Source organism: Novosphingobium sp. KA1, assembly GCF_017309955.1.
Classification (GTDB): Bacteria; Pseudomonadota; Alphaproteobacteria; order Sphingomonadales; family Sphingomonadaceae; genus Novosphingobium.
Genome location: NZ_CP021247.1, coordinates 1,487,338 through 1,717,031, shown reverse-complemented (window position 1 = coordinate 1,717,031; position 229,694 = coordinate 1,487,338). Strand labels below are relative to the sequence as shown.

General features: G+C 66.2%; 197 protein-coding genes, 2 tRNA genes and 4 pseudogenes (2 of these 203 only partly in view). 87 read left to right on the top strand and 116 right to left on the bottom strand.

Features of this window, described 5'->3' with window-relative positions; all coding sequences use genetic code 11:
• Positions 1-492, bottom strand: partial view of an aminotransferase class I/II-fold pyridoxal phosphate-dependent enzyme gene (locus CA833_RS08460; protein WP_242526340.1) — the beginning only. 663 nt of this gene lie to the left of the window's left edge; only the first 492 of its 1,155 coding nucleotides appear in the window; it begins with the start codon at positions 490-492; its stop codon lies off the left edge, out of view.
• A gap of 124 nt (positions 493-616) precedes the next feature.
• Here CA833_RS08460 and CA833_RS08455 point away from each other — a divergent pair, with 124 nt between their 5' ends.
• Positions 617-1,681, top strand: a complete 1,065-nt coding sequence (locus CA833_RS08455) for an aldo/keto reductase (protein ID WP_142635948.1) — start codon at positions 617-619, stop codon at positions 1,679-1,681.
• A 481-nt stretch (positions 1,682-2,162) separates the two neighbouring features.
• On the opposite strand, the gene CA833_RS08450 is transcribed toward CA833_RS08455, so the two are convergent.
• From CA833_RS08450 to CA833_RS08440, 3 genes are all read right to left on the bottom strand, one after another.
• Complete coding sequence (locus CA833_RS08450) at positions 2,163-2,639, bottom strand: HEAT repeat domain-containing protein (RefSeq protein ID WP_207079794.1); 477 nt, start codon at positions 2,637-2,639, stop codon at positions 2,163-2,165.
• Positions 2,640-2,740: 101 nt separating this feature from the next.
• Complete coding sequence (locus tag CA833_RS08445) at positions 2,741-3,541, bottom strand: SDR family NAD(P)-dependent oxidoreductase (protein ID WP_207079793.1); 801 nt, start codon at positions 3,539-3,541, stop codon at positions 2,741-2,743.
• Positions 3,542-3,554: 13 nt separating this feature from the next.
• A complete protein-coding gene (locus CA833_RS08440; protein WP_207079792.1) occupies positions 3,555-4,307 on the bottom strand; it encodes an SDR family oxidoreductase in 753 nt (250 codons plus the stop codon).
• Between the two features lie 243 nt (positions 4,308-4,550).
• Between CA833_RS08440 and CA833_RS08435 the strand changes: the two genes are divergently transcribed.
• The 4 genes from CA833_RS08435 to CA833_RS08420 all read left to right on the top strand — a co-directional run bounded on the left by CA833_RS08435 (position 4,551) and on the right by CA833_RS08420 (position 7,300).
• Positions 4,551-4,624, top strand: a tRNA-Gly gene (locus CA833_RS08435).
• A 483-nt stretch (positions 4,625-5,107) separates the two neighbouring features.
• A complete protein-coding gene (locus CA833_RS08430; RefSeq protein ID WP_242526339.1) occupies positions 5,108-5,329 on the top strand; it encodes a helix-turn-helix domain-containing protein in 222 nt (73 codons plus the stop codon).
• A 245-nt stretch (positions 5,330-5,574) separates the two neighbouring features.
• Positions 5,575-6,285, top strand: a complete 711-nt coding sequence (locus CA833_RS08425) for an HD domain-containing protein (protein ID WP_242526338.1) — start codon at positions 5,575-5,577, stop codon at positions 6,283-6,285.
• Positions 6,189-7,300, top strand: a protein-coding gene (locus CA833_RS08420; RefSeq protein ID WP_242526372.1) for an IS3 family transposase whose coding sequence is annotated in 2 segments (ribosomal slippage) — positions 6,189-6,393 and positions 6,393-7,300 — 1,113 coding nt in all. Because the reading frame shifts where the segments join, the coding sequence is not laid out codon by codon here. Before CA833_RS08425 ends, CA833_RS08420 begins: the two co-directional genes overlap by 97 nt.
• A gap of 348 nt (positions 7,301-7,648) precedes the next feature.
• On the opposite strand, the gene CA833_RS08415 is transcribed toward CA833_RS08420, so the two are convergent.
• Positions 7,649-9,376, bottom strand: coding sequence for a bifunctional diguanylate cyclase/phosphodiesterase (locus tag CA833_RS08415; protein ID WP_207079791.1), 1,728 nt, complete (start codon positions 9,374-9,376; stop codon positions 7,649-7,651).
• A gap of 477 nt (positions 9,377-9,853) precedes the next feature.
• Here CA833_RS08415 and CA833_RS08410 point away from each other — a divergent pair, with 477 nt between their 5' ends.
• Entirely contained in the window at positions 9,854-10,153 is a 300-nt protein-coding gene (locus tag CA833_RS08410) for a hypothetical protein (protein ID WP_207079790.1), read from the top strand.
• On the opposite strand, the gene CA833_RS08405 is transcribed toward CA833_RS08410, so the two are convergent.
• Both CA833_RS08405 and CA833_RS08400 read right to left on the bottom strand, forming a co-directional pair.
• Complete coding sequence (locus CA833_RS08405; RefSeq protein WP_207079789.1) at positions 10,150-10,860, bottom strand: hypothetical protein; 711 nt, start codon at positions 10,858-10,860, stop codon at positions 10,150-10,152. The genes CA833_RS08410 and CA833_RS08405 overlap by 4 nt on opposite strands.
• 48 nt (positions 10,861-10,908) lie before the next feature.
• On the bottom strand, positions 10,909-11,880 hold the full coding sequence (locus tag CA833_RS08400; RefSeq protein ID WP_207079788.1) for an acyltransferase: 972 nt from the start codon (positions 11,878-11,880) through the stop codon (positions 10,909-10,911).
• A 63-nt stretch (positions 11,881-11,943) separates the two neighbouring features.
• Here CA833_RS08400 and CA833_RS08395 point away from each other — a divergent pair, with 63 nt between their 5' ends.
• Positions 11,944-12,192, top strand: a complete 249-nt coding sequence (locus tag CA833_RS08395; protein WP_370584577.1) for a thermonuclease family protein — start codon at positions 11,944-11,946, stop codon at positions 12,190-12,192.
• 191 nt (positions 12,193-12,383) lie between these two features.
• On the opposite strand, the gene CA833_RS08390 is transcribed toward CA833_RS08395, so the two are convergent.
• The 6 genes from CA833_RS08390 to CA833_RS08365 form a co-directional block, all read right to left on the bottom strand.
• On the bottom strand, positions 12,384-12,770 hold the full coding sequence (locus CA833_RS08390; RefSeq protein ID WP_142635979.1) for a hypothetical protein: 387 nt from the start codon (positions 12,768-12,770) through the stop codon (positions 12,384-12,386).
• 116 nt (positions 12,771-12,886) lie between these two features.
• Positions 12,887-13,141, bottom strand: coding sequence for a hypothetical protein (locus CA833_RS08385; protein ID WP_207079786.1), 255 nt, complete (start codon positions 13,139-13,141; stop codon positions 12,887-12,889).
• A complete protein-coding gene (locus tag CA833_RS08380; protein WP_142635981.1) occupies positions 13,141-14,292 on the bottom strand; it encodes a site-specific integrase in 1,152 nt (383 codons plus the stop codon). The genes CA833_RS08385 and CA833_RS08380 overlap by 1 nt, the downstream gene beginning before the upstream one ends.
• A gap of 178 nt (positions 14,293-14,470) precedes the next feature.
• Positions 14,471-17,032 carry a DNA-primase RepB domain-containing protein gene (locus CA833_RS08375; protein ID WP_185928621.1) on the bottom strand — a complete coding sequence of 854 codons (2,562 nt, stop codon included), beginning with the start codon at positions 17,030-17,032 and terminating at the stop codon, positions 14,471-14,473.
• Between the two features lie 557 nt (positions 17,033-17,589).
• Entirely contained in the window at positions 17,590-17,844 is a 255-nt protein-coding gene (locus tag CA833_RS08370; RefSeq protein ID WP_207079785.1) for a hypothetical protein, read from the bottom strand.
• A 113-nt stretch (positions 17,845-17,957) separates the two neighbouring features.
• On the bottom strand, positions 17,958-18,350 hold the full coding sequence (locus tag CA833_RS08365) for a hypothetical protein (protein WP_207079784.1): 393 nt from the start codon (positions 18,348-18,350) through the stop codon (positions 17,958-17,960).
• A 60-nt stretch (positions 18,351-18,410) separates the two neighbouring features.
• On the opposite strand from CA833_RS08365, the gene CA833_RS08360 reads away from it, so the two are divergent.
• Positions 18,411-18,599 carry a hypothetical protein gene (locus tag CA833_RS08360; protein WP_207079783.1) on the top strand — a complete coding sequence of 63 codons (189 nt, stop codon included), beginning with the start codon at positions 18,411-18,413 and terminating at the stop codon, positions 18,597-18,599.
• Here the strand turns inward: CA833_RS08360 and CA833_RS26915 are convergent, their stop codons facing one another.
• The gene (locus CA833_RS26915; RefSeq protein WP_242526337.1) at positions 18,600-19,166 is read right to left on the bottom strand and encodes a DUF805 domain-containing protein; all 567 of its coding nucleotides are present in this window, start codon (positions 19,164-19,166) and stop codon (positions 18,600-18,602) included.
• A gap of 525 nt (positions 19,167-19,691) precedes the next feature.
• Here CA833_RS26915 and CA833_RS08350 point away from each other — a divergent pair.
• Positions 19,692-20,813 (top strand): ParA family protein, encoded by a 1,122-nt coding sequence (locus CA833_RS08350; RefSeq protein ID WP_207079782.1) that lies wholly within the window; start codon positions 19,692-19,694, stop codon positions 20,811-20,813.
• Positions 20,810-21,439 carry a hypothetical protein gene (locus CA833_RS08345; RefSeq protein ID WP_207079781.1) on the top strand — a complete coding sequence of 210 codons (630 nt, stop codon included), beginning with the start codon at positions 20,810-20,812 and terminating at the stop codon, positions 21,437-21,439. Before CA833_RS08350 ends, CA833_RS08345 begins: the two co-directional genes overlap by 4 nt.
• A gap of 208 nt (positions 21,440-21,647) precedes the next feature.
• Here CA833_RS08345 and CA833_RS08340 read toward each other — a convergent pair.
• The 5 genes from CA833_RS08340 to CA833_RS08320 form a co-directional block, all read right to left on the bottom strand.
• A tRNA-Thr gene (locus CA833_RS08340) sits at positions 21,648-21,723 on the bottom strand.
• A 118-nt stretch (positions 21,724-21,841) separates the two neighbouring features.
• A complete protein-coding gene (locus CA833_RS08335) occupies positions 21,842-23,077 on the bottom strand; it encodes a DUF1214 domain-containing protein (protein ID WP_207079780.1) in 1,236 nt (411 codons plus the stop codon).
• Between the two features lie 3 nt (positions 23,078-23,080).
• The gene (locus tag CA833_RS08330) at positions 23,081-23,890 is read right to left on the bottom strand and encodes a sugar phosphate isomerase/epimerase (protein WP_207079779.1); all 810 of its coding nucleotides are present in this window, start codon (positions 23,888-23,890) and stop codon (positions 23,081-23,083) included.
• A complete protein-coding gene (locus CA833_RS08325; protein WP_207079778.1) occupies positions 23,890-25,053 on the bottom strand; it encodes a sulfotransferase in 1,164 nt (387 codons plus the stop codon). Before CA833_RS08325 ends, CA833_RS08330 begins: the two co-directional genes overlap by 1 nt.
• A 1-nt stretch (position 25,054) precedes the next feature.
• Complete coding sequence (locus tag CA833_RS08320; RefSeq protein WP_242526336.1) at positions 25,055-26,227, bottom strand: LLM class flavin-dependent oxidoreductase; 1,173 nt, start codon at positions 26,225-26,227, stop codon at positions 25,055-25,057.
• Between the two features lie 123 nt (positions 26,228-26,350).
• On the opposite strand from CA833_RS08320, the gene CA833_RS08315 reads away from it, so the two are divergent.
• A complete protein-coding gene (locus CA833_RS08315; RefSeq protein WP_207079777.1) occupies positions 26,351-27,484 on the top strand; it encodes a helix-turn-helix transcriptional regulator in 1,134 nt (377 codons plus the stop codon).
• Between the two features lie 114 nt (positions 27,485-27,598).
• On the opposite strand, the gene CA833_RS08310 is transcribed toward CA833_RS08315, so the two are convergent.
• Complete coding sequence (locus CA833_RS08310; RefSeq protein ID WP_142636029.1) at positions 27,599-28,210, bottom strand: glutathione S-transferase family protein; 612 nt, start codon at positions 28,208-28,210, stop codon at positions 27,599-27,601.
• A 104-nt stretch (positions 28,211-28,314) separates the two neighbouring features.
• Here CA833_RS08310 and CA833_RS08305 point away from each other — a divergent pair, with 104 nt between their 5' ends.
• Entirely contained in the window at positions 28,315-29,031 is a 717-nt protein-coding gene (locus CA833_RS08305; RefSeq protein WP_142636031.1) for a YafY family protein, read from the top strand.
• Positions 29,032-29,053: 22 nt separating this feature from the next.
• On the opposite strand, the gene CA833_RS08300 is transcribed toward CA833_RS08305, so the two are convergent.
• The 28 genes and pseudogenes from CA833_RS08300 to CA833_RS08170 all read right to left on the bottom strand — a co-directional run bounded on the left by CA833_RS08300 (position 29,054) and on the right by CA833_RS08170 (position 66,394).
• Positions 29,054-29,944 carry a pirin family protein gene (locus CA833_RS08300; RefSeq protein ID WP_207079776.1) on the bottom strand — a complete coding sequence of 297 codons (891 nt, stop codon included), beginning with the start codon at positions 29,942-29,944 and terminating at the stop codon, positions 29,054-29,056.
• Between the two features lie 122 nt (positions 29,945-30,066).
• A complete protein-coding gene (locus tag CA833_RS08295; RefSeq protein ID WP_207079775.1) occupies positions 30,067-32,187 on the bottom strand; it encodes a hypothetical protein in 2,121 nt (706 codons plus the stop codon).
• A gap of 12 nt (positions 32,188-32,199) precedes the next feature.
• Positions 32,200-33,279 carry a chemotaxis response regulator protein-glutamate methylesterase gene (locus CA833_RS08290; protein WP_207079774.1) on the bottom strand — a complete coding sequence of 360 codons (1,080 nt, stop codon included), beginning with the start codon at positions 33,277-33,279 and terminating at the stop codon, positions 32,200-32,202.
• A 4-nt stretch (positions 33,280-33,283) separates the two neighbouring features.
• Positions 33,284-34,147, bottom strand: a complete 864-nt coding sequence (locus tag CA833_RS08285; protein WP_142636039.1) for a protein-glutamate O-methyltransferase CheR — start codon at positions 34,145-34,147, stop codon at positions 33,284-33,286.
• Complete coding sequence (locus CA833_RS08280) at positions 34,144-36,111, bottom strand: methyl-accepting chemotaxis protein (RefSeq protein WP_207079773.1); 1,968 nt, start codon at positions 36,109-36,111, stop codon at positions 34,144-34,146. Before CA833_RS08280 ends, CA833_RS08285 begins: the two co-directional genes overlap by 4 nt.
• Positions 36,112-36,157: 46 nt before the next feature.
• Entirely contained in the window at positions 36,158-36,655 is a 498-nt protein-coding gene (locus CA833_RS08275) for a chemotaxis protein CheW (RefSeq protein ID WP_207080010.1), read from the bottom strand.
• A 50-nt stretch (positions 36,656-36,705) separates the two neighbouring features.
• On the bottom strand, positions 36,706-38,595 hold the full coding sequence (locus tag CA833_RS08270) for a methyl-accepting chemotaxis protein (protein ID WP_370584576.1): 1,890 nt from the start codon (positions 38,593-38,595) through the stop codon (positions 36,706-36,708).
• Positions 38,596-38,631: 36 nt separating this feature from the next.
• Positions 38,632-38,814 (bottom strand): annotated as a pseudogene (locus CA833_RS27285) (methyl-accepting chemotaxis protein); the annotation flags it as partial.
• Between the two features lie 287 nt (positions 38,815-39,101).
• Entirely contained in the window at positions 39,102-39,602 is a 501-nt protein-coding gene (locus CA833_RS08265) for a chemotaxis protein CheW (protein WP_207079771.1), read from the bottom strand.
• Between the two features lie 5 nt (positions 39,603-39,607).
• Positions 39,608-41,704 (bottom strand): chemotaxis protein CheA, encoded by a 2,097-nt coding sequence (locus CA833_RS08260; RefSeq protein ID WP_207079770.1) that lies wholly within the window; start codon positions 41,702-41,704, stop codon positions 39,608-39,610.
• On the bottom strand, positions 41,701-42,066 hold the full coding sequence (locus tag CA833_RS08255; protein ID WP_142636047.1) for a response regulator: 366 nt from the start codon (positions 42,064-42,066) through the stop codon (positions 41,701-41,703). Before CA833_RS08255 ends, CA833_RS08260 begins: the two co-directional genes overlap by 4 nt.
• Positions 42,063-42,368, bottom strand: a complete 306-nt coding sequence (locus CA833_RS08250; protein ID WP_207079769.1) for an STAS domain-containing protein — start codon at positions 42,366-42,368, stop codon at positions 42,063-42,065. The genes CA833_RS08255 and CA833_RS08250 overlap by 4 nt, the downstream gene beginning before the upstream one ends.
• Before the next feature lie 71 nt (positions 42,369-42,439).
• Positions 42,440-44,080 (bottom strand): chemotaxis protein CheW, encoded by a 1,641-nt coding sequence (locus CA833_RS08245; protein WP_207079768.1) that lies wholly within the window; start codon positions 44,078-44,080, stop codon positions 42,440-42,442.
• Positions 44,061-46,511 carry a PAS domain-containing methyl-accepting chemotaxis protein gene (locus CA833_RS08240; protein WP_207079767.1) on the bottom strand — a complete coding sequence of 817 codons (2,451 nt, stop codon included), beginning with the start codon at positions 46,509-46,511 and terminating at the stop codon, positions 44,061-44,063. Before CA833_RS08240 ends, CA833_RS08245 begins: the two co-directional genes overlap by 20 nt.
• Positions 46,512-46,699: 188 nt before the next feature.
• Entirely contained in the window at positions 46,700-48,358 is a 1,659-nt protein-coding gene (locus CA833_RS08235; protein ID WP_207080009.1) for an arylsulfatase, read from the bottom strand.
• Positions 48,359-48,521: 163 nt separating this feature from the next.
• Positions 48,522-49,475, bottom strand: coding sequence for a TauD/TfdA family dioxygenase (locus CA833_RS08230; protein ID WP_207079766.1), 954 nt, complete (start codon positions 49,473-49,475; stop codon positions 48,522-48,524).
• A 46-nt stretch (positions 49,476-49,521) separates the two neighbouring features.
• Positions 49,522-50,922 (bottom strand): MFS transporter, encoded by a 1,401-nt coding sequence (locus CA833_RS08225; protein WP_142636057.1) that lies wholly within the window; start codon positions 50,920-50,922, stop codon positions 49,522-49,524.
• Between the two features lie 538 nt (positions 50,923-51,460).
• Positions 51,461-53,863 (bottom strand): TonB-dependent receptor, encoded by a 2,403-nt coding sequence (locus CA833_RS08220; protein WP_207079765.1) that lies wholly within the window; start codon positions 53,861-53,863, stop codon positions 51,461-51,463.
• Positions 53,781-54,824, bottom strand: a complete 1,044-nt coding sequence (locus CA833_RS26905) for a FecR domain-containing protein (protein WP_242526334.1) — start codon at positions 54,822-54,824, stop codon at positions 53,781-53,783. The genes CA833_RS08220 and CA833_RS26905 overlap by 83 nt, the downstream gene beginning before the upstream one ends.
• Positions 54,821-55,471, bottom strand: a complete 651-nt coding sequence (locus CA833_RS08210; protein ID WP_207079764.1) for an RNA polymerase sigma factor — start codon at positions 55,469-55,471, stop codon at positions 54,821-54,823. Before CA833_RS08210 ends, CA833_RS26905 begins: the two co-directional genes overlap by 4 nt.
• Positions 55,472-55,749: 278 nt before the next feature.
• Positions 55,750-58,089, bottom strand: a complete 2,340-nt coding sequence (locus CA833_RS08205) for a GH92 family glycosyl hydrolase (protein WP_207079763.1) — start codon at positions 58,087-58,089, stop codon at positions 55,750-55,752.
• A 42-nt stretch (positions 58,090-58,131) separates the two neighbouring features.
• Positions 58,132-58,818, bottom strand: a complete 687-nt coding sequence (locus tag CA833_RS08200; protein WP_207079762.1) for a response regulator — start codon at positions 58,816-58,818, stop codon at positions 58,132-58,134.
• Entirely contained in the window at positions 58,815-61,490 is a 2,676-nt protein-coding gene (locus CA833_RS08195) for a sensor histidine kinase KdpD (RefSeq protein ID WP_207079761.1), read from the bottom strand. Before CA833_RS08195 ends, CA833_RS08200 begins: the two co-directional genes overlap by 4 nt.
• Positions 61,487-62,095 carry a potassium-transporting ATPase subunit KdpC gene (gene kdpC / locus CA833_RS08190; protein ID WP_207079760.1) on the bottom strand — a complete coding sequence of 203 codons (609 nt, stop codon included), beginning with the start codon at positions 62,093-62,095 and terminating at the stop codon, positions 61,487-61,489. The genes CA833_RS08195 and kdpC overlap by 4 nt, the downstream gene beginning before the upstream one ends.
• A 13-nt stretch (positions 62,096-62,108) precedes the next feature.
• A complete protein-coding gene (gene kdpB, locus CA833_RS08185; protein WP_207079759.1) occupies positions 62,109-64,124 on the bottom strand; it encodes a potassium-transporting ATPase subunit KdpB in 2,016 nt (671 codons plus the stop codon).
• A gap of 11 nt (positions 64,125-64,135) precedes the next feature.
• Complete coding sequence (gene kdpA, locus CA833_RS08180; RefSeq protein ID WP_207080008.1) at positions 64,136-65,839, bottom strand: potassium-transporting ATPase subunit KdpA; 1,704 nt, start codon at positions 65,837-65,839, stop codon at positions 64,136-64,138.
• Between the two features lie 22 nt (positions 65,840-65,861).
• Complete coding sequence (gene kdpF / locus CA833_RS08175) at positions 65,862-65,951, bottom strand: K(+)-transporting ATPase subunit F (RefSeq protein ID WP_142636071.1); 90 nt, start codon at positions 65,949-65,951, stop codon at positions 65,862-65,864.
• Between the two features lie 158 nt (positions 65,952-66,109).
• Positions 66,110-66,394 carry a hypothetical protein gene (locus CA833_RS08170; RefSeq protein ID WP_207079758.1) on the bottom strand — a complete coding sequence of 95 codons (285 nt, stop codon included), beginning with the start codon at positions 66,392-66,394 and terminating at the stop codon, positions 66,110-66,112.
• A gap of 141 nt (positions 66,395-66,535) precedes the next feature.
• On the opposite strand from CA833_RS08170, the gene CA833_RS08165 reads away from it, so the two are divergent.
• A complete protein-coding gene (locus CA833_RS08165; protein WP_142636075.1) occupies positions 66,536-68,419 on the top strand; it encodes a potassium transporter Kup in 1,884 nt (627 codons plus the stop codon).
• 413 nt (positions 68,420-68,832) lie between these two features.
• Here CA833_RS08165 and CA833_RS08160 read toward each other — a convergent pair whose 3' ends face one another.
• Entirely contained in the window at positions 68,833-69,855 is a 1,023-nt protein-coding gene (locus CA833_RS08160; protein ID WP_242526333.1) for an aldo/keto reductase, read from the bottom strand.
• A 420-nt stretch (positions 69,856-70,275) separates the two neighbouring features.
• On the opposite strand from CA833_RS08160, the gene CA833_RS08155 reads away from it, so the two are divergent.
• The 9 genes from CA833_RS08155 (at position 70,276) to CA833_RS08115 (ending at position 82,811) form a co-directional block, all read left to right on the top strand.
• The gene (locus CA833_RS08155) at positions 70,276-72,660 is read left to right on the top strand and encodes a TonB-dependent receptor (protein ID WP_207079757.1); all 2,385 of its coding nucleotides are present in this window, start codon (positions 70,276-70,278) and stop codon (positions 72,658-72,660) included.
• Positions 72,661-73,014: 354 nt separating this feature from the next.
• Positions 73,015-74,304: a CynX/NimT family MFS transporter gene (locus CA833_RS08150; RefSeq protein ID WP_242526332.1), complete on the top strand. Its 1,290-nt coding sequence runs from the start codon at positions 73,015-73,017 to the stop codon at positions 74,302-74,304.
• Between the two features lie 286 nt (positions 74,305-74,590).
• Positions 74,591-75,805 (top strand): SRPBCC family protein, encoded by a 1,215-nt coding sequence (locus CA833_RS08145; protein ID WP_207079756.1) that lies wholly within the window; start codon positions 74,591-74,593, stop codon positions 75,803-75,805.
• 340 nt (positions 75,806-76,145) lie between these two features.
• Positions 76,146-76,631 (top strand): VOC family protein, encoded by a 486-nt coding sequence (locus CA833_RS08140; RefSeq protein WP_142636081.1) that lies wholly within the window; start codon positions 76,146-76,148, stop codon positions 76,629-76,631.
• 269 nt (positions 76,632-76,900) lie between these two features.
• Positions 76,901-77,683 carry a 4,5-DOPA dioxygenase extradiol gene (gene ygiD / locus CA833_RS08135; protein WP_142636083.1) on the top strand — a complete coding sequence of 261 codons (783 nt, stop codon included), beginning with the start codon at positions 76,901-76,903 and terminating at the stop codon, positions 77,681-77,683.
• Positions 77,684-77,723: 40 nt separating this feature from the next.
• A complete protein-coding gene (locus CA833_RS08130) occupies positions 77,724-78,827 on the top strand; it encodes an acetamidase/formamidase family protein (protein WP_207079755.1) in 1,104 nt (367 codons plus the stop codon).
• Between the two features lie 70 nt (positions 78,828-78,897).
• A complete protein-coding gene (locus tag CA833_RS08125; protein ID WP_142636087.1) occupies positions 78,898-79,710 on the top strand; it encodes a TauD/TfdA family dioxygenase in 813 nt (270 codons plus the stop codon).
• A gap of 29 nt (positions 79,711-79,739) precedes the next feature.
• On the top strand, positions 79,740-80,981 hold the full coding sequence (locus CA833_RS08120) for a serine hydrolase (protein ID WP_207079754.1): 1,242 nt from the start codon (positions 79,740-79,742) through the stop codon (positions 80,979-80,981).
• 63 nt (positions 80,982-81,044) lie between these two features.
• Positions 81,045-82,811 carry a bifunctional UDP-sugar hydrolase/5'-nucleotidase gene (locus CA833_RS08115; RefSeq protein WP_207079753.1) on the top strand — a complete coding sequence of 589 codons (1,767 nt, stop codon included), beginning with the start codon at positions 81,045-81,047 and terminating at the stop codon, positions 82,809-82,811.
• A gap of 199 nt (positions 82,812-83,010) precedes the next feature.
• Here CA833_RS08115 and CA833_RS08110 read toward each other — a convergent pair whose 3' ends face one another.
• From CA833_RS08110 to lgt, 3 genes are read right to left on the bottom strand one after another with little or no spacing between them, the layout of a single operon-like run.
• Positions 83,011-83,520, bottom strand: a complete 510-nt coding sequence (locus CA833_RS08110) for a DUF2306 domain-containing protein (RefSeq protein WP_207080005.1) — start codon at positions 83,518-83,520, stop codon at positions 83,011-83,013.
• A gap of 16 nt (positions 83,521-83,536) precedes the next feature.
• A complete protein-coding gene (locus CA833_RS08105; protein ID WP_242526330.1) occupies positions 83,537-84,589 on the bottom strand; it encodes a class I SAM-dependent methyltransferase in 1,053 nt (350 codons plus the stop codon).
• On the bottom strand, positions 84,586-85,497 hold the full coding sequence (gene lgt, locus CA833_RS08100) for a prolipoprotein diacylglyceryl transferase (protein WP_207079752.1): 912 nt from the start codon (positions 85,495-85,497) through the stop codon (positions 84,586-84,588). The genes CA833_RS08105 and lgt overlap by 4 nt, the downstream gene beginning before the upstream one ends.
• 185 nt (positions 85,498-85,682) lie before the next feature.
• On the opposite strand from lgt, the gene CA833_RS08095 reads away from it, so the two are divergent.
• From CA833_RS08095 to CA833_RS08085, 3 genes are all read left to right on the top strand, one after another.
• Positions 85,683-88,460 carry a [protein-PII] uridylyltransferase gene (locus CA833_RS08095; protein WP_207079751.1) on the top strand — a complete coding sequence of 926 codons (2,778 nt, stop codon included), beginning with the start codon at positions 85,683-85,685 and terminating at the stop codon, positions 88,458-88,460.
• A 96-nt stretch (positions 88,461-88,556) separates the two neighbouring features.
• Entirely contained in the window at positions 88,557-89,711 is a 1,155-nt protein-coding gene (locus CA833_RS08090; RefSeq protein ID WP_207079750.1) for a patatin-like phospholipase family protein, read from the top strand.
• 50 nt (positions 89,712-89,761) lie between these two features.
• The gene (locus tag CA833_RS08085; RefSeq protein WP_207079749.1) at positions 89,762-90,544 is read left to right on the top strand and encodes a 3-hydroxybutyrate dehydrogenase; all 783 of its coding nucleotides are present in this window, start codon (positions 89,762-89,764) and stop codon (positions 90,542-90,544) included.
• A 159-nt stretch (positions 90,545-90,703) separates the two neighbouring features.
• Here the strand turns inward: CA833_RS08085 and gltX are convergent, their stop codons facing one another.
• Positions 90,704-92,035, bottom strand: coding sequence for a glutamate--tRNA ligase (gene gltX / locus CA833_RS08080; RefSeq protein ID WP_207079748.1), 1,332 nt, complete (start codon positions 92,033-92,035; stop codon positions 90,704-90,706).
• 190 nt (positions 92,036-92,225) lie between these two features.
• On the opposite strand from gltX, the gene CA833_RS08075 reads away from it, so the two are divergent.
• Positions 92,226-93,791, top strand: coding sequence for a S10 family peptidase (locus CA833_RS08075; protein WP_142636103.1), 1,566 nt, complete (start codon positions 92,226-92,228; stop codon positions 93,789-93,791).
• A gap of 181 nt (positions 93,792-93,972) precedes the next feature.
• Positions 93,973-94,617, top strand: coding sequence for a homogentisate 1,2-dioxygenase (locus CA833_RS26900; protein WP_242526329.1), 645 nt, complete (start codon positions 93,973-93,975; stop codon positions 94,615-94,617).
• Here the strand turns inward: CA833_RS26900 and CA833_RS08065 are convergent.
• From CA833_RS08065 to CA833_RS08055, 3 genes are all read right to left on the bottom strand, one after another.
• Positions 94,614-95,003, bottom strand: a complete 390-nt coding sequence (locus CA833_RS08065; protein WP_207079747.1) for a winged helix-turn-helix domain-containing protein — start codon at positions 95,001-95,003, stop codon at positions 94,614-94,616. The genes CA833_RS26900 and CA833_RS08065 overlap by 4 nt on opposite strands.
• A 16-nt stretch (positions 95,004-95,019) precedes the next feature.
• Entirely contained in the window at positions 95,020-96,675 is a 1,656-nt protein-coding gene (locus CA833_RS08060) for an NAD+ synthase (protein ID WP_207079746.1), read from the bottom strand.
• A gap of 201 nt (positions 96,676-96,876) precedes the next feature.
• Positions 96,877-97,053: a hypothetical protein gene (locus tag CA833_RS08055; RefSeq protein WP_185928626.1), complete on the bottom strand. Its 177-nt coding sequence runs from the start codon at positions 97,051-97,053 to the stop codon at positions 96,877-96,879.
• Between the two features lie 180 nt (positions 97,054-97,233).
• Between CA833_RS08055 and CA833_RS08050 the strand changes: the two genes are divergently transcribed.
• The 5 genes from CA833_RS08050 to metH are packed head-to-tail and all read left to right on the top strand — an operon-like array spanning position 97,234 to position 103,446.
• Entirely contained in the window at positions 97,234-98,280 is a 1,047-nt protein-coding gene (locus CA833_RS08050; RefSeq protein WP_207079745.1) for a metalloregulator ArsR/SmtB family transcription factor, read from the top strand.
• Positions 98,277-99,194 carry a methylenetetrahydrofolate reductase [NAD(P)H] gene (gene metF / locus CA833_RS08045; protein WP_207079744.1) on the top strand — a complete coding sequence of 306 codons (918 nt, stop codon included), beginning with the start codon at positions 98,277-98,279 and terminating at the stop codon, positions 99,192-99,194. The genes CA833_RS08050 and metF overlap by 4 nt, the downstream gene beginning before the upstream one ends.
• Complete coding sequence (locus CA833_RS08040; RefSeq protein ID WP_142636114.1) at positions 99,194-100,258, top strand: homocysteine S-methyltransferase family protein; 1,065 nt, start codon at positions 99,194-99,196, stop codon at positions 100,256-100,258. Before metF ends, CA833_RS08040 begins: the two co-directional genes overlap by 1 nt.
• A 7-nt stretch (positions 100,259-100,265) precedes the next feature.
• On the top strand, positions 100,266-100,799 hold the full coding sequence (locus tag CA833_RS08035; protein ID WP_142636116.1) for a GNAT family N-acetyltransferase: 534 nt from the start codon (positions 100,266-100,268) through the stop codon (positions 100,797-100,799).
• Between the two features lie 22 nt (positions 100,800-100,821).
• Entirely contained in the window at positions 100,822-103,446 is a 2,625-nt protein-coding gene (gene metH, locus CA833_RS08030; protein WP_207079743.1) for a methionine synthase, read from the top strand.
• Between the two features lie 73 nt (positions 103,447-103,519).
• Here metH and CA833_RS08025 read toward each other — a convergent pair whose 3' ends face one another.
• Positions 103,520-103,795: a hypothetical protein gene (locus CA833_RS08025; protein ID WP_142636121.1), complete on the bottom strand. Its 276-nt coding sequence runs from the start codon at positions 103,793-103,795 to the stop codon at positions 103,520-103,522.
• Positions 103,796-104,140: 345 nt separating this feature from the next.
• Between CA833_RS08025 and CA833_RS08020 the strand changes: the two genes are divergently transcribed.
• Complete coding sequence (locus CA833_RS08020) at positions 104,141-105,334, top strand: cation:proton antiporter (protein WP_207079742.1); 1,194 nt, start codon at positions 104,141-104,143, stop codon at positions 105,332-105,334.
• A 65-nt stretch (positions 105,335-105,399) separates the two neighbouring features.
• On the opposite strand, the gene CA833_RS08015 is transcribed toward CA833_RS08020, so the two are convergent.
• Positions 105,400-106,245 carry an SDR family NAD(P)-dependent oxidoreductase gene (locus CA833_RS08015; RefSeq protein ID WP_207079741.1) on the bottom strand — a complete coding sequence of 282 codons (846 nt, stop codon included), beginning with the start codon at positions 106,243-106,245 and terminating at the stop codon, positions 105,400-105,402.
• A 148-nt stretch (positions 106,246-106,393) separates the two neighbouring features.
• Between CA833_RS08015 and recQ the strand changes: the two genes are divergently transcribed.
• Entirely contained in the window at positions 106,394-108,181 is a 1,788-nt protein-coding gene (gene recQ / locus CA833_RS08010; protein ID WP_207079740.1) for a DNA helicase RecQ, read from the top strand.
• Between the two features lie 3 nt (positions 108,182-108,184).
• On the opposite strand, the gene CA833_RS08005 is transcribed toward recQ, so the two are convergent.
• A complete protein-coding gene (locus tag CA833_RS08005; protein WP_207079739.1) occupies positions 108,185-108,901 on the bottom strand; it encodes a glutathione S-transferase family protein in 717 nt (238 codons plus the stop codon).
• 92 nt (positions 108,902-108,993) lie between these two features.
• On the opposite strand from CA833_RS08005, the gene CA833_RS08000 reads away from it, so the two are divergent.
• Entirely contained in the window at positions 108,994-109,446 is a 453-nt protein-coding gene (locus CA833_RS08000; protein ID WP_142636132.1) for a YaiI/YqxD family protein, read from the top strand.
• Positions 109,447-109,555: 109 nt separating this feature from the next.
• Here CA833_RS08000 and CA833_RS07995 read toward each other — a convergent pair whose 3' ends face one another.
• The 4 genes from CA833_RS07995 to CA833_RS07980 all read right to left on the bottom strand — a co-directional run bounded on the left by CA833_RS07995 (position 109,556) and on the right by CA833_RS07980 (position 112,586).
• Positions 109,556-109,876, bottom strand: a complete 321-nt coding sequence (locus CA833_RS07995; protein WP_207079738.1) for a hypothetical protein — start codon at positions 109,874-109,876, stop codon at positions 109,556-109,558.
• Between the two features lie 90 nt (positions 109,877-109,966).
• Entirely contained in the window at positions 109,967-111,367 is a 1,401-nt protein-coding gene (locus CA833_RS07990; protein WP_242526328.1) for a HAMP domain-containing sensor histidine kinase, read from the bottom strand.
• Complete coding sequence (locus tag CA833_RS07985) at positions 111,364-112,050, bottom strand: response regulator transcription factor (protein WP_207080001.1); 687 nt, start codon at positions 112,048-112,050, stop codon at positions 111,364-111,366. The genes CA833_RS07990 and CA833_RS07985 overlap by 4 nt, the downstream gene beginning before the upstream one ends.
• Before the next feature lie 44 nt (positions 112,051-112,094).
• The gene (locus tag CA833_RS07980; RefSeq protein ID WP_142636136.1) at positions 112,095-112,586 is read right to left on the bottom strand and encodes a PDZ domain-containing protein; all 492 of its coding nucleotides are present in this window, start codon (positions 112,584-112,586) and stop codon (positions 112,095-112,097) included.
• A gap of 176 nt (positions 112,587-112,762) precedes the next feature.
• Between CA833_RS07980 and CA833_RS07975 the strand changes: the two genes are divergently transcribed.
• From CA833_RS07975 to mprF, 3 genes are read left to right on the top strand one after another with little or no spacing between them, the layout of a single operon-like run.
• Complete coding sequence (locus tag CA833_RS07975) at positions 112,763-113,581, top strand: AcvB/VirJ family lysyl-phosphatidylglycerol hydrolase (protein WP_207079737.1); 819 nt, start codon at positions 112,763-112,765, stop codon at positions 113,579-113,581.
• Complete coding sequence (locus CA833_RS07970) at positions 113,578-114,054, top strand: DUF2147 domain-containing protein (protein WP_207079736.1); 477 nt, start codon at positions 113,578-113,580, stop codon at positions 114,052-114,054. The genes CA833_RS07975 and CA833_RS07970 overlap by 4 nt, the downstream gene beginning before the upstream one ends.
• Positions 114,051-116,639 carry a bifunctional lysylphosphatidylglycerol flippase/synthetase MprF gene (gene mprF / locus CA833_RS07965; protein WP_242526327.1) on the top strand — a complete coding sequence of 863 codons (2,589 nt, stop codon included), beginning with the start codon at positions 114,051-114,053 and terminating at the stop codon, positions 116,637-116,639. The genes CA833_RS07970 and mprF overlap by 4 nt, the downstream gene beginning before the upstream one ends.
• Positions 116,640-116,785: 146 nt before the next feature.
• Here the strand turns inward: mprF and CA833_RS07960 are convergent, their stop codons facing one another.
• Together CA833_RS07960 and CA833_RS07955 are read right to left on the bottom strand one after the other, a co-directional pair.
• A complete protein-coding gene (locus CA833_RS07960) occupies positions 116,786-117,067 on the bottom strand; it encodes a hypothetical protein (protein ID WP_142636143.1) in 282 nt (93 codons plus the stop codon).
• A gap of 237 nt (positions 117,068-117,304) precedes the next feature.
• Entirely contained in the window at positions 117,305-118,759 is a 1,455-nt protein-coding gene (locus CA833_RS07955; protein WP_142636145.1) for a L,D-transpeptidase family protein, read from the bottom strand.
• 414 nt (positions 118,760-119,173) lie between these two features.
• On the opposite strand from CA833_RS07955, the gene CA833_RS07950 reads away from it, so the two are divergent.
• The 3 genes from CA833_RS07950 (at position 119,174) to CA833_RS07940 (ending at position 123,973) form a co-directional block, all read left to right on the top strand.
• Positions 119,174-120,064, top strand: coding sequence for a DMT family transporter (locus CA833_RS07950; protein ID WP_207079999.1), 891 nt, complete (start codon positions 119,174-119,176; stop codon positions 120,062-120,064).
• Between the two features lie 174 nt (positions 120,065-120,238).
• Entirely contained in the window at positions 120,239-122,911 is a 2,673-nt protein-coding gene (gene acnA, locus CA833_RS07945; RefSeq protein ID WP_142636149.1) for an aconitate hydratase AcnA, read from the top strand.
• Between the two features lie 258 nt (positions 122,912-123,169).
• A complete protein-coding gene (locus CA833_RS07940) occupies positions 123,170-123,973 on the top strand; it encodes a hypothetical protein (RefSeq protein WP_207079735.1) in 804 nt (267 codons plus the stop codon).
• A gap of 485 nt (positions 123,974-124,458) precedes the next feature.
• Here the strand turns inward: CA833_RS07940 and ruvB are convergent, their stop codons facing one another.
• Genes ruvB through ruvA form a run of 3 tightly spaced genes read right to left on the bottom strand, consistent with a single transcriptional unit; the run spans position 124,459 to position 126,518 of the window.
• Positions 124,459-125,502 carry a Holliday junction branch migration DNA helicase RuvB gene (gene ruvB / locus CA833_RS07935; RefSeq protein ID WP_207079734.1) on the bottom strand — a complete coding sequence of 348 codons (1,044 nt, stop codon included), beginning with the start codon at positions 125,500-125,502 and terminating at the stop codon, positions 124,459-124,461.
• On the bottom strand, positions 125,503-125,913 hold the full coding sequence (locus CA833_RS07930) for a hypothetical protein (protein ID WP_207079733.1): 411 nt from the start codon (positions 125,911-125,913) through the stop codon (positions 125,503-125,505).
• Positions 125,910-126,518 carry a Holliday junction branch migration protein RuvA gene (gene ruvA, locus CA833_RS07925; RefSeq protein WP_207079732.1) on the bottom strand — a complete coding sequence of 203 codons (609 nt, stop codon included), beginning with the start codon at positions 126,516-126,518 and terminating at the stop codon, positions 125,910-125,912. Before ruvA ends, CA833_RS07930 begins: the two co-directional genes overlap by 4 nt.
• Positions 126,519-126,634: 116 nt before the next feature.
• Here ruvA and CA833_RS07920 point away from each other — a divergent pair, with 116 nt between their 5' ends.
• On the top strand, positions 126,635-128,203 hold the full coding sequence (locus tag CA833_RS07920; RefSeq protein ID WP_207079731.1) for a hypothetical protein: 1,569 nt from the start codon (positions 126,635-126,637) through the stop codon (positions 128,201-128,203).
• Between the two features lie 41 nt (positions 128,204-128,244).
• On the opposite strand, the gene ruvC is transcribed toward CA833_RS07920, so the two are convergent.
• From ruvC to CA833_RS07905, 3 genes are read right to left on the bottom strand one after another with little or no spacing between them, the layout of a single operon-like run.
• Positions 128,245-128,721, bottom strand: coding sequence for a crossover junction endodeoxyribonuclease RuvC (ruvC, locus tag CA833_RS07915; protein ID WP_086492366.1), 477 nt, complete (start codon positions 128,719-128,721; stop codon positions 128,245-128,247).
• 4 nt (positions 128,722-128,725) lie between these two features.
• A complete protein-coding gene (locus CA833_RS07910) occupies positions 128,726-129,076 on the bottom strand; it encodes a DUF3147 family protein (protein WP_142636161.1) in 351 nt (116 codons plus the stop codon).
• Between the two features lies 1 nt (position 129,077).
• On the bottom strand, positions 129,078-129,842 hold the full coding sequence (locus tag CA833_RS07905; RefSeq protein ID WP_207079730.1) for a YebC/PmpR family DNA-binding transcriptional regulator: 765 nt from the start codon (positions 129,840-129,842) through the stop codon (positions 129,078-129,080).
• 211 nt (positions 129,843-130,053) lie between these two features.
• Between CA833_RS07905 and CA833_RS07900 the strand changes: the two genes are divergently transcribed.
• The gene (locus CA833_RS07900; protein ID WP_207079729.1) at positions 130,054-130,788 is read left to right on the top strand and encodes a type II CAAX prenyl endopeptidase Rce1 family protein; all 735 of its coding nucleotides are present in this window, start codon (positions 130,054-130,056) and stop codon (positions 130,786-130,788) included.
• A gap of 56 nt (positions 130,789-130,844) precedes the next feature.
• Here the strand turns inward: CA833_RS07900 and CA833_RS07895 are convergent, their stop codons facing one another.
• From CA833_RS07895 to CA833_RS07885, 4 genes are all read right to left on the bottom strand, one after another.
• Positions 130,845-131,081, bottom strand: coding sequence for a DUF2312 domain-containing protein (locus CA833_RS07895; protein ID WP_142636167.1), 237 nt, complete (start codon positions 131,079-131,081; stop codon positions 130,845-130,847).
• A 139-nt stretch (positions 131,082-131,220) separates the two neighbouring features.
• Entirely contained in the window at positions 131,221-131,844 is a 624-nt protein-coding gene (locus CA833_RS26895) for a methyl-accepting chemotaxis protein (protein ID WP_242526326.1), read from the bottom strand.
• A complete protein-coding gene (locus tag CA833_RS26890; protein WP_242526325.1) occupies positions 131,829-132,479 on the bottom strand; it encodes a HAMP domain-containing protein in 651 nt (216 codons plus the stop codon). The genes CA833_RS26895 and CA833_RS26890 overlap by 16 nt, the downstream gene beginning before the upstream one ends.
• A 176-nt stretch (positions 132,480-132,655) precedes the next feature.
• The gene (locus CA833_RS07885) at positions 132,656-132,967 is read right to left on the bottom strand and encodes a DUF1244 domain-containing protein (RefSeq protein WP_207079728.1); all 312 of its coding nucleotides are present in this window, start codon (positions 132,965-132,967) and stop codon (positions 132,656-132,658) included.
• 77 nt (positions 132,968-133,044) lie between these two features.
• Between CA833_RS07885 and pyk the strand changes: the two genes are divergently transcribed.
• Both pyk and CA833_RS07875 read left to right on the top strand, forming a co-directional pair.
• Positions 133,045-134,520 carry a pyruvate kinase gene (gene pyk, locus CA833_RS07880; protein ID WP_142636171.1) on the top strand — a complete coding sequence of 492 codons (1,476 nt, stop codon included), beginning with the start codon at positions 133,045-133,047 and terminating at the stop codon, positions 134,518-134,520.
• An 8-nt stretch (positions 134,521-134,528) separates the two neighbouring features.
• Entirely contained in the window at positions 134,529-135,158 is a 630-nt protein-coding gene (locus CA833_RS07875; protein ID WP_142636173.1) for a LysE family translocator, read from the top strand.
• Positions 135,159-135,273: 115 nt separating this feature from the next.
• Here CA833_RS07875 and CA833_RS07870 read toward each other — a convergent pair whose 3' ends face one another.
• Complete coding sequence (locus tag CA833_RS07870) at positions 135,274-135,942, bottom strand: YggS family pyridoxal phosphate-dependent enzyme (protein WP_207079727.1); 669 nt, start codon at positions 135,940-135,942, stop codon at positions 135,274-135,276.
• Here CA833_RS07870 and CA833_RS07865 point away from each other — a divergent pair.
• From CA833_RS07865 to CA833_RS07850, 4 genes are all read left to right on the top strand, one after another.
• Entirely contained in the window at positions 135,941-136,504 is a 564-nt protein-coding gene (locus tag CA833_RS07865) for a thiamine phosphate synthase (protein ID WP_207079726.1), read from the top strand. The two genes, CA833_RS07870 and CA833_RS07865, sit on opposite strands and share 2 nt — an antisense overlap.
• Before the next feature lie 86 nt (positions 136,505-136,590).
• Entirely contained in the window at positions 136,591-139,035 is a 2,445-nt protein-coding gene (locus tag CA833_RS07860; protein ID WP_142636179.1) for a DNA translocase FtsK, read from the top strand.
• 178 nt (positions 139,036-139,213) lie between these two features.
• Entirely contained in the window at positions 139,214-140,968 is a 1,755-nt protein-coding gene (locus tag CA833_RS07855; protein ID WP_207079725.1) for a cation:proton antiporter, read from the top strand.
• Between the two features lie 280 nt (positions 140,969-141,248).
• A complete protein-coding gene (locus CA833_RS07850) occupies positions 141,249-142,976 on the top strand; it encodes a diguanylate cyclase (protein WP_207079724.1) in 1,728 nt (575 codons plus the stop codon).
• Here CA833_RS07850 and CA833_RS07845 read toward each other — a convergent pair.
• Positions 142,963-143,359: pseudogene (locus CA833_RS07845) on the bottom strand (acyl-CoA thioesterase). The gene CA833_RS07850 and the pseudogene CA833_RS07845 sit on opposite strands and share 14 nt — an antisense overlap.
• 188 nt (positions 143,360-143,547) lie before the next feature.
• The gene (locus CA833_RS07840; protein ID WP_207079723.1) at positions 143,548-145,641 is read right to left on the bottom strand and encodes a S9 family peptidase; all 2,094 of its coding nucleotides are present in this window, start codon (positions 145,639-145,641) and stop codon (positions 143,548-143,550) included.
• A gap of 51 nt (positions 145,642-145,692) precedes the next feature.
• Between CA833_RS07840 and CA833_RS07835 the strand changes: the two genes are divergently transcribed.
• The 6 genes from CA833_RS07835 (at position 145,693) to CA833_RS07810 (ending at position 152,464) form a co-directional block, all read left to right on the top strand.
• The gene (locus CA833_RS07835; protein WP_207079722.1) at positions 145,693-147,552 is read left to right on the top strand and encodes an aminopeptidase P family protein; all 1,860 of its coding nucleotides are present in this window, start codon (positions 145,693-145,695) and stop codon (positions 147,550-147,552) included.
• Positions 147,553-147,633: 81 nt separating this feature from the next.
• Positions 147,634-148,035 (top strand): cupin domain-containing protein, encoded by a 402-nt coding sequence (locus CA833_RS07830; protein WP_207079721.1) that lies wholly within the window; start codon positions 147,634-147,636, stop codon positions 148,033-148,035.
• A gap of 186 nt (positions 148,036-148,221) precedes the next feature.
• Entirely contained in the window at positions 148,222-148,959 is a 738-nt protein-coding gene (locus CA833_RS07825; RefSeq protein ID WP_207079720.1) for an EF-hand domain-containing protein, read from the top strand.
• Between the two features lie 21 nt (positions 148,960-148,980).
• Entirely contained in the window at positions 148,981-149,718 is a 738-nt protein-coding gene (locus CA833_RS07820; protein WP_207079719.1) for a response regulator, read from the top strand.
• An 11-nt stretch (positions 149,719-149,729) separates the two neighbouring features.
• On the top strand, positions 149,730-151,208 hold the full coding sequence (locus CA833_RS07815; RefSeq protein WP_242526324.1) for an ATP-binding protein: 1,479 nt from the start codon (positions 149,730-149,732) through the stop codon (positions 151,206-151,208).
• Between the two features lie 74 nt (positions 151,209-151,282).
• Positions 151,283-152,464: an ATP-binding protein gene (locus tag CA833_RS07810; protein ID WP_207079718.1), complete on the top strand. Its 1,182-nt coding sequence runs from the start codon at positions 151,283-151,285 to the stop codon at positions 152,462-152,464.
• 7 nt (positions 152,465-152,471) lie between these two features.
• Here the strand turns inward: CA833_RS07810 and CA833_RS07805 are convergent, their stop codons facing one another.
• Both CA833_RS07805 and CA833_RS07800 read right to left on the bottom strand, forming a co-directional pair.
• The gene (locus tag CA833_RS07805) at positions 152,472-155,156 is read right to left on the bottom strand and encodes a M1 family metallopeptidase (protein WP_207079717.1); all 2,685 of its coding nucleotides are present in this window, start codon (positions 155,154-155,156) and stop codon (positions 152,472-152,474) included.
• A gap of 4 nt (positions 155,157-155,160) precedes the next feature.
• On the bottom strand, positions 155,161-156,759 hold the full coding sequence (locus CA833_RS07800) for a helicase HerA-like domain-containing protein (RefSeq protein ID WP_207079716.1): 1,599 nt from the start codon (positions 156,757-156,759) through the stop codon (positions 155,161-155,163).
• Positions 156,760-156,921: 162 nt separating this feature from the next.
• Here CA833_RS07800 and pabB point away from each other — a divergent pair, with 162 nt between their 5' ends.
• From pabB to arfB, 4 genes are read left to right on the top strand one after another with little or no spacing between them, the layout of a single operon-like run.
• A complete protein-coding gene (pabB, locus tag CA833_RS07795) occupies positions 156,922-158,718 on the top strand; it encodes an aminodeoxychorismate synthase component I (protein WP_207079715.1) in 1,797 nt (598 codons plus the stop codon).
• Positions 158,718-159,887 (top strand): pyridoxal phosphate-dependent aminotransferase, encoded by a 1,170-nt coding sequence (locus tag CA833_RS07790; RefSeq protein ID WP_207079714.1) that lies wholly within the window; start codon positions 158,718-158,720, stop codon positions 159,885-159,887. The genes pabB and CA833_RS07790 overlap by 1 nt, the downstream gene beginning before the upstream one ends.
• A gap of 1 nt (position 159,888) precedes the next feature.
• A complete protein-coding gene (locus CA833_RS07785; RefSeq protein WP_207079713.1) occupies positions 159,889-160,542 on the top strand; it encodes an RluA family pseudouridine synthase in 654 nt (217 codons plus the stop codon).
• A complete protein-coding gene (gene arfB, locus CA833_RS07780) occupies positions 160,539-160,955 on the top strand; it encodes an alternative ribosome rescue aminoacyl-tRNA hydrolase ArfB (RefSeq protein ID WP_207079712.1) in 417 nt (138 codons plus the stop codon). Before CA833_RS07785 ends, arfB begins: the two co-directional genes overlap by 4 nt.
• Positions 160,956-161,210: 255 nt before the next feature.
• On the opposite strand, the gene CA833_RS07775 is transcribed toward arfB, so the two are convergent.
• The 5 genes from CA833_RS07775 to dksA form a co-directional block, all read right to left on the bottom strand.
• Positions 161,211-161,390 (bottom strand): hypothetical protein, encoded by a 180-nt coding sequence (locus tag CA833_RS07775; RefSeq protein ID WP_207079711.1) that lies wholly within the window; start codon positions 161,388-161,390, stop codon positions 161,211-161,213.
• Complete coding sequence (locus CA833_RS07770; protein WP_207079710.1) at positions 161,390-161,779, bottom strand: DUF4112 domain-containing protein; 390 nt, start codon at positions 161,777-161,779, stop codon at positions 161,390-161,392. The genes CA833_RS07775 and CA833_RS07770 overlap by 1 nt, the downstream gene beginning before the upstream one ends.
• A 69-nt stretch (positions 161,780-161,848) precedes the next feature.
• Positions 161,849-163,453, bottom strand: a complete 1,605-nt coding sequence (locus tag CA833_RS07765) for an ABC transporter substrate-binding protein (RefSeq protein WP_207079709.1) — start codon at positions 163,451-163,453, stop codon at positions 161,849-161,851.
• Positions 163,454-163,530: 77 nt separating this feature from the next.
• Positions 163,531-163,899: a PilZ domain-containing protein gene (locus CA833_RS07760; RefSeq protein ID WP_142636215.1), complete on the bottom strand. Its 369-nt coding sequence runs from the start codon at positions 163,897-163,899 to the stop codon at positions 163,531-163,533.
• A 297-nt stretch (positions 163,900-164,196) separates the two neighbouring features.
• Positions 164,197-164,655, bottom strand: a complete 459-nt coding sequence (gene dksA / locus CA833_RS07755; RefSeq protein WP_142636217.1) for an RNA polymerase-binding protein DksA — start codon at positions 164,653-164,655, stop codon at positions 164,197-164,199.
• 303 nt (positions 164,656-164,958) lie between these two features.
• Here dksA and CA833_RS07750 point away from each other — a divergent pair, with 303 nt between their 5' ends.
• On the top strand, positions 164,959-165,294 hold the full coding sequence (locus CA833_RS07750; protein ID WP_207079708.1) for a sel1 repeat family protein: 336 nt from the start codon (positions 164,959-164,961) through the stop codon (positions 165,292-165,294).
• Here the strand turns inward: CA833_RS07750 and CA833_RS07745 are convergent.
• From CA833_RS07745 to CA833_RS07725, 5 genes are read right to left on the bottom strand one after another with little or no spacing between them, the layout of a single operon-like run.
• On the bottom strand, positions 165,291-166,427 hold the full coding sequence (locus tag CA833_RS07745) for a GNAT family N-acetyltransferase (RefSeq protein WP_207079707.1): 1,137 nt from the start codon (positions 166,425-166,427) through the stop codon (positions 165,291-165,293). The genes CA833_RS07750 and CA833_RS07745 overlap by 4 nt on opposite strands.
• Entirely contained in the window at positions 166,424-167,164 is a 741-nt protein-coding gene (locus CA833_RS07740; protein ID WP_312846147.1) for a glycerophosphodiester phosphodiesterase family protein, read from the bottom strand. Before CA833_RS07740 ends, CA833_RS07745 begins: the two co-directional genes overlap by 4 nt.
• Positions 167,165-167,174: 10 nt before the next feature.
• On the bottom strand, positions 167,175-167,648 hold the full coding sequence (locus CA833_RS07735) for a RidA family protein (RefSeq protein WP_207079706.1): 474 nt from the start codon (positions 167,646-167,648) through the stop codon (positions 167,175-167,177).
• Positions 167,649-167,675: 27 nt separating this feature from the next.
• Positions 167,676-168,308, bottom strand: coding sequence for an HAD family hydrolase (locus tag CA833_RS07730; RefSeq protein WP_142636226.1), 633 nt, complete (start codon positions 168,306-168,308; stop codon positions 167,676-167,678).
• Positions 168,305-168,580 (bottom strand): DUF3572 domain-containing protein, encoded by a 276-nt coding sequence (locus CA833_RS07725; RefSeq protein WP_255535879.1) that lies wholly within the window; start codon positions 168,578-168,580, stop codon positions 168,305-168,307. The genes CA833_RS07730 and CA833_RS07725 overlap by 4 nt, the downstream gene beginning before the upstream one ends.
• A 63-nt stretch (positions 168,581-168,643) precedes the next feature.
• On the opposite strand from CA833_RS07725, the gene CA833_RS07720 reads away from it, so the two are divergent.
• From CA833_RS07720 to CA833_RS07705, 4 genes are all read left to right on the top strand, one after another.
• A complete protein-coding gene (locus CA833_RS07720) occupies positions 168,644-169,006 on the top strand; it encodes a response regulator (RefSeq protein ID WP_142636230.1) in 363 nt (120 codons plus the stop codon).
• Positions 169,007-169,141: 135 nt separating this feature from the next.
• Positions 169,142-169,381, top strand: a complete 240-nt coding sequence (locus tag CA833_RS07715; RefSeq protein ID WP_142636232.1) for an acyl carrier protein — start codon at positions 169,142-169,144, stop codon at positions 169,379-169,381.
• Positions 169,382-169,392: 11 nt separating this feature from the next.
• Positions 169,393-170,631 (top strand): aminotransferase class I/II-fold pyridoxal phosphate-dependent enzyme, encoded by a 1,239-nt coding sequence (locus tag CA833_RS07710; protein ID WP_207079705.1) that lies wholly within the window; start codon positions 169,393-169,395, stop codon positions 170,629-170,631.
• A 34-nt stretch (positions 170,632-170,665) separates the two neighbouring features.
• On the top strand, positions 170,666-171,451 hold the full coding sequence (locus CA833_RS07705) for a GDSL-type esterase/lipase family protein (RefSeq protein ID WP_207079704.1): 786 nt from the start codon (positions 170,666-170,668) through the stop codon (positions 171,449-171,451).
• A gap of 103 nt (positions 171,452-171,554) precedes the next feature.
• Here the strand turns inward: CA833_RS07705 and CA833_RS07700 are convergent, their stop codons facing one another.
• The 6 genes from CA833_RS07700 to CA833_RS07675 all read right to left on the bottom strand — a co-directional run bounded on the left by CA833_RS07700 (position 171,555) and on the right by CA833_RS07675 (position 177,457).
• Complete coding sequence (locus CA833_RS07700) at positions 171,555-172,103, bottom strand: NADPH-dependent FMN reductase (protein ID WP_207079703.1); 549 nt, start codon at positions 172,101-172,103, stop codon at positions 171,555-171,557.
• A gap of 103 nt (positions 172,104-172,206) precedes the next feature.
• Entirely contained in the window at positions 172,207-173,277 is a 1,071-nt protein-coding gene (locus tag CA833_RS07695; RefSeq protein WP_207079702.1) for a VOC family protein, read from the bottom strand.
• Between the two features lie 105 nt (positions 173,278-173,382).
• Positions 173,383-174,654 carry an MFS transporter gene (locus CA833_RS07690; RefSeq protein WP_207079701.1) on the bottom strand — a complete coding sequence of 424 codons (1,272 nt, stop codon included), beginning with the start codon at positions 174,652-174,654 and terminating at the stop codon, positions 173,383-173,385.
• Positions 174,655-174,828: 174 nt separating this feature from the next.
• Positions 174,829-175,068 (bottom strand): hypothetical protein, encoded by a 240-nt coding sequence (locus CA833_RS07685; RefSeq protein ID WP_242526322.1) that lies wholly within the window; start codon positions 175,066-175,068, stop codon positions 174,829-174,831.
• Positions 175,065-176,648, bottom strand: a complete 1,584-nt coding sequence (locus CA833_RS07680) for an NAD(P)/FAD-dependent oxidoreductase (protein WP_207079700.1) — start codon at positions 176,646-176,648, stop codon at positions 175,065-175,067. Before CA833_RS07680 ends, CA833_RS07685 begins: the two co-directional genes overlap by 4 nt.
• Complete coding sequence (locus CA833_RS07675; protein WP_207079699.1) at positions 176,645-177,457, bottom strand: SDR family NAD(P)-dependent oxidoreductase; 813 nt, start codon at positions 177,455-177,457, stop codon at positions 176,645-176,647. Before CA833_RS07675 ends, CA833_RS07680 begins: the two co-directional genes overlap by 4 nt.
• A 96-nt stretch (positions 177,458-177,553) precedes the next feature.
• Here CA833_RS07675 and CA833_RS07670 point away from each other — a divergent pair, with 96 nt between their 5' ends.
• Positions 177,554-178,006, top strand: a complete 453-nt coding sequence (locus tag CA833_RS07670) for a helix-turn-helix domain-containing protein (protein ID WP_242526321.1) — start codon at positions 177,554-177,556, stop codon at positions 178,004-178,006.
• A gap of 451 nt (positions 178,007-178,457) precedes the next feature.
• Here the strand turns inward: CA833_RS07670 and CA833_RS07665 are convergent, their stop codons facing one another.
• The 4 genes from CA833_RS07665 to CA833_RS07650 all read right to left on the bottom strand — a co-directional run bounded on the left by CA833_RS07665 (position 178,458) and on the right by CA833_RS07650 (position 184,547).
• Positions 178,458-179,468, bottom strand: coding sequence for a LysR family transcriptional regulator (locus CA833_RS07665; RefSeq protein WP_242526320.1), 1,011 nt, complete (start codon positions 179,466-179,468; stop codon positions 178,458-178,460).
• Positions 179,469-179,482: 14 nt separating this feature from the next.
• Complete coding sequence (locus CA833_RS07660; protein WP_207079697.1) at positions 179,483-180,403, bottom strand: NAD-dependent epimerase/dehydratase family protein; 921 nt, start codon at positions 180,401-180,403, stop codon at positions 179,483-179,485.
• Positions 180,404-180,679: 276 nt separating this feature from the next.
• Positions 180,680-182,092, bottom strand: a complete 1,413-nt coding sequence (locus CA833_RS07655) for a sulfatase-like hydrolase/transferase (protein ID WP_207079696.1) — start codon at positions 182,090-182,092, stop codon at positions 180,680-180,682.
• Positions 182,093-182,096: 4 nt separating this feature from the next.
• Positions 182,097-184,547 carry a TonB-dependent receptor gene (locus tag CA833_RS07650; RefSeq protein WP_242526319.1) on the bottom strand — a complete coding sequence of 817 codons (2,451 nt, stop codon included), beginning with the start codon at positions 184,545-184,547 and terminating at the stop codon, positions 182,097-182,099.
• A 137-nt stretch (positions 184,548-184,684) separates the two neighbouring features.
• Here CA833_RS07650 and CA833_RS07645 point away from each other — a divergent pair, with 137 nt between their 5' ends.
• On the top strand, positions 184,685-185,824 hold the full coding sequence (locus tag CA833_RS07645) for an FAD-dependent oxidoreductase (RefSeq protein WP_207079695.1): 1,140 nt from the start codon (positions 184,685-184,687) through the stop codon (positions 185,822-185,824).
• A 56-nt stretch (positions 185,825-185,880) separates the two neighbouring features.
• Here the strand turns inward: CA833_RS07645 and CA833_RS07640 are convergent, their stop codons facing one another.
• From CA833_RS07640 to CA833_RS07630, 3 genes are all read right to left on the bottom strand, one after another.
• Positions 185,881-186,594 (bottom strand): SDR family NAD(P)-dependent oxidoreductase, encoded by a 714-nt coding sequence (locus CA833_RS07640; protein WP_207079694.1) that lies wholly within the window; start codon positions 186,592-186,594, stop codon positions 185,881-185,883.
• Positions 186,587-187,849: an MFS transporter gene (locus CA833_RS07635; protein WP_207079693.1), complete on the bottom strand. Its 1,263-nt coding sequence runs from the start codon at positions 187,847-187,849 to the stop codon at positions 186,587-186,589. Before CA833_RS07635 ends, CA833_RS07640 begins: the two co-directional genes overlap by 8 nt.
• A gap of 692 nt (positions 187,850-188,541) precedes the next feature.
• Entirely contained in the window at positions 188,542-190,590 is a 2,049-nt protein-coding gene (locus CA833_RS07630) for a M3 family metallopeptidase (protein ID WP_242526318.1), read from the bottom strand.
• 177 nt (positions 190,591-190,767) lie between these two features.
• Here CA833_RS07630 and CA833_RS07625 point away from each other — a divergent pair, with 177 nt between their 5' ends.
• Positions 190,768-191,166: a hypothetical protein gene (locus tag CA833_RS07625; RefSeq protein WP_242526317.1), complete on the top strand. Its 399-nt coding sequence runs from the start codon at positions 190,768-190,770 to the stop codon at positions 191,164-191,166.
• Positions 191,167-191,184: 18 nt separating this feature from the next.
• On the opposite strand, the gene CA833_RS07620 is transcribed toward CA833_RS07625, so the two are convergent.
• Positions 191,185-192,243, bottom strand: coding sequence for an LD-carboxypeptidase (locus CA833_RS07620; RefSeq protein ID WP_207079692.1), 1,059 nt, complete (start codon positions 192,241-192,243; stop codon positions 191,185-191,187).
• Between the two features lie 97 nt (positions 192,244-192,340).
• Here CA833_RS07620 and CA833_RS07615 point away from each other — a divergent pair, with 97 nt between their 5' ends.
• Together CA833_RS07615 and CA833_RS07610 are read left to right on the top strand one after the other, a co-directional pair.
• Positions 192,341-193,216: a TIGR00730 family Rossman fold protein gene (locus CA833_RS07615; RefSeq protein ID WP_142636264.1), complete on the top strand. Its 876-nt coding sequence runs from the start codon at positions 192,341-192,343 to the stop codon at positions 193,214-193,216.
• A gap of 7 nt (positions 193,217-193,223) precedes the next feature.
• Positions 193,224-193,727, top strand: coding sequence for a GNAT family N-acetyltransferase (locus CA833_RS07610; RefSeq protein WP_207079691.1), 504 nt, complete (start codon positions 193,224-193,226; stop codon positions 193,725-193,727).
• A 4-nt stretch (positions 193,728-193,731) separates the two neighbouring features.
• On the opposite strand, the gene thiD is transcribed toward CA833_RS07610, so the two are convergent.
• The 3 genes from thiD to glmM all read right to left on the bottom strand — a co-directional run bounded on the left by thiD (position 193,732) and on the right by glmM (position 196,129).
• Positions 193,732-194,481, bottom strand: a complete 750-nt coding sequence (thiD, locus tag CA833_RS07605; protein WP_142637999.1) for a bifunctional hydroxymethylpyrimidine kinase/phosphomethylpyrimidine kinase — start codon at positions 194,479-194,481, stop codon at positions 193,732-193,734.
• Between the two features lie 80 nt (positions 194,482-194,561).
• Positions 194,562-194,789 (bottom strand): DUF1272 domain-containing protein, encoded by a 228-nt coding sequence (locus tag CA833_RS07600; RefSeq protein WP_142636268.1) that lies wholly within the window; start codon positions 194,787-194,789, stop codon positions 194,562-194,564.
• A complete protein-coding gene (gene glmM, locus CA833_RS07595; RefSeq protein ID WP_142636270.1) occupies positions 194,789-196,129 on the bottom strand; it encodes a phosphoglucosamine mutase in 1,341 nt (446 codons plus the stop codon). Before glmM ends, CA833_RS07600 begins: the two co-directional genes overlap by 1 nt.
• A 133-nt stretch (positions 196,130-196,262) precedes the next feature.
• Between glmM and CA833_RS07590 the strand changes: the two genes are divergently transcribed.
• On the top strand, positions 196,263-197,549 hold the full coding sequence (locus CA833_RS07590) for a dicarboxylate/amino acid:cation symporter (protein WP_207079690.1): 1,287 nt from the start codon (positions 196,263-196,265) through the stop codon (positions 197,547-197,549).
• Between the two features lie 12 nt (positions 197,550-197,561).
• Here CA833_RS07590 and CA833_RS07585 read toward each other — a convergent pair whose 3' ends face one another.
• On the bottom strand, positions 197,562-198,170 hold the full coding sequence (locus CA833_RS07585; RefSeq protein WP_142636274.1) for an HNH endonuclease: 609 nt from the start codon (positions 198,168-198,170) through the stop codon (positions 197,562-197,564).
• A gap of 242 nt (positions 198,171-198,412) precedes the next feature.
• Between CA833_RS07585 and gluQRS the strand changes: the two genes are divergently transcribed.
• From gluQRS to CA833_RS07560, 5 genes are all read left to right on the top strand, one after another.
• Complete coding sequence (gene gluQRS, locus CA833_RS07580; protein WP_207079689.1) at positions 198,413-199,258, top strand: tRNA glutamyl-Q(34) synthetase GluQRS; 846 nt, start codon at positions 198,413-198,415, stop codon at positions 199,256-199,258.
• Positions 199,255-199,488: an HIG1 domain-containing protein gene (locus CA833_RS07575; RefSeq protein ID WP_207079688.1), complete on the top strand. Its 234-nt coding sequence runs from the start codon at positions 199,255-199,257 to the stop codon at positions 199,486-199,488. The genes gluQRS and CA833_RS07575 overlap by 4 nt, the downstream gene beginning before the upstream one ends.
• Before the next feature lie 59 nt (positions 199,489-199,547).
• Entirely contained in the window at positions 199,548-200,129 is a 582-nt protein-coding gene (locus tag CA833_RS07570; protein WP_207079687.1) for a cob(I)yrinic acid a,c-diamide adenosyltransferase, read from the top strand.
• A 34-nt stretch (positions 200,130-200,163) separates the two neighbouring features.
• On the top strand, positions 200,164-201,033 hold the full coding sequence (locus CA833_RS07565; RefSeq protein ID WP_242526316.1) for a 3-hydroxyacyl-CoA dehydrogenase family protein: 870 nt from the start codon (positions 200,164-200,166) through the stop codon (positions 201,031-201,033).
• Positions 201,034-201,133: 100 nt separating this feature from the next.
• Positions 201,134-201,454 carry a hypothetical protein gene (locus tag CA833_RS07560; protein WP_207079685.1) on the top strand — a complete coding sequence of 107 codons (321 nt, stop codon included), beginning with the start codon at positions 201,134-201,136 and terminating at the stop codon, positions 201,452-201,454.
• Positions 201,455-201,464: 10 nt separating this feature from the next.
• On the opposite strand, the gene CA833_RS07555 is transcribed toward CA833_RS07560, so the two are convergent.
• Together CA833_RS07555 and mutS are read right to left on the bottom strand one after the other, a co-directional pair.
• The gene (locus CA833_RS07555) at positions 201,465-201,686 is read right to left on the bottom strand and encodes a hypothetical protein (protein WP_207079684.1); all 222 of its coding nucleotides are present in this window, start codon (positions 201,684-201,686) and stop codon (positions 201,465-201,467) included.
• 24 nt (positions 201,687-201,710) lie between these two features.
• The gene (gene mutS / locus CA833_RS07550) at positions 201,711-204,308 is read right to left on the bottom strand and encodes a DNA mismatch repair protein MutS (RefSeq protein WP_207079994.1); all 2,598 of its coding nucleotides are present in this window, start codon (positions 204,306-204,308) and stop codon (positions 201,711-201,713) included.
• A gap of 211 nt (positions 204,309-204,519) precedes the next feature.
• Here mutS and CA833_RS07545 point away from each other — a divergent pair, with 211 nt between their 5' ends.
• A complete protein-coding gene (locus tag CA833_RS07545) occupies positions 204,520-206,721 on the top strand; it encodes an NADP-dependent malic enzyme (RefSeq protein WP_370584575.1) in 2,202 nt (733 codons plus the stop codon).
• A 328-nt stretch (positions 206,722-207,049) separates the two neighbouring features.
• Here CA833_RS07545 and CA833_RS07540 read toward each other — a convergent pair whose 3' ends face one another.
• Positions 207,050-212,275, bottom strand: coding sequence for an ATP-binding protein (locus tag CA833_RS07540; protein WP_207079682.1), 5,226 nt, complete (start codon positions 212,273-212,275; stop codon positions 207,050-207,052).
• A 91-nt stretch (positions 212,276-212,366) separates the two neighbouring features.
• Between CA833_RS07540 and CA833_RS07535 the strand changes: the two genes are divergently transcribed.
• The 8 genes and pseudogenes from CA833_RS07535 to CA833_RS07500 all read left to right on the top strand — a co-directional run.
• Positions 212,367-213,449, top strand: coding sequence for a helix-turn-helix domain-containing protein (locus CA833_RS07535; protein WP_207079681.1), 1,083 nt, complete (start codon positions 212,367-212,369; stop codon positions 213,447-213,449).
• Positions 213,449-214,357, top strand: a complete 909-nt coding sequence (locus CA833_RS07530; RefSeq protein WP_207079680.1) for a GSU2403 family nucleotidyltransferase fold protein — start codon at positions 213,449-213,451, stop codon at positions 214,355-214,357. The genes CA833_RS07535 and CA833_RS07530 overlap by 1 nt, the downstream gene beginning before the upstream one ends.
• A gap of 14 nt (positions 214,358-214,371) precedes the next feature.
• Positions 214,372-214,830, top strand: coding sequence for a hypothetical protein (locus CA833_RS07525; protein WP_207079679.1), 459 nt, complete (start codon positions 214,372-214,374; stop codon positions 214,828-214,830).
• A complete protein-coding gene (locus CA833_RS07520) occupies positions 214,802-216,382 on the top strand; it encodes an LA2681 family HEPN domain-containing protein (RefSeq protein ID WP_207079678.1) in 1,581 nt (526 codons plus the stop codon). The genes CA833_RS07525 and CA833_RS07520 overlap by 29 nt, the downstream gene beginning before the upstream one ends.
• Before the next feature lie 351 nt (positions 216,383-216,733).
• Positions 216,734-216,991, top strand: a pseudogene (locus CA833_RS07515) (transposase); the annotation flags it as partial.
• Positions 216,992-217,130: 139 nt separating this feature from the next.
• A complete protein-coding gene (istA, locus tag CA833_RS07510; RefSeq protein ID WP_370584490.1) occupies positions 217,131-218,672 on the top strand; it encodes an IS21 family transposase in 1,542 nt (513 codons plus the stop codon).
• Positions 218,669-219,526, top strand: a complete 858-nt coding sequence (gene istB / locus CA833_RS07505; protein WP_207077822.1) for an IS21-like element helper ATPase IstB — start codon at positions 218,669-218,671, stop codon at positions 219,524-219,526. Before istA ends, istB begins: the two co-directional genes overlap by 4 nt.
• A gap of 100 nt (positions 219,527-219,626) precedes the next feature.
• Positions 219,627-220,532 (top strand): annotated as a pseudogene (locus CA833_RS07500) (IS3 family transposase); the annotation flags it as partial.
• A gap of 31 nt (positions 220,533-220,563) precedes the next feature.
• Here the strand turns inward: CA833_RS07500 and CA833_RS07495 are convergent.
• The 5 genes from CA833_RS07495 to CA833_RS07475 form a co-directional block, all read right to left on the bottom strand.
• Positions 220,564-220,818, bottom strand: a complete 255-nt coding sequence (locus tag CA833_RS07495; protein ID WP_242526315.1) for an Arm DNA-binding domain-containing protein — start codon at positions 220,816-220,818, stop codon at positions 220,564-220,566.
• 145 nt (positions 220,819-220,963) lie between these two features.
• Entirely contained in the window at positions 220,964-221,680 is a 717-nt protein-coding gene (locus CA833_RS07490) for a tRNA (guanosine(46)-N(7))-methyltransferase TrmB (RefSeq protein ID WP_142636290.1), read from the bottom strand.
• A gap of 164 nt (positions 221,681-221,844) precedes the next feature.
• On the bottom strand, positions 221,845-222,540 hold the full coding sequence (ctrA, locus tag CA833_RS07485; protein ID WP_054441077.1) for a response regulator transcription factor CtrA: 696 nt from the start codon (positions 222,538-222,540) through the stop codon (positions 221,845-221,847).
• Between the two features lie 175 nt (positions 222,541-222,715).
• The gene (locus CA833_RS07480; RefSeq protein WP_142636291.1) at positions 222,716-224,137 is read right to left on the bottom strand and encodes a putative O-glycosylation ligase, exosortase A system-associated; all 1,422 of its coding nucleotides are present in this window, start codon (positions 224,135-224,137) and stop codon (positions 222,716-222,718) included.
• Positions 224,130-224,381 carry a hypothetical protein gene (locus CA833_RS07475; protein WP_207080172.1) on the bottom strand — a complete coding sequence of 84 codons (252 nt, stop codon included), beginning with the start codon at positions 224,379-224,381 and terminating at the stop codon, positions 224,130-224,132. Before CA833_RS07475 ends, CA833_RS07480 begins: the two co-directional genes overlap by 8 nt.
• Before the next feature lie 66 nt (positions 224,382-224,447).
• Here CA833_RS07475 and CA833_RS07470 point away from each other — a divergent pair, with 66 nt between their 5' ends.
• The 3 genes from CA833_RS07470 to gltB all read left to right on the top strand — a co-directional run.
• Entirely contained in the window at positions 224,448-225,686 is a 1,239-nt protein-coding gene (locus CA833_RS07470) for a TIGR04063 family PEP-CTERM/XrtA system glycosyltransferase (protein ID WP_207079676.1), read from the top strand.
• A gap of 39 nt (positions 225,687-225,725) precedes the next feature.
• Positions 225,726-228,110, top strand: coding sequence for a hypothetical protein (locus CA833_RS07465; RefSeq protein WP_207079675.1), 2,385 nt, complete (start codon positions 225,726-225,728; stop codon positions 228,108-228,110).
• A 266-nt stretch (positions 228,111-228,376) separates the two neighbouring features.
• Positions 228,377-229,694, top strand: the start of a protein-coding gene (gene gltB / locus CA833_RS07460; RefSeq protein WP_207079674.1) for a glutamate synthase large subunit. The gene runs 3,320 nt beyond the window's last position; the window shows 1,318 of its 4,638 coding nt (coding positions 1-1,318); it begins with the start codon at positions 228,377-228,379; its stop codon lies beyond the right edge, outside the window.

Sequence of the window (229,694 nt, the reverse complement as noted above, 5' to 3'; positions counted from 1 at the left end):
GGGCACCGGATCGAGCGCATCGAGCGCGGCGGCCGTCACCTGATAGCGCTCGGCCGGGCCGCAAGGCATCTCCACCGGCTCCAGATAGAGCGTCTTCAGCGTATTGCGGTAGGCAACGTAGCCCGGCCGCGCCAGAGCCACCCGCGCGCCCGGCGCGAAGAGGCTGCTGAGCGCCAGCACGAAAGCGGGCGAGGCGCCGCAAGTCAGGATCACCTGCTCGCGGTCGAGAGTGACGCCGTAAGCCTCGGCATAGTGCCGGGCGATGCGTTCCAGCAGCGCCGGGCTTTCCCAATAGCCCCCCGGATCACTGTCCAGCACCTTGTGCGCGGCGGCGATGGCGGCGGCCGGCGCTCCGGTGGAAGGCTGGCCATATTCCATGTGGATCACATCGCGCCCCTCGGCCTGCAATTCATAGGCAAGGCGGCCGATGGCCATGGCGTGGAAGGGGTCGACCTGGGCGATCTGCATCGTCGTCTTCTGGGGCGCGTTCATGGTCATCTGCTAGGCCGCGAAGGCCCCGCAGGCAATCCCGCTTGCCTCTGGCCGCAGGCCTGCCCCGCCTGTCTGGCCGCGCCTCCCGGTAGCCGCCAGACAGGCGGCAAAGGAGAGCGCCCCCGTGCCGACCCAACTCGATCATTACCGCCTGCTTGGCCGTTCGGGCCTGCGCGTCTCGCCGCTCTGCCTCGGCACCATGACCTTCGGCGTCGGTCCCGGCGCCTGGGGTTCAAGCGACGAGGAAGCGGCACGCATGATCGACATCTATGCCGATCGCGGCGGCAACTTCGTCGATACGGCCGACTTCTACGGCCAGATGGGCGGCTCCGAACGGCTGCTGGGCCAGATCCTCGGCAACCGGCGCGAGAGGCTGGTGATCTCCACCAAGTATTCGCTCAGCACCAGCCCCGGCGATCCCAATGCCGCAGGCAATTCACGGCGCAACATGGTGCGCTCGGTCGAGGCCTCGCTGACGCGGATGCAGACCGAATGGATCGACCTGCTCTACCTCCACATGTGGGACTTCCGCACGCCGGTGGACGAGATCCTGCGTGCCTTCGACGATCTCGTGCGCAGCGGCAAGGTGCTCTACATCGGCCTTTCCGATACCCCGGCATGGCAGGCCAGCCGCATGCAGGCGATCGCCGAACTGCGGGGCTGGACGCCGTTCTGCGCCTTGCAGATCCAGCACAACCTGATCGAGCGCACGGTCGAGCGCGAACTGATCCCGATGGCGCGCGAGATGGGGCTCGGCGTCTGCCCCTGGTCACCGCTGGGCGGCGGGGTGCTGACCGGCAAGTACGGCGATGCCGACCTTGCCGCCCCTGCGGACGCGGCCATGACCTCGCGCAAGGCGATCAACCTCGCGACCGGGCGGCTGAGCGAGCGCACTCTCGCCGTCGCGGCCGCGACCGCCGACGTGGCGCGGGAGATCGGCTGCACCGCGGCGCAAGTGGCGCTGGCCTGGCTGCTCGCCCATCCCGATGTCGCCGCCCCGGTGCTGGGCGCACGCACCCCGGCCCAGCTTGAGGACAACCTCGGCGCGCTGGAGGTGACCCTGCCTGCCGAGCACCTCGCCCGCCTCGATGCCGTGAGCGCGGCGGCACCGGTTTTCCCGATGGACGTGCTGACCGGAGCCGCCGAAACGATCATGACCGGCGGCGTCACCGTCGAAACCCGCCGCTGATCCCGTAAAAGGAGGCCCGATCAAAGGAGACCCGATTGCCCGCCGGAGCGTGATCTGGCTCACGCTTTTCAGCCGTGCAAGGTGCGATAAGGGCGCTATCCGGGGCGGGCGCCGTGAACCACCCGCCCCGGATTTCCCCCGGCCATTGCTCTCAGGGAGGCATGGGCCGAGGACAGCAAAAGCGTTTCGATCGGGACAGGTTCTTGGCGAACCGTTCTGGCGCGAACTGGCGGGTTCGTTCCAGTGTTCCGGTCAGGCTGGATTTCCAGCTCTCCGGCACCGCCGGAACGCGGCATCGATCCGCCACGCATCCATGGCCTTGCCGCGAATCCGGGGGGAACTCGCGGCGGCCCCGATGCGGATCCTCACCGGAGGGAATGGGCCGAAAGGCGGGGTGAGGAAACGGATCGATGCCGCGCCTATCACGCCGCGTGGTCTCGTTCGAGAGTTCGGTTTGTGCCCCGTTGCGGACATCCATCAACTAAGCGGTTTGAGTGCCTTTTTCGCAGGCTACCAAGGCGTTCAGGATGAGCTGATCGAGCCACACATCATCCGATGGCTCAGTCCAAGGTCGGAGCACCTCCACCAGAACGGGATCAGCGATCAACTCGGCGGCCTCGAACACGGGCACGCTCGCCTGTTCGCCCGATAGTGCTTTCAGAACGAATGGCAGCGCCAGCGTCCGATCGCGCTTGGCTAGACCGAGTAGCGCCTCCGCTCTTACGACGTCATTTTCATCGTTGGCGGCTGACAACAGTGCCTCCCGGATTTCGGGCGTATCGGCTTCTTCTGATGCCAAAAGCATCGTCGCCCAGTCACGATTAGAGAGGTCACCGTCTTGCGTCATCGCGACTAGCTGCCGCATGTTCGCGTCGGCGAAGGCTGTGCCGGAAAGCGGCACCTCCTCAGCGATCACCGCCTTCAGAAAGTTAGAAGTGGGCTCGTAGCGGTCGGCCATTAGCCCAAGCTATCACCGACGCCGAACGGCTGCTAGCCACCCAAAACCGCCCTTCCCTCCCCACCCGCACATGGCGAGCCTGTCGAAGCCCCCCGATCCGATCAGGCCGGATCCGCGCTGGCGATCCCCGGTCGCTCGGCCCCCATGCCCGAAAAGCCGATCGAGTAGCCGCCGTCGACCGGCAGCACCACACCGGTCACGTAAGCCGCCTCGTCGCTGGCGAGATAAAGCGCCGCCTGGGCGATGTCCCTTGCCAGCCCCCAGCGCCCCATCGGGATGCCCGCCAGCACCGGGAATTCCGCCGGCGGCTCGGCATGGATCTTCGAGGCTTCCACCAGCCCGGTCCACACCGTGCCGGGCGCGATCGCGTTCACCCGGATGCCCCGGTCCGAATAGTCGAGGGCCGCCGCCCTCGTCAGCTGGTTCACCCCCGCCTTGGCAGCGCCATAGACCGCATGATGCTTCCAGCCGACCACGCCCGACGCCGACGTCGTGTTCACGATCGCCCCGCCGCCGCTCTCCAGCATGGCGATGATACCGTATTTCATGCCGAGGAACGCACCGCGCAAATTGGTGGCATGGACCCGGTCCCATGTCTCCAGCGACTGCCTGTGCAGCGGCGCCATCGCCCCGCCGAACCCGGCATTGTTGCACAGCACGTCGAGCCGGCCGAAACGCTCCTGCGCGGCGCCGACCATCGCCTGCACCTGAGCCTCATCGGAAACGTCGCACTGCACGCCCAGCGCCTCGCCGCCGAGTTCAGCCGCCACGTCGTCCTGCTTGCCCGAGATGTCGGCCAGCACCAGCCGCGCCCCCTCGCCATGGAACAGTTCGGCCATCGCCCGGCCCATGCCCGACCCCGCGCCGGTGATGATGCAGACCTTGTCCTGCAGTCTTCCCATGATCGTACTCCCCTCAGGCGCTGGTATCGATGGTCGGGCGAATCGCGATCTCGGAGATATTGGTCCGGCGCGGCATGGCGAGGATAAAGACGACGGCCTCGCCGATGTCGCGCGGCTGCACCGCACCGTCCTTGCTCACATGGGCCTTGATCGCACTGCGCCACCGCGGGTCGCTGATCGAATCCGCCACTTCCGTCTCGGTCGCCCCCGGCATCAGCGTGGTGACACGGATGTTCCGCCCGCCCAGTTCCTGCCGCATGCCGTCGGTCATCATGTTCACCGCGTGCTTGCTCGCCGAATAGGCACTGGTCATCGGCCCGCCCTTGCGCCCGGCGAGCGAGGAGATGGTGATGATGTCGCCGCCGCCCTGCGCCAGCATGTGCGGCACGGCAGCGGCACTGGTGTAGACGGTGCCCATCAGGTTGATGTCGATCACCCGCCGATAGATCGCGGTATCGCAGTTCTCGATCCCGCCCGCCTCCATGATCCCGGCCGAGTTGATCAGGATGTCGATGCGCCCGAATGCGGCGACCGTCTTCTCGACCGCGCCGCGCGCATCGTCCTCAAGGGTCATGTCCCCCGGGATCGCCAGCGCGGCACCGCCCGCCGCCTCGATCTGCGCGACCAGTCCTGCCAGCCGCGCGGTCCGCCGGGCACAGACGACGACCCGGGCGCCCGCTTCGGCAAGGCACAACGCCGCCGCCGCCCCGATCCCCGACGACGCGCCGGTAACAAGCGCGACCTTTCCTGCAAGCTGTCCCGACATGGCTTCTCCGCTCCACCCGCGCGGCACCTTGCGGCCGCTTTCACAGGCACAGGCTGGCGGGCGGCGAAAACACAGTCAACGAAAATTGCTGAACATGTGTTCAAAGCGCCATGGCAGCGAGGAGGAATTGTATCGCGCGAGGCGAATTGATGTGCATCGCCGTATTGACGGACCGGCGCCCCGCGTGGCAATGCGCGGCTCCGGCGGGGACACCTGTCTGGAAACCGGCCGACCAACCGGAATGCGGGTGTAGCTCAATGGTAGAGCAGCAGCTTCCCAAGCTGAATACGGGGGTTCGATTCCCCTCACCCGCTCCAAAATCCTGTCCGGCGCAGGCCGCAGTTGATTGAAAAATCCTTTGATTTTCGCTATTTTCAGGGCGATCGCTGGCTTTCAGCAGTCGCGCAAGATGGGGGCCTAATTAGGCGGCCTCGCAAGACCCCGACACCACCGGCCCCCACATGGCGCTGACTGATACTACAATCCGCAACGCAAAGTCTGGCCGCAACGCAAAGTCTGGCCGCAACGCAAAGTCTGGGGACAAAGCGTATAAGGCAGGACTCTCAAGGAGGTTTTGGTGCCATTTCGTGGCCCCATTTTGCTCAAGATGGCCTGGAACTGCCTGACACACTCTTAGACCGGAGAGGCTCAAGAATGGCAGAATTCAGCCATATTTCCGAGCGTTTGGGACGATCTGAGAGGGAAAGGTGGTGCGCTTTCGTCCGGCTGGTTGCGGAGCAGGCTGCAAGAAGTGGAGGCGAAAGGACGGCTGGGAACTCCAACTCAGGCAAAGGAGTGAAATGATGGATGAAGATCGGACCGAGCCGATGGGAAAGGAACTTCTCAATCAATCGCTGACGGAACCCTTGGCGGTTCGAATTCCCGAAGCTTGCCGCTTGACCGGGATCGGACGCTCGAAGCTCTATCAGATGATCGCCGACGGTTACATCGAGACCATCAAGGTCGGCGCGATCACTCTGGTGCCAATGCGAACCCTGCGGCGGCTGATCGAGCTACCTTGATTGGGATATTCTGCTCGGTCCGCTTTGGAGCGCGAAATCAGGAAGCCGGACATTCGGAACGCATCTATGTGGTGGCCACATCCGCCGCGATAGCCGTCTTTCGATTGCCTACATAAGAGCCATGATAGCCGCCGTATGTTAATGCGATCCCAAATAGCGATCGCACTTCTGGACATCCGTCGAAACCTGGAAATGTAGTGCCCTTTCAGTTAGCGATAAGCAGAACAATGTGCTTAGAATGAGAGATGTCAAGCTTACCAGAACTTGTTGAACGGGCATTGGCTTTCGCCACTGAAGCCCATGGTCGCGTTGGACAAGTTCGCAAATACACTGGGGAGCCATATATCGACCATCCAGTGGAGGTGATGGGCATTGTAATGACCGCAGCGCACCACACAGATGTGATGTTAGCTACCGCGCTACTTCATGACACGATCGAAGACACCCTGGTGACACGGTACGATGTGGAGCGTGAGTTTGGTTCTGATGTCGCTGACATGGTCATCGAGCTGACCGACCAATGCACGGAGGGAAACCGAGCGCAGCGGAAAGCTGCTGAGGCCATGCGCCTAAGTACGATCTCAGCGGAAGCGCAAACGGTTAAGCTGGCTGACCTGATAAGCAACAGCGCGTCGATCTTTGAGCACGACCCAGAGTTCGCGCGAGTCTATCTACGCGAGAAAAAGCAAATCCTGAAAGTGATGACCGCAGGTGATCCGGAGCTGTACGCACGTGCTGACCTGCCCCCCGCTGAGTGGCCCAGAGACTATGATAGTCTGGACCACGAAAGGGACGATGAATGCCGAGCAAGAAGCACAAGCCGGAAGAGATTATCGGCAAGCTGCGTGAAGTTGAGATTGTGCTGGCGCAGGGAGCGAGCACGGCTGAAGCCTGCCGCCGGATCGCGGTCAGCGAGCAAACCTATTATCGCTGGCGGAAGGAATATGGCGGCCTGAAGACGGACCAGGCGCGGCGTATGAAGGATCTGGAGAAAGAGAACCAGCGTCTTCGCCGGGCGATTTCGGACCTGACGCTGGACAAGCTGATCCTGCAGGAGGCTGCCAAGGGAAACTTCTGAGCCCTGCGCGGCGGCGGCGCTGCATCGATCATGTACGACGAGAGCTTCCGGTGTCCGAGCGACGGATATGCCGGGTGCTGGGTCAGCATCGATCGACACAACGCAAGGTGCCGCGCGGGGCGGATGACGAACAGGCGCTGACAGAGGATATCATCGCTTTGGCGAAGCAATATGGCCGTTATGGCTATCGCCGGGTGACGGCATTGCTGTGCCATGCGGGATGGACGGTGAACCATAAACGGGTTGAGCGGATCTGGCGGCGTGAGGGGCTGAAGGTTCCGCTGCGTCAGCCAAAGCGGGGACGCCTGTGGCTCAATGACGGTTCATGCATCCGCCTGCGGCCCGAATATCCGGGACATGTCTGGGCCTACGATTTCGTCGAGGGGCGGACGCATGATGGCCGCAAGTTCCGCATCCTCACGATCATCGACGAGGCCAGCAGGGAATGCCTGGCGCTCATCGTTGCACGGCAGCTCAAGCATGAGGATGTTCTGGCGGCCCTGGCCGACCTGTTCATCTCGCGCGGTCCGCCTGCACATATACGGTCCGATAATGGCAGCGAATTTATCGCGACCGCCGTCCAGAAATGGCTGGGCCAGATCGGCGTGAAGACACTCTACATCACACCGGGATCACCATGGGAGAATGGCTATAACGAAAGCTTCAACGGGTCGCTTCGCGACGAACTGCTCAACGGCGAGATCTTCTACAGCCTCGCGGAGGCCAAGGTACTGATCGAGGCATGGCGGCGGCATTACAACACCGTTCGCCCTCACAGCAGCCTGGGCTACCGACCGCCGGCACCAGAAACGGCGACACCGCCATATCCGGCCTCCGGTTCCGCTTCGCTCCACCTCCGTCCGGATATGGCGGTGATGAGCTTAATGCACTAACAAACCAATCGGTCCACTCGGTGGGGGCAGATCAAAAGCACCTTAAGGAAGGTGGTGCCGCTTACGTGACTCGAACACGTGACCCCATCATTACGAACACGAGCGATAGAACGGCAGAAATCCAAGGTTTCCGAGGCCTCTGATGCCGAAATTCACCCAGTCTTCCGGGTCGCCCAAGCGATACCCAGATTGTGCCGAAATCCGAACTGGGCATCTTCCTACCGAAAGCACTTTGGCTCGGTGAAAGTTCGGATTTCGACCCGGTCAAAACCCGGACCTCCTCTTCCATCAGCTTGGCTTTGGTTCATCGTACAATTGGCAGTCCTCGCGCAACGTACGCAGGGCATCTCACGTAACCAGAACAGCCCTCTCGGTTCTAATTTCTTCCAATATTGAAGGCAAAATATCTACGGGCTTCGCCTTGCTGAAATACCATCCCTGTAGGAAGTCACAATCCATCTTAATGAGCAAGTTAGCCTGATCCAGGTTCTCGACACCTTCTGCCACAACAGTCTTTCCCAATTTATGAGAAACGTCTATTATTCCCTTAACAATAAATTGGTCATCGCAGTTAGACGTGATGCGCTCGACGAAACTCTTGTCAATCTTGATACGGTCAATCGGCAATTGGCGCAAATGAGTTAGCGAGGCATAGCCGGTTCCAAAGTCATCGAGTGCCACCATAACTCCAGCATCATGCAACTGCTGCAGGCTTTGATGCACACGTTGATGGTCCCTGCCCAGGAACATACCTTCTGTCGCCTCAACGCAAAACTGATTGGCTGCAATACCAGTTTGACGAGAGAGTTCAAAAAAACGCTCTATAAACTGGTCCGTGCGAAAATCCGCATTGCTTAAATTGATGGCGATCTTCCCCAGTTCCACACCAGCAGCCCTGAGCGTTTCTGCGTCACGGAAAACTTGCTCAAGTATGTACAAGCCTAAAGCGGCAGCGGTAGGTTTATCATCAAAACCATCGCGGAAGCTGTCTGGAGAGAGTACGCCATGTACAGGGTGCTGCCAGCGCAACAGGGCTTCGACAGAGAAGGGGAGCGTTGATCTCACAGGCACTACAGGCTGATAGAATAGCTTGAATTCCTCATTCTCGATAGCCATTTGGATGCCGCTCAGGAGGCGGAACTTCCTATCTACTGCATATCTTAGCTCCTCATCAAAATATTCCACGCGATCCTTACCAAGTTTTTTAGCATGATACAGAGCTATATCTGCCGCTTTGAACAGGGATAGGTAGGTAGACCCATGATCTGGGTACTTTGCAACTCCAAGACTAGCGGGAAAATTACGTGATGACTTTCCTAGATCAATAGGTTCTCTTATCGTATCAAGAATGCCATCAAAAAACTTTAGTGCGTTTTCATCATCCACCCCCGATAGGATGAAGCCAAACTCATCTCCGCCCACCCGTGCGATCAGGCACTCATCTCCGACAGATGCCAATAGCCTTGAAGCCATTTCCTGCATTACGGCATCGCCAATATCATGACCAAAGGCGTCATTAATATCTTTAAATGAATCGACGTCCATAAGCCCAAGATAGAACGGGGGTGAAGCTTGATTAGCCGACGCGAGGATTTTTTCGATCGATTCGCCAAATTTACGCCTGTTGGGCGTACCTGTTAATGCATCAATATTTGCGACATCGTCTAACAGTTGGTTGGCTGATCGAAGTTCTTTTTCAACTGTTTTGCGATCAGTGATATCAAAGCGGATGGCCGTATATCCATCGACTTTTCCTGCCTTGCTGACATGCGGAACAATTGTCGTATCAACCCAATATAAGCTGCCGTCTTTCCGGCGGTTGCAGATTTCGCCATGCCAGTTCAAGCCATTTGAAATCTGGCTATACATCTGGCGAAAGAAATCTTCTCCGTGAGCACCGGAATTCACGATACGGTGGTTGCTACCAACCAACTCTTCCTTGCTATACCCACTTATTTCACAAAACTTCTTGTTGACGAATGTGATTTCGCCAGCAGAATTTGTCGTTGCAACGATTGCCGCGCAGTCAAGGGCGTATCGAATGAAATCTTCGTTCGACAGATATCTCTTTGACATGATCTATATGCAACCACTACTGTAAAAGTATATTGTAATATCCAGGTTTCCGGCAATTTCGCATTGCCACAGGTCTTCCGCTGCTCTCGAAAATAGTGTCGTCAGCATAATTTACTAGGCCACAACCCAATCCATTGAGTGACACGTAGATATTTTTGATTTACCCCACCGGGGCGAACGATGGAGAGGTGAACGGCATGAGAACTGAGATCCTCGATAAAGGCCTGCCTTATGGAAGCCACCTGCAAACGCAGCACTCGGCGAACAAGCCTTGATGGAAAGCTGGGTCGCTCTGCCAACTGGCATTCGGGGATTTGACAGAATTTTACGCGGCCAAAAACAAGCCATAACTCAAAGGCTTCCTGATATCGACTTGATGAAAACCATGTAACCTCCAGCCACCATCTCGACGAAGCAGGAGCAAACCGCGCCGAACCAAGTTTACCTATGCGTAAAGCAAAGGAATGAGGTGGTACAATGAATTCTATCAGCAATATCCACTCTTTGAACCCGACGCAGTGCGCTACCCGGTCGCTGGGGACTGAACTGGAATTGTTGTACGAGGCGGTGCGCTCGGTGTGCCCGCTTTCAAGTGTCGTCAACATCTGCTTCGACGGGCGCTTCAATGTGCATGTGGATGTACAATCGTATGAAGAAGCCATTGAGGTTGAAGCGCTTCTGCCAACCGTTGGAAATAGCGTACTGCAAGACGTTCGGCGTACCGCAACCCCGCATCAGCCGTTTCGTCGCCGGGTGTCCGCAACTGTAATGGTCTAATGGTGGGTGATTGGCGGCAGTATCTTGTCTGATTCTGCCTGGATAACCCGAGGCCATAGAGCGGTCTTCGTGAACAGCTTCTCTGTCGGATAGGGCTTGCCGTGGCGGGTTTCGTCCAGCAGCCCCAGCCAGCACATGGGGCGCAGGATGTGGATGTAGGCGAGCGCGTAGACCCAATGGTCTTCCGGTCCAGCGCCGAACAGCACCTCTGCGAAACGCTCGTAGGTCAGGCCAGTATGGGCCTCGACGTTAATGACGTTGAGGAACAGCAGCCAATCCCCGGCGAGTTCATCACCGTACCGCGTGTACCGGGAGTGATCGAGGACGAAAAGGATGTGATGGGCCAAGGCGATCCAGAGGTTGCCGGGATGCTGTAGCAGATCCTTGCCGGTCTTCGTGATGTGCAGAAAGCCCTTGCGATGCCGTGCCAGCTTGGCGCTCACCAGCAGGTCATGCAGAACCACCAGCGGCGGGAAATCATGTTCGTTCAGCACCTTGTTGACCCCGTAAAGGTCATCGGCGGTGTAAAACGGCCAGTCGAACGTTTCGGCAGCCCACGTCACGAAATACCGCTTCAACGCTTTGCTCTGCGTCAGACCGATAGGACCATGCTCGACGATATAGCCGAGGGTCAGCAACGCACCGCGCAGCAGTGGGGATTGGGCAAGGGCCGGGTCTTCATGCGCTGGGGCGGCGAATTCGATCATACGCAATGCTTACTGCAATTGAAGGCCGCACCGGGCAAGGTGTTAACGCTATGTAGGGTTGCTACGCAGCATCATCGCGAGCGCGGCCAGACGCTTACCGTTGCAATAATGGAGCATTGGCCTCCACCATTGGACGATCGCTGCCACAAAGACGGTTGCTGAAAACCCTATCAGAGGGGATGCACCGACCGCGTGGGCTATCGTAAGGATAGGATAATGCGTGGCGTACAATGGGAAAGAGATCTCCCCTAACCATCTCCCCCAAGCGGTAGTGTGGCGCAACCCTCCCGCGATCAAGGTCGGGCATATCAAGACGACAAATGCGATGTCGAACCAGCCGCCCTCCAGAAAAAAGGCGAGAGGCTTGGTAAGCATGACAGGAAGTAGAGCAATGGTGACGACAAACGGGATCGAAACGGGTGGGACATCGCGCCATTTCCGAAACAGGAGTATACCGATAGAGTATGAGAACATGGCGCGGGGCAGGCCAAGCCAGAACGCTTGCGTATATGGTCCAGGCTTAAGCCCGCCAAATACATACACTATCCAAACTGCACAAAACAGAAATGCCAAGATGAGCAGGCTCAAGGCCCAGCTTCTAATTCTGCTGAGAACCAGTGAGTGTGCCGCGTTCGCCAGAAGCTCGAAAAATATGGACCATGACGCATTGTTTATTGGAAAAGCCTGATCGGTCATGAACAGCGGCATCAAAAACGTGCCCGCGACCACGAACGACAGCAGCCGGGGTTCCCCCCAGTGAGCTGCCACGCCGAGCAGGGCTCCGATCGCCATCGTTGGCCAAAGGCGCGCCACTCGCCTTAGCAGGAATGAAGGTTTGCGGATTGGACCTCCCTCATAACTACGTGCCATGACGTATCCTGAAAGAAGGAAGAAGAAGTCTACAGCGAGATAGCCGCCGCCAAAAGGCTGAAATGTGCTATTGATCGCAGCCGTATGGAAAACAACGACGCAGACGGCCGCTATGCCGCGCAATCCATCTAGCCCATTCAATCTGCCCATGCATATCGACTGCCATGCGACCGTTAATATTGCGTTTGATCGAGGGGTTGTGCTAGCGAACGCATACGGATTTCCAACATCGAAGCGCCGGAAATGCGAGGAAGCCCGAAGTGTCGTCGCGAGGGCTGGTGTGATTATGCCCTTGTCGAGCAGAGCCGCGATGAACTGTCCGCATTCCTTACCAGTGGAACCGTGACGATCGCCCGGAGCGGGACAGACAAATATGATCGAACCTTGGCAACCGTGGCGGTCAACGGACAAGACGCCGGGGAGCATCTGATTGCCCGATCCTTGGCACGGCCTTGGTATTGAGGTCATAACCGTTGGACGCCAGCGGCCATCAAGGCGGAAGCTATCGAAATGATTGGCGCCGTAGAGCGCGGCTCCGTCCAAGGTGTCTATGGGCCAGCCCGGATGGCGATCGGCGCTGTAGCATCGGTAAAATCACAAAAATAATAAGGGAATGCCCCAGACCTGCGCATGGCAAATCCGGGGCGGTAGGTTCAGGTGCGAGCGACGTTCCAAGCGGGCTTCTTCATGCCAAGCAAGGCTCCCTTCAGGCGCTGGGCGATTACCCCGGCGGAATAGTCGGTGCCGGTTACGATCACATCGACCTCAAGAGTTGCGCGGTGTTCGTATATCTTCTGGCCTGCATGATGCTTACGCCCGCTGTCGCTTTCCCGGCTGAAATCGAACAGGCGCTTCATCAGGCCGCCTTTGGAATATTCTCGGCCACAGCCGATGTAGACCACCTCTTTGCCAAGGCGGAGACGGAAAACGCCGACTGATCCGCGTAGATCGGCGTGGCGTTGACTGAGGCCGTCCTTCAGAGGCTTCCAGTCCCGGTTCCACTCGGTGCATGTCCGACCGGCGAATTGCTGCTGTGTCATATCGATTCCTTGAGAAAAGGCCGCGTCGATCCATGCCCGGAAAATAGGCACGCAAGGGCGTCGGCGGATGCCAGAGGAATTCCCGAACCTGCAGGCAGCAAGTCCGGGGGAAGTTGTTACGGATTCAGTTGGTAGTGGCCGTCATCGGTGCGTCGCCAAGGTCCGCCCCTGTCCCGTTCGAGCCTGATGCCGACATGCCTTCGGTTGAAGCCAAGTTGATGCAGTCGATCGAGTATCTCTGGTCCACGCCTAGGCCCCGACCCAAGGCATTCCGCGATCAAGATAGTGGCGCGTTCGTTACGGTTGACCTCGCGATCTTGAAGGACCGTGTCGAGCGCCAAAAGCTCCTGCTGCAATTCGTCCGCGATCATCAGGCGAGTTGCATCTTGGCGGCACCGGCCTCGACCGCAGACATCAACGTGTCGTTGGCGAGGTGGGCGTATCGCATCGTGGATTGGTGATCGGCATGCCCGAGGATCTTGCCGACCGCGTAAAGGTCTACACCGCTGTTCACGAGGAAGCTTGCGGCGGAATGGCGCAGATCATGGATACGTAAGTCTGAAAGGCCTGCCTTGTCGCGGGCAGTATCCCATGGACGCTTTAGGTCGGTATAGGGCTCACGGGTTTCGGGGTTGGGAATCAACCATGGGCACCCGTCCCATCGACGCAGACCTTCGATAACGGCGACTGCTGCTGACGACAAAGGCACGTGTCGGGGCACGCCGGTCTTGGTTTCTGGGATGTACCACGCCCGCCGTTCCAGATCGACGTCTGACCATTTTGCCCGTAGCAACTCCATCTTGCGAGCCCCGGTGAGAAGCAAGAGGCGAACGATCGAACCGAGCTGTTTGCAAAGCGAGGCGTCACATTCTGCCAGCAACCGTTTCGCCTCGTCGGCGGTCAGGTACTTGTCACGGCGGTTATTGAACCTGATCCGCTTCACCGTACGGACCGGGTTCGGTGATGCACCGGGAATGTTCCATTCAGCGGCCAGCTCAAACGATCGATTCATGGTGACGCGGATCTTCTCGACAGTAGCCGGAGCGAGCCCTTTGCGCTTCTCTGCAAGCCAGAGCGCGATGGACTGTGAGGTGATCTCGTTCAGCCTGAGCTTGCCCCAGCGCGGTAGCAGGTGGCATCGGATGATCCGATCGGTGTTATGGGGCGTCTTTTGGTACGTTGCGTTGTGCGCCATGTGCTGTAGGGCAATATCGCCGTAGGTCGGAATGGCCTTACGCTCGGCCTTTTCGGCAGCAGGGTCGCCACCCAGGACCGTTTGCGAGCGCAGTTCCTTCGCCCTTCGCTTGGCAGCCTCGAATGTAATATCGTCGTACCCGCCGATCTTGATCTGGGCAGCCTTTCCGGCAGGGTTGGTGTAGTAGAACCAGTACGTCTTGCGCCCCGATGAGCGGACCTCGATGCCGAAGCCAGTTTGCTCGGTGCATCGAAAGACTTCCTTTTTAAGGCCCGTCTCGCAGTCGAGGGCGCGGCAAAGGGCGGAAGTGAGTTTAAGCTTGGCCATTCTTGATATCCTTTGGAAAGTGTTTTCATGAAGAGGCCGCTGGGCACCGCGAGGCGAGCGCAAGGGCGGAGTACCGGACAGTCACGGTTCGACTGTCAGCGGGGCCACAACGGCGAATTTGGGGATGTTGAGGAAGCGAGGGACGCCCGTGCTGAACGCCCCTCAGGCCCTCGATCGATTAGAACATGTGCTCGCGAGCGACATTCTCAGGGAGCGCGTCAGTCGGAGCCGGTAGAGGCGGGGAAGCCGGTTCACCACCTTCCACCTTCACCACCTTCCAGGCGACGCGTTCGCTCGCCGGAACCTGCTCCAGCATGTAGCCGCCGACGATGCGGTTCATGTTTTTCTTGAAGTACCAGCCGAGCTTGGAGCGATTGATCCGCCCTGTCTGCTGACCCGGTAGATCCTCGATGGCATCATGCAGGGCAGTCGCGCCCATATCATCGAGAATGGCCCGAACGGTTTTGACCGAATTGCCATACTTCTTGTACCACTCGGTCAGCATGACCTTCAGCGTTTCGGCGTCCGGGTCGGTATGCATTTGCTGGATCAGATTGCTGGCAGGGTCGGCAAGGTCCATCCAGATTAACGGGTGGCGACAGTGGTCCGTCCAGGGGCCATCGTAGCTCGCGACCGGAGGAACGGGTGCCTTGGGCGATCCCGCTGCCTTCCAGGCCTCGATGATGGTCAGAGCTGCCGAGACATACTTTTCACGTTCGGCACGCAGCTTGGCGACGGGGTTTCCAGCATACTGGATCGTTCCGGGCCTAGCTGAGCGTGTGTTCAGCTTGATTGTGATGACGCGGCGGGCAAGGTCGCGGATCGGTTCGACGTTGTTGCCGGACCCAAGCACCAGCGCCGTGGTCGAAACCGTAGCAGTCTTGCTCTGGCCCAAGATTCGATCGGTGATGCTGCGCGACGTCAGCATCCGGTTTATCGATCCGTGAGGCAGCCAATCGGTATCCATGTCGTCGAATTCGATCACCGCAGGCGCACCTAGCAGCACCGCCATGATCGCCTTGGTCGCCTCGTCCGGCGTCTTGGGATAGCTCATGCGTGCAGGCGTTCCCGGTCCTGCAAAACCACTGATGACTTCGCATAGATAAGATTTGCCTGATGCCGGGGCAGGGGCCTGCACGTGGAACGCCGGAGCTAGATCAAAGCTCGGACGCACTGCTGCTGTGAGGATAGCTGAGAACGCCGCTGCCTTGTCCGTGTCAGAGACGAAATGGAATTCGGCAAGAAGCCCGTCGATCAGGTCGAATGCCTGTTGAGCATCTTCCCGCGATGTACCCACCGTAGCGAACTTCGCGCCATCGAATACGCCGATCCGCTGCGATATCGGGTCGTAGCCGGACGCCGTGGTGAGCGAGCCGTCAGGACGGTAGTATGGTTGGCGGGCAAGTCCCACAACCGGCAGGAGATGATCAAAACGATCGCCGCGATGAAGAACCGTGACGTGCCGTCCAGGAGGGTCTGTACGACGCCACTCATCCGAACGCCCGTCCAGCTTTTCCCAGTGCGCGCCCTTAGCCAGAATGCGGGTTACCTCAGCCTCGCTAAGCGGGTTTAGGCCGTAGTCGCCCGTGCGGGCATCGAAGGCAGCCTTGACGATCAACCCGCCAGCTTGGAACACACCCTCCTGACTCGCTAGGACCGATTCTGCGGCAGCTACCACACCGTCAAGTTCACCTTGCACAACCCGAATCAGTGGCTTGTTGCTGACTTGAGAGGCGTTCAGACCGAAGTGCTCGGCGACCTCGCGGAGACGGTACTGGTCACCATGCGAGTGCTGGCAACGGAATCCGCCGTTAGGATAGGCTTCGCTTGGTTCGTAATACACGGTTCCGGAGTCGTCAGCGTCAGTATGTTCCGACAACCATGGGCAAATCACCTCATGTTTTCCCGGCCCGGTCTGGCACTTATAGAGCCGGTTGGCTTTGAACGCCGTCAGAACCGGGTTCTCCGTCGCGCTGGGCTGATAGACATCCCAATTCAGGTCAGAGTTTGCCCCGACCTTTGATTTCGCGGACTGCCTTGCCGGGGTGGTCGTCACGTTCGGCGCAAGCAGGTCACCAAGGGTATCCGCCGAATATGCCGTGTCCGGGTTCCAGACATGCATGCGGCAGACGAAGGGCTGGCCATCAACGCGGTACTTTTCCTTGCCGTTGATACCGATAGGAAGGCGCATCCATCGCGCCATTCCGCCAGCGCCTTTGTCGGTCAGCCCGGCTGCTGCAATCCGCTTTTGCAACTGGTCTACCGTCGAGGCGTCCTGCAGTGGCGGATTGAGCTTGAACCCCACTTGGAAGTTGCCGGGGCTGGTTTCGAGTTCCCATGTCGGCACAATGTCGGGGATCGCCTCCCGCGCAACCTTGGTGCCGACGTCATCGAGAACGACAGCATGGTAGGCTACGGCCTGCTCCTTCTTCGCAGCCCAAGTATCATCACCGTCAGGCTTGAAGCTTGCGCAATTGAAGTAGGTGTTTGCCGAAGGCTGACAAATCCGATCAATCTCGGAGCCGGGGCGCGGCGTCCATCCTCCTTGACTGGGATCGCCCGTCTTCGCTGTGATCAATGGTGTGCCACCAGCCGACAGGTCGGAGAAGATCGCCTGACAGAAATCGGCGTTGGTTGGGGGAACGCGGGTGCTATCTTGCCCTTGCTCGGCTTCGGCCCGCACGATGGGCGAAGGGTTGTCCACCTTGGGGCCTATGGTGATCGTTTTTACATCAAGCATCGGCGCTCTCCCGATTGATCTCGGGCTCTTCCGTGAGAGGCAGATTGCGCAGATGTTCGACGATTGCCTGCCAGTTAGCGGCAACGCGCGCTCCAAAGGAACGAGACGGGGTAGCAGCGCAGGGCGCGGCGTTTTCATTATTATTGGTCAAATCACGTATACCTAATCCCACCGCCCACGAGGGCTAAGTGGCTGAAAAAACATACGTTCACCGAAGGGGAATACGCCGAGCTGAACGCTGGACGCACCTCGCCTGTCAAAAGCGAACGCAACGATTTTTCGGGTTTGTGATGTGATTTGATGGTCCGAAGACCGAGATGTGATGCGCCAACGTCTCCCATAGTTAGACTGTGGTAGACGCCCCGAAGCGCGGCGGGCTTATAAGCATGGTCCGGACGTGTTGCCAAGCCGAATTCGCTCATGCTGATTGATGTGCGACATTTCCGCCCGGCCCGCCCGAAAGAGGGTAGAGCCGGTATGCCGGTGGTCACGCTGCAGATGTCCCGCCTTCCGGCTTTACCGGCTCTGTCTGGGCCGCTCCCCGAATATCGACGACGCTACGAGGGCACGTTCCCGGCCTTCGACATTGTGCCGACTATACACAACGCGAGAATGATCATGGCTCCCGGCAGCGGAAAGCGCGTGACCAAGCCGATGATGGCCAGCAAAGCGATCATACCGATCGATTCACGGGGATTGACGATGAAGCCGATAATCACTCCGGCAATGGCGAGGATGACCAGTAGTTTGACCGCTGCGCCGATCAGGCCGAGGATCAGGAAGCCTGCGAGCAGGTAGCCGATGACTTGCATGGTGCTGTCCTTTCTGGACATGAAAAAGCGCCCATGCAGCGAGGCACAGACGCGATGAATGGCGGCCCCAAGGCCAAGATGCTGTATTGGTTGAGCCTTGAGGCCGTTGACGGTCAGGGGGCTTGCGTTGCTTCCGCGTAGGCTGCTTCTGTTGCAGCCATCAGCTTTGCGTCAGTGTTGCTGTTGATCGGCACGAAGAGGACCAGTCCGAATCCGTCGTCGGACAGAATGAAGGCGACCTCGAACCAGTCGGTATGTCGCTGGATGATCTCGGGCGGCTGGATGAAGGTTTCGGCGCTGTCGATGAGGGACCGGCCAAGGTCAAACTCGATGCTGTCCAGGGTATCCCCCGGCGCGACAATGGCGATCATGGCAAGGTCTTCGAGGTCGAAGCCGTCATACTCTGCCAATCGATCCAGATGGGCTTCGAGCAGGGCGTGGACTTCGTTGCCTTCGAGGATAGCCGACACATCGGACATTTCCTCATGGGTGCGGATTAGAAACATGATTCTGTTTTCCAACAAAAAAGGCCCCCGGAGTTGATCCGAGAGCCTTGGGGAGTGGGAATGGTGATGCTGTTAGAGGAACAGCAGCGGGAGCATGAAAAGCGCTCTGCCAATGTAGAGAAGGCCAAGGATGCAGCCGCCTGCCATGATGAGAGTCGCGATGATTTTGGCGATCATGGCGCAATCCTTTCGGGCATGAAAAAGCCCCCGAAGGTCATCCGAGGGCGTTCAGTGTTCTGCGGGATTTGATTAACGTTCGTACGGATCGGGGCCGTACCTGTTTTCCCAGCGGGTGCCGCCGATCAGCATGAAGATCAGAACGATCACAGGGCCTATATAGGGAAAGAGGTTGAACAGGGCGAACCATCCCGATTTGTCTTGGTCGTGGAAGCGCCGGACCTGCAACGCGATCTGAGGCACGGCAAGGGCCAACAGTGCCATGCCCGATACAGCGGCAAACAGAAGGTTAGTTGTCTTGTAGAGTTCGGGTATCGAAATGAAGAACACGAAGCTAACCGCAGAGACCAAAATCTGGAACATCCAGAATTCTCGCCGCCCCGATCTACCTGTGAAATCGGCGTACTTTTTGAGCGGAAGCATGATCCACTCAATGAAGTCTCCGTCATTCGGCAGGGAATAATCATTTTCCGCTACCGGATGGGTGTAGGCATTGGGCTTCGGACTTCTCGGCTTAGGTCTGGTCCGACCTTTTAGAATGTCTTGCTTTGCTGCATCAAAATCCGATTCCGAGATGATGCCTTCCTGCTTCATCTGGTGGAGCTTCTCGATGCTCCGAAGAGCTTCTTCATCAATCATTTGGCTGTCCTTATATCGTGGGGTGACGACCGCGCCGATGGGCGCGACGGAACAGACCGCTTAAAAATCTTGCTGTTGATGCACGCTCATGCCCCCGCATTTGCAGGAGCAGTGTCGGTTTGACCCTCTGCCGCCCCTATGTACCTCTCGGGAGCGACGGCCAAAGCCGGATGTTGGAAACCTACTTAGCATAGGCGCATGCGCCTTTATCGGCAGAACCGACTGGACATGCGCGCATGCCACCCGGCCCCCAAATCTGGTGACCGAGCATGCTAAGAGGGGTTTCCACGCCCCACCTTCCGGCTTTCACGGAAGGCGAAACGCTTTTGACGTGTTCTCAAGGCGTTCGCAAGGGATCGCTGGCCTATTCAGATAAGGTACCCTCGTTTCCTCGTTTTGTTCCGTACACCGCTTGGTCAGAACGCTGATCGTGGGATCGACCACAGGCAATCCAATGTTGCGTAAGGCCGGATCTTCAAAGCTCTTGCCCCTTGAGTGAGGGGCAATATGATGAGGGGAGCGTATGTGCTGAAGCCTGTCTACGGCTGCCCCAAATGTGAGATGCTGATGTCAATCCGAATTCTGCTGTTCAATCACAAGGGAGGTGTCGGAAAGACTACCTCCGCATACAATATCGGATGGAAGCTCACTCAGAGAGGGCATCGAGTTCTTCTTGTTGACGGCGACTCTCAGGTTAATCTCTCAGCACGCGCACTCGGCGACAATTTTGAAGATTATTATGATGAGAATTCACCTACTCACCTAAATAATATCTATGACGCAATTCGCCCAATTTTTGAAGGTCGCCCCTCACCAATTGAAGCATTTGATTGTCCGGTAGCGGAAAATGGAGAAAATATATTTGTTCTTCCAGGTCACCCTGACCTCTCATCTCTCGAAGGACAAATTAGTCTCGCCCAAGAGACACGAGGCACCCTTTCTGTTACGAAAAATCTTCCTGGCGCAATTAATCGCCTAATTACTTTGGCAGAAGAGCGACATAATATTGATTTTAGCATCATAGACATTAATCCTGGCCTTGGTGCATTAAATCAAAACTTTTTCATGATCAGCAATGCGTTTGTAGTTCCGACTAACCCTGATCCATTCTCTCTTATGTCGCTAAAGACATTGGGGCTGGAAATCGATCGCTGGGTGAAATGGCAAGAGCAATTTGGTGGAGCGTTCGCCGACGCCACCTACCCTCTCCCAACAGGTACAACCAAATTTCTTGGCGCGCTGCACTCGCGATTCAATAGGCACAAGAGCAAAGCTGCAGGCCGATATCACGAACGCATAAGCGAGATCGATGACAGAATTGAAAATGAACTAGTACCGGCTTTGCGAATGTCTGGCTGCCTCTTTCCTGAGGCAGCATATGGAGCAGCAGCCGACGTGCTGGTCCCCGAAGCAGCAGCAGATCCCGCAAAGCGCCGCCTATATGCCTTAGCGCGCATCCCTGACTTTGGCCAAGTTAGTCATATTGCTGCTGAATTTGGAAAACCTGTCTTCAGCATAAATGACGACGATCTTCGAGCAGCAGATTTACGTGGCAACGTAAAAAATAGCGTTGAAGAAAATGTATCAATATTTGATAGTATATTCGCTGCTATCTGTGAGAAGATTGAGATTATCACTAGCTCATGACCGAGGCCAAATCGCGATTTGACAATCATGTCGAAGAAGCCCAGCTATGTTTGGATACGTTTGATGCGACCAGCAATGCTTTCGCGTTACGCCATATCTGGATTGTATGTGTATCATCTTTCGATCTATTTATGACCGAAATAATATCAGAAGCGGGGCTACGACTTATCGACCGCACTCCTCCACTGCTGACGACTAATCTCCGGCAAATTCAATTGCCACTGCATAGCGTCATAGATGCTCATAGCCTCTCTCCAACAGAGCTACTTTTGTACTATAAAGAGCGCATTTATGCTTCGGTACAATACAAGTCTTTCTACAAGCCCGACAAAATTTCAGAGGCGCTTAGTTTTATATGGACCTGCCCTCCGAAAGAAAAATGGGCAAGAATTTTAATTAGGCTGAAGGCAACAGGTAGATACGAAAACCGTACGGAAGAGGATATAAGGGATGAACTCACGCTAATTGGTGACCGTAGGGACTTGATCGCCCATTCTGTTGACACACCACCCGGTGCAGAAGGCCCTAATCCGGTCAACCGCTCGGATGCTGTACGCGTGATTGAGTTTGTGAGGGATGTCGCAGCTTGCATTGATCTCGAAACAGAAGCTCAATTGACCCCCTGATTGCGATGATCTGCCTTTGCGAATGTGCTGCCGCCAGATCGCTGTAAAAGGTGGGTTAGAGCGTAGTCAATCTCAATCCGGGTCTGGCATGGGGCCGCCCTCGCAACCGGCCCAAAGACGCCCCAGCCTTGACCCAAGCGCTCCCCAAGCTGGAAAGCCCTTCCCGTGGGAAACCGCCGATGTATGGGTGGAAGTGCCTTAAGGAAGGTGGTGCCGCTTACGTGACTCGAACACGTGACCCCATCATTACGAATGATGTGCTCTACCAACTGAGCTAAAGCGGCATATCTGATGCGCACCGGTGAGCCGGGCGATCGACAGGGGGCGCCTTTACCGAGCGCGCGGAGATCGCGCAAGGGGCTTTGCACTCACGGGCGATGAACTTTTTGCGATTTTTGTCGGTCACAGGCCAAAGCGGAGTTTGATGGCGCGATACCGCTCCAGCAGCAGGGCGGCGCGCTCGTCCGGAGTGACTTTCGCGGTCACCTCGGGCAAGTGGTCGGGCAGATCGACAGCCTTCACCAGGTGCGTGCGGAAAATCGCGCCCGCCTGGCTCATCAGGTTACGGTAGGTCAGGTTGCCGTCGGAGAAGCCCTGCGTATCCAGCCAGTTGTAGAGGCCGGGGTCCTGGTGGGCGAGAATCAGGCGGACTACGCCGTCTTCATCCACTTTCGTACGGGCGGGGGTGAAGCTGACCTGGCGATAGAGATAATCCATCGAACCCATCATCGCCCCGCCCATGCCGAACAGCCAGAAACCGGAATGCCAGTCCATCTCGACGATCAGCGCCTCGTCCGGTTCGAGGTGCCAGACCATGTGTGCGGCCATACGCCCGCGTTTGGCGTCGCTGGCGTCGTTGGCGACTTTGTCCGCCGGGAACATGTTGAGGCAGGCCGGATCGCAGACCCCGCGCGAGGTAAGCCACGCGTGCTCGGGCCAGTCGCGCATCAGGCCGGTGACAAAATCGCCCGCCCAGTCCGTCGCCTCGATCATCCGGGCAGGCGTCGGAAGGGGGCGCACCATCGTCATGCCGAGCCGCTCGATGGTGAACGTGGTCGGTGTCTCGTCCCAGGCGTCGAAGGCTTCACGGATGAACAGCTTGCGCGTGCCCGGTGTGGTGGGGAGCCAGTTCTTCTCCCGCGGCGCCCCGCCGACGATCACTTCGAAGCCGCCGTCGGCATCGGCTTCGATCTGATGGCCGAACAGATTGGCCTCGGGAATGCCCCCGAAGGGTTCGTGAAGGCTGGGCCACGGGGTCCCGGGGATCCTGTCCGGACGCGGGCCTTGCACCGTCACGTTGAGCCAGCGGGCGGTGCCCCGCTTGCCGCTGAGACGGTAGACGTGATCGCCGCAAATCCATGCCTGCCGGTAAGTAAAGTCGGCCAGATCGCCGCCCAGCTTCATGGTCGGCGTGGTGAACCGGTGGATCTGGGGAAAAGCCGGATCGCGCGTTTCGAGGGCAAGGTCGAAGGCTTGCCCGAGGTTTTGCGTCAGGAACCGGAAGGCATCGGCCCGCTGGAGCGGGTTGGCCGGATTGGCGTCCTTGAAGGCGGACATGCCCGCCTGCCGCAACCGGTTGCAGAAGCTGTCCCACGCGGCCTGGAGAGCGGCATCGTCGGGTCCGTCGCCATAGGCCATGCGTCAGGCTCCCAGCCTGGTGAGGAGATCGGAAAGGGTGTGGGCGGCGCGGGTGCAGGCGGCTGGCGCGCCCTCGGCCTCGATGCGCGGGCCGAGCAGTTCGAGATCGAGCAGGCCGGTATAGCCCAGGTCCAGCACGCCGCGCAGGATCGTCTCCAGCGGCACGGCGCCGTCGCCGGGAACCGCGCGGCAGGGCGTGCCGCGGTCGCCGGGGATATGGTCGCTCACCTGTATGAGGCCGGCAAGAGGGAGGGCCTCGGCCAGCTTTGCATCGAGGTCCGCTTCCATCCAGCAGGCGTGGAGATCGATGCAGAGGCCTATCTGCGCGCGCCGTGCCAGTCGCAGCGTATCGGGCAGGCTGTGGGCGATGTGGATGTCCACCAGGAGCGGCGAGGCGTTCTCTACCAGCAAGGCGATACCCTGCCTCGCGGCATGTTCGCGGCACGGAGCGAGGAGGCCCTCAAAGCGGGTTGCCGCCTGCTCCCACGACAGCGCACCGCGTCCGCCGGTGATGAGGTAGATGGACGGCGCGCCGAGCGCGGCGGCCATGTCGATCACGCGGAGGAGCCCCTGCGCGGCAGTGCCGCTGTCGCGCTCAAGGTCGGGATGGAGAGCAAAGGGGTGGTTGATGCAGCCGATCCGGACAGCTCCATGCTGCACCGCCTCGCGTGCAGCATGGAACGCGTTTTCCTGCAGCAGGAGCGGGGACACGAGAGTGGCATGCCGAACCCCCAGCGCGCCGCAGAATTCGAGAAAGGCCCCGGTCTCCCGCTCCATCATGGCCACCTGGTGAAGGCTGACGCGCGGGTGCATCAGCGCTGTTCGATCTCGACGCCGTAACGCGCGCGAAACGGCGCGAACTCCGCGTTGAGCGCATCGATGTCGTAGCCGGCATCGACCAGCACCTGGGCCGAGTAATGAAACGTGCCGTGGCGGTCGCCCTTGTTCTCGGCGAGGTAACGCCGCATCGCCGCCTCGGCCGCGGGCGTCAAGGGGCGCCGGGCGAAAGCGTAGTAATCGCGAATCACGCCGATCGGATCGGCCACGAAGTCGCGGTAGCGAACGTGGTGGATGCGCGGGTCGTTCGCCAGCGGATGGGCCATGGTCTGGCCGATCGACCAGCGCACGCGTTCGAGATGGGCGCGGGCTTCCTTCACCAGATCGATCCTGCCGACAATGCCGTCCATGATGTCCGCCATCATCATCGTCGAACTGGCCGCAACCATCACCGGATCGCGGTGCAGCCACACCAGCGAGGCATCGGGATAGGTATCGAAGAAGGCTCCCAGCCGCGTGGTGTGGAAGCCCTTCAGCACCCAGTGGCGGCTGGGGCGCCGGTATTGCAACGCCTGCAGCATGGCCTTGTGGATGCGGTACTGCGCGGGCGGATCGGTGGGCAGGCCGAAGGAGAGGGTCTGCATCGGCACGCGCCACCATGCCGTGGGTGTCATCACCCGGAAGTCGAAGGCCCAGGTGCGTTCGTCCTCCGGCAGACCGTTGCCGAGCATGTCGTTGTAGGGGTGGCAATGCAGCCAGCGCGGCATTTTCGCGTTGATCTCGCGCCATTCGGCATCGGCGGCGGCGATGCGGGGATCAGGGGTTTCCACCGTCCCCGGCGGCGGCGAGGGATGCATGACCTCCCAGAACCGCAGCGCCCGCGCTCCGGGATCGGCCGCGAGCAGCGCATGCATCAGCGTCGTGCCCGAGCGGGGTTCGCCGCTGACAAACATCGGGCGCTCGATCGCTTCATCGGCCAGCGCGAAGCGCTTGCGATCCTCGAAGAAGCGCAGGCGATCGGTCAGCAGCCAGAGCAGGTTGTCCGCCGCCGCCGCGCGGCCTGCCGCGTCCATGGCGACGGTGTTGATGTGCGCCGCCGCGAGGGCGAAGCGGTCCGGAAAACCGTCATCCGCCCAGTCGGAAAGGCCGGTGATTTGCTGCGCTTGTGCCAGCAATTGCTGCGCATCGAGACCGGCCATGTCAGCCCTCCACCAGACGGGTGATTTCGTCCTCGGTCGCGCGGACCTTGGCGGCGCTGCTGGCGGAGAACTTCATGCCGCCCATCGCGCCGTATTCCATCAGCTTGTAGACACGCATCCCGGCGTCGGCGAAGCCCTTGAGCTTGCGCGCGACCTCCTTCGGCGTGCCCACGGGCAGCACGTCGCGGATCGCCTGCGGGTCCATCTCGTCGCAGAATTTCAGCATCCTCTCGCGGCTGAGGCGCACCGGATCGAAGTCCATGATGCCGCGCCAGTCCGGGCCCATCGGATGCTCGTAACCGAACTGGGCGAGGTCCCTGGCGGTCATCATCAGGATGATCGACTTCACCATCGGCGCGCGCAGCATTTCGTCGATCTCGTCGGGCTCGCCGATCAGGCACATCTGGGTGAGCGCGGGAGTGAAGTGGCTCATGTCGCGCCCGGCGGCGTCGCCCGCATCGAGGATGACCTTGAGTTTTGCCGCATAGTCTTCCGCGGTCCACGAACCCGCCGGCCACCAGCCATCCGCCTCGCGCCCGGTGATGGCGAGCATGCGCGGGCCCGCCGCGCCCAGCCAGATCGGCGGCGGCTTGCCCTCGTGGAACTCGGTGTCCATGCGCGCGTGATGGAGGTGGAAGAACTGTCCTTCGAAATCGACCGGGCCGTCCGCATGCCACAGCAGCTTGATGACCTTGATGGCCTCTTCCAGCCGCCCCACCGGCTTGTCGAAATCGAAGCCGTAAGGAACCGTGTTTTCCAGTTCCCCCGAGCCGAGACCGAGAATGAAGCGGCCTTTCGACAGGTGGCTGATGGTCAGCGCCGTCTGCGCCAGCAGCGAGGGATGGCGGCGCACGGTATCGACCACGGTGGTCGCCAGCGGGGTGTTTTTCGTCAGCACCGCCGTCGCCGCCGCCACCGCCAGTCCGTCGAGATGGCGGTGCGGGCTGGGCGATGCCTTGGCGAGATCGGTGAACTCCGGCGTCCAGATCGAATCGGGCCAGAAGCTGACCATGTGATCGGGCAGCCAGATCGAGTGATAGCGCCCCGAATCGTAGTCCTGCGCCATGTCGATGCCGAGCGGCAGGGTGGTGCGCAGGAAGGCGGCGGGCTGCACTGTGCCGGCCTTGGGTCGTAAACTCATAGACGGCACCATCGAGGTTTGCGGCCTGGTCATCGCGTGTTCCTCTCCGTGCGGCATCCGGGCGCCGCTGGCCCGTACCGCCGGGGTGATGGTTCGCTGCGGTGCATTTTTCCCGCCGTGCTTGTGGGCTAGCCCTCGGCTCCGGAAAATTCCCATTTGGGGATCACGACGATACTGCAGGACAAGGATGCCGCGCAACTGTTGCCGCCGCTGATCGCGGGGCTGGTCGAGCAGCCGCCCTGGCAGGGGTTCCTCGAGGCGCTGCGCGCGCGGTTGGGGGCCGATTATGCCAGCCTGGTGTTCCGGCCCCTGCCGCTCGGAACGCCCGAGGCGCGGGTGATCCACCTCTATGTCGGAGTCCCCTCGCCGCCGGAGGTATCGCGCCACTACCGCGAGAACTTCTACTTGCGCGACCCGGTGCCCTACCACGCGATGGCCGAAGGGCGCTGCCATGCGCTTGCCGACCTGCTGGCCGCCCCCGTGACCGCGCCGCACGGAGCCAGCTACTTTCGCGAACTGCTGGCGCCTTCGGGCATGAACCACTTGCGGATGATCCGCTGCGCCGAACCGGGCGGGGTCAGCGGCTGGATCACCGTGACCCGGCGCGAGGCGGACTTTGCCGCCGGAGCCGATCGCCTGCTGGAGGATCTCGCCCCGCACTTGCGCGCCGCGCTGGCCGCGCTGGTTGCGCTCGAGCGCGAGCGACTGACCGCCGACATCACGCGCGAGGCAGTGCGGCGCATGAACTTCGGCTGGCTGACGCTCGATGCGGCAGGCCGTGTCTGCGACGGCGATGCGATCGGCGCCGACCTGCTGGCGGCAGCGGGGCTATCCGTACAAGGCCGCGATGGCCGCCTCACCGCGCGCGACCCGCAATTGCGCCGTCAGCTCCACGCGGCGATCCGCGAACTGGCCGAGCAGCCGCAGGCCCGCCCGCGCGCGCTGGTCATCCGCCGCGACCCCTGGCTCGACCTGCTGCTGGTGCCTTCGGGCGGGCGGATGGGCGCGACGCGGGCGACCCCGGCGGTGCTCTGTTACCTTCATGCCGATCACTGGTCGTCGGCGGACCGCTGCGAACAACTGGCCCAGCTCTTCGATCTCACCCGCAGCGAGGCCCGTCTCGCCCTCGCCCTCAGCCGCGGCGCGACGATCGCCGAGGCGGCCCCGGACATCGGCCTCACCGTCGAATCGGCGCGGACCTATTCGAAACGGATCTATGCAAAGACCGGCGCGCGCGGCGCGGCCGATCTCGTGCGGTTCATCCACCGCAGCGTGCTGGCGATGGCCTGATCGGGCCGATTGCGCATGACCAGGCGGCGTGAGACCGCGTGACGGGAAGAGGGGATGGGCAACCGCCCTCCCCTCAGGATGGACGCGGCGGTGGGAGAACAGGCCGCTGCCTGCTCAGGCCGCGCGCTGCAAGCCCGATTGATGGTCCAGCGCCAGGGCGCGAACGGCCGCCGGGCGGCTGCGGCAGCGCTCGATATAGGCATCCAGCGCATCATCCGCCGGGAAGGCACGGCGGCCGAAGCCCAGGGCGCTGCTGATCAGCAGGTCCGCCGCCGTGAAATCGTGCCCCATCACGTAAGGCCCCTGCGCCAGCACGCCGCGCAGCCTTGCCACCACCGCGTCATGATCGCGCTGCTGCCGGGGCGAGCCTGCCAGGGTGCCGGACAGTCCCGCGAACAGCGCCTGCTCCAGTTCGGTCGCATACCAGCCGATCCAGCCGAGATAGGCCCCGCGGCGCGCATCGCCCGGTGCCGGGGCCAAACCCGCCAGCGGGAAGGCATCGGCCAGATAGAGAACGATCGCGACCGATTCCGGGATCAGCGCCTCGCCATGAAGGAGGACCGGCACGCGTTTGTCGGGATGCGGGTTCGCCGGATCGGGCTGGCCCTCGCCGGTCATCGGGCGGAAGATTGAGACCGGCCGGATCTCGTAGGAAACCCCCAGTTCCTCCAGCAGCCAGATGATACGGGACGAGCGTGATTGCGGGGCGTGGAACAGGGTGATCATGGGACATCTCCTCGGTGGACATTTGCCCCGCAGGCCTTCGCCGCGAAGCATGGCCCTTGTACCGAGCCCCTGCTGACAGCATTCTGTCAGCAGGAGACCAGACCATGCGCCGGGCAGACAGATTGTTCCAGTTGATCCAGATCTTGCGCCGCTCGTCCCGCCCGGTGACGGCGGCCGAAATGGCACGGGAACTGGAAGTGTCCCCGCGCACCGTCTATCGCGACGTGGCCGACCTGATCGCGCAGCGGGTGCCCGTGCAGGGCGAGGCGGGCCTGGGCTACATCCTCGACGATTCCTTCGACATGCCGCCCCTGATGCTGACGCCGGACGAGATCGAGGCCGCGGTGCTCGGCGCGCAATGGGTCGCGGGACGCGGCGATCCGGTGCTGGCCAACGCGGCGCGCGACCTGATTGCCAAGATCACGCGTGTCGTGCCCGAACGGCTCCGGCCGATCATCGCCCATCCCGCCACCGGGACCCGGCCCGCCGCCGCACCGGCAGCCGCCCCCGCCGCCGATCGCATCGACCTGGCCCGCACGCGGGTCTGGATCAGGGATGGCCGCAAGATCGAGATCGCCTATCTCGACCAGCACGGGGACCGCACGGTGCGGACGGTCTGGCCGATCATCCTCGGATTTCTCGAGGATACCCGCATGCTCGCGGCATGGTGCGAGCTGCGGCAGGACTTCCGCCATTTCCGCACCGACCGGATCCTGGCAGCCACGTTCGTCGAGGAGCGTTACGACCTGCGCCCCGCCGCGCTCCGCCAGCGCTGGCGGCGGGACATGGAAAAACGCCGTGCCCGCGAGAGTGCCGCGTGACCGGCCCCGCCAGAGCGGCCCGCTATTGCCCGACCGCCGGCAGCGGCCCGGTACCGTTGAACTTGCCCGCCTGGTAATCGCGGATGGCCTCGCCGATTTCCTCGCGGGTGTTCATCACGAAGGGCCCGTGGGCAACCACCGGCTCGCCGATCGGATCGGCATGGCCGAACAGCAGCACCGCATCCTCCCCGGCGTCCTGCGGGACCGCCAGCGCGACATGGTCGCCGTCCGCCGCCATGGTGGCCAGATGCCACGCCGCCACGTCCGCGCCGCCGACTGTGGGGTGTCCGGACACGACATAGAGAAACACGCTGCGTCCTTGCGGGGCGGGCAGGTCGATCCGCGCGCCGGCCGAGAGCCGCAGGGTCGACATGAACACCCCGGTCAGCGACGGGATCGGCCCGGTCACACCCGCAAACGTGCCGGCGATGAGGTTCAGCGTGCCCTGTCCGTCCGCCACCGGGATCGCGGGAATGGCATCGGCCTGGACACCGGTGTAGCGCGGCGCCGTCATCTTGAGAGCAGCGGGCAGATTGACCCAGAGCTGGAGGATTTCCAGCCCCCCGCCCGCCTGCTTGAACGCGGGCGGCGAGACTTCGGCATGGATCAGGCCGGAGCCTGCGGTCATCCACTGCACGCCGCCCGCCTCGATCACGTTCTCGTGGCCGCCGCTGTCGTAATGGGCAAGGCTTCCCTCGAGAATGAACGTCACCGTCTCGAAACCGCGATGGGGATGCGGGCCGAACGGCAGGCCGTTGTTGCCCGGCGGATAGGTCTGCGGGCCGTGGTGGTTGAGGAACAGGAAGGGATCGACCTGATCGAGTCCCGGCCCCGGCACCGGCCTGCGGGTAACGAGGTCGGCGATATCGTCGCGCAAAGCGGGGTGGATCCCGGCGAGGGAGCGGCTGGGCATCGAGGTTCCTTGTTGGCGGCACGGGGGACGGGGAGGGGGAAAGGCCGCGCCGGCACGGCGGTCACCCCGCGATGTCGCCCCGCAAGGCCGGGATGGCAAGTGCGTTTTTCCGGGACCTCGGTTCAGAAAAGGCCGTCGTCGAAAAGCCCGTCGTCGAAAAGCCCGTCGTCGAAGAGGCCATCATCGCAAGATCCGCCGTTGTCGGATCCGGCCCCTGGGAGAGCCGTAGCGCCAACCGGCGCGGCGAGCGGCGTCATCCCCGGAAGCAGGAAGCCGTCGTGGACAAGACGTTCGTCGGCCATCGTGTAGCTGCGACCGATGGCGATGAGCAGCTCGCGGAGCGCCGCCTCCTCACCCGGCGCCGCCCCGCCATCCCCGTCGCCAACCCCGTCGCCGCAAGGCGACACGCCATCCCCGTCACCCCAAGGCGACACGCCATTTTCGCCGCCGCAAGGCGCCAGTTGCATGACGGCATCGCCGATCGTCTCGCCGATCGCGATCGCCTCGTCGAGCAGTGCCGAAGCGCGCTCGAGCATGCCGGTCACCCCGTGCGAGCGGCGGCCGATGTCGGTCATCGCCGTCTCGGTGCGGTCGGCGCAGTCATGGATCGCCGCCAGCGAGCGGGTCAGCCCGAGGCCGCCACCGACCTCTCCCTCGGCCTGCATGCGCATGCGCACCGAGACTTCGCCCAGCATGCCTTCGGCCCGGTCGATCTCGCGGATCACCGCATCGAACTGGTCCGACTGGCTGCGGATCTCGGCAGCTATGACATTGACCGGGCGGCCGATGACTTCGACCTTGCGGCATCGCAGGCCGATGTTGATCGCCATCTGCCGCACGTCGAGGCTGAGTTCGCGGATCGTCTTCACCCGCGCGGTGACGTCGCTGACGGTAAGCGCGATGACCTCCAGCGTGGCTTCGGCCTGCGCGTCGGCGCGCTGCAGCTGGTCGACCATGCCCGCCGCATCGGCAATGCCCTGTTCCAGCCGGTGAAGGAACACCGCGCCGTCGCCGCCCTCGCCCGCGCTTGACGCCCGCAGCGCGATCAGGCCCTCGGCATCCTTGCGCAGCGCGTGGAGCGCCAGTGCCAGCGCCGCCGCATCGCGCCGGTATTCATCCGAGGCTTCCAGCGCCAGCGCCGCGAGCAGCCGCCGGACATGCTGCCGCGCGCCCGCGCCGGGCAGCGTGCCCGCGGCCTGCGCCGCCTCCAGCAACCGGGCCCCCGTCACCACGTGTTCGAGCCGCTGGCGCGCCCGGTCGCCGACCTGGATCGCGCCCAGCGCGGCGCCGAGTTCCCCCTGGATCGAGCGCGCCAGCGTGCCGGTCGCCTGCGCCAGTCGCACCAGCCCGGCCTGATGGCCGCGCAGCGCCTCGGCATCGCCGATCAGCCGGTCGGGCACTTGCGGCAGGACCTTGCGGCACTCCGCCTCGAGCAGCGCGTCGTTGTGCAGCATGCAATCCATGCTGCTGGCAAGATCCGCCAGCCTTGCCGCAAACCCCTTGGCCTCCTCCTCGCCGATCTTGAGCTTCTCGCCCATGCGGTTGGCAAAGTCGACAAAGGCCTCGGCGCCGGAAGCGGCGATCTTGACGTTCATGCCGTAGATCTGGAGCACCCTGAGCGCGCGCTGCACTTCGCTGACGCTGCGCGCCAGGTGGCGCGAGGCCTGGCGGATCGCATCGGCCTCGCCGCCGCGCCGGGCGGCCTGGGCGGAAACGCCCGAAAGCCGCTGCGCCGCCTCGGTCAGATCGTTCACCGCGCCGGCCGCCTCGCCCTGCTCGAACATGCCGGCAACGGCCTGCAGCGCGGCAACGATCCGCTCGATGGCATCGACCGCGGCGCAAAGGCACTCGCTCGTCTCGTTGAATCGCGCATCGAGATCGCGGGCGATGCCCGCCAGCCGTCCGCCCGCCTCGACCAGCTGCGGATCCCCGGCCAGTTCACGGGCGGTCTCATCGGCCGGATCATCGGGCCGATGATCTGCCGGATCATCTGCCCGATGATCTGATGGCGCGTCCTGCGGCGCTGCCGCCAGTTCGTCGTGGGGATCGTCGGCCCAATGGTCGGCCCAATGGTCGCTCCGGTCGCCGGTTCCAGCTGCCGCTGCCTCGCCGGTGCCGCCCACGGCAGGATCACCGGGCGGATCGCAGCCTGAATCCGGGGCCGAATCCGGGTCCGAATCCGGGGCCGGGTCCGAATCCGGCTCCAGCTCCGGGCCTGCCCGTTCGAACGCGGCGGCGGGCATGGCCTCCATCCCTCAGCGTTCCGCCGCGTGCAGCATCTCGCGGGCGATCCCGCCCAGCGTCACCACCCGGTCCGCAGCGCCCCGCGCGATCGCCTCCTTGGGCATGCCGAAGACGATCGAGCTGGCCTCGTCCTGGGCGATCGTGCGGGCGCCTGCCTCCTTCATCTCGAGCAGACCGCGCGCGCCGTCGTCGCCCATGCCGGTCATGATCACGCCCACCGCATTGGCGCCCGCCGAACGCGCCGCCGAGCGGAACAGCACGTCGACCGAGGGCCGATGGCGGGAGACCAGCGGCCCGTCGCGCACCGAGACCAGATAGCGCGCGCCCTGCCGCTCCAGCATCGTGTGCTTGCCCCCCGGCGCGATCAGCACATGGCCGCGCATGACGGTATCGCCATCCTCGGCCTCCTTCACGCTCACTTCGCACAGGCTGTCGAGCCTGCGGGCAAAGGCGCGGGTGAAATGCTCGGGCATGTGCTGGACGATGACGATGCCCGGGGCATTGGCGGGCAGCACCTCGAGCACTTCGCGCAGTGCCTCGGTGCCGCCGGTCGAGGCGCCGATGCAGACCACCATCTCGGTCGTGCGGCTCATCGCCCGGCCGCTGGGCGGCGGCAGCACCGCGTCGGCGGTCAGCTTGGCCTGCGGTTCGAGCGGGCGGACCGCCGGGCGGCGCCCCTGCACCCGCGCACGGGCGGCGCCCTTCACCACCTCGCGGATCATGTCGCGCGCCTCGTTGAGATGATCGGCCACCCCCATGCGCGGCTTGAGGATGACGTCGACCGCCCCCGCCTCCAGCGCCTGCATGAGCGTCTCGGAACCTTCCTCGGTGAGCGAGGAACACATGACCACCGGCACCGGGCACTGGCTCATCAGCTTGCGCAGGAAGGTGATGCCGTCCATCCGCGGCATCTCGACGTCGAGGGTGATGACGTCGGGCACCTCGCTCTGGATGCAGCGGGCGGCGGCAAAGGGATCGGCGGCGGTGGCGATCACCTCGATCCCGGGGTCCTCCTCGAGGATCGCCTTCATGGTCTGGCGCACGGTGGCGCTGTCATCGACAATCAGCACGCGGGTCTTGTGGGCGCCCATGGGTCTATTTCCTCTGGAAGACAGTGCCGCCGACCGGCTCCAGGCAATGGCGGAAACCGCTGATCGATTCCGAATGACCGAGGAACAGGTAGCCGCCCGGCTGGAGCTGGTCGCAGAGCCGGGTGACGACCGCCTCCTGGGTGGGCTTGTCGAAATAGATCAGCACGTTGCGGCAGAATATCACGTCGAACGGCTCGCCCAGCGGATAGAGCCGGTCGATCAGGTTGAGGCGGCCGAAGCCGATCTTGCGGCGCAGCTCGGCCGCGATGCGCACTTCGCCGCGCTCCGGGTCCCTGGGCTCCAGCACATAGCGGCGGCGCAAATGGAGCGGCACCGGCTCCACCATCTCGCGCGGATAGACGCCCCGGATCGCGGCCGCCAGCACGTCGGTGTCGAGGTCGGTCGCCACGATCCGGTAGTCCGGCCCGCCGCGCCGCTCGGAAAATTCGTCGAGCAGCATCGCCAGGGTATAAGGCTCGGCACCGATCGAGCAGGCCGCGCTCCAGCAGCGGATCGTCCGGCGCCCTTCCTCCAGATAGGCGGGCAGCACGCTGTCGACGAGGAAATCGAAATGGCGCGGCTCCCGGAAGAAGTCGGTCTTGTTGGTGGTCACCGCATTGATGAGGTGCTCCAGTTCATGGGGGCCGACGGCGGGGTCGAGGATAAAGGCGCAGTAATCCCTGAGGCTGGCATGGCCGGTGCTGCGCGCGCGGCGGCGCAGCCGGCCTTCCAGCATCGTCTGCTTGGAGGACTGCAGGTTGATCCCCGCCTCGGCATGGATGAGCGCGGCAAGCGCCTCGAACTGGGCGGGATCGATCCGGTCGGGACAGTCCGGCGGTTCGAAAAAGACGGACGCCAGCTCGCTCATGCCGCGCGGCCGAAGTCGCCATCCTCGTCATCCGCCCCCCCGGACGTGAGATCGAGCGCAAAGCCGCGCACCCGCTCCTGCTGGTGGGCGACCGATCCGGGGCGGGGCTTGCGGGGGGCGGCAGTCACGCGCTTGCCGCCGTCCTTGGTCGTCACCTTGGCCGCCCCGCCGCCATGGGCCGCGCGGCGCGCCGGGGCGGCCGGCGCGGGGCTGCGCGGGGCTGCGATGCGGGCGCCGTCCTCGTCGGCAAGGCGGAAAAAGGTGATCGACTGCTGCAGTTCCTCGGCCTGCGAGGCAAGCGCCTCGGAGGTCGAGGAAATCAGTTCGGAGGCGCTCGCGTTCTGCTGGGTCACCTTGTCGAGCTGCTGGATCGCCTCGTTGATCTGGGCCGCGCCGATGTCCTGCTCGCGGCAGGCGGCGCTGATCTCGCTGACCAGTTCGGCGGTGCGGCGGATGTCGGGCACCAGCTTGCCCAGCATCTCGCCCGCCTCGGCCGCCGCCTTGACGGTGTCGGAGGAGACCGCGACGATCTCCGCCGCCGCGCTCTGGCTGCGTTCGGCGAGCTTGCGCACTTCCGAGGCGACCACCGCGAAGCCCTTGCCGTGCTCGCCCGCACGCGCCGCCTCGACCGCCGCGTTGAGCGCCAGCAGGTCGGTCTGGCGGGCGATTTCCTGGACGATGGAGATCTTCTCGGCGATCGTGCGCATGGCATCGACCGCCTTGTCCACCGCCACGCCCGACAGCTCGGCATCCTTCGAGGACTGCCGCGCGATCTTTTCGGTCTGCGCGGCATTGTCGGCGTTCTGCTTGATGTTGGCGGCCATCTCTTCCATCGAGGCGGAGGCTTCCTCGGCCGAGGCGGCCTGCTCGGTGGCACCTTCGGACAGCTGCTGCGAACTGGTCGCCATCTGGTTGCTGCCCTGCGCCACCTGCCCCGCCGCCACCCCGACATTGCCCGCAAACGTGCGCAAGTTGGCGACCAGCGCATTGATCGAATTCTTCATGTTCTGGTGATCGCCCTGGCAGGCGATCTCGACCTGTTCGACCAGGCTGCCGGTGCTGACTTCGCCCAGCACCCGGTTGCCTTCCTCGATCGGCAGCAGGATCGCATCGAGCATGCCGTTGATGCCCGCGACCAGCGCGCCGAAATCGCCGACAAAGCGCCGGTCGTCACCGCGCTCGTCAAGCTGGCCGGCGGTCGCGGCGGCGATCAGGCGGCGGATCTCCTCGGTGATCGCCCGCAGGTTGCCGCGCAGCGTCTCGATGGTCTCGTTGATGAAGGCCTTCTTGCCGGGGAACGCCTCCAGATCGGCGTCGAAATCCCCTTCGCCGAACGCCTTCACGCAGGCCATCGCCTTTTTCTTCACCTCGATGTGGCCGGCCACCATCTTGTTGATGCCGTCCGCCACCACCCCGAAATCGCCCTTGAACCGCTCGACCGGGACAATCACGTCGATGTCGCCGCGATAGTGCTCGGCCGACATGTGGTTCATCTCGAAGATCAGCCCGGTGAGATTGTCGCGCAGCGTCTCGATCGTATCGTTGATGAACGCCTTCTTGCCGGGGAATACCTCCAGCGGGGCCGAGAAATCCCCTTCGCTGAAGGACTTCACGCAGGCCATCGCCTTCTTCTTGACGCTGATATGCCCCGCCACCATCGCGTTGATCGCCTCGGCCATGGCCGCATAGTGGCCGCCGAACTCCTGCACCGCGATGACCACGTCGATGTCGCCGCGATCATGCTCGGCCGACATCGTGGCGATGGCCGCCGAAAGCCCCGAGACCGGCCGCGCGGCGCTGTCCAGCAGGCGATTGACGGAGGCAAGAACCTCGCGCGTGCCGCCCGCATAGGCATCGCAGTCGGCGCGCTCGGCAATCTCGCCGCGCGCCAGCGCCGCTTCGAGCCGGGCGATCTCGGCCTGGACGATCCGGGAAGAAGGAGGAGAAAACCAGCTCAGCGACATGGGGCGACCTTTCGGCTTGGGTAACGGGAACGGGAAACGGCGGCGGCTATCCGGCCGCCCTGCGCAGGGACGGGGGAACGGCGGCAACATCCTCGGCCGTGAAGATCCGGCCGACGTCGACCATGACCACAAAACCGTCCTCGCGGCGCACCACGCCGGTGATGTAGTCGCAGTTCCAGCGCACGCCGATGTCGGGCGCCGCCTCGATGCGGGCGCGCTCGTAGCTGCTGACGTCGAGCACCCGGTCGATCACCACGCCCAGCGTCAGCAGGCGCTGCTCCAGCGGCACGTCGAGGATGAGGATGCGCGTCGCCAATGTCGGCTCCGCCTGCGCCATGCCCAGCCGCAGCCGCAAGTCGACCGTCGGCACCCCCTGCCCGCGCACGTCGGTGAGGCCGAGGAAATGGTGCGGGCCATTGGGCACGTGGCAGGGCGGGCGGTAGTCGAGGATCTCGCGCACCAGCGCCACCGGCACCGCAAAGACTTCCTTGCCGAGCCCGAACTCCACCACCTGCACTTCGGCGCCGGGCGTCGCGCCGCCCATCGCGCTCGCAGCTCCGGTCTCCGCCTCCGGCCTGGCCAGATCATCCCCGCTCATGCCGCCCGCCCGAAGTCCGCATCCTCGGCATCGGCGGCGCCGTCGGTGAGGTTGAGTGCGAAACCGGCTACACGTTCCTGCTGGTCGGCAATCGAATTGCGCTTGGGCGTCCTGGCGACAGGGCGCGTCCGCGCCCGTGACGGCGCACCGGCCGGAGCGGACACCGCCTTGCCGCGCGCGGGGGCCGAGGCCGCGCGCGTCCGCTGGCCACCGATCTCGAAAAAGGCGATCGCGTTCTGGAGTTCCTCGGCCTGCGAGGCCAGTTGCTCGGACGTCGAGGAAATCTCGTCGGAAGCGCTGGCGTTGAGCTGCGTCACCTTGTCGAGCTGCTGGATCGCCTCGTTGATCTGCGCCGCGCCGATGTCCTGTTCGCGGCAGGCGGCGCTGATCTCGCAGACCAGTTCGGCGGTGCGGCGAATGTCGGGCACCAGCTTGACCAGCATCTCGCCCGCCGCGGTCGCGGCCTTGAGGGTATCGCCCGAGACCGCGACGATTTCCGAGGCGGCCGTCTGGCTGCGTTCGGCGAGCTTGCGCACTTCGGAGGCGACCACCGCGAAGCCCTTGCCGTGCTCGCCCGCGCGCGCCGCCTCGACCGCGGCGTTGAGCGCCAGCAGGTCGGTCTGCCGGGCGATCTCCTGGACGATGCCGATCTTCTCGGCGATCGTGCGCATCGCCAGCACCGCGTTCTGCACCGCCTCGCCCGAAGCCTCCGCGTCCCGGGAGGACTGGCGCGCGATCTTCTCGGTCTGCGCGGCATTGTCGGCGTTCTGCTTGATGTTGGCGGCCATCTCTTCCATCGAGGCGGAAGCCTCCTCGGCCGAGGCCGCCTGCTCGGTGGCGCCCTGCGAGAGCTGCTCGGAACTTTCGGCCAGCTGGCGGCTGCCGATCGAGACGTTCTCCGCCGCCGCCGTGGTCCCGCCCACCACGCTGCGCAGCCGCTCGATCATGCTGAGCAGCGAGGTGCCCAGTTCGTCCCGCTCGGAGAGCTTCTCGTGTTCGACGGTGAGGTCGCCCTGGGCGATGCGATCGGCCACTTCGGCGGTCCTGCGCATGCTGTCGACCAGCAGGTTGATGGCGTCCTTCATGCGCTGGTGATCGCCGTGGCACGCGATCTCGATACGCTCGGCAAGATCGCCCGCGCTGAGCCGCCCCAGCACGCGGTTGCCCTCGGCGATCGGCAGCACGATGGCATCGAGCATGCCGTTGATGCCCGAGACCAGCCGCGCATAGTCGCCCACGAAACGCCCGGCATCGCCGCGCTCTTCCAGCCGTCCGGCCGTGGAAGCCGCGATCAGGCGCTGGATCTCCTCGGTGATCTCGCGCAGGTTCCCGCGCAGGGTCTCGATGGTCTCGTTGATGAAGGCCTTCTTGCCCGGGAACGCCTCCAGCGGGGCGGAGAAATCCCCCTCGCCGAACGCCTTCACGCAGGCCATCGCCTTTTTTTTCACCGCGATGTGGCCCGCCACCATGGCATTGATGCCGCCCGCCATCACCGCAAAGTCGCCCCGGAACTTCTCCACCGGCACGACCACGTCGATATCGCCCCGGTCATGCTCGGCCGACATGTGGTTCATCGCCGCGATCAGCCCGACCAGATTGCCGCGCAGCGTCTCGATCGTCTCGTTGATGAAGGCCTTCTTGCCGGGGAACGGCTCGAGCACCGCCTCGAAGTTGCCCTCGCCGAATTCCCTGACGCAGGCCATCGCCTTCTTCTTCACCGCGATGTGGCCCGCCACCATGGCATTGATGCCGCCCGCCATCACCGCAAAGTCGCCCCGGAACTTCTCCACCGGCACGACCACATCGATATCGCCCCGGTCATGCTCGGCCGACATGTGGTTCATCGCCGCGATCAGCCCGACCAGATTGCCGCGCAGCGTCTCGATCGTCTCGTTGATGAAGGCCTTCTTTCCCGGGAACGGCTCGAGCACCGCCTCGAAGTTGCCCTCGCCGAATTCCCTGACGCAGGCCATCGCCTTCTTCTTCACCGCGATATGGCCCGCCACCATCGTGTTCACCGCCTGCGCCATCGCCGCGAGATCGCCGTTGAAGCCGCTGACCGGGATGACCACGTCGATGTCGCCGCGGTCATGTTCGGCCGACATGCGCGTGATCCCTGTCGCCAGTTCGCCCACCGGCAGCAGCGCCGCATCGAGCAGCCGGTTGAACGCGGCGAACACCTCGGCGGTCTGGCGCGTGTGCCCGCCGGAATCGAGCCGCCGCGACAGGTCGCCGCGCGCAAAGGCGGCTTCGAGACGGGAGACTTCATCGAGGATCGCTTCGCTGGACGGCTTCGAGAAAAGGGTCAGTGGCATGGCGTTTCCCTGTGGTGGCTGCGGTCTCTGGGGCTTCGATCGGCCTGGATTGGGGGTCCGGTTCGGGGTCCGGTTACTCAGTGCTGGAGAGTGCTCGTCGTGGTGCCGGGTATGGCGCCGAAGATGTTCGCAAGGTCGGGGATGACAACAACCTCCTCGGCCAGCCGCACCAGTTCGCGCACGTACTGGCGGCGCCAGCGCATCCCCAGCACCGGCGGCTCCGAACTGCGGGAGCGTTCGAGGATCGTCACTTCGTGGACCTTGTCGGTGCGCAGGCCGATCTGCGTTGCCTCGCCGTCCAGCTCGGTCTCGATCACGACGATGCGGTTGTCGGCCGTCGCCTCCTGGATCGGCATGCCGAAAGCGACCCTGAGGTCGGCGATGGGAATGATCTTGCCGCGGAAGTTGACGACGCTGGCGACCAGCGCCGCCGCCCCCGGCACCCGCGTCTCGGGCAGCAGATCGAGGATCTCGCGGATGCTTACCGCCTCGATCGCCAGTCGCTCGTCGCCGATGTCGAAGGTCAGCACTTCCAGCTGGCCGCTGGCATCCCATTCGGTGGTGGATCGTTCGCTCATGGCCCTCACCCGGCGGCGCGCAGCCGCTCCTCCTGCTGCTGGCCCAGCGCGACCAGTTGGACGACATCGAGGATCAGCGCGACGCCGCCGTCTCCCAGGATCGTCGCGCCCGAGAAGCTGGGGATGCCCCGGTGCAGGCACGACATCGACTTGATAACCGTCTGGTGGCTGCCGATGATCTGGTCGACCACGAGGCCCACCCGCTCGCCGCCGGTGGCGATCACCACGATCTTCTGGAAGGCGTCGGGGCGGGTACCGGTATCGAACAGCTCGCGCAGCCGCAGGAACGGCACCAGCTGTTCGCGCAGCTGGATCATCGAGCGCCCGCGCGAGCGGATGTCGTCCTCGAGGCTGAGCTCGATGCATTCCTCGACCGCGGCCAGCGGGATCACGTACTTGCCCTCGCCCACCCGCACCAGCAGCCCCTCGATGATCGCCAGGGTCAGCGGGATGCGCAGCGTCATCACCGAGCCGCGCCCGGGCTGGCTGGTCACGTCGATGGTGCCGCGCAGCGCCTCGATGGTGCGCTTGACCACGTCCATGCCCACCCCGCGCCCGGAGAGGTTGGTGACCTGCGCGGCGGTGGAGAAACCGGGCTGGAAGATCAGTTGCAGCAGTTCGCCATCGGCCAGCACCTGCCCCGGCTGGATCAGCCCGTTCGCCTCGGCCTTGGCGCGCACCCGCTCGCGGTCGATGCCGCGCCCGTCGTCGGCGATGGTGATGAGCACTTCGCCGCCTGCCTGCTCGGCGGCCAGCCGCAGGCGGCCGCCGGCCGGCTTGCCGGCGGCAAGGCGCTCCTCGGGCGGTTCGAGGCCGTGGTCGCAGGAATTGCGGATGAGATGGACGATCGGATCGGCGAGGCGCTCCGACACGGTCTTGTCGATCTCGGTGCTCTCGCCGTCGGTGACCAGTTCGATCACCTTGCCCGTCTCGCGCGCGAGGTCGTGGACAAGGCGGCGGAACCGCCCGAACAGCGTGGCGATCGGCACCATGCGCAGGACCATCGTAGTATCGCGCAGTTCATTCGCCAGCCGCTCGACTTCCTCCGAGATCGAGCGCAGCGCCAGTTCGCCCGCCGGGCCGTTGATGCCGCCGCTGGCAAGCTGGGCAAGGCGGCTCTGGACAATCACAAGTTCGCCGACGCGGTCCATCAGCACGTCGAGCCGCTCGGCCGGAACACGCACGCTTTCGCCCGTCGCCCTGGGCGCCCGCGCCGGGCCGGGCTCGGCCGGTGTCTCGGCGGCGGGTGGGGGAGGCGCCGGCGCCGCAGGCCCGGCGGCAGGCCCGGCGGCAGAACTCTCCGCCGCCCCGGGCTCCGCCTCCACCGGCGCGGCGGCGGTCAGCGGTTCGAGGCGCAAGTCCATGTCGTCCATCACGAAGATGAAGACATCCTCGATCGCCTCGCGCGTCGCCGGCCCGCGCAAGGTCACCTCCCAGCCGAGATGGCACTCCTGCGCCTCCAGGACATCGAGCGGCGGGATCGCGCCGGTCCGGGCAACAACCTCGGCCTCGCCAAGATCGCGCAGTTCGTCGAGCAGGATCAGCGGGTTGGTGCCATTGGCCATGGCATCGGCGGGCAAGCGGAAAGTGATGCGCCAGCCGCCTTGCGCTTCCCCGGCCCCGGCACCGGCACCGGCACCGGCATCGCCGCCGTCGCTGCTGCCGGTCGCGGCATCGCGGGCTGGCGCAGGAGGCGGTACGGCGGTGTCGCCGATCGCCGCATGAAGCTGCGCCAGGATCGCCTCTCCCGCCGCCGCGATGCCCGCCCCCGATGCTTGCCCCTGCACTTCGACCAGCGCGCGCATGTGGTCCATCGCCGAGAGCGTGACGGCCACCAGCTCCTGCGTCGCCGGGGCCAGTCCCTTGCGCACGCGGTCGAAGGCGGTCTCGCAGTGGTGGGTAAAGGCCGCGAGGGCATCGAAGCCGAACATCGCCCCCGAGCCCTTGAGCGTGTGCATGCCGCGAAAGACGGTGTCGATCAGCTCGCGGCTGCCGAGGTCATGGGTGAGGTCGAGCAGCGCCTGCTCGGTGCCGTCGAGCAGGTCGGCCGCCTCGACGCGAAACGCCGCGACCGGATCCTGTCCTGCCCCCGCCCCGCTCACTGCCCCAGCACCTTGCGCACGACCCTCAGCAGGTTCTCCGGCTCGAACGGCTTGACCAGCCAGCCGGTCGCCCCGGCGGCACGGGCCTGCTGCTTGAGCCCTTCGTCGGATTCGGTGGTGAGGAAAATGATCGGCGTGCCCGCCTGGACCGGCAGCTTGCGGATCTCGCGGATCATCTCCAGCCCGTTCATGTTGGGCATGTTGAGATCGGTGATGATGAGGTCGAACTTGGCATTGCCGGCACTGGCAAGCCCCTGCACCCCGTCGCCCGCCTCCTGGACCGTGTGCCCCGCCCCGGACAGCGCGATGCGGATCGCCATGCGGATGCTGGAGGAATCGTCGACGGTGAGGATCGTGCTCATCGGCCCTGCTCCTCGCCCAGCCAGAACCCGCGGTCAGCCGGCGAAGGCGCGGTCAGGAAGCCGCCCCGGCGCAGCAATGCCTCCAGCGCTGCATTGACCGGGGCGCAAAGCGCGAAGCGGCGACCGCTGCGGGCGGCATGGACCCGCGCCGCCTCGACCAGCTGGATCAGGCTGAGATCCGCCTCGACCACGGCGGTGGCATCGAGTTCGACATCGCCATGCTCATCGAAGGCTGCAAGCAATGTCTCGCAGATCGTCTCGGCATTGCGGATGGTCGCAGATTCTCCAAGGGGAACAAGCATCTGCCCTCACCGGGAAAGGAATGGGATAGCCCTGCAATACCGATCAAGGGTGAGCATATCATTCGGCCCCGCTAGCGGGGTTTACGGGGATCACCGGCTGCGGTTTGCTGACGGATCAGCGCGCCGAGGTCGACCACGGTGTAGACATGCTCGCCCCGCGAGATCGTGCGCGCCAGCAGCCCCGCCGACCCTGCGCCCTGCTTCTGCTGCAGCATCTGCACGGGCGCGCGTTCCACCGAGATCAGCTCGTCGACCTCAAAACCCATGCGGCGATCGCCGTCGGACGAGATCACCGAGAACCCGCTTCCCGCCGCCGAGCGGCCATGGCCGATCAGCCCCGCCAGCGAGACCAGCGGAATCGCGTGCCCCCGGTGGGTGATCAGCGCCTGTCGCAGCCCCTGCCCGGCCAGCGCGATGCGGCGGGCGCTGTGCGGCAGGATCTCCTCGATCTGCTCCAACGGCAGAGCATGACGGGAACTGCCCAGCCGCACGATCAGGAACGGCCGGCTGGCCGCGTAGCCCCCGGATGCCGGTACGCCCTGCCGGGCGATACCGGCCGCTCTGGCCGCTTCGTCCGCTTCGGTTTCGCCCGCTTCCTCCAGGCCCGCGAGCGCCAGCAAGCCCGGCCATTGCCGCAAGGCCGCCGCATCGACGACCAGCCGCAGTACCCCGCCAGATTCGTGTACCCCGGCAAACAAGTCGCCATGGGCCAGCGCGCCGGGCTGGAGCGGCAGGATCTCGCTGGTGCGCAGCTGGATCATGTCGTGCACCGCATCGATGCGCAGCGCCATCAGGCGCTCTTCCGCCCCGACCCGCACGACCAGGCACGGCGCCATACCGCAAGGCTGCGCCTGGCCCAGCCCGAACAGCCGCAAGGTATCGACCACCGGGATCCGCCGCCCCTTGTGCTGCAGCATGCCGATCCACACCGGGTCCTGCACCGCGCAAGGCAGGATCGGCCGCTCGGGCACGGTCGCGTCGATCACCTCGGCCGCGAAGGCGAAGCCGTGCTCGCCGATGCTGACCAGGAGCTGCGGCTGTCCCTTGGCGATGCCGTCCGCCGCCGCCTGCATCGAGGAGCGCGCGCTCGGCATGCCCTCCAGCGCCGCCAGCGCCGCCGCATCGACGATCACCCCGCTGCCGAGCGCGGTGACAAAGGCCGCAGGCGTTGTCACCCCCTGCCCCGAACCGACGCGGCGCAGCGGCGTGATGCTGGAGGCATCCAGCCGCACCACGCCGCAGATCTCCGAGATCACGAGGCCGAAGACATGTCCGTCATGGCGCACGATCAGGATGACCGGCGGGCTCTCCTGCGCATCCTCCGAATCCTCCGCGTCAGCCGGGCCGGCCGCATCGGCAGGAGCGGGCGGCCCGCCGCCCTCCAGCTGCAGCAGCGCCCCGAGGTCAAGCACCGGCACCACCGAACCGCGCAAGTCGAAGCCGCCGCGCAGCTCCGGGCGGGCATGGGGCCAGGCCAGCAGTTCGGGCGGATGCGGCACGACCTCGCGGATGCTCTCGATCGCGAAGGCCGCCTTGAGCCGCCCGGCGCGGATGATCCCGTAGAGCCCCGGAACCGGCGGCCCGGTCACCGCTTCGGTCACCGCTTCGGCCGCCGTCGCGGGGCCTGCCGCCGCCTCCCGCCGCCGCCGGGACTTGCCCGCCGCGATCGCGTAAGTCCCGGCGGCGCGTGCCTCACTGCGGGCTGGCGGCATTCGTCAGCTTCTGGATCAGCGCGACGACCTCGTTCGAGACCTCGTGCTGCGTCTTGGCCGATCCGGCGATCGCCTCGATGGCATCGGCGGTCTGGTGCACCGAGTTCTCGATATCCTCGAAGGCATCCTTGGCTTCCTTCGAGCGCTCGGTGCCCTGGACGATGCAGCTCAGCGAATCCTCGATCAGGCGGCTGATGTCGCGCGCCGCCGTGCTGGAGCGCTCGGCCAGGCGGCGGACCTCGCCGGCCACCACCGAGAAGCCGACGCCGTGCTCGCCCGCCCGCGCGGCCTCGATCTCGGCATTGAAGGCCAGCAGGTTGGTCTGCCCGGCGATCTCGCTGATCACCTTGACGATCTCGGCGATGCCCGAGGCCGATTTCTGGATCAGCTCGATGGTCTCGATCGCCCGGCCCAGCGCGGTATTGCCCGCCGTGGCATCCAGCCGCGTCTTGCCCGCAAGGCCATGGGCCAGCTCGGTGGAACTGTTGATCGCGCAGATCGACCCGGTCAGCCGCCCGACCAGCCCGTCGAGATCCTTGGCCCGCTCGGAAATCTGCCGGTGCAGCATGACCTCGTCGGTCACGTCGTGGGCGTACTTGATGATCCGCTCCGGCTCGCCGCGCAGGTTCAGCACCGGATTGTAGGTGGCCTGGATGAAGATGTCCCGGTCATACTTGCCGACGCGGTGGAAGGTCCCCGAATGCGGCTCGCCCTTGTTGAGGATCAGCCAGAAATCGCGGTAGTCCTGGCTGCGGATATAGTCCGGGGCGCAGAACATCGAATGGTGCTGGCCCTTGATCTCGCGCAGGCTGTAGCCGGTGATGCGCAGGAAGTTGTCGTTGGCGGTGATGACCTTGCCGTCGAGATCGAACTCGATCACCGCCTGCGACTTGCTGATCGCCTCGATGCGCGAGCGGAAGTCGTTGGCAAGGCACTGCTGGTCGGTCACGTCGAGCGCGTACTTGATGACCTTGATCGGCTTGCCGTTGAGGTCGAATACCGGATTGTAGCTGGCGCTGATCCAGACATCCTGCCCCCGGCTGTTGATGCGCCGGTATTCGCCGGTATCGCATTCGCCGCGCGCCAGCTTCTCCCAGAACGCGGCATAGGCCTCGCTCTGGACATGGGCGGGGTCGCAGAAGATGCGGTGATGACGCCCGCGCACCTGATCCAGCGAATAGCCCATGAGCGCCAGGAAGTTGGCATTGGCGTCGAGAACGTTGCCCTTGAGGTCGAACTCCACCACCGCCTGCGCCCGGTCGATCGCGCGGGTGCGCCCTTCCAGCTCGATCGTGCGCTGGTTCTGCTCGGTGACGTCGGCGGCGAACTTGACGACCTTGATCGGCCGCCCGTCGAGCCCGAAGATCGGGTTGTAGGTGGCGGTGATCCACAGTTCGCGCCCGCCATTGGCCAGCCGCTTGAACTGGCCGCTGACAAACTCCCCGGCCCGCAGCTGGCGCCACAGGCTCTGGTACTCGTCGGTCTTGGCATAGGCCTCGTCGCAGAACATGCGGTGGTGCTGGCCGACGATGGCGGCGCTTTCGTATCCGAAGATCCGCAGGAAATTGTCGTTGGCCTTGAGCACCGTGCCCGTGAGGTCGAACTCGATGACGGCCTGCGCCCGGTCGATCGCGGCGGCATGGCCGCGCGCTTCCTGCGCCGCCATGCGCCGTTCGGTGACGTCGAGCGCGAGCTTGAGGACCTTGACCGGATTGCCGTCCTGGTCGAGCACCGGATTGTAGCTGGCCTCGACCCAGACCTCCGAGCCGTCCTTGCGCCGCCGCCGGTATTCGCCCTGGTCCAGCTCGCCGCGCCCCAGCCGCTCCCAGAACTGGCGATAGGCCGGGCTTGCGACGTAGTCGTCGTCGCAGAACAGGCGGTGGTGCTGGCCGACCAGGTCCTCGGCCTCGTACTGCATCAGGGCGAGGAAGTTCTCGTTGGCGGTCAGGATATTGCCCGCAAGGTCGAATTCGATGGTGGCGAAGCCGCGCCGCAGCGCCCGGCCGATCGAATCGGCGGCAGCCTTCTCGAACTCGCGCGCGGTCACGTCCTTGGCATAGACCAGCACCGAGAGCACATCGCCGCGCTCGTCGCGGGTCGGCACGTACGTCTCCTCAAGCGAGACGCGGGTCCCGTCACGGTGGGCAAAGGCGCGCAGGAACGTGGTTTCATCGGCGGCCAGCACCGCGCTCCAGACCGCCTCGGGCGCTGCCTCGCCGTGATCGTGGAGGGCCGAAAACGGCTGGCCGACCAGCTCCGCCTCATCCTTGCGGACATAATCGCAGAAGCGCGGATTGGCATGGAGCAGCACGCCGTCCGGCGAGAACTGGCAGATCGCGAAAGCATGGTTGATCGCATCGAAGCGATGTTCGAGCAGCGCGGTGTTGGCGGCGACCCGGGACAAGTCGCGATCGAAGGAATGGTCGGCCATGGAGTGCTTTCGCCAGCAGGAAACCTGCGCTGGCCATAAGCGCAAGATCCCCAAGGCACTCACAATCGCCATCCTGGGGAGAATACCTGAGCGGCCCCGTCCGCCGGGGACGGACGGGGCCGGATGCGTCAGGACCGGATGCGTCAGGACCGGATGCCTCAGGGCCGGATGCGTCGGAACCGGGCGCCTCAGGGCCGGTAGGGTGCCTGGTCCGGCAGGATTACGTTGTTGGCCCTGGCATAGGCATCCCAGTCCGCGGCCAGTTCGTCCCGCTTTTGGGGATACCGGTCCGAAAGATCACGCGTCTCGCCGGGATCATGGGCAATGTCGAACAGCCGCCACTGGCCATCGCCGATGTCGGTCACCTTCCAGTCCCCCTTGCGCAAGGACCGGCTGCCGAACAGTTCGGTGCCGAGCGGCTCGTCGGCGCCGTGGACGGACCTGGCCCTGCCCTGCAACCAGGCTTTCGCGCTCCTGCCGGTGATCGGCAGCACCCTGCGGCCCTCGAAGCGCGTTCCGGCGGCGGGAATGCCCGCGTAGTCGAGCAGGGTCGGGGCGATATCGGCGACGCCGACATAGGCGCCCTCGATGCGGCCGGGATGCGCCAGCCCCTTCCAGTTGACAAAAGCCACCGTGCGGGTGCCGCCTTCCGAGGCATAGGCCTTGGTCAGCCACGAGGGCGCGGTGCCCGCCTGCGCCCATTCGGGGCCGTACGTGGCATAACTGGTGCCCTTGCCGAGATTGCCCAGGCTGTTGTCGGCACCGGAGGTATAGCGGGCCAGCATCTTCGCGCCGGTGGTCCTGGCGTCGAGCGCCTCGGCGCCGTTGTCGGCCAGGAACACGATCACCGTGTTGTCGAGCTCGCCGCTTTCCCGGAGCGCCGCGATCACCCGGCCGACATTGGCATCCATGCGCGCGACCATCGCGGCATAGATCTCCATGGTGCGCGCCGCCTCGCGCTTGTCGGCGACCGAGAGGCTGTCCCAGCCGCCGCGCGGCGCGCGCGGGCTGTGGGCGAGCGTGCCCTTGGGCAAGAGGCCGAGCGCTTCCTGCCGGGCCAGGCGCGCGGCGCGGATCGCCTCGAACCCGGCATCGTAGCGACCGCGCTGGCGGGCGATATCCTCGTCCGGCGCCTGCATCGGCCAGTGCGGTGCGGTGAACGTCAGCAGCGCAAAGAACGGCTTGTCCGGGGTGTCCCGGCGGCTGCGCTGCAACTCGTCGATCAGGTTGCCGGCAAAGCTGTCCGAGGAATAGAAACCCGGCTCCAGCGCGGCCAGCACCTTGCCGTCGCGGGTATAGACCGAACCCCTGGCGGGATCGCTGGCCTGGTCGAGGCCGAAATGATTCGAGGCCCCCTGCAGCAGCGCATAACTGTACTGGAAGCCGCGCGCATGGGGGTCCTGCTCGGGCTTCAACCCGAGGTGCCACTTGCCGGAAATCAGCGTTCGGTAGCCGCCTGCGGCGAGACGCTCGGCCAGCGTGGCGACTTCGGGGCGCAAGTAGCCCTCGTAGCCTGCGTGGTCCTTCTGGTTGGGCGCGGTCAGTTCGGCCATGTTGCCAAGGCCGGCAAGATGGTTGTCGGTGCCCGAGAGCAGCATCGCGCGGGTCGGCGAGCAGGTCGGCGCGGTGTGGAAACCGGTGAGCCGCAGACCGCCGAGCGCCAGCCGGTCCAGATTGGGCGTGGCGATCTCGCCGCCGAAGGCACCGAGGTCCGACCAGCCGAGATCGTCCGCCACGATCACCAGGAAGTTGGGACGCGCCGCTGCCGGTACTGCTGCCGGTACCGCTGCCGAAAGCGGGGGCGAAAGCGGAGCCGGGAGCGGGGCCGTTTGCGCGGCGGCGGGCATGGCCGCCCCGGCCAGCAGTGGTGCCGCCAGCGCGCTCGCCCCGAGGAAGCGGCGGGAAAGACGTCGAGAAAGCATCGGGATTTCCTTGGGGAATTCGAAAAAGCCCGCGCCGCACGGAAAGTGCGGCGCGGGAAGTGGACGGCCTCAGCAGAGATCGGGTCGATCAGGCCGGTTCGTAGACAGTTGCCTTCTCCTTGCGGGTGGTGCGGCTGCGGCGGCCGTCGATGGCCACCGGCACTTCACCGGCGATGGTGGCGCGGCGCAGGGTGCGGCGCTGGAGGCCGAAGTCGGCGACGGCGCGGTGCTGGGTCGCCTGGTTGTCCCAGAACGCCACGTCTCCCGGTTGCCAGCGCCATCGCACGACATTCTCGGGCCGGGTGATGTGCTCCTGCAGGATCGCGAAGATCCGCGCCGAATCCGCCTGATTGAGCCCGACGATCCGCTTCACGAAGTGGCCCAGCAGCAGGCTGCGCTGACCCGAGACCGGGTGGACACGCACCAGCGGATGCTCGGTCTCGTAGACGGTCGAGGCAAAGACGCTCTTGTGCTCCTTCACGCGCTCTTCGATGCCTTTGCCGGCCTTGGGCGTATTGGCGAGGATCTGGGCATAGTCGTAGTCGTTCGAGTGTACCGCCCAGAGGCCGTTGACCAGCTGGCGCAGGCTTTCCGGCAGGCCTTCGTAGGCGGTCTCGCCATTGGCCCAGACGGTATCGCCGCCCGCTTCGGGAATGGTGATCGCGCGCAGGATCGATCCGGCCGGATAGGCATCGGTGAAAGTCACGTCGGTATGCCAGCTGGAGGCGGCGTAGCCTTCCTTGCTGTCGAGTTCGAGCAGGTAGCGCGAGCCTTGCGCCACCGGCACCGTCGGATGGGCGACCGGCGCGCCGAACAGCGAGGCAAAGGCTTCGTGGCGCTCGTCGTCCAGTTCGTGCTGGCCGCGGAAGAACACCACCTTGTGGCGGACCAGCGCGTCCTTGATCTGTTGCACGGTCTCGCCGTCAAGATCGCCCGAGAGCGTCAGGCCCCGGATTTCGGCGCCGATGGTGCCGGTGATCGGCACGATGTCGAGCGGGGAATGGGGTTCCCTGGCATTGGCGTAAGTGGCAATCGAAGTCATGGCATTTACTCCTTCGTCGTGGATTCCGGGGCCGGAATTCCGGCAATCATTCGGCCGGGACCAGCGCGGCGGCGTGGACCTCGTCGCCGTTCTCGATCTGGCGGCGGATGCGGGCATGGCGCGCGGCATCGAGCGGGAAGCGCCAGACCAGCGAGGCGGCCACGGTATGGGCCAGCGCCGGGCCGAGCGCGAAGACCAGCAGCAGCGCATTCAGGGCTGCGGGCGGGTTGCTCGCGGCCTTGGGATCGAAGCCGAAGGCCGCCACCAGCGGCAGCGCGATGCCCAGCGCCAGCGCCCCGCCCAGCTTCATCGAGACACTGAACACCGAGTAGTAGAGGCCGACACGGTCCTCGCCGGTTTCGGCGCGGTGAAGGTCGGCGATGTCCGCCACCATCGAGCGCAGCATCAGGTTGCCCGAGCCTTGCGACAGGCCCTGCAGCGCGGCGAGCAGCAGCATCAGGCCGAAGCGGTCGGGGGTGAGCAGCACCAGGCCGAAGTTGATCGCCGCCTGCACCAGTTCCGCCGCCACCGCCGCACGGCTCTTGCCGAGGGTGAGGCCGATGCGCTGCCAGATCGGTCCGGCCAGCACGCCGAAGGCATATTGGAACAGGAAGATGCCGGCCGCCCATTCCGGGCGCTGGAAATAGAAGGTGACGATGAACAGCATCAGCGAAGTGCGGATGCCCTGCCCGGTCAGCACCGCGGCATCGGCGGCCAGCACCCGCAGCAGCAGGCGGTTGCCGAAGACCGCCCCCAGCGTGCGCTTGAGGTGGAACGGCTCGCCATTGTCGGGCGCGGTGCGATCGGGCAGCGCGGTGAGCGTGAGCAGCAGGCCGGGAATGCCGGTCAGCACCACCAGCACGCCGAACAGGGTCAGGCGCAGCGGACCGTCGCTGGGGCGCAGCTGGTCGGCCAGTGCGGGCAGCAGCAGGGTCAGCACCAGCGCGCTGGCCGAAAGCAGGGTGAACTGCGAGGCGATGCGGGTGCGCTCGTTGTAGTTGCCGCTGATCTCGCCCGACCAGGCCAGCAGCGCGGTCTGCGCGGCAGAGGCGCCGCAGTAATAGAGCAGCACGCCCACCGCGACCCAGCCGAGCCCGACGCCCGCCGGCGGGAAGAACAGCATGCTGGCGCCGATCAGGAACAGCACCCCGCCCCCCGCGATCCATGGGCGGCGGCGGCCGAAGCGGCTGCCGGTGCGGTCGCTCAGCGTGCCGATCACCGGGTCGAGCAGCGAATTGACGACTTGCCCGATCAGGTAGACGAGCCCGAGACCGGCAAGCGGGATGCCGTAGTCACGGGCAAGGATCGCGGGCACGAAGGCAATGACCGGCTGGGCGGCGGCATAGATCGGGATCGACAGCGCGGTGAAGCGCAGCAGGCGCAGCGTTTCGATCCCGGCAGGCGGTTCGGCCCGCTCGCGGCGCTGGGCGAAGGCGCGGTAATGCATGCTTGGGGTCCTTCCAGGGGGGCCTTCCGGGGCTCGAAAGCGCGGAACAGGGCAGCGGAAAAGCGGGCGGAAAAGCGGACGTCAGCCATCGTCCAGCGCAGCGGCGCGGTGACGGCCGGCCTCCGGCACGGAGGTCCGGGCGGGGAAGTCCGGGCGGGGAAGTCCGGGCAGGGAAGTCCGGGCGCGATGGCCACGAGGGCCGGTGCCGGACGATACCGGCGGGCCGGTCAGGTGCCGGTCGGAATGGTCTGGATCATGTGCATCGTTTCACCTCATCACCAAGAGAGGGGAACACGAGACTTGGCGTTGTCGCCCGAGCATCGCGCGCTTTAGCGGTTGGTAACGCGGAGCAAGCTGCTTCCCGATCAAATGCCGCGGACCCGGTTGGCAGGATCATGCGCGGTCGGCCAGGTCATCCCGAGCCGCGCCCTGCCTTGTCTACCTATTAAGTTGAGAAACGAAGGTCAAGCGCAAGCTTTTCTGTTGCGGCCGATGGACAAACTTGCACGCCGCATGCGTTCCGGCTGCGTCTGCGCCCTCACATCGCCAGCGCGGCGGAGAGGAACACCGTGGTCGGCGCCTGCGGCGTGTACTGGTCCATCGTGCGGTACCGCAGCGGATTGCCGAAAGCGAAGACGTTGCCCTTATCGCCCAGCAGGTTCTGCGCGGTAAGCGCCAGTTGCCAGGGGCCATGCGCAAGGTGCAGCTCGAAACTGCTCTCGACATAGTCGCCCATGTGGCGGTCGAGATCGGGATCGAAACTCATCCGCGCCGGCCCGACGTAACGCGCCGATAGCCGCGCCCAGAGGCCGAGCGCGCCCAGCGTGAAATCGCGCCGCAGCGCCGCGCGCGCGGTATATTCGGGCACGACCGGCAGGCGGCTGTCCTCCAGCTTGTAGCCGAGCGCGTTGCGGGTGAGATGGGCATCGGTGAAATTGCCGCCCAGTTCCGCCCGCCAGCGCGGCCCCAGCGGCAGGACCAGACTGCCCTCGACACCGAAGATGCGGGCATCACCGGCATTGGTCGTGGTGATGAGGCCGTTGTCTTCCAGCACGTCGCTCTGCACCCCGTCCCAGCGCGAATACCAGGTGCCGATGTCGATCTGGCCGCCGCCCGCCAGCTGCTCGCGCCAGCCCGCCTCCAATGAGGCAAGTTCGTCCCCCTTGAGCGACGCGGCGGTGCCGTCGGCGCCGATCTTGGTCCCGCCCTGGCGGAAGGCCGAACCGTAGCGCAGATAGAGCAGCCGCCCGTCCCGCGGCTTCCAGATCAGCGCCAGGCTGGGCGTGGCGCCGGACTTGTCCTGCTCACGCGTGACCATGCCGCTGTCGAGCCTGCGCTGCTCGCGGGCCGAGGCGACGAACAGCCGCGCCCCACCATCGAGCGACAGCGTGCCGGTGAGCGGCAGGGTCAGGTCGAAGTAGGCGGCGGTATCGTGGCTGTCGCGGTGGTCGCGGTCGACCACCAGCGTCTCGCCGCCCGCGCCCTGCAAGCTGGCGGCGAATGCCTGGCGGGCATCGAGGTGCGACAGCCCGCCCAGCCATTCGAGGCTGCCGATCCGGCCGCGCAGGCGCAGTTCGCTGTCCCAGGTACGATAGTTGGTGCGATTGAACAGGAACATCGGATCGGCCAGCCCGAAGCTGCCTGCACCGATCGTCGCGTCCAGCCGGTCGTCCACGCCCTGCCAGGTCATCGCGCTGGCCAGCGTGACCTCCGTCTGGCCGATCGTGCCGGTCAGCCGTCCGGCAACGTGGGAGAGGTCGTTGTCGTGCGGCTCGGCCAGCTGGGCGGCGCGGCGGTAGCTGTGGCGGGCATAGACGTAACGGCTGTCGCGCGAATCGATCCACTGGCCGAGCCCGGTCAGGTCGAGCCGCCAGCCGCCGACCGGCTCCACCCCGAGCGTGCCGCGCAAGCCGACGACGCGGGTGGAATTGGCATCCTCGCGCGCGCCGGTGTCGACCCAGCCCGGCTCCTCGGCGCCGTAGCCGACCAGCCGCAGCGCGGCAGTGTCCGGCAGCAGCGGCAGGTTGGCCACCACCGAGCCGGAATAGCCCATCTCGCCGTGGGTGGCGGCGCTGCCGCCGCCGGTCACCGAAAGGCTGGTCCCGGCAAGATCGGCCCGGTGCGAGACCATGCGGTAGATGCCGCCCAGCGCGCCGGTGCCGTACAGCGAGCCCTGCGGCCCCTTGAGCACTTCCACCCGCTCGATGTCGACCAGCCGCAAGTCGGGATCGGGAGCGGCATAGGTCAGGCGCGCCTCGTCGAGCACGACGGCCACGGTCGACTGGCTCTCGCCGCCAAAGGCGCTGTCGGCCACGCCGCGCAGGAACATGCGGTTGCGCCCCGGCCCCAGCGCGGTCAGCGCCAGCCCTTCGACCTGCCCCGCCACCGCCATGCTGGAGCGGCGCGGATCGTCATGGCCGAGCCCCTCGCCCGCCAGCACCGAAACCGCCGCGGGGACTTGCGACAGCGCAAACGGCTGCTTGGTGGCGGTGACCACGATCGGCGCCGCGCCCACCGTTGTCGGCACCTCCACATGCGCCGGAGGGGAGGCGGGGGCGGAAGCCGCGCCGGATGGCGATCCCGCCCCCGGCGCACGCTCGATCCGCCAGGCCGTCGCGCCCACTTGCCGCGCCCGGTAGCCGCTGCCCGCCAGCAGCCGCGCCAGCGCCTCGCCCACCGCGATGTCGGCATGGATCGCGCGGGTCTTCAGCGGCGGCAGCGGGCCATCGGTGCCGATCGAGACGCGGGCCTCGCGCGCAAGCTCGGTGATCGCATCGGGCAGCCGCGCCGCGGAAATGTCGAGGCGTGCAGAAGGAGTTTCGCGGCCCGCTTCATGGCCAGCCTCCCGGGCAAGGGCCTCAGGGCTGCTCCAGACGCCAAGCGCCAGCGTGGCCGCCGAGGCGCAGCCCCATGAGCTGGACCAGATCGCGCAGCGCCGCATCCCCATTATCGACAATCAGGGTCCCCGAAAAACGCCTCTCCCGCAAGGCGGGCGGGACATCCACCATGACCCCGGCATAACGATGCAAATCGCCCGCGACCAGTGCCAGCGGCGCGTTGTCATAAGTCAGGCGGCCGTCTTTCCACGATCCGACGTCGCCGGAACGGACCGGCCCGACAACCGCGGTGCGGGCACCGCGATCGTAGGCGAGCCCGCTGCCGGCGGAAAGCTGCAGCGGCCCGTCCATCGCCTCGGCGCGCACGTCCACCTTGCCCTCGACCACCGCCACGCGCACCGCATCGTCGCCGGCCTGGACGTCGAACCGGGTACCGATATCGCTGATCGCCAGATCCCCGGCAGTGATCTCCAGCGTGCGGCCGGGATCGTGGCGGATGTCGAACAGCGCACCGCCCGACAGCGCGATGTGCTCCTGCCCGCGCCCTGCCACGGTGAGCCGGCTGCGCGGGGCCAGCAGCACCGTCGAACCATCGGCCAGCGTGACCTGCCGCGAGGCGGCATCGGTGGCATAGACCTGCGCGGGATCCGCCCCGAACGGGCCCATGAACCGGGGCACCGCCAGAACCGCAACCAGCGATGCGGCGATGGCAAGGCCGGCCCAGCGCCAGCCACGCCCGCCCTGCCCGCCCTGCCCCCCCTGCCAGCGCCGCATTGCCGCACGCCGGGGCACGTCCCGGGCGGCGGCGGGCGCTGCTTCAAACGGGGTCTCGGGCGGGGCCCAGAGCCCGGCGCGGTGTTCGGCGACCAGACGGTCGGCAAGGGCGATCTCGTCGAGCGCGCGGCGATGGCGCGGATCGGCCTCGAGCCAGCGCGTGAAGCCGTCCCAGTCCATGGCCTCCGCCATGGCGTCGTCCTCGCTCGCCAGATGCCAGCGCGCGGCCTGCGACAGGATGGCGTCGGGCAGCGGTTCGTCCGCCTGCGGAGGTTCGGTGTCCTGGTTCATTGTCCCTGTTCCATCTGCGGCTCCGTGCCGCTTCTTGCCCCCTGCCCCGAAGACGCCGCCGTCTCGAACGATCCGCAGCCGGTCAAGGCCGAGCGCAGCCGCTTCATCGCCAGCGCCAGATGCTTTTCCACGCCGCTGCGGCTGATTCCCATGACCCGCGCGATCTCGCTCTGGCCAAGGCCCTCGAACCGGTAGAGCCTGAGGGCCCGCCCCGCCCCTTCGGGCAACGCGGCGATCGCCCGGTGCAGGACCTCGGCTTCCTCGCGGCGCGCCAGCACCTCGTCGGCTGCCTCGCCGGGATCGCGCCGGTCTTCCACCGCCACCGCGACCCCGCCGTTCTCGGCCTCCAGCCAGACCCGCTCGCGGCGCATCGCCCGCTGGCGCCCGCGCACCTGGTCCAGCACGAGATTGTTGGCCATGCGGAACAAGTAGGCGCGCGGCGCGGCGATCGGCCCGCGCGCCTGCGCGCCGACCTTGAGCCAGAGTTCCTGGAGGAGATCCTGCGCCTCGTCCGCCGAACCGCAGCGCGCGGCCAGGAACTGCAACAGCGCGCGCCGGTTCGCTTCCAGCACTTGCGCCAGCCCCGAGCTGCCGGTGTCTTGCGGGTCCGGCGCCGGCGCGGCCGGCCCCTGAGGCGACGATGTCATTCCCGTCTCCGCCTGGACCACGATCAGCACCGGCGGGCAGCGACGAGGGCCGCGCGCCGACACCTCAGCACCCCTTCATGCACGGGGATCCGTGCCGCTGTAAACCCCGAGGCAAACCCTGAGGCAAAACCCGGGGCAAACCTCGGTGCAATCCCCGGTCCGGTCCTCGCGCCGCCATGGGCGAGCGTGCATTCATCGTGTCCAGCTCCTCGTTCGAGGAGAAGACGCCGCAAGGCGCGGCTATCCGCAGCCGCGCCCGCGATTTTTCCGATCCCGCCTCATTCCCTGGCACTCGACATCGAATAGGGCCGCGCCGATCGTGCGGTGCCCCAAGCGCGGTTGGGGCTGGCCTGCATGGTGAAGCGCAGTTCACCGCCCGCGCGGATCTCGGCATCGCGGATGAAGGTGCGCTCCAGCGGCGTACCGTTCAGCATGACCGATCCGACATAACGATTGGCGTCCGACAGCCCCTCGGCGACCACGGTGAAACGCTTGCCATCCGGCAGGTTCAGCACCGCGCGGCGGACAAAGGGACGGCCGATCACGTATTCGTTGGAGGCAGGCGCGACGGGATAGAAACCGAGCGCGGTGAACACCAGCCAGGCCGACATCTGGCCGAGGTCGTCATTGCCGGCAAGCCCGTCGGGCGCGGGCTTGTACTGGCTCTCCACGATCTGGGCGAGCCGCTCCTGCGTGCGCCAGGGCGCCCCGGCATACGTGTAGAGATAGGCGACGTGATGGCTCGGCTCGTTGCCGTGGATGTACTGGCCGATCAGCCCGGCGATGTCCTCGGCATGGCTGTAGTCGAGCTTCGCGTTGTCATAGCCAAACATCGCGTCGAGCTTGGCGACAGCCCGGGCGTCGCCGCCCAGCACGCGGAACAGCGCCGCCTGATCCTGCGGCACGAACCACGAATATTGCCAGGCATTGCCCTCGGTATAGTCCGATCCGTAGTTGATCGCGGTGGGATCGAACGGGGTGCGGAACGCGCCGCTGGAAAGCCGCGCCCGCAGCCAGCCGGTCCTGGTATCGAAACTGTTGCGCCAGTTTCCGGCGCGCCTTTCGAAACGCTCGGCAATCTCGCGGCGCCCCATGGCGCGGGCCATGCGGGCGATGGTCCAGTCGTCAAAGGCATATTCGGCCGTTTTCGACGCCGCCTCGGGCTCCTTGTCGATCGGCACGTAGCCAAGCGCGATATAGTCGCCGAGGCCGCCGTAGGCCGCATGGTCGGCGCTTGCCACCATCGCCGCAAGCGCCGCCTCGGCATCGAAGCCGCGCATGCCCTTCATGTAGGCGTCCGCGATCACCGGCACCGCGTGATAACCGATCATCGTCCAGGTTTCCCGGCCCGCGAACTGCCAGACCGGCAGGATGCCGTCGGGGCTGTGCTGCTGGCTGGCGACCAGCGAATTGACGACATCGGCGGTCACCTGCGGCGGCTGCACCAGCGTCAGCAGCGGATGCTCGGCCCGGAAGGTATCCCAGAGCGAGAAGGTGGAGCGGAACGTGAAGCCCTGCGCCTGATGGACCTGATCGTCCGGCCCGCGATAGCGCCCGTCGGCATCGCCCCAGACGCTCGGCGCCAGCAGCGCGTGGTAGAGCGCGGTATAGACATTGCGGCGCATCGGCTCGGGCGCGTCGATCTCGACGGCGGAAAGCGCCTGCCGCCATGCCGCCTCGGTCCGGGCGCGGATCGCATCGAACGTGCCGGGTTCGGCATCGAGATTGGCCAGTGCCGCATTCTCGTCGACCCCCGAAAGCGCGACTTTCACTTCCAGCGGCGCATCCAGCACCCCGAAGTCGAGCCGGGCTTCGAGCGCCTTGCCCAGCTTCTCGGCCCGCGCATCGGTGCCGCGACCGGGCCCCTGGAAACCCTTGTAGGGAATGCTGGGGTCACGGTCGATCAGGGCATGACCGGTCAGCGGCGCGGAAAAGCGCATGGCGAAGAACAGCTTGCGCCCGGGCGCCCAGCCGCGCGTCTCGCGAAAGCCGGTCAGCGTGCCGTCGGCGCGCAAGTGCAGGCCGGACCACAGGATCTTGCCCGGATAGTCGTAGAGCGAGGTGCGCAGGTCGAGCAGCAGGTGCGCCGCCTGCCCCGCCGGGAAACGATAGCGATGGACCCCCACGCGCGTGCCCGCCGTCAGTTCGGCGGCGATGCCGCTGCCTGCCCCCGTGCCCATGAGCGTGACCGCGTAATAGCCCGGCCGCGCCGTCTCGCTGGCATGGTCGAAGCGCGAACGATAGCCCGAGCCCGCTTGCGCCGGATCGCCGGGATCGAGCTTCACCGCATCGCCCGCCTGCGGCATGACGAGGATATCGCCGAGGTCCGAATGGCCCGCGCCCGAGAAATGGGTATGGCTGAAGCCCTGGATCGTCGGGTCTTCATAGCGATAGCCCGCCGCGTGGCCGTAGCACTTGCGGATCTCGCAGGTCACGTCGGTATCGGGCGAAAGCTGGACCATGCCGAACGGCGCGGTGGCGCCGGGGAACGTGTGCCCCTCGCCGCCGGTGCCGATCATCGGATCGACCGCGGCAACCGGGTCAAGGCCCGGACCCGCAGGTGCTTGCGCGGCCGCGCAGGTGGACAGCAGCAGGGCGGGCAGGATCAGGCGTCGCATGGGCGAACTATGACAGGCTTTTCAGGGGCCTGTCCACGCCGCTCAATCCTGGCTGACCAGCCGGTAACCCACCCCCGGCTCGTTGCGCAGCAGGCTGGGGCTGGCGGGATCGTCCTCCAGCTTGCGGCGGATCCCCCGCGCGGCCACGCGCAAGTATTCGACATCGCTCTCGTGCCCCGCCCCCCAGACCGTGCGCAGCAGCTGGGCATGGGTGATGACCCGCCCGGCATTGCGCGCCAGTTCGGCCAGGAAGCCGTATTCCTTGGGCGTGAGGTGGACTTCCGCGCCGCCCTTGCGCACCAGCCGCGCGGCAAGGTCGATCTCGACGTCGCCGCGCCGGACCGGGCGCTCGGCAGCCTCGGCGGGTACGCGGTGGCGCAGTGCGGTGCGGATGCGGGCCAGCACTTCCTCGCTGTCGAAGGGCTTGGCCACGTAGTCGTCGGCGCCCAGGTCCAGCGCGGCCACTTTCTGGTCGGTCGCCTCGCGCGCGGACACGACCAGGATCGCCGCCTGTCCGCGCATCAGCGGGATCAGTTCCAGCCCGTCGCGGTCCGGCAGGCCAAGGTCGAGCAGCACGACCTCGGGCTTGTCGATCGCCATGGCGTTCAAGGCCTCGCGCGCGGTGCCCGCCTCGACCACGGCATAACCGGCGCGGGAGAGGCCGGCATGGAACAGGCGGCGGATGGCGGGCTCGTCATCGACGACGAGGATGGTGATGGGCTGTGTCATGCTTCGGGCCATTCCCTGAGATGGGCCTTGTCGAACCGGATGGTGAAACGCGCACCCGGCCCGTCATCGCGGTTGGCGGCGGATACGGTGAGGCCCATGGCGGCCGCGAACCCCTTGACGATGGCAAGGCCGAGCCCGGTGCCGCCCTTGCGGTCCGACCCCTCGATCCGCGCGAACGTCTCGAAAATCCGCTCCTCCTCGCCCGCCGGGATGCCGGGGCCGCGGTCGCTGACGGTGAGGTCCAGCCCCCCGGCGACGCGTATCGCGGCAATGGCGATGGGGGCATCGGGATCGCCGTACTTGGCGGCATTCTCGATCAGGTTGGTCAGGCACTGGTGGAACAGGTTGGGATCGACCAGGACCATCGGCGCATCGGCACAGATCGCGGTCTCGACCGCATGGCCCGCCAGCAGCGCGCGCAGCTGATGCAGCGCCTCGCCGACCGCCTCGTCGAGATCGACCGGCTCGACCTTGCCGTGCAGCGCCCCCGCCTCGATCCGCGCCATGTCGAGCAGGTTGGTGACGAAGCGGTGCAACCGCTCGGCCTCGCCCCGGGCGGCGGCGATGGGCGCGGCCTGCTGCGGCTCGCGCGCCTCGATGGCGGCCAGCGTGCCCATGATCGTGGTGAGCGGCGTGCGCAGGTCGTGGCTGACCGAGGAGAGCAGCGCATGGCGCAGCCGGTCCCGCTCGCGCGCCTGCGAGAGGTCCGCCATCTGCCCTTCGAGCGCCATGCGCTCCATCGCCAGCCCCGCCTGGTCGAGCAGGCTGAGCAGCAGCGGCAACTGGTCCGGCCGAACCGCGCTGCGCGCATCGCTGCGGGCAAGGCCGAAGACGCCCATCACCGCGCCGCGTGCCGCCAGCGGGTGGAACAGCCACTCGGACGCGGTGAGCGTGTCCGATCCCTGTCCGGCGGGGGTATTGTTGTCGAAAGCCCAGTTGGCGGCGGCAAGGTCGAGCGTCTCCAGCCGCGCCGGACGCGGCCAGCTCCAGCGGCGCGAGAGGCCCTCCTCGCCCGGCATCAGCAGCACGGCATGGCCATCGAACAGCCGCCCCACTTCGCCGCAGAGCACATGGGCCAGTTCGTCGATCGTGCTGATCCCGGTAAGCTGGCGCGCGAACCCTGCGAGCGCGCTGTTCTGCGCGGCGCTCGCCTGCGCCTGCAGCGCATGTTCGCGCACCCGCGCGGCGAGCTGGCTGGAGACGATGGCGACGGTCAGCAGCACCAGCACGGTGATGAAATTGCGCGGGTCCTCGATCGTCAGCGTATGCGTGGGCGGCAGGAAAAAGAAATTGTAGGCGAGCGAGGAGGCCAGCCCCGCCGCGACGCCGGTGCGCAGACCGTAGCGCGTCGCCGCGACCATGACCGGCAGCAGGTAGAGCAGCCCGAGATCGGTGATGTTCCCGCTCGACAGGATCAGCGTGCCCAGCAGCGTGACCGCCGCCGTCAGCCCCAGCGAGACGAGATAACCGACCGGCGATCCCCACGCCCCCCCCGATCTGCCCGCCGGCCCGCGCCCCTCTCTGCGGACCGCCGCGCGGCCTTCCAGCGGCGCGGTCGGCAGGACCTGGATCGACAGCCCGGGCATCTCGCGCACCAGCCGGTCGACGATCGAGCCGTGGCGCAGTTCGAACCAGCGCGAGCGGGCCGACTTGCCGACCAGCAGCTGGGTGGCGCGGGCCTGCGCGGTGAAGCTCTTGAGCCCGTCCAGCACGGTTTCGGCCGGCACGCTCGCCACTTGCCCGCCAAGCTGGGTGGCAAGGTGCAGGGCATCGGCGAGCTGCGCATTCTCGGCATCGGTGAAGCCCGCCGCGCGCGGGGTCTCGATATGCACCGCCGTCCACGGCGCCCGCAGGGCATCGGCCAGCCGCTTGGCCGCGCGCACCAGTTCGAGCGCGCCGGGCTGCTCGCTCACCGCCACCACCAGCCGGTCGCCCGCCCCCCACACCCCCTCGATGGCATGGGCGCGCACATAGTCGAGCATCTGCGCGTCCACCGTCTGCGCCGCGAAACGCAGCGCCAGTTCGCGCAAGGCCGAAAGGTTCGACTTGGAGAAGAAATTGCCGAGCGCCCGGGTCGCCTCGTCGGGCACGTAGACCTTGCCCTGCCGCAGCCGCTCGATCAGTTCGTCGGGGGGAATGTCGACAACCTCGATCTCGGCATCGCCCAGCACCTTGTCGGGCAGCGTCTCGCGCACGCGGACCTTGGTGAAGGAGGCGACGACGTCGTTGAGGCTCTCGATATGCTGGATGTTGAGCGTGGACCAGACGTCGATCCCCGCCTCCAGCAGTTCCTCGACATCCTGCCAGCGCTTGTCGTGGCGGCTGCCGGGCGCATTGGTGTGGGCGAGTTCGTCGACCAGCACCAGTGCCGGGCGGCGGGCCAGCACCGCGTCGATGTCCATCTCGTCGAGCACGTGGCCCTGGTAGGCGACCGGCACCCGCGCGACCGTCTCCAGCCCGCGCAGCCGCGCCGCCGTCTCGCCGCGGCCATGGGTCTCGACCACGCCGACCACCACGTCCACCCCGGCTTCGCGCCGCGCCAGCCCCTCTCCCAGCATCTCGTATGTCTTGCCCACGCCCGGGGCCGCCCCAAGGAAAACCTTGAGGCGGCCCCGGTGCTCGCGCGCGGCGGCGCGCAGCAGTGCTTCGGGATCGGGACGCGGGTCGTTCACGGCTGCGCTTGTGCGCTGCCGGCCGCCATGCTGTCGAGAGCGAGATTGAGTTCCAGCACATTGACCCGCGGCTCCCCCAGGAAACCCAGCATGGGACGCGCGACGTGCTGCTCCACCAGTGTCTTCACCCGCGCCGCTTCCAGTCCGCGCGCACGGGCGACCCGTCCGGCCTGGAAAAGAGCCGCCTCGGGGCTCACGTCAGGGTCGAGCCCCGAGGCGGAAGTGGTCACCAGGTCGGAAGGAACTCGGGAACCTGGGATTCTGGGAAGGGCGGAGACGTCGGCCTTCACGCGGTCGGCCAGCGCCTGGCTGGTGGGGCCGAGGTTGGAGCCGGACGAGGCCATCGCGTCGTAGCCCCCCTGGGCAGCGGCGCCCGCGGCCGAGGGGCGGCCGTGGAAGTAGCGGTCCTGCGTGAATCTCTGGCCGATCAGGGCCGAGCCGACGACATGGCCATCGCGCTCGATCAGGCTGCCGCCGGCCTGACGGGGGAACAGCGCCTGCGCGAGGCCGGTCAGCGCCAGGGGATAGGCCAGCCCCAGCAGCAGGGCAAAGAGCAGCGTCATGGCCAGGGCCGGGCGCAGCGAGGTGGAAATGTCCTTGAGCATGGGAAATCGATCCTCAGACGAGGTGGAGCCCGGTGACCGCGAGGTCGATGAGCTTGATGCCGACGAACGGGGCGATCAGGCCGCCAAGGCCGTAGACCGCAAGGTTGCGGGCGAGCAGCGGACCGGCCGCCGTCGGCCGGTAGGTGACGCCCCGCAGCGCCAGCGGCACCAGCGCGGGAATGATCAGCGCGTTGAACACGATGGCCGAGAGGATCGCGCTTTCGGGCGAGGCCAGCCCCATCACGTTGAGCACGCCGAGCCCGGGGTAGAGCGCCACGAACATGGCCGGGATGATCGCGAAATACTTGGCGACGTCGTTGGCGACCGAGAAGGTGGTCAGCGCCCCGCGCGTCATCAGGAGCTGCTTGCCGAGGCCGACGATCTCGATCAGCTTGGTCGGGTCGCTGTCGAGATCGACCATGTTGCCCGCCTCGCGCGCGGCCTGGGTGCCGGTGTTCATCGCCACGCCGACATCGGCCTGCGCCAGGGCGGGCGCATCGTTGGTGCCGTCGCCGCACATGGCGACAAGCCTGCCGCCCTGCTGTTCGCGGCGGATCAGCGCCAGCTTGTCCTCGGGGGTTGCCTCGGCGAGGAAATCGTCGACCCCGGCCTCGGCGGCGATGGCGGCGGCGGTCAGCGGGTTGTCGCCGGTGATCATCACCGTGCGGATGCCCATGCGGCGCAGCTGGGCGAAACGGTCGCGCACCCCCGCCTTGACCACGTCCTTGAGCGCGACGATGCCCAGCAGCCGCCCGTCGCGGGCGACCGCCAGCGGGGTCTGGCCGCAGCGCGCGATCTCTTCGGAAATGCGGCGCAGCTCGGCTGCCTGCGGCGCCGCTGCCGCCTGCGGATTGGCGCGCAGGATCGCATCGACCGCCCCCTTCTGGACCAGCCCGGCCGCGCTCCGCACGCCCGAAATGCGGGTCTGCGCGGTGAACGGGATGACCTCGGCGCCGGCCGGCAGGCCTTCGAGGCTGAGCCCGTGCACCTCACGCGCCAGCACCACGACCGACCGGCCCTCGGGCGTCTCGTCGGCGAGGCTGGCGAGCAGCGCCGCCTCGGCCAGCATCCGCGCATCGACACCGGCGACCGGGCGGAACTCGGCGGCCTGGCGGTCGCCCACGGTGATCGTGCCGGTCTTGTCGAGCAGCAGCACGTCGATGTCGCCCGCCGCTTCCACCGCGCGGCCGGACTTGGCCAGCACGTTGAAGCGCACCAGGCGGTCCATGCCGGCGATGCCGATCGCCGAGAGCAGCGCGGCGATGGTGGTCGGGATCAGGGTGATCAGCAGCGCCGCCAGCACCGCCACCGGGATCGCCCCGCCGGCGAAGCGGGCAAAGGCGGGAATCGTGGCGACCGCGATCAGGAACACGATGGTCAGGCCGACCAGCAGGATGGTCAGCGCGATCTCGTTGGGGGTCTTCTGCCGCTCGGCCCCTTCGACCAGCGCGATCATGCGGTCGAGAAAGCCCTGCCCCGGCTCCTGGGTGACCCGCACGCGGATCTCGTCGGAAATGACGCGGGTGCCGGCGGTGACGGCGCTGCGGTCGCCGCCCGCCTCGCGGATCACCGGCGCGCTCTCGCCGGTGATCGCGGCCTCGTTGACCGAGGCGACACCGGCAATCACCTCGCCGTCCGCCGGGATGAGGTCGCCGCTGCGCACCACGACTTCGGCGCCCTTGCGCAATTGCGAGGCGGGAACCACGCGCCCGTCGGGGAGGCGCGCGGTGAGCTCCGACTTGGCGGCGCGCAGCGAGGCGGCCTGCGCCCGCCCGCGCCCTTCGGCCAGCGCCTCGGCGAACGTGCCGAACAGCACGGTCAGCCAGAGCCAGACGATCAGCTGGAGCTGGAAACCCAGCGGCAGCGGCTCGCGGCCGGCGACCAGCAGGACGCTCAGCAGCAGCGCGACCACGGCGGTGGTGAACAGCACGGGGTTCTTCACCAGGGCGCGCGGGGTCAGCTTGCGGAAGGCATCGCCGATCGCGGGCACCACGAGGCGGGCCGAGAACAGGGAACTTGGTGTCGTCATGACAGGCGCTTTCAGAACAGCTGGCCCGAGATCATCGCGAGATGATCGGCGATGGGCCCGAGCGCGAGGCTCGGCAGGAAGGTGAGACCGCCCAGGACCAGGATCACCGCGATCAGCAGGCCGATCCACAAGGGGCCGGTGGTCGGGAACGACCCGGCGGTCTCCGGCGTGTGCTTCTTGGCGGCAAGGCTCCCGGCGATGGCCAGCACCGGCACGATCACGAAGAACCGGCCGATCCACATCGCCGCCGCGAGCAGGCCGTTGTAGAACGGCGTGCCTGCGGTGAGCCCGGCAAAGGCCGAACCGTTGTTGCCGGTGCCCGAGGCAAAGGCGTAGAGGATCTCGCTGAAGCCGTGCGGGCCCTTGTTGAGCGGCCCGGCGAGCCCGTCCGGCAGCACCGCCGAGAGCGCGGTGAGGCCAAGGATGCACAGCGGCAGCACCGCGACCGCCAGCACCGCCAGCTTCACTTCGCGCGCCTCGATCTTCTTGCCCAGATATTCGGGCGTGCGGCCGACCATCAGCCCCGCCACGAAGACCGCCAGCAGCGCAAACAGCAGGAAGCCGTAGATCCCGGCGCCGACGCCGCCGACCACCACTTCGCCCAGCTGCATGTTGACCAGCGGCACCATGCCGCCCAGCGCCGTGAAGCTGTCGTGCATGGCGTTGACCGCGCCGCACGAGGCAGCCGTCGTCACCACCGAGAACAAGGCGCTGGCGGCGATCCCGAAGCGGACTTCCTTGCCCTCCATGTTGCCGCCCGCGACGCCGAGGTGATGCAGCACCGGATTGCCCGCGGCCTCCTGCCAGTAGGTGACCGTGGTGCCGACCAGGAACATCGCCAGCATCGCCGCCAGGATCGCCCAGCCCTGCCGGGTGTTGCCCACCGCCTTGCCGAAGCACCAGGTGAGGCCGGCGCCGAGCGCGAAGATCGAGAGCATCTGCACGAGGTTGGTCAGCGCGCCCGGGTTCTCGAAGGGATGCGCGGAATTGGCGTTGAAGAAACCGCCGCCGTTGGTGCCCAGCATCTTGATCGCCTCCTGCGAGGCGACCGGGCCCAGCGCGATCGACTGGTGCAGGCCTTCCAGCGAGGTGGTGTCGGCCATGGCCGCAAGCGTCTGCGGCACTCCGCCGGCGACCAGGAACAGCGCATAGACGAGGCAGGCGGGCAGCAGCAGGTAGAGCGTGACGCGGGTGCAGTCGGCCCAGAAGTTGCCCACCGTGCGCGCCTCGCGCCGGGCAAAGCCGCGGAACAGCGCGAAGGCGACGGCGATGCCGGTGGCGGCGGAGAGGAAGTTGTGGATGGTCAGCCCCAGCATCTGGCTGAGATTGCTCATCGCCGCTTCGCCCGAATACCATTGCCAGTTGGTATTGGTGGCAAAGCTCACCGCCGTGTTGAGCGCCCCGTCGGCGCCGATCCCGGCAAGGCCGCGCGGGTTCAGCGGCAGCACCGCCTGCAGGCGCAGCACCGCATAAGTGAACAGCAGCAGCGCGAGGTTGAACACCAGCATGTGCAGCGCGTAGCGGCGCCAGCCCTGCTCGGCGCCGGGATCGATCCCGGCGAGGCGGTAGAAGCCGGTCTCGACGGGGCCCAGCACGCGGTGCAGCGGCGTGCGCCGCCCCTCGTAGAGCGCAAAGAGCCAGGCCCCCATCGGCCGGGCGAGCGCCAGGAAAAGCGCGGTGAAAACGAGGATCAGGGTCCAGCCCTGAAAAGTCATTCCGGTGGTCATCGGCAGCCCTTCAGAACCGCTCGGGCCGCAGCAGCGCGGCAACGAGGTAGATCAGCAGGAAGAGCGCGGTGAGCCCGGCGAGCAGCAGCGGGAATGTCATGGTGATGCGATCCTCAGGCCTTCTCGCATAGGCGAGCGAAGCCCAGCGTCAGGAGGAACAGGCCCGCCAGCACGGCAAGCCAGAACAGGTCGGTCATTGTCTTTGGTCCGTTGGAATGAGGGTCGGAAATGGCGTCAGAAATGGCGTCAGAAGTGGCGTCAGAAATGGCCGGGCAGCGAAATCTGGCGAAACAGCCCCGGCCCCCAGAGGCTCAGCGACAGCCCGAGGCTGAGCAGCCCCACAAAAAGCGCGCAAAGGCCAAGGTCGACCGGCGTGGGATCGTGCAGCGCCGGGGTGATCGCCAGCCGATGCTCGGCCAGGATCACCCGTGCGGCGAGGATCAGGCTCAGCAGGCCGGCGGTGCGCAGCACCACTTCGGCCGGCCACCAGCGCTTGCCGCCGCGCAGCGCGGCGAGGCGTTGCCGCCAGGAAATTCGGGCCATCACACAGGCCTCCCGTCAATGGATAACGGGGGCGAGATGGGCCCTCAGGCCATTAAGGTTCCACGGGGAATTGTGCCGGCGGCATAAAGAAAGCATAAAGTCTGTGGCGCCTTCGCGCGCGCGAGACTAGGCGCCCGATCCATGAGCGAATCTTCCGGGCATCACGCCCCCAATGAAAGCCTCGCGGCGCTGTCGATCGGCGCCATCGGCGTCGTGTTCGGCGATATCGGCACCTCGCCGCTCTATGCCCTGAAGGAAAGCTTCATCGGCCATCACCCGCTGGTGGTGGACCGGCTGCACATCTTCGGGGTGATCTCGCTGATGTTCTGGACGATGATGCTGATCGTCACCGTCAAGTACGTCTTCATCATCCTCAGGGCCGACAACAACGGCGAAGGCGGCAGCCTGGCGCTGCTGGCACTGATCGGGCGCAAGCTGGGCAAGAGCCGCTGGACACCGCTGATCGCCATGCTGGGGGTCGTGGCCACCGCGCTGTTCTATGGCGATGCGATCATCACCCCCGCGGTCTCGGTGCTCTCCGCCGTCGAGGGCCTGACCGTGGTGAACGAGGATTTCGCGCAGTTCGTGCTGCCGATCGCGGTGGTCATCCTGATCGGGCTGTTCTCGATCCAGTCGCACGGCACCGCGACGATGGGCAAGCTGTTCGGCCCGATCATGATCGTCTACTTCCTGGTGCTGGCAGGGCTCGGCCTGCATTCGATCGTGCAGGCCCCCGAAGTGATCGCGGCGCTGAGCCCGCACCATGCGCTGGAATTCTTCCTGGTGAACCCGAAGCTCGCCTTCCTGGCGCTGGGCTCGGTGGTGCTGGCCGTCACCGGGGCCGAGGCGCTCTATGCCGACATGGGCCATTTCGGGCGCAAGGCGATCTCGATCTCGTGGCTCTACGTCGCCTTCCCGTGCCTGCTGCTGAACTACCTCGGGCAGGCCTCGCTGGTGCTGCGCCATCCCGATGCGATCCAGAACCCGTTCTTTTTCATGGCGCCGGACTGGGCCCGCCTGCCGCTGGTCGCGCTGGCGACGATGGCGACGATCATCGCCAGCCAGGCGGTGATCTCGGGCGCCTTCTCGGTCTCGCAGCAGGCAGTGCAGCTGGGCTTCCTGCCGCGCCTCAAGATCCTCCACACGAGCGCCAAGGCGGCCGGGCAGATCTACGTGCCGCTGGTCAACTGGGGCCTGCTGGTCATGGTCGTGCTGCTGGTGTTCGGCTTCCGCAGTTCGGGCAACCTGGCCGCGGCCTACGGTATCGCCGTCACCGGCACGATGCTGATCACCGCCTGCATGCTCGGCGTGCTGACGTTCGCGGTGTGGAAGTGGCACCCGCTGGTGGCGGGCAGCGTCACGGCGGGCTTCCTGTTCATCGACGCGCTCTACTTCTTCTCGAACGTCACCAAGATCCCCGACGGCGGCTGGTTCCCGCTGCTGGTGGCCGCGGTGGTGTTCACCCTGCTGACGACCTGGGCGACCGGCCGCCAGCTGATGCGCGAGCGCCTGCAGGAAGATTCGATTCCCTTCGCCACCTTCATCCGCTCGGTCGGCGAGCGGGTGCGGCGGGTGAGCGGCACCTCGGTGTTCCTCGCCTCCAACGTGGAGGGGGTGCCGCCGGGGCTGCTGCACAACCTCAAGCACAACCACATCCTGCATGATCGCGTGGTGATCCTGACCGTCTCCGGCCAGGGCGTGCCGCATGTCGCGCCGGAAAACCGCGCGCTGGTCGAGGATCTCGGCCAGGGCTTCTACCGCGTGACCTTGCGCTACGGCTTCATGGACGAGATCGACATCCCCGCCGCGCTGGCCGTGGAAGACGGTGCCGGCGGCCCGTTCAAGGCGATGGACACCAGCTACTTCCTCTCGCGCCAGACGCTGATCCCCTCCAGCCGCCCGGGCATGGCGCTGTGGCGCGAGAAGCTCTTCGCGATCATGGTGCGCAATGCCGAAAGCGCGATGGAGTTCTTCAAGCTGCCCACCAACCGGGTGATCGAACTGGGCAGCCAGCTGGAGATCTAGGCCGTAAACTCATAAATGGCGTCATCGAGGTTTGAAGCAAAATGGTTCAGCGCCAGGAAGGAAGGCGAAGGAATATGTCCATATTTCAAGGCTTCCTGACGCAGCGATGGACCATTTTGGTCAAATCCCGAAGGGACGCCCAAATGGCTTCCATTTCGAACCGAAGCGACCTTGGACGGGCAACCAGCCCGTCCGGCAGTCACTTCGGACCGAACTGTTCGCCATTTGGGCGCCTCGATGGCGCCGTTTATGAGTTTACGGCCTAGCGGAGGGACAGGGGCGCTCCCGACAAAACTCTCCGTCGCCCCCGCGAAAGCGGGGGCCCCGCTTTCTTGGGCGACCTCTCGCCCCGCACGACAGAAGAAGCGGGATCCCCGCATTCGCGGGGATGACGCGACAAGGGGGCGGGGCGCTCAGTCCGGAACCGGCCCTGAACCCGCGCCGGTTTCGCGAATGGCAGCGGCAATCCCGGCGCGGTCCTCATCGGAAAGCACGAGGTTCGCCCCCGCCACCCAGCCATCGACCTGCGCCGGGCTGCGCGCGCCGACGATCGCCCCGGTCACGCCGGGCACCACCAGGACCCACGCCACCGCGACCGCCGCCGGCGAAACACCGTGCCGCGCGGCCACCGGCTTCATCGCCGCCGCCACGGCAAGGTTGCGCGTCAGGGCCTCGCCGGTGAAATCGTCATGGCGCGAACGCCAGTCGTCCGCCGCCAGCCCCGCCACCCGCGCGGCCGAAAAGGCGCCGGACAAGAGGCCCGACTGCATCGGGCTATAGACGATCACGGCGGTATCGTGGGCAAGACACCAGGGCAGCTCGCGGGCGATGGCCGCGCGTTTCAGGGCCGAGAGCGGCGGCTGCAGGGTGTCGACACGGCCCATGGCCGCCGCCGCTTCGAGTTGATCCGCATCGTGGTTGGACAGCCCCACCGCCCGCACCTTGCCCGCCGCCTTCAGATCGAGCAGCGCGCCCCAGTATTCCTCGAGCGCGGTGCCGTCCTCCGCCGGCCAGTGCATCTGCAGCAGGTCGATCCGCTCCACCCGCAGGCGGCGCAGCGAGGCCTCGCACTCGTCCATGATCGATTGCCGCCGCCCGACACGCCGTTTCGACTGGCGGTCGGCCGGATCCCAGACCTGCCCGCACTTGGTAAAGACGTAAGGTCGCTCGGCCTCCGGCATCTCGGCGAGCGCCCGGGCAACAACCTCCTCCGAATGGCCGAGGCCGTAGATCGCCGCCGTGTCGATCCAGTTCACCCCGCGCGCCACCGCGTGGCGGATGGCGCGCACCGAATCGGCATCGTCCTGCGTCCCCCAGCCGACCGCCCAGTCCGCCCCGCCGATCGCCCAGGCGCCGAAGCCGACGCGGCTGATCTCCATGCCCGTCGTGCCCAGCGGGCGGGTCACGGGCGGCGTATCGAGCGTGGTCGCAGTCATGGGGACATCCTTGCGAGAGGGGGCGGAGGAGAGCGGAGGGGGGCGGGTCGCCCCGGTTGTGCCCCCATGGCAGCTGCGGCGCGAGCGGTCTTGTCGCTGGCAGCGCCGATGGCTTGACGCGGAGCGCCCGAAACGCCCATCCGGCCCCGCCATGTCCGCGCCCGAACGGCCCATGCGCTGCCGTGCACAAGACCGGGCCGCGACCGCGCCGGGTTGTTCTGCCGAAAAACGGCGGATTTGCGTGATCGCCGCGTTGTGCCGCCCGATGTTCTGGGTAACAGCGGTCAACTACTTATTCGCAACTGCACAAGACCGGACTGTCATCGAACCGCCAAGTTCCCCTTCAAGCGGCCAACCCAAGCAACAAGCATGAGCCGCAAGACCCGGGAATCGATCTTACGACCTGTTCGGGGAGCTGACATGAGAACCAAGTCCACATTCGCCTATGCCCTGGCCACGGGCATATCGCTTCTTGCCTTCACTTCCGCCACCGCGCACGCGGCCGATGCCGACCCTGCCGCGGCCCCTGCCGCGGCTGACAGCCAGTCCGGCCTCACCGACATCGTGGTGACGGCAGAGCGCCGCGACGTCAGCCTCCAGCAGGCCCCGCTGTCGGTCAGCGCGATTACCAACGATACGCTGAAGGCCGGCAACATCACCGACATCACCGGGCTCAACGGCACCGTCCCCGGCCTCGTCATCGCCAAGAGCGGCGGCGGCGAGCGGGTCATCTCGATCCGCGGCATCGGTTCGGAAACGCCGGAGAACACCAATACCCAGCCGGGCGTCTCCTACCACATCGACGGCGTCTACATCTTCAACTCGATCGCCGCGAGCGCGGCCTTCATCGACGTGGCGCAAGTCGAGGTGCTGCGCGGGCCGCAGGGCACGCTGTTCGGCCAGGGATCGACCGGCGGCACCATCAACGTCGTCTCGATCGAGCCGAGCACCGATGCGCTCAAGGGCAATGTCAGCGCCGGGATCGGCAACTACAACTACATGGAAGGCTCCGGCGCGCTCAACGTGCCGCTGACCGACACCCTCGCGGTGCGCGGCGCCTTCCAGTACACCAAGCATGACGGCTACGCCCACGCCACCGCGGTGACCGGGGTCAAGAGCTACGACCTCGACGACCAGGACGAGACCGGCTGGCGCCTGGGTGCCAAGTGGCAGCCGCTGTCGAACCTCTCGGTCACGCTGAACACGATCCAGTTCAATTCGAACACCAACGGCCCGGCGCAGAAGAACATCCTCGACCCCAACCCCGATGCCCGCGAACTGACGCAGGACTATCCGGGCCGCTCGAAGGTCAAGACCCAGCTCTATACCGGCGTGGTCAAGTGGGACACCGCGTTCGCCACGATCAAGTCGATCACCGGCTACCAGAAGCTCCATTCCGAGCAGGCCTGGGATGCCGACGGCCTCGACGCCGCCACTTTCTTTGCCCAGACCTACAACCCGGTCAGCTACACCGGCGTCAGCTACGACCACGTGCCGCTGTGGCAGGCCGATACCAAGAGCTGGAGCCAGGAGCTGAACCTCACCTCGAACGGCAACGGTCCGTTCCAGTGGGTGCTCGGCGGCGTCTACCTGCACTCGAAGAACAGCCAGTACATCAACGAGTACCGCGCGGCCGATCTCGACAACATCCTCAGCCCCGCGCTGCCCGAAGACACCGCCTGGAACGACCCGCTGGTCGGCAACCTGACTTACGCCGAACTGTCTGAAATCAAGCGTGAACTCTACGCCTTCTTCGCGCAGGGCACTTATGCGCTGACCGACAGCCTGAAGCTGACCGCCGGCGTGCGCTACAACCACGACAAGTCCTCGGGCATGTACGATTCGATGTCCGGCGGCGCGTCCGACCAGACCTCGGGCGCCTATCTCCAGCCCAGTTCGACCGGATCGCGCAGCGACCATGCCTGGACCGGCAAGGTGGCGCTGGACTACCAGTTCACGCCCAGCAACATGCTCTACGCCAGCTGGACGCGCGGCTTCAAGCCGGGCGGCATCAACTCAGCCTCGGCATCGGGCGGCAGCTATTCGATCCTGCCCAGCTACAAGCAGGAAACCGTCGATTCCTTCGAGATCGGCTCCAAGAACCGCTTCCTGGACGATACCCTGCAGCTCAACGCCTCGGCCTTCCTCTACAACTACAAGAACATGCAGTTCCTTGAGGAAGACCCGATCCTTTACGGCGAGGGCATCAGCAACGCGCCCAAGGCGCGGGTCTACGGCCTCGAACTCGAAAGCAGCTACGCGCCCACCACGCATCTGCGCTTCGACGCCTCGCTGTCATGGCTGGAGGGTGAGTTCACCTCGCACTACCTGGCGCTCGACCCGACCAACGCCACCAATGCCCAGAACGCGGCGGGTTATCCCGACTACCTGTTCTGGACCAACTTCTACAACGCCGTGCTGGCCCGCGATGCCGCCCGCGAGGACATCAAGGGCAACCGCATTCCCAAGCTGCCGCGCTGGCAGGGCAATATCGCCGCCACCTGGAACGGCGAAGTGGGCCCGGGCAAGCTGACCGCCCGCGCCCAGCTGATCTATCGCGGCCAGTACCAGTACCGCCTGTTCAACGAAGGCGCGGTGGACACCACCCCCTCGTACACCCAGGTCAACACGATGCTGAAGTACGAGCCGGAAGGCACCAACACCGACGTGACCCTGCGCGTGATCAACCTGTTCGACAAGAACGGCATCAACTCGCGCTTCTCGGACCCTTACGGTTCGGCGCAGGTCATGGACACCTACATCCCGCCGCGTCAGGTGATCCTCTCGGTCGGGTACAAGTTCTGAGACGGAACCCGTCGGGTCATACCCTCGGTTTTCCAGGAACGCGCCGGTCGCAAGACCGGCGCGTTCTGCTGTTCGGGAGCGGGGCACGACAGAAGAAGCGGGATCCCCGCCTTCGCGGGGATGACGGGAATTAGAGCGAAACTCCCCCACCACACCCCGCTCCGCCCGAGCGGGTCTTGAGAGAGCCTTCGCAAAAGCCGCCCTTGCGCCACCCATAGCCCAAGTCGCTTGCCCCCGCGGCGCGATCAACTATTGAGTCGCGCACCATCAAGAGTGTGCAGGTGCAGCATGTCAGCCTGCAAGGCACGATGGTCCGGCGATTCCGCGTGGACCATGATGCCCGCAGGAGTTGCCATGTCGTCCGGACTGTCCATGCCCACAAGCATAGCGCGCAGCGCCCTGGTCATGTTCGCGGCCTCGCTCGGCTTCTTTTTCGTGACCGCCACGACCTTCACCTCGCTCGGCTACGTGCTCTACACGATGGTGGCCGAACTCGGCTGGTCGAAGGCCGCCGCCGGCCTCAGCTTCTCGCTGCTGGGCCTCGCCTGCGGCCTCGCCAGCCCGCTGCCGCCACTGCTGATGAAGGCGATCGGCACGCGGATGACGGTCTTCGCGGGCTGTCTGGTGCTGGCCACCGGCTTCCTGATCGCCTCGCAGATCCATCATCTGGAACTGTTCTTCGTGGCGACGACGCTGATGGGCGTGGGTTTCTCGCTCGTCGCCCCCTCGCCCGCCGTCTATCTGCTGGCGACGTGGTTCCCGCGCACCTCCTCGCGGATGATCGGCTTCTACTTCATGGCCGGCGCGGCGGGCGGCATTGCCGGGCCGCTGATCGTCGGCACCATCGTCGGCCTGACCGGCAACTGGCGCCTGCACTGGATGGTCATGGCCGCCAGCGCGCTGGTGCTGGGCGTGATCTCGCTGCTGTGCATCCGCGACGCGGTGAAAGTGGAGAGCGTCGATCAGGTCAAGGGTGCGGGCCACGAAAGCGACGGCCCCGCCGCCAGCGTCTGGACCGTCAGGCAGGCGCTGATGACGCCCAGCTTCGTGATCCTCGCGCTGGCCATGACCGTGGTGCAGACGGTGGTCACCACCACCCATTCGATCCTTGTCGCGCATATCGCCAATCTCGGCCAGGGCGCGGCGCCGGGCGCCATCGCGATGAGCCTGCTGGCCTTTGCGGGCACCGGCGCCAAGGGCGTGACCGGCACCTTGTGCGAACGCGTCGACCCGCGCCGTATCTTCATCGCGGGCCTTGCCGTGCAGGCACTGGCGATGGCGCTGCTGTGGACCGCCAGCCACGTGCTGGTCGCCACCGTCGCCGCCGCGCTGTTCGGCATGGGCTGGGGCATGGCCTGGCTCTCCGCGCATATCCTGCTGCTGCGCTACTTCGGCGCCGGGATTGCCGGGGACATGACCGCGATGGCCACCACCGTCACCACGCTCGCGGTGTTCGGCCCGATCGGCGCCGGCCGCATCGCCGACGTCACCGGCGGCTACGGCCCCGCCCTGCTCGTCTTCGCCCTGATGCTGGCGGGCGCGACGGCGATGTCGGTGCTGTTCCTGCGCGCGCCCGCCGCGCCGCCGGTCCGCGCCGGGGAACCGGAAGCGCTCGAAGGCCCCGAACTGGTTCCCGCCGAATAAGAAGTTGGTTTGAAAATCCGCGACACGCGGATTTTGGCGGCACCGGCCCGCTCCCCCACCCGACCTCCCAACAGGGTACACTTCATGAGAGGTCGGGTGGGGGAGTGGGCCGGTGCCGCCACGAAAATGCCCATCGGGCATTTTCAAACGAACGCCTTGCCAAAAGTCCCTGCGCCCAGCGCCAAGAGCCGGCCGCCCCGACTCGCTAGGGTCCTCCTGTAACGAGGGATTGCCGCAAGGCGATCCGCAGTTTGCCCCGCTACGGGCACGACACGGGAAGCCAGCAATGACCATTCTCACCGACACGTTCATCGACAGTCTGGAAAGCTCCACGCTCGGCACGCTGGAAGCCGAGACGCTGCCGGCCGAATGCTATGTCGACGAGGATTTCTACCGGTTCGAGAAAGCCGCGCTGTTCGAGCACGAATGGCTCTGCGTCGGCCGCACCGAATGGCTGGAGAACCCGGGCGACTTCTTCACCGTCACCCGCGCCGACGAGCCGATGGTGATCTGCAAGACGCGCGACGGCTCGATCAAGGCGCTGTCCTCGGTCTGCCAGCACCGCGCGATGCTGGTCGCCGAGGGCCACGGCAATACCCGCGCCTTCGTGTGCCCCTATCACCACTGGACTTACGACCTCGACGGCACCCTGGTCGGCGCCCCGGCGATGAACAGGACCTGCAATTTCGACAAGAAGGCCGCCAGCCTGCCCGAAATCCGGCACGAGATCTGGCACGGCTTCATCTTCGTCAACTTCGATGCCGATGCCGCCCCGCTGACCCCGCGCCTGGCCGGGATCGAAGAGGTCGTCGCCAACTACGAATTCGAAAACCTGCGCGGCCCCCGTCCCGAGGAACCCACCGTGTTCCCGTGGAACTGGAAGGTCATGCTGGAAAACAACAACGACGGCTACCACGCCAGCCGCCTCCACGCAGGCCCGCTGCACGACTTCATCCCGAGCGGGCTGGCAAGCTTCCCCGATGTCCCGGCGGATTCGGCGGCCTATTACCGGCTCAACGGCACGCTGCACAGGAACGCCGCCTTCAACGCCACGCAGAAGGCGGTCTTCCCGGTCTTCCCCAAGCTGACCGAGGAAGAGCAGAACCGCCTGCTCTTCGTGAACCTGCCGCCCAGCCTCTCGCTGGTGGTGCTGAACGATACCGTGCTCTACCTGATCATGGACCCGCGCGGGGCCCAGAGCCATGCCCTCACCATCGGCACGCTGATGGTGCCCGAGGCGATGGACGATCCGCTCTACGAACTGAAGATGAAGATGAACGACAGCGCGGTCGAGGAGATCGTGGGTCAGGACTTCCACGTCGACGAACTGGTGCAGCTGGGCCTGCGCTCCAAGTTCGCACCGCGTGGCCGCTATTCCTGGCAGGAGGGGGCGCAGCGGCTGCTCAACGTCTGGCTGGTCGAACGCTACCGCGCCGAGTGGGATCGCCGTCGCGGTCCGCAAAGACCTTTGCCCGCTCCGGTCACGCGCCTCCACGCCTGATTTCACAAGTTTACCGTCACCCATTCCCGACGGCTGCGGCGTCCGACCTAGGTCGGGCGCCGCCTTTTTGTTTGGTGCGCCATTCGCATCCGCGAATGGCTTGCGGCACCGGCCCACTCCCCCACCCGACCTCCCAGATTCTACCCCGTAGGGGAGGTCGGGTGGGGGAGTGGGCCGATGCCGCGGAAAGGTCAGCGTAAATTTTCGTTTAGGGGTCGTTCTGGTGCGCTTAGGTGCATTTGTGCAAGGACGCTGGAAATCAAGGATTCGTGCGCCTCGTGCCGCGAATGCAAACTCCCTGCAGCTAGGCCTTGGACACACACCAAGGGAGCCTTCCGCAATGACCAACACGCTCATCTTCGTCGATTTCGCGACCGACGATCCCGCCAGGGCCGGCGAATTCTACGCCGAAGTCTTCGGCTGGGAGAACGATGCGCGCCCGCACGGGATCTACCACCGCATGGTTCCCGGCGGCTTCTTCCAGAACAAGGACGGGACCGACAGCCAGATCGGCAACCTCCACCTCGGCGTGTTCGACGCGAACAACGCGCGGCCCCATCCCAGCCCCGAAGGCGTCGAACCGCGCACGCTGGCGACCGAAGGCCGCAAGGCCCGCATCTGGGTGCTCGTATCGGACGACGACAGCCACGAACGCATCCTCTCCACCGCCGAGAAACTGGGCGGCAAGGTGCTCTGGCGCGACCACTACTGGGCCGAGTTCAACGGCTACAACCACGCCTTCGCCGACCCCTGGGGCAACGAGATCATCCTCTGGGGCAAGGCCGGTGAGAATCCCGAGATTCCGGCGGATTACACGAAGGAATAAGCCGAATTTCCGGGACCGCGGAACACAAGGCGCCCCGGAAACGGCAAACGTATCACCACCAAACCTCGTCGTCCCCGCGCAGGCGGGGACCCCGCTTTTCTTGGCACCGTAGCAAAAGGCAGCGGGGCCCCCGCCTGCGCGGGGGCGACGGAGTGTTTTGAGGCAGGCGGAGCGCCCCCCCACCAACAAGTTCTTGTGCGCTTGCTCGCAAGACCATCCGCCCCCGCTCTCCCTAGCCTTGGGTCTCAGAGCAACGGAGCAATACGCGAATGAGCCGTCTTCCGATCGTCTTCTACGGTCACGGCAGCCCGATGGTGGCGCTGGAAAAGAGCGACGTGACCAGGAGCTGGAACGCGATCGCCGGCCGCATCGGCAAGCCGCGCGCGATCCTGTGCATCTCCGCCCACTGGCAGACGCGCGGCACCGCCGTCACCGCCATGGCCCAGCCGCGCACGATCCACGACTTCGGCGCCTTCCCGCAGGCCCTGTTCGACGTGCAGTACCCCGCCCCCGGCGCGCCCGACCTCGCCGAGCGCGTGCGCGAACTGCTGGAACCGATGCCGGTGAAGCTGGACGCCAACTGGGGGCTTGACCACGGCACCTGGTCGGTGCTGGTCCACGCCTATCCCGAGGCCGACGTGCCGGTGATCCAGCTTGGCATGGATCTCGCCAAGAGCCCCGCCGAACACTGGCTGGTCGGCCGCATGCTGCGCCCGCTGCGCGATGAGGGCGTGCTGATCATGGGCACCGGCAACATCGTCCATAACCTGCCGGCGATGGACTGGGCCAACCCGCTCGCCGCGCCCTACCCGTGGGCCGAGCAGTTCAATAGCGCCATGTGCAAGGCCATTGCCGAGGACGATCCCAAGGTCGTGATCGATTACGAGGCGCTGGGCGATGCCGCGCGGCTTTCCGTACCGAGCGAGGACCATTTCCTGCCGCTGCTCTACGTGCTGGGCGCGCGCCATGAGGGCGAACCGGCCGAGTTCGCGCCCCACTTCATCCAGCACAAGTCGCTCAGCATGACGAGCGTGCTCATCGGCGCCGAATAAGCGCCGTTTTCCCAGATTTCCCTGCGTAACAGGAGTTTCGATGGCACTGATCAGCCTTAAGCCCGCGCTTGAAAAGGACCCCGTCCAACCCGGCGCGCTGCACCACTTGAGGGCCACGCCCGAGACGGTGCACTGGGGCTATTTCTCGCCCGAGATCAAGCCGGCGCTCACCGTGAAGAGCGGCGACCTGATCATGGCGCAGGCGGTCACCCATCATGCGGGCGACGATCCGGACCTGATGTTCGACGACGAGATCCGCCGCATCTTCACCGAGATCGATCCGGCCACCCGCGCGCCGGGTTGCCACATCATGACCGGGCCGATCTACGTCGAGGGCGCCGAGCCCGGCGACATGCTGGAAGTACGCTATTTCCAGATGAAGCCGCGCTTCAACTACGGATCCAACCTCGCGGCCAACTGGGGCCATCTCTACGAGGAATTCGGCCAGACCGAGCGGGTGACGATCTACAAGCTGGATCCCACCGCCAACACCGCCGCCGCGCTCTATGCCTATGACGTGGAGGAAAAATACGTCGTTCCGGGACGCATCACCCACTGCCCGGAATGCGACCGCTCCACCGCGCTGCCCGGCATCACCATCCCCGCGCGCCCGCACCTCGGCACCGCCGGGGTGGCGCCCGCCGTCAACGATCCGGTGAGCACGATCCCCCCCGGCCTCCACGGCGGCAATATCGACAACTGGCGCATCGGCGCCGGGGCGACGATGTATTACCCGGTGCAGGTCAAGGGCGGCCTGTTCTCGATCGGCGATCCCCACGTTTCGCAGGGTGATGGCGAGATCAGCGGCACCGCGATCGAGGCCTCGCTCAACGTGCTGTTCCAGATCGTGCTGCGCAAGGACTTCTCGTTCCCTTCGCCGCTGCTGGAAACGCCGGACTGCTGGATCGTCCATGGCTTCGGCGAGAATTTGGACGTCGCCATGAAGTCCGCATCGATGGACATGCTGCACCTGCTGACCGAGCATCAGGGCCTGTCGCGCAACGACGGCTATTCGCTGATGAGCGTTGCCGCCGACTTCGGCGTGACCCAAGTGGTGGACGGCACGCAGGGCATCCATTGCCGGATCGAGCGCCGCATCTTCCCGCACAAGGGCAGCGTGGCCGATCCGGTCGCGAAAGACTGAACAGGACGTTCGTGCCGGGCGGACCCGTCCGGCACGAGCCATAGGAAGCGTTACACTGGAGCCGCCGGAAATGGGCTATGAACTGATCGACGTGCGCCCGATGACCAAGCGCATCGGCGCGGAAATCTTCGGGGTGGACCTCACCAGGCCGCTGGGCAACCAGGCCTTTGCCGAGATTCACGACGCGCTGATGAAGCACCAGGTGGTGTTCTTCCGCGACCAGCCCATGGACCATGACGCGCACAAGGCCCTTGGCCGCGCATTCGGACAACTGGCGATCCACTCGGGCGTGGCAGGCCTGCCCGATCATCCCGAAGTCGTCGCCATCCATGCCGATGAGAACTCGAAGTTTGTCGCGGGCGAGAACTGGCATTCTGACCTTTCCGCCGATGCCGAGCCGCCGATGGGATCGATCCTGACGCTGCACACCCTGCCCGAAGACGGCGGCGACACGCTGTTTGCCAGCATGTACGCGGCTTACGACGCGCTTTCGCCGGCGATGAAGGCCTTCCTCGATCCGCTCACCGCCGTTCACGACGCCAATCCCGTCTACAAAGCGATCTTCCCGGATTCGACCAGGACCTATCCCTGCAATTCGCACCCGGTGATCCGCACCCATCCGGTGACGGGACGCAAGCTGCTGTTCGTGAACTCGTCCTACACGACAAAGATCAACGAACTGTCCGGCCCCGAAAGCAAGGCCGTGCTCGACTTCCTGTTCGAGCATGTGAAGGACGCAAACTTCCAGGTTCGCTTCCGCTGGGAAAAGCACTCGGTGGCATTCTGGGACAACCGCTGCACCCAGCACTTCGCGGTCTGGGATTACTTCCCCGAAGTGCGGTCCGGTTTCCGGGTCACGGTTGCGGGCGATAAGCCATTTTAACGAAATCCGCCCATCTGTTTGCCGCCACGGTGCTTGCCCTCACGAGCCCGGCGGTGGCAACCGCGCCTGTGCCGCCCCCCAGCAAGGCGGCACAGGCGCTCCAGTCCGAACTGGACGCCATGGTCGCGGCGGGCGAACTGCCGCAGGCGCTGGTGCTGATCGAACAGCACGGCAAACCGCTGATCCGCCTCAAGACCGGCTATGCCGACGTGGAAAGCCGCAAGCCCATCGCCGAAGATGCGATCTTCCGGCTCTATTCGATGTCCAAGCCGATCACTTCGGTGGGCGTGCTGATGCTCATGGAGCAGGGCAAGCTTTCGCTTTCCGATCCCATCGGCAAGTACCTGCCCGAGATGGCGGACCTCAGCGCCTGGGACGGCAGCGCCGCCGATCCCGCCGCCACCGTTGCCGCCGCCCGCCCCGTCACTATCGAGGACCTGCTGCTTCACCGCTCCGGCCTTACGTACGAATTCATGGGCGATACCCCGGTGCAGCGGTGGTACCGCGAGAACGGCGTCGCCCGCGCCACTGCCGTCGCCAGTACCAGGCCGCAGATCGCGCCTGCCGCCACGCTGGGCCAGCTTGTCGAACGGCTGGGCAAGGCCCCGCTGCTGCACCAGCCGGGCGCGCGTTTCAGCTACGGGTTCTCGACCACGGTACTAGGCGCGGTGATCGAGCGCGTCTCGGGCGAGAGCCTCGACCATTTCCTCAAGACCCGCATCCGCGATCCGCTGGAGATGAAGGACACGACCTTTGTCGTCAGCGACGCACAGGCCCCGCGCCTCGTCACCGGCTATGTCGCGACGGCAGAAGCGCTGAAGGCGGTGGACCGCCCGGAAACCTCCGAATACCGCGATCCCCGGCGCCTGCGTGACGGTGGCGGCGCGCTGGCGGGGACGCTGGAGGACTATCGCCACTTCGCGGAAATGCTGGCGGGTCGCGGCGCGTGGCACGGCCGCCGGTTGCTGAGGGCCGAGACCGTCGATGCCATGTATAGGCCCCGCTTGCGCACCGGCGGCGGCGATCATCTCGATGCGCCGTTCGGCTATGGCCTTGCCGTGGGCGATGCCGGCACCGAGGCGCGCGGCGGGTTGCCGGTGGGAGCGGGAAGCTGGTCGGGATCGGCCAATACCTACTTCTTCGCGGACCCGACACACGGCCTTGTCGCCATCCTGATGACCAACGAACTGACCCCCGGCACCTTCGAGGCACGCACCTGGAAACTGCGCGAGGCGCTCGACCGGGCGGCATTGGCCGTGGCCGCACGCTAAACCCCTTCGCGAATGCAAAAAACGTCCTTGGCGCGCCCTCCTTCGATCCGATAGAGCCGTGCCATGACCCGATTCCGCACCGCACGCGCCGCGCCGCTCGTCGCCGCCCTTCTCGTTTCCGCCTGCGCCGCCCCGCAGGCCCACCATCAGGCGGCAGCGCCCGCCGCGCAGGCCCCGATCGAGATCGGCGTGATCGCCATCAACGACTTCCACGGCGCCCTTGAACCGCCGAAGCAGACGGTGGACGCGCCCGACGGCAAGGGCAACGAAATCTCGGTTCCCGCAGGCGGCGCGGCGTGGCTGGCCTCGGCGGTGGATGCGCTGAAAGCCGAGCATCCCGAAAACGTGGTGGTGGCCGCAGGTGACCTCACCAGCGCCTCGCAGCTCGCCTCCTCGCTCTATCTCGACGAGCCTTCGGTGGGCGTGATGAACCGCATCGGCCTCGAATTCAACGCGGTGGGCAATCACGAGTTCGACCGCGGCTGGCAGGAACTGAAGCGCCTCCAGGACGGCGGCTGCGCCAGGAACACCCGCTTCCAGCCATGCCAGCTCGAACAGTTCGAAGGCGCCCGCTACAAGTACCTCGCCGCCGCCACGGTGATGCCGGACGGTTCGACGCTGTTCCCCGGCACCGGGCTCAAGACCTTCGGCAGCGGCGATCGCAAGATCACCATCGGCTTCGTCGGCCTCTCGCTGAAGTCGATCCCCACCCTCGTCGCGCCGGACCGCGTGGCGGGCCTCAGGTTCGAGGACGAGGCCGAGACCATCAACCGCGCCGTGCCCGCGCTGAAGGCCGCCGGGGCCGATGCCGTGGTCGTGCTGATCCACCAGGGCCTGCGCACCAAGGGCGCGGGCGATCCCAACGGCTGCAACGAGGCCGCAGGCGACATCCAGCCGATCCTCGACCACCTGAACCCCGGCGTCGACGTGGTCGTCTCGGGCCACACCCACTGGGCCTATGTCTGCAACTATACCGCCAATGCCGCCGCCGGCCCGATCCTGCTGACCAGCGCGGGCGTCTATGGCAAGCTCGTCACCGACATCACCCTCGATTTCGACCCGGTCACGCACAAGCTGGTGAACCGCAAGGCGCACAATGTGATCGTCCAGTCGGAAGGCTATACCTCTGGCAAGGGGCCGGTGGCGACCACCACGGCCTTCCCGCAGTTCCAGCCGCGCGCCGATGTCTCGGCCTATGTGAAGCGCTACAAGGACGCCTCGCTGCAACTGGTCGAACGCCCGGTCGGCCATGTCTCGGGCCCGATGGAGAAGGAAAGCGAAGGCGGCGTCGGCGCCGGTGGTTCGCTGGGCGCGCTGATCGCGGATTCGCAGCTGGCCGCCACTCGCCAGTACGGCGCGCAGATCGCCTTCGTGAACCCCTTCGGCATCCGCACCTCGCTGGTGCCCGCTGCCGACGGCACCGTGACCTTCGGCCAGATCTACGCCGTCACCCCGTTCAACAACCAGGTGGTGACGATGACGCTGACCGGCGCGCAGATCCGCGCGACCGTCGAACAGGGGCTGGACGATACCGGCGACAAGCAGGTCCTCGCGCCCAGCGAGGGGATGAAGATCGCCTTCGACATGCACCGGCCTTCGGGGTCGCGCGTGACCGCGATTTCGCTCGACGGCAAGCCGCTCGATCCGGCGAAAAGCTACCGCGTCTCGGTGGTGAACTTCCTGGCCGAAGGCGGCGACGGCTTCGCGGGCTTCAAGGACGGCACCGAGCGGGTGAACGGTCCGATCGATATCGAAGCCTTCGAGGACTGGCTCTCGGCCGTGCCGAGGCGCAAGGTGCCTGCGGAGGATCGGACGTCTCAGGCGAAGTAAAAGGGAAAAGCAGGGGATCAACACCCCCTGCACCCCCAATACCGTCTAGGTCACGCGGACCAACTCCGCCGCGCGCCCATGGTGGCGTCGGGAGACTTATTGGCTGCGCCGCAAGGAGCGCGGAACGGATAGGCTGGGCGCAACGAAGACGTTTTGAGGGTCTGGGGGATCATCCCCCAGGACTTCCCCTTATTCCTTCTTAAGCCCCAAACAACCACCGCCCCAGCAGCCGCCCGAAGGGAAACGTAAAGATCCCCGCGACCAGCAGCGCGCCGATGACAAGGCCCCGCACCGTCCGGCGATGGCGGGCGACACGGTGGCTGCGGGCCGAAAGCACCAGCACCGGCACCATCACGATCACGAAGGCGGAGAGCAGGTGGATCACGCTGAACTCGCCGTTCTTGCCGCGAATGAACAGGCTGTCGATCGCGGTCGCCATCATCGCCCCGCTCCACACGTAGCCGAGCACGCGGTGCCGCCCGTCGCCGCGTCGCCGCCAGAGCAGCATCGGCGTCAGCGCCAGCGCGGTCAGCATCGTTGCCAGATGAAGCCAGACGATACCGGGGATCTGCACCCATTCCGCCCTGCCGCGCATGACCGCGACGAGGATCACCGCCAGCATCACCAGCGAGAGAAGGCCCAGCATGCGCTCGAGCCGGTCGGGCCCTTTGAGTTGCTGTGCGGTTACGCCCTTGACCGTGTCGTGCATCATGCCCCCTGCTATTTCAGAACCCGGCGCCCTGTGGCCAACCGGGCCCGGCGAGGCCCATCACCTTGAACAGACTGCCCATCTGCTCATCGCCGACCAACCGCTCCAATGCGGTCCTGATAGCATCGCCGTGCTGCGGCGCCGAAGCGGCAAGTTTCTCGGCCCGCATCGCGATGCCTAGCGCGTTCAGGAAAGCGCCCTGGCTGATCGTACCGAGCCAGCGCGCACCACTCGCCTCCGCCACTTCGGCGGCCGTGGCGAAATCGACCAGGCAGGTGAGATCCGCCTCGCCGGGGCACAGGAAAGGATCGACCTTCTCGTGCGCGCGCAGGGCCTGCAGCGTCGATCCGGTCTGCTTTTGGCTAAAGCCATAGTCGATCAGCAGCGCGGTACCGCCCTGCGCGGCAAGCCGGTGACCGATTTCCTGCACCGCCGCCGCCGCGCCCGGACAGGTCTCGAGGATCGTGCCTTCGGCGGCGTCCTGCCATTCCTCCGGCACCGCCGCATCCATCGGCTTGTCACCGGCAACCGGACGGAAGCGATCCTCGGCCCAGTCGACCATGCGCTCGCGCCAGCCGTTTTCCGCTTTGACCAGCTGGCGCACCGGCAGTGCGTCGAGGAACTCGTTGCCGACCAGCAGCAGCGGCGCGTCGGCCGGCAGGGTGCCGAGATCGTCGTGGAACTGCGCCTGGGGCACTGCCTCGCGCTGGAGCGCGCGCAGGGCGGTGGAGCCCTCGACGAAATGGACCTCGGGCGTCAGCCCGAACCGGGCCATCGTGCGCAGCGCATCGCGCGCCAGGGTGCCGCGGCCGGGGCCAAGCTCGACGTAGTGGACCTTGGGACTGCCCGCCCGGCTCCACATGTCGGCCAGCCAGAGGCCGATCAGTTCGCCGAACATCTGGCTGATCTCGGGCGCGGTGATGAAGTCACCCGCACTGCCGAGCGGATCCTTGCCCGCATAGTAGCGCGCGTTGGATTCGCCCATGTAGTGCAGCAGCGAGATCGGTCCGTAGGTCTGGATCAGCCGCCGGAAGATCTCGCCCAGCGGCTCGCCGCGATGCCGCGTCACGCCGCGACCGGTCGGCCGCTGGCGAGCGCCGGGCGCATCAGCGCGCGGGCGATCAGCATCAGGCCCAGCACGATCAGCGGGATCGTCAGCCACTGGCCCATCGACAGGCCGGTATGCTCGGCAAATTCGCGCAGCTGGGCATCGGGCTCGCGGAAGAACTCGACCGTGAAGCGCGCCGCCGCGATGCCGGTGGTGAAGACGCCGACCATGAGGCCCGGACGGAAGCGCGCGCGCGTCTTCCAGTACAGCGTCAGCATGATGATCATCATCGCCAGGCCTTCGAGCCCGGCCTCGTAGAGCTGGCTGGGGTGGCGCGGCAGCGGTCCGCCGTCGGGGAAGACCATCGCCCAGGGCAGGTCCGGATTGGTGACGACCCGGCCCCAGAGCTCGCCGTTGACGAAGTTGGCAAGGCGCCCGAACATCATGCCGAAGGGCACGCAGACCGAGATGTAGTCCGCCACGCGGATGAGGTTGAGCTTGCCGCGCCACGAGACCCAGGCCATCGCCAGCAGCACGCCGATCAGCCCGCCGTGGAAACTCATGCCGCCGTTCCACAGCGACATCAGCGCCTTGGGATCGGCCCAGAGGCTGGGAATGCCGGTATCGCCGCCGGTGTAGAACGTGGCGTAGCCAAGGCGTCCGCCGAGGATGATGCCGATCGTGCAGTAGAAGAACAGGTCGTCGGCGTGGCGCTGGGCGAGCGGCGCGCCGGGCCCCTTGATCATCCGCGTCAGGTGCCAGTAGCCCAGCATGATCCCCGCCAGATAGGCCAGCGAGTAGTAGCGCAAGGTGAAGAAACCGAGATCGATCCCCTTCCGCAGTCCCAGATTGACCCAGTAGATCGGCTGGTGCGCCGGAGTGCCGGGCACGGCCTGCGCGGCATCGGCGAGAAGGGAAATCAGCGACAAGTGCTCGACCTCGTATCTTGTGGCGCGTTCGGCCAGGCGGCGCGAACGGGTGCATTGCCGCGCCTTCTGGCATAGCCTTGGGGCGGTTGGTAGGCTCGTTTTAGGAACTTGCCGGCAAAATCGACGCTTGCGCCGCGCTGCGCTGCCTTTCCCTGCCCCTTTGGAACGACTAGATACCGCCTGACATGAGCGTGATCCGCATCCCTTCGCCCCGTTCCGTGATCGACCGCCGCGCGCTGGTCGAGGCCATCGAAGCCGTTGTCGCCAGCGACAGCGCGGCGAAAGGCCGTGCCAGCGAAGGTGCGGCCAAGGGCCGCAGGCAGATCGTCGAACTGCTGCGCACCGCACTGGAGGATGGCCGGGCCGAGATCGCCCGCCGCCTCGTCGCCAAGCCTTCGGCCGGGCACGAAGTGGCCGAGGCGCAGGCCTATCTGGTCGACCAGCTGCTGCGCATCATCCACGATCACGTCTCCACCCATGTCTATCCGGCGATGAACCGTTCCACCGGCGAGCGCCTGACGATCATCGCCGTGGGCGGTTACGGGCGCGGCGAGATGGCGCCGCATTCGGACGTCGATCTCGCCTTTGTCACCCCGATCAAGCAGACCGCCTGGTGCGAGCAGATCATCGAGGCGATGCTCTATTTCCTGTGGGATCTCGGGCTCAAGATCGGCCACTCCAGCCGCTCGGTGGACGACATGGTGCGCATGAGCCGCTCGGACCTGACGATCCGCACCGCCATGCTCGAAGGCCGCTATGTCTGGGGCGACCAGCATCTCTACGAGGAAGTGCGCGCGCGCTTCTGGCGCGATGTCGTTGCCGGGACCGAGCGGCAGTTCGTGGTCGAGAAACTGGCCGAGCGCGAGGAACGCCACAAGCGCATGGGCGACAGCCGCTATGTCGTCGAGCCCAACGTCAAGGAAGGCAAGGGCGGCCTGCGCGACCTGCACACGCTCTACTGGATCGGCAAGTACATCCACAAGGTGCGCGATCCCAGCGAACTCGTCGATGTCGGCCTGCTCACCCACAAGGAATACCGCGCGTTCCGCCGCGCCGAGAACTTCTTCTGGGCGGTGCGCTGCCACCTCCACACCATCACCCGCCGCGCCGAGGACCGGCTGACCTTCGACCTCCAGCGCGAAGTGGCGATGCGGATGAACTACGCTGATCGCCCCGGCAAGAGCGCGGTCGAGCGCTTCATGCAGATGTTTTTCCTGCAGGCGAAGGTGGTCGGCACCCTGACCGGCGTGTTCCTGGCCCAGCTCGACGAGCAGATCGCGAAGAAGCAGCCGCGCGGGCTGCTGGCGGGTTTCCGGGCCCGGCCGCGCATGGTCAAGGGATACAAGGTATTCGGCGGCCGCATCATGGCCCCGGCCGACACCTGGTTCGAGGCCGATCCGGTGCGCCTGATCGAGATCTTCGTGCTGGCCGACCGCGAGGGGCTGGAAATCCACCCCGAGACCATGCGCCTCGTCTCGCGCGATGCCGCCCTGATCAAGGATGAAGTCCGCCGCGACCCGCGCGCCAATGCGCTGTTCATGGAGCTGCTCACCAGCCGCAACAATCCCGAAACGGCGCTGCGTTCCTTCAACGAGGCGGGCGTGTTCGGCCGCTTCGTCACCGAATTCGGCCGCGTCAACGCGCAGATGCAGTTCGACATGTACCACCACTACACGGTGGACGAACACACGATCCGCGCCATCGGCCTGCTCTCGCGCATCGAGAAGGGCGAGCTCAAGCAGGACCATCCGCTCAGCCACGAGATCATCCACAAGGTCCGCTCGCGCCGCGCGCTCTATGCCGCGGTGCTGCTGCACGACATCGCCAAGGGCCGCGGCGGCGACCATTCCGAACTCGGCGCCGAGATCGCGCTCAAGCTGTGCCCGCGCTTCGGGCTGGACGAGGAGGAGACGGAACTCGTCTCCTGGCTGGTGCTGCGCCACCTGCTGATCTCCGCCACCGCGTTCAAGCGCGACTTGTCGGACGCCAAGACGATCAGCGACTTCGTCGCCGTGGTGCAGTCGGTGGACCGGTTGCGCCAGCTGACGGTCCTCACCATCGTCGACATCCGCGCGGTCGGTCCGGGCACCTGGAACTCGTGGAAGCGCCAGCTCATCACCGAGCTGTACGGCGCCGCCGAGGAACGCCTGCGCCTCGGCCACGTGGAATTCGGGCGCGAGAAGCGCGTCGCGGCGAAGAAGGCAATGGTCATCGCCCGCGACCCCGCCAACCAGGCACTGATCGAGGAGCTCGGCCCGCAGTTCGCCGATGCCTACTGGATCGCCGAGCCGGACGATGTGATCGCCCGCAACCTCGCCCAGTTCAGCGCCTCGCGCAACGAGCCGCTGTCGATCCTCAGTGAATACTATCCGGCGCGCGGGGCGACGCTGGTGACGGTGATCGCCTCCGACCACCCCGGCCTGTTCTACCGCATCGCCGGGGGCATCCATCTGGCCGGCGGCAACATCATCGACGCCCGCATCCACACGACGCGCACCGGCCGCGCGGTCGACAACTTCCTGATCCAGGACCCGCTCGGCCGCCCGTTCAGCGAGGATACCCAGCTCGCCCGCCTCAGCGCCTCGATCGAGAATGCCCTGGCCAACCGCATCAAGATCCTGCCCCAGCTGGTCGCCAAGCCCGACGCCCGGCCGCGCGCCGATGCCTTCGACGTGCGCCCGCGCGTGCTGGTGGACAACAAGGCCTCGAACCGGCTCACGGTGGTGGAAGTCAACGCCCGCGACCGCCCGGCGCTGCTCAACCGGCTGGCCCACGCCCTGTTCGAGAGCAAGCTGATGGTCCATTCCGCGCATATCGACACCTACGGCGAGCGCGCGGCGGACACGTTCTACGTCACCGACCTCTTGGGCGAGAAGCTGACCTCGACGAGCCGCATCAAGGCGCTGGAACGGCGCCTGCTGGAAGCGGCGAGCGAAGGTAACCTGACCGAGGTCGCCGCCTGACTTCGCTATAAAATTCATGCTTGAAAGGAACCGCGCGCAGGCCCACTTGTTGCCCACTTATTGCATCGCAACATCCCCATGCGCAGGACCCTGCCCATGAATGCCAGCAAGACCACCGCTTCCTTTGACGATCTGGGTGATCACCAGTCGGTCCTCGTCTTGCAGGGAGGCGGGGCGCTGGGGGCCTACCAGGCCGGTGTCTACGAAGCCCTGAGCGAAGCCGGTCACACACCGGACTGGGTAGCGGGCATCTCCATCGGCGCCATCAATGCCGCGATCATCGCGGGTAATGCGCCGGAAGACCGCGTCGGGCGGCTGCGCGATTTCTGGCAGGGCGTCAGCCGGGAACTGCTCTACAAGCTGGACGTCGGCAACGGCTTTGCCCGCCGCGCCTTCAACGAGACGTCCTCCGCCTGGGCCTCCACTTTCGGCATTCCCGGTTTCTTTACCCCGCGCATTCCGACGCCCCTGCCCGAATGGCCCAGCGATATCGGCCGCCTCAGCTTCTACGACACCACGCCGCTGCGCCAGACCCTGCTCGATCTGGTCGATTTCGGCCGCATCAACCACGGCGAAACCCGCTTTGCGGTCGGCGCCGTCCACATGATGACCGGCAACTTCATCTACTTCGACAACCAGAGCGAGCGCAAAATCGGCCCCGAACACGTGATGGCCAGCGGCGCCCTTCCCCCCGGTTTCCCGCCGGTGGAGATCGACGGCGAATGGTACTGGGACGGCGGCCTCGTCTCCAACACCCCGCTGCAATACGTGCTCGACAACCGCAGCCCCTGCGAGATGACGGTGTATCAGGTCGACCTGTTCCCCTCGCGCGGGGTCATGCCCAAGACGATGGCCGACATCGCCCAGCGCGAGAAGGACATCCGCTTTTCCAGCCGCACGCGCATGAACACGGACTTGTCCAAGCAGCTCCAGAAGATGCGCGCCGCCGCCCAGCGCCTCTACCGCAAGCTGCCGGATGAGTTGCGCGACGATCCCGACCTTGCCCACCTGCTCGGCTGCCGCCCCGCTGGCGCGGTCGCGGTCATGCACCTGATCAACCGCCCGCGCGGTTATGAAACCATGTCGAAAGACTACGAATTTTCACGAATGACGGTTACCGAGCACTGGGAGGCAGGCAAGGCCGACGCGCTCTGGTCGCTGGGCAAGCCGGACTGGACCGGGCGCCACCTGAAGCCCGACGAGATCATGACGTTCGACCTCGCGGCCGACCGCCCTGTCAACGGACACTGAACAAGAATGCCGAGGGTGCGGCCCGAGGGCACACAAGGAGAAGAGGTCACATGAAGCTGAAGGACAAGTCCTGCATCGTCACCGGCGCCGCCAGCGGCATCGGCAACGCGATCGCCCACAAGTACGCATCGGCAGGCGGCAAAGTGGCGATCGCCGACCTCAATCTGGACGCCGCGCAGAAGGCCGCCGACGACATCAAGGCCAGGTACGGCACCGAGGCCTTGGCCGTCGCCATGGACGTGACCAGCGAGGAGCAGGTCACCGCCGGCGTCGCCAAGGTGGTCGAGGCCTGGGGCACGGTGGACGTGCTCGTCTCCAACGCCGGCATCCAGATCGTCAACCCGGTGGAGCAGTTCGCCTTTTCCGACTGGAAAAAGATGCTGGCGATCCACCTCGACGGCGCCTTCCTCACCTCCAAGGCGGTGCTGCCGCACATGTATGCGCAGAAGTCTGGATCGATCATCTTCATGGGATCGGTCCACTCGAAGGAAGCCAGCCCGCTGAAATCCGCCTATGTCACCGCCAAGCACGGGCTGCTCGGCCTCAGCCGCGTGATCGCCAAGGAAGGCGGCAAGAAGGGCGTGCGCACCAACGTGATCTGCCCCGGCTTCGTGCGTACCCCGCTGGTGGACAAGCAGATCCCCGAACAGGCCAAGGAACTGGGCATTTCCGAAGCGGAAGTGGTGAGCCGGATGATGCTCGGCCAGACCGTGGACGGCGAGTTCACCACCGTCGACGACATCGCCGAAGTGGCGCTGTTCTTTGCAGGCTTCGAGACCAATGCGCTGACGGGGCAATCGCTGATCGCCTCGCATGGTTGGTTCATGGAGTAGGCGGGCCCGCGAGGCTCGAATCCACGGCTTTCAAAAAACCACTCCGTCGCCCCCGCGAAGGCGGGGGTCCCGCTTTCTTTCCGCGACCTTTCGTATGCCGCAAGAAAAGCGGGATCCCCGCCTTCGCGGGGATGACGGGGTGGTTTATGTCGGGTTGGATCAAGCCACCGAACGCAACCGCACCAAAGCCGCATCCCGGCCGATCAGCGGCAACAAGGCGCCCATATCCGGCCCATGCTCCATCGCTGTCAGCGCCAGACGCAGCGGCAGGAACAGCGCCTTGCCCTTGCGGCCGGTCATGTCCTTGAGCGCGCCGGTCAGCGCCTTCCAGATGGCCTGATCCCATTCGAGCCCGGCCAGCACATCGGCCGCCTGCGCAAGATAGGCGCGGTCTTCCTCGCCAAGGTCGGGCACCGCGACCGGCCCGGTCACGACGCTCCACCAGTCCGCCGCCTCGTGCACATGCGCAAGGTTGGGGCGCACCGCTTCCCAGCCCGCCGCGTCCATGCCCTCAGGCAGACGCGCCGCAACGGCCTCGAATGGCAGGGCGTGCACGACAGCGGCATTGACGCGCTCCAGTTCCGCCTCGTCGAAACGGGCGGGCGCGCGGCCGAAGCGGGCAAGATCGAAGGCCGATGCCAGCGCCTGTGCATCAAGCGACGGATCGACCGGATCGCTGGTGCCGAGGCGCCCGAGCAGCGCGACGACCGCTTGCGGCTCGATGCCCTGCTCGCGGAAATGGGCAACGCCCAGCGAACCAAGGCGCTTGGAGAGCTTGCCCTCGCTGCCGACCAGCAGCGCTTCGTGCGCGAAGGCGGGCACCGGCGCGCCGAGCGCGGTGAACATCTGCACCTGCGCGGCGGTGTTGGACACATGGTCCTCACCGCGCAGGATCTGGGTCACGCCCATGTCCACATCGTCGATGGCCGAGGGCAGCATGTAGAGCCACGAACCATCGGCGCGGCGGATCACCGGATCGCTGATCTGCGCGGGATCGAACTTCTGCGTGCCGCGGATGCCGTCCTCCCAGACGATCGGCTCCGCGTGGTCGAGCAGGAAACGCCAGTGCGGCAGGTCGCCGGCGGCGATCTTCGCGGCCTTTTCGTCCTCGCTCAGCGTCAGCGCGCCGCGATCGTAGATCGGCGGCAGCCCGCGCCCGAGCAGGACCTTGCGCTTCAGTTCCAGTTCCTGCGGCGTCTCCCAGCAGGGGTAGACGCGGCCCGCCGCCTTCAGCCGCTCGAACTCCCGCTCGTAGAGGGCGAAACGGGCCGACTGGCGCTCCTCGCCCACCCACGCGATGCCGAGCCAGGTCAGGTCGGCGCGGATGCCGTCCACATATTCCTCTTTCGAGCGCGCCGCGTCGGTATCGTCGATGCGCAGCAGGAACTTGCCCCCTACCTGTTGGGCCAGCAGCCAGTTGTGCAGCGCCGTGCGGATATTGCCGACGTGAAGGTGCCCGGTGGGCGAGGGAGCGAAGCGCGTAACGGTCATGGCCAGCGCGATTACGGCGCGGCGCGGGCAAGGTCAATTTCCCGGCCCCCGGCAAGGCCCATGGCCGTCAGAAATGTATAACATATGCCTTGCAGGCCAGCGGCGATGCATTACCAATGCTTCCCGGTTCGCACCCTCCCGGTCGCTGGCGGTTCAGGCCATCGGCTCCCAGAAAATCAAAGGATTGTCCATGCGGCTCCCCGCAAAGCTGGCTTTCGCCTCCCTTCTCTCGCTGGCGCTCGTCCAGCCCGCCTTCGCCCAGAAGAGCGAGGCCCCCGACGCCGAAAAGCAGCACGCCGCCAAGGCCGCCGAAGCGGTTGCCAATGGTTGGGCCAGCGCCCCGGTCGAGGAACAGGCCAAGACCTCCAAGGGCTCGGTCACGGTCGACGGCAAGGCGATCGCCTACACCGCCACCGCCGGCACGCTGACCATCCGTGATGCGCAGGGCAAGCCCACCGCCAGCCTGTTCTACACCGCCTATACCGCGCCCGGTAAGCACCGCCCGCTGACCTTCTTCTACAATGGCGGCCCCGGCTCGGCGAGCCTGTGGCTGCGCATGGGCAGCTTCGGCCCCGAGCGCGTGCGCACCGCCGACCCGGTCGCCGTCGCGCCCGCGCCCTACGACGTCGGCCCCAACCCCGACAGCCTGATCGGCAGCACCGACATGGTGTTCATCGACGCGGTCGGCGCCGGTTACTCGCGCCCGCTCGGCGATGCCAAGCCCGCCGATTTCTACGGCGTCGATCAGGACGTCGATGCCTTTGCCAAGGCGATCTTCCGCTACGTCTCGAAGAATGGCCGCTGGGGCGACCCCAAGTACATCTTCGGCGAAAGCTACGGCACCACCCGCTCGGGCGCGCTGGCCTACCAGCTCGAGGATCGCGGCATGGCGCTGAACGGCGTGATCCTGCTCTCCTCGATCATGAACTACGGCGTGCGCCAGTCCGGCTACGACAACATCTACGTCGGCTACCTGCCGACTTATGCCGCCGTCGCCTGGTACCACAACCGCGTCGCCGATCGCCCCGCCACGGTCGAGGAATTCGTCGCACAGGCCCGCGAATTCGCCAATGGCGCCTATGCCAGCGCGCTCGCCAAGGGGCAGGACATTTCGCCTGCCGAACTCGATTCGGCGGCGCAGCAGCTCAGCCGCTTCACCGGCATTTCGGTGGACTACATCAAGCAGGCGAACCTGCGCCTCGACCTCCAGCGCTTCCGCAAGGAACTGCTGCGCGGCCAGCGCGAGACGGTGGGCCGCTTCGACGGTCGCTACCTCGGCGTCGATGCCGATGCGGCGGGCGAAGGGCCGGAATTCGACGCCTCGGACACCGCAATCAGCGGCCTCTACATCGGCAGCTTCCTCGACCTGCTGGGCGGCAAGCTCGGCTACAAGACCGACCTCGACTACCGCCTCAGCGCACGCGAGGGCGGTGCCTTCAACTGGGACTGGTCGCATGACGGCCCGGGCCGCGGCTATGGCAGCCACCAGAACGTCGCCGACGTGACGGTCGACCTGTCGAGCGCGATGCGCACCAACCCGCATCTGCGCGTGCTCTCGCTCAACGGCTACTACGACATGGCAACGCCGTTCTTCTCGACCGAGCGCGACCTCAAGCACATGATGCTGCCGGGCGAACTGCAGAAGAACCTTGAGTTCCGCTACTACCCGGCCGGTCACATGGTCTACCTGAACCCCGAGGCGCTGCACCAGATGCGCCTCGACATGCAGCGCTACTACGCGCAGGGCGCGCGCTGAGCGGCGCCCGCCGCAAGAGACCGCAAGACAACGAAGGGGTGGCCGCAAGGCCGCCCCTTTTGCCGTTTTCGGCCCGGATGAGGGCCGGATGCGTGAGGACCGCGTTTTGCGGCTGTCACCGCCGGCACGGATCGCTATATCCGAACAGACATAGCGTTTTGCACAGCGCGAGGAGGGCTTCATGGTGACCACGGGCAAGTTGGCGGCTTCACGGGACGGACTGGCTGCGGCCGCGCTGCTGGCGCTGGCATGGTCCGGCAGCGCGCTCGCCCAGGAAACGAACGGGATGGGGCCCGTGCCTCCCACCATCGTGCCTCCCACCATCGTGCCCACAGCCGCTGTGCCCACAGCCATCGTGCCGTCACCCATCGCCTGCCCAGCCGCCCCCGCCGCCCTTCCCGCCGAACTTTCCGGCTGGAACCGGCGCGTGCCGCTGGCCGCCGGGCGCGATAGCGCCGCCGCCGCGCGGGTGAACCCCGGAGCCGCGGTCGACGCCGCGCTCAGCCCCGCGCCCGGCGTGCGTTATGCCCTTCCGCCCGAAAAGGCTGGCGGATCGACCGGCTTCGGCGGCCTCTTTGCCTTTACCGTGACCACGGCCGGACACTACCGCGTGGCGCTGGGCGCGGCGGCATGGATCGACGTGATCGCGGCCAGGCCCGCGACCGGCACCCACCGGGCGCTGACTTCGATCGCCCACGCCCATGGGCCCGACTGCTCGGGCATCCGCAAGATGGTCTACTTCGCGCTCGAACCGGGGGACTACCTCGTGCAGATCGCGGCCAGCCCCGACGCCGCGCTGCCGCTGCTCGTGACCCGGCTGCCCTAACCGGCCGGATCCGGCGCGGCGGGAAGCGGCGCCGCCCGCACCCCGCCGCGCAGCAGCGCGTATTCGTCCGAGGCTTCCACCTGGGCGATTCGCGCCTGCAGTGCCCGGTACTGTGCCAGCACCGCCTGCCCGGTCTGCGAAAGCCGGGCACCGCGATCCTTGCCGCCGCCCGCCACGGTTTCCACCAGCGGCGAGCGCCAGCAGCGGTTCATCGCATCGACCAGCAGCCAGGCCCGCCGATAACTCATGCCCAACGCCCGCCCCGCCGCCGAGATCGAGCCTTGCTGCGCGATGGCGGCCAGCAGATCGGCCTTGCCCGGCCCCATGGCGATTTCCTCGCCGCAATAGATCCGCGCGCGCAGCTTGAGAGTGGGGGTGGCGGACATTCGGATCCCTGTCGTTTCAGCCGCTGCGGAAGGCGTGGGTGATCGGATAGCGCCGGTCCCGCCCGAAATTCCGGGCGGTGAGCTTGACCCCCGGCGAGGCCTGGCGGCGCTTGTATTCGGCGCGGTGCAGCAGGCGCTCGACCGCCTGGACCGTCTCGCGCACGAAGCCTTCGCGGACCAGCTGGTCGACGCTCTTGTCGTGTTCGACCAGCCCGACGAGGATCGGATCGAGCACGGCATAGTCGGGCAGGCTGTCCGAATCGCGCTGGTCGGGGCGCAATTCGGCGCTGGGTTCGCGCCCCAGCGTCGATTCGGGAATGACCGCCCGGGCCGGACCGAGGCCAATGCGCGGGACATGATGGTTGCGCCAGCGCGCCAGCGCAAAGACGGTCGACTTGTAGGCGTCCTTGAGCGGGTTGTAGCCCCCCGCCATGTCGCCATAGATCGTCGCGTAGCCCACGCTCATTTCGCTCTTGTTGCCGGTGGTCATCACCATCGGGCCGAACTTGTTCGACAGCGCCATCAACGCCGTGCCGCGAATCCGCGACTGGAGGTTTTCCTCGGCGATGTCGCGATTGGTACCCTCGAAACTCTCGCCCAGCATCGAATCGAACCCGGCGATCGCCTCGCCGATCGGCAGCACCGAATAGCGGATGCCCAGCGCATCGGCGCAGGCGGCGGCATCGTCGAGGCTCTGGCGGCTGGTGAAGCGCGAGGGCATCATTACCCCCCAGACCCGGTCCGCCCCCAGCGCATCGACGGCGATGGCCGCGCATGTCGCCGAATCGATCCCGCCCGAAAGCCCCAGCACGACGCCGGGAAACCCGTTGCGCCGCACATAGTCGCGCAGCGCCAGCACCATCGCGCAGTAGATGTCCTCCGGGTGGCCGGCGAGCGCCGCCTGCGCCCCGCGATCGCAGCGCCAGCCCTGCGCGGTGCGGGTCCAGCGGGTCTCGGCGACCTGCTCCTCCCAGTCCGCCAGCTGGACGGCCAGGCTGCCATCGCCGTTGACCACGAAGCTGGCGCCGTCGAACACCAGTTCGTCCTGCCCGCCGACGCGGTTGAGATAGGCCAGCGGCAGCCCGGTATCGACCGCGCGGCGCTTGGCCACCCCCTCGATCCGGAGGGCGTCCTTGTTGATCTCGTAAGGGCTGCCGTTGATGCAGATGAACATCTCGGCACCGAAGTCGGCAAGATGGCGGCAGACCTCGCTGCGCCAGATGTCCTCGCAGATCGGCACCCCGATCATCGTTCCGCGCAGCACCACCGGCTCGGGCAGGGGGCCGGGCTGGAACAGGCGCATCTCGTCGAACGTGCCATAGTTGGGCAGCTCATGCTTCAGCCGCACCGCCTGGACCTTGCCCTGGTCGAGCAGGGCAACCCCGTTGTGCAGCGCACCATCAAGCACAAAGGCCGAGCCCACCAGCATCGCCGGGCCGGGCGCCGCGCTCGCCTCCGCAAGCGACTGTAGCCGCGCTGCAGCACGCTCGATCAGCGCCGGCTTGAGGATCAGGTCTTCGGGCGGATAGCCGATCAGGTGAAGCTCGGGGAAAACGACGAGGTCGCAATCACGCGCCTGCTTGCGTGCCGCGAGCACCCCTTCGGCATTGCCGTCGAGGTCGCCGACCGACTGGTTGAGCTGCGCCAGCGTGATCCTGAGCGTATCGGGCATGCGCCGATTGATGCCCCGCGCAGGCCCCATGCGCAACTGCCGATGCGTCTGCGGCGGGCAATAAAAAACCCTCCCGTCGGGGAGGGCTTTTTCCGTCTTGCGACGGACTTTCCGGATGTTTCCCAGATCGTTGCCGATCCAGGCCGGAAAGCAACTGGGGGCCGGCGCTTCGCCGAGGCGATCGCCGGGCCCCCGGCCGGATTACTCGGCAGCCGCGGTAGCAGCGTCGGTCGCACCGTCGGTGGTAGCGGCCATGGTTTCTTCAGGAACGGTTTCAACCGATTCCGAAGTGGCGTCAGCGGCGGGCTTGTTGCCACCGCAAGCAGCGAGCGACAGAGCGGCAGCCGACGCGAACGCGGCAAAAGCAATCTTCTTCATGCGAATCCCCTTGCATTGTTTGGCGCACAGGCCAACGCTTGCAGGCAAGCCTGCGGGGCCATTCTTTAGACGAGACGATTGTGCAACGCAAATGGGAAGTAAGGGGGGCAAAACCGGCAGAAACCCTGAGGCTTGCACACATATAAAGATATCTTTATATGATCTGCCATGCAAATTCGCATGCAAATCGACCCCCTGCTGAGGGCTCTGTCCGAACCGACGCGGCTGCGCATGATGCGCCTGCTCGCGCATATGGAACTGGCCGTGGGGGAGCTTGCGCAAGTGCTGGGGCAAAGCCAGCCGCGTGTCTCGCGCCACATCCGCATCCTGTGCGAGGCCGGTCTCGCCACCCGCCGCAAGGAAGGCAGCTGGGTGTTCCTGCGCAGCGCGGTGAAGGACAATTCGGAGCCGCCGATGGGCGCCGCTGCCGCCCGCCTGCTCGACATTGCCGAGCGTGACGATCCGGCCTTTGCCGCCCGCTGCGCCGAGGATCGCCGCCAGCTCGCCGCCATTCGCGACGCGCGCGAAGCCAATGCCCAGGCCTATTTCGCCCGCCATGCCGAGGAGTGGGATACCCTGCGCCAGCTGCACGGTGCGGACGGCCCGGTCGAGGCGGCGCTGCTGGCCGCGCTGGGGCGCAGCAAGCTCGGCGGCCTGCTCGATGTCGGCACCGGCACCGGGCGCATCGCCGAACTGCTGGCGGGCAAGGCCAGCCACGTCACCGCGCTCGACAAGAGCCCCGAGATGTTGCGCATCGCGCGGGCGCGCTTGCAGTCTTTGCCACCGGAACACCTCTCGCTGGTGCAGGGGGACTTCACCGCCCTGCCCTTTGCCGAGGCCGCGTTCGACACGGTACTTTTCCACCAGGTTCTGCACTATGCACAGGAACCCGCCACGGTTCTGGCCGAAGCCGCGCGCGTCACCCGGCCAGGCGGGCGAATCGCGGTGGTCGACCTTGCCGCGCACGAGCGCGAGGATTTGCGTGAGCGCCATGCCCACGCCCGCCTCGGCTTTGCCGACCAGCAGATGGCCTCGCTGCTGGCCGACGCGGGCTTTGCGCCCGACGTTCCGGTCACCCTGCCGGGCGATCCGCTCACCGTGAAGATCTGGACCGCGCGGCGCCTCGAAGCGGCCCCGCCCGCCCCCCTGCCAGATCAGGCGCCGGATCAGGCGCCTGATCCTGCAAACGACACCGAATCCAACGACAGAAAGACCGCGATCCCATGACGTCCGCTCAACGACCGGCTCTTGCCCCCGCCCTCGGGTGCCTGCCGGGCGACATTTCCGTCTCCTTCGAATTCTTCCCGCCCAAGACGGAGAAGATGGAGGAGCAGCTGTGGGACGCGATCACCCAGCTTGCCCCGCTGGCGCCCTCGTTCGTCTCGGTGACCTATGGCGCCGGTGGCTCCACGCGTGAACGCACCCATGCGACCGTCGCCCGCCTCGCGGCCGAAACGGACCTCGTGCCCGCCGCGCATCTCACCTGCGTGGGCGCCAGCAAGGGCGAGATCGACGAGATCGCCGACCAGTACTGGGAAGCGGGCGTGCGCCACATCGTCGCCCTGCGCGGCGATCCGCCGCCGAGCCAGGGCGGCGTCTTCACGCCCCACCCGGAAGGCTATGCCAGCGCCGCCGACCTGGTGGCCGGGCTCAAGGCCCGCCACGATTTCGACATCTCGGTCGCCGCCTATCCCGAAGTGCACCCCGAGGCAGCGAGCGCCCAGAGCGATCTCGACAACCTCAAGCGCAAGATCGACGCCGGCGCCAACCGCGCGATCACGCAGTTCTTCTTCTCGGCCGAAGCCTACTTCCGCTTCCTCGACAAGACGCAGGCCGCGGGCATCACCGCGCCGATCCTGCCCGGCATCATGCCGGTGACCAGCTTCGCGGCGATCCGCCGCATGTCGGGCAACACCGAGATTCCGGTCTGGCTGGAAGCCATGTTCGAAGGCCTTGACGAGCGCCCCGGTCCGCGCGCACTGGTCGCCGCGGTTGCCGCGGCCGACTTGTGCCGAAACCTCTACGAAGGCGGCGTGCGCGACTTTCATTTCTACACCCTCAACCGTGCGGAGCAGACCTATGCGATCTGCCAGCTGCTCGGGTTGAGGCCGAAGTTGCAAGAATTGCGGGAGAGCGCATGATGAGCGCGCGTAAGACATTTCTCGAAGAGGCGGCCAAGCGCGTCCTCATCACCGACGGCGCCTTCGGCACCGAGATCCAGAACTGGAAGCTCTCGGAAGCCGACTATGCCGGCGATCTGGGCCTCGGCCACGACCAGAAGGGCAACAACGACATCCTCGCGCTGACCAAGCCCGAGGTGCCGGAATCGATCCACCGCGCCTATTTCGAGGCGGGGGCCGATATTGCCGAAACCAACACCTTCTCGGCCAACCGCATCAGCCAGGCCGACTACGGCGCCGAGCATCTGGTGCGCGAGATCAATGTCGAATCTGCCAGGCTCGCCCGCCGTCTGGCGGATGAGTACGAGGCAAAGGATGCCAAGAATGGTATTAGGCGCCCGCGCTTCGTCGCCGGTGCCATCGGGCCGACCAACAAGACGCTTTCGCTCAGCCCCGACGTCAACGATCCCGGCTACCGCGAGATCGACTGGGACACGCTGGTCGATGTCTACAAGGAACAGGCCGCCGCCCTTGTCGAAGGCGGCGCCGACTTCATCCTGATCGAGACCGTGTTCGACACCCTCAACGCCAAGGCCGGGATCATGGCGGTGCGCCAGCTTGAAGCCGAGCTGGGGCGTGAAGTGCCGATCATGCTGTCGATGACGCTGACCGACCTTTCCGGCCGCAACCTCTCGGGCCACACGGTCGAGGCGTTCTGGTACGCGGTGCGCCATGCAAGGCCGGTGACGATCGGGCTCAACTGCTCGTTCGGCGCCACCCAGCTGCGCCCGCACGTGAAGACGCTGTCGGAAATCGCCGATACCCTCATCATGATCTACCCCAACGCCGGCCTGCCCAACGAACTGGGCGCCTACGACGAGATGCCCGAGACGACCGCAGGCTTCGTCGGCGAATGGGCGGTGGCAGGCCAGGTCAACGTGCTGGGCGGCTGCTGCGGCTCCACCCCGGCGCATATCGCCGCCATCGCGAAGAAGGTGACCGGCATGGCCCCGCGCCACATCCCGGACCTCAAGCCCGAAACCAGGCTGGCAGGACTTGAACCTTTCGCGGTCGCGGCAGACTGAGGCGGGCATGAACGACATCCCCCTCTGGCGCATCCGCCAAGCCGGTCCCGACGATGCCGAAGCGCTGGCGCTGATCGGCGCGGCGACGTTCCTCGAAGCCTTTGCCGGTTCGGTCGACGGGCGCGGCATCATCGAGCATTGCCGCACCGCGCATTCTGCCGAGACCTACCGCGCCTATTTCGCCAGGGGCGCCAAGGCCTGGCTGGCGGAAGTGAAGCCGGGCGACGCGCCTGTGGGCTACGCGATGATCTGCGCCCCCGAACTCGACCAGGCCGAAGCGGGCGATATCGAGCTCAAGCGCATCTACATCCTCACCCGCTTCCAGGGCTCGCTCATGGCGGGCACGCTGATGCGCACGGTGGTGGAGGCCGCGGAAGGCTGCCGCCGCCTGCTGCTGGGGGTCAAGGACGACAACCTGCGCGCACTCGCCTTCTACGCCAAGAACGGCTTCGAACAGATCGGCAGCCGCCAGTTCGACATCGGCGGCCAGACTTATGACGACCTCGTGCTGGCGCGTTCGCTCGCGCCCGCGCAGGCCTGATACTCAACGAGAAGCAAACTCCATGACCTCGACCCCTTCCGGCGCCCGTTTCGTCAACATCGGCGAGCGCACCAATGTCACCGGCTCGGCCAGGTTCAAGAAGCTGATCATGGCGGGCGACTATCCCGCCGCGATCGAAGTGGCCCGCCAGCAGGTGGACAACGGCGCGCAGGTGATCGACGTCAACATGGACGAAGGCCTGCTCGACGCGGTCGCGGCCATGACCACCTACCTCAAGCTGATCGCCTCCGAGCCCGACATCGCCCGCGTGCCGGTGATGGTCGATTCGTCGAAGTGGGACGTGATCGAGGCCGGTCTCAAGTGCGTGTCCGGCAAGCCGATCGTCAATTCGATCTCGATGAAGGAGGGCGTCGAGCCCTTCCTTGAGCATGCCCGCAAATGCATGAACTACGGCGCCGCCGTCGTTGTCATGGCCTTCGACGAAAAGGGCCAGGCCGACACCCGCGAGCGCAAGATCGAGATCTGCTGCCGCGCCTACGAGCTGCTGACCGGCATCGGTTTCCCGCCCGAGGACATCATCTTCGACCCCAACGTCTTCGCCGTCGCCACCGGCATCGAGGAGCATGACCGCTACGGCCTGGACTTCATCGAGGCGGTGGCCGAGATCAAGGCGCGCTGCCCGCACGTCCACTTCTCGGGCGGCCTGTCCAACCTCTCGTTCTCGTTCCGCGGCAACGAGCCGGTACGCCGGGCGATGCACTCGGTGTTCCTCTACCATGCGATCCCCGCCGGGCTCGACATGGCGATCGTCAACGCGGGGCAACTCGACGTCTACGACCAGATCGACCCGGCGCTTCGCGAAGCCTGCGAAGACGTCATCATGATGCGCCGCCCGGGCGTGGGCGAGGACGGCAAGACCTCCACCGAGCGCCTGATCGAGCTGGCCGAAAGCTTCAAGGGCAAGGACGCCGTTGCCGAGAAGGCCGCCGAGGAATGGCGCGGCTGGGACGTGGCCAAGCGCATCGAACACGCGCTGGTGCGCGGCATCGACGCCCATGTCGTCGAGGATACCGAGGAAGCCCGCGCCGCGATCGCCGCGCGCGGCGGCCGCCCGATCGAGGTGATCGAGGGCCCGCTGATGGGCGGCATGAACGTTGTCGGGGACCTGTTCGGCTCGGGCAAGATGTTCCTGCCGCAAGTCGTCAAGTCCGCGCGCGTGATGAAAAAGGCGGTTGCCCACCTGATCCCCTTCATCGAGGCGGAAAAGGATGCCGGCACCAAGTCCAAGGGCCGCATCATCATGGCCACCGTCAAGGGCGACGTGCACGACATCGGCAAGAACATCGTCGGCGTCGTGCTCCAGTGCAACGGCTACGAAGTGATCGACCTCGGCGTCATGGTGCCCTGGAGCAAGATCCTCGAAGCCGCCGCCGAACATGACGCCGACATCATCGGCCTCTCCGGCCTCATCACCCCCTCGCTCGACGAGATGGTGACCGTGGCCGAGGAAATGCAGCGCGCCGGCATGACCATTCCGCTGCTGATCGGCGGCGCCACCACCTCCAAGGTCCACACCGCGCTGCGCATCGATCCCGCCTACGAGGGTCCGGTGGTCCACGTGCTCGACGCCAGCCGCGCGGTCGGCGTCGCCTCGCAGTTGCTGTCGGACACCCAGGCGGTGCCCTTCGTGGAGGCCACCGCCGAGGAATACGAAAAGGTCCGCATTGCCCGCGAAGGCAAGGGCCAGAGCGAGTTGCTCCCCATCGCCGATGCCCGCGCCAATGCCTTCAAGCCGGACTTTGCGCTCAAGCCCGCCGCACCGGCCGAGCCGGGCCTCCATGTCTTCGAGGACTGGGACCTGGCCGATCTTGCCGCCACGTTCGACTGGACGCCGTTCTTCCGCGCCTGGGAACTGGCGGGCAACTACCCGGCGATCCTGAACGACGAGGTGGTGGGCGAAAGCGCCCGCAACCTCTACGCCGATGCGCAGGCGATGCTCGCGAAGATCATCGACGAGAAGTGGCTGACCGCCAAGGGCGTCTGCGCCTTCTGGCCCGCCAGCCGCGATGGCGACGACGTGCTGCTTGCGGACGGCACGCGCATTCCGATGCTGCGCCAGCAGGTGAAGAAGTCGCGTGACCGCGCCAACTTCTGCCTCGCCGACTTTATCGACACGCAGGACGACTGGCTGGGCGGCTTTGCCGTCGGCATCCACGGCATCGAGCCGCATCTGGAACGCTTCCAGGCCGTGCACGACGACTATTCGGACATCCTGCTGAAGGCGCTGGCCGACCGCTTCGCCGAAGCCTTTGCCGAACGCCTGCACAGCCATGTGCGCACCAGGCTCTGGGGTTATGCCCCGGACGAGCAGTTCACCAACGAAGCGCTGATCCGCGAGGAATATCGGGGTATCCGCCCGGCACCGGGGTATCCTGCCTGCCCCGACCATTCGCTCAAGCCGATCCTGTTCGACCTGCTCAAGGCCTCGGACAATGCCGGGATCGTGCTGACCGAAAGCCAGGCCATGCTGCCGACGGCGGCGGTTTCGGGTTTCTATTTCGCCCACCCGGAAAGCTCGTACTTCGGCGTCGCCCGCATCGGCCGCGACCAGCTGGAAGACTACGCCGGACGGCGCGGGGTCGATCTGGCCACCGCCGAACGCTGGCTGCGCCCGAACCTCGACTGACGGGACCCCGCGCCGATAGGGTCGCCGTGCCCGTCTCTCGTGACGGGCACGGCGTACTCGCGAACGGAGACGCTCAGTGTACCGCCGGGCGGTTCATGCCGGCGCGCCAGCGGGCGCGGTGGCGCTGGTAGGCCTCGCTGGTGGCGGTCCGGTCGACGCTCGACATCACGCCGAGCGCGGCGTCGAGGCCGTGCCGGGCCAGTTGATCGATCACCGCGCGTTCATCATGCCCGGCCTCGCGGGCGAGCGTCTTGAGCACCCGTGCGGTCTCGGCAAACTCGATCTCGCCAAGCATCGCGACGCGGCATTCGTTGTGCGAAGTCATGGCCTCGCGCAGAAGACGACCCATCAGAATTCTCCCTTAGGTAGTGCGGCCGGCAAAACGCCGTAAATCGATTGCATTCGCCGTTGAGAGCCCTCTACCAGCCGCAGGTCGGCCCGGCGGCTAATGGCCTGCTCCGGACAAGCACGGAGGTTTTCGGCAGGGCGGATTAGCCATGACCGCCTGCCCCCGCCGGCCTGCCCCCCGAAAATCGCCTGCGCCCCGGAAAACCGGCCACATTTCTTCCCCGGCGACGCGCCCCCGGCGCCATCGCGGCCGTTGCGATTCGGCAGTTGTGCAGCCATGCATTGGCCCAAAGAACGAGCCGCCCCGCCCGACACGGGGAACCGGGCGGCGGGGGAAGTTGAAACAATGGGCCTGACTGAAATCTACCTGATCGCGCTGAGTGTGATCCTTGCCGTGCCATATCTGGTCTGGCGCCTGCTGCGCACCGAGCACTGGGCCCCGCTGGTGGTCGTGCAGATCATCGGCGGCATCCTGCTGGGACCGGGCGTGCTCGGCCACTTCGCGCCGGACTTCCACGGCTTCGTGTTCACCCCGCAAGTCATGACCGCGCTCAACGGCGTGGCCTGGTGGGCGGTGATGATGTTCGTGTTTGTGGCCGGGGTCGAACTGGACCTGTCGGACGCCTGGAAGCATCGCGGCGAAACCAGCCTGACCGCCGCCTGCGCGCTGCTGACGCCGCTGCTGTTCGGCTCGCTCGCCGCCGCCCTGCTGCTGAGGACTCCCGGCTGGATCGGACCGAAGGGCACGTATCCGCAGGCCGTGCTGGGCATCGGCATGGCCTGCGCGGTCACCGCCCTGCCGATCCTTGTGCTGCTGATGGAAAAGCTCGGCATCTTCCGCGCCCCGCTCGGCCAGCGCCTGCTGCGCTACGCCAGCCTTGACGACATCGCCATCTGGGGTGTGCTGGCGCTGATCCTGGTCGACTGGGAGCGCGTGGGACGGCAAGGCCTGTTCCTTGCCGGCTTCGCGGCCGCCTCGATGATCGTGCGCGCCCTGTTCCGCCGTCTGGACGAGCAGGACCGCTGGTATCTCTCGCTGATCTGGCTCGCGGTGACCGGTTTGGCGGCCGACTGGTCGGGCCTGCACTTCATGGTCGGCGCGTTCCTGGCGGGCGTGGTGCTCGACGCCCAGTGGTTCACCCGCGAGAAGCTCGACACCTTCCGCGAATTCCTGCTGCTGACGGTCATGCCGGTGTTTTTCCTCAGCACGGGCCTGCGCACCGACTGGGGAATAGGCGGCGCGATGGTATTCGGCGCGGCCTTGCTGTTCCTCCTCGCCTCCGTATCGGGCAAGCTGGCGGGCGTCCACCTCGCCGGCAGGCTGCTCGGCTGGAAGCAGGGCGAGGCCTCGGTGATCGGCTGGATGCTCCAGACCAAGGCGCTGATCATGATCATCTTTGTCAACGTCCTGCTCGACAAGCAGATCGTCACCGCGGAGACGTTCACCGCGCTGCTGCTGATGGCGGTGATGAGCACGATGCTCACGGTGCCGATGGTCAAGCCGCGTCTGGCGCGGCTCGGCATCGGCGAAGATCGATAAGGCGGCATCCCAAGGACAGCACCGCAAGAAGGCCGGGATCACCGCCCCGGCCTTTGTTTTCGTTTTCAGGCGCCCGCCCGTCCGGCCAGCGCCTCCGCCGCCTGCCAGAACGCCTCGACAAAGGCGGCATCGCTGGCCAGCGGATTGGGCCGGCGCGGCGCCCGCTCGTACCAGTAGCCGCCGCTCGACCGTCCCGGCTCCTCGGCGCTCGCCAGCCAGATCACCGTGTCCGCCCCCTGCGCCGGCGTCAGCTTGGGCGCATCGGCGTAAGCGGCCCGCACGCTGCCGGGCGTATGGGCGAAGAAATTGCTGCCCACCGTGCCGGGATGCACCGAATGGGCGACGATACCGTCCCCTGCAACCCGCGCGGCCAGCGCCCGGGCATGGAGCACGTTGGCGAGCTTGCCGCTGCAATAGGCCGCCCCCGGACTCCAGTTGCCGAGGTTCTGGAGATCGCCGAGATCGATCCCGGGGATCATCTCGCTGCCGTCCGAGGCGGTGTTGACGATCCGCACGCTGCCCTGGGGTGCATCGACCGCCGCCGCTCGCATCAGCGGCAGGAGCCGCGCCGTCAGCACGAAGGGGCCGAGGAAATTGGCCGCGTAGTTCGCCTCGAAGCCTTCCGCGGTCGTGACCTGCTCGCGCGCCATGCCGCCGGCATTGTTGACCAGCACGTCGACACGGCCGGCCATGCCCGCGATCGCGTCGGCCAGCCGGTCCGCCTCGGCCAGCAGTGAAAGATCGCCGCGCAGCATCTCCACACCGGCGCCCAATTCCGCCTGCGCCGCCGCGCAGCGCGCCGCATCGCGGCCGACCCCGAGGACGCGAAACCCCTGCGCCGCCAGGGCCCGCGCCGTCTCCAGCCCGATGCCCGAACTTGCCCCCGTCACCACTGCCACGCGCTGCGTCATGCCTGCCTCTCCATTCATCGGGCTTGCCGTCCCGTTGCGCGATCCTGGCGAGCGCCCGGGCAAAATCGCAAGCGGATGAGGCGGAATCGGAGGAAATCATCGGCCAAGCGGTTTTCAGCGCCCCCCTCCCTCTGCCATAAGCCCGACCGTGCCCGACCCCGATCTTCTGCCTGATGCCCTTGAAGCGCTCCATGCGACCTTCGGGTTCTCCGCCTTTCGCGGCGTGCAGGAGCAAGTCGTCACCCGCGTGCTGGAGGGGCGCTCCACCCTGGCGGTGATGCCCACCGGCGCCGGCAAGTCCCTCACCTACCAGTTGCCCGCCGTCATGCGGGAGGGGACCTGCGTGGTCGTCTCGCCGCTGATCGCGCTGATGCACGACCAGCTGCGCTCGGCCACCGCCAACGGCATCCGCGCCGCCACCCTGACCAGCGCCGATGCCGATCGCGGCCAGACCATGGACCGTTTCCGCGCGGGCGAGCTGGACTTGCTCTACATCGCCCCGGAACGCGCCAGCCAGCCCTACTTCCGCGAACTGCTGGAACAGTCGCGCATCGCCCTCTTCGCCATCGACGAGGCGCACTGCGTTTCCGAATGGGGCCACGATTTCCGTCCCGACTACCGGCTGCTGAAGCCGCTGCTCGATGCCTTCCCCACCGTCCCGCGCCTCGCGCTGACGGCGACGGCGGACCATCACACCCGTTCGGACATCCTTGCCCAGCTCGGCATCCCGGACGAGGGCCTGATCGTTGCCGGGTTCGACCGCCCGAACATCCGCTACGCCATCCGCCCGCGCGAGAATGCGATGCGGCAATTGAAGGCGGTGATGGACGAGAACCCCGGCCCGGGCATCGTCTATGCCCCCACCCGCGCCCGCGTGGAGCAGCTGGCCGAAACCCTCGCCTCCGCCACCGGACGCCGGGTGCTGCCCTATCACGCCGGGCTCGATCCCGAAGTGCGCGCGCGCAATCAGGCGGCCTTCGTCGCCTCCGAAGACATGGTGATGGTCGCCACGGTCGCCTTCGGCATGGGCATCGACAAGCCCGACGTGCGGTTTGTCGCCCACGCCGGCATCCCCAAGTCGATCGAGGCCTATTATCAGGAAACCGGCCGCGCAGGGCGCGACGGCGACCCTTCGGTGGCGGTGATGTTCTGGGGCGCGGACGACTTCGCCCGCGCCCGCCAGCGCCTGTCCGAAGTCGATCCCTCGCGCCAGCAGAGCGAACGCCAGCGCCTCGATTCGCTGGCTGCCCTCGTCGAGACCGCCGAATGCCGCCGCGCCGTGCTCTTGCGCCACTTCGGCGAAACGCCCGCGCAGACTTGCGGCAACTGCGACAATTGCCTCGAACCCGCCGGTGTGGTCGACGTTACCGAACTGGCGCGCAAGCTGCTCTCGGCGGTCTACCGCACCGGGCAGAGCTATGGCCTGGGCCATCTCGAAAAGGTGCTTTGCGGCATCACCGACGACCGCGTGCTGCAACGCGGGCACGACCAGTTATCGGTCTTCGGCATCCTGACCGAGGACGAGAAACCGCTGCTGAAATCGCTCGCCCGTGCGCTGCAGGCCCGCGGCAGCCTGCTGCCCACCGAGCACGGCGGGTTGTCGCTGGGCGGCGATGCCCGCGCGATCCTGAAGGGTGAGGCCGCCGTCGCCATCGTCGTACCGCCCAAGCGCGAGCGCAAGCGGCGCGGCGGCAGCAGCGATGCGGGCGCCAACCCGGTCGGCCATCCGCTGTTCGAGGCACTGCGCGCGCTGCGCCGCGATCTGGCCCAGCAGGCCGGGGTGCCGCCCTACGTCATCTTCCACGATGCCACCTTGCGCGAGATGGCCAATGCCCGCCCGGCAACGCTCACCGAAATGGGCGAGATCGGCGGCGTCGGTACCCGCAAGCTCGAAGCCTATGGCGAGGAATTCCTGGCGGTGATCCGCCAGCACTGAGAGTCAGCTTGTGTCAGCCCGGCCCTCGTAAACGGCGCGCTGGGCCGCAAAGGCGCGCTGGAACGCAGGCCGCGCCTCCCCCCGCGCGACATAGCCCAGCACGGTTTCATTACCGGCCAGCAGGTCAGACCCGCCCAGCCGCCGCAGAACCTGCACCATCATCAGGTCGCCCGCGCTGAAATCGCCGTCGAGCCATTCCGAACTGCCGAGGCGCATGGCGAGCTCGTCCAGCCGCGCGGCGATGCGCTCCTCGATCGAGGCGAGGCGGGCGGCGAACCAGGGCCGCTCCTGCTCGAACAGCAGGACCTCGGAGCGCTGGACGATCACCGGCTCCACCGTGCTGAGCGCGGCGAACATCCACATCACCGCCCGCATCCGCGCGTCACCATCCACCGGCAGCAAGCCGCGCTGGCTCGCCTCCTGGCGCCCCGCCTGGTGGCTTTGCGCCAGATGCAGCACGATGGCGCCGGATTCGAACAGCGCGAGATCGCCCTCTTCATACGTCGGGATCTGGCCGAACGGGTTGCGAGATCGATGCGCCGGCTGCTTCATCTCCTCGAACGAAACGAGCCGCACGGTGTAGGGCCGGCCCACTTCCTCCAGCGCCCAGCGCACCGCCATGTCGCGCGCGAGCCCTCGGCCGCGATCCGGCGAGTGGGCAAAGGCGGTGATCGTCGGCGGCTTCGGCACGTTCGGCTGCGGCACGTTCAGCTGCGTCATCGGCGGCGCTCCGGTTCCCCGGCATGATGCTCGGGAAGCGCAATTTCGGCAACCGGGTTCGTCATTTGCGCGAGGCTGGGTTATGAGGCCGCATGATCCGCATATTGATCGATGCCGACGCCTGCCCGGTGAAGGACGAAACCTACCGCGTGGCCGAGCGCACCAGAGTGCCGGTGGTGGTCGTGAGCAACAGCCCGATCCGGGTGCCGCAGAGCCCGCTCATCGCGCGCAAGGTGGTGAGCGACGCTTTCGATGCCGCCGACGACTGGATCGTCGAGAACACCGCGCCCGGCACCGTCGTCATCACCGCCGACATCCTGCTGGCCGACCGCTGCCTCAAGCTGGGGGCGGACGTCATCGCGCCCAACGGCAAGCCCTTCACCACCTCCTCGATCGGCGGCGCCATCGCCACCCGCGCGATCATGGCGGACCTGCGCGCCGGCGGCGACGTGATCGGCGGCCCGCCGCCGTTCAGCAAGGCGGATCGCTCGCGGTTCCTCTCCAGTCTCGATCAGGTGCTGGTAAAGCTGTTGCGGAAAGGCTGAGTGTCCCCCCACATCCTGAACGCGCCAAAGAGCGGGGAACCGCAGCGCCACGCCGCCGGGGGCTTCGACAGGCTCAGCCTGAGCGGGTGGGGAGGTCGGCTTTGGGTGGTTACTTGCCGTTCGGGTTCGCAGGACCACCAAAAATTTCAGCGTGAAAAACCATCTTCGGGTCTCGCATCCAAGTACTGTTTTCGCCGGTTTCAAACTTAGCGAGTTGGGTCATGTCGATGCCATACCGCCGACAGAACCCAATGACTTCCCAAAGGTCGTCATCGGTTGGAAAACGACTGAAATCTATAAACAAATCGCGGGCTTGCCCGCGATACGCTTGGACGAAGGACATGCGATCAAGCCATTCGAAAAAAGCTCGCTCATCCGCATCGTGATAATACAGGACATCGGTGGCAACGATTTGAAGCGCGTCAGTCATCTGTTTCTGCTGCCAGTAAAGTCACCGCACCGCAATGTCCGCCATGGGGGCGAATCCGGAACTGCTGGTTTCGAATTGGAAATCGCGCTCCTACCCCGCCCCCAGCACCAGCCGCACCTCAAGCCCGCCGCCCAGCGCGTCGGTCAGTTCGACGCGGCCGTCGTGCAGCTTGGCCACCGCTTCCGCCAGCGCCAGCCCGAGCCCGGTTCCCGCCACCGAACGCGTCGGGTCCAGCCGGCCGAAGCGTTGCAGCGCGGCTTCGCGTTGCGCCTCGGGAATGCCCGGCCCGTTGTCGCGCACGCCCAGCACGACGTGGCCGTTCTCTCGTGCCGCGAACACCGTGATCGCATTGCCGCCCTGCGCATACTTCACCGCATTGTCGACGAGGTTGCCCAGCGCCTGCCCCATCAGCTCGCGGTGGATCAGCACGGCAAGCCCCTCCGGTGCCTCGGCGGTGAGCGCGAAACCCTCGTCCTCAGCATAAGGCTCGTAAAGCGCGGCCAGGTCTTCGAGGAAGGGGCCGAGCGCGGTCTGTTCGAAGCGCTCGCGGCCGATCCCCGCCTCTGCCCGGCCGATCTGGAGCGCGGTGGTGAGGATGCGGGTCAGCGTGTCGGCCTCGGCCAGGGCGCGGTTCATCGCCGCTTCCGCGGCCGGATCGCGCGCCTCTACCGCCGCCTGTTCCAGCGCCGAGCGCAGCCGCGTGACCGGCGAGCGCAAGTCGTGCGCCAGCCCTTCGGCCACCACCCGCAGTTCGCCCACCAGCGTCTCGATCCGCGCCAGCATCCCGTTGATCTCGCCCGCCAGCTCGTCGAAGGCATCGCCCGAACCGTCGAGCGGCACCCGCGCGTCGAAGGCCCCGGCGCCGACCCGGTGCGCGGTCTGCGCCATGTCGTGCACGCGCCGGCCGACAAGGCGCGAGGTCAGGAACGCCACCAGCATCGTCAGCGGCAGCGCCAGCAGCAGCGCCGCCAGCAGCGCCTGCTCGAAACTGCGCTGGAGCTTGAGGTCGCGCCCGGTCTCGACCCCCGCCAGCAGGGTCGAGCCGTCGGGCAGGCGCGCCTCCACCAGCGTCATCAGCTCGGGCTGGGAAAAGTCGCTGCGGTAGAGCGTGGTCGAGAACCAGTCGCCCTGCTGCCAGTCGCCCCGCACATCGCCGCGCGGCGGCAGCGCATCGAGGTTGCCGGTCACGCGCCGGCCGTCCGGCCCGGCCAGCAGCATCACCGGGGCGCGGCGGCCCTCGGCGCGCAGGCGGGTGTCGATGGTGGTGCGCAGCCCGGCCATGCCGCCGTCCTCGTAGGCGGCAAGCAGATCGTCGCGCAGGTCCTCGACCAGCGCGTGCTGCTCGTCGCGCACGCTCTGCTGGCTGGAGATCCAAACGAAGGCCAACACCCCGCCGGTGGCGACCAGCTGGAACAGCACGACCGGGACAAACAGGCGGAACGAGGTGGAGCGCAGCAGCCGCGCCGCCCGCCGCCGGAGCTTTTCCCTCAAGCCGAAAGGCCCAGCCGGTAGCCCGCCCCGCGCACGGTGTGGAGCAGCGGCGCGGCGCCGTCCTCGTCGAGCTTGCGGCGCAAGCGGCTGACGTGGACGTCGATCACGTTGGTGCCGGGATCGAAGTGATAGTCCCACACCGCCTCCAGCAGCATCGTGCGGGTCACCACTTCGTCGACATGGCGCAGGAAATATTCGAGCAGGCGAAACTCGCGCGGCTGCAGGTCGATCGCGCGGCTGCCGCGCTTCACCTTGCGGGCGAGCAGGTCCATCTCGAGATCGCCGCAGGACAGCCGCGTCTCCACGGCGCTCTGGCTGGCGCCGCGCTTCACCAAGAGCCGCACGCGGGCGAGCAGTTCGGCAAAGGCGAAGGGTTTGGTGAGATAGTCGTCCGCTCCCGACGTCAGCCCGGTCACGCGGTCGTCGGTCGAGCCCATGGCCGAAAGCACGATCACCGGCGTCTCGATGCCGCCCGCGCGCAGCGCGCCGAGCACCGACATGCCGTCCATCTGCGGGATCATCCGGTCCAGCACGATGGCGTCGTAGGTGCCGTCGCTGGCGAGGAACAGCGCGTCGCGCCCGTTGCCCGCCTTGTCGACCACAAAACCTTCCTCGGCGAACCCTTTCACGATGTAGGTCGCGGTGGCCTCGTCATCCTCGACCACCAGCAGCTTGTGCCCCATGCCTTGCTTTCCCGCCTCCGCCAGCATTTGCGTGCTCCGGCAGATCAGCGATTGCCGGGCTGCGGCGAACCGGCCAGGTCGATCCTGCGAACCGCGCCGAGATGCACCACATCGAGGTGCATAGGCCGTGCCCCGCGCTCAGACAACTCCTGCGCAAGGGTGGAAAACGAGCTGGCCTGCGCACCGTCCACATCGACGATGCGATCGCCCACCACCAGCCCGGCATGTTCGGCATGGCCGTCCGAGCGCACCGAGGTGACGACCAGCCCGGGCTTGCCGTCGGGCAAGTCGTCGGCGGTGAAGTCCAGCACGCGGCGGCTCGCCTCGTCCTGCGCGGCGGTCTCGTGCACGGCGGCGGCATCGGGCCCGGCAAGACCGAAGTGGTGCTGCGCCCACAAGTCGCCCCAGGTCAGCGCCCCGGTCACCGCCAGCAGCGCCCCCAGCATCGGCAGCAGGTCGAGCACGCGGCGCTTCGCGTCGTAGGGGAAGCCGGGATCGACCTCGGGGCCGGTACGGACATCGTCTGCGTCGGTCATCTCTCGTCCAGTTCACGCCAGAGAGGGAGCGGGGCACGCGATCGTCGGATGCGCGAACCTTCCGCTCAAGCACACCCTTGAGCCTGACTATCGCAGGGTGACGCGGCAAAGTCACATTAAGGAAATTCCATGTTCGCTCCACCCTGCGGCAAGCCGGGGAGGTGCAGGCACGCACCATGAAAAGGGCTGCCTATTCCCCCCGCCTGACTTCCAACCTGGGCCCCTCCAACCTAGGCTGGCGCCAGCACCGCCGCCGGACCCGCTACGCGCTGGTTGCGGCGCTGGTGGCCGTACTCGGCGTGCTCGGCTGGCTGGCCTGGCTCGGCGCCTTCGACGCCAGCCCCTTGCGCGCGCTGGCCCCGCGCGGCGACAGCCGCAAGGACTATGCCGCCGTGCTGATCTCGGGCGACATGGGCCCGCGCGCAGGGATGGGTGCGCCGGTGGCCCAGGGGCTTGCCGACCACGGCGTCGCCGCCGTCTCGATCAATGCGCTGAACTACTTCCGTGTCCGCCGCAGCCCTGCCGAGGTGAGCGCGATCCTGGCGCAGGCAATCCGCCGGGCAATGGCGCTGGGGCACGTCGACAAGGTGGTGGTGCTGGGCCAGTCGTTCGGCGCCGACATGGTCCATGTCGGCCTCGAGCACCTGCCGGCGGACCTGCGCGCCCATGTCGCCCTGGTGGTGCTGACCGTGCCCACGCGCACCGTGTTCCTGCGCGTCTCGCCGCTCGAATGGCTGGACCGGACCACGCCCGACGCCATGGCCATCACCAGCGCCCGCAAGCTCGACTGGGTGCCGGTGGTCTGCATTCGCGGCCAGCAGGAGACCGACAGCCTCTGCCCGCTGCTGCACCTGCCCCGCCTGACCCAGCTGGCCCTGCCCGGCGACCATTACCTCGAACATGACGCCGACCGGGTGTTCACCACCATCCGCACGGTGATCGCCGCCCATTTCCAGCCCGCGCACCTGACCCGCCTTCCGGAGCCTGCCCGATGATCCGCCGCCTGCTGGCGCACAGCCGCGCCCTTACGCTCACCCTCAGCCTCAGCCTCAGCCTGACGCTCGGCGTGCTGGGCGCTCTCGCCTCGGCCTCTCCGGCCGCCGCCGTGCTAGGCGTCGCCGCGCAGCGCCTGTTGAGCCCCTATGGCCGCTGGCTCAACCCGGCGGGCGACGTCGAGGTTTCGGTCGCGCCTTGCGGCTCGCTGCTGTGCGGCACGGTGACCTGGGTCGGCGGACAGGCGCTGGCCGACGCCGCCGACGCCGGGGTCTCCCACCTCGTCGGCACCCAGCTGCTGCAGGGCTACCGGCGGCAGGACGCGGGCAACTGGCAGGGGCAGGTCTTTGTGCCCGACATGGGCTCGACCTTCTTCTCGCGCATCCACCAGCCGGACGACGGCCACCTCAAGATCAGCGGCTGCATCCTCCACGGCCTGCTGTGCAAGTCGCAGGTCTGGACGCGGCGACCGTGAACCGGCCCGCCCCCCTTTCACAGCTGAAACCGCTGGTCCATCGGCTGGCGGTTCCCGCGCAGCTGGTGCTGGCCGCCCTGATACTGGTGCTGGCGGGCATGAGCCTGCGCCACATGGCGATGCGGCTGGACCTCCACGCGGTGCTGCGCGATGCCCGCGCCCTGCCGGTCTGGCGGCTGGCGGCGGCATTGGCCTTCACCGCCGCAAGCTACCTGCTGCTGACGATCTACGACGTCATGGCCCTGCGCGCGATCGACAGGCCGCTGCCCTGGCGCGCCGCCGCGCTGGCCTCGTTCACCAGCTACACGCTGAGCCACAATCTCGGCTTCGGCATCATCACCGGGGCCGCCGCGCGGCTGCGCGTCTATGGCGCGCGCGGCCTCTCGACCGGAGAGGTCGCGCGGGTCACCGCGATTGCCGGGGTCACGTTCTGGAGCGGCGTGCTCGCCTCCGCCGCGCTGGCGCTGCTGGTCCACCGTCAGCCGCTGGTGGTCCCGGGCCATGTCCTGTCGCTGGCCATGCAGCACGCGGCGGGCGCCGGGTTGCTGGTCCTGCTCGTTCTCGCGGCCCTGCTCGGCAAGCGCTGGCACCTGCCCGGCCCCGGCGGCATGGCGCGCATGACCATGGCGGCGCTGGCGGACATCGCCGCCGCCTGCGCCGCGCTTTTCGTGCTGCTGCCTCCGGTACTGGCTCAGGGGGCACCCGCGCTCTACGCCCCGCTGCTGCTCGCCTATGTGCTGGCCATCGTTGTCGCGCTGGTGAGCCACGTGCCCGGCGGCCTCGGCGTGTTCGAGGCCACGATGGTCGCGCTCTGCCCGCAAGTGCCGCCGGGCATGCTGCTTTCCGCGCTGCTGGTCTACCGCATCGTCTATTACCTGCTGCCGCTCTGCGCCGCGCTGGTCTTGCTGGTGCACCACGAGCATGCCCGCTGGAAACGCCCGGCGGGCCTTGCCCTCAAAGCCGGCGAGACGATGCTCACCGCGCTGGCCCCGCGCGCGGTCGCGCTGCTGGTGTTCCTGGGCGGCGGCGTGCTGCTGCTTTCCGGCGCGACGCCAGCCCTGCCCGAGCGCATGGCCGCGATCCGGGGCCTCGTGCCGCTGCCGTTTGTCGAGGCCTCGCAGATCGCCGCCAGCCTTGTCGGCACCCTGCTGCTGGTCCTGGCCCCGGCGCTCTACCGCCGCCTCGACGCCGCCTTCCTGCTCACCCGCGCGCTCCTGGTGGCGGGCGCGGCGTTCTCGCTCGCCAAGGGGCTCGACTATGAGGAGGCGATGACCCTGCTGGCGGTCGCGGGGGTGCTGCAACTGGCAAGAGGCGGGTTCTGGCGGCGCACCGCGCTCACCACCGACGTGATGAGCGCCAACTGGATCCTCGCCATGGTGGCGACGATCACGCTGGTCATCGTGATCGGCTATTTCACCCAGACCTTCCCGGCCTATCGCAGCAGCCTCTGGTGGAAATTCGCCTGGTCGGGCGATGCCTCGCGCTACATGCGGGCGAGCTTTGCCGTCGCCGTGGCGACCGGCGCCTTCGTGGTGCTGGCGCTGCTGCGCCCTTCGCGCCACTGCGGCCTGCCCGACGAAGGCCCGGTGGACGTGGACGAGGCGCTCACCCACGCGGTCCGCTCGGAATCGATGCTGGCGCTGACCGGGGACAAGCTGTTCCTGGCCGGCCCCTGCAACCGCAGCCTGCTGATGTACCAGGTGCGCGGCCATTCGTGGATCGTCATGGGCGATCCGGTGGGCGAGCAGGCGGACTGGCCCGAACTGCTCTGGCGCCTGCGCGAACGGGCCGACGCCAACCAGGGCCGGGTGCTGCTCTATCAGGTCACCCCCGCGGTGCTGCCCATCGCCATCGACATGGGCCTGCAACTGATGAAATACGGCGAGGAAGCCCGCGTCGACCTTGCCCACTTCTCGCTCGACGGCCCCGCCGCCCGCCCGCTGCGCCACGCCGTGCGCCGGGCCGAGCGGGAAGGCGCGGAGTTCTCCATCGTCCCCGCCGCCCGCGTGCCCGCGATCATGGGCGAACTGCGACTGGTCTCCGACGAATGGCTGCGCGCCAAGGGCCAGCGCGAGAAAGCCTTCAGCGTCGGCCGCTTCGACGAGGCCTATATCGCCCGCTGCGACGTGGCGGTGGTGCGCAAGCAAGGGGCGATCGTCGCCTTCGCCAACCTGTGGAAGACGGCGGGGCGCGAGGAACTCTCGGTAGACCTCATGCGCCACCGCGCCGACGTGCCTTATGGCTGCATGGACTTCCTGTTCACCCGCCTGATGCTCTGGGGCCGGCAGGAGGGTTATGCCTGGTTCAACCTCGGCCTCGCGCCGCTGTCGGGCATCGAGGCCCGCCGCCTCGCCCCGACATGGGCGCGCGCGGCCGGCATGCTGTTCCGCCACGGCGCCGCGTTCTACGGCTTCGAGGGCCTGCGGAACTACAAGGAGAAGTTCGCGCCCTTGTGGGAACCCCGCTTCATCGCCTGCCACGGCGGTGTCGCGACCGGCCGCGCGCTGCTCGACCTGCAAGCCCTGATCGGCGACGGGCGGAGTGCGGGGAAATTGCGCGCAGGGCAGCGCAAGACGGCGTCGTAAGCGCGCTTCCCAAATACCCCCGCCCACCCCGCTCATGCTGAGCGTGTCGAGGCATCGAGAGCCACAGCGCCCGGCCTCGGGGCCTTCGACAGGCTCAGGCCGGGCGGGACTGGAAGGTCGGAGTTCGGGCGCGGCCCGGACGGCGGCTACCCCTCCCGCCGCTCGAACGAAACCGGCACGGCCAGCCTGAACGGCAGGTCGGGCGAGGCGATCCGCGATTCGGTGCCGTTGTCATGGATCAGCACCGCGCGGCCGACCCCCGGCGTTGCCACCACGGCGACCACGCTATCGACCCATTCGTGCAGCAGTGCCTTGGCGCGGGCCAGTTCGGCCTCGGCGCGGGTGGTGGTGCCCGAGGCTTCGAGTTCGGCTTCGAGTTCGACGATCCGCGCGGTCGCCTCGCCGATGCGGTCGGTGTTCTCGCTCATGGTTGGGGGTCCTCGGCAAACATCGTTCGCCTAGGTGGCCACCCCTGCCGGATGAGGCAAGGCCCCGGCAATCGCTGGCGCGTTGAGTTGTTGTCGGGTGCGCCATTCGCATCCGCGAATGGCTTGCGGCACCGGCCCTCTCCCCCACCCGACCACCCGACAATAGTACCCTATGGGTGGTCGGGTGGGGGAGAGGGCCGGTGCCGCCAAAATCCGCCTGCGGCGGATTTTCAAACCTTAAAGCGGGTTATCCAGCTTGATGACTTCTTCCTCGCTCGCGCGCTGGGTGGTCTTGAGCTGGCGCGGGGCGGCGAAGCTGTCGAGCACCGGCTTGTCGCGCGCATAGAGGTCGTTGAACGCCTTCAGCTCGCCGTCGATCGCGCGCGCGAAGGTGAAGTAGGTGAGGTAGACCGGGAAGGTCCGCGTCATCGCCACCTTGGTATATTCGCCCGAGCGCGAGATCTCGGCGGCTTCGGCAGCGGTCTTCTGCGCGCCGAGGATCGCCATCGTCATGCCCAGCTCCACTGCGCGTTCGGTGCGGATGCAGCCGTGGCTGAAGGCGCGCACGTCGGCGTTGAAGTACTGCTTGGACGGGGTGTCGTGCAGGTAGATCGCGTGGGGGTTGGGCATGTCGATCTTCATCAGGCCCAGCGAGTTGGTCGGCCCCGGCTGCTGGACAACGGTGATCACGCCGTCCGCGCTCTTGGTCGCCTTGTAGCCGGCCCGCTTGGCCCAGGCCGGGTTGCCCAGCACCTTGGCGCCCAGCCCCTCGCCCTTGACGATCGACTGCGGCACCGTCCAGGTCGGGTTGAAGACGACCGCGCTGACCGTCTCGGCCAGCTGCGGCGTCGCGGTGCGGCCGGGCTTGCCGACCACCGTCTTGTAGCTGCGGATGATCCGGTTCTTCACCACGAGGCGCAGCTGGAACTCGGGAATGTTGGTCATCAGGTAGACATCGCCGAGATCGCGGGCGAGCCAGCGCCAGCGGTCCATGTTCGCCTGGATCAGCGCGCGGCGCGCCTTGTCGGCCACCGGAGTCGCATTGTAGGCGGCCTTGAGCGCGGCATAGTCCGGGTTGGTCGGCGCCAGTTCGTCCACCACGCCGGCAACGTCATGGTTCGACAGCGCCTGCGCCATGATCTGCGCGGTGGGCATGACGTCCTGATCGGGATCGACCGCGAACCACTGCACGCGCGCCGTCATCGGCGTGCGGCCATCGCGCAGGTCCTCGATCAGCCAGCCGAACACGCGGCTGGCGAGCTGGTCCAGCTCGTCGCCCTCGCCTTTGGCAATGGCCGCCTTCAGCGCGGCGGGCTGGTAGTCGGCCGGGACCAGGCCTTCCTTGCCGATATAGCCGATGGTCTGGAGCAGCACCTTGGCGTCCGCCAGCGACCACGCCATCACCGGCTCGGCCAGCAGCGCGTCGGACTGGCCGGACGCGGGGGCCGCGAGCGGCACGACCGGCACCGCGGCGGTGGCAGCGGAAGACGTCGCCCTGGGCGCCGCCGTCCTGGCAGGCGCCGTCGCCGGCGCGGCGGGCAGGATCGAGGTCGGTGTCGAGAGCGCCTTCGCCTTCTGGCTGCTCTGGCCGGCGGCCGTGTCGGCCTTCTGCGCCGCTACCGGCTGCGCGAGGACGCCCGTCGCCGCGACAACCGCCAGTACGCTGCAACCGAACCGCTTGAAACTCGCCATCTTGTCCTGAACCTGCCTGTCGTGATGAACCCCGGGGGGACGGGGTGGGAAAGCGGCCCGCCAAGACCGCGTCAGAAATATCGCTTTGCCCCCAACTTACCCCATGTTCAAGGATTTCGCCTGACCCTGCGATGAATTGAGCGATGAATGGCGCGCTTCCCGAGAGTCTGTTTGGAAAATGCCCGCAAGGGCATTTTCATTGCGGCACCGGCCCACTTCCGTCCCGAAGAGCACGAAAAGGTCCGGGGGACCTTTTCGCTGAGGGGGCCTACCACCCGCAGGATACTACCAATGGGTGGTAGGGTGGGGGAGTGGGCCGGTGCCGCAAAATCCGCTTTCAGCGGATTTCCAAACAGACTCCTAACTGGATGGGACTTGCGCCCGCCCCAGCATGCGGCGAGAGGCAATGGCGTGATGCACGCGCCCGCCCCTGCCCCCCGCTCCCAGTTGATGCCCGTGCTGGCGGTCGTCGCGGGGATCGCCACGTTCAGCATGATGGACGCCGCCATCAAGGGCGCCTCGCTGGCGGTCGGCGTCTATAGCGCGCTGCTGTTTCGCAATCTTTTCGGCGCCTTGATGACGTTCCCGCTCTGGCTCGCCGCCGGCCGGCCAATGCCCAGCCGCCAGGTCCTCAAGGTCCATGCCCTGCGCGCGGGCATCACTTCGGCGATGGCCGCACTCTTTTTCTATGGCCTTGCACGAATTCCTATGGCCGAGGGAATCGCGCTCTCGTTCGTCTCGCCGATCATCGCCCTCTATTTCGCGGCGCTGCTGCTGGGCGAGACGATCCGCCGCCAGGCCATTGCCGCCTCGCTGCTCGGCGTGGTCGGCGTCGTGGTGATTCTCGGCGGAAAACTGGGCGGCGGCGCCTATTCGGGCGAGGCGCTGACCGGAACCCTGGCCGTGCTGGCCTCCTCGGTCTTCTATGCGGTGAACCTCGTGCTCCAGCGCAAGCAGGCACTGCTGGCCAGCCCGGTCGAGGTAGCGATGGCGCAGAACCTCATCGTCACGCTGATTTTCCTCGTTTTCTCACCGTGGTTCGCAGTCCTGCCCGAGGTCCGCAGTCTTGGCCTGATCGCCGCCGGCGCCGCCTTTGCCACCGCCGCCCTGCTGTTCCTCGCCTGGGGCTATGCCCGCGCCGAAACGCAAGTGCTGCTGCCGATCGAGTACACCGGTTTCCTCTGGGCCGCGCTGCTCGGCTGGCTGATGTTCGACGAGGCGCTGGGTTTCGCCACGGTTGCGGGCACATTGCTGATCGTTGTCGGCTGCTGGATTGGTGCAAGAAACGCAATGACCTCGACGTAGGTCTGCACCCAGCCCCCCTTGACCTCCGGCCCCGGAACGCGCATCGGCGGGGCCGCAGACTCCGCTTTGTCGCGATGCAGCACGGCACTCCTTTTCGGGACCTGGCCAGTTCGGTTCCGTCGAGGGGCCGCGCTATTGGCGACAGGCTCCATACAGAAGGGGATAAGACCCAAAATGACCCAGGTCGGACAGGATACGCTCGGTACCCGCAGCACCATGACGGTCGGCGACAAGCAAGTTGCCTACTACTCTCTCAAGAAGGCTTCCGAGAAGCTGGGCGACATCAGCCGCCTGCCGTTCTCGATGAAGGTGCTGCTGGAAAACCTGCTGCGCTTCGAAGACGGCGGCTTCACCGTCTCGACCGACCACGTCCAGGCGGTGGTCGACTGGCAGAAGAACCCCGTCACCGGTGAGGAAATCCAGTACCGCCCGGCGCGCGTCCTGCTTCAGGACTTCACCGGCGTGCCTTGCGTGGTCGACCTTGCCGCGATGCGCGACGCGATCGCCAAGCTCGGCGGCGACACCAGCAAGATCAACCCGCTGGTCCCCGTGAACCTCGTGATCGACCACTCGGTCATGGTTGACGAATTCGGTCACCCCAAGGCGTTCGAAGAGAACGTGGAGATCGAATACCAGCGCAACATGGAGCGTTACGACTTCCTCAAGTGGGGCTCCAAGTCGCTCGCCAACTTCTACGCGGTTCCCCCGGGCACCGGCATCTGCCACCAGGTGAACCTGGAAAACATCGCCAAGTCGGTGTGGACCAGCGAAGACCAGAACGGTGAAACCGTTGCCTATCCCGACACCTGCGTCGGCACCGACAGCCACACCACCATGGTCAACGGCCTGGGCGTGCTGGGCTGGGGCGTCGGCGGCATCGAGGCGGAAGCCGCGATGCTCGGCCAGCCGGTCTCGATGCTGATCCCCGAAGTCGTCGGCTTCAAGTTCACCGGCGAGCTGAAGGAAGGCGTCACCGCCACCGACCTCGTGCTGACCTGCACCGCGATGCTGCGCAAGCACGGCGTGGTCGGCCGCTTCGTCGAATACTTCGGCCCCGGCCTGGCCTCGCTGTCGCTGGCCGACCGTGCGACGCTCGCCAATATGGCCCCGGAATACGGCGCCACCTGCGGCTTCTTCGGTATCGACGACAAGACCCTCGACTACCTGCGCCTCACCGGCCGCGAGGAAGAGCAGATCGCCCTCGTCGAAGCCTATGCCAAGGAACAGGGCTTCTGGATGGAAGCCGGCGCTGCCGATCCGATCTTCTCCTCGACCCTCGAACTCGACATCTCGACCGTCGTGCCCTCGCTCGCCGGTCCGAAGCGTCCGCAGGACTGGGTTGCCCTTCCCGACGTCGACGACGTGTTCAACAAGGACATGGCCGAGACCTACAAGAAGTCGGCCACCCGCGTCCCCGTCGAAGGCAAGGACTTCGACATCGGTGACGGCGACGTCATGATCGCCGCCATCACCAGCTGCACCAACACCTCGAACCCGAGCGTGCTGGTCGCCGCCGGTCTCGTCGCCAAGAAGGCCGACGAGCTGGGCCTCAAGCCCAAGCCCTGGGTCAAGACCTCGCTCGCCCCCGGTTCGCAGGTCGTCACCGACTACCTCAACAAGGCCGGCCTGCAGTCGCACCTCGACAACATCGGCTTCAACCTCGTCGGTTACGGCTGCACCACCTGCATCGGCAACTCGGGCCCGCTCGCCGAACCGATCTCGAAGGCGATCAACGAGAACGGCCTGGTCGCCAGCGCCGTCATCTCGGGCAACCGCAACTTCGAAGGCCGCGTCTCGCCGGACGTGCGCGCCAACTTCCTGGCCTCGCCGCCGCTGGTCGTTGCCTACGCCCTGAAGGGCACCGTGGTGGAAGACTTCACCACCACCCCGATCGGCGTCAGCAAGGACGGCACCGACGTGTTCCTCAAGGACATCTGGCCGACCAACAACGAAGTGGCCGAAACCATGGCCACCTGCATGGACCGCCCGATGTTCCAGGCCCGCTATGCCGACGTCTACAAGGGCGACAAGCACTGGCAGGCGATCAACGTCACCGGTTCGGAAACCTACTCGTGGCGCGCCGGTTCGACCTACGTCGCCAACCCGCCGTACTTCGAAGGCCTGGAAATGACCCCGGCGCCGGTGAACGACATCATCGAGGCGAAGCCCCTGCTGATCCTCGGCGATTCGATCACCACCGACCACATCTCGCCGGCCGGCTCGATCAAGGCCGACAGCCCGGCAGGCCAGTGGCTGATGGAGCACCAGGTCGCCAAGGCGGACTTCAACTCCTACGGTTCGCGCCGTGGCCACCACGAAGTCATGATGCGCGGCACTTTCGCCAACATCCGCATCCGCAACGAAATGGTCCCCGGCATCGAAGGCGGCATGAGCCGCTTCGGTGAAGAGGTTCTGCCGGTCTACGACGTCGCGCAGAAGTACAAGGAGCAGGGCACGCCGATGGTGGTCGTGGCCGGCAAGGAGTACGGCACCGGTTCGTCGCGCGACTGGGCGGCCAAGGGCACCAACCTGCTCGGCGTGCGCGCCGTGATCGTCGAGAGCTTCGAGCGTATCCACCGTTCGAACCTGGTCGGCATGGGCGTGCTGCCGCTGCAGTTCAAGGATGGCGACACCCGCCAGACCCTGGGCCTGACCGGCGACGACGCCTTCACGATCCTGGGCGTTGCCAGCCTCAAGCCGCGCCAGGACGTGGAAGTCCAGGTGACCCGTCCGGACGGCTCGACCTTCACCTTCACCGCGCTGTGCCGCATCGATACCGCCAACGAAGTGGAATACTTCAACAACGGCGGCATCCTGCAGTACGTGCTGCGCAAGCTGGCCGCCTAACCGGCCAGCCGCCTTACCGGCTCAAGAAGGAAGCCCCGTCCCGCGTTCGCGCGGGGCGGGGTTTTTTCTGGGCCTGGCGGGGCCTGACGCGGCCTGGCACGCTGCCGCCGGAACGAAAAAAGGGGGAAGCGCCCCCCGACGCTTCACCCTTCTTGCGAACCGCTCGCCCGGCCCTTCGGGCGGCGGCCCAGGCCGCCCTGACGCTCCCTCCGCCGATCTGGCGATCCGTCAGGCGGCCAGACGATCCGTCAGACGCGCTTGCGTCCCGCCAGCCGCTGGCGCGCCACCAGCGCGGCGGCGGCGGCGCCGAACAGCACCAGCATCGGCGGCGCCGGCACGTCGGTCGGCGGCGGCGTCTCGCCGCCCGGCGGCGGACCGCCGCTGGTCGTCGTGGTCGTGCCGCTGCTGCCCGACGAGGAGCCCGAGCTCGAACTGGAACCCGACGTCGATGACGAGGTGGAACCCGAACTTGAACTGGTGGAAGAGCCGGAGGACGAACCCGAAGAGGATCCCGAGCTGGAACCGGTCGAAGAACCGGAAGACGAGCCCGAGGACGAACCGGACGAAGAGCTCGAACTCGACGACGAGCTCGACGACGAGCTCGAGGAGGAACTCGACGACGAACTGGTCGTCGAAGTCACGTTGCCCGAGGTTGTCGTGGTGGTCGAGGTGACGTTGCCCGAAGTCGACGTGGTGGTGCTGACGCCCCCGGTCGTGGTGGTGGTCGTGGTTGTCGTCGAGCCGCTCGACGTCTGCCCGTTCTGGGTATCGGTCGGCACGCCCGAGGTGGTACCGGAGGTCGTGCCCGACGTGGTGCCCGAGGAACTCGACGTCGAAGTCGAACCCGAGGAGGTCGAGGTGGACGTCGAACCGGTAGTGGTCGAACTGATCACGACATTGCCGCCGCTCGATCCGCTGCCGCCAAAGAAGCCGCCGAAGAAACCGCCACCGAAACCGCCGCCGCTCGAACCGCCGCCGACCACCACCGGGGTGCCGGAGCAGCAGCCCGAAACCGGCGGGGCGACGGGCGGAACATATGTCGGCAGCGGGGCCATTTCGTAACGGGGGATCTCGCGCCGCGCGGTCAGCACCGGCTCCGGCGCCGGGCGCGGGATCACGCGCCGGGCGCGCCGGGGAATCGTGCGCTTCGCCGGCCGGGCGACTTTCGCCTGCTTGAGCTTGTGGTATTCGACGCCGCTCGCCTGCGTCTCGGCGACGTGGACAGCCCCGCCGCCGATGATCGCGCAGCCCGCCGCACAGGCAGACAGCTTCGCCAAGGCCATTCGAACCGACATAGCTTTCTCTCTTCGCTCCCTCCGGGCCGGCCGACCGCGACCATAAGTCGTGAAGGCCCGTTAGCGCCTACCAAGCGCAGATAGAAGTTAAGGGAACAATGGCATTCTCGCGAAAACGTGTCCCGGCCGGCGATAAACCGAGTTAGTTTTTGCAGTTGACAGCAATAGTGTGCCGATGCGGGACTGTTGCCGGCGGCTTCCGTAAGTTCTGCCGAAGCTTTTCACGGATCTGCAAAATCGCCGGACGCCGGCTCAGTCCCCCGGCGAATCGAACAGGCCGCCCTGCGGACCGCCTCCGCCCTGCTGCGGCGGGGTCATCCCGAGGTGCTGCCAGCCGCCGTCGTTGAGGCAGCGGCCGCGCGCGGTGCGGGCGATCAGGCCAAGCTGGATGAGGTAGGGCTCGATCACTTCCTCGATCGTGTCGCGCGGCTCGGAAAGGCCCGCCGCCAGCGTCTCGACGCCGACCGGGCCGCCCTTGTAGATGTCGGCGATCATCCGCAGGTACCGCCGGTCCTGCGCGTCGAGGCCGATCGAATCGACTTCCAGCCGGGTCAGCGCATCGTCGGCGATGGCGCGGGTGATGACGTCGGAGCCCGCGACATGGGCAAAGTCGCGCACGCGGCGCATCAGCCGCCCGGCCACGCGCGGGGTGCCGCGCGCGCGGCGGGCGATCTCGGTCGCCCCGCCCTTGTCCATGCCGATGCCGAGCAGGCCGGCGCCGCGGGTGACGACCTTTTCCAGTTCCTCCACAGTGTAGAACTGCAGCCTGACGGGAATGCCGAAACGGTCGCGCAGCGGGGTCTGCAGCAGGCCCTGCCGGGTCGTCGCGCCGACCAGCGTGAAGGGCGGCAGGTCGATCCGCACCGAACGCGCCGAGGGCCCCTCGCCGATGATGAGGTCGAGCGCGCGGTCCTCCATCGCCGGGTAGAGCACTTCCTCGACCACCGGATTGAGGCGGTGGATCTCGTCGATGAACAGCACGTCGCCATGCTCGAGATTGGTCAGCAGCGCGGCAAGGTCGCCCGCCTTGGCGATCACCGGCCCGCTGGTGGCGCGGAAACCCACGCCGAGTTCGCGCGCGACGATCTGCGCGAGCGTCGTCTTGCCGAGGCCGGGAGGGCCGAAGAACAGCGTATGATCCATCGCCTCGCGCCGCGACTTGGCGCTTTCGATGAAGACGCGAAGATTGTCCTTGGCCGCCGCCTGCCCGACAAATTCGGCCAGCGTCTTCGGGCGAAGCGCCGCATCGGCGTCCTCCGGCTGGCGGGACGAGGTGAGGATGGGATTATCGGTCATTCAACATTCTTCAACTTCGCCAACACCGCTTGTATCGCTCCACCATTTACGATCATGGCAACGCGGGTTTGCAGCAACGGCGCTATGCATGGCATGGGCGGCACTGCGAAGCGCCTGCCCAGCTGCTCTCGCACGGAACAGCAAACGCAAACTCTTCCGCGGCGCAACAAAGCAAAGCCAGCCATCTTCATACTCAGGATAGTCGCCGCATCCCAGCAAGATCCGGAAACCGCCGGTGTCCAATGCGCAACTCCACCCCCAATCCTCCGGGACAGGTTCGCCCACCAAGATGCCCGCTTGCCGGATGCCACTGGCGAGGAATGCCATGACGTCCTTGCCGCCAGGCTCGGGTTCCATCGAAACCGCCTTGGCATAGTTCGCACGAAACTCGAGATGCGTGCGAACTGTCACCCCGCCGCCCTCTTCAGCGCCACGCGGACAAGATCGTTCAGGCCCGCATCCTCGCCGAGTTCCTCCACCGCCTTGCCGACCGCCATCGAGGCGACCGCCGGCTTGAAGCCGAGGTTCTGCAACGCCGAGACCGCATCCGCGCTGGCATCGCCCGCAGGCGCCGCCACTGCCGCAAGGCCGGGCGCGCCGGGCACGGTGGGCATGCCGCCCGCCTTGTCCTTGAGTTCGTTGACGATGCGGCTGGCCAGTTTCGGCCCGACACCGTTGGCGCGCGCGACCATGGCGCTGTCGCCCCCGGCACAGGCGCGCTGCAGTTCCTCGGTGGTCAATGCAGAAAGGATGGCGAGCGCGACCTTGGAGCCTACCCCCTGCACCGCCGTCAGCAGGCGGAACCAGTTGCGCTCCGCCCCGCTGGTGAAGCCGATCAGGCGCTGGTCGGTCTCGGAGACCTGCATCTCGGTATGGACGACGACCTTGTCGCCCCGGATGCCGAGATGGTCGAGCGTACGCGCCGAACAATGGACAAGATAACCCACGCCATTGACGTCGATGATCGCCCAGTCGGGGCCGGTATCGTCGAGCAGGCCAGTCAGCTTTGCGATCATGGTTTGTTCCCCATGAGGCTCCTATGGCCGATGCCCGCCCGCGCGGCAAGCACGATCAGCAGCGCAATCGCGGCCCGCCCCATGACAGCGCGAATCGCCCATGCTAACGCGCAGCCATGGGGAAAGACGCCGGGGCCGCGCGGGCGGGCAATCGTTGGTCGTGGCCGGTTCTTGCGGCCTTGCCGGTCGCCATCGCCGCGGTGTGGCTGCGGATCGCGCATTTCTCACCGTTCGAGATCATGCACGCCGATGAGCTGATGCAGTATCTCGAACAGGGCAATCGCCTTGCCACCGGGCGGGGCCTGGTTCCCTGGGAAGCGCATTACGGCTTGCGCGGCGCATTGATCGAACAATTCGTCGCCCTGTTCCTGTGGATGGGCCACCTGCTGTCGGACGAGCAGCTCTTTGCCGTCCGCCTTGCCCGGGCCGCCTTCGGCGCACTGACCCTGCTGACCCTTCCCGCCGCTTGGCGGCTGGGCGCGCTTTCCTCGCGCCGACACGCGCTGGTCGCGCTGTTTGTCGCCTCGGTGTGGTGGGAAGCGGTGCTGTTCAGCGACCTGCTGCTTTCGGAAAGCCTGGCCAGCGCCCTGATCCTGCTCGCCGCCGCGCCGCTGCTGACCGATGACGACCGCTCCGCAACCGCACGGGCGAGCGACATGTACCTGCTGACAAGCGGCTTCCTGCTCGGCCTTGGCGTGCTGGCAAGACTGCAATACGCGCCCTTTGTCGCGGTGCTGGCCATCGCCGCGCTGCGGCTCGACTGGCGGCGCTGGCGGCCCGTGGTGCTGGGCGGGCTGGCCGCCGCCCTGCTGGGCGCAGCCAGCGATCTGGCCATGGGCCGCGTTCCGTTCGCGTGGATCATGGTCAACGTCGCGATGAACATCGGCCATGGGATCGCCTCCCGCTTCGGCGTTTCGGGGCCTTTCGCCTACCTGATCGGGCTCTACACACATCTGGCGCCGATCATGGTGCCGCTCCTGGTCGCCGCGCTGCTGGCCGGGCGGCGCTACTGGCCGCTGATGGCCGCCGCGACGGTCAACGTGCTGATCCACAGCATGATCGCCCACAAGGAATACCGGTTCATCTGGCTGTCCACGCTGACCGTCCTGATCCTGGCGGCGATTGCCACGGTGCGGCTCGCGGACCGCCTGGCAGAGCGCCGGGGCGGCATTGCCGGCCCTGCGGGAATTGCGATCGTCTGCCTTGCCTGGCTGGGCGCGTCGTTCGCCTCCGAATACAAGAGCGGGGGCTATCCGGCCTTTCGCGGCGGCGGCGCGGTTCCGCGGCTGGCGCTGCGGGCGCTGGACGATCCACGCACCTGCGCCATCGCGCTGGACTTCGAAATCAAGGCGCATCTGGTGCCGGCGCTGCTGCCCCGGCCGGTGCCGATCCTGCTCGTCCCCACCGGCGGCAGGCCGCTGTCCGGCACGCGGGCTCCGGGATTGGCACCAGGTCTGGCACCAGGTCTGGCACAGGGCGCCAATGCGCTGATCCTGGCCACGCCGGATACCGCCTTGCCCGGATGGCACCGCGAGGCGTGCGAGGCCATGGGCGACCAGCAGGCCTGCCTGTTCCGCCGCGAAGGAACCTGCGCCCCGGCGCCGCAATGGTCCTATCAGAAGATGATCGACATCGACGCGGGGTTGGACGCGGGGTTGGACGCGGGGCTGGCGGGGCGGCCCTGACGCCTCCCCGGCCGTCCCCCTGCGCCATCGCTACAAGCCGCCTAGCGGTGGCTTCCCAGCATGTTGGCGTGGGTGATGGCGACGGCAAGCGCGTCCGACGCGTCCTCGCCCGCCAGCTTCACGCCGGGCAGCAGCACTTTCAACATGTGCTGGATCTGTTTCTTGTCGGCGCCGCCGGTGCCGACCAGCGCCTTCTTGATGACCTTGGTGGAATACTCCGCCACCGGCAGACCCGCGCGCGCGATCGACAGCATGGCGACGCCGCGCGCCTGCCCCAGCTTCAGCGTCGACTGCGGGTTCACGTTGACGAAGACTTCCTCCACCGCGCCGGCATCGGGCCGGTGATGGAGGATCACGTCGGTCAGCGCCGCGTCGAGCTCGACCAGGCGCTCGGCCATGCCGGCCTTGGCATCGGTGCGGATCTGCCCGTTGGCGACATGGCTGAGACGGCTGCCGCTCTTGGCGACGATGCCCCAGCCGGTGCAGGTGAGCCCCGGATCGAGGCCGATGATGATCATGGGATCAGACCTTGAGGCCGAAGCGCGGGCCGAGATGCACCATCAGCAGGTAGAGCAGGACCGTCAGCACGCAGCCCGCCAGCAGCGAGAGCCAGAAGCCGATCCCGTGGCGCAGCAGCACCGGGATCAGCAGGAACATCGGCAGCGAGGGCAGCACGTACCAGAAGGTCGCCTGTGCATGCACGGCCATGTTCTCGGCATCGGGCCGGGCATGCCACAGGAGCATCATGCCCAGCACCGAGACCAGGGGAAGCGAGGCGACAAGCGCGCCCATCGCGGGCAGGCGCTTGCCGATCTCGGCGATCGCCACGATCATCGCGCCGGAGATCAGCGCACGGGCGATCAGGGCCAGCATGTCAGGCGAGTTTCGCCATGACCTCGTCGGAGATCTCGTAGTTGCCCCAGACGGTCTGGACGTCGTCGTCGTCTTCCAGCGTGTCGACCAGCTTCATCAGCGTGCCGGCGGTGTCGGCATCGACCTCGACCGAGAGGTTGGGCTTCCACGCGAGCTTCACGCCCTCGGCCTCGCCCAGCACCTTTTCCAGTTCGCGGGCGACTTCGTGCAGCGAATCGACCGAGACCCAGATCGAGTGGCTGCCCGGGTTCTCGTCGCCGTCGCCCATGTCGCTCTGGACGTCCTCGGCGCCGGCTTCGATGGCGGCCTCGAGGACCTTCTCCTCGTCACCCACCGAGGCGGGGTACTCGATCAGGCCGAGACGTTCGAAACCGTGCGAAACCGCGCCCGAGGCACCGAGGTTGCCGCCGTTCTTGGAGAACGCCGTGCGCACGTTGGTGGCGGTACGGTTGCGGTTGTCGGTCAGCGCCTCGACGATGAGGGCGACGCCGCCGGGGCCGTAACCCTCGTAGCGCACTTCCTCGTAGTTCTCGGCATCGCCCTTGCTGGCCTTGTCGATCGCGCGCTGGATGTTGTCCTTGGGCATCGACTGCGCCTTGGCGGCGTTGACCGCGGCGCGCAGGCGCGGGTTCATGTCCGGGTCGGGCATGCCCATCTTGGCGGCCACGGTGATTTCGCGGCTGAGCTTGCTGAACTGCGCCGAGCGCTTCTTGTCCTGCGCACCCTTGCGATGCATGATGTTCTTGAATTTGGAATGGCCTGCCATGGGGTCCGCTCTTGCTTCGCTCGCCTGCCTGCCTGCTTGCGGCGATAACCGCGAGGGCCGGGCAGCGAGGTCCGTTGAATGATGTGTGCCAGATGACGCAGGGCGCGCCTTACAACAGGGCGGCACCCAAGGGCAACCGCCCGTTCCGCTTGCCTGCCCGAAGACGGATGGGCCAAAGGATTTGGCAAGAAAACTCCGCTAGCACACCGCCATGGCCACCCGGACCGACCCTGCCGCCGCTTCCCGTGCATCGACCCGTGCGCTTGCGCTCCTGCGAGAGCTGCCGGGATTCCTGAAAAGACCCGCGATCCTGACGCCGGTCGGCCTGCGTTCGCGCGAGGGGTGGGCCGCGCTGGGCGTGATGGCGCTGCTGCATGTCGCGGTGCTGCTGCTGGTGGTGCTGCCGCTGATCGGCCTGTGGCAGCAGGCCATGCACCTGCCGATGCCCGATGCCTTCGACAAGCTGCCCGCCGGCTGGCTGCTGCCGATCACGGTGCTGGTCGCGCCGATCGCGGAAGAAACGCTGTTCCGGGGCTGGCAGACGGGCCGCCCCCGCGCCTTGTGGCTGCTGCTGTGCGCGGTGCTGTTTGCGGGTCTGGCAGTCTATGCCAAGGCGCTGGCGCCGATGGTGCTGCTTGGGATGCTGGTGCTGCTGACCGGCGCGGCGCTTGGCGGCTGGATCGTGCTGCGCAAGCGTAGCGAACCGGCGGCGCTCTACCGCTCGGCCTATCCTGTGATTTTCTGGATCGTTGCGCTGCTGTTCGCCGGGGTTCACCTGATGAATTACCCGAGCGTGTCGGCGCTGATGCTGCCGATGGTGCTGCCGCAGCTCTGGGCCGCGCTGATGCTGGGCTTCACCCGCCAGCGCATCGGCCTGCCCGCCGCCATGCTCCAGCACATGGGCGCCAATGCGGCGACCATGGTGCTGGTGTATTTGGGAGGGTAAAATCCGGCCTCATACAGAGCGCCGGTACCGCTTCCCGGGCCGAAGCCCGGGCAACATCAATCGATGCCGAGCGCGGTCTTGTAGGTGTCGAGCAGCATGTCCATTTCGCGGCGGTCGTCCGGCTTCATCTTACGGATGCGGACGATCTGGCGCATGATCTTGACGTCGTAGCCGACCGCCTTGGCCTCGTTATAGACGTCGCGGATATCGTCGCCGATGCCCTTCTTTTCTTCTTCGAGGCGCTCGACGCGCTCGATCAGCAGGCGCAGGCGATCGTCGGTGGTTTCGGCCATGGGGTTCGTGCTCCGGAACTAGGATGAATCGATTTGGCGGCGCTGATAGCGGCTGCGCGGGATTCGGGCAAAGCGCGGGCCTGTGGAAATCGCGCAAAGACTCCGGCGACGGGACAAGGCCCGCCGTCGGCAGGGCCCGTCACGCCAGCCGGAACTCGCCCGCCTGGGCGCTGAGGCGCGAGATCTCGCTGTCGAGATTGAGCGCGGCGGCCGAAGTCTGCTCCACCATCGAGGCATTGTACTGCGTCGTGCGTTCCATCTCGCCGATCGCGGTGGTCACCTGGGTGATGGCGGCGGACTGCTCGCGGTTGTCGGTGGTCATGCGCTCCAGCAGCCGGTGGACCTTGCCCACCCCGTCGACGATCTCGACCAGCGCCGAATCGACCGAATTGACCGCCTCGACCGCACTGGCAACTTCCGACTGGGTGACGCCAAGCTGCTCGCGGGCATTGCGCGCCTCTTCCTCGGCCCGCATGGCAAGCGCCGAGACCAGATCGGCAACAACCGCGAAACCGCGCCCGGCCTCGCCCGCGCGGCCGGCCTCGACCGCCGCGTTCATCGCCAGCACCCGGGTCTGGAAGGCGATCTTGTCGACCCCCTCGATCACCGTGTCGATGCCCTTGGCGCAGCCCGAGACGCGGCCCATCGTCTCCACCGTCTCACCGGCAACCGCGCGGCCCTTGCCGACCAGCGCGATCACCCCGTCGGCACTCTCCAGCGTCTGCCCGGCGGCGACGGCGGTGCTCCTCAGGCGATCCTCCATCGAGACGATCGCGGCCGAGGTCTGCTGGAGGCTGGCGGCATTCCCTCGGTACGGCGCGCGAGGTCGTCGGAGGCCTGGGAGATCTCGCTCGAGCCGGTGCGGATCGCCTGCGCGCGCACCTGCACCGCGCCGACAAGGTCGCGCAGCCGCCCGATCGCCTCGTTGAAATGGCTCTTGAGCTGGCTGAACTCGCCGGTGAATTCGGCGGTCACCTGGGCGGTGAGATCGCCGCGCGCCAGCTTTTCCAGTTGGGCGGTGAACTGTTCGACCATCGCGGCCTGATCGCGCGCGGTGATCCGCTGCTGGCGCGCGGTCTCGCGGAAGGTGAACATCGCCTGGGTCATGCGGCCCACGCAGTCGCGGTAATCGGTATAGTCCACCGGGCTGTCGAGGTCGCCCGCGGCCAGCCCCTCCATGCGCACCACGGTGGAGACATAAGGCACGCAGATACCCTCGCGGCAGGCCATGCCGAAGAGCCAGGCGCCCAGCGTCAGCGCCAGCCCTGCGGGCAGGCCTATCACCAGCGGCAGCAGCGCCGCGCAGAGCACCGCCACCAGCATCGCGGCAGCCATGACCGTGAATGCGAACCAGGTTTTCTGCCGGATAGGGGCATGTTTGACGAACCAGTCGACCATCGGACGTTTCTCGCTTCAGGGGGATAGCTAGAAGTATGCCTAACTCGAATTATCGTACTTATAGGCCAGAACCCCGAAAACGCGGGGCTTCCCACTGATTTTTGCAGAAACTCTCGTTAGATTCGCTTTATCGGCGCCCCGTCGGCAGCAGACCCGCCCCCCGCAGTCCGGCCTCCTCAGTGCCCGGGGGCGTTCTTCTTCAGGCTCTCCTCCATCCGCGCCAGCTGCTCAGGCGTGGCCTCGCTCTGGTATTTCGCCTTCCACTCCCCGAACGGCATGCCATGGATCACTTCGCGCGCGGCGGCCTTGTCGCCTGCAAAACCGGCGTCGCGGATCCAGTCGGCCAGGCAATTGCGGCAAAATCCGGCAAGCCCCATCAGCTCGATGTTCTCGGCATCGTGGCGCTGCTGCAAGTGCTTGACGAGACGGCGGAAAGTCGCTGCCGCTACGGCGTCATCAAGAGCGTCTATGGAGTTGTTTTCGTGCATGGCGCTTCGCTTGGTCCTTGGTTTGTCAGACAAGCTTTGCCATAGATCGCCCCGATACAGGAAGAGGCACACTGACCTTGGCAACCACTCCACCATTCCGTCGCTCGCCCCACCACCGCGGCATCAAGCGCCAGCGCAAGGTCAAGATCCTTGCCACGCTCGGCCCGGCGAGCCGTGACAAGGAAACCATCGAGAAGCTGCTGAAAGCCGGCGCCGATGCCTTCCGCGTCAACATGAGCCACGGCGATCACGACACCCACCGCGAAACCATCGCCAATATCCGCGCGGTGGAAAAGGACGCGATGCGCCCCATCGCCGTGCTCTGCGACCTGCAGGGCCCGAAACTGCGCGTCGGCACGTTTGCCGAGGGCAAGGCCTTCATCCGCCACGGCGCCCACTTCACGCTGGACCGCGATCCCACCCCGGGTGACGACAACCGCGTCTGCCTGCCGCATCCCGAACTGTTCGGCATCCTCGAGAAGGGCCAGCGCCTGCTGATCGACGACGGCAAGCTGCGCCTCGTGGTCATCCGCGCCGAAGCCGATTCGATCCTGTGCTCGGCCGAAGTCGGCGGCGCGATCTCCGACCGCAAGGGCGTGAACGTGCCCGACGCGATCGTCCCGGTGCCGGCGCTGACCGACAAGGACCGCCGCGACCTCGCCTTCGCGGTCGAGCAGGGCGCCGACTGGATCGGCCTCTCCTTCGTGCAGCGTCCCGAGGACGTCGCCGAGGCCCGCCGCCTGATCGGCGGGGCCTGCGCGCTGATGTCGAAGATCGAGAAGCCTGCCGCGGTGCAGTCGATCGACGGCATCATCGAGCTGTCGGACGGCATCATGGTCGCGCGCGGTGACCTTGGCGTCGAACTGCTGCCCGAACAGGTGCCGCCGATCCAGAAGCACATCGTCGCCAAGACCCGCGCCAGCGGCAAGCCGGTGGTGGTGGCCACGCAGATGCTGGAATCGATGATCACCAGCCCCTCGCCGACCCGCGCCGAAGTCTCCGACGTCGCCAACGCCGTGTATGACGGCGCCGACGCGGTGATGCTCTCGGCCGAAACCGCCGCCGGTCAGTGGCCGGTCGAGGCGGTGACGATCATGGACCGCATCGCCGTCTCGGTCGAACACGATTCGACCTACCGCGAGCGTATCCACCTCGCCTCGACCCCGCCCGATCCGACCACCGCCGACGCGCTTTCCGCCTCCTGCGCGACGATTGCCGATACCCTGCCGATCGAGGGCATCATCGTCTTCACCGGCTCGGGCGGTTCGGCCCGCCGCGTCGCGCGCGAACGGCCCGCAGCGCCGATGCTGGTGCTCACCCCGACGCTCGCCACCGCCCGCCGCCTGGCGCTGCTGTGGGGCGCCCATACGGTGACCACCAAGGACATCGGCAGCTTCGAGGAGATGATCGCCAAGGGCAAGCGCATGGCGCTGCGCCACGGTTTCGGCGCTGCCGGAACCCGCCTCGTGGCGCTGGCGGGCGTGCCGTTCGGCGTGCCGGGCTCCACCAACCTGCTCCACGTCGTGACGCTCACCGGCAACGAACTGGACTGAGGACGCGGATGGCGCTTCACACCCTCTGGATCTTCGCCGTCGCGGTCTTCCTCCTGAGCGCGACGCCGGGCCCCAACATGCTCCACGTGCTCTCGCGCAGCGTGGAACTGGGCGTGAAGCGCACCCTCGCCACCATGGCGGGCTGCCTCCTGGGTCTCGTCACCCTGCTGGCCGCCTCCGCCGTGGGGCTGGGGGCGCTGCTCCATGCGCTGCCCGGGACCTTCACCGCGCTGCGCATTGCGGGCGCCGGTTATCTGCTGTTCCTGGCGGTCAAGGCATGGCGCGCGCCGGTTTCAGACGATGACGACGCGCTGCAGACCGTGCGGCCGGAGGTTTCGTGGCTGGCGCTGCTGCGCGGCGGTTATGCGATCTCGATCAGCAATCCCAAGGCCATCGTCTTCGCCGCCGCCTTCCTGCCGCAGTTCATCGATCCCGCCCGCCCGCAGGCACCGCAGTTCGCCATCCTGGTGGCGGTCTTCGCGGTGATCGAGGCGTTCTGGTACGCGGTCTATGCATTCAGCGGCCGCGCGCTCTCGCGCCATCTGGGCAAGGCCGGCGTCAAGCGGGCGTTCAACCGGCTGACCGGCGGGCTGTTCGCCGGGTTCGGCCTCTCGCTGCTGGCGTTCCGCGCTGCTTAAGCAAAAAAGATCCTCCCCCAGCGGGGGAGGCGGCAGCGCAAAGCGCTGACGAAGGGGGCTTTCGGCAGCCCTGCGCCATTACCCCTCCCCCGATGGGGGAGGAGCTTGGGTAACATCAGGCTGCGGCCCGCGCGCCGAACAGCGCGCTGCCCACGCGCACATGCGTGGCGCCCAGCATGATCGCCGTTTCGAAGTCCTCGCTCATGCCCATCGACAGGCCGGAAACCCCGTTGTCGGCGGCAAGCTTGGCAAGCAGGGCAAAGAACGGCGCCGCCTCGATGCCCGCCGGCGGCACGCACATCAGGCCCGCCAGCGGAATATCCGCGCCGCGCACTTCGGCCAGCAGGGCGGGCAGATCGGCAATCGCGCAACCGCCCTTCTGCTCTTCGGCGCCGATGTTCACCTGCACGAAGCACGGCACCCGGCGGCCCAGCTTGTCCATCGCCCTGGCCAGCGCCGTAACCAGCGAGGGCCGGTCGAGCGCGTGGATGCAGTCGAACAGCGCGACCGCGTCCTCGGCCTTGTTGGACTGGAGCTGGCCGACGAGGTGCAGCACCACATCGGGATGGGCCTCGCGCAGGGCGGGCCACTTGGCCTCGGCTTCCTGCACGCGGTTTTCCCCAAAGACGCGCTGCCCCTCGGCGAGGAGCGGCAGGATCGCCTCGGCGGGGTGGGTCTTGGAGATGGCGACGAGTTCGATCGCCCCGGGCGCGCGTCCGGCAATGGTGGCGGCGTGGGCGATCCCGGCGCGAACGGCCTGGAGAGGAGAAGCTGGCTGATCCATGGCGCGCTGCTATAGCGTCCCCGTGCCGAACCGCCAGCCACCTCTTGCGCCCGACATCTGGCTCGTCAGCGACGCCCGCAACGATGCCACGCTCGAAACCGCGCTCGCGCGGCTGCCGCGCGGATCGGGGCTGGTGCTGCGCCACTACCACCTGCCGCCTGCCGAACGCCGCATCCGTTTCGCGGTTTTGAAACGTGTGGCCCGCCGTTTCGGCCACGTCATCGTGCTTTCCGGGACAGCCCGCGAAGCCCGGAAATGGGGCGCGGACGGGGCCTACGGCGCGGCGGGAAACCTCACCCATGGCCCCGCGATCCTGCGCCTCGTCACCGTCCATTCGCTGCGCGAACTCGCCCGCGCCCACCGCGCCCGCGCCGCCATGGCCGTGGTCTCGCCGGTCTTCGCCACCCGCTCGCACCCCGGCGGCAAGACGCTGGGGCCGACGCGGTTTCGCCTCCTGGCGGCGCGCGCGCAGGTGCCGGTGATCGCGCTGGGCGGCATGACGGCGCACCGCGCCCGCACGCTACCTGCCCGCAAATGGGCGGCGATTCAGGCGTTTATCTGACCGCCCACAACCTTGTTCCCGATCCATTCTTGACGGCGAGTCCCCCGCCGACGCATTATATCGGGCCGAAATCAAGGGAATTTCCAATGGCGACACGGCCCCTCGCACCCGGACGGCGAATCGCCAAGCCGGACTGGCGCGCAGTGCTCAAGCGGTCCTTGCGCCGCGCGGGCGAGCTGGGCGGCGCCCTGCTGCTGTTCGCGGCGATGGCCTTCCTCACCCTCGCGCTGCTGAGCTACCACCAGACCGATCCCTCCGCCTCGACCGCCGCCGGCGGCCCGGCGGAGAACTGGATGGGCCCGGTCGGCGCCTGGGTGGCGGAGCGGGTGCTGCTGCTGTTCGGCCCGGTTTCCGCGCTCTTCGTGCCGCTGCTCTATGTCTTCGCCCGCAAGCTCTGGCTGCTGGTCGAGGAAGAGGACGGCGAGATGGAGCCTTCCAACCAGCGCTGGTGGCGCCCGGTCTTTGTGCTGGCGCTGGCCATGGTGCTGATCGCCACGGTGCTCAGCCTCGCCTTCCCGCAGGCCGGCGCCACCGGCACCCTGCTCGGCCTCACCTATGTCCAGCCCGGCGGCACCCTGCCCGCCTCGATGGGCGGCATTTCCGGCCTGCTCGGCGCCTGGGTGATCGAGACGCTGACCGGCTTCCTGCCCGGCGTCTTTGCCTCCTGGGCGGCCTTTGCCATTTCCGTGCTCTGCCTTGGCGGCGGCCTGCTGCTGGCGGGCAGCGTGTTCGCCTGGGACTGGGGCCGCCTGCTGACCCTGCCCGGCCGCATCGGCCGCGCTTCCGCCCCCGGCGAGGCTTCGCCCCGCAGCGCCGAGAAGGAAAAGACCCGCGAGAAGGCGCCGAAGATCCAGTCCGCGCCGTTCATGGACGACGACTTCGACGACGCGCCGGTGGCCGCCGCTGCCCAGCGCGAACCGGCCAAGCCGCGCAAGGCGCCCGAGATCAGCGATCCCAAGGCCGCCGCCACCCCCGCGCAGCTCAACATCGGCAACCGCCAGAAGGACATGTTCGACAAGTTCGCGCTGCCCGGGCTCGACCTGCTCAACGATCCGCCGCCCAACTCGCAGCCCAAGATCGACAAGCTCAGCCTCGAACGCAACGCGCGCCTGCTCGAAACCGTGCTGGACGATTTCAACGTCAAGGGCGAGATCACCGCCGTGCGCACCGGCCCGGTCGTCACCATGTACGAACTGGAGCCCGCGCCCGGCATCAAGGCCAGCCGCGTGATCGGCCTTGCCGACGACATCGCCCGCAACATGAGCGCGATCTCGGCCCGCGTCTCCTCGATTCCGGGGCGCACCGTCATGGGCATCGAACTGCCCAATGCCGACCGCCAGATGGTCTCGTTCAAGGAGATGGTCGCCTCCGAGGCTTTCGCCAGCCACAAGGGCATGCTGCCGATCATCCTGGGCAAGGACATCGCCGGCGAGCCGGTGGTGGCGGACCTGGCGACGATGCCGCACTTGCTGGTCGCCGGTACCACCGGTTCGGGCAAGTCGGTCGGCCTCAACACCATCCTGCTCTCGCTGCTCTACCGCCTCACCCCGGCGCAGTGCCGCCTGATCCTCGTCGATCCCAAGGTGCTGGAACTCAAGAGCTACGACGATATTCCGCACTTGCTCTCGCCGGTCGTCACCGAGCCGCCCAAGGCGGTGCGCGCGCTGAAGTGGGCGGTCGAGGAAATGGAGCGCCGCTACCGCCAGATGAGCGAGATCAGCGTGCGTAACCTCGCCAGCTTCAACGAGAAAGTCCGCGCCGCCGCCGCCAAGGGCAAGCCGCTGGGCCGCCGCATCCAGATCGGCTTCGACCCGGAGACGGGCGAGGAACTCTACGAAGACCGCCAGCTCGATTACGAGACGCTGCCGCAGATCGTGCTGATCGTCGACGAACTCGCCGACCTCATGGTCACCGTCGGCAAGGAAATCGAAGTGCTGATCCAGCGCCTCAGCCAGAAGAGCCGCGCGGCGGGCATCCACCTGATCATGGCGACGCAGCGCCCCTCGGTCGACGTCATCACCGGCGTCATCAAGGCCAACCTGCCGACCCGCGTGTCGTTTGCCGTCACCAGCCGCATCGACAGCCGCACCATCCTGGGCGAACAGGGCGCCGAGCAGCTGCTGGGCAAGGGCGACATGCTCTACAAGCCCAGCTCCGACCCGGTGAAGCGCGTCCACGGCCCCTTCGTCTCGGACGAGGAAGTCGAACACGTTGCCGACCACTGGCGCGCGCAGGGCAAGCCCGACTACGTCGATGCCGTCACCAACGAGCCGGAAGAAGGCTCGTTCGGCTTCGACGACCTCGACGCCACCGCCTCCGACCAGCCCGAGGAACGCAAGTACCGCCAGGTCTGCCAGCTGGTGTTCGAGAACCAGAAGGTCTCGGTCTCCTGGCTGCAGCGCCAGATGGGCGTGGGCTACAACACCGCCGCCAAGTGGGTGGAGCGCATGGAGCAGGACGGCTACGTCGGCCCCGCCAACCACGTCGGCCGCCGCGACATCTACCGCGACGAGAACGGCGCGCCGCTCTAGGCACGGCAGGGGGGCGCCCGCAGCCCCGCCCCCCACACACAGCCCCCCAATGGCGCGCGGGAAGCGGGATTGGCGGGCAAGGTCAAGCCATCCCAACGCCAACCTACCAATTGCCCGCCAATAGCCCTACCCTGCCGCTTTGACGGCACCCCCGCGTCCCTGCCCCCGAAAGGCCCCGATGCAAGATCATTCCCAGGCATTCCTGCTGCGAGACGGCTTCCTGCTGCTCGGCACCGCGCTTGCCTTTGTCCTCCTGTTCCGCCGCCTCGGGCTGGGTGCCACGCTGGGCTACCTGCTCGCGGGCGCGATCCTCGGGCCGTCCATGTTCGGCCTTGTCGGCGATCCCGAGAACAAGCTGGGCATCGCGGAACTGGGCATCACCTTCCTGCTGTTCATCGTCGGCCTCGAACTCGCGCCCCGGCGCCTGTGGCGGATGCGCAGCGAGATCTTCGGGCTGGGCCTGCTGCAAGTGGCGCTCTGCGGGCTCGCCATCTCGGCCGTCATCTATTTCACGACCGGCTTCAGCATTTCCGCCTCGCTGGCGCTGGGGCTGCCGCTCGGCCTTTCCTCCACCGCGCAGGTGCTGCCGATGCTGCAGGGAGCCGGCCGCCTGCACACCCCGTTCGGCGAGCGCTCCTTCGCGATCCTGCTGTTCCAGGATCTCTCGATCATCCCGCTGATCACGATCATCGCGGCGATGAACCGCAACCCGCACCTGCCCGAAGGCCCTCCCGGCTGGATCCTGGTGCTGGAAACGCTGGCCGCCATCGCCGGGCTGATCCTGGCGGGCCGCTTCGCGATTCGCCCGCTGTTCCGCCTGATCGGCAACCTCGGCGAGCGCGAGATGTTCGTGTTCGCGGCGCTGTTCACGGTGATCGCCTCGGCCGCCCTGATGCAGTCGCTGGGCCTCTCCACCGCGCTCGGCGCCTTCATCGCCGGGGTCATGCTGGCCGATTCCCCCTATCGCCACGAGCTGGAGGCCGACGTCGAGCCGTTCCGCACGCTGCTCCTGGGCCTGTTCTTCATGTCGGTGGGCATGATGCTCGACCTCTCGGCGATCGCCGAGCGGCCGCTGTTCGTGCTGGCCATGGCGTTCGCGCTGATCGCGGTGAAGAGCGGGGTGATCTTCCTCCTGGGCCTGGCCTTCCGGATGAACTGGCGCAGCGCGCTGGCGCTCGGCCTGCTGCTCAGCCAGGGCGGCGAATTCGGCTTCGTGCTGTTCGCCCAGGCCAGGGACGCCTGGCTGGTCGACCCCAGCGCCGCCAGCCTGTTCAGCGCCATCGTCACCCTCTCGATGGTCACCACCCCGTTCCTGATGATGGCCACCGCGCGCATCCGCGAGATGCCGACCTCCAAGGAAACCCGCGAAGGTCCCCGCCGCGACGGCGCCCGCGCGCTGGTGGTGGGGTATGGCCGCTTCGGCCAGACCGTGGCCCAGGTGCTGATCGCTGCCGAGATCGAGGTGACGCTGATCGACACCGACATCGAGATGATCGACGTGGCCGGCGGCTTCGGCGCCAAGGTCTGGTTCGGCGACGGCACCCGCATCGACCTCCTGCGCCAGGCCGGCGCCGGCGAGGCGCAGATGATCGTGTTCTGCATCGACGGCGACCAGCTTTCCGAAAGCTTCCTGCAGAACGTCCACCAGGCTTTCCCCGATGCCCGCATCCTCGCCCGCGTCTACGACCGGCGCACGATGATCCGGCTGATGGATGCCCCCGTCGCCTTCATGGTACGCGAGGTCATGGAATCGGCGGTGGCGATGGCGCGCGAGGCGCTGGACGACCTCGGCCTCTCGCTCCAGCAGATCGACGCGGCAGAAAACACCTACCGCGCCAGCGACCGGGAGCGGCTGTCGATCCAGCACGAGACCGGCGACATCCGCGCCGCCCGCGACCGCATCATCACCCAGAGCCTGCGCGACGCCCACTGAGGAGTGGGCAAATGGTCCGCCGCTTGCGTCAGCGCCGGTTTGAAAATGCCCGCAACGGCCGCTTGAGGGCCGCTTGAGGGCAGCACCGCCACCCGGACACCCGGACACCCGCAGGATGCTGGCGATGCGCGATCGGGTGGGGATGATCGGATGAATCGATAGCGGCTCGCGCCAGTCCGCCCGAAAGGGCGGCGATTTCGTCGGTTTCCGGCAAGATTGCGGAGCGGCAATCTGTCAGTATGTTAACCATATCTTGATCGAGATCGGCGATTGAGCAGCCATGTTCCCGGGGGCCCTTTCCTATCTGTTCGGCGTGTGGGCAGCGGCCCTGGCCTTGCTGGCGCTGCCCGCTGCCGCCCATCCGCAACCCGCCTTTGCCCCGGGCTCGGTCTGCACCGCGCTTGCCGATAGCGGCGAATCGGCGGCCGCCCTCGCCCGCGATCCGGCGCGCTGGGATTGCAGCGGCAGGACCTGGCCGATCGCCGGCGGCATGGCGAGCTTCGTGCGGATCGACATGGCCGGACACCGGCAAGTGCCCGGCGAAACGCTCAATACCCGCCTGACCGGCTTCACCGCGCTGTCGGTCACCGCCCTCGGCGCGGATGGCCAAAGCGCGACCCGGCCGATCACCGAGCCGGATCTGCACCTCGCCTCCACCTCCTGGACGATGGAGATGCCGCTGCCGCGCCTGGCATCGGGAGAAGCCCCCGGCGCCTACGTGCTCAAGGTGGTGAACCCGCGCCACAAGGGGCTGCTGTCCGATGCTGTGATCGCCGCGCCGGCCGACGAGCGCGCGGTCGGCAACGACGCGCTGATCCTCGCCGCGCTCTGCGGGCTGATGATCATGCCGCTGGTGCTCAATTTCGCGATCTTCCGCGTGCTGCGCCAGCCTTTCGCGCTCTGGCATGCGCTGGGCGTCTTTGCGATGCTGATGCAGACGGCGGTGGGCAGCGGCCTCATCAACCGCTTCGTCTCGCTCTCGCTGACGCAGATCTGCGCGCTCTCCTCGCTCAGCTGGAGCCTGATCATCATCGGCGCCTCGCGCTTCTTCGACGACCTGCTCGAACCCGGCATGCTCGACCGGCAGCACAAGCGGCTGCTGCTGGCGGCTATCCCCTGGGTGCTGTTCTGGGCGCTCTACTACAACCTCGCCTCCGGCCCGCTGCTCGCCAGCGCGGCGATGCTCTATTACGCCTCGTTCCTGCCGTTCATCCTGCTGCTGGGCTGGACGATGGCCACCGCGGTCCGGCGCGGCAGCCGCACCGTGTGGTTCCAGATCGTCGGCTGGGCCCCGCTGATCGGCATGGGCCTGTTCCGCATCGTCTCGATGCTGGGGGCCACCGATGCGCCGCTGGGGCTGATGACGCTGCAGCACGTCTCCATCGCCTTCGAGGTGCTGGTGACCACGCTGGGCGCGGCGGACCGCTTCATGGCGCTCAAGGACCAGCGCGACCGCCCGCTGACGCAGGCGCGCATGCTGGAAAGCCTGGCCGAACGCGATCCGCTGACCGGGCTCTACAACCGCCGCGGCTTCGAGGAGCGCTACAGCCGCCTGGTGCTCGAAGGCTTCGACACGATGGCGCTGATCGATCTCGACCATTTCAAGTCGATCAACGACACCCGCGGCCATGCGACCGGCGATGCGGTGCTGCGCGCCGTCGCGGTGGCGCTGATGCCGGACGAGGACACCGTGGTGGTGCGCATCGGCGGCGAGGAATTCCTGATGTTGCTGCGCGGCACCGGCGCCGCCGAGCGTGCCGAACGCCGCCGCCAGGCGATCCCGGCGCGCATCGCCGCCGAAGTGCCGCTACTCGACCGGCCGGTGACCGCCAGTATGGGCCTGGTCACCAGCGCTCCGGCGATGCGCTTCAACGACCTCTACCGCCAGTGCGACCGCCTGCTCTACGAAGCCAAGGCGGCGGGGCGAAACCGCACCGTGAGCAAGAGTTTCGCGGCGATCGCGCAGTCGCCCTCGCTTCTCGAACAGACCGTCGTCAGCCTGCACTGAACCGTTCGGCGACGTCCGGCGGCACGCGCATGATGCGGCCGGTTTCCTTGTCGATCATCGCCCACGTGGTCTTGGCCGCGACGATGACCTTGCCCGCCTCATTGCGGAACTCCACGCGCCGGTCAAAGCGCGCCTGTGGGGCCTTCGGGAATGAAGGTCTGCGCCGCCACGCTCTCGCCCTCGGTAATGTTGCCGCGATAGTCGATCTCGTGGCGGGTCACGACCCAGACGTATTTCTCGACCTGCTCGGGCGTGGCGTCGGCCTCCCAGTGCGAGACGGCAATGGCCTCCATCCACTGCACCCACACGGCATTGTTGACGTGGCCCATGACGTCGATGTCATGGGCCGTCGCCGTGAAGGTCATGGCAAAGCGGTCGCTCATGTCTTTCTCCTGATCGAAAATGCCCATCCGGGCATTTTCGTGCGGCACCGGCCCACGCCCGTCCCGAAGAGCACGAAAAGGTCCGGGGGACCTTTTCGCTGAGGGGGCCGACCACCCACGAGTGTATCCTGATGGGTGGTCGGGTGGGGGCGTGGGCAGGTGCCGCAAAATTCGCGTTCAGCGAATTTTCAAACCTGCAATTGCCAGAGGATGAAGGCGAATTCCTCTGCCGTTTCCTTGAGACTCTCGAACCGGCCCGACTTGCCGCCGTGGCCCGCGCCCATGTTGGTCTTGAGGATCAGCTCGTTGCCGTCCGTCTTCACCTCGCGCAGCTTCGCCACCCACTTGGCGGGCTCCCAATAAGTCACGCGCGGATCGTTGAGACCGGCGGTCACCATCAGCGGCGGATAGGCCTGCGCCTTGACCTGGTCGTAGGGCGAATAGCCGAGGATCTGCTCGAAGGCGGCCTTGTCCTCGATCGGATTGCCCCATTCCGGCCATTCGCCCGGCGTCAGCGGCAGGGAATCGTCGAGCATGGTGTTGAGCACGTCCACGAAGGGCACATGCGCCACCACCGCGCCGAACAGCGCGGGGTCCGAGTTGATCACCGCGCCCATCAGTTCGCCGCCCGCCGAGCCGCCCGAGATCGAGATCCTGCCCGCCTCGGTAAAGCCGCGCGCGACGAGGCCGCGCGCGCAATCGACGAAGTCGTTGAAGGTATTGGTGCGCTGCTCCAGCTTGCCCGCCTTGTACCAGGCCCGGCCAAGGTCGTCGCCGCCGCGGATATGGGCGATGGCATAAGCGAAGCCGCGGTCGACGAGGCTGAGCCGCGTGGTCGAGAAGCCCGGATCGATCGAGATGCCGTAAGCGCCGTAGCCGTAGAGATGCAGCGGCCCCGCCCCGCCTCCATTCGTCGTGGCGCGGTCACGGCGATAGACCACCGAGACCGGCACCATGGTGCCGTCGCGCGCCGGGATCTCCAGTCGCTCGGTGGCATAGAGCGAGGCGTCATAGCCCGAGGGGATTTCCTGGACCTTGAGCACCTCGAGCGTGCGCGCGGCGACATCGTAGTCGTAGACGCTAGAGGGGCTGACCATCGATTCGTAGGTCAGCCGCAGGCTTGTCACGTGCCATTCGGGATTGTTGGCAAGGCCCGCCGAATAGCTCGCCTCGGGGAACACGATCGGCTCGACGCGGGCGGGATCGTCGTAGTAGCGCACCTCGATGCGGTCGAGCCCGGCCCCGGCACCAACCGTCTTGCGGCCCTCGGTGACGTAGAAGTCGCGGAACAGCTCGGCGCCGGTCAGGTAGAATTCGTCGCTGCCCGCGATCAGCGTTGTCCACGTGCCGGGATCGGCGAGCGGGGCCGTCGCGAGGCGGAAGTTCTCGTGCGTGTCGTTGGTGTGGATGTAGAGCACGCCCTCGCGCTCATCGACATCGTACTCGACGCCCTTCTCGCGCGGCTTGACCAGGATCTGCTCGCCCAGCGGATCGTCGGCGCGGACCATGCGGCATTCGCTGGTCTCGTGATCGCTGGTGCCGATCAGAAGCCACTGCTCGTTCGACGAGAGCGAGGAACCGACGCGGAAACCCTCGTCGTCCTCGTGGTAGAGTTCAACGTCGCTGTCGAGCGGCTGGCCCAGCCAGTGCAGGCGGGCATTGTCGGTCCGCCACTGCTCGTTGGCGAGCGAGTAGACGAGCGCCTTGTCGTTCGCGGCCCAGACCAATGCCGAAAGGGTTCCGGGAATCTCGTCCGCCAGCAGCTGCCCGGTGGTCAGGTCCTTGATCCGCGCGGTGAAGCGTTCGGAGCCGTTGTCGTCCACCGAATAGGCCAGCAGCCTGCCGTCCGCGCTGGTGGAGATCGCGCCGAGGTTGAAGTAGTCCTTGCCCGCGGCCAGCGCCACTTCGTCGAGGATCAGCTCATCCGGGCCGCCAGCGACGGGCCTGCGCCACCACTTCTTGTACTCGGCGCCTTCCTCGAACTCGATCCAGTAGAGGTAGTCGCCGTCCTTCTGCGGCACCGACTTGTCGGCTTCCTTGATGCGCGCGCGCATTTCCTGGAAAAGCGCGTCGATCTTGCCCTGCTGGCCGGCCATGCGGTGTTCGAACCACCGGTTCTCGGCTTCGAGATGCGCCAGCACGTCCTTGTCGGTGACTTCGGGATAACCGGCATCGCGCAGCCATGCGTAATCGTCCTCGACGGTCACGCCGTGGCGGGTGAAGCTGTGCGGCTTCTTCGCCGCCTGTGGAGGACCCGAGAGGGTCTGGGTGGAATCTGCCATGCGCACGATCTATGTTGCCTGCATGACCCCCGCAAGCCGGATACCCCGAACATGTTGATGAATACCCACGAGGCGCGGCTCGATGCCCTGCGTCAGGAACTGAAGTCGCGCGGCCTCGACGGCTTCGTGATCCCGATTTCCGACGAGCACATGAGCGAATATGTCGGCGCCTATGCCCAGCGCCTCGCCTGGCTCACCGGCTTCGGCGGTTCGGCCGGTACGGCCGTGGTGCTGACCGATGCCTCGCTGCCCTCGGCCGCCGCGATGTTCGTGGACGGGCGCTACACCCTGCAAGTGCGCGAGCAGGTGAACGGCCAGTTCTACGCCTATGAAAGCGTGCCGCAGACCAGCCCGGCCCGCTGGCTGGGCGAGAATGCGCCCAAGGGTGCCAGGATCGGCTACGACGCCTGGCTCCACGGTTCCAAGTGGGTGGACGCCGCCAGCGCCGCGCTGGCCGCGCGCGGGGCCGCGCTTGTCCCGGTCGAAGGCAATCCCATCGACGCGATCTGGCAGGACCAGCCCCAGCCCTCGCCCGCGCCCGCCGAAGTGCATGACGACGCCTTCGCCGGCGAATCGAGCAAGGCCAAGCGCGCCGCCGTGTCCGAATGGCTGACCGCGCAGGGCCTCGACGCCACGGTAATCTCGGCGCTCGATTCGATCGCCTGGCTGCTCAATCTGCGCGGCACCGATGTGGAGCGCACGCCGGTTGCGCTGTCTTACGTCGTCGCCCATGCCGACGGCACCGCCGACCTCTACATCGCCGAAGAGAAAGTGACGCCCGAACTGCGCCACCACCTCGGCAATGCCGTCACCGTGCGCCCGCGCGCGGACTTCGTGGCGGGCCTCAAGACGCTTGGCGGCAAGCGCGTCTCGGTCGATCCCGACAATGCCGTGGCCGCGATCTTCGAAACGCTGAAGGCAGCGGGCGCCACCGTGGTCGAGCAGCGCGATCCCACCATCCTGCCCAAGGCGGTGAAGAACCCGGTCGAGCAGCAGGGCCAGCGCGATGCCCAGGCAATCGACGGCGTGGCGGTGACGCGTTTCCTCCACTGGCTCGCGGTCGAAGGCCCCAAGGGCGAAGTGACCGAGATGAGCGCGGCGGCCAAGCTGCTGGAATTCCGCCAGCGCTGCGGCGACTTGCGCGACCTCTCGTTCGATACGATTTCGGGCGCGGGCCCTAATGCAGCCAGCCCGCACTACCGCGTGTCCGAGGAATCGAGCCTCAGGCTGGAGCCGGAAAGCGTCTACCTCGTCGATTCGGGCGGCCAGTACCCCTGCGGCACCACCGACATCACCCGCACCGTCTGGATCGGCACGATGGAGCACCTTGGGGAAACGCCGGGCAAGACCTCGCTCCACGAAGTGAAGGACCGCTTCACCCGCGTGCTCAAGGGCACCATCGCCATCGACCGCGCGGTGTTCCCCAAGGGCACCAACGGCAGCCAGCTCGATACCCTGGCGCGCCAGTTCCTGTGGTCGGTCGGGCTCGACTATGCCCACGGCACCGGCCACGGCGTCGGCAGCTTCCTCTCGGTCCACGAAGGCCCGCAGCGCATCGCCAAGGCGGCGGGCGGCCAGGCCGGCACGATGCAGGAACTGCTCCCCGGCATGATCCTCAGCGACGAGCCGGGCTACTACAAGGCCGGCGAATACGGCATCCGCATCGAGAACCTGGTACTGGTCGAGAAGCGCGAATTCGAGGGTTCGGACGGCGAGTACCTCGGCTTCGAGACGCTGACGCTTGCGCCGATCGAGCGCCGCCTCGTCGATACCGCGCTGCTCAGCGCGGACGAGACGGCCTGGTGGAACGCCTACCACGCCCGCGTGCTGCAAGTGATCGGCCCGCAGCTGTCCGCGCCCGAGGATGCGGCGACGCTGGCCTGGCTCAAGGTCCAGTGCGCGCCTCTCTGAGCTTGGCCCCTCTGACCTTGTAGGCGAGAGCCCACAGCGGTAGCGTCCTTCCGGCAAGCGCTTTGCCGGAAGGACGCGCCGATGACCGATCAGCCTCCAGACCTCAGGACCCATCCCGTCCACCTCGGCCTCGGCGCCCGGGCGGAGCAGCAGCCTGCCTTTACCGGTATGGAGTGGTATGCCGCCTACTCGGCCCGCACCGCCGCGGACGGCGCCGAAGGGCGGCTCGTCTCGATGCACGATTTTGCCGAAAGCTGGACATCGTGGGAAATGCACCCCGCAGGCGACGAACTGGTGGTGTGCCTCGCGGGCGAGATCACGCTGCATCAGGAACTGCGCGACGGGACGCAGCGAACCGTCACGCTCGCCGCAGGCCGATATGCGATCAATCCGGCAGGTGCATGGCACACCGCCGATGTTTCCGGCCCGGCCAGCGCCCTGTTCGTTACCGCAGGCGAAGGCACCAAGCATCGCCCCCGATAAGCTTGCATCTTGCCGAGCAGCCAGCCAGACTTGTGACAATTGACGACAAACTATCCGCAAAGCGGCACATCTGCGCGACAAGCACGGGATAGAACGAGGCTCAGAAAGCTGCGGGGCAGTTCTTCCCCCTCCCTTCCCCGCCTCGCGGCTTTCGCCGGAATCGCTTGCAGGAGTAAGAGAGCAGACATGACGCGCCACCTGACCAAGTTTGCCATCGGCCTCTCCGCCGCGGCGCTCGCCATCGGTGGCATCGCCGTTGCAAAGACCCCCGACACGCCGCCTCCGCCGCCCGAAGACGGCTTCCACATGGACGCCAACGGCGACGGCACCGTCACCCGCGCCGAAGCGCAGGCCGCCGCCGAGGCGCGCTTCGCCCGGCTCGACGTCAACAAGGACGGCAAGCTCGACAAGACCGACCGCGAGGCCCGCCGCGCCCAGATGCGCGAAGAGATGTTCAAGCGCCTCGACGCCAATGGCGACGGCGTGATCTCGAAGGCAGAATTCCTCGCCGATCGCGGCCCGGAAGGTCGTGGTCCCGAAGGACGGCCCGACATGCCGCCCCCGCCGCCGGAAGGCGGTCCTGACATGGCCCCGCCGGAAGGTGGTCCGGATGCACAGGCCGCGCCCGGCAAGCATGGCCCGCGCGGTCACGGCCCCCGCCGTCATGGTCCCCGCATGGGTGGGCATTTCGGCGGCCCCGGTTCGATGGGGGCTCCGATGGCCCGCATGGGCGATGGCGACAGGGACGCCGCCGTCACCAAGGCCGAATTCATCGCCGCCGCCCTCAAGCGCTTCGATGCCATGGACACCAACAAGGACGGCAAGGTCACGAAGGAAGAGCGCCAGGCCGCCCATCGCCAGATGCGCGGGCAGCGCCGCGGCCCGCCCGAAGGCCCGCCGCCCGCCCCGAAGCCGGCCAGCTAAGCGCCGCCCGAACGGATAGAAATGACGACCGACACCACCACTGCCCGCCTGCTCCTCGTCGACGACGAGGCCGCGCTTCGCGAACCCCTGGCCGAGTACCTCTCGCGCCAGGGGTTTGCCGTAAGACAGGCCCAGAGCGCCGCCGAGGCCCGCAATCTGCTGCGCGACGAGAAGCCCGACCTGGTCCTGCTCGACATCATGATGCCCGGCGAGGACGGCCTCTCGCTGTGCCGCCACCTCGTCGAGGCGCAGGACGTGCCGGTGATCTTCCTCACCGCCCGCGGCGAGGCGACCGATCGTATCGTCGGCCTCGAGATCGGCGCCGACGACTATGTGGTGAAGCCCTTCGAACCGCGCGAACTGGTCGCCCGCATCCGCTCGGTGCTGCGCCGCGCCGCCCGCATCGCCGCGCCCGCGACCGAGAACGAGATCTTTGCCTTCGAGACCTGGCAGCTCGATCCGCTCAAGCGCCGCCTCACCGATGCCGAAGGCGCCTCGGTGGCGATCTCCTCGGTCGAGTTCCGCCTGCTCATGGCCTTCCTCGAACACCCCCGCCAGGTGCTCAACCGCGACCGCCTGCTCGACATGGTGCAGGGCCGCGAGGCGCACCTGTTCGACCGTGCGGTGGACAACCAGGTCAGCCGCCTGCGCCGCAAGATCGAGGTCGATTCGCGCAACCCGCAGTTGATCCAGACGGTCTGGGGCGGCGGCTACATGCTCGCCGCCGACGTGCGCCGCATGCCCGCCCCGGCGGAATGAGCCCGGCCCCCATGCCCCCATCCCCCGTGCTCCCGTCCCGCCTGAAGATCCTGCGCCCGCACAGCCTGATGGGCCAGATGCTGCTCGCCGTCGCCGCGGCGCTGCTGCTGGTGCAAGGGCTCGGCACCTTCCTCGTCTACCGCGCCCAGCGCGAAGGCTACGAGGCGGGCATGAACAATGCCGCGGTGTTCCGCCTGATCATGGAGACGCGCGGCCCCCGCGGGCTGGTGCGCCGCCAGAACGCCCGCCCCGGAGACACCCCGGGCGGACCGCTCTCCGGGCCGCCGCCCAAGGGCTACCACCTCGAATACAGCACCCGCTCCCCGGTCCTGCCCGGCGAGGCGCGCGACCGCGACGCCGAGACCGAACTGACCAGGATCCTCGCCGACCAGGACTTCACCGTCCGCGAGGTGGTGGTCGTCCACCGCGCCGCCGGGCAGGACCGCTACGCCCGGCGCGGCCTGCTGCGCCGCGCCGCCAGCTTCGGCCTGCCGCCCGACGAGGTCTCCGGCCTCTTGCGCTCCAACCTCATGGTGGTCGGCGTGCGCACCAGCGACGAGGGCAGCTGGATCATCGCCCGGGTGCGCGGCCCGCGCCCGGAAAACGTGCTGCTGGGGCCGATCCTGATCCAGACGATCAGCATCTACGTGGTGCTGATGGTGGCGGTGGCGCTGATCCTGCGCCGCATCACCCGCCCGCTCGCCGCGCTTACCCGCCGGCTCGAACGCTTTGCCGCCACGCAGGCCCTCGACGGCCAGCTCGCCCCTTCCGGCCCCGAGGACATGCAGCGGCTGATCGTGGCCCACAACGCGATGGAATCGCGCATCGCCGCCCTGCTCGACGAGAAGGACGTGATGCTCGGCGCCATCGGGCACGACCTCAAGACCCCGCTGGCGGCTTTGCGCGTGCGCATCGAATCGGTCTCCGACGATGTCGAGCGCGGCCGCATGGCCAGCACCATCGAGGACATCGTGCGCACCCTCGACGACATCCTCTCGCTGGCCCGCGTCGGCCGCCCGAGCGACCCGCTGGAACGCACCGAGCTCTCGGCGCTGATGTTCTCGGTGATCGAGGAATACGAGGACATGGGCGAGCCGGTCGAAGTGGGCGAGACCGAACGCATCGCGCTGGAACTGCGCCCGACCTGGATCCGCCGCGCGCTGCGCAACCTGATCGGCAACGCCCTGCGCTACGGCCAGCGCGCCCGCGTCTCGCTCTCGCGCGAAACCACGCCGGGGGGCCGCAGCGCCGTGATCGTGATCGACGACGACGGCCCGGGCATCCCCGAGGACCAGATCCACGCGATGATGAACCCCTTCACCCGCGGCGACCCCTCGCGCAACAGCGCCACCGGCGGGGCGGGCCTCGGCCTCGCGCTCGCCCGCGCGATCGCCGAACAGCACGGCGGCGCGCTGGTGCTGGCGAACCGGCTGGCGGCGGACGGCACGGTCGAAGGCCTCAGGGCCAGGGTCGAACTGCCGGTGGGGTGAGTCCTGATTGACCTTTAGGGAATTATGCATGAGTATATCATCACCACGCTATACTATGCCCTAAAGAGATAAACATGGACCCGGTTCGAAATCCGTTTGCGCCCGGAGCAGGCTCTCAGCCGCCGGAGCTGGCCGGCCGTGAGGAAATCATCACCACGGCGGACACCGCCTTGCAGCGCGTCCTGCTGGGCCGCCCCGCCCAATCGCAAATGCTGCTCGGCTTACGCGGAGTGGGAAAGACCGTTCTTCTCAACAAGATCGAACAGATCGCTGAAGAACGCGGATACCTGACCTCGTTCATCGAAGCCCCGGAAGACCGCAAACTCGTCGATCTGCTTTACCCCAAGATCCATCAGGTTCTGCGAAAACTGTCCCTCGTCGAAGCCGCCAGAACATCCACGCATAACGCGCTAAGGGCGCTGCGCAGCTTTGCTAGCGCTTTCAAGATCAGCGTCGGGGATTTTGAAGTTGCGGTCGATCCGGAACCCGGCGTTGCCGACAGTGGCAATCTCGAATACGACATCACCGAACTCTTCCTGAAAGTCGGCGAGGCAGCAAAAGCGGCCAGTCGCGGATGGGCGTTGCTGATCGACGAAGTGCAGTACCTTTCGCCGGACGAACTGGGTGCCCTCATCGTCGCCATTCACCGGATCAATCAGAAAGGCTTGCCGGTCCTGCTGTTCGGTGCCGGTCTGCCTGCCATCGCAGCATTGTCGGGCGATGCAAAGTCCTATGCGGAGCGGTTATTCGTCTTCCCCAAGATCGACGCCCTGCCCAACGCCGCAGCGGCGAATGCGATACGTCAGCCAATCGAGGAGGAAGGGGAAACGATCGAACCCGACGTGCTGGATACCATCGTCGCATTGACACGTGGATATCCCTATTTCCTTCAGGAGTGGGGCTATCAGGTCTGGAATGCCTCGCCGGCATCACCGATCGCGATTACTTGCGTAGAAGCGGCGGAAAAGGAGGCGCTGCGTCGGTTGGACGAAGGCTTCTTCAAAGTCAGGATCGACCGTCTGACGCCAAAGGAAAAGGAATACGTGATTGCCATGGCCCGATTGGGGCCGGGGCCATACCGATCCTCGGACGTGGCTGAAGTGCTGGGTGAAAAGCTGACGACCCTTGGCCCCCGGCGCGCGCAGATCATCGCGAAAGGCATGATCTACAGCCCGGCGCATGGGGATATCGCCTTCACGGTCCCGATGTTCGACGAGTATCTCAAGCGCCACTGGATCCCCGTCGGATCGAATTGAGCGCCCCCTACTTCATCGCCGTGAAATCCGCATCGATCTGCGTACCGACCAGATCGTCCAGCAACCCGCAATTGCGCACCCGCTCGCTGGCGCGCGCGAGTTCCAGAGCGCCCGAAGTTCCCGCAAGGCTCGGCCCGAAGTCGCGGGTGATCCGTTCGGCCTTGTCCACCGAGCAGTAGCGGCCCAGCAGCTGCGGCAGCCGGGTCGCGAAGAACGGGCCGCCGCTGGCGCTCACCAGATCGTCGAGATGGGCAAGCGCCCACTGATAACCGATGTCGCGCGTGGCGCTGCGGGCCATGATGCCGTCGAGGAAACTCAGCCGCTCGCCCTCGCGCAGGCGCGGGTCCTTGAGGTCGAGCAGCCATGACGCCAGCTTCCCGTCACCGGTGCGCGCCGAGGCCGCCAATGCCGCCGGGCGGAACACCGGGTCGTCCGAAGACAGCGCCCGCTCGACCAGATCGCGCGCGGCCCCGCCGCCCTCCTCGCCGCCCTCCTTGTCGGCCGCCCGCTTGAACAGGTAGACGTCCAGCGCATGGTCCATCCATGCCGGGTCCAGCGCGGCCCCGTCCCCCCTGAGGTAAGCCTCCATCGCCTCTGCCATCTGGTCGCGCAGCTTGCCGCCCCGGCTGGTCGCCAGCAGCGCCTCCACCACCTGCACCCGGCGCTGGATGCGCGCGGGCGCTTCGTGGGCATAAATGCCCGCACGCGGATCGAAGCCGTATTCCTTGAGCAGCGGCATATAGAGCCGCTCGCGCAGCAGATTGAACCCGAGCCGCCCGCGCCCGGTGACAAGGCCCTGCATGACATAGCGCGACAGCGCCTTGAACGGCGCATCGGCGGCATGGGGATCGGGATGGCGGATCAGCGCGCGGGCCAGCAGTGCCATCTCGGCAATGTTACCGCGCCCGCCGCGGATCGAGGCATCGAGCGAATCGACCAGTGCCAGCGCCTCGCCCGCGGGCAGGCCGGCGGCGCCGGCGATCAGCGATTGCCAGTGTCCGGCGGTCAGTTCGAAGCGGTAGTATCCCGCCCCTGCGGCATTGGGGAATACCGCGCCGTTGCCGGGCACGGTGAAGGACTGGTTCTCCCGGTCCATGATCGTGCAGGTACTCTGCGCCCCCCGGCGAAAGCACAAGGGGATGATCCACTTGCCCGGCGGCGGGGCGATGCCCGCGGTGGTGTAGCGCAGCTGGGTCACCGCCACATGGTCGCCCTGCTGGCGCAGCGCCAGCAAGGGCACGCCCTGCTGCTCCACGAAACTGCGCAAGGCGGGCACCAGCCGGGGATCGCCCGTGACTTCGGCCAGGGCGGCAAAAAAGTCGTCGCTGGCGGCATTGCCGCCCCGGTGCGCGGCGATGTAGCGGCGCCCCCCCTCGCGAAAGCGATCCTCGCCCAGCCAGGCGGCAATCATGGCGACAACCTGCCCGCCCTTGCCGTAGGTGATGGCATCGAAGGCGGAATCGATCTGGTCGCTGGTTTCGATCGCCTGCCGCACCGGGCGCCCCGCCACCAGCGCATCGGTCTCCATCGCCGCGAACCCGGTCTGCAGGGCGTCACCGGCAATGCCCAGCTCCGGTCGCCACGCATCGCCCATGCGGTAGCCGATCCAGTTGGCGAAGCTCTCGTTCAGCCAGATATCGTCCCACCACGCCGGGGTGACGAGATCGCCGAACCACTGGTGCCCCAGTTCATGGCCGACGATGGTGCCGAACTGGCGTTGCTGCGCAACCGGGGCGGCGCCGTCCATCACCAGGATGTCGTCGCGGTAGAGGTCGGCGCCGGGGTTCTCCATGGCGCCGGGCAGCACCGGGCTGGTGATCTGGTCGAGCTTGGGAAAGGGGAACGGCGCGCCGAAAAAGTCCTCCAGCTGGCGCACGATGCGCGCGCTGCCATCGAGCGCAAAGGCCAGCTTGCCGGCGTTCTGGCGGGTGGAGACGATCCGCAGCGGCAGCGGTGCCGCCCGCTCGGCGCTGGCCGGGACGGAGCCCTCCAGCACGGCGAACGGCCCTACCATCACCGCCAGCAGATAGGTCGGCAACGGCAGGCTGGGCGCGAAGCGGTGCACGGCAAGGCCGTTCTCGGTCGTGGGCGCGCCCATCTCGGGCGCATTGCTGATCGCGGTGAGACCGGGCGGCGTGCGCAGGGTCAGCGTGAAGGGTGTCTTGAAGCCGGGCTGGTCGAACCCCGGGAAGGCGGCGCGGGCGTCGATCGACTGGAACTGGCTCCAGACGTACCAGTCGCCCTCGACGTTGACGCGGAACAGGCCGGAAGGCCCATCGGCAAAAGCCGCGCTGTAATCGAGAGTGAGCGTCAGGGGGCCGGCGGCGAGGTCACGGTCAAAAGAGACCTCGGCCAGACCGGTGGCATCGAGCTGGCGCCAGTGGCCGGCCAGCGTTTCGCCGCCGATCCGCGCGGTGACCGCGGTGACATCGAGGTCGCGGCCGTGCAGGTACAGGCTAGGTGCGTTTCTGGTCACCTTCAGGTCGATCTCTACCCGGCCTGAAAAACGCGGTTTGCCCGGATCCAGCGTCAGATCGAGGCGGTAGGCGGTCGGCTGCACACTGTCGCCGAGCCGCCCGAACGGCAGGTCCGGCGCGGCCTGCGAAACGATCGGCACCGCCTCCTGCGCCCAGCCCCGCCCCGGCGCCAGAAGCAGTGCCGAAAGCAGCGTCAGGAAGCGGAAAAACGGCATCAAATCAACGCATAAGCCCGCCGATCAGGTTACGCGCGAAGCGCCCGAGGCCGGGAAATCCGATCGCCTTGCCAAGCGCGTCGCCCACCGTTCCCGCCGCCGCGCTCGCCGCCGAAGCCTGCGGATTTGCGCGGCTCTTCTTGCCCTGCATCGACTGCGCGAGGATCGATCCCGCGCTCGCCGCCGCCGCGCCCGCCGCCGCCTTGGCCACCTTGCCGCCAAGCCCGTCCCACAGGCTGGGGCTCCTGCGCTCCTGCTTGCCGACCTCGGCAGCCCCTTTTTCCGCCACTTCCTGCGCCGTTGCCGCGGCATCGGCGGCCTTAGCGGCCAGCACTTCCTCGGCGCTCTCACGGTTGACGGGCGTATCGTACTTGCCCTGACAGGGGCTGATCGACTGGATGATCGCCCGCTCCCTGGGCTCCACCGGCCCCAGCCGCGAGCGCGGCGGCGCGATCAGGGTGCGCTGGACCACCGTGGGCGCGCCCTGATCGTCGAGCGTGGAAACCAGCGCTTCGCCGACCTTGAGCTCGGTGATCGCTTCGACGACGTTGAGCGCCGGATTGATGCGGAACGTATCTGCCGCCGCCTTGATCGCCTTCTGGTCGCGCGGGGTAAAGGCACGCAAGGCATGCTGCACGCGGTTGCCCAGCTGGCCGGCGATTTCCTCGGGAATATCGATGGGGTTCTGCGAGATGAAGTAGACGCCCACGCCCTTCGAGCGGACCAGGCGAACCACCTGCTCGACTTTGTCCTGCAGCGCCTTGGGCGCATCGTCGAACAGCAGGTGCGCCTCGTCGAAGAAGAACACCAATTTGGGTTTTTCGGGATCGCCGACCTCGGGCAGCACCTCGAAAAGCTCGGACAGCAACCAGAGCAGGAAGGTGGCGTAGAGCTTGGGGCTGCGCATCAGCTTGTCGGCAGCCAGGATGTTGATGTAGCCGCGCCCCTTGTCGTCGCAGCGGATGAAATCGGCGATTTCCAGCGCCGGTTCGCCAAAGAACTGCGCCGCGCCCTGGCTGTCGAGCGCCAGAAGCTGGCGCTGGATCGTGCCGACGCTGGCCTTGGTGATATTGCCATATCTGGCGGAAAGCGCCGAAGCATTCTCGGCGGCATGGGCCAGCATCGCCTGCAGATCGGGCAAGTCGAGCAAGAGCAAGCCCTGCTCGTCGGCATAACGGAAGACGACGTTGAGCACGCCTTCCTGGGTGTCGTTGAGATCCATCAGCCGCGCCAGCAGCAACGGCCCCATTTCGGAGATCGTGGTGCGGACGGGATGCCCCTGCTCGCCGTAAATGTCCCAGAAAATCGCCGGATTGTCGGAATATCCATAGTCCGTCAGGCCGATTTCGCTGGCCCGCGCTTCCAGCACGGCAGCATTCTTGAACTGCGGGCTGCCGGACATCGAGATGCCGGAAAGATCGCCCTTCACGTCGGCCAGGAACACCGGCACGCCGGCGGCGGAAAACTGTTCGGCAATGGTCTGGAGCGTCACCGTCTTGCCGGTGCCCGTGGCCCCGGCGATCAACCCATGGCGATTGGCACGCCCAAGGCGCAGGACCTGCCGTTCACCATTGGCACCGAGCCCCAGGAAAATCTCTTCCATTCATGCCTCCTTGCACCGATCGAGAGTGATAGAACGCGCCTTGGACAAGGGCGAGAGGGATTTTGGGTGAGCCGCCACTTGATCGCCGGGAGGGAAGGCGTCGCTCGCGAGAAAGCGCACTGGTCTCGCCGGTGCCGGGGCGCTAAAGGCGCAGTCCGAGCCATGCCCCAGCCCTTCATCCTTTTCGACGACGCCCGCCAGGAAGGCGCGGCCGACGCGCGCATCTACCGCGATCCGGTGGAGATCGTCCTCGCGCGCAGCGAACAGGACGTGCTCCCCGCGCTTGCCCGGATCGAGGAACTCTCGGCCGCCGGCCTGCATCTGGCCGGCTACCTTGCCTACGAGGCAGGGCAGGCGCTGGAGCCGCGCCTTGCCGGCCTGCGCAAGCCTGAAGGCCCGCTGGTCTGGTTCGGCGCCTTCGAAGGCTTCGAAACCGTTCCCGCCAAAGACATTGCGCGCTGGCTGGCCGAAAACGCCGCCCCCGGCCCGGTCGGCATCGGCCCGCTCGATCCGCTGGTCTCCACCGGACGCTACACCCACGCCTTCAACGCGGTTCACGGCGCCATCGAGGCTGGCGACATCTACCAGGCCAACCTGACCCTGCCGCTGGAGGGGTCGTGGCACGGTGATCCGCTGGCGCTCTACGCCGCGATCCGTCCCGCTGCCGCGGCCGGATATGGCGCACTGATCTGCGACGGAGCCGGGTGGCTGCTCAGCTTCTCGCCCGAACTGTTCTTTGCGCTCGACGATCGCACCGTGACAGTCCGCCCGATGAAAGGCACGCGCCCGCGCGGGCAGGATGCCGCTGAGGACGCATTGCTGCGCGAGGATCTCGCCGCCAGCACCAAGGATCGCGCAGAAAACCTGATGATCCTCGACCTCATGCGCAACGACCTGTCGCGCGTGGCGGAAGCGGGCAGTGTCCGCGTGGAGCAACCTTTCGCGATCGAGAGCTACCCGACCGTCCACCAGATGGTCTCCACCGTCCACGCCCGCCTCTCACCCGACAAGGGCGCCGTCGATCTGCTGCGGGCCCTTTTCCCCTGCGGATCGATCACCGGCGCGCCCAAGATCCGGGCGATGGAACTGATCGCCGAGGTCGAACGCCACGCGCGCGGGCCCTATTGCGGCTCGATCGGTTTCATCGAACCCTCTGGCGATGCCGCGTTCAATGTGGCAATCCGCAGCTTGCGTCTGTCACCGGATGCCAAGGGCACTTCGGGCCGGGCCACGCTCGGCGTCGGTTCGGCGGTGGTCGCCGATTCACAAGCGCTTCCCGAATGGCGGGAATGCCTGGTCAAAGGGGGTTTCGTGCGAGATTCGGCAGGGGCGCGTTCGCCCGCCAGTTTCGATCTTGTCGAGACGATGCGTTTCACGCCCGAAGAGGGCATCCCGCTGCTGGAACTCCATCTGGAGCGGGTCCGTACCAGCGCCGAGGCACTGGGCTTCGGTTTTGACCGCCATGCCGTGCGCAATGCGATCCAGGCGCTCTGCTTCGATGCCGATGCGCCTGCCAAGCTGCGCCTGGTCACCGCCCGCAGCGGCGCCTATGCGCTGGAACTGGCCGAATTGCCGGAAACCTTCGAAGGGCCGGTAACCGTCGGCGTGCTGCCGCTTCCGGTCGATAGCGGCGACTGGCGGCTGCGCCACAAGACCAGCGATCGGGGATTCTACAATTCCGGCCTGGCCATCGGGAAAAAGGCGGGGGCTCAGGAAGTGCTGTTCCTGCGCGACGACGGCCTCGTCACCGAAGGCAGCTTCACCAGCCTCTTTGTCGAGCGCGACGGCATGCTGCTGACGCCGCCCGCCGCGCTCGGCCTGCTGCCCGGCGTACTGCGCCGCTCGCTGATCGAGCAGGGCCGCGCGACCGAGGCCGAACTGACGCTGGACGATCTCGCGGACGGGTTCCTGATCGGCAATGCCCTGCGCGGCCTGATGCCGGCCCGGCTGCTCACCTGATGCATACCTCCACCGCCCTCGCCCGCATCGCTCCCTCGGGGACAACCGCGATGACCGACCGCGCGATCGAACTGCGCGAAGCCGGCATCGACGTGATCTCGCTTTCGGTCGGCGAACCCGATTTCGATACCCCGCCCCACGTGATCGAGGCTGCCAAGGTGGCGCTTGACGGCGGGCAGACCAAGTACACCGCGGTCGGTGGCACCTCGCAGCTGAAGCAGGCTGCCGCGCTGCACTTCAAGCGTGACCTCGGCATCGAGGTTCCGCCGTCGCAGGTCACTGTCAGCGCCGGCGGCAAGCAGGCGATCTTCCACGCGATGCTGGCGACGGTCAGCGAAGGCGACGAGGTGATCGTGCCCTCGCCCTGGTGGGTCAGCTATCCCGAGATCGTGCGTTTCGCGGGCGGCAAGGTCGTGCCGCTGCGCACCTCGCCCAAGGACAACTTCCGCTTCACCCCCGCCGACCTCGAAGCGCAGATCGGCCCGCGCACGCTCTGGGTGCTGCTCAACAGCCCCGGCAACCCGACCGGCGCCTATTATCCCGAGGACATGCTGCGCGGCATCGGCGAAGTGCTGCGCCGCCACCCGCGCGTGATGGTGCTGTCCGACGATATCTACGCGCCCATCAACTATACCGGCCGGCCGCATGTGACGCTGGCAAACCTCTGCCCGGATCTGGCCGACCGCATCCTGACCGTCTCCGGCGTGTCCAAGAGCCACGCAATGACCGGCTTCCGCATCGGCGTCGCCGCCGGGCCGCAATGGCTGATCAAGGCGATGGAAAAGCTCCAGTCGCACTCCTCGGGCAATCCCTGCTCGATCAGCCAGGCCGCCGCCGTCGCCGCCTTTGCCGGGCCGCAGGACTTCCTGGCCGCATGGCGCGAGCGGTTTCGCCAGCGGCGCGACATGGTGGTTTCCGCGATCAACGCGATTCCCGGCCTGTCCACGCCCTCGCCCGATGGCGCGTTCTACTGCATGATCGACGCCGCTCCGCTGATGGACCGTTTCGACGGCGACGACGTCAAGCTGGCGCTGCACCTGCTGGAGCACGGCGTGGCGTTGGTCCCGGCCTCGGCGTTCGGCGGCCAGAACGGTTTCCGCATCAGTTTCGCCGCGGATGACGCGCGGCTCGAAGAAGCGCTCCGGCGCATAGAGAAAGCATTGACGTAACATGGAACTGGAAATCCTCTTCGAGGACGGCGAAGCGCTGGTCATCGACAAGCCCGGCGGCCTGCCGCTCGATACGCCGCGTGCCGGCGGGCCGAGCCTCGAAGACCGGCTGGACGAGCTGAAGCTGGGCTTCCACCGTCACCCCGCGCCGGTGCACCGGCTCGACCGCGACACTTCGGGCTGCCTGTTGCTGGCCCGCAACCCCAAGGCCCTGAAGCGCTTTTCCGCCGCTTTCGAGGAAAAGCAGGTCCAGAAGCGCTACCTCGGCATCGTCGCCGGCACGCTGGAGGAAGAGGAAGGCACGATCGCGCTCAACCTCTCCAAGGTCAGCACCGCCAAGGACGGCTGGCGCATGATCCCGGCCAAGAAGGGCAAGCCCGCCGTCACCCACTGGCGCAAGCTGGACGAGAAGAACGGGTTGACCCTCGTGGAATTCCGCCCCGAAACCGGCCGCACCCACCAGATCCGCGTCCACGCCGCATCCGGCCTTGGCCACGCACTGCTGGGCGATCCGGTCTATGGTTCCAGCAAGGGCGCGCCGCGCACGATGCTCCACGCGGCGGGCCTGACCGTGCCGCGCGGCGACAAGGAGCCGATCGTAGCCATGGCGCCGCTGCCCAAGGACTTCGCCGCGCTCGGCTTCAGCGATGAATGAGCGAGATTGAAGCCACGATAGACCGCGCCCAGGCCCTGGCGAGCGAAAGCTTCATCGCCGCCTCCGGGCCGGGCGGGCAGAACGTCAACAAGGTGGCGACGGCGGTCCAGCTCAGGATCAACGTCTATGCGCTGCGACTGACGCCGCCCGTCTTTGCACGGCTGAAGGAACTGGCGGGCAGCCGCATGACCTCGGGCGGGGAGCTGATGTTCACCGCCCGCCGCTTCCGCACCCAGGAAGCCAACCGCGCCGATGCCCGCGAACGCTTGGCGCAAATGCTGCGCGACGCCTACAAGCTGCCCGAAAAGCGCGCCAAGAGCCGGCTCAACCGAGTGGGCAAGGAACAGCGGCTGAAAGGCAAGAAGCTGCGCGGTTCGGTCAAGGCCGGACGCGGCAAGGTCAGTTTCGACTAGGCCGTAAACTCATAAACGGCACCATCGAGGTTTGAGGCAAAATGGTTCAGCGTGAGGAAGGAAGGCGACGGAATATGTCGATATTTCTAGACTTCCTGACGCAGCGATGGACCATTTTGGTCAAACCCCGAAGGGGCGTCCAAATGGCTTCCATCTCGAACCGAACCGGCCTTGGACGGGCAACCAGCCCGTCCGGCGGCCACTTCGGCCCGATATGTTCGCCATTTGGACGCCTCGATGGTGTCGTTTATGAGTTTACGGCCTAGATCCTGTCGTGCCGTCCGACGGGATTTCGGATGCCCGCGTATCGAACATCTCCGCCGCCTGATCGAGCGCCTTGGCCTCATCGGAGGTGACCGGCGCCGGCACCGGGTCCGAAGAACCGCAGCCCGCCAGAGGCAGCGCCAGCGCTACCGGCCAGAAACGCACTTTCATCAGCCCTCGATCACCCGTGCATGAGGGTAATGCCTGGCGATGTGCTTGCGGATGATCTTCAGGTTGCGGGTGTTCGAACGGAACAGGAAATCGAAGGCGTCACCCACCACCGGGATCGCGCCGAGCAGCGTATCGACACCGACATTGGCGGTCATGCGCGCCAGTTGCCACTTCGACATGCCAAGGTTGCGCGCCTCCCAGACGAGGTACATGCCCAGCAATGCCGAAACCACATCGCCCGCCACCGGCACCAGTCCAACCACCGCGTCGAGCCCGACCTTGCGGCGCAAGCCTGGGATGGTGAAGGCGTTTTCAAGCACACGCTCGAGCGTTTCCACACGGCGGGTGACGGAAACCGGATCGTTCCCCAGCGGGAACTCCAGGTCCATGCCGCGGGCAGAAGTCTGTCCAGTCGCCAAAACTTTCGCACTCCTCGAACGGCAACAGCGCCGTCGGACCTATTTGGGCACCCAGGCCAGCGGCATCAAGGGGTGCCAGCCCCAGGTGTTCGGCGCGAAACCGTCGACACTGCCACGCACCAGCGACCAGCGGATCGGCGTTCCGAACGGAATGAAGACGTTGGCAGCAGTCAGCTCCGCTTCGGCTTCGGTCAGCAGCGCCGCGCGGTCCTGCGGCGTCGCGGCGCTGGCGGCCTCGACAGCCCGTGCATCGGCTTCGGCCGAACAGAGCCCTCGCCGTTCGGCGCAGGACAGCCGGTTGAGGAACCAGGCCGCGCGGGGATAACGCGCCACGTCATCGATCAGCACGAGGTCGGCATCGCGCGCATCCTTGTCGCCGCTGCGCACGAGGCGCAGCCCGATCGCGGACAAATCGGCGGACAGGCGCTCGAACAGAGTATCGCTGCCCTCGCCCTGCGGCAGCCAGATGACCAGACCCGGCGCATGCTCGGAAAGCGCCGCCGGTTGCGGCGTATTGCCGCCGCGTGATAGCAATCGTTGCAAGGGCCGCTTGGGCGCATCGGCCTTCGGCGACGAGACCGGCGCAGCAGGCTGGCCGCCTTGCTGCGCCTGCCAGCGCCTGACCCGCGCCGCCGCGACAGCGCGGCGCTCGTCGAGCGACTGGTTGCCCCAGCGCTCGCCGATGGTGCCGAGATCGCCATCGAGGCTGGGGCTCACCACCCGGGTCGTCGGCGACCAGCCCCCCAGGCTGAACGGGGCGATCAAGCCATCGCGGTCGATCGCCATGGCGATGGCCTCGCGATTGGCAGGATCGGCGAGGAAGCCGTGATTGTTCATCACCTGCAATCCGAACAACCCCACGACCGGATCGACCTGGATGGTGCCGCGCAGGATGCCCACCGAACGGGTGAGCGGGAAGTCCTGGATCTCGCCGCCCATGACAATATCGACGGCACCGTCATTAAAAGCGGCAACGGCTTCGGGGCCGGACACCGCGCGCAAGTCCACGCGGCGGGTTCGCTGCGCCCAGTTCTCGATGGCGGGCAGCCCGAGATGCGCCGGATCGATCGGCGTGAGCCGCGCCGCGCCCCGGTCCCGCTCAAGCCGCATCGGCCCGGCACCGCGCTGCTTGTGCACGAGCCCGAGTTCAGGCTGCGCCAGCAGTTGCAGGAGATAGGGCATCGGCCGGGCAAGGCGGATCTCGATGACCCGCCCGGCCATCGCCCGCACTTCGTCGATCCCGCCAAGATCGAGCGCAAACGGCGTATCGCGCGTGTCTTCCAGCGCCTTGTCGATCGCCTGCTTGGCCGATGCGGCAGTGAGCGGATCGCCCGAGAGCCAGTTGCCGTCGCGCAGGCGGAAAATGTAGCTCAGGCCATCGTCGGTGACGATCCAGCGATCGGCCAGCGCCGGAATGACGCGCCCCTTCTCGTCGAACGAGACCAGCCCTTCGCTGGTCGAGGCCCGCACCAGTTGCTCGGCCAGCGGCGCGCTGCGCCCGGTGCTGAAAGGGTCCGCCGGATCGCCGATAGCAGCCACGCCGAGCGCCGAATTGCTGGCCGATCCGCACCCGGCAAGCGCCAGCACCGCCGCAAGGACGCCTGCCTGGATGCCTCTTCGCGATGGGATATTGTCAGCCGGCATGAGTATGGGCCTAGTCGATTTCCCCCGGCCGGCAAATGGCAGGCACCACCATGACGGCAAAAACCGCGATCGGCCTGTCAGATCTTGCGCAGCGCGCCGGTTTCAGGGGAATAGCGGGCCTCGTGGTTGCGCACGAAACGCGGCGTGGCGTCTTCGGCCGCGGCCACCGTCACCCGCGCCAGCTTGGGATCGATCTCGCCGCTGAAGGCCACCCCGAAGCGATTGTCCTGTACCCAGGCAACCGCCCCCTCGACCCAGCCAATGTTGCGAATGTTCACCTTCACGAGCGTGCCGCGAACCACCCGGACGCTGCCTTCGCCCATCATGCCGCCGGGAGAAAGGTTGCGAACCTTGATCCGCGCTTCGCCGTCCAGGCCATCGACGCGCAGGTCAGCCATGAGAAACAGGCTGTCGCGTGCGATCTGTCGATTTTCAGCTTCGCTCATCTACTCTCGTCCGGTAATCGAGGCGGCCGTCGAACGTCGTGCAAGACGCGGCGGACGCAAATACCCGGCGAGCCTAACACGAATGTTCGCTCGTTCTAAGGGGCAGTCACCAAGAAAGCCTTAATGATGCAGACCGATCACCGGCCCGCGACGCGGCCCCAGACCGGGTACCACGCGGACACGAACCGTGCAGACACGGTTAAAAGTGAGTCATCCGCGATACGCGGCATCGCGCAAGCGGCCCTGGATCGACGAACGGCCCGCTGCCCCCCGGCTGCGGGCCGTCGATCAGGCGCCTCAATCGTCGCGCGAAACCTTTTCGCGGCGCTCGTGCGCTTCCTGGGCTTCCACCGTCATCGTCGCGATCGGACGCGCTTCCAGACGGCCGAGGCCGATAGGTTCACCCGTCACTTCGCAGTACCCGTATTCGCCTTCCTCGATCCGGCGCAGCGCCGAATCGATCTTGGCGATCAGCTTGCGCTGCCGGTCGCGGGTGCGCAGCTCGATCCCCCAGTCGGTCTCGCTCGAAGCGCGATCGTTGAGGTCGGGCTCCCGGATCGGACCGTCCTGAAGTTGGGCCAGGGTGCCGGCCGATGCATCGAGGATCGATTTTTTCCAGGCGAGCAGCAGGCGCCGGAAGTAGTCCTGCTGCGAATCGCACATGTACGATTCATTCTCGGCAGGAATATAGGAACCGCCAAGCATGCGCTTGGCCTTGGCGAGGACATCAATTTCGTCAGATAGGGCCGTTGCCATCCAGAGAATCTCCGCACGAATCGCCCCGGCCCGCCTACGCCCTGCGGCCCCGGATTTTTCCAGTGACCTCCCGGCAAACCGTGGTGGGGCGGCCTATAAGGCCGGTATTCTACCGGCACAAGGACATAACCCGAGCCGTCCACAAAAAACCTGAACGGCTGTTCGATAACAGAGCGGAATATACCGGAACCGCAAGAGCAAGGTTTTTCGATTTATCGTTAACGCTTTGTTGACCATGAATCGGTCAGCTTGTCCCCATCGCAAGACCGAGCCTCGGTCCAATGCAAACGGGGGTATCAGACGATGGGCACTGTCTGGATCGATTCACTGGGTTTCGCCGCGCAGGAAGCGGACATCGCCGCCGAGGACCTGCTGGTGGCCGATTGCCTCGCCGCTGCCGCTCGGGGCGATACCTCGGCTTACTTCGACCTTGGCGTCGCCTACTCGACTGGCAGCCACGGCGTCGGCTGCGACCTCGTCGAAGCACACAAGTGGTTCAACCTCGCTGCCGTTGCCGGCCATGAGGAAGCTCCGGCCTGCCGCGCGGAAGTCGCCGACGAAATGACCGCGCGCGAGATCGCCGAGGCCCAGCGCCGCGCCCGCGAATGGCTCTGCGCCACCACCCGCAAAGCGGCTTAATCCTTGCGGAACGGCGTGCGCTCGCCCAACCAGATCTGGTCCTGCGCGATGCCCGCCCGTTCCTGATCGAGATAGTCGGCAATGGCCGCGCGCAGGCCTTCGTGGGCGATATAGTGCGCTGAAACCGTGCGCACCGGTTCATACCCGCGCGCCAGCTTGTGGCCGCCCTGGGCGCCTGCCTCGACCCGCGAGAGGCCCAGCGCAATGGCGGCATCGATGGCCTGATAGTAGCACAGTTCGAAGTGGAGGAACGGCCTCTCCACCAGCGCGCCCCAGTAGCGGCCGTAGAGCGCCTCCTCGCCGATGAAGTTCAGCGCTCCCGCCACGGCCTTGCCCTCGATATAGGCCATGACCAGCAGGATGCGGTCCGCCATCGTCTCGCCCAGCCGCGAAAACGCTTCGCGCGTCAGATAGGGCTGGCCCCACTTGCGCGCACCGGTATCCTGGTAGAACGCCCAGAACGCGTCCCAGTGCTCCTCGCGCACATCCACGCCGGTGAATGTGCGGATCTCGACGCCTTCCTGCGCTTTCTCGCGCTCCTTGCGGATATCCTTGCGCTTGCGCGAGGATAGCGCGCCGAGGAAATCGTCGAAGCTGACATAGCCGCGATTTTCCCAGTGAAACTGGATATCCTCGCGCAGCAACCAGCCCGCGGCCTCGAAGGCTGGGACTTGCCCGGGCGCGATGAACGTCGCGTGGGCGGAGGAAAGGCCGTGCTGGTGGCACAGCGTTTCGGCGGCACGCAGCAGCGGCAGATGGAGTTCGGGATGCACCGTGAGCAGCCGCGGCCCCGTGGCTGGGGTGAACGGCACCGCGATCTGGAGCTTGGGGTAATAGGCGCCGCCCGCCCGGTGCCAGGCATCGGCCCAGGCATGGTCAAAGACATATTCGCCCTGGCTGTGCTCCTTGAGATAGGCCGGAAGCGCCGCGGCAAGACGACCGTCCGGCCCCGCGATGGTGATCGGCGCCGGGCTCCAGCCACTGCCTTCGCCGACACTGCCAGAGACTTCCATCGCCGAGAGAAACGCATGGCTGACAAAGGGATTGCCGCCGCCGCTCAATGCATCCCACTCGTCCGCCGGCAACGAGGTCACGCTGCCGCTGATCCGCGCGGTAAAATCGCCTTCGCTCACGCCAGTTCCTCGTCGCATTGCTCGAAGATCGCGGCATCGGCATGGTGGCGGACCCGCTCCTGGTGTTCGGGGCTGCGCACGGTCCAGCTCGCCACCGGCAAACCGCGGTCGCGCTGGGCGCGGGCAAAGCGGCTCGGCAGGTCGTGGACGTCATAGGCCAGGAAATCGGGCCGCGCCTGCCACAAGGCCAGATGGCGGCGGATCTTGCCGGGCAAGGCGCGGTCCTCGCCCTCGCTGACGATCAGCCCCCGCACGGTCAGCGGTGAATGGATGCGAAACCAGCGCGAGACGCGGGGATCGAAGCTCATCACCGCACAGTCACCGGCATAGCCCTCAAGCACCCGCCGCACCGCCAGACACAGGGCGGCGATCCGCACCCCGGGGCCGGACTTTATCTCGATGAGGACCGGAACCCGCCCGCCCACGCGGTCGAGCACGCGGCGCAGGGTGGGGACCGTCTCCTCGCTGCCGGTCAGCGTGACCGCTCCGAGCTGGGCGGCGCTGCGGCGGGAAATCGGTCCGCTCTCGCCGGTCAGGCGGTCCAGCGTGGCATCGTGGAACACCACCGGGGTTCCATCACCCGCCCGCTGCACGTCCAGTTCGATGCCAAACTGGCCGCGCAGCGCCGCATCGAATGCGGCAAGCGAGTTTTCCGGGATACCCGCGCCGTGCAGGCCCCGATGCGCATAGTCGCGTGCGCCGATCCACCCGACCCGCCGGGGGTCGGGGGCCGGCACCAGCCATCGATCAATCGAGGCGAGCAGCACGAAGCGTCACGATGGCGTCCACTTCCACGGCAGCGCCGAGCGGCAGCACCGGCACGCCGACAGCGCTGCGGGCATGCTTGCCGGCATCGCCGAATACCGAGACCATCAGTTCCGAAGCGCCGTTGGCGATCTTGGGCTGGTCGGTGAAATCGCCGGTCGAGTTCACGAAGGCGCCGAGCTTGACGACGCGCTCCACGCGGTCGAGCGAGCCGAGCGCGGCCTTGAGCTGGGCCAGGATCATCAGCGCGCAGGCCTGCGCCGCCTCGACGCCGGCTTCAAGGCTCACGTCCTCGCCCAGACGGCCGGTGACGAGCTTGCCGCCGACGAAGGGCAGCTGGCCCGAGACATAGGCGGTGTCGCCGGCGATCACCACCGGCACATAGGCGGCAACCGGAGCGGCGGCTTCGGGCAGCGTCAGGCCAAGGGCGGCAAGGCGGGTTTCGGCTTCAGTCATGATGGAACGGTTTCCTGTCAGTTTGGATCAGTGGGGGGTGTTGTCGGTCAGCCAGTCGAGCAGCCACGGGGTGGCGCTCTTCCAGTCGTCGATTCGCGCATGGGCATGTCCCGCCGCATGGGCGCAGGCGATATGCGGCGCCAGCAGCGGCTCCGCGCAAAGATGCAGGCGGCCGATTTCCGGCGCGAACTCGGCTACCGAGCCGTGATGCTGGGCCAGATCGTCGATGAACACCGCGCGGCTGGGCGCATATTCCTCGAGGATCGCCTTGAGCGCCGGGCCTTTTGGTCCTTGGTTCGTGTAGACCCTGAGGTGGACACCGTGGTCGGCCAGCTGGCGCTGGCGGGCGTCCTGCCGGAAATCCATGAGATTGGTGAGCACCACCACATCGGCATGTTCACCGATCGCGCGAATCGCGTCCATCGCGCCTTCCACGGCGGTCTGGCGATGCATCTGGCCATCGAAGAACTTGTTGAGCAGCGACCACATCTCGGCCTGTTCAAGCAATTCACCCGAGGCAGTGCGGCGCATCGCGCTGGAAAAGTCCCCGCGCGACATGTCGAACGTGACGCCCTCGTCCTCGGCCAGCCAGTCGCGGAAGTGGCTGACCATGTAGAGCAGCACTTCGTCGCAGTCGGTGATCAGCAGCGGACGGCTCATCGGCCGATCCTCTGGCGGGCGGCAGCCAGTTCCTCGGGCTTTACGCCCAGCACGTCGGCGGCGGCGACAAGGTCCGGCTCGTGCGCACAGAGAAAATCGAGCACCGCCGTCAGCGTGCCGATCTCGCCCAGCGAGGTGCGCAGATGATCGGGCGTCAGGCCGGTCAGCGCCAGGAATCGCTCGGCACGATCGCCGTCGCCCAGCACCCAGCCCAGCGCGTGGAGCGCCAGCGTTTCGGCATCCTGCGATGAGGAAGGGGAACTTCCGAGAATTGTCAGCCTCGCTTGCCTGTCCTAGAGCGGCGGTTCAGCCACTAGATGGGGTTCAGGCGCGGAATGGCAAAGCGAATCCTTGTTGTCGAGGACAACGACCTTAACCGGAAGCTCTTTTGCGATGTTCTCACGAGTCAGGGCTTCTCGGTGGAGCCGGTCGCGGACGGGCTCCACGCGCTCGACAGGGCGCGCGAATTCGTACCCAACCTCGTCATCATGGACATCCAGTTGCCCAATGTCTCGGGGCTGGACCTGATCGAGGCGGCCAAGAAGGACGCGGTCCTGCGCACGATCCCGGTGCTGGCCGTCACGGCCTATGCCGGCAAGGGCGACGAGGAGCGTATCCGCGAGGCGGGGGCCGAAGGCTATCTCGCCAAGCCGGTCTCGATCGGTCCCTTCATGCAAGCCGTCCGAGCGCTGGTCTGACCCTTCCCGCAAGCGTTCCGGACGCCGATATGGCCCTTCCCGACGCGCCCGTGCTTGACTTTACCCCCCGCCGCCGCTTTTGCGCCGCAATTATCGGCCAGAGCGCCGACCGAAATTACCGGAGTTGAAATGACCATGGACCGCGCAGAGACCTCGGCCCGCATCGCCGCGCTGATCGAACCTTTCAACAAGAAGGGCATCGAGATTACCGACGCGACCCGCTTCACCGACGATCTCGAATTCGACAGCCTGACCGTGATGGACTTCGTGGCCGAAATCGAAGACGGCTTCGACATCATCATCTCGATGAACCAGCAGGCCGAGATCGAGAACTACGGCCAGCTCGTCGACGCCGTGGTCAAGCTCCAGGGCTGAAGGATTCTGCGATGACCGACATGCTCAGCGATAACGAGACGCAAGGCGCAACCGACCTGTTCAGCAAGTTCGATCCGCTGATCGAGATGCGCAAGGGCCTGCTCTCCACCGGCGTGACCGATCCGTTCGGCCTCGTCATGGAAAAGGTGATCTCGCCCACCGTCGCGATGTGTAACGGGCGCGAGACGATCCTGCTCGGCACCTACAACTACATGGGCATGACCTTCGACCCCGACGTCATCGCCGCGGGCAAGCAGGCGCTGGACGACTTCGGCGCCGGCACCACCGGCAGCCGCGTGCTGAACGGCACCTACGCGGGGCACAAGGCGGTCGAGGAAGCGCTATGCGACTTCTACGACATGAAGCACGCCATGGTGTTCTCGACCGGCTATCAGGCCAACCTCGGCATCATCTCGACCATCGCCGGCAAGGGCGATTACATCGTGCTCGACATCGACAGCCACGCCTCGATCTGGGACGGCTGCAAGATGGGCGACGCCGAAGTCGTGCCGTTCAAGCACAACGACATCGAGGCGATGGAAAAGCGCCTGCGCCGCATTCCCGAGGGCGCGGGCAAGCTGGTCGTGCTGGAAGGCGTCTACTCGATGCTGGGCGACATCGCCCCGCTCAAGGAGATGATCGCGGTCGCCAAGAAGTACGGCGCCATGGTGCTGGTGGACGAAGCGCACTCGATGGGCTTCATCGGCCCCAACGGCCGCGGCGTGGCCGAGGACCAGGGCTGCCTTGACGATGTCGACTTCGTGATCGGCACGTTCTCCAAGTCGGTCGGCACCGTCGGCGGCTTCTGCGTCTCGAACCACCCCAAGTTCGAGATCATGCGCCTGGTCTGCCGTCCTTACGTCTTCACCGCCAGCCTGCCGCCCAGCGTCGTCGCCACCGCCGCGACTTCGGTGCGCAAGCTGATGCACGCCGCCGACAAGCGCGCGCACCTCTGGGAAAACTCCAAGGTCCTGCACAAGGGCCTGGCCGATGCCGGCTTCCAGCTCGGCACCGAGGAGCCGCAGAGCGCGATCATCGCCGTCATCATGCCCGACCTCGAACGCGGCGCGATGATGTGGGAAGCGCTGCTGCACGAGGGCCTCTACGTGAACCTCGCGCGTCCGCCGGCGACCCCTGCCAACATGACGCTGCTGCGCTGCTCGCTCTGCGCCGAGCACTCGGCCGAACAGGTCCAGCAGATCATCGGCATGTTCACGCGTGCGGGCAAGACGGCCGGCATTCTCGGCTAAGCCGCGCTTGCGCGATCCAGGCAAAGGCCCGGGCATGACGGTGCGGCTGCGCATCGTCGTGCCCGGGCTTTTGCTTGTGGGGCTGGGATTGGGGCTGGTCGGCCACAGTGTCTGGAAAGACCAGCGCCGCGCCCGCCTTGTCGGGCTGACCGACAGCGCCTGCAGCCCGGCGGGCCGCTCGATCACCGGCAGCGACTACGACGACTGGGGCGGCCTGTGCTTCTACCGCGCCGCCAACACCGCCCTTCGGCGCGAGGGCCTGCATCCCGAAGTCGTGATGATCGGCGATTCGATCACGATGGGCTGGCCCACGCTGGGCACGCAAGTGGTCAATCGCGGCGTCGGCGGCCAGACCAGCAGCCAGATCCTGCTGCGTTTCCGGCAGGACGCGCTGGACCTCGGCCCGCGCATCATCCACCTCATGCTCGGCAGCAACGACGTGTTCGGCCTGACCGGCCCGGTCACGCTGGACCAGATCGACGGCAATGTCCGCACCATGGCCGAGCAGGCACGGCGGCACGGCGCGGTGCTGATCCTCGGCACGCTGCCGCCCTCGAAAGGTTTCGGCGGCCTGTTCGCGCCCGACCCAGGCCCCGCCATCGCCCGGGTCAACCAGCGCCTGAGCCAGATCGCCCGCCAGGAAGGGCTGGTCCTTGCCGACTACCACGCCGCCCTGGCGCGTCCCGACGGATCGATCCGCGAAGAGCTGTTCGTCGACGGCATCCACCCCAACGCGGCGGGTTATGCGGCGATGCAGCCGATCTACCGCGCCGCGCTTGCGGAGGCGGAACGGCGCCGCAGTCAGGCCGCGGCGCCGTAAGGCCGCCTCCGAGACTATCTGGAAATTCGCAAAAAAGCGCATTTCGCGGCACCGGCCCGTGCCGCCGCAAAAATGCCCGTTCGGGCATTTTCAAAACAGCCTCTCACCCCTTGTGGCGGTCGACCAGCGCGAGGAAGTTCTCCAGCCAGCCGCCGACGAACCCGGCCGACTGCTCGCCGATGGTGCCTTCAGGCGTGATCAGCCCGTCCTTCCACTGGATGAACGCCTCGGGCGCGCCGAGCGTGGGCATGTCGAGATAGGCCAGCACGTTGCGCAAGTGCTGCTGTGCCAGCGCCGAGCCGATGGCACCGATCGAAACACCGATCACGCCAGCCGGCTTGCCCGCCCAGACGCTCTGCCCATAAGGGCGCGAGGCATGGTCGATGGCGTTCTTGAGCACGCCCGGGAACGACCGGTTGTATTCCGGCGTCACGAAGATCACGCCGTCCGAACCGGCAATGAGCGCCTTGAGCGCCTTGACCGGCTCGGCCTGATCGGCATCGTCGTCCTGGTCGTAAAGCGGCAGCGAGCCGATATCGGCAAAGGTGAATTCATGGCCCTCGCCTGCCGGCAGGCGGATCAGCGCTTCCGCGAACTGGCGGTTGAACGATCCTGCGCGCAGGCTTCCGACGACAACGGCGATCTTCGACATGACGACTCCTTACGGCTACTGGCTGCCGCGCGGCACTATCCCTGCAAATGGTAGCCTTTGGAAGTCCCCATAAAATGAGGAAAGTGCCGCCCGTCATCTGCCGTCAGATCGCGTGTTCGTCGTCCTCGGTCAGTTCGCCCAGCTTGCCCTCGGCGGGCTGCTTGCCCGGCTTGTGCTTGCGGTGCGCCTCGAAGCTGGCGCGGTCGGCATCGAACGTCATGTCCCAGGGAATGTTGTCGCCCCGGAAGATCGGCGGGGCATTGTTCGACCACAGCAGCGAGCCGAAGCGGAAGTCCCAGGCCCGCGGCACCCAGTTCTCGTCGAGATAGTCGGTATCGGCGTGATACTCGGCCTCGCCCGCCTTGCCGGGCATGTCGCAGTAATAATAGATCGCGCTGGAAATGCGGTGGCGCGAGATGCCGCCCGAGCTGTTCATGCTCTCGTTCTTCCAGCCCTTCGCCTCCATGATGTTGGCGCCGAGCATGACTTCGTCGATGTCGTCCATGCCGAAGGCGATGTGCATGAACTTGAAGTGGTCGGGGGCGATGGGAAGGTCGCAGTTCACCCAGAAGATCGAGTGGTGCTCATAGGTGCCGCCCGCGCGCGCGAAGATGCCGACGCCCTTCGAATGGTCGACATAGTGGAAGCCGAAGTGGCGCTCGTAGAACTCGAAACTGCCGACGTAATCGGGCGAGAAGAACACCACGTGGTTGATCGTCTTGGGCACCGCCCGCTGGCGCCAGATGCGGTGCTGGTTGAAGCGCGGATAGCTGGCGGGGGTGTTGACCGGGCTCGCTTCCGAATGGAACGCCCGCTTGGCCCAGACGCGCAGGGCGATCGGCTGGCCGTCGGGGCAGACGGCGTGGACGGTGCCGTCGGCATCGCGCGTCACCGCCACTTCCGAGGCGAGGCTGGCGGCGATTGCCTCAAGGTTGTCGGCACTGTCGACGCCCCAGACGGTTTCCTTGAGGCCGTCGCCGGGGAACGGGTCCGGGCTCGGCAGGCGGGCGTCGCCGTGGCGCAGCACGATCAGCCGGCTGCCCGAGGCAAGGCGGAACACCGCCTCGTTTTCGCCCGCGCTTTCCACCGGCAGGCCGAAATCGGTCCAGAACCGTGCGTGCTCGGCCACGTCGGCGACGCCGAACAGGACGCTCTCTACTCCCAGAATGCTCATGCTTGTCTCGATCCTGACTTTTCCAGAGCTCGGTTATGACCGGCAGGATGAGCCAGGAAAAACGCATGGAATCGGATCGCAGCTATCGAGCGCGCCGAATTGGCGTCAGGTGGAAAACGCCGCCTCGGTATGGCGCGGCACCCAGAGCAGGCCGACCAGGCTGAGCACGGCGGCAAGCGAGATGTAGAGGCCGACGAACAGCACCCCGCCCCTGTCCACCAGCCCCTGCGCCACCGCCGGCGCAAAACCGCCGCCGAGAATGCCGCCGACGTTGAAGGCGATCGACGATCCCGTGTAGCGCACCCGCGCATCGAACAGCTGCGGCAGCAGCGAGGCGAGCGGGCCATAGACAAAGCCCATGGTGAACAGGCCGAGCGAGAGGAACGCGGCGATGGCGGTGAGCGATCCGGCCGCGAACATCGGGCCCATCAGCAAGCCGACAACGATGGCGCCCGCACTGCCCGCGATCAGCACCGTGCGCGAGGTCCAGCGGTCCGCCGCATAACCGGCCAGCACGATGCCCACGGCCATGAACAGGATCGCGAAAAGCTGCACGCCCAGGAACGCCTGACGGTCGTAGCCGAGCGTCGTGGTGCCATAACCCAGCGCAAAGGCGGTGGTGAGGTAATAGATCGCGAAACAGGCGACGACCGCGAACGTGCCCGCCAGCGTCTGGCGCAAGTGGGTGCGGAACAGCTCGATGATCGGGATCGCCTTGGGCTGCTCGCCGTGCGTGGCCGCAAAGGACGGGGTTTCCGCAAGGCGGAAGCGGATCCACAGGCCGAGGCCGACCAGCACCGAACTCAGCAGGAACGGGATGCGCCAGCCCCAGCGCACGAAATCGCTTTCGGACAGGGTCAGGCTGAGCAGGAGGAACAGGCCGTTCGCCGCGATGAAACCCACCGGCGCCCCCAACTGCGGGAACATGCCGAAGCGCGCGCGCCAGCCCGGCGGGGCATTCTCCACCGCCAGCAGCGCCGCGCCGCCCCATTCGCCGCCAAGGCCAAGGCCCTGGGCAAAACGCATCAGGCAGAGCAGGAACGGCGCGATCCAGCCCGCGCTCTCGTAAGTGGGCAAAAGACCGATGGCGACCGTCGCCCCGCCCATCAAGAGCAGCGAGGCGACCAGCGTCGACTTGCGGCCGATCCGGTCCCCGAAGTGGCCGAACAGCATCGCCCCCACCGGGCGGGCGACAAAGGCCACGCCGAAACTGGCATAGGCCGCCAGTTGCTGGATCGAGGCGGAATGGGCCGGGAAGAACAGCGGCCCGAACACCAGCGCGGCGGCGGTGGCGTAGACGTAGAAGTCGTAGAACTCGACCGCGGTGCCGACCAGGCTGGCGGTCAGGATGCGCGCATGACGGCGGTATGCGTTCACCGGCCCGCGCCTTTAGCCACGCGGTTGCCCCGATCTGCCGTCACTTGCCCTGTCCTTTTCGAAAATTGCCAATCGGAGCGGACTTACGGCAATTGTTGCAGGAGTACACCCGCGCTCGCGCATTTTTCGCAGGATGCAGAGGCGCATGCGCGCAGCTTGCGCCTCTGCCCCATGTCAGCGCCCCTTGCGGAACAGCAGGCTGAGGATGAACAGGATCGTCCTGGCATCCAGCAGCTTGAGCGCCGCGCGCGCTTCTTCCGGCGTCACTTTGGCGACCATCGGCATCGCCCCGAAGATCTTGCCGCGGATCATCAGGTTGTCGCCGTCCCGCTCGATCCGGCGCACCGCCATCAATTCCTTGTCCTGCGCATCGAGGATGCGCATCACGGGGGCCTTCTTGTTCTGTGCCATCATACCGCTCCTGCGCAAACCTTGTCGAATTCGATGTCGAGGTCGTCCATCATCTGGATCGCCGTCGCCCGGCCCGCGCCGAACACGCCGCCGCCCGGGTGCATGAACGGCCCGACGAGATAGAGCCCCTCGATCTGCGGCACCCGCAGCGAACCGAGGTCCGGCGTCGGCCGGTGTCCGACCGACTGGTAGAAGAACGGTGCGCAGCCGTGGATGTCGCCCTTGAGGAAGCTGGCCGGACTGTCCCGCTCGTGATCGACGGGGGAGCGGATCAGGCGGCCGGTGATGTTGGCATCATCGAGGTTCGCGTAGAACTTGCGGTATTGCGCCAGCGCCTTGTCGGCGATCTCTTCCTTGCGTTCGTCCCACGAACCCGGACCATCGGGCCAGAGGTCGTAAGGCGCAAAGTTCACGCCGTAGAACACACCCGCGCCTTCGGGGGCCCGGCTGGGATCGAAGATCGTGTTGTCACCGCCGGCGATCAGCCGTTCGGACACTTCGCCGCGCCGCAGCTTGTCGTACTCCAGCAGCATGTCGCGCATGGTGTAGAAGTCCATCAGCTCGGTCATCATGGCATTGGCGTCGTTGCCGACCTTCAAGCGCAGCCGCTCCTTCAGGGTCAGGTGCGTGAGGTTGATCGAGAAGGTGGACTGCGTCACCCGCTCCGCGCGCTGGAGTACCGGCTCGGGCGTTTCGGCCACGAACTTGCGCAGCACATGCGGGTGGATCGCGCCGATCACGCCGTCCTTCGCCATGAAAGTCTCGCCATCCACCAGTTCGAGGCCGGTGGCCTTGCCGCCGGATACGATCACCCGGCGCACTTCGGCATTGCAGCGCACTTCGCCGCCGAAATGCTCGATAGCGCGGACCAGCGCGTGGGAAAGCTGGCCGGAGCCGCCCTTGGGCATCGAGCACCCATAGGCATGAATGATCCCCGGCATCAGGAAAGCGCCCATGCCGGTGCCCAGTTCGTCGGGCATCTGCAGGTTCTCGGTGACCATGCGCACGATGTGGAGGCGCAGCAGGTCGCTCTCGAAATACTGGTTCACCACGTCGAGCGCCGAGCGCTGCATGACGTCGAGCAGGAAGCGCCCTTCGTCGGACTGGTCCATCATCGCCACGAAGGCGCCCATCGGGAACGGCGGGGCGTAGAGGCCGGACATGAACATCGGCAGCGCTGCCATCGAGGCCGTGGCGAACTTGCGATAGGCCTCCGCGTCCTTGGGCGAGAAGGCTGCGATTTCCTCGCAGGTGCGGTCCAGATCGCGCCAGGAGCGCACCATGGTCCCGTCTTCCCAGATCGAGGCGTGGGGCAGTTCGGGATAGATATATTCGAGGCCGAACTTGCCGAGCAGGCCCAACTCGTCCTCGCGCAGCATCGGGTTGCCCTGGATCATGATGTGCACGTTGGAGTGCTCGTCATGCCAGAAACCCGGCTGGATCAGCTCACGCGTGGAAACGCCGCCGCCGTAGTGGGGCTTGCGCTCCAGCACGATCACCTTCTTGCCCGCCTTGGCCATGTAGGCGGCGGCGACGAGGCCGTTGTGCCCCCCGCCCATGACGACCACGTCGTACTGGCTCATGCATGCTCTCCCGAAAAGAAGGCCCGGAACCGTGCGATTCCGGGAACGTGGCTGGCGCAGCCGCCATCGGCGACCAGCACCTGGCCCGTGATGTTGCGGGCCGCGTCGGAGGCGAGGAAGGCCACCGCCTCGGCAATGTCCTCGGGCGCGCCGAGGCGGTCGCGCAGGGTTTCCTCCTCCACCGCCTGCCGCAGCACCGGCGGGAAAGCCTCGCGCAGCGCCGGGGTCATCGTCATGCCGGGGGCGACGGCGTTGCAGCGCACGCCATGAACGCCGTGGCTGGCGGCGATGGCGCGGGTCATCTGGATCACCGCCGCCTTGGAGGAGGAATAGGCCGCCTGAATCATGTGCCCCTGCAATGCGAGGTTACTGACGGTGTTGACGATATTGCCGCCACTTGCCCGCAAATGCGGCAGGGCGGCGCGGCAGGCGATCATCGTGCCGCGCACATTGACCGCGTAAGTCCGGTCCCAGAGTACGGTGGCCATGTGCTCCACATCGCCATCGGCCTGCGCGATGTCGGGGCCGAGCAGTGCCGCGTTGTTGTGCAGCACATCGAGCCTTCCGAACTGGGCCACTGTCCGTGCGATCATCGCCTCTATCGAGGTTTCCTGCTCCAGATCGAGGTGCACCGCGATGGCATCGGGCAATGTCGCGGCCAGGTCCTCGGCGGCGGAAAGGGCAATATCGGCGATCACCACTTTTGCCCCGCGCGCGGTCAGCAACCGGGCGGTGGCGCCGCCGATCCCGCCGGCTCCGCCGGTGATGACGGCAACCTTGCCATCCATTCTCGTCGCATCTGCGACCATCGCACTCTCCCGGAATTGACCTTGTTTGATCCCGGCATAAAGTGCCTCCCGATGGATGGAAGACGGCACTTTTTTGTGCCCATTACGGGGGGATGCGTGGAACCGCTGGACTTGCCGGGGCTGCGCGCCCTGGCCGATGAAATGGCGCGCCATGGCCACGAGCGGGAGGCGCCCGCGCGCGCGGTCATGGCCATGCTGGGGGACCGCTGGACCACCCTGATCCTGCTGGTGCTGGGCGAGGGCGAAATGCGCCATGCCGACCTCAAGCGCGTGGTCGCGCAGCTATCGTCCGAGCAGGCGATTTCGCAGCGGGTGCTGACGCTGAAACTGCGCGCGCTGGAACGCGACGGCTTCGTGCTGCGCAGCGTCAGCGCGGACGTGCCGCCCAAAGTCGCCTACCGGCTGTCAGGGCTGGGGGAGGACCTGTTCGCCAGGGCGCGCGGGATGATCGACTGGATCAATACCCGCTCGGACGCGATTCACGAAGCGCGGGAGCGTTACGATCGCGAGCATGGGCGGGAGCACGGTCGAAATGGCAAGTTCGACTGACTCGCCATCCGCTACACTTCAGGCCAGCCCCACTCGATCCACCTCTACCCAAATCACTCCGTCGCCCTCGCGAAGGCGGGGGCCCCGCTTCCTTCTGCGACCTCTCACATGCCGCACGATAAGCGGGATCCCCGCCTTCGCGGGGATGACGAATTTGGGGTTGAGGGGCCGGGTACGCAGCAGGCCTAGGCGGCGTGGACAAATTCCGCATTGCCACGGCTGGAGACAAAAGCCGTCAATTCAAGAAGGTGAGGCGCAGGAGTATGTCGATACTTCCAGCCGAGCCGACGCCGAAGGGACGGCTTTTGCCTCCAGCCCCGCAGGGGTTGCCCTGCAAGCTGCGCCAGCAGCGTTGCTCCGCCTTGAAAGAGGCCCGCTCTTCCTGCGGCTTCGCGCCTTGCTGGCGCAGCTTGCAGGGCAACCGTGGCAATGCGGAATGTGTCCACGCCGCCTAGAGCGGCTTGTTGTTCATCCGGAACGCATATTCGATCCGCTCGCGCTCGTTGTCCTCGCGCTGGGCGGGATCGATGGGCACGACATTGCCTGCTCTGCCACTTCGCTGGGCAACGGCTTCCAGCTTCTCCACCACCCAGCGCAGCCCGGCGTCGTTAGAGTTGGAGATATGCCACTGGATCGCCTCGCGGATCGGCGGGAAGCTGAAGGGCATCTCGCGCATGACCAGCGGCAGGCTGCGCACAAAAACCTCGGCCATGCGGCGGTGAACGGTGGCGATGCGGTTGCTGTTCATCACCAGCCCGACAATCGACAGGAAGCTGGGCGCCACCACTTCCACCCGGCGCTGCTGCTTCTGGCGGCGCATGAACCAGTCGTCGAACGCGGGTACCTGCGCTTTGCCGAAACGCGCGGTGACGTGGCCGAGTTCGAAGTACAGTTCGCGTGTCATCGGCCCCTGCAAGGCCGGATTGCCCTCCCAGCCGAGCACCACGTAGTCATCCTCGAACAGGATCTGGCTGGGGTGATCAGTGGAGATGGCGTAATCGATAGTAAGCAGGAGGTCGATGTACCCGCGTTCCAGCGCATCGACCGGGGTTTCGTGCATCGGCTGGATTTCGAAACGGATGCCGGGGGCCTCGCTCGAAATCTCGGCGATGGCATCGGCCAGCAGGACCTGGGTGGAATAGTCCGATGCCATGATGCGGATCTGGCGTTCCGCGGTGGCGGGATCGAACGGCGGGGCAACGGTGATGGTCGAGCGGATCTGCTCGAGCACCGCGCGCACCGGTTCGATCAGTTCCTCGGCCCGGGCGGTGAGGATCATGTGGCGGCCCTTCACCACCAGCAGCTCGTCCCCGAAGTATTCGCGCAGGCGTCCCAGCGCGCTGGATGTGGCCGATTGCGAGAGGCACAGCTTGTCCGCCGCCAGCGACACGCTGCGCTCGGTCAGCAGCGCATCGAGGGCCACCAAGAGATTGAGATCGAGCCGACCGAACCGCATTGCCATCTCCCACGCGCTCCTTACGAGAGGGTTCGCAGGGCGCTTTGGGCGAGCATAGCAAGATCGCCATCATGCGCAAAACCCGCCTTTTCCGCCGCCGGAGTGGAGAGCGGCGGCTGCGCGGCAAACGCCGCCTCCAGTGCGGCATCGGGCTCGTAGCGGACCAGATCGGGCGAGACGCCGCACTGCCGCGCGATCTCCGCGGCCAGATCGCCCATCGTCACGCGCAAGGCTGGCAGCGTCACCGCGCGGGTCGGCGGCAGCAGCGCGGTATCGAGCCCCAGGGCATGGATGAAGTTGCGGGCCACGCATTCCAGCGATTCCGCCCAGATCGTGCCCGCAGCCGAGACGGGACACGTGAATGCCTCGCCCGCCTTCAGCGCATGGAACAGGTTCGACATGAAGGCGGACTTCATGCCCGAAGGCCCCTTGGGGCGCGCGAGAATGCCGGGCAGGCGCACCGTCACCCCGTCGATCACCCCGCGATTGGAGAATAGGGCCACGGCATGTTCCATCATCGCCTTGTGCCCGCCGTAGATCATTTTCGGCGAAAGCGGCGTGGCATCGTCCACTTCGGCGGGCAGCGGATCGCCGTAGACCGCGATGGAGCTGGCATAAGCCACGCGCAGGCCCGGCGTGAGCGCACTCGCCTCCAGCAGCAGGTCGTACATCGCATCCACGTTGATCCGGCGCGAGGCCACCGGATCGGCCTCCGCCGCGCCGCCCGGAACGGTGGCGAGATGGACCAGCGCATCGCAGCCATCGCCCAGCGCCTCGGCCCGGACCGAGGCGGCGCCGAGATCACCCTCGACCGCGCGGGCGCCCTCAGGAATGCCGCCGCCATGGCTGTCAATCCCGACGACTTCATGTCCGGCATCGAGCAAGCCATGGACGAGTTGCCGGCCGACAAAACCGCCGGCTCCGGTCACGAGCACTTTCACATCGATCTCCCTAGGTCGTAAACGCATAAACGGCACCATCGAGGCGCCCAAATGGCGAACAGCTCGGGCCGAAGGTGCCGCCGGGCGGGCTGGTTGCCCGTCCAAGGCCGCTTCGGTTCGAGATGGAAGCCATTTGGGCGCCCCTTCGGGGTTTACCCAAAATGGCCCAGCGCTGCGTCGGGAAGTCTTGAAATATCGACATATTCCAGCGCCTTCCCTCCTGCCGCTGAGCCATTTTGCCTCAAACCTCGATGGTGCCGTTTATGCGTTTACGACCTAATATCGGTCAGAGTAGGCCTTGCGCACGTCTTCGGAGTATCCATCGACGCGGTACGGCAGCATCCGGGCGTTCCAGCCGTCCCACAGGGCCTTCAGTTCGGCCAGCTTTGCGGGCTGCGCGGCGGCGCGCTCGGCCCGTTCGTGCTCGTCTTCGGCGAGGTTGTAGAGATGCTCCTTCCCGCCGATCTTCACGTATTTCCAGTCACCCTGCCGCACTGCCGCCTGCTCGTTGGCCTTGAAGCGCCAGAACAGGGTGCGCGGAACCGGCGCGGCCTTGCCGGTCAGTTGCGCCGAGAAATCGACGCCATCGAACGAGCCCGCCCCGGCGACATTGCCGCCCGCCATCGTCAGCAACGTCGGCAGGAAATCCATCGAGGCCATGACCTGATCGGACAGCGTGCCCGGCGCGATATGCCCCGGCCAGCGCATCAGGATCGGCACGCGGATGCCGCCTTCCAGCACTTCGCCCTTGTGGCCGATGAAGGGCCATGTCTCCGAGAACCGCTCGCCGCCGTTGTCGCTGGTGAAGACAACGATGGTGTTCTGCGCCTTGCCGGTGCGTTCCAGCGCGGCGAGCACCTTGGCGACGTTCTGGTCCATCGCCTCCACCATTTCCTTGTACTTGGCGAGGTTGCCGCCTTCGTAGTGGAAGGAATTGGGGAGGGCTTTGGCCGCCGCCGCATCCTCGCGCCCTTCCCAGGGCCAGTGCGGGGCGTTGAAGTGGAGCGAGAGAAAGAACGGCCTGTCGCCCGCGCCCTCGATGGTGCGAACCGCCTCGTCCCCGAACAGGTCGGTGAGATAGCCGTCGCGCTGCTGGGGCGCGTTGTCCTGCGCGAGGCCGATGCCCTGGTCCTTGCCGCCCATCACCATGTGATGCCGGAAATAGTCCGCCGCGCCTTCGACCACGCCAAGGAACTCGTCGTATCCGTGCTGGAGCGGGCCATGTTCGGGCGGTTCGCCCAGATGCCACTTGCCGATCAGCTTGGTGTGATACCCCCGATCGCGCAGGACCGAGGCGATGGTCGGCCGGTCCAGCGGCACGCCGATATGCGGCGGCGCGCCGGGGCCGAGCGGTTCCTCGATACCGATGGCAAAGCGCTGAGCATAGCAGCCGGTCAGCAGCGCCGTGCGCGTGGGCGAGCAGATCGGCGTGCTGGCATAGCCCTGCGTCAGCCGCACGCCGTCACGGCCGAGGCTGTCGATCGCGGGCGTGCGGATCGCGTGCGAGCCGGTGGCGGAAAGGTCCGCATAGCCGAGGTCGTCGGCCATGATGTAGACGATGTTTGGCCGGTTTGGAGGGGGAGGCGGGGCCGGGCGGGCCAGCGCCCTGCCCGGCCCTGCAAGCGCGACGAGTGCACTCGTCGCGCCCAGCCACGCCAGCACCCTGCGGCGGTCAGAGAATGCCTCCATGCCCTCAGAATTCCGCCGAGAGACGCAGGCCGTAGGTGCGCGGCGCGGTATAGCGTGCCACTGCAAAGCCGATCGGCGAGGATTGCGGTGTCGCGATCCGGCGCTTGTTCTCGATGTTCTGGACAAAGGCACCGATGGAAAGGCCGCCATCGGACAGGCGCAGCGCCAGGTTGGCGTCGGTCAGCCAGTACGAACGGATCTTCTCGAAATCGAGATACTCGAATGCGCCATACTGCGAGGAGCGCCACGAGGTGTTGACCCCGGCAACCAGTTCGTAGCTGTCGCCGAGCGGCACGATCTGCTCGACGCCCAGATTCACCGTCCATTTCGGCGAATAGAGCAGCGGACGGCCCGAACAGTCGAACGCGAGGATCGCGGTGCCGTCGGTCAGGGTGTCGCCGGTGGCGCTCGACGGGCAGTTGATGTTGTTGCGCGGCGAGGCGGTGGTGAGCGTCAGCTGCTTGTACTCGGTATCAAGGTACTGGACCTTGGCCGAAAGCGTGGTGTTGTGCATGGGCTTGGCCATGAAATCGACGTCGAAGCCCTTGATGTCGGCCTTGCCCGCATTGTCGATCGTGTTGATCAGCACCGAGTCCGGCGAGACCGTGAAGTAGTTGATCTGCTGGTCCTTGTACTTCCAGTAGAACGCCTCGACGTTGAGCTGGATCTTGTTGTTGAAGAAGCGGTTCTTCGATCCGATCGTGTAGGCGGTGATGAATTCCGGCTTGTAGCTGGGATTGCCCTCGGAAAGCTGGAAACCGCCCGCGCGGTAGCCGCTCTCGACCGTGGCATAGAGCAGCGAATCCGGGGCCACGTCGTACTCGGCGCCCGCCTTCCAGGTCACCCGGCTGTAGCTGCCCGATTCGACCACCGGGTAATACGTCTTCTGGATGATGCCGACACCGTTGGTCAGGTTGTAGAACTGGCCGTTGGGCTCGTCGGTGCTGCTGGCATCGATGAAGCCATTGGCGATCAGCCAGTTCACCGTGTCGCCGGTGGAGGTGAAGTTCGGGAAGTGCGGCAGCGCACCCGGATTGGCGCAGCCCGCCGCGAACGAGGCCGGCGGCGTCGTCGGCGGCAGGCCGCCGCAATAGACGATGAAGTTGTTGATGATGCCGTCGATCGACTTGTGGTCATGGGTATAACGCAGACCGCCGATCAGGCGGAACGCGTCGGTCAGGTGCGCGGTCAGCTGGCCGAAGGCCGCGTACGATTCGGTCTTGTGGGTATAGTGCTGGATCGGCAGCACGAATTCCTGGTTGTACTCGCCGGTGTTCTGGATCTTCTCGTTGAAATAGAAGCCGCCGACCACGTACTCGAACATGCCCACTTTGCCCGCCAGACGGGTTTCGAGGCTGGCCTGACGGTCATGCTCGTCGGTGTAGGCGGTGTTGAACGCCGGGCCGTAGAAGAAGCTGGTGGCATCGGCCTTGCGATAGGCGGGCAGCACCGTCAGCGTGCCGATGCCGGTATCGAGCGTGATCTCGGCATTGGCGCCCCAATAGGTGTTGTCGGTCATCTGCTGGCGATTCATCGCATCGAGGAAACCGAAGCCCGGCGCGCCCAGCGAGGTCTGGCGGAAGGCATTGGCGGCATCGGTGTTGAAGCCCTCCGACTTGCCGAGACCCGATGCCGTGAAGGTGAAGCCCGATGCCCCCGGCGTGAACGAGCCGATATAGCTGCCCCCCGCGCCGACACCGCCGACGTGGGTGTAGTCGCCGCCCACGCGCACGCTCAAGGTGTCGGTCGGCTCCCACAGCAATTGCGCACGAACGCCCGTACGGTCGAGATCGTCGCTGCCGTCCTTGTTGTAGCCGTCATGATACTGGCGGGTGCCGGCAACACGCAGCGCGGCGTTCTCACCGATGGCGAGGTTGGCATAGCCCTCGACGCTCACCGCGTCGTAATTGCCGGCCGAGAGCGTGAAGCCGCCCTTGTTCTGGCCCAATTGCGGGCGGTTGGGAATGATGTTGACCGCGCCGCCGGTGGCATTGCGGCCATAGAGAATGCCCTGCGGCCCCTTCAGCACTTCGACGCGGGCCAGGTCATAGAACGCCGCCCCGAACGCGCCCGCCGCGCGCCCCAGCACGACGCCGTCGTAGCTCGGCGTCACGGCCGGATCGTTGTAGCTGGAGTTGGTGACGTTGCCGACGCCGCGCAGGAAGATCGAGGTGTTCGAGCCGCCGCCATTGGTGACGGTGAGCGCGGGAACGACCTTGTTCAGCGCATCGGCCTGGGTGACGCCCGACTGGATGAGATCGTCTCCACCCACCGCGTCGATGGCGATGCCCGCGCGCTGCATCGATTCCGAGCGGCGCTGGGCGGTGACGATGATGTCGCCGATGCCGCCATTGTCGGTGCTGGCCTGCGGCGCTGTCGCGCTATCCTGCGCCATGGCCGGTGCCGCCAGGACAATGGCAGACAGGCAGACGGATTCCAGAAGCCCTTTGCGCACGATGATCCTCCCAAATATGCTGTGTTCTTGGCATCGGGCTAACCAAGCCGCGCTCCGGCGTCACACCGATTGTATCGATAGGCACGCATCCACAGTTCGGATTTGTCTGAAGCCGCCGCCTCGCTAGTCCTCGATGCATGACACGGGAGAGCATCAGCAGCATCGCCACGGCACTTGTCGTGGGCGGAGGGATCGGCGGCATGGCGACGGCCATCAGCCTTGCGGAGCGCGGCGTCAGGGTGGACCTGATCGACCTCGACCCGGATTGGCGGGTCTACGGCGCCGGCATAACCATCACGGGGCCGACCTTGCGCGCCTATCGGCGGCTCGGCCTGCTGGACGAGATCAAGCAGGCCGGCGCGATCACCACCAAGACGCGGCTCTATCGCTACGACGGCACGCTGATGCAGGTGCTGGACGAACCGGTGATCGAGGAAGGCCTGCCGGCCACCGGCGGCATCATGCGCCCGGTGCTGCACCGGATCATGCAGACCCGCGTGAAGGCGCTGGACATCCCGGTGCGCCTCGGCGTGACCGTAACCGCACTCGAGAGCGACGATCAGGGTGTCGACGCAACCTTTTCCGATGGTTCCACCGGCCGCTACGATCTGGTGATCGGCGCCGACAGCGTCTTTTCCGCCGTGCGCGAACTGGCCTTCCCGCACATGGCCCCCGCCCAGCCGACCGGACAGGGCTGCTGGCGGATCTCGATCCGCAAACCGCCCGGCCTCAGCGAAAGCGAATTCTTCCTCGGGACCGATACCCCCTGCGGGATCACCGCATGCAGTCCCGACAACGTCTATATGTGGATGCTGACCGCCCACGAGGAGCGCGAGCGCTTCATGGACGAAGAGGAACTCTTCACCACCCTCAAGGAACTGCTCGCCCCGTTCGGCGGCAATGCCGGCTGGATTCGCGACAATATGACGCGCGAGGACTGGATCAACTACCGTCCGCTCGCCGCCGCCTTGCAGCCGCGTCCGTGGTCGAGCGGGCGGGTGGTGCTGCTGGGCGATGCCGTCCATGCGACGACCCCGCACCTCGCCTCGGGCGCGGGCATGGCGGTCGAAAGCGCCATCGTGCTGGCGGAGGAACTCGCCGCTGCCGACACCGTGGGCAAGGCCCTCGCCGCCTATGAAGAGCGCCGCTTCGACCGCTGCCGCTTCATCATCGAGAGCAGCATCGGCATCGGCCGCCTGCAGATGGAGCATCGCCCGCCGCAGGAGCACGCGGCGCTGCTGGAAACCGCACTGGCCCGCCTGAACGAGCCGTTCTGATGCCCAAAAGGAAGGCGGGGGGGCCCCGCCTTCTTCGTTTCACGACGGTATCGATCTCACCACGCCGTCGCCCCCGCATCGATGGGAATATCGGCCCCGGTGACGTAGCGCGCCTCTGCGCTGGCCAGCCAGCAGGCGGCCCAGGCGATGTCCTCCGGCTCGCCGAGGCGCTTGAGCATGTTCTTGGCGAGCACTTGCTGCTCGAAGGCCGGATCGGCGGCGAGGTGGCGCGCGGTGGCCGCCGTCCTGATGAAGCCCGGCGCGATGGTGTTGGCGCGGATGCCGTGAGGCGCGCCCTCCATCGCCAGTTGCCGCGTCATCGCCAGAACCCCGCCCTTGCCCGCGCAGTGCGCCAGCGCCGGCGAGCCTTCCAGCGCATGGCGCGCATTGGCCGAGGCGAAGTTGATGACGCTCGCCGAGCCGCTCGCCCTGAGCCACGGCCAGGCCGCGCGGGTGGCGAGGTAGACGATGTCCAGCTCGCCGGTCAGCGTCCTTTTCCAGTCGGCGTAAGAGAGGTCCTCGATCCAGCCGAACACGGCAAAGGCGGCGGCGTTGACCAGCACGTCGATGCGGCCATGCTCGGCGCCGATGCGGGCGAACAGCGCCTGCGTCTGCGCCTCGTCGGCGAGATCGCAGGTCTCGTCGGCGCCGGACAGGTCGACACCGATCACGGCCGCGCCCTCCTGCCGGAATATCCGGGCAACGCCCTCGCCGATGCCGTTCCCCGCTCCGGTGACGATGGCCACGCGGCCCTTGAGGCGATCAGCCATGGGCCACCTCCAGCTTGTGGTTTCCATTCATGCGCGAGGCGATCAGGGCAATGATCACCCCGCCCAGCGCCGCGAGCGAAAACGTCATGAACGCGCCCAGCAGCCCGCCGGTATGCTGCCCGGCAAAGGTCACCACCAGCGGCGAGAGGAACTGGCCCAGCGCAAAGGCCGATTGCCAGAACCCGGTGCCGCGCCCGCGGATCTCGAACGAGAGGATCGACATCGACCACACCAGCAGCGTCGGCAGCAGCAGGCCCGCGCCGATCTGGTTGATGAAGCAGCCGATCAGGAAGCCCGGCACCGCGCCCGCCTTGCCCATCAGCGCAAAACCCAGCGAGAGTAGCGCGAACTCGATAAGCAGCAATCGCCCGACCGGCCACTTCGGCCCGATCCGCGAATAGAGGAACGTGCCCAGCGGCACCCCGATCGAGGCGAGGGACGTCAGGAACCCGCGCTTCGCCGGGCTGGTCAGCCCCAGTGCGGCAAGCCCGCTCGGCGCCTGGATCTGCACGGTATAGAAAAACACCGAACCGTAGATGGTGATGAGCACGATCATCGCCATCTTCGCCCAGGGAAAGCCCGCCCACGACAGATTACGGGGCGGCACATCGGCTTCGTCATCAGGATGGGCCGCGCTTGCAGGCTCCCCCGAGGGCTCCCCCGAAGGCTCCCCCGAAGGCTCCCCCGAAGGCTCCCACGTGAACTTGAAGACCAGCGCGAACATCACCAGCGCCGAGGCATAGGCCCAGAACGGCGTGCGCCAGCCGCTCTCGCCCATCGCGCCGCCGAGGTTGAAGAACAGCAGCGCCGACATCGAGGCAAAGGCGGTCTGCGCCGCCAGCCAGCGGTCGCGCGCGGCGCCCTTGTTGTAATCGCCGATCATCGTCGTCGAGAGCACGTAGATCAGCGCTTCCGCAATGCCCACGCCCACGCGCGAGATCAGGATATGGGTCAGATCGTGCAGGAACACCGGCATCACGCCGACCACGGCATAGAGCAGGAACGAGAACAGCAGCAGGCGCCGCCGCCCGAAGTAGTCGCCCATGATCCCCGCCACCGGGCACAGCAGCGCCACGCAGAGCGACGGCAGCGTCAGGATCATCGGCACCCAGTATTCGTGGTTCGGCACCGAGGAAAACTCGGCCATCAGATCCGGCACGATCGGCGTCAACAGCACGATCGCCATCGTCGTCAGCGTGATCGGCAGCAGCAGCGATATGCCGGTCATCCAGCCGGCCTGGTGATGTCGAACCATTCTCTCCCTTTCCACGCCCTTGTTCCTGGCCCGTTACTGTCGGGTCCTGAAGGCATCCCGCACCGTGCATGACGCGAAATCTGGGCCTGGCCGTTGTCCGCTACCGGGCGGCCAAGTCCAATCGATTATGCGGGAGACTAGGTATTTGCAGCGTGGTTAGGCGGGGGTGGGGTAAGTTTGGCCGAGCAATCGACTTCTTCGCCGGCAACGGACTTTCCGGATGCGCCCCAAAGTAGATGTTCGTTGAACCCGGATGGCTTGCCGATTGTTCACTCCATTCGTCATTCCCGCGAAGGCGGGAATCCAGTAACAACGTCGCAATGAAGGCAATCCGCAGTGGCGCGATCTCCCCACCGGCTTTGGCTTCGACGCGCTGCGCTGACTGGATTCCCGCCTTCGCGGGAATGACGAAGTTCTGGGTGCGGATTTGGCATCAGCAACTGGTATTTTGAAATCCGAACCCGACAGTCCGCTCCCAACCCAAATCAGCTCCACCTGACAGTCGTGGCATCAGCCTAAACAGCCGTCTCTGTCACCGCATGGCCGACAGACCTTCCGCTTCAACCTCACCATGGGCGCGCCGCGCCTAAGCAGCGCGCAAAGATAGCGCTCCGAGGGTCCGGGGGATCATCCCCCGGAATCTTCTCTTTTTGAAACCTTCAGCCAGCCTCACACGCCGGGATGACGAACCCTCAGGCCAGCAGCCCGCGCCGCTCCAGCAGCGCGGTGACGTCCGCGTCGCGTCCACGGAAGGCGCGGAAGCTGTCGGCGGCCGGGCGGGTGGCGCCGCGCGAGAGGATTTCCTCGCGCAAGGCGTCGCCCGTCGCGCGGTCCACCACGCCCGCTTCCACGAACTTGCCGAAGCCGTCCGCCGCCAGCACTTCGGCCCAGAGGTAGCTGTAATAGCCCGAGGCATAGCCGCCCGCGAAGACGTGGCTGAAGGCGTGGGGGAAGCGGTGCCATTCGGGTGGGTGGACGACCGCCACTTCCTCGCGCACCGCCTCGATCACTTCCATCGGGTCGCTGCCCATGGTGCCGAGGTGGAGCAGGAGGTCAAACAGGCCGAACTCGATCTGGCGCAGCACAAAGAGGCCCGACTGGAAGCGGCGGGCGGCAAGCATCTTCTCGAACAGTTCTGCGGGCAGCGGCGCGCCGCTGCGGTAATGGCCGGACATGCCGGTGAGCACTTCGCGGTCCCAGGCGAAGTCTTCCATCAGCTGGCTGGGCAGTTCGATGGCGTCCCACTCGAAACCGCTGGTGCCCGCCACGCTCGGCCGGTTGACGCGGGTGAAGAGGTGGTGGAGGCAGTGCCCGGTCTCGTGCAGCAGCGTTTCCACTTCGGTGTGGGCCAGCAGCGAGGGGGTGTCGCCGCCCCTCGGCGCGAAGTTGCAGGTGAGGTAGGCCACCGGCACACGAGCGGTGTTGCCTTCGGACAGGCGCGGGCGGGCCTGCGCCATCCAGGCGCCGCCCTGCTTGCCCTGCCGGGCGTGGAGATCGAGGTAGAGCCCGGCGATCACCGCGCCCTGCTCGTCCGCCACATCGTAATAACGGGCATCGGCGTGCCAGAGCGAAACGCCGGTCCGCTCGATCAGGGTAATGCCGAAGAGGCGCCCGAGCAGCACCTGCCAGCCCGCCAGCACGCGCTCGACCGGGAAGTAGGCGCGCACTTCCTGCTCGTCGACGGCAAAGCGCGCCAGCTTGATGCGGTTGGCAACGAAGGTCAGGTCCCAGGGCTGGAGATCGTCGATGGCGAGGTCCTGCGCGGCAAATTCACGGGCGGCGGCAAGGTCGCGCTCGGCCCCGGGGCGGGCGCGGGCGGCCAGATCGCGCAGGAAGTGCAGCACCTCGCCCGCATTCGGGGCCATCTTCGTCGCGAGCGAGAGTTCCACCGGATCGGCAAAGCCCAGCAAGGTGGCCGCCTCGCGCCGCAGTTCGAGGATGCGGGCGATACGCTGCGTGTTGTCGAACTCCCCCGCATTGGGCCCCTGGTCGGAGGCGCGGGTGCCGAAGGCGGTATAGACACGCTCCCTGAGGCCGCGATCCTCGGCAAACGTCAGCACCGCGTTGACGCTGGGCCACTGCAGCGTGACCACCCAGCCTTCCAGCCCCTTGGCGGCGGCATTGGCGGCAAACATCTCCATCGCCGCCTCGGGAATGCCGGCCAGGACGGCGGCATCGGTAACGTGCTCGCTCCAGGCATCGGTCGCGTCGAGGACGGCGGCGGAAAAGGCATTGGAAAGGCCCGCCAGCTCCATCGAAATCTCGGCAAAGCGCGCGCGCTGCCCGGCCGGCAGGGCAACGCCGGAGAGGCGGAAGCTGCGCAGCATGTGCTCGACCGCGGCCCGGTCGGCAGCGGAGCGCCCGGCAAAGCCGGGGCTGCTCTCCAGCGCGGCGATCACTTCGTAGAGGTCGTGGTCCTGGAATACCGCCGTCATCACTTCGACGATGCGCTGCTGGCCGGCGGCATGGGCCTCGCGCAGTTCGGGGGTGTTGGCCACCGACTTGAGGTGCGAGACCGCCGACCACAGCGCGTCCAGCGCGGTATCGGCCGCCTCGAGCGGCAGCCAGGCCGAATCGAAATCGTCCGGCTTGTCCGCCACGATCCGCGCCACGGCCGCCTGCATGTCCGCCAGCGCGGTTTCCAGCGCGGAGGCAATCGCCTCGCTGGTCAGCGCGGCATAGTCGGGCAGGGCAAGGGGATCGAGCAGCGAACGGGCCATCAGGTCTTTTCCGGTTGTCATGACGATGGGAAACTAGGGATGCGAGCGGCGAGGTTAAACCCCCTGGCATCAGGAACGCACTCCGATCCCATGCGTTTCCCCCGGAAGAGTGCCTAGGCGCCCGGAAGCGGGGACGCAGGAAAACCGCGCTATTCTTGCGCGCAACAGGCAGCATCAACACGCGCGAGGTCGGATCGCATGGTGGAGTACCGGAGACCGCACAGCCCGCAGATTTCCCCCGAGACTGAGGGCCGCGAGACTGAGAACCTCGATCAGGAACGCCGCGATCCGCGCGCGGTCGTGGAGATCATGGCGACGTTCCGCCATGATCTCACCAGTTCCACCGTGGTACTCAAGGATCTGACCCGCTTCGGCGCCCGGATCGAAGGCATCGGGGCGTTGAAAACCGATGAAGCGGTCAGCCTGGGATTGCCCGGCTGCCGTCCGGCGCTGGCTTTCGTGGCCTGGTCTGACGGGCACGGCACCGGGCTCGAATTTGCCGATCCGCTGGACGGCGCGGTTTATGCCGATCTTGTCGCGCGTTACGGCCTCGGCAGCCTGACCAACCCCACGCTGGGGCGGCATTTCATCAACTGACGCCCTTCAACTGCCCCCTCAACCAACTGCTGCTTCGAGCAGGCGCATGGTGCCGGCATCGGCGTCGATCTCCACCGGCAGGCCCACCGGCACGCTGTCCTGCGCGGCGATATGACCGATCTGGAGCCCCTGGAACGCCGGAACCTTGAGCCCGCCGAACTGGCGATCGAGCACTTCGTAGATGGTGAAGTTGGAAAAGCCGCCGTCGGGGTTGGTGCAATGGGTGCACTGGCCAAAGACAATGCCCGCCACCTTGTCCAACACCCCTGCCAGCGCCAGCTGGGTCAGCATGCGGTCGATGCGGTATTCGGATTCGTTGGTGTCTTCCAGGAACAGCACCGCGCCGGTGAAGTCGGGCAGGTAGGGCGTGCCGACCAGCGCCGAGAGCACCGAGAGATTGCCGCCCAGCAGCTTTCCGCGCGCCTTGCCGCCGCGGAAGGTGCGCAAGTCCTTGCCGCGTCCGGCCAGGTTGAGGCCGGTGCCTTCGGGCACCTGCCAGGTCGGCGTCGCCCCCTCGAAAGCGAGCGCGTGGAAGTTCGCCCAGGCCGCCGGCGGCCAGGAGGCCGAGGCGTTGGGGCCGTGGATGCTGGCAACGCCGGTGCGTGCCGCGAAGGCGAGGTGCAGAGCGGTATTGTCGCTGAATCCGACAAACAGCTTGGGAGTCCTCGCGATCCTCGCATAGTCGAGCAGCGGCAGGATCCGCGCGCAGCCCCAGCCGCCGCGCACCGATATCACGCCGCGCACGTCAGGGTCGGCAAACATCGCCATCAGGTCATCGGCGCGCGTCCGATCCGAACCGGCCAGATAGCCCTCGCGCTCCAGCATGTGCGGTGCGGGCCGGGGCACGAGACCCATGGCACGCACGCTCGCCATGACCTGCTCCAGCCCGAAGCGGTCGCCGATGAAACCGGCCGGGGCCACCAGCCCCAGCACGTCGCCCTCGCGCAGGCGCGGCGGCTTGACCAGCCGGGGCGCGGGGGCTGCGGAAAACGCGGGCCATGCCGGCAGCGCCGCCGAAGCCGCGCCAATGCCAAGACCGGCCAGTGCCGCGCGGCGGGTGAGGGTCGAATTCGTCATGCCCCGCACGCTACGCGCGCCAGTCTCTTGCATGCAACCGCAAGCGGCCTAGATATTTGTGCTTTCTCCCGCCGCGTCCTGCGGCCAAGGTACCCCGATGAGCGATACTGAAGACACCAAAGTCACCAAGCGCCGGTTCTACAAGGCCGAGCAGGAAGCCTCCTTCGCCGATGCGCAGGAAGGCACGCTGCAGACGCAGAACCCCTCCTACCGCCTCGCCTTCCAGGACACCGAGTTCCTGCTGCGCGACGAGTTGCGCCCGGTCCGCTTCCAGCTGGAACTGCTGAAGCCCGAGATGCTGCTCGAAGAAGCCAACATCGGCTCCACCCTGGTGATGTACGGCTCCGCCCGCATCCCTTCGCCCGAACAGAGCGATGCCGTGCTGGCCCGCGCCACCACCGACGAAGAAAAGAAAGTGGCCGAGCGCCTTGTCGCCAAGGCCAAGTATTATGAAGTGGCGCGCGAACTCGCCCAGATCGCCAGCAAGTGCGCGGTCGTGGAAAAGGGCATGCGCCAGTTCGTGGTCTGCTCGGGCGGCGGCCCCTCGATCATGGAAGCGGCCAACCGCGGGGCCCGCGAAGTCGGCGCCGAGACGCTGGCGCTCAACATCGTGCTGCCACACGAGCAGGCGCCCAATCCTTACGTGACGCCGCGCCTCTCGTTCCAGTTCCACTATTTCGCGCTGCGCAAGATGCACTTCCTGCTGCGCGCCCGCGCGGTGGCGGTGTTCCCGGGCGGCTTCGGCACCTTCGACGAATTCTTCGAACTGCTGACCCTGATCCAGACCGGCAAGATGAAGCCGATGCCGATCCTGCTCTACGGCCGCGAATTCTGGGAACGCGTGGTCAATTTCGAGGCGCTGGCCGAGGAAGGCGTGATCAACAAGAGCGATCTCAAGCTGTTCCACTGGTGCGAAACCGCCGAGGAAGGCTGGAAGGTCGTGCGCGAGTTCTACGACCTCGACTGCGGTTGACCGCATAATGGGGGCGCAGCTTCGCACCGAAAGGCTGCTGCTGCGCCCTGCCCTTGCCCGCGATGCCGGAGCGCTTCACGCGATCTTCGTGCAGCCCGAGGCCATGGCCTACTGGTCGCGCCCGCCCCATGCCGAGATGGCCGAAACGCGCGACTGGCTGGCCGGGATGATCGCGATTCCCCCGGACCAGGGCGAGGACTTCATCGTCACGCTGGACGGGCGGGTGATCGGCAAGGCCGGCTTCTGGCGCTTTCCCGAGATCGGCTTCATCCTCGATCCCGCGTTCTGGGGACAAGGCTATGCGCAAGAGGCGCTGGAAGCGGTGATCGGCCGCGCCTTTGCCGTACACCGCCTCGCGCATGTCACGGCCGACGTCGATCCGCGCAACCGGCGCTCGCTGGCCTTGCTCGCCCGGCTGGGTTTTCAGGAAACCGGCCGCGCGGCGCGGACATGGCACGTCGGCGGCGTCTGGTGCGACAGCATCTACCTGCGGCTGGACGCTCCCGAATAGTCCCTTAGCGCATCGCGTGATGGCCGAGCGGGCCGTTCCCGGCGCCAAAGCCCGGGGCAGCCAGCAAGGCGCCGCGCACGAAGCCGCGCGCCTGCTCGATAGCCGAAACCAGATCGTCGCCGCGCCCCATGTACGTCGCTATGGCGCTGGAAAAGGTGCAGCCGGTGCCATGGCTGTGGCGCGTCTCGATACGCGGGGCCGTCCATGTCAGCGGGGCTTCTCCCGGACGGACAAGGCGATCCTCGACCAGTGGCCCATCGGCATCGCCGCCCTTGGCGATATAAGTCACGCCGCGCGCCGCCATGCCCTCGTCCCCTCCCAACACGGCCAGTTCGGGGACATTGGGCGTCGTCAGCGTGGCCAGCGCCATCAACCGCTCGAACCCGGCGATGGTCTGCTTGTCGGCAAGAATCGAGCCGCTGGTGGCGATCATCACCGGGTCGAAGATCACCGGCACCGCCAGCGCCTCGAGCCGTTCGGCCACGACACGGGCGATCTCCGGGCTGCCGAGCATGCCGATCTTCACGGCATCGACGCCGATATCGCCGATACAGGCATCGATCTGCGCCGCCACCATTTCGGGCGAAAGCGCCGCCACGTCCGTCACCCCGCAGGTATTCTGCGCGGTGATCGCGGTGATCGCGGTCATGGCATAACCGCCCAGCACGGTGATCGTCTTGATGTCGGCCTGAATGCCCGCCCCGCCCGAGGAATCGGAACCGGCGATGGACAGGATGCGAGCCGGCGGCGTCATGAGCGGTGTGGTCATGGCCAAGGCTGATGGCAGCACCGGCGCGCTTCGACAAGTTCTGCCGCTGGCGCGCCGCTACGGCATCAGCCCTTGAAGCGCCGTTCCTTGGAAGGCGGCGCGGAATCGAAGTGCTGCTTCGCCCGCGTCGGCCGGTCGACCAGTTCGCCGCCGCAATTGGGGCACAGGTCGTCCAGGGCATCGGCGCATTCGACGCAGTAGGTGCATTCGAAGCTGCAGATGAAGGCGCCGGGCGCCTCCGCCGGAAGGTCGGTGCCGCAGCGTTCGCAATCGGGACGCATTTCCAGAGCCATTATGCAGCAGCCTCTTCCACAGCGGCGCAGATCGAGGCGACCGCCGCCTCGACCTCACCGGCATTGTCCCCTTCCGCCATGACGCGGATCACCGGCTCGGTGCCCGAGGCGCGGATCACCAGGCGCCCCTTGCCCTCGAGCGCGGCCTCGGCCTCGGCGATCACCGCCTTCACGCGGTCTGCCTCCAGCGGCTTGCCTCCACCGAAACGCACGTTGCGCAAGAGCTGCGGCACCGGATCGAACAGGTGCAGCATCTCGCTCGCCGGCTTGCCCGACTGGACCAGCGCAGCCAGCACCTGCAGCGCCGCCACGGTACCGTCGCCGGTGGTCGCATGGTCGAGCAGGATCATGTGGCCGGACTGTTCGCCGCCGACATTGAAACCACCCGCGCGCATCCGCTCCAGCACATGACGGTCGCCCACCTTGGTGCGCTCCAGCGTCAGGCCCTGTGCGTTCAGATAGCGTTCGAGGCCGAGGTTCGACATGACCGTCGCCACCACGCCGCCGCCGCGCAGCGCGCCGCGCGCGGCCAGCTGGGTGCCGATCAGCGCCATGATCTGGTCACCGTCGACCGTCTGGCCCTTCTCGTCGACCACGATCAGGCGGTCGGCGTCGCCATCGAGCGCGATGCCGATGTCCGCGCCCGAGGAGACCACGGTCTCCTGCAAGGCCTCGACATGGGTGGAGCCGCACTTGGCATTGATGTTCTTGCCGTTGGGCGAAACGCCGATCGGCACGACTTCCGCGCCCAGTTCCCAGAACGCGGACGGGGCCACCTGATAGGCCGCGCCATTGGCGCAATCGACCGCGATCTTGAGACCGTCGAGACGGATCGCCTCGGGCAGCGAGCGCTTGACTGCGTGGATATAGCGGCCGCGCGCGTCGTCGATGCGGCGGGCCCGGCCGATTTCCTCGGACGCGGCGAGCGGAATGTCCTGCCCCAGCATGGCCTCGATCGCCAGCTCATCCTCGTCGGAGAGCTTGAAGCCATCGGGGCCGAACAGCTTGATGCCGTTGTCCTCGTAAGGGTTGTGGCTGGCCGAGATCATCACGCCGACATCGGCGCGCAGTTCACGGGTCAGCAGGGCGACCGCAGGCGTCGGCATCGGGCCGAGCAGGACCACGTCCATGCCGACGCTGGTGAAACCGGCGACCATCGCATTTTCCAGCATGTAGCCCGACAGGCGGGTATCCTTGCCGATCACCACGCGGTGCTTGTGGGTCCCGCGCAGGAAGCGGGTCCCGGCGGCCTGGCCGACCTTCATGGCAATGGCGGCGGTCATCGCGCCCTGGTTGGTGCGACCGCGGATACCGTCGGTGCCGAAGAACTGTCTGCTCATGACCTGCCCTCTTGGAGACCATTTCGTGAATGGGGTATGACGCGGGCTCATACCCAAGCCTTGGGCAAATTGCCATGCGCCCCCGTCATCAGTATGAACAACCAGACGAAGGTCGCAAATTCCCAGGAGCCCGATGCATAGCCCCAGCCCCAAGGCCGCCGAAAGCAGTGCCTCTCGCATCCCCGAGATCCGCGTTCCCGGCACCCTGACGCTGATCGGCCTTGTCGCCGGACTTGTCCTCGGCCTCGTACTGGCCGGCAATCCCATGGCGGTGCCGATCCTCGAAGTGGCCGGGCCGATCGGTTCGCTGTGGCTGCAGGGCTTGCAGATGACCATCCTGCCGCTGGTGGCGGGACTGCTGTTCACCGGCATCGTCGAGACCATCGCGGTGGCGAGCGCGGGCGCCATGGCCCGCCGCACGCTTGGCACCATCATCGGTTTGCTCGCCCTGAGCGCGACGCTGGGCGCGGTGCTGATGCCGATCCTGCTGAAATTCTTCCCGATTCCCGCCGGCGTGCAGTTCGCCCACCCCGAAGACCCCGGCAAGGTTCCCGGAATTGCCGACTTCCTTTCCTCGCTGATGCCGGAAAACGTGATCTCGGCCGCCGCCGCCGATGCGATGCTGCCGGTGATCGTCTTTGTTGCCCTCTTTGCCATCGCCTCCACGAGACTGGCTGACGAACCGCGCCGCTTGCTGGCGGTGCTGTTCGAAGGGCTTGCCGGGGCGATGATGGTGGTGATCGGCTGGGTGCTGAAGCTGGCGCCGATCGGCGTCTTCGCCCTGGGCTTCGGCCTCGGCGTGCGCAGCGGCGGCGCCGCGCTCGGTGCGCTGGCCCACTACATCATCCTGGTCGTCAGCGTGGGCAGCGTGATGATGATCGCGGGCTACCTGATCGCGGTGTTTGCGGGGCGGCGCTCGCTGCCGGCCTTCGCCGCCGCCATCCTGCCCGCGCAGATCGTCGCGATCTCGACCCAGTCCTCGATCGCCACGGTCCCGGCGATGCTGGCATCCAGCCGCAAGCTCGGCGTCTCGGCCACCACGGCGGAATTCGTGCTGCCGCTCGCCGTCACCCTGTTCCGCGCCACCGGCCCGGCGATGAACATGGCGGTAGCCGTCTACGCGGCGAAGCTGGCGGGCGTCGAACTCACCGGCGGCGCGCTGGTCGCCGGCGCGCTGGTGGCCTTTGCGACCACGTTCGGCGCGGTCTCGCTGCCGGGCACGATCAGCTTTGTCTCCTCGATCGGGCCGATCGCGGCCGCCATGGGGGTGCCGCTCTGGCCGCTCGGCGTGCTGGTGGCGGTGGAAGTCCTGCCCGACCTCATGCGCACGGTGGGCAATGTGACGATGGACGTGGCGCTGACGACTGCGGTCGATTCAAGCGTCGATGCCGACAAGGAAGAGGCCGAGACCCTGCACTGAGGCAAACCCTCGTCAGGCTTCCAGTTCGATGTCCCAGTAAAGCCAGTCCCGCCAGGTTTCGTGCAGGTAGTTGGGTGGGAAGGCGCGGCCGCGTTCCTGCAATTGCCAGCTGGTCGGGCGGATCGGCGCGACCAGCGGCGGCATGTTCGCCTGCCTGGGGGTGCGCCCGCCCTTCTTGAGGTTGCAGGGGGAGCAGGCGGTAAGGATGTTTTCCCAGCTGGTCCGGCCGCCCAGACGGCGCGGGATCACGTGGTCGAACGTGAGCTGATGGGGAGAGCCGCAGTACTGGCAACTGAAGCGGTCGCGCAGGAACAGGTTGAAACGGGTGAAGGCCGGAAATTCGGAAGGCTTCACATATTGCCTGAGGGCAATCACCGAGGGAATCTGCATCGACCAGCTGGGCGAGTGGACCACCCGGTCATAGCTGGAGACGATATCCACCCGTTCGAGACAGATCGCCTTGATCGCGGTCTGCCAGGGCCAGAGGCTCAGCGGGTAGTAGGAAAGCGGCGTATAGTCCGCATTGAGCACCAGCGCAGGACAGTCCGAAAGACTTCGGGAGGGATCTTCCTCCGCGCTGCGGAACCGGGCCGCGCGCTCCATCAGCTCCGATCTGAGCATGGCCTCCTGTCGCAGGCTGTCATTGCGGTTTCATGGCAACGCATGGGTTTCTTTGCAGCATTATCGCGAGTCGGCGTCAAGCCGCTTCGGGGCTGGCCCCATACAACAATCCACAGCTTCACCACAAGGATTCCACAGATCACCCACAAGCGGCCCACACTTTGCACACACCTTCCCCCACGGTTATCCACAAAGTTGCAAACCCTTGCGGAGCCATGCCCAGCGGCTAGGGAGAGCAAACGATGATCCGCACCCGCTTTGCCCCCAGCCCCAACGGCCCGCTGCACCTTGGCCATGCCTATGCCGCCATGGTCGCGCACGATCTTGCCCGCGCGCAGGGCGGCGAATTCCGGCTGCGGATCGAGGATATCGACGGCGAACGCAGCCGCCCGGAATTCACCGAGGAATTTTTCCGCGACCTCGAATGGCTCGGCCTTGGCTGGGACGGCGAGGCCGGTTTCCAGTCCCGGCGCCTCTACGGCTACGTCGAGGCCGGAGAGCGCCTCAAAGCCATGGGCCTGCTCTACCCCTGCCGCTGCACCCGCGCCGAGATCGCCGCTGCCGCCACCCGGATGGGCCCTGATGGCCCGGTCTATCCCGGCACCTGTCGCCACAAGGCGGTCGATCCCCAGGGCGCCGCATGGCGGCTTGACGTCACCCGCGCGCTGGACCTTACCGGCCCTCTCGAATGGCGCGACGAACGCGCCGGCCCGCAGCCCGCCGCACCCGCAATTTTCGGCGACGTCGTGCTGCTGAGGAAGGACCTGCCTGCCAGCTACCACCTTGCCGCCACGCTCGACGACGCGGCGGACGGCATCACCCTCGTCACCCGCGGCATGGACCTGTTTCCGGCCAGCCATGTCCACCGGCTTCTGCAAGCCCTGCTCGGCCTGCCGGTGCCGGTCTGGCACCATCACCCGCTGCTGGTGGAGCCCAACGGGCGCAAGCTGGCCAAGCGGCGCGGCTCCCCCTCGCTGGGCGATCGCCGGCGCGCGGGCGAGGACGGCACAGCCATCGTGGAGGCGCTCCGGCAGGGGCGCTTCCCGGCTGGCATTTCGCTCGGCACGGGCGTAGACCTGTCGGCATGAGCACCATTCTCGTCCCCATCATCATCCTTCTGGTGATCATGGTTGTCGTCAGCCTCGTGCGCGGCATCGTCGCTTTCATGCAAGGCACGAAGGAAGACCTCAATCGCGATCCCGGCGCCACCGGCCCGACCGCGAACCAGCTTCTGCAGAACAAGATGATGTTCAACCGCATCAAGTACCAGGCCGCCGCCGTGCTGGTCTGCGCGATCCTGCTGGCGATGGCGCGCTAGGCCGCACCCGGTTTTTGCCGCCCGAATCCGCCAGCCTGCGGATTTCAAAGGACCCCACCTTGGTAAAGCTCAACAAGATCTACACCCGCACCGGCGACGACGGCACCACGGGCCTTGTCGACGGTTCCCGCCTGCCCAAGCATGCCGCGCGCATGGAAGCGATCGGCGCGGTGGACGAGACCAACTGTGCCATCGGCCTTGCCGTCTGCGCGCTGACCGACACGCCGCATGCCGCCGTGCTCACCCGCATCCAGAACGACCTGTTCGACCTTGGCGCCGACCTCGCCACACCCAAAGACCCTGGCGGTGACGATTTCACTCCGGGTGAGATGACCCTGCGCGTGGTCTTCCCGCAAGTCACCTGGCTGGAAGGCGAGATCGACGCGATCAACGCCCATCTCCAGCCGCTCAGGAGCTTCATCCTGCCGGGCGGCAGCGAGGCCGCCGCGCGCGTCCACATCGCCCGCGCCTCGGCCCGCAAGGCAGAACGCGCCGCCGTCGCCATGGCCGCCGAAGTCCCCGCCAATCCGGCGGCGCTGTGCTACCTCAATCGCCTCAGCGACTATCTTTTTGTCCTCGCCCGGGCGGTCAATGCCAATGGCGCGGACGACGTGCTTTGGGTGCCCGGCCAGAACCGCTAGGCGCCCGTTCCATAACAACGTGAGGAGTTTGGCAGTGCGCAAAGTCGGAATCATCGGCGCGGGCATCATGGGCTCGGGCATCGCCCAGACCGTGGCGGGCAAGGGCATGGACGTGATCCTCTCCGATATCTCGGTCGAGAACGCCGAGAAGGGCAAGGCAGGCATCGCCAAGGGCCTCGCCCGACTGGTGGCCAAGGAAAAGATCGCCCAGGCCGATGTCGACGCGCTGCTGCCCCGCATCACCACCGCGGGCGACTATTCCGGCATGGCTGACTGCGATCTCATCATCGAGGCCGCGACCGAGCGCGAAGACATCAAGCTGAAGATCTTTGCTGCCGTGGGCGAAGTGCTCGGCGCCGATGCCATCCTTGCCTCGAACACCAGTTCGATCCCGATCACCCGCATGGCCGCCAGTTCGCCCGACGCCGCGCGCTTCTGCGGGCTGCACTTCTTCAACCCGGTGCCGGTGATGGGCCTTGTCGAAGTGATCCCCGGCCTTGCCACCTCGCCCGAAACCACCGCGCGGATGAAGGCCTTCGGCGAGGCGCTGGGCAAGACCGTGGTGCTGGCGGGCGATGCGCCCGGCTTCGTGGTCAACCGCATCCTCTGCCCGCTGCTCAACGAGGCGATCTTCGTGCTGGGCGAAGGGCTCGCCTCGGTCGAGGATATCGACGCGGGCATGCGGCTCGGCGCCAATCACCCGATGGGCCCGCTGACGCTGGCCGATTTCGTGGGCCTCGACACCCTCTACGAGATCATGAAGGTGTTCCTCTCCACCACCGGCGATCCCAAGTACCGCCCCGCGCCGCTGCTCCAGAAGTACGTCGAGGCGGGCTGGTACGGCCGCAAGTCCGGCCGGGGGTTCTACGACTATTCGGGCGAAGTGCCGGTCCCGACGCGCTGACGCACGTCTTTGCGACGCAAAGCCGCGCTTTGCGTCGCAAAGGTCCAAGACCGGAACCGGGGCGATCCCTTAGCCGTTTAACCGGCAAAGGAGACTCGCCATGATCGACCGTTCCGACGATTCCGCACCCGAAACCTTCAATCCCGAACAGGACGACGAGGAAGCGCAGGCCCAGTCGGTCGCCGAAGCGGCGCAGGGGCGCGCCACCGATGCGCTTGGCCTCGAGGACAGCGACAAAGCGAAGGGCGGCATCGCGGACGAAGATGACGCCGAGGACCTCGTCGACCACATGAACCAGATGGACACCAGCGGCGTCATCGACATGTCCGCCTATCGCGGCGAGGAGACCATGGACGACCTCGAAGACCGCTATGGCCGCGAAAACGCCGCGGACGAGGATTTCGCGGACGACGATAGCTGATCCCGGAAAATCAGTTCGGCGCGGGGTCCTTGGCCCAGGGGTTCTTGTGCGCCGCCTGCTGCTGTGCCCCGGCCCGCGCCGCCACACTTTCGGCAAACCGCGTGACCGAATCGTCGTCATCGCCGCCGTCCGGGGATGGCACCGTGCAATAGGCGGTCGTCAGGATACTGGCTGCCCAGAACAGCGCGTGCCAGCGGCTCTTGAAGACATTCCTGATCTTGGGCCCGAACATGCGCGTGAACCTAGCGCAATCCGGTTAAGGTTCCGTGCCCGCCTCGCGCTTGAGGTCGTAGAGGATTTCCAGCGCATCGCGCGGGCTCAGCGCATCGACGTCCATCTCGCGCAGCTTGTCGCGCAGGACGTCGCACTGTTCCTCATGGGCGTCCTGCGCCGCCGCGAAGAGCGGCAGGTCGCCGAGGCCAGCGGCAAGCCCCCCGGTTTCCGCGCGGCCCTTTTCCAGCTTTTCCAGCACCGACTTGGCGCGGCTGATAACCTTGGGCGGCACCCCGGCGAGGCGCGCGACGGCAAGGCCGTAGCTGCGATCCGCCGGCCCCTCCGCCAGTTCGTGGAGCAGCACCAGATCGCCCTTCCACTCGCGCGCGCGGACGTGATGAAGTGACAGCGCCTCGCAGGTTTCGCCCAGCCGCGCCATCTCGTGGTAGTGCGTGGCGAAAAGGCAGCGGCAGCGGTTGGTCTCGTGGACGGCTTCGGCCACCGCCCATGCCAGCGCCAGACCGTCGTAGGTCGACGTGCCGCGCCCCACTTCGTCGAGGATGACAAAGCTGCGGTCGGTCGCCTGCGCCAGAATGGCGGCGGTTTCCACCATCTCGACCATGAAGGTCGAACGCCCGCGCGCAAGGTTGTCCGACGCGCCGACGCGGCTGAACAGGCGGTCCACCATGCCGATCCGCGCCGACCTGGCGGGCACGAAACCGCCCGCCTGCGCCAGCAGCACGATCAGCGCGTTCTGGCGCAGGAAGGTCGACTTACCGCCCATGTTGGGGCCGCCGATCAGCCAGAGCCGGTCATGGCTGGCAAGCCGGCAATCGTTGGCGACAAAACGCTCGCCCTGAACCTTCAGTGCGGCCTCGACCACCGGGTGACGGCCGCCTTCGATCTCGAGCGAAAGGCCATCGACCACTTCGGGGCGGGCCCAGCCGCCCTCGGCCGCGCGCTCGGCCTGTCCCGCCGCCACGTCGAAACGGGCGAGCGCCGCCGCGGTACGGGCAATGGCATGGCGGGCGGCCACGGCCTCCGCCACGAGTTCCTCGAAATGCGCGTCCTCCGCGGCAAGCGCATGGGCGCCCGCCTCGGTGATGCGGCTGGCCTCTTCATGCAGCGCGAGCGCGTTGAAGCGCATCGCGCCGGCCATGGTCTGGCGGTGCGTGAATCCGCTGTCCGGCTCCAGCAGCTTGTCGGCATGGCGCTGCGGCACTTCGATGAAGTAGCCGAGCACGTTGTTGTGCTTGATCTTCAGCGCGGCGACGCCGGTTTCCTCGCGGTACTTTGCCTCCAGCGCGGCGATCGCGCGGCGAGCATTACCCGAGGTGACGCGCAGCTCGTCGAGGGCGGCATCGTAGCCACTGGCGATATAGCCGCCCTGCCCGCGCTCGGTCGGCGGGGTTTCCACCAGCGCCTGTGCGAAGTGATCGACGAGCTGCGCATGACCGCCGAGTTCGGGCATCAGCCGGTCCAGCAGCACCGGCAACCCGTCGATCTGCGCCAGCCGCTCGCCGATGCGGCGCGCGCCGGCAAGACCGTCGCGAAGCTGGCCGAGATCGCGTGGGCTGCCGCGCCCCGCCACCACGCGCCCCAGCGCGCGGCCGACATCGGGCAGCGCCCGCAAGGCCGCGCGCATATCCTCGCGCAGCAGGGCGTCGTCGTGCAGCCACTCGACCAGTTCCAGCCGCTCGGCAATCGCATGACGGTCGGTCAGCGGGGCGGAAAGGTCTTCGGCCAATTGGCGCGCACCGGCGCCGGTGACGCAGCGGTCGATCGCCTCGACCAGACTGCCCTTGCGGCCGCCCTGCGACGATTCGAGAATTTCGAGACTGGCGCGGGTCGCCTCGTCCATTGCCAGCGCACCGTCACTGCTGCGCGCCTCGGGCGGCAGCAGCAGCGGCAGCTTGCCCCGGCCGACATGGTCGAGATAGGCGATCAGCCCGCCCGCCGCCGCCAGCATGGCGCGGGTGAACGCGCCGAACCCGTCAAGCGTGGCGACGCCGTGGACCAGCTTCAGCCGCTCCTCGCCGCCATCCGAGGAGAACTCGTGCGCGGAACGGCGGATCGCGCCTTCCGGCGTCAGTTCCCAGCCATCCGGTACCACCAGTTCGCGCGCGCCCAGACGCGCCAGTGCAGCACCCAGCCGGTCGGGCAGGCACTCTTCCAGTTCCATGCGGCCGGTGGAGATATCGCAGGCGGCAATGCCGACGACGCCGCGCACCTCGCAGGCCGCCGCCAGCACATTGGCGCGGCGCGGCTCCAGCAGCGATTCCTCGGTCAGCGTCCCCGCCGTCACGAAACGCACGATGTCGCGCCGGACCAGGGCCTTGGATGCCCGGCCTTCCTTGCGCGCGCGCTCCTTGGCCTCGGCGGGCGTTTCGGTCTGCTCGGCAATCGCCACCCGGCAACCTGCCTTGATCAGGCGGGCAAGGTAGCCCTCGGCGGCGTGCACCGGCACACCGCACATCGGGATCGGCGCACCGCCATGTTCGCCGCGCGTGGTGAGTGCAATATCGAGAACCTGGCTTGCGGTTTTCGCATCGTCGAAGAACAATTCGAAAAAATCGCCCATCCGATAGAACAGCAGGCAGTCGCCCGCCACCTCTCGCAAGGCGAGGTACTGCGCCATCATCGGGGTCGCGGCGGCGGTATCGGTCGTGCTGCTCATGGCCATGAGCGTTAGCGCCGCGCCTTGCCCCTTGTGAAGCGGCGCAAACACGCCTTTCCCCTATCGCGTGGCGCAAACATTCGATAGGGCCCGTGCCAAATCCGGGAGAAACCGCTTGTCCGAGAAGCCCAAGATCCAGTTCACCGAGCGTGAGGCTCTGTTCTATCACAGCACGATGCGCCCCGGTAAGATCGAGATTGTTGCGTCCAAGCCCATGGCCACGCAACGCGACCTCTCGCTTGCCTATTCCCCGGGTGTCGCCGTGCCGGTCCAGGCAATCGCCGACAACCCCGCCACCGCCTACGACTATACCGCCAAGGGCAACCTCGTCGCGGTGATCTCGAACGGCACCGCGATCCTGGGCATGGGCAACCTCGGCGCGCTGGCCTCGAAGCCGGTGATGGAGGGCAAGGCCGTCCTCTTCAAGCGCTTCGCGGACGTCGATTCCATCGACATCGAGCTCGCCAGCGAGGACACCGACGCGCTGATCGAGGCCATCGCCATGATGGAACCCAGCTTCGGGGGCATCAACCTCGAGGACATCAAGGCGCCCGAGTGCTTCATCATCGAGCAGGCCCTGCGCGAACGGATGAACATCCCGGTCATGCATGACGACCAGCACGGCACCGCGATCATCGCCGCCGCCGGTCTCATCAACGCCTGCCTCATCACCGGCCGCAAGCTGGACGAGATCAAGGTCGTGGTGAACGGCGCCGGGGCCTCGGCGCTGGCCTGCACCGCGCTGATCAAGTCGATGGGCGTGCGCCACGAAAACGTGCTGGTCTGCGACACCAAGGGCGTGATCTATCCGGGCCGCGAGCGGGTGGACCAGTTCAAGTCGGCCCATGCGGTGAAGACCGACAGGCGCACGCTGACCGAAGCGCTTGTCGGCGCGGACGTCGTTCTCGGCCTCTCGGCCAAGGGCGCGATCACGCCCGACATGGTCAAGTCCATGGCGCCCGAGCCGATCATCTTCGCGATGGCCAACCCGGCCCCGGAAATCACCCCGCCCGAAGCCAAGGCGGTGCGCCCCGACGCCATCGTCGCCACCGGCCGTTCGGACTATCCGAACCAGGTCAACAACGTGCTGGGCTTCCCCTTCATCTTCCGCGGCGCGCTCGACGTTTCGGCCACCGCGATCAACGAAGAGATGAAGATCGCCGCTGCCAAGGCCATTGCCGAACTGGCGCGCGAGCAGGTCCATGAGGACGTTGCCGCCGCCTACGGCGAAGCGCAGCAGTTCGGCCGCGACTACATCATCCCCGCGCCGTTCGACCCGCGCCTGATGGAAGTGGTGTCGATGGCGGTCGCCAAGGCGGCGATGGATTCGGGTGTCGCCACCCGTCCGATCGAGGACTTCGAAGCCTATCGCCACCAGCTCAAGGCGCGCCTCAACCCGACCACTTCGGTGCTGACCCGCGTCTACGAGCAGGTCAAGGCCAACCCCAAGCGCATGATCTTTGCCGAGGCCGACAACGAAGTCGTGCTGCGCGCGGCGATCCAGTACCGTGATTTCGGCTATGGCGAACCGATCCTGGTCGGCCGGACCCAGGTCATCCTCGACAAGATGGCCGAACTGGGCGTGCCCGATCCGGACAGCTTCCGCATCGAGAACTCGATGGTGTCCGAGCATGTCGCGCCGATGGTGGAGATGCTCTACGAGCGCCTCAAGCGCCGCGGCTTCCTGCAGCGCGACGTGCAGCGCATGGTCAATACCGACCGCAACATCTTCGCCTCCGGCCTGCTCAAGCTGGGCGTGGGCGACGCCATGATCACCGGCATGACCCGCCCCTTCGCGCAGACCATCAAGGAAGTGCGCCGGGTGCTGGATCCCGCCCCGGGCAAGCTGGCCTTCGGCATCCACATGCTGGTCGGCAAGAACCACACCGTGTTCATGGCCGACACCACGATCAACGAGCGTCCGAGCGCCGAGGAACTGGCGGTTATCGCCAAGGAAACCGCTGCCGTCGCCCGTCGCCTCGGCCATGAGCCGCGCGTCGCCTTCCTCAGCTACTCGACCTTCGGCAACCCCTCGGGCAAGTGGCTGGAGCAGACCCGCGAGGCGATCCGCATCCTCGACGAGGAACAGGTCGACTTCGAGTACGAGGGCGAAATGGCCCCCGACGCGGCGCTCAATCCGAAGATCATGGCGCTCTATCCCTTCAGCCGCCTCTCGGCGCCGGCCAACGTGCTGATCATGCCGGGCCTGCAGTCGGCCAACATCTCGGCCAAGCTGCTCAAGGAAATCGGCGGCACCACCTCGATCGGGCCGATGCTGATCGGCGCCGAGAAGCCGGTGCAGATCGTGCCGATGACCGCGATCGCGCCCGATGTGCTGACGCTGGCGGCCCTCGCCGCCGCCGGGATCACCGGGTAGGGCAAAAAGAAAGGGGCTCCGGTTTCGGAGCCCCTTTTCCTATCAGCGTGGGCCGCGAGCCGGGCCGATCACTTGCGGCGGTAGCGGAAGTACCAGACCACAGGATCAAAAATCATATAACGATCTGATATATCGCAGCAAAATATCGAATCCTGGAAGCGCATTTTGGCAAATGTAATCACGGGGTAATCACCAAAAATGCAGCTTCCTCACGATAGCGTAGCGTCTGCCTGCGGGAACCGAGATTGAAACTGTTAGATCACAGGCGGCTTGCGAGCAATTTCGGCCGCGGCAGTGGCTTGCGCCCCTATTGGAAGCATGCGCGGGATCATTTGAGGGCAGCCAGTCTCGCCTGAAGCCCCATAGCGGTTGGCACCTGAGCCGCCACCAGCTTGGCCACGATTTCGATAACCGCGTCGCGCACCGGCTGCTGCCTCAGTAGATCGTCGCCATTCTGGGCCAGGACGCTGTCCACCAACTCAGCAACATTGTTGGCGGTGCCCGATCGATAGAAGCGATCGGACGTGTTCATCGCGTCACGGACCCAGCAAATACCGTCAAGGCGCATATGCCGTCCAGCTTCCGTAGTCAGGAAATGGCAGAACGTCGCGAGCTCGTCCTCGTCATGGGCCATGTCGCTTTGCGCCCAACGCCGGTAATAGGCGGTAAATTCGGGCAACCGCGCACGAATTGCAGTCGCCTGGCTCAGCTCGGAATGGGCGTGGAGACCCAGCAGCTTTACGATCATTTCGCGTCCGCGATACCACCGGCGGCCGGACGACCAGTCCGCCGCGAAAGCCGTATCGAGCATCTCTTTCCAGATTGTGATGAAGCGATCGGCGTCCGGCTGTTTGAAAAGCAGCAGGAACCAGCCTGCGGCCAATTGCTCGGTTGCGCGGTGGCCATTTGGCCCGATCGCGAGGATTGCCTGCCACAACGTTTTTTGAGCGTCCGCCGGCCTCGCCATCACGAAGGTTGGCGCGATACGCAGGATGGCATAGCCGAGGCCGCTGGGCAGGTCATATTCGTCATCGTCATCAATGCTGGTTTCGCCGTCGCGTTCGCCCTCCATGCGCCACGCCTCAAAAGCCCAGAGATCGTCCAGTAATCGATGATTTTCCGGGTCGAGCGCGAGCGTGCCATCGTCCTCATAGTCGAGCAGCCACGCATATCCGGCCTCCAGGATATGACTGCTGAGGCCGGCGAACCGTCGCGACTTGCCGCTGAGGCGCGCGGGTTGGTCAGGGTGTTGGCGCAAGCGCCGAAGCTCCAGCAGGCGTTCTGCGCGCCGCGCGATATTCGCGGGATCTACGATCTCGATTGTCGCATCGGTCCCGAAAATGGGTTGCGCCCGCAGGCGGCCGAGCCAGCGTTGCCAGATCGCGATGCGATCGTCCTCATCGTACCGCGGGGAAAGCCGATCGAGCGCTGCGACGAGCAGAAGCACGAAGTTGAGCCGATACCAGGCCGAACCCAACACTTGCTTGTGTCGGTGGGCCGTCGCCATCAGCGTATTGATTGCGCCTCGGTCTCTGCTCGACAGGATCTGAACGAGTGTCGCGTCCCAGTCGCCGGGTTTTTTAGCCGTCAGGGCCGCGCTAAACGCGCCCATTGCGGCAAAACTCAGTGGCTCATCACCCGAGATGCGATCCTGACGATTATCACCGGCGGTCGTCCAGTCGATGATGTGCCTGATGAGATCGATCGCGCGTGCCTTCGCCGGCTCGTGCGCCACAAGCCAGTCACCGCCACGCGCCACCAACGTCGTAGCCGCTGCCGCTATCATCGTGCGCGAGGCCGGCTCGTCCAGCGCCGGATCATCATTCCGATTCGGCAACAGGCCAGCGAGATAGTCGCAATCAGCGTCCGCCAGCGAGCCAGTTTGCGCGAGGATCTTGCGGCATTGATGCGGCAAGGTGAGCGGCTGCAATTTAGCATTGGATTCGGTCTGGTACGCGATCAGGTCCGCCTGCAAGTCATCCGGATAGATGACCTGCGATGTCTGTTCGCCGCTCGCCTCATCAACAACCTGCCGGCGATTGGTCGGATCGAACTCGCTCAGCATGATGCGCTGTTCAAGCCGTTCCTTCGCATTTTCAGGAATGGACCAAGCGGCCGTGCGAGTGCGCAGGTCTACCGCGAAATCAGGGTTCTGGGCGGCAAGGTCGCCAATAACGGTCCGCAGCTCTACCTTTCGGTGCGGCGCCAGGACCCAGTCGCGCGCCATGTTGAAGATCGCGTCGCCTTGTCGGTACCAAGAGAAACTGTCGAAATTGAAACCGACATTTTTGACCCGACCGTGATCCCACCAATACAAATCCTCCATCCCGATTAGGACGCGCAGTGGACCCAGAAACAGCGCGGGCCGATGCTTGCCCACATTGACTAGAACGCCGAGAATCGCCGTGGACCCTTCAAGGTTGAACAGCCGCTCGCACCACGGGCTGATATCCTCGCCGGCATCGACTTTGAGCACCAGCCATCGCTCAAGCGCGTCGAGCGCGCAGTAAAGCTGCCCGCTGGACGTCGAATTATGCTGTGACCATCCGAAATGTGCCCAGGTTCCGGGGAATGTGCGCGTCACGGTGTCTGAAATGGAAATCGTCAGCGCGGGCATCTTGGCATCTTTCGGCGCTTGTTCGAACCACCGTTCCACAACAAAGTCGAGCAGCTGCTTGAGCGCGGCCAACGCTGCCTCAGGCTGCGCGGTCAAATAGGGAAAGAAGGGGCTTTTCCAGAAAACCGTAGGGTAGCTTTCATGCTCATATTCCAGCCCAAGCGCTTCATCGATGCGCATCGACTGATCATAGTCGGTATGCGGCTGATCTTCGATGATGCAGGCAAGCAATACCTCCGTCGCGACGGCGGGATTGGAATTCATCAGCGGCGTGAGACCGTTGGCGTGCAGCACGGCATCCCGAAACGCGTCGATCAGTCGCGCATTGGCGCCAAGCGGCCAGGGCGGCAATTGCCGTCGACTTGAAATGAAGCTTGGCGGCGGCGGCGCGCGTCGCCGTGGTGGGTTATCCTTCGCACGCGCGACGCGTTGGGCGCGGTCGGCGGCGCGCAGGCTGTCGACGCGCGCCTGCGTCGCGTCCGCCATCGGACGGCGCTGGGCCATTTCGAGCGCGAATGCTGCGACCCCCTCCGGCAAATCGGGCGCACCAAGGAGTGCGGTACCAAAGATCAGTTTGTCGGTATCGCCGCCGCCGTGAAACCGGCGGGCGGTGCTGATGATCTGTTCCGTTCGTGCCGTCTCCAGCGCGACCGTCGCCATGACGTCACGCAGCGGCATCGGCTGATCGCCCAGCATCGTCGGCAGGGATCCAAGCCAGGTCTTGCAGACGCGCGACACGATTGGCGCGCCGAGCGCTCCGACCCGCTGGGCATGAGCGTGCAGGAAGCGGCCCATCGGACCCCAGCGTTCGAGGATCGGAAAGCGCATGTCGGCTTCGAGATAGATCCGAAGGCCGCCCTCGATCGCGACATGGCTGGGAATGCTGTGAACCGTGGCGACATGCAGGAACCGGTGAAACAGTCGTTTCAGTAATTCCCCATCGTCAGCAAATAGTAGCTCGGTCCGGTCTTCGAGGTGGCGATCGAGTTGGGCATCGAGGCACAACGCATCGAGCAGGATATCACTCGCCTCGACGTTGCCGGCGGCGGTCAGCTGTTCGAATGCATGGTCCCACCCGTCACGGGCCTGGTCGGGCTGCGCCAATAGAAACTGACCAAGCAAGCGCAGTGCCGAGATCCACAATGGCTGCGGTGCCAGCGCCGCCCATTGGCCGACATCGTCGGCGATTTCTTTCAGCCGCTGATAGCGTGCCCAGTCCGAGGCGAGATCGTGGCCGAATTCGATGCGATTGCGCGCATTCCGGTGCAGCGGCAATTCGCTGGAGCGCTGGTCGAATGCAGCGAGATCGCCAGCAGCGAGGTCACTGATGGCGAAGCTTCGTTCGAACGCGGCATCGCGAACGGCCAGCTGGATGAGTAGCCGCTGGAGCTGGGTCGTGGCGGTGCCGGATGTCCAACGCGTCCAAAGACGATCCGCGATTTCGGCGGTCGAGGTCGGTGCGCCGGTGCCGTCCTCGCGAAACGAGGATTCCGCGGTTACCACCCAGCCAAGTGTCTTAAGATTGGCGAAGAGCGGCAGGATGGCAGGATCATTAGCGATCCAGGCGAGTTGCGGAGCGCTGCGCAGCGCAGCGCGGATCGCGGCGGTCGGCAATATTGGCACTGGCAGGACCGGTGCGTCGGCAAGTGGGCCGTTCGCGCGAAGCTGATTTTCAGACCCCGATTGTGTGATCATGACGACGCGCCACGCAGTGTTGGCACCGAGCAGCGACAGAAAAGCGGTGAGTTTGCCGACGCTGGCGCTGTCGAGACGCTCGATCGAGTCGAGGATGAGGATTTTGTCGTCGCCGGGGCTACGATCAAGGACCAGTCCTAGGTCCTGGTCCAGCCCAATCGCCGAGCGCCCCGCTGCGCTCAAGGCGGCGCGCAGCACGTCGGGACCAAGCCATATGTGGGTTGCGTCGGCGAATTCTTGATCCAGCAGCCGGGCGACCAATGCCGATTTACCCACGCCGGATTCACCTATGACGATACACGCTCGCGAGGCGTGCAACAGCTGCGACAGTCGGGACGTCTCACGCTGCCGGGCGACGACATGTCCGTTGGGGAGGGCGATTTCGATCCCGTCGCGATGGTCGATCGACAGATTGCGCAGCGACTGCCAAGCGGCCGATATGCTGGGATGAGCCTTCAGTCCGAACCGAGCGGATAGATCGCCGAGCAGACGTGGCAGGCGGATGATGCCGCTTCCCAAGCGCGCGGTCTCGGCGGTCTGGACCAGCGCTTCCCACAGCGTGTCGGCTTCTGCCTGCGCTTCCGAGATCAATGCCGTGCGGCAGCGCTGCTTGGCTTGCTCCAGGTTCAATGATGGGCTCAGCTGAAAATCGAGCGGATAGAGGTGCAGTTTCGCGATCAGCGCGATGGTGTCGGCTGCGTCCGGCAAGACACCTTGTACCTGTCCTGGCTTATGTACCGTGTCGAAGACTTTGCGGTGTTTCTGGCTGGCGTTGATTCGCCCGATGGCCAGTGCCGGGTCCGGATCACCACACCATAGCTTGAGATCGGACCAGAGCGCGTCGAACGCCGCATTGCGTCCGCGCGTCACGAGACCGATGTGGTCGGTCGATCGGTTGAAGGGCGCCTGTGTCCGCCACAGCGTCCAGGCCGCTTCGACGAAATCTTTCGGCCATCCGGATGCCGTCACCTGAACATTGCTCTTGCAGGAGAGCGCGAGCCGATGGGCATGTCCGTCCGGACTCGATCCGACACAGACAATATCGTCGATTGCCCATCCGAGCGCTCCGGCCTGCGACAGGATTTCACAGCCAGGAACCTCAATTCCGGTAATCGGCATATCTAAGACGAAACGCGTGAGCAGGTCGGCGGCGACAAGGTCTTCGAACGCATAGCCGGGGCCTGCGGTCGAGCGGGTGGTCGCGACGGTGACGCGTTTGCGAGGCTGTGATGCTTTCGCCATACCACATATATAGGTTAAATTTGGTGCGCAGCAAATATGGACTTTAAACGATATATTCGCTATGAGGACAAAATTTGCTGGGCAGTGGATAATGGACGAGTTTGAAATCAGCGAGCAGGAGCTGCTGCGATCCCTCATTGAGACGATAGGCAGGTTGCCCCACGCCCATGTCATGGCGACCGATCACCAGCGGGCGTTCGGACATCGTCAGATCGACGCCTCCATCGATCTGGAAGTGGCCGGCAAGCGCCTGCAATTGCTTGTCGAAGCGAAGCGTGAGGCCTTTCCCCGCGACGTCCGCGAACTGCTGTGGCAATTCCGCAATTATCTCGCGCATGCCAATCCTGACGGCAAGGAAATCATCCCGTTCCTAGCTGCCCGTGCGATCTCACGCGGCGCCCGTGATCTCCTGCGTGAGGAAAATGTCGGCTTCTACGATCTTGGCGGATCGCTCTTCATTCCAAGCAACGCGCTCTACATTCTGATCGATCGCCCCCCGCCAAAAAGGTCACGCCGCATCCTGTCGATCCTTGAAGGCCAGAAGGCGCGCACGATTATCACCCTGTTTGCCCACCGCGATGAATGGATCGGCGTGAAGGAGCTGGCGGAGCTTGCCGAAGTGTCGCCTGCCACGGCTTCGGCAACGCTTAGCGAAATGGAACGTCGCGAATGGGTCGACGTCGAAGGCAATGGCCCGGCGAAAGTCCGGCGTTTGCGCGACGCGACACCTTTGCTGGATGAATGGTCACGCTACGCCGTTGAGCAGAAGCCCCCCAGGATCACGCGATATTATGTACCCGCCCAAGACAGTCACGCGCTTTGCCGACAGCTTGATAAGAGCTGTCGTGCTAGCAATCTGGTTTACGCGGTGACGGGCGAGGCCGCGGCCCAGCATTACGCGCCCTATCTGAGCACCATCTCGCAAATCCGTTGTCGGATGCCGCCTGGTCGCCTGCGCGATCGCGTGCTCGACGACATGGGAGCGCACCCGGTCAGCGAAGGCTGGAACCTCGGCGTGCTGCAAACCAAAAGCCCCAGCGATGTCATCGTCGATGACGAAAGCAACGGCATTGTCTTCGCTCCTGCCCTGCAGGTCTACGTCGACTTGCTGCAGGGTTCGGGGAGATCGAAGGAGATGGCGGGGCACCTCCGCACGGAAAAACTGCGCGCCTGATGACAAAGCCCAAAACCATCGGCGGCTATACCGAACCCGTGACCGAAGCGTGCGAACGCGTTCTTGTGACGCTGCTTCGCAATCTTGGACCTTGGCGGCAATCGATCTTCCTCGTTGGCGGCCTTGCCCCGCGCTATCTGATCAAGGCGCGCCCACCTGCCGTTCCGGCCCATGCGGGCACTGGCGACGTCGATGTCGTCGTCGATATCGCGATGCTCGCGGATACCGAGGCGTACCGCACCCTTGAGGAGAATCTGCGGGCGATGGGCTTTGAGCGCGCGGTCAACGACCGCGGCGTAAAACAATCATGGCGCTGGAAAGCGATCGTCGATGGCGGCAGCATGATCCTCGAATTCCTTGCTGACGATCCCGCGTTGCGAGGTGGCCGCGTTCAGGAATTGCCGACCGAAGGTGGCGTGTCGGCGGTCAACATCCCACACGCTTCCATGGTGTTTGACCTGCACGAGTCGATCGAAATCACGGCCGAGCTGCTCGACGGCAACGGTCAGGCGACCGAGACGGTTCGCTATGCCGACATCGTCAGCTTCATATGCCTCAAGGCCTTTGCCTTTGATGACCGCTTCGAGCGCAAGGACGCACATGATATTGTCTATTGCCTCGAACATTATGAGGGCAGCGTCGATGCCGCGCGTGACGCCTTTGCGCGGGCACTGGACACACCGCATCGCGACGTCATTCTCGATGCACTGTCGCGCCTAACCCGGCGCTTCTGCGATCCGGACACACCCGATGCCGCCTACCGCAAAGATGGTCCCGTCGCGGTAGCCCGGTTCGAGGACGACGACGTCGCGGTCGATGAGGACGACGAATTGGCCAATCAGCGCATCCTGCGACAGCGCGGCGCCGCGGCGATCGTTGCAGCGCTGGTTTTGCCACTGCTCGGCTAATGGCGCAGCCTCACGTGGACGATGCGCTGATCCTAGATGCTGCCAAGCAGTTTCGCGCCGCACTCGACAGTGTTGACCCGCTCGTCTGGCACAAAGTCACCGTGTCCAATTTTCCAAAAGGGGCGTGCGGGCACGCCAGTGAATTGCTCGGTCGATATCTGCGCGATCTACTCGGGATTGAGCCGCTTTACGTTGTCAAAGACAATGATCTGCCCGGCGGCGCGTGGCATGGTGGGCATGCTTGGCTCGAACTCGACGGCCTCATTATCGATGTCACGGGGGATCAATTCGGTTGGGAGACGGTCATCGTGTCGCGGTCGTCCGCACGCCACGCCGAAGGTGAGCCGAATCTACGGCAGGCGCTAACCACCGACGCGCGGTGGTGGGGGCGGTATGGCGCCCCCATTTACGCGGTCGCCACGGCCTTGATGGCAAATGACGCACATGAAGGCGGATCGCATGTCGAGCGATGACCTCGAGCGGCTGATGCGGGCACCACTCAAGCGCATGTCGGATGACAAGGCGCTCGACAGCGTCGGCACCCTGATCGACCTTGCGTCCGATCTCGGTTCAAAGCCGGCCGTCATTCGAGCGTTCGAACAGTTGCGGTTGATCGAACGCCGCGATTTGACGCCCGCCAACCGCGTTATCCTGCATTATTTCCGAGCCAATGCGTGGCAAGCAAAGCGCATCGTCACTAATACGCCGGGGCCGCGCGTGTGGGAGCAGCCCGACCGCGAGAAGCAGATCTTCGAACTGCTGCGCGCGAGCTATAGCGACGGCTTCAATGATCTCGATCCGGTGCGACAATGCCAGATCCTCACCAACCTCGGCATCCAGCTCAATGATGTTGGCCGGTTTATCGAGGCGGTCGAGCTATGGGATCGCGCGCTCGCCATCCTCCCGAACTTCGCAATGGCGCTCGGAAGCCGTGGCACCGGTCTCAAATTCTACGCACTGGCGAGTGCCGACCGCTATGATCAGGAAATCCTGCTGCTCCACGCAGAGCGCTCGTTCATGGCAACGACCGCACCGGGGACTCTGTGGGATGCGCCGTATCCGCTATCTACCAGACGCTATTTCAAGGAGCGGGGGCGAGAGATCGCCGATCGCCTCGATCTGGAAGCGATCGCCCGCGACTTCGATCCTGAGCGAACCGATCTTGGCCGCAACCGCACTGAGCGAGACTATCGGGACTGGTGTGTGAAGCGGCGGCTGTTCATCAATCCGCTCAATGATGTCGTGGATGCCCCCGTCGCCGCCGAAGACTATCTCATGCTTCCGCCACTGACCGTGTCGCACGACATACCCGGCATGCCGCCGGTCATAGGCCTCTTCAATCAGATGAAGCAGGAATATGCGTTTGCGCGATTAATGCTGTTTGAGAGCGTCGCCGAGGCTGGCGAAGACCGCGTTCATTTCGCCGATCGCCGGGTGCGGCTCTACAACACCCTAGATTATCCGAGCTACTCGATGTCGACCGAAAAGATGCGCACTGCCTTTCGGCTCGCTTATGGTCTGCTCGACAAGGTTGGCTACTTCATCAATGACTATTGGAAGCTCGGGACGCCAATACATCGCGTCGGTTTTCGGTCTGTCTGGTACACCGATGGCGACGTCCGTCAGGGCCTGCACGACCGCTTCGTCACCTACGAGAACTGGCCCCTTCTGGGCTTGTTCTGGTTGTCGAAGGATCTGTTTGAGGAGAAGATGCAGCAGGTGACCAACCCTGATGCGCGCGAGATATTCATTCTACGCAATCATCTTGAGCACAAATATCTGCACATCACTCAGGGGTGGGCCGCAACGCCTGCCAGCGAGCGATCAACGGGCGATCTCGGCATCTCGATCGGCAGCGATGCATTCGTCGCGAAGGCATTGAGGCTCCTCAAACTTGCCCGGGCCGCCATGATCTACCTCGCACTAGCGGTGCATCGCGAAGAGCGGTTGAAGGGCGAAGGGCGAGAACCCACGATCGTCGCGGAAATGCCGCTCACCCATTTCGAGGACCGCTGGAAACGTTAGGCCGGCGCCTGTCACCGGACCGTATTGATTACAGGTGCCAATGTCATTGACACCCTCAGCACGCGAGGTTGATTTGCCTCTGTTATGGCAAGCGACGAACGATTTGGTCCGGAAGGCATTTCGCGATGGGATCGCGAGACCGAGAGCTGGGTAACCTTCGACCCGCTCCCGAGGCGCCCGGAACATCGGTGCGCGCCGGCTGGACTCTGCATTTACTGCGGTGTCACCACCTACACAAGCGAAGGGGGAGCGCTCCACGAGGAGCACATCGTGCCGCTCGCCATTAACTGATCTGCCCCCTTCTGAGTGGCCCATCGACTATCGTAGTCTTGACCACGAAGGAGGAATGGAATGGCTCGGAAGCACAAGCCGGAGGAGATCATCGGCAAGCTGCGTGAGGCGGAGATCGTGTTGGCGCAGGGCGGGACGGTGGCCGACGCCTGCCGGCGGATCGGCGTCACCGAACAGAGCTATTACCGCTGGCGCAAGGAGTACGGCGGGCTGAAGATGGATCAGGCACGGCGGATGAAGGATCTCGAGCGAGAGAACGCCCGGCTGCGGCAGGCGGTGTCGGATCTGACGCTCGATAAAATGATTCTGCATGTCGCGCGACATTCAGGGTGAGAAAGCGCGACAAACAAGATGAGAATCCTGCGTTCCGGGATTGGCGAAGGGCGTAGCCCGTAGCCGATGCCGGAACGCAGGAGGCGCGTTTTGAAGGGTGCCTGTGATGGTCGCGGCGGCCGCTATGCATTGGGTTTTCTTGGGAAGGAGGACCTGGCGTGTGGCGGGCCGACACATCAACGATCATCAGGTGAGACTTTTCATGACCCACAGACGTAACGATCCCGTCGCCCTGGCAGCGGCAAAGGCCGGTTTCAGCCCGGCGACCGGCTATCGGGTGCTGCAGGATGCGCGCCTGCCTTCCCAGCGACAGGCGCCGCGCGGCCGACGGCGCCCTGATCCGCTATCGGGCATTTTCGAGGAGGTTGTCGTGCCGATGCTGGAGGCCGCTCCCGGTCTTCGTCCTGTCGCGATCTTCGAGGAACTGCGCCGCCGGTACCCGGATACCGAGTTCGGCTCACGACGAACCCTGGAGAGGCGTATTCGCGACTGGCGCGCTCTGAACGGCCAGGATCGGGAAGTCATCTTCAGGCAGGTTCATGAGCCGGGGCGGCTCGGCATGTCCGATTTTACGTGCATGAACGATCTGGAGGTCGCCATCGCCGGGGCACCCTTGGACCACTTGCTCTATCACTTCCGCCTGCCTTGCGGCGGCTTTGAACATGGACACGTCATTCTGGGCGGCGAGAGTTTCGTCGCCCTAGCCGAAGGGCTGCAGAATGCGCTCTGGTCTGCCGGCGGAGCGCCCAGGCTCCACCGCACCGACAGCCTGTCGGCCGCCTTCCGCAATCTGGACGCCGATGCGAAGGCCGACCTGACCAGGCGCTATGACGCCCTATGCGCCCATTATGGAATGGAGCCGACGCGCAACAACACAGGCATTGCCCACGAGAACGGTGCGATCGAGAGCGCCCACGGTCATATCAAGGCTGCAGTGAAGGACGCGCTGTTACTGCGCGGAACCACGGACTTCATCGACCTTGCCGCTTATCGCCGCTTCATCGACGAAGTCGTGACCGCAAGGAACCGGCGCCACGGTCCCGGCATCGATGCTGAGCGCAAGGCGCTGCAATCCCTCCCGAACGCAAGGACTACCGATTACGAGGAAGTCCTTGTGACAGTGACGTCCTCGGGCGGCTTCACCCTGCGCAAGGTCTTCTACACGGTCCCCTCGCGCCTGATCGGTCATCGCCTGCGAGTGCGCCTTTACGACGACCGTCTCGATGTCTTCATCGGCGGCACAAGGCTCATGACCCTGCAGCGCGGCCGCGCCGGTGTGAACGGTAAGCACGGCCACGTTGTCGATTATCGCCATGTCATTCATTCCCTGCGCCGCAAGCCGATGGCGCTGCGTGGATTGGTCTATCGTGACAGCCTGTTCCCCCGCGCACCCTACCGCCTCATGTTCGAGCACTTGCTGGAAGCTGTGGGCGAGAAAGAAGCCTGCCGGATCATGGTTGAGCTTCTGGCCATGGCCCACGAGCGCGCCTGTGAGGCGGAGCTCGCCCATATCCTGGAGGAGGACCTGGCAATCCGCAGGACCCCATGCCTGTCGGCACTTCGGGGCCGCTTTAGCCCCGATCCCGCCACTTTGCCCGAAGTTGTGGTCGAGATGGTCTCGCTCTCGATCTACGACGGGCTGATCGAACAGGGAGAAGCGGCATGAGCACGGCTCCCATGATCGACGCACAGCGCCTGGGCCTGATGCTCAATGAACTGCGCTTGCCAACCATCAAGCATATCTGGGGAGATTTTGCGGCCCAGGCGGATAAGGAAGGATGGCCCGCGAGCCGGTTCCTTGCAGCTCTCGCCGAACACGAACTCGCCGAACGCGATCGCCGCCGGATCGGGCGTCATCTGGCTGAAGCCCACCTGCCGGCGGGCAAGACGTTGGACTGCTTTGCCTTCGAGGCCGTGCCGATGATCTCCAAGGCCCAGGTCATGGCCCTGTGCGCCGGCGATGGCTGGCTCGACCAAGGTTCCAATCTCATCCTGTTCGGCCCGCCAGGCGGCGGCAAAAGCCATCTGGCGGCGGCGATCGGCCTAGCATTGGTGGAAAATGGCTGGCGAGCACTGTTCACCCGCACCTCTGACCTCGTCCAACGTCTGCAGGTCGCTCGCCGCGAACTGACGCTGGAATCCGCAATCGCCAAGCTCGACAAGTATCATCTGCTCATTCTTGACGACTTCGCCTACGTCTCACGCGACCAGGCGGAGACCTCCGTCCTCTTCGAACTGATCAGTGCCCGATACGAGCGCAGATCCCTGCTTATCACCGCTAACCAGCCCTTCGGCGAATGGAACCGCGTCTTCCCGGACCCAGCAATGACGCTCGCTGCGGTCGACAGGCTCGTGCATCACGCCACGATCTTCGAGATGAACGTCGAAAGTTATCGCCGGCGCACGGCTCAGGCCCGCCGCACCGGGGCTGGACGTCCTGCCGCTTACACCACTCCAAAAGTCCTCGAGACCATCCGCGACAATCAGGATGAGAACGAGGTCCTTGCCAGCGACAATTAAAATCGGCACTGAATGACGCGCCGCGACAATCACATTCTCATCCTGATTGACGCGCAATCCTCATCCTGTTTGTCGCGCTACACCTGCAGGAGGCGGCGCGGGGAAACTATTGAGCCCCGCCAGACGCCGCCGCTGTGTCGATCACATCCGAGGGATCATGGCTGTCTCCGAGCGGCGGGTGTGCCGTGTGCTCGGGCAACATCGATCGACGCAGCGCAAGGCGCCACGCGGGGCGGATGACGAAGCCGCACTGACGGAGGACATCATCGCTCTCGCCCGGCAATATGGTCGTTACGGCTATCGCCGGGTGACCGCCCTGCTGCGCGATGCGGGGTGGCATGTGAACCGTAAGCGGGTCGAGCGCATCTGGCGCCGCGAGGGGCTCAAGGTGCCGCAAAAGCAGCCGAAGCGCGGAAGGCTCTGGCTCCATGACGGATCGTGCATCCGGCTGCGGCCCGAATATCCGGGGCACGTGTGGTCCTACGACTTCGTCGAGGGCCGCACGCATGATGGTCGCAAGTTCCGCATCTTGTCGATCATCGACGAGGCCAGTCGGGAGTGCCTGGCCTTGCCGGTCGCGCGACGGCTCAGGAGCGAGGATGTGCTGGCGGCGCTGGCCGATCTGTTCGTCACGCGTGGGCCGCCTGCGCATATACGGTCGGACAATGGCCCCGAATTTATCGCCAATGCCGTGCAAGAATGGCTGGGCAGGATCGGTGTGAAGACGCTCTACATCACCCCCGGCAGCCCGTGGGAAAATGGCTACTGCGAGTCCTTCAACGGCTCGATGCGTGACGAGCTACTCAACGGTGAGATCTTCTACACCCTGGCCGAGGCTAAGATCCTGATCGAGGCTTGGCGGCGGCACTACAACACTGTCAGGCCGCACAGCTCGCTGGGCTACCGGCCGCCGGCCCCGGAAGCAGCGACGCCGCCATGGCCGCCCTCCGGTTCCGCTTCGCTCCACCTGCGGCCGGCCATGGCGCCGGAGGCAATCTTACACTAACAAATAACCCGGACCACTCGGTGGGGGCCGATCAGTCGGTCCCTTGCGCAACCAGCATCAATAAGCGTGCCGCCTCGGTACGCGCTGTCATCGGCGTCCATGGGGAACCGTGGCTGCCAATCGTGTAGCGGCGGGTGCGCGCTTCCCGGCCGCCCATCCGATACTGAATGATGTAGGACGCCGCGCTGGAGGATAGAATCCGAACGCCGAAACCCTTCAGGTCATCATCCCAAAGGAAGCCTGCGATCGATGCCTCCTGCAGGGCATCGACGCTCCGCTTCGTCACCTTTCCCGTTGCCATAGCAATACCTCATGACCCTCTTCGGGTAATCACCGGGTAATCACCATACGGAAAAAAGGGGGTTACAACAAGGTAGGGTGGCGTAGGCAGAGTGGCGAAAATCCGGCGTTTTCTGGCGTAAACCCGCGTGCTATTTTCGGCGGTAGCGGAAGTACCAGATCTCGTGCCCGTAGACCGTGCGCGCCTTGACCGCGTAGCGTGTTTCCGGCCAGCCGCCGGGACGCACCTGGAAGTCGCCCGGCTTCTCGCAGAGCCATTCGAACTGGTCGGTATGGCGCTGCATGACCATCAGCGCATGACGCACGTAGACGGCGTGATCGGTGCCGAAACGAAACTCGCCGCCGGGCTTCAGCTTGGCCGCGAACATGTCGACCGGGCCGTCGTTCATCATGCGGCGCTTGGCATGGCGGGCCTTGGGCCAGGGGTCGGGATGCAGCAGGTAGAGCATCGACAGCGAACCGTCGGGAATGCGGGACAGCACTTCCAGCGCATCGCCGTGGTGGATACGCACGTTGCCGATCGGCGGATGCGCACCATTGTCGCCGGCCACATGGGTCAGCGCCTGGGCGACACCGTTGATGAACGGCTCGGCACCGATGAAGCCATGGTCGGGCAGCATGTCGGCGCGCTCTGCCATATGCTCGCCGCCGCCGAAGCCGATCTCGAAATGGAGCGGCCGCTCGTCGCCAAACAGCAGCGCCGAGGTCACCGGACCTTCGAGGGGCACCGCGATGCGCGGCAGCAGATTGTCGACCAGGGCCTGCTGGCCGGCGCGCAGGGGCTTGCCCTTGGCGCGGCCGTAGAGGCGGTTGAGCGTGGTCGGATCGCCGGATTTGTGAGCCGTCATGGCGCGGCGCACTGACACCGATGCGCTTCAAGGTCAACGCCGGTAACGCTGGCGCCGTGGCCGTTCGGGGCCTTGGAAACCGAAACGGCCCGCCCCGAGGGGCAGGCCGTTCCATTCTTCATGCTTGGGGAAAGCAGAAACAGGTGCGGACGTCCGGCGCCCGGTCAGGCAACGTCCTGAAGCTCGTCCGGGTCGCGCAGCACGTAGCCGCGGCCCCAGACGGTCTCGATGTAGTTCGCGCCTCCGCAGGCATGCGCCAGCTTCTTGCGCAGCTTGCAGATGAAGACGTCGATGATCTTGAGTTCGGGTTCGTCCATGCCGCCATAAAGGTGGTTGAGGAACATTTCCTTGGTCAGCGTGGTGCCCTTGCGCAGCGAGAGCAGCTCCAGCATCGCATATTCCTTGCCGGTCAGGTGCACGCGGGCGCTGTCGACCTCGACCGTCTTGGCGTCGAGGTTAACCACCAGCTTGCCGGTGCGGATGACCGACTGCGAATGGCCCTTCGAGCGGCGGACAACGGCGTGGATGCGCGCGATCAGTTCTTCGCGGTGGAACGGCTTGGTCACATAGTCGTCCGCGCCGAAGCCGAACGAGCGGACCTTGGAATCCATCTCCGAAATGCCCGAGAGGATCAGCACCGGCGTCTGCACCTTGGCAACGCGCAGCTTCTTGAGCACGTCGTACCCGTGCATGTCGGGCAGATTGAGATCGAGCAGGATGATGTCGTAATCGTAGAGCTTGCCGAGATCGAGGCCTTCTTCACCCAGGTCGGTGGAATAGACGTTGAAGCCTTCGGCGGTCAGCATGAGTTCGATGGCCCGCGCGGTGGTGGGTTCGTCCTCGATCAACAGCACTCGCATGGGATGCCCCCCTAAGTTGCCCGTCAGCCCGTCGGCGTAAACCCGGCCTAAACGGACATTGCCGCGTATTAACCATATGAGCAATGAAGGTTAAAGGTTAATTTGCCGTTAATGGCAAACCTTGCGCCGAAGCGGATCGACTCTAGCGAGAATCCTTTAGGGGCGAAGCCGTGGATTACGGCGCCAGGGGCTCCGAAACGGGGGCTTCCCGGCCGGTTTTCATCGGCACCCCGCCGTGACGCGCCTCGCCAGGCCGGACAAGCGGCATCGGCCGCCGCGCCCGTCCGCGCGATTCTTCGATTCGCCGCAGATAGCTCCACAGGCCGCACTGCAGGCCGACCAGCATCAGGATGAACGGCTGGAACGCGATGCCGACGAAGAGCGAGCCGATCAGATAGACGATCTGCGCCAGTTGCAGCGCCACCGCCAGCGGCGCCGCCCAGGCCTCGTCCTCCCCCGTGCGATCCTTCCAGCGGCGGCGAATCAGTTCCATCTGCACCAGGCCGGAAAGCTGCAGCGCGATCCACAGGAAGAAACCCGGGAAACCCTGTTCGCCCAGCATCTCGAAATAGCTCGAATGGAAGGCGCGTCCCTGCTCTACCACCCGCGTGCGGGTGACCGTGGTGGTCGCGCCCACCGTATGTGCCGCGACCGTATCGTATTCGACCTTGCTGGCGATGTTGACCACGAAGCCACCGCCCGCCGGATGGTGCTTCACATAGTCCCAGGTCCATTTCCACACGCCGATTCGCGTGCCGGCGGACTGGTCGGACTGGTGGTTCTCGATCGTGCCCATGCGGGCCATGAACGACTGCGGCAGGAACGGTACCGCCACCACCACCGCCAGCGCCATGCCCGCACCGATCAGCAGCTTGTGCCGGGCGGTGCGCAAGTAGAACAGGCATAGCACGCCGAGACAGACCAGTCCGGTGCGCGCCTGGGTGCCGACCGGGATCAGCGCGCAGGCAAAGATCAGCGCCGCCGCGAAGAGCCTGACCCGCCAGTCGGGCGGAAAGATCGTGCCGTAGCGGCTCAGCCAGAGGATCAGCGGAATGATCGCGATCGCCACGCTCGACAGGATCGACCCCTCGTAAAGCCCGGTGTTGTTCTCGACAAAGATCCTGAGCGCGCCGTAACCGCCACCGCCCATCGCCGTCTTGATGCCGCCGTCGATGATCAGCGCGCTGGCCGCAAGGACCATGACCAGCGCCACCGCCTCGATTCTCAGGCGCGTGCGCAAGGTGAGCGGCAGGAAGATCGCGAAGACCAGCGCCTTCCACACCCAGGCCCACTTCTCCTGCGCGGCCTCGGGATAGACCGCGGTGAAGGTGGTGAGCGCACAGTAGACCAGCAGCGCCAGCAGCAGCCCCTGCCGCAGCGTGAAGCGCATGTCGCGCTTGTCGTCGAACAGCAGCCAGCCGCCGAACGCCGCGCCGAACGCCATCAGCGAGACCGGCAGGTGCGCCAGGATCCCCCAGGAAATGATCTGCGGCGAGACGATGTCGACATAAAGATAGCAAAGCACCCAGAGGAACGGGCGCCGGAAGCCGAGGGCGAGGAAAATGAAAAGAAAGCCGGTGAGGCCGAGATCAAGCATGCCCGTCCCCTGCCGCAGGACAGGTCCCGCCTTCCTGAGCGGCTGCACCATCCGATCGCGGCCACTGCATGCCCTTGCGCGAGGCTCCACGCGAAGAATGCCGCCGGGCGTTACCGGCCCGGCCTTCGGCATCCCCCGCCTGCTGGTCACCCCCCTCTTCGTCGAGTTCCGGCCGCAACAACAGCCGCCAGGCGGCCAGCGCCAGCAGGCCATGGGCCAGGACAAGAGCAAAAATGTCGACCATAGGCCCAGTGCCCTATCATCAGCGGGTTGACGCGGCGTTAAGCGTTATGTGCTAGGTATTCCGCGCATGACCAGGATTCTCCACGTCCTCGACCACTCGCTGCCGCTGCACAGCGGCTACACCTTCCGCACCCGTGCGATCCTGAAGGCGCAGGAAGCCATGGGCTGGGAAGTGCGAGGGGTAACCGGATTGCGCCACACCGCCAAGGGCGCGGATCTGGAAGAGGCCGATGGACTGCTGTTCCATCGCAGCACCGGGGATGCAGGCACCCTTCCGCTCTGGCGCGAATGGCGCGAGATCGGGGTGCTGGAACAGGGCATCGAAGCGGCGATCAGCATCTGGCGCCCGGACGTGATCCATGCGCATTCACCCGCCTTGTGCGGGGCGGCAGCCGTGCGGGTGGCGAAACGCCACGGCATCCGCTGCGTCTACGAGATCCGCGCGTTCTGGGAAGATGCCGCGGTCGGCAACGGCACCGGCAGCGAAGGCTCGCTCAAGTACCGGCTCACCCGCGCGCTCGAAAACCGGGTAGTCGCCAGAGCCGATGCGGTGGTGACGATCTGCGAGGGCCTGCGCGCCGACCTCGTCGCGCGCGGGACGCCCGCCGGGAAGATCACTGTCGCGCCCAACGGCGTCGACCTCTCGCTGTTCGGCGCGCCTGCCGCGCGGGATGGAAGCCTCGCCCGCGAGCTTGGCTTCGAGGTCGACGGCCGTGCCTGCCCGGTGATCGGCTTCATCGGCAGCTTCTACGATTACGAAGGCCTGGACGACCTGATCGCCGCCATGCCCCTGCTGCTGGCCCGCCAGCCGGATGCGCGGCTGCTGATGGTCGGCGGCGGCCCGCGCGAGGAACACTTGCGCGCCCAGGCCCAAGCCTCTCCGGCGGCCCATGCCATCCGTTTCATCGGCCGCGTACCGCATAACGAGGTGGAGCGCTATTACGCGCTCTGCGATGTCATGGCCTATCCGCGCAAGCAAAGCCGCCTGACCGACCTTGTCACCCCGCTCAAACCGCTCGAAGCCATGGCGCAGGGCAAACTGGTCGCGGCCAGCGCCGTGGGTGGCCACCGCGAACTGGTCGAGCACGACAGGACCGGCATCCTGTTCCCGCCCGACGATCCTGCCGCCTGCGCGCAGGCGCTGGCCGACCTGCTGGCCGCGCCCGAGAACTGGGAGCGCCTGCGCGAGGCCGGGCTCGATCATGTCCGCAGCGGACACGACTGGGCTTGCAATGTCGCCCGTTATCGAGACGTTTACCAAATCCTGCCACTCGAAAGGACTCGAAGCGGGCTCGCCGTTGCCTGAGCGACGGGACGAAAGCGGAATTTGCACGGGATGATCAAGGTGGCGAAGCAAGAACGTAAGTCACAGGGCGCGGGAAACCAGCCGATCACGCGCCACCCGCTGTTTCCGGCGATTGCCGCGCTTTGGGTGGCCGCGCTGTTCGGGCTTGGCAGCATGGTGCTGAGCCCCGCCACGATCGAACGGCTGGTCGGCGCGACCGGGCTGTCCTCCCTCGTTCCCATGGCCGCTCCTCCGCTGGGCGTGACCGCCCGGCTGCTGGTCGCCCTGGCGCTGACCGGCCTCGGCGCGCTGGTCGGCGTGGTCATCGGCCTGAGGCTGGCGCGCCGCGGCAGCGGTGAGGGCAATGCCCTGGCCGACACTTCGACGGAAACGGCGGCCGAAACTGAAGATGCCACCCCAGTCATTGCAGCGACGCCCATTGCAGTTCCTGGACGCCTGGCCTCGTTGGCCGGGCGTCGGCGGGGCCCCGAAACCGTGCGCGAAGCGGAACCGGCGCCGACGCCGGCCAGCCTGGCAAACGACATGACCGCGCCGCAGATCCTGCAGCTGGCCGAGTTCGATCTCGATGGGCTGCCTGCCCAGGTCGAGGATGACGCGGACGATACGGACTACCAGGCTCTCCCCGCAGAACCGGCCGCTCCCCGCGTGCCTGACCTTGAAGACACTGACGTCGCGCAAGTCGACGCCGCTACCGTGCCGCTTGGGGACCAAGGTCCAGAAGCGGAAGCACCGCTGACCGGACCGGCGCCTTCCCAGACGGACGCGATCGAAACACCTGCGGCCCTTGCCCCAGCCTTCTCATCTACGGCCTTCTCTCCCGCGGCCTTTTCTCCCGCGGCTTGGGCGGACAGCGGCCACGACGGGGACGATCAGGCCAATTTCACGCCGCTCTCCGCGCCGCTGACGGCAGCGCCGCTGTTCGAAACCTATCTTCACAGCGAAACCGCACCGCACGACACACTCGCCCGCGAAGCGGAACCGCAAGACACAGCGTTTCCCGAGCCGGAGCCGGAACCCTCGACGACGCCTACGCCTACGCCCACGCCTGACCAGACCCTGACGGCGAGCGCGGCAGAACGCATCTCCAGGGCTCCGCTCGACGCGCTCAGTCAGGTCGAACTGCTCGAACGCCTGGCACTGGCGATGGAGGAGCAGCGCCGCAAGCTCTCGCTGACCCCGCCTGCACCGCTGACGGTCGTGGCTCCCGCCATTGCGGACGCCCCGCCCGCCGACCGCGAAGGCCTGGCCGCAGATCCCCTGGCAGGCATCACGGCGCCGAAGGTCCCGACTGCTACCGACAGCGCCGCTGACGGCAGGCCCGCCAACGGCATCGCTCCTGATGACGCGCCCTCGGACCCCACGCCCCCTTACGGCCCTTCGGTTGCGCGCCTGGCCGCGATCAGCGCCGCCATGGGCCTGGGCACGAATCTCGATGCAGGGCTGGACGGCGGCCTGCCCCAGAGCCCCGCAGCAGCCCCCTTCGCGCCGCCGCCCTTTGCCCGCACACCGTTTTCCGGACCGGGCCTTGCGGCACGCACCGAGGTACTGGCCGGCCGCATCGAGGCGGCGCAACCGCTGGAAGACGATTTTGCCCTCGGCGACGCGCCCGAGGCAGCGGCCGGCGTCGGGGGCTGGCAGGCCGTGACCGGCGGCGAAGCCGAAGCCGAACTCGAAACTTATGCCGCCGAGATTGCGGACGGCGGCTCTCTCCTTGGCGAAGCTGCCGACGATGCTGCCAGTAGCGTTGTCTCGCCGCTGTTCCCCTCGGCAAGGATCACGCCGATCCCGGCCAAGCTGCGTCCGATCGGGCTCGCCTCCTTCGACGAGCAGGACGAGGACGACGTTCTTCCCGGCTACATCCCTCCGCGGCACATTGCCCTTGCCCCGCAGCCGGTCGCCACGCCGGTGGAAGCGGCCATTCCCACGCCGGTGGAAGCGGCAATTGCCTCCGCGCTCGAGGAGCGGCCGATGGCCGGCCTCGCCGCAGGCCATGACTTTGTCCCGGCCCCGGCCGAAGATGAGGATGAAGAGGAAGGCACCGCGCTGGCCTTTGGCGAGGACGAGGACTTTGCCGAGGATGGCGCCGACATCGTCGAGGAAGACGTGCTCGAAGAAGGCTACTCCTCGCTGCTGAGCATGCAGCGCCGCATCGAACCACGCCCGGGTTTCATCGCCCTGGACGATGAAAGCGAAAACGAAGGCGAAAACGGGGCCGGTCACCCGGGCCCGCGCCCGGCCGAAGCCGTGAACGAAACCGCCACTGCAACAACCGCAACCCACATCGACGCGGCACCGGCCTTCATGGCTCCTGCGCAACCTGGTGCCCGCCTGTTCGACCCGCCCGGTCGCCCGGACCCCGCCGAAACCGAAAAGGCCCTGCGCGCAGCGCTCGCGACGCTGCAGCGCATGAGCGGCTCGCACTGAAAGCCAGGCCCGGCGGACGGAACCACCCCGTCCGCAAACGTTTTCAGCGCGAGCGCTTATCCAGCCGCACAACAAAATTCCCTTTTTTACCGTGTCAACGCACTAAATCTGCGCGAGGACGTTCGTTCGCAGTTGCAAATGCGGTCCGTAATCGTCATGGGGGCCCTTAGGGGACACCACGGCGAATTTTGGCCGCGCGCGATTCGCGCGTGTCGAAGCGAGGCGCTCGGTGTGAACCCCGGACAACGACAGGATGGGTTTTATCGATGGGATTTCCTAAGCCCCAGGGCCTTTATGATGCGCGTAATGAACACGATGCCTGTGGTGTGGGTTTTGTTGCCCATATCAAAGGGAACAAAAGCCACGCCATTATTACCCAGGCACTGGAAATCCTTAAAAATATCGACCACCGCGGGGCGGTAGGCGCCGACCCGCTGCTGGGTGACGGTGCCGGCATCCTCACGCAGCTTCCCGACCAGCTGTTCCGCGGCTGGGCCGCCGCCACCGGCGTCGAGCTGCCCAAGGCGGGCGACTATGCCGTGGCCATGTGCTTCCTGCCGCAGGACGAAGCCTGCCGTGACCTGATCACGCAGACTTTCGAGAAGTTCATCGCCAAGGAAGGCCAGACCCTGATCGGCTGGCGCGACGTGCCGGTGACGCTCGACGGACTTGGCAAGACCGTGCTCGAATCGATGCCGGTGATCCGCCAGTGCTTTGTCGGCCGCGGCTCCAACTGCGCCGATCAGGACGCGTTCGAGCGCAAGATCCTGGCAATCCGCAAGCAGACCCAGAACCCGCTCAAGGCAATGGCCGAAAAGCATGACATGCCGGGGCTCACCGAGCTCTACATGCCCAGCTTCTCGACCCGCACGATCGTCTACAAGGGCCTGCTGCTGGCGACCCAGGTCGGCTCGTTCTACGACGATCTGCGCAATCCCGAGTTCGTCTCGGCGCTCGGCCTCGTCCACCAGCGGTTCTCGACCAACACCTTCCCGAGCTGGAAGCTGGCGCACCCGTTCCGCTTCATGGCGCACAACGGCGAGATCAACACCGTTCGCGGCAACGTGAACTGGATGAATGCCCGCCGCCGCACCATGGAATCGGAGCTGCTGGGCGCCGATCTCGACAAGATGTGGCCGCTGATCCCGCACGGCCAGTCGGACACCGCGTGCCTCGACAACGCGCTGGAACTGCTGCTGGCCGGCGGTTACTCGCTGAGCCACGCGATGATGATGCTGATCCCCGAGGCATGGGCGGGCAACCCGCTGATGACCCCGGAACGCCGCGCGTTCTACGAGTATCACGCCGCCCTGATGGAGCCGTGGGACGGCCCGGCCGCCGTGGCCTTCACCGATGGCCGCCAGATCGGCGCCACGCTGGACCGCAATGGCCTGCGCCCCGCGCGCTTCCTCGTCACCGACGATGACCTGTGCGTCATGGCCTCGGAATCCGGCGTGCTTCCGATCAAGGAAGACAACATCGTGCGCAAGTGGCGCCTCCAGCCCGGCCGCATGCTGCTGATCGACTTCGAGCAGGGTCGCATCATCGAGGACGAGGAAATCAAGAACCAGCTCGCGGGCGAGG

Bases quoted from the DNA above. Each gene is read 5' to 3' on its own strand.
- CA833_RS08450 (WP_207079794.1), bottom strand. From the start codon at position 2,639: ATGGCCGACCGCTACGAGCCCACTTCTAACTTTCTGAAGGCGGTGATC.
- CA833_RS08445 (WP_207079793.1), bottom strand. From the start codon at position 3,541: ATGGGAAGACTGCAGGACAAGGTCTGCATCATCACCGGCGCGGGGTCG.
- CA833_RS08440 (WP_207079792.1), bottom strand. From the start codon at position 4,307: ATGTCGGGACAGCTTGCAGGAAAGGTCGCGCTTGTTACCGGCGCGTCG.
- CA833_RS08430 (WP_242526339.1), top strand. From the start codon at position 5,108: ATGATGGATGAAGATCGGACCGAGCCGATGGGAAAGGAACTTCTCAAT.
- CA833_RS08425 (WP_242526338.1), top strand. From the start codon at position 5,575: ATGTCAAGCTTACCAGAACTTGTTGAACGGGCATTGGCTTTCGCCACT.
- CA833_RS08415 (WP_207079791.1), bottom strand. From the start codon at position 9,376: ATGTCAAAGAGATATCTGTCGAACGAAGATTTCATTCGATACGCCCTT.
- CA833_RS08410 (WP_207079790.1), top strand. From the start codon at position 9,854: ATGAATTCTATCAGCAATATCCACTCTTTGAACCCGACGCAGTGCGCT.
- CA833_RS08405 (WP_207079789.1), bottom strand. From the start codon at position 10,860: ATGATCGAATTCGCCGCCCCAGCGCATGAAGACCCGGCCCTTGCCCAA.
- CA833_RS08400 (WP_207079788.1), bottom strand. From the start codon at position 11,880: ATGGGCAGATTGAATGGGCTAGATGGATTGCGCGGCATAGCGGCCGTC.
- CA833_RS08390 (WP_142635979.1), bottom strand. From the start codon at position 12,770: ATGACACAGCAGCAATTCGCCGGTCGGACATGCACCGAGTGGAACCGG.
- CA833_RS08385 (WP_207079786.1), bottom strand. From the start codon at position 13,141: ATGATCGCGGACGAATTGCAGCAGGAGCTTTTGGCGCTCGACACGGTC.
- CA833_RS08380 (WP_142635981.1), bottom strand. From the start codon at position 14,292: ATGGCCAAGCTTAAACTCACTTCCGCCCTTTGCCGCGCCCTCGACTGC.
- CA833_RS08375 (WP_185928621.1), bottom strand. From the start codon at position 17,032: ATGCTTGATGTAAAAACGATCACCATAGGCCCCAAGGTGGACAACCCT.
- CA833_RS08370 (WP_207079785.1), bottom strand. From the start codon at position 17,844: ATGCAAGTCATCGGCTACCTGCTCGCAGGCTTCCTGATCCTCGGCCTG.
- CA833_RS08365 (WP_207079784.1), bottom strand. From the start codon at position 18,350: ATGTTTCTAATCCGCACCCATGAGGAAATGTCCGATGTGTCGGCTATC.
- CA833_RS08360 (WP_207079783.1), top strand. From the start codon at position 18,411: ATGGTGATGCTGTTAGAGGAACAGCAGCGGGAGCATGAAAAGCGCTCT.
- CA833_RS26915 (WP_242526337.1), bottom strand. From the start codon at position 19,166: ATGATTGATGAAGAAGCTCTTCGGAGCATCGAGAAGCTCCACCAGATG.
- CA833_RS08345 (WP_207079781.1), top strand. From the start codon at position 20,810: ATGACCGAGGCCAAATCGCGATTTGACAATCATGTCGAAGAAGCCCAG.
- CA833_RS08335 (WP_207079780.1), bottom strand. From the start codon at position 23,077: ATGGCCTATGGCGACGGACCCGACGATGCCGCTCTCCAGGCCGCGTGG.
- CA833_RS08330 (WP_207079779.1), bottom strand. From the start codon at position 23,890: ATGCACCCGCGCGTCAGCCTTCACCAGGTGGCCATGATGGAGCGGGAG.
- CA833_RS08325 (WP_207079778.1), bottom strand. From the start codon at position 25,053: ATGGCCGGTCTCGATGCGCAGCAATTGCTGGCACAAGCGCAGCAAATC.
- CA833_RS08320 (WP_242526336.1), bottom strand. From the start codon at position 26,227: ATGACCAGGCCGCAAACCTCGATGGTGCCGTCTATGAGTTTACGACCC.
- CA833_RS08310 (WP_142636029.1), bottom strand. From the start codon at position 28,210: ATGATCACCCTGTTCCACGCCCCGCAATCACGCTCGTCCCGTATCATC.
- CA833_RS08305 (WP_142636031.1), top strand. From the start codon at position 28,315: ATGCGCCGGGCAGACAGATTGTTCCAGTTGATCCAGATCTTGCGCCGC.
- CA833_RS08300 (WP_207079776.1), bottom strand. From the start codon at position 29,944: ATGCCCAGCCGCTCCCTCGCCGGGATCCACCCCGCTTTGCGCGACGAT.
- CA833_RS08295 (WP_207079775.1), bottom strand. From the start codon at position 32,187: ATGCCCGCCGCCGCGTTCGAACGGGCAGGCCCGGAGCTGGAGCCGGAT.
- CA833_RS08290 (WP_207079774.1), bottom strand. From the start codon at position 33,279: ATGGGCGCCCACAAGACCCGCGTGCTGATTGTCGATGACAGCGCCACC.
- CA833_RS08285 (WP_142636039.1), bottom strand. From the start codon at position 34,147: ATGAGCGAGCTGGCGTCCGTCTTTTTCGAACCGCCGGACTGTCCCGAC.
- CA833_RS08280 (WP_207079773.1), bottom strand. From the start codon at position 36,111: ATGTCGCTGAGCTGGTTTTCTCCTCCTTCTTCCCGGATCGTCCAGGCC.
- CA833_RS08275 (WP_207080010.1), bottom strand. From the start codon at position 36,655: ATGGGCGGCGCGACGCCCGGCGCCGAAGTGCAGGTGGTGGAGTTCGGG.
- CA833_RS08265 (WP_207079771.1), bottom strand. From the start codon at position 39,602: ATGAGCGAACGATCCACCACCGAATGGGATGCCAGCGGCCAGCTGGAA.
- CA833_RS08255 (WP_142636047.1), bottom strand. From the start codon at position 42,066: ATGAGCACGATCCTCACCGTCGACGATTCCTCCAGCATCCGCATGGCG.
- CA833_RS08250 (WP_207079769.1), bottom strand. From the start codon at position 42,368: ATGCTTGTTCCCCTTGGAGAATCTGCGACCATCCGCAATGCCGAGACG.
- CA833_RS08245 (WP_207079768.1), bottom strand. From the start codon at position 44,080: ATGCCGCCAGCCCGCAGTGAGGCACGCGCCGCCGGGACTTACGCGATC.
- CA833_RS08240 (WP_207079767.1), bottom strand. From the start codon at position 46,511: ATGGCCGACCATTCCTTCGATCGCGACTTGTCCCGGGTCGCCGCCAAC.
- CA833_RS08235 (WP_207080009.1), bottom strand. From the start codon at position 48,358: ATGCCCGCCGCCGCGCAAACGGCCCCGCTCCCGGCTCCGCTTTCGCCC.
- CA833_RS08230 (WP_207079766.1), bottom strand. From the start codon at position 49,475: ATGACTTCGATTGCCACTTACGCCAATGCCAGGGAACCCCATTCCCCG.
- CA833_RS08225 (WP_142636057.1), bottom strand. From the start codon at position 50,922: ATGCATTACCGCGCCTTCGCCCAGCGCCGCGAGCGGGCCGAACCGCCT.
- CA833_RS08220 (WP_207079765.1), bottom strand. From the start codon at position 53,863: ATGCGGCGCTGCGCGATCTGGTCCAGCTCATGGGGCTGCGCCTCGGCG.
- CA833_RS26905 (WP_242526334.1), bottom strand. From the start codon at position 54,824: ATGAACCAGGACACCGAACCTCCGCAGGCGGACGAACCGCTGCCCGAC.
- CA833_RS08210 (WP_207079764.1), bottom strand. From the start codon at position 55,471: ATGACATCGTCGCCTCAGGGGCCGGCCGCGCCGGCGCCGGACCCGCAA.
- CA833_RS08205 (WP_207079763.1), bottom strand. From the start codon at position 58,089: ATGCGACGCCTGATCCTGCCCGCCCTGCTGCTGTCCACCTGCGCGGCC.
- CA833_RS08200 (WP_207079762.1), bottom strand. From the start codon at position 58,818: ATGACACAGCCCATCACCATCCTCGTCGTCGATGACGAGCCCGCCATC.
- kdpC (WP_207079760.1), bottom strand. From the start codon at position 62,095: ATGCTCAAGGACATTTCCACCTCGCTGCGCCCGGCCCTGGCCATGACG.
- kdpB (WP_207079759.1), bottom strand. From the start codon at position 64,124: ATGACGACACCAAGTTCCCTGTTCTCGGCCCGCCTCGTGGTGCCCGCG.
- kdpA (WP_207080008.1), bottom strand. From the start codon at position 65,839: ATGACTTTTCAGGGCTGGACCCTGATCCTCGTTTTCACCGCGCTTTTC.
- kdpF (WP_142636071.1), bottom strand. From the start codon at position 65,951: ATGACATTCCCGCTGCTGCTCGCCGGGCTCACCGCGCTCTTCCTGCTG.
- CA833_RS08170 (WP_207079758.1), bottom strand. From the start codon at position 66,394: ATGGCCCGAATTTCCTGGCGGCAACGCCTCGCCGCGCTGCGCGGCGGC.
- CA833_RS08165 (WP_142636075.1), top strand. From the start codon at position 66,536: ATGAGCGAATCTTCCGGGCATCACGCCCCCAATGAAAGCCTCGCGGCG.
- CA833_RS08160 (WP_242526333.1), bottom strand. From the start codon at position 69,855: ATGACTGCGACCACGCTCGATACGCCGCCCGTGACCCGCCCGCTGGGC.
- CA833_RS08155 (WP_207079757.1), top strand. From the start codon at position 70,276: ATGAGAACCAAGTCCACATTCGCCTATGCCCTGGCCACGGGCATATCG.
- CA833_RS08150 (WP_242526332.1), top strand. From the start codon at position 73,015: ATGTCGTCCGGACTGTCCATGCCCACAAGCATAGCGCGCAGCGCCCTG.
- CA833_RS08145 (WP_207079756.1), top strand. From the start codon at position 74,591: ATGACCATTCTCACCGACACGTTCATCGACAGTCTGGAAAGCTCCACG.
- CA833_RS08140 (WP_142636081.1), top strand. From the start codon at position 76,146: ATGACCAACACGCTCATCTTCGTCGATTTCGCGACCGACGATCCCGCC.
- ygiD (WP_142636083.1), top strand. From the start codon at position 76,901: ATGAGCCGTCTTCCGATCGTCTTCTACGGTCACGGCAGCCCGATGGTG.
- CA833_RS08130 (WP_207079755.1), top strand. From the start codon at position 77,724: ATGGCACTGATCAGCCTTAAGCCCGCGCTTGAAAAGGACCCCGTCCAA.
- CA833_RS08125 (WP_142636087.1), top strand. From the start codon at position 78,898: ATGGGCTATGAACTGATCGACGTGCGCCCGATGACCAAGCGCATCGGC.
- CA833_RS08115 (WP_207079753.1), top strand. From the start codon at position 81,045: ATGACCCGATTCCGCACCGCACGCGCCGCGCCGCTCGTCGCCGCCCTT.
- CA833_RS08110 (WP_207080005.1), bottom strand. From the start codon at position 83,520: ATGCACGACACGGTCAAGGGCGTAACCGCACAGCAACTCAAAGGGCCC.
- CA833_RS08095 (WP_207079751.1), top strand. From the start codon at position 85,683: ATGAGCGTGATCCGCATCCCTTCGCCCCGTTCCGTGATCGACCGCCGC.
- CA833_RS08090 (WP_207079750.1), top strand. From the start codon at position 88,557: ATGAATGCCAGCAAGACCACCGCTTCCTTTGACGATCTGGGTGATCAC.
- CA833_RS08085 (WP_207079749.1), top strand. From the start codon at position 89,762: ATGAAGCTGAAGGACAAGTCCTGCATCGTCACCGGCGCCGCCAGCGGC.
- gltX (WP_207079748.1), bottom strand. From the start codon at position 92,035: ATGACCGTTACGCGCTTCGCTCCCTCGCCCACCGGGCACCTTCACGTC.
- CA833_RS08075 (WP_142636103.1), top strand. From the start codon at position 92,226: ATGCGGCTCCCCGCAAAGCTGGCTTTCGCCTCCCTTCTCTCGCTGGCG.
- CA833_RS26900 (WP_242526329.1), top strand. From the start codon at position 93,973: ATGGTGACCACGGGCAAGTTGGCGGCTTCACGGGACGGACTGGCTGCG.
- CA833_RS08065 (WP_207079747.1), bottom strand. From the start codon at position 95,003: ATGTCCGCCACCCCCACTCTCAAGCTGCGCGCGCGGATCTATTGCGGC.
- CA833_RS08060 (WP_207079746.1), bottom strand. From the start codon at position 96,675: ATGCCCGATACGCTCAGGATCACGCTGGCGCAGCTCAACCAGTCGGTC.
- CA833_RS08055 (WP_185928626.1), bottom strand. From the start codon at position 97,053: ATGAAGAAGATTGCTTTTGCCGCGTTCGCGTCGGCTGCCGCTCTGTCG.
- CA833_RS08050 (WP_207079745.1), top strand. From the start codon at position 97,234: ATGCAAATCGACCCCCTGCTGAGGGCTCTGTCCGAACCGACGCGGCTG.
- metF (WP_207079744.1), top strand. From the start codon at position 98,277: ATGACGTCCGCTCAACGACCGGCTCTTGCCCCCGCCCTCGGGTGCCTG.
- CA833_RS08040 (WP_142636114.1), top strand. From the start codon at position 99,194: ATGAGCGCGCGTAAGACATTTCTCGAAGAGGCGGCCAAGCGCGTCCTC.
- CA833_RS08035 (WP_142636116.1), top strand. From the start codon at position 100,266: ATGAACGACATCCCCCTCTGGCGCATCCGCCAAGCCGGTCCCGACGAT.
- metH (WP_207079743.1), top strand. From the start codon at position 100,822: ATGACCTCGACCCCTTCCGGCGCCCGTTTCGTCAACATCGGCGAGCGC.
- CA833_RS08025 (WP_142636121.1), bottom strand. From the start codon at position 103,795: ATGGGTCGTCTTCTGCGCGAGGCCATGACTTCGCACAACGAATGCCGC.
- CA833_RS08020 (WP_207079742.1), top strand. From the start codon at position 104,141: ATGGGCCTGACTGAAATCTACCTGATCGCGCTGAGTGTGATCCTTGCC.
- CA833_RS08015 (WP_207079741.1), bottom strand. From the start codon at position 106,245: ATGACGCAGCGCGTGGCAGTGGTGACGGGGGCAAGTTCGGGCATCGGG.
- CA833_RS08005 (WP_207079739.1), bottom strand. From the start codon at position 108,901: ATGACGCAGCTGAACGTGCCGCAGCCGAACGTGCCGAAGCCGCCGACG.
- CA833_RS08000 (WP_142636132.1), top strand. From the start codon at position 108,994: ATGATCCGCATATTGATCGATGCCGACGCCTGCCCGGTGAAGGACGAA.
- CA833_RS07995 (WP_207079738.1), bottom strand. From the start codon at position 109,876: ATGACTGACGCGCTTCAAATCGTTGCCACCGATGTCCTGTATTATCAC.
- CA833_RS07985 (WP_207080001.1), bottom strand. From the start codon at position 112,050: ATGGGGCACAAGCTGCTGGTGGTCGAGGATGACGAGGCCACCGCGACC.
- CA833_RS07980 (WP_142636136.1), bottom strand. From the start codon at position 112,586: ATGACCGACGCAGACGATGTCCGTACCGGCCCCGAGGTCGATCCCGGC.
- CA833_RS07975 (WP_207079737.1), top strand. From the start codon at position 112,763: ATGAAAAGGGCTGCCTATTCCCCCCGCCTGACTTCCAACCTGGGCCCC.
- CA833_RS07970 (WP_207079736.1), top strand. From the start codon at position 113,578: ATGATCCGCCGCCTGCTGGCGCACAGCCGCGCCCTTACGCTCACCCTC.
- CA833_RS07960 (WP_142636143.1), bottom strand. From the start codon at position 117,067: ATGAGCGAGAACACCGACCGCATCGGCGAGGCGACCGCGCGGATCGTC.
- CA833_RS07955 (WP_142636145.1), bottom strand. From the start codon at position 118,759: ATGGCGAGTTTCAAGCGGTTCGGTTGCAGCGTACTGGCGGTTGTCGCG.
- CA833_RS07950 (WP_207079999.1), top strand. From the start codon at position 119,174: ATGCACGCGCCCGCCCCTGCCCCCCGCTCCCAGTTGATGCCCGTGCTG.
- acnA (WP_142636149.1), top strand. From the start codon at position 120,239: ATGACCCAGGTCGGACAGGATACGCTCGGTACCCGCAGCACCATGACG.
- ruvB (WP_207079734.1), bottom strand. From the start codon at position 125,502: ATGACCGATAATCCCATCCTCACCTCGTCCCGCCAGCCGGAGGACGCC.
- ruvA (WP_207079732.1), bottom strand. From the start codon at position 126,518: ATGATCGCAAAGCTGACTGGCCTGCTCGACGATACCGGCCCCGACTGG.
- CA833_RS07920 (WP_207079731.1), top strand. From the start codon at position 126,635: ATGGGGAAAGACGCCGGGGCCGCGCGGGCGGGCAATCGTTGGTCGTGG.
- ruvC (WP_086492366.1), bottom strand. From the start codon at position 128,721: ATGATCATCATCGGCCTCGATCCGGGGCTCACCTGCACCGGCTGGGGC.
- CA833_RS07910 (WP_142636161.1), bottom strand. From the start codon at position 129,076: ATGCTGGCCCTGATCGCCCGTGCGCTGATCTCCGGCGCGATGATCGTG.
- CA833_RS07905 (WP_207079730.1), bottom strand. From the start codon at position 129,842: ATGGCAGGCCATTCCAAATTCAAGAACATCATGCATCGCAAGGGTGCG.
- CA833_RS07900 (WP_207079729.1), top strand. From the start codon at position 130,054: ATGGCCACCCGGACCGACCCTGCCGCCGCTTCCCGTGCATCGACCCGT.
- CA833_RS07895 (WP_142636167.1), bottom strand. From the start codon at position 131,081: ATGGCCGAAACCACCGACGATCGCCTGCGCCTGCTGATCGAGCGCGTC.
- CA833_RS26895 (WP_242526326.1), bottom strand. From the start codon at position 131,844: ATGGAGGATCGCCTGAGGAGCACCGCCGTCGCCGCCGGGCAGACGCTG.
- CA833_RS26890 (WP_242526325.1), bottom strand. From the start codon at position 132,479: ATGGTCGACTGGTTCGTCAAACATGCCCCTATCCGGCAGAAAACCTGG.
- CA833_RS07885 (WP_207079728.1), bottom strand. From the start codon at position 132,967: ATGCACGAAAACAACTCCATAGACGCTCTTGATGACGCCGTAGCGGCA.
- CA833_RS07875 (WP_142636173.1), top strand. From the start codon at position 134,529: ATGGCGCTTCACACCCTCTGGATCTTCGCCGTCGCGGTCTTCCTCCTG.
- CA833_RS07865 (WP_207079726.1), top strand. From the start codon at position 135,941: ATGGCGCGCTGCTATAGCGTCCCCGTGCCGAACCGCCAGCCACCTCTT.
- CA833_RS07870 (WP_207079727.1), bottom strand. From the start codon at position 135,942: ATGGATCAGCCAGCTTCTCCTCTCCAGGCCGTTCGCGCCGGGATCGCC.
- CA833_RS07860 (WP_142636179.1), top strand. From the start codon at position 136,591: ATGGCGACACGGCCCCTCGCACCCGGACGGCGAATCGCCAAGCCGGAC.
- CA833_RS07855 (WP_207079725.1), top strand. From the start codon at position 139,214: ATGCAAGATCATTCCCAGGCATTCCTGCTGCGAGACGGCTTCCTGCTG.
- CA833_RS07850 (WP_207079724.1), top strand. From the start codon at position 141,249: ATGTTCCCGGGGGCCCTTTCCTATCTGTTCGGCGTGTGGGCAGCGGCC.
- CA833_RS07840 (WP_207079723.1), bottom strand. From the start codon at position 145,641: ATGGCAGATTCCACCCAGACCCTCTCGGGTCCTCCACAGGCGGCGAAG.
- CA833_RS07835 (WP_207079722.1), top strand. From the start codon at position 145,693: ATGTTGATGAATACCCACGAGGCGCGGCTCGATGCCCTGCGTCAGGAA.
- CA833_RS07830 (WP_207079721.1), top strand. From the start codon at position 147,634: ATGACCGATCAGCCTCCAGACCTCAGGACCCATCCCGTCCACCTCGGC.
- CA833_RS07825 (WP_207079720.1), top strand. From the start codon at position 148,222: ATGACGCGCCACCTGACCAAGTTTGCCATCGGCCTCTCCGCCGCGGCG.
- CA833_RS07820 (WP_207079719.1), top strand. From the start codon at position 148,981: ATGACGACCGACACCACCACTGCCCGCCTGCTCCTCGTCGACGACGAG.
- CA833_RS07815 (WP_242526324.1), top strand. From the start codon at position 149,730: ATGCCCCCATCCCCCGTGCTCCCGTCCCGCCTGAAGATCCTGCGCCCG.
- CA833_RS07810 (WP_207079718.1), top strand. From the start codon at position 151,283: ATGGACCCGGTTCGAAATCCGTTTGCGCCCGGAGCAGGCTCTCAGCCG.
- CA833_RS07805 (WP_207079717.1), bottom strand. From the start codon at position 155,156: ATGCCGTTTTTCCGCTTCCTGACGCTGCTTTCGGCACTGCTTCTGGCG.
- CA833_RS07800 (WP_207079716.1), bottom strand. From the start codon at position 156,759: ATGGAAGAGATTTTCCTGGGGCTCGGTGCCAATGGTGAACGGCAGGTC.
- pabB (WP_207079715.1), top strand. From the start codon at position 156,922: ATGCCCCAGCCCTTCATCCTTTTCGACGACGCCCGCCAGGAAGGCGCG.
- CA833_RS07790 (WP_207079714.1), top strand. From the start codon at position 158,718: ATGCATACCTCCACCGCCCTCGCCCGCATCGCTCCCTCGGGGACAACC.
- CA833_RS07785 (WP_207079713.1), top strand. From the start codon at position 159,889: ATGGAACTGGAAATCCTCTTCGAGGACGGCGAAGCGCTGGTCATCGAC.
- arfB (WP_207079712.1), top strand. From the start codon at position 160,539: ATGAGCGAGATTGAAGCCACGATAGACCGCGCCCAGGCCCTGGCGAGC.
- CA833_RS07775 (WP_207079711.1), bottom strand. From the start codon at position 161,390: ATGAAAGTGCGTTTCTGGCCGGTAGCGCTGGCGCTGCCTCTGGCGGGC.
- CA833_RS07770 (WP_207079710.1), bottom strand. From the start codon at position 161,779: ATGGACCTGGAGTTCCCGCTGGGGAACGATCCGGTTTCCGTCACCCGC.
- CA833_RS07765 (WP_207079709.1), bottom strand. From the start codon at position 163,453: ATGCCGGCTGACAATATCCCATCGCGAAGAGGCATCCAGGCAGGCGTC.
- CA833_RS07760 (WP_142636215.1), bottom strand. From the start codon at position 163,899: ATGAGCGAAGCTGAAAATCGACAGATCGCACGCGACAGCCTGTTTCTC.
- dksA (WP_142636217.1), bottom strand. From the start codon at position 164,655: ATGGCAACGGCCCTATCTGACGAAATTGATGTCCTCGCCAAGGCCAAG.
- CA833_RS07750 (WP_207079708.1), top strand. From the start codon at position 164,959: ATGGGCACTGTCTGGATCGATTCACTGGGTTTCGCCGCGCAGGAAGCG.
- CA833_RS07735 (WP_207079706.1), bottom strand. From the start codon at position 167,648: ATGACTGAAGCCGAAACCCGCCTTGCCGCCCTTGGCCTGACGCTGCCC.
- CA833_RS07730 (WP_142636226.1), bottom strand. From the start codon at position 168,308: ATGAGCCGTCCGCTGCTGATCACCGACTGCGACGAAGTGCTGCTCTAC.
- CA833_RS07720 (WP_142636230.1), top strand. From the start codon at position 168,644: ATGGCAAAGCGAATCCTTGTTGTCGAGGACAACGACCTTAACCGGAAG.
- CA833_RS07715 (WP_142636232.1), top strand. From the start codon at position 169,142: ATGGACCGCGCAGAGACCTCGGCCCGCATCGCCGCGCTGATCGAACCT.
- CA833_RS07710 (WP_207079705.1), top strand. From the start codon at position 169,393: ATGACCGACATGCTCAGCGATAACGAGACGCAAGGCGCAACCGACCTG.
- CA833_RS07705 (WP_207079704.1), top strand. From the start codon at position 170,666: ATGACGGTGCGGCTGCGCATCGTCGTGCCCGGGCTTTTGCTTGTGGGG.
- CA833_RS07700 (WP_207079703.1), bottom strand. From the start codon at position 172,103: ATGTCGAAGATCGCCGTTGTCGTCGGAAGCCTGCGCGCAGGATCGTTC.
- CA833_RS07695 (WP_207079702.1), bottom strand. From the start codon at position 173,277: ATGAGCATTCTGGGAGTAGAGAGCGTCCTGTTCGGCGTCGCCGACGTG.
- CA833_RS07685 (WP_242526322.1), bottom strand. From the start codon at position 175,068: ATGATGGCACAGAACAAGAAGGCCCCCGTGATGCGCATCCTCGATGCG.
- CA833_RS07680 (WP_207079700.1), bottom strand. From the start codon at position 176,648: ATGAGCCAGTACGACGTGGTCGTCATGGGCGGGGGGCACAACGGCCTC.
- CA833_RS07675 (WP_207079699.1), bottom strand. From the start codon at position 177,457: ATGGTCGCAGATGCGACGAGAATGGATGGCAAGGTTGCCGTCATCACC.
- CA833_RS07665 (WP_242526320.1), bottom strand. From the start codon at position 179,468: ATGGCAATGCGGTTCGGTCGGCTCGATCTCAATCTCTTGGTGGCCCTC.
- CA833_RS07655 (WP_207079696.1), bottom strand. From the start codon at position 182,092: ATGGAGGCATTCTCTGACCGCCGCAGGGTGCTGGCGTGGCTGGGCGCG.
- CA833_RS07645 (WP_207079695.1), top strand. From the start codon at position 184,685: ATGACACGGGAGAGCATCAGCAGCATCGCCACGGCACTTGTCGTGGGC.
- CA833_RS07640 (WP_207079694.1), bottom strand. From the start codon at position 186,594: ATGGCTGATCGCCTCAAGGGCCGCGTGGCCATCGTCACCGGAGCGGGG.
- CA833_RS07635 (WP_207079693.1), bottom strand. From the start codon at position 187,849: ATGGTTCGACATCACCAGGCCGGCTGGATGACCGGCATATCGCTGCTG.
- CA833_RS07630 (WP_242526318.1), bottom strand. From the start codon at position 190,590: ATGACAACCGGAAAAGACCTGATGGCCCGTTCGCTGCTCGATCCCCTT.
- CA833_RS07625 (WP_242526317.1), top strand. From the start codon at position 190,768: ATGGTGGAGTACCGGAGACCGCACAGCCCGCAGATTTCCCCCGAGACT.
- CA833_RS07620 (WP_207079692.1), bottom strand. From the start codon at position 192,243: ATGACGAATTCGACCCTCACCCGCCGCGCGGCACTGGCCGGTCTTGGC.
- CA833_RS07615 (WP_142636264.1), top strand. From the start codon at position 192,341: ATGAGCGATACTGAAGACACCAAAGTCACCAAGCGCCGGTTCTACAAG.
- CA833_RS07610 (WP_207079691.1), top strand. From the start codon at position 193,224: ATGGGGGCGCAGCTTCGCACCGAAAGGCTGCTGCTGCGCCCTGCCCTT.
- thiD (WP_142637999.1), bottom strand. From the start codon at position 194,481: ATGACGCCGCCGGCTCGCATCCTGTCCATCGCCGGTTCCGATTCCTCG.
- CA833_RS07600 (WP_142636268.1), bottom strand. From the start codon at position 194,789: ATGGCTCTGGAAATGCGTCCCGATTGCGAACGCTGCGGCACCGACCTT.
- glmM (WP_142636270.1), bottom strand. From the start codon at position 196,129: ATGAGCAGACAGTTCTTCGGCACCGACGGTATCCGCGGTCGCACCAAC.
- CA833_RS07590 (WP_207079690.1), top strand. From the start codon at position 196,263: ATGCATAGCCCCAGCCCCAAGGCCGCCGAAAGCAGTGCCTCTCGCATC.
- CA833_RS07585 (WP_142636274.1), bottom strand. From the start codon at position 198,170: ATGCTCAGATCGGAGCTGATGGAGCGCGCGGCCCGGTTCCGCAGCGCG.
- gluQRS (WP_207079689.1), top strand. From the start codon at position 198,413: ATGATCCGCACCCGCTTTGCCCCCAGCCCCAACGGCCCGCTGCACCTT.
- CA833_RS07575 (WP_207079688.1), top strand. From the start codon at position 199,255: ATGAGCACCATTCTCGTCCCCATCATCATCCTTCTGGTGATCATGGTT.
- CA833_RS07560 (WP_207079685.1), top strand. From the start codon at position 201,134: ATGATCGACCGTTCCGACGATTCCGCACCCGAAACCTTCAATCCCGAA.
- CA833_RS07555 (WP_207079684.1), bottom strand. From the start codon at position 201,686: ATGTTCGGGCCCAAGATCAGGAATGTCTTCAAGAGCCGCTGGCACGCG.
- mutS (WP_207079994.1), bottom strand. From the start codon at position 204,308: ATGATGGCGCAGTACCTCGCCTTGCGAGAGGTGGCGGGCGACTGCCTG.
- CA833_RS07545 (WP_370584575.1), top strand. From the start codon at position 204,520: ATGCGCCCCGGTAAGATCGAGATTGTTGCGTCCAAGCCCATGGCCACG.
- CA833_RS07540 (WP_207079682.1), bottom strand. From the start codon at position 212,275: ATGGCGAAAGCATCACAGCCTCGCAAACGCGTCACCGTCGCGACCACC.
- CA833_RS07535 (WP_207079681.1), top strand. From the start codon at position 212,367: ATGGACGAGTTTGAAATCAGCGAGCAGGAGCTGCTGCGATCCCTCATT.
- CA833_RS07530 (WP_207079680.1), top strand. From the start codon at position 213,449: ATGACAAAGCCCAAAACCATCGGCGGCTATACCGAACCCGTGACCGAA.
- CA833_RS07520 (WP_207079678.1), top strand. From the start codon at position 214,802: ATGAAGGCGGATCGCATGTCGAGCGATGACCTCGAGCGGCTGATGCGG.
- istA (WP_370584490.1), top strand. From the start codon at position 217,131: ATGCATTGGGTTTTCTTGGGAAGGAGGACCTGGCGTGTGGCGGGCCGA.
- istB (WP_207077822.1), top strand. From the start codon at position 218,669: ATGAGCACGGCTCCCATGATCGACGCACAGCGCCTGGGCCTGATGCTC.
- CA833_RS07490 (WP_142636290.1), bottom strand. From the start codon at position 221,680: ATGACGGCTCACAAATCCGGCGATCCGACCACGCTCAACCGCCTCTAC.
- ctrA (WP_054441077.1), bottom strand. From the start codon at position 222,540: ATGCGAGTGCTGTTGATCGAGGACGAACCCACCACCGCGCGGGCCATC.
- CA833_RS07480 (WP_142636291.1), bottom strand. From the start codon at position 224,137: ATGCTTGATCTCGGCCTCACCGGCTTTCTTTTCATTTTCCTCGCCCTC.
- CA833_RS07475 (WP_207080172.1), bottom strand. From the start codon at position 224,381: ATGGTCGACATTTTTGCTCTTGTCCTGGCCCATGGCCTGCTGGCGCTG.
- CA833_RS07470 (WP_207079676.1), top strand. From the start codon at position 224,448: ATGACCAGGATTCTCCACGTCCTCGACCACTCGCTGCCGCTGCACAGC.